Origin of the sequence: Staphylococcus sp. MI 10-1553 (genome assembly GCF_010365305.1) — a bacterium.
Lineage (GTDB): Bacteria > Bacillota > Bacilli > Staphylococcales > Staphylococcaceae > Staphylococcus.
The window spans coordinates 2,018,497-2,249,182 of sequence record NZ_CP048279.1; the positions used below are offsets into that span (position 1 = coordinate 2,018,497).

230 protein-coding genes, 6 tRNA genes, 3 rRNA genes, 4 pseudogenes, 1 CRISPR repeat array and 1 riboswitch (1 of these 245 cut by a window edge) are annotated in these 230,686 nt (G+C 37.6%); of the genes and pseudogenes, 57 read left to right on the top strand and 186 right to left on the bottom strand.

Features of this window, described 5'->3' with window-relative positions; all coding sequences use genetic code 11:
- Positions 1-34: 34 nt before the first annotated feature.
- The 4 genes from rpoE to GZH82_RS09410 all read right to left on the bottom strand — a co-directional run bounded on the left by rpoE (position 35) and on the right by GZH82_RS09410 (position 4,593).
- Positions 35-574, bottom strand: coding sequence for a DNA-directed RNA polymerase subunit delta (rpoE, locus tag GZH82_RS09395; protein ID WP_162682273.1), 540 nt, complete (start codon positions 572-574; stop codon positions 35-37).
- 271 nt (positions 575-845) lie between these two features.
- On the bottom strand, positions 846-1,709 hold the full coding sequence (locus tag GZH82_RS09400; protein WP_162682274.1) for a GNAT family N-acetyltransferase: 864 nt from the start codon (positions 1,707-1,709) through the stop codon (positions 846-848).
- A gap of 384 nt (positions 1,710-2,093) precedes the next feature.
- Positions 2,094-3,473 carry a radical SAM/SPASM domain-containing protein gene (locus tag GZH82_RS09405; RefSeq protein ID WP_162682275.1) on the bottom strand — a complete coding sequence of 460 codons (1,380 nt, stop codon included), beginning with the start codon at positions 3,471-3,473 and terminating at the stop codon, positions 2,094-2,096.
- Positions 3,466-4,593: an MFS transporter gene (locus GZH82_RS09410; RefSeq protein ID WP_162682276.1), complete on the bottom strand. Its 1,128-nt coding sequence runs from the start codon at positions 4,591-4,593 to the stop codon at positions 3,466-3,468. The genes GZH82_RS09405 and GZH82_RS09410 overlap by 8 nt, the downstream gene beginning before the upstream one ends.
- Before the next feature lie 258 nt (positions 4,594-4,851).
- On the opposite strand from GZH82_RS09410, the pseudogene GZH82_RS09415 reads away from it, so the two are divergent.
- The 5 genes and pseudogenes from GZH82_RS09415 to coaW all read left to right on the top strand — a co-directional run.
- A pseudogene (locus GZH82_RS09415) lies at positions 4,852-5,820 on the top strand (BCCT family transporter); the annotation flags it as partial.
- A 163-nt stretch (positions 5,821-5,983) separates the two neighbouring features.
- Entirely contained in the window at positions 5,984-6,388 is a 405-nt protein-coding gene (gene tnpA, locus GZH82_RS09420; RefSeq protein WP_162680810.1) for an IS200/IS605 family transposase, read from the top strand.
- Positions 6,389-6,403: 15 nt separating this feature from the next.
- Positions 6,404-7,546, top strand: a complete 1,143-nt coding sequence (gene tnpB, locus GZH82_RS09425; RefSeq protein ID WP_162680811.1) for an IS200/IS605 family element RNA-guided endonuclease TnpB — start codon at positions 6,404-6,406, stop codon at positions 7,544-7,546.
- A gap of 157 nt (positions 7,547-7,703) precedes the next feature.
- Positions 7,704-8,045, top strand: a pseudogene (locus GZH82_RS09430) (BCCT family transporter); the annotation flags it as partial.
- Positions 8,046-8,607: 562 nt separating this feature from the next.
- Complete coding sequence (gene coaW, locus GZH82_RS09435) at positions 8,608-9,405, top strand: type II pantothenate kinase (RefSeq protein WP_162683041.1); 798 nt, start codon at positions 8,608-8,610, stop codon at positions 9,403-9,405.
- Positions 9,406-10,082: 677 nt separating this feature from the next.
- Here the strand turns inward: coaW and GZH82_RS09440 are convergent.
- From GZH82_RS09440 to GZH82_RS09450, 3 genes are all read right to left on the bottom strand, one after another.
- Positions 10,083-10,754: a DUF2750 domain-containing protein gene (locus tag GZH82_RS09440; RefSeq protein ID WP_162682277.1), complete on the bottom strand. Its 672-nt coding sequence runs from the start codon at positions 10,752-10,754 to the stop codon at positions 10,083-10,085.
- A 116-nt stretch (positions 10,755-10,870) separates the two neighbouring features.
- Positions 10,871-12,061: an L-aspartate--L-methionine ligase LdmS gene (gene ldmS, locus GZH82_RS09445; protein ID WP_162682278.1), complete on the bottom strand. Its 1,191-nt coding sequence runs from the start codon at positions 12,059-12,061 to the stop codon at positions 10,871-10,873.
- Between the two features lie 4 nt (positions 12,062-12,065).
- On the bottom strand, positions 12,066-13,250 hold the full coding sequence (locus GZH82_RS09450) for a M20 family metallopeptidase (RefSeq protein ID WP_162682279.1): 1,185 nt from the start codon (positions 13,248-13,250) through the stop codon (positions 12,066-12,068).
- Positions 13,251-13,348: 98 nt separating this feature from the next.
- A riboswitch (SAM riboswitch) is annotated at positions 13,349-13,454 on the bottom strand.
- 296 nt (positions 13,455-13,750) lie between these two features.
- On the opposite strand from GZH82_RS09450, the gene GZH82_RS09455 reads away from it, so the two are divergent.
- Positions 13,751-14,221: an S-ribosylhomocysteine lyase gene (locus GZH82_RS09455; RefSeq protein ID WP_162682280.1), complete on the top strand. Its 471-nt coding sequence runs from the start codon at positions 13,751-13,753 to the stop codon at positions 14,219-14,221.
- 59 nt (positions 14,222-14,280) lie between these two features.
- On the opposite strand, the gene GZH82_RS09460 is transcribed toward GZH82_RS09455, so the two are convergent.
- Together GZH82_RS09460 and GZH82_RS09465 are read right to left on the bottom strand one after the other, a co-directional pair.
- Entirely contained in the window at positions 14,281-14,634 is a 354-nt protein-coding gene (locus GZH82_RS09460) for a DoxX family protein (protein ID WP_162682281.1), read from the bottom strand.
- Between the two features lie 11 nt (positions 14,635-14,645).
- Positions 14,646-15,947 carry a pyrimidine-nucleoside phosphorylase gene (locus GZH82_RS09465; RefSeq protein ID WP_162682282.1) on the bottom strand — a complete coding sequence of 434 codons (1,302 nt, stop codon included), beginning with the start codon at positions 15,945-15,947 and terminating at the stop codon, positions 14,646-14,648.
- Positions 15,948-16,163: 216 nt separating this feature from the next.
- Between GZH82_RS09465 and deoD the strand changes: the two genes are divergently transcribed.
- Positions 16,164-16,874 (top strand): purine-nucleoside phosphorylase, encoded by a 711-nt coding sequence (gene deoD, locus GZH82_RS09470; RefSeq protein WP_162682283.1) that lies wholly within the window; start codon positions 16,164-16,166, stop codon positions 16,872-16,874.
- Positions 16,875-17,418: 544 nt separating this feature from the next.
- On the opposite strand, the gene GZH82_RS09475 is transcribed toward deoD, so the two are convergent.
- Together GZH82_RS09475 and nhaC (GZH82_RS09480) are read right to left on the bottom strand one after the other, a co-directional pair.
- Entirely contained in the window at positions 17,419-17,823 is a 405-nt protein-coding gene (locus GZH82_RS09475) for a thiol-disulfide oxidoreductase DCC family protein (RefSeq protein WP_162682284.1), read from the bottom strand.
- A gap of 60 nt (positions 17,824-17,883) precedes the next feature.
- Positions 17,884-19,314, bottom strand: coding sequence for a Na+/H+ antiporter NhaC (nhaC, locus tag GZH82_RS09480; RefSeq protein WP_162682285.1), 1,431 nt, complete (start codon positions 19,312-19,314; stop codon positions 17,884-17,886).
- 550 nt (positions 19,315-19,864) lie between these two features.
- On the opposite strand from nhaC (GZH82_RS09480), the gene GZH82_RS09485 reads away from it, so the two are divergent.
- Positions 19,865-20,113, top strand: a complete 249-nt coding sequence (locus GZH82_RS09485) for a hypothetical protein (protein ID WP_162682286.1) — start codon at positions 19,865-19,867, stop codon at positions 20,111-20,113.
- Positions 20,114-20,705: 592 nt separating this feature from the next.
- Here the strand turns inward: GZH82_RS09485 and GZH82_RS09490 are convergent.
- The 5 genes from GZH82_RS09490 to GZH82_RS09510 form a co-directional block, all read right to left on the bottom strand.
- Complete coding sequence (locus GZH82_RS09490) at positions 20,706-20,801, bottom strand: type I toxin-antitoxin system Fst family toxin (RefSeq protein WP_162682287.1); 96 nt, start codon at positions 20,799-20,801, stop codon at positions 20,706-20,708.
- Between the two features lie 526 nt (positions 20,802-21,327).
- Positions 21,328-22,692, bottom strand: a complete 1,365-nt coding sequence (locus tag GZH82_RS09495; protein WP_162682288.1) for an EVE domain-containing protein — start codon at positions 22,690-22,692, stop codon at positions 21,328-21,330.
- 76 nt (positions 22,693-22,768) lie between these two features.
- Positions 22,769-23,005 (bottom strand): hypothetical protein, encoded by a 237-nt coding sequence (locus tag GZH82_RS09500; protein WP_162682289.1) that lies wholly within the window; start codon positions 23,003-23,005, stop codon positions 22,769-22,771.
- Positions 23,006-23,021: 16 nt separating this feature from the next.
- A complete protein-coding gene (manA, locus tag GZH82_RS09505; RefSeq protein ID WP_162682290.1) occupies positions 23,022-23,960 on the bottom strand; it encodes a mannose-6-phosphate isomerase, class I in 939 nt (312 codons plus the stop codon).
- A 409-nt stretch (positions 23,961-24,369) separates the two neighbouring features.
- Positions 24,370-25,074 (bottom strand): FadR/GntR family transcriptional regulator, encoded by a 705-nt coding sequence (locus tag GZH82_RS09510; protein ID WP_162682291.1) that lies wholly within the window; start codon positions 25,072-25,074, stop codon positions 24,370-24,372.
- A gap of 185 nt (positions 25,075-25,259) precedes the next feature.
- Between GZH82_RS09510 and GZH82_RS09515 the strand changes: the two genes are divergently transcribed.
- Positions 25,260-26,165: a lytic transglycosylase gene (locus GZH82_RS09515; protein ID WP_162682292.1), complete on the top strand. Its 906-nt coding sequence runs from the start codon at positions 25,260-25,262 to the stop codon at positions 26,163-26,165.
- 642 nt (positions 26,166-26,807) lie between these two features.
- On the opposite strand, the gene GZH82_RS09520 is transcribed toward GZH82_RS09515, so the two are convergent.
- The 4 genes from GZH82_RS09520 to glmS form a co-directional block, all read right to left on the bottom strand.
- Complete coding sequence (locus GZH82_RS09520; RefSeq protein ID WP_162683042.1) at positions 26,808-27,662, bottom strand: HAD family hydrolase; 855 nt, start codon at positions 27,660-27,662, stop codon at positions 26,808-26,810.
- Positions 27,663-27,736: 74 nt separating this feature from the next.
- Positions 27,737-28,516 carry an ABC transporter ATP-binding protein gene (locus GZH82_RS09525; RefSeq protein WP_162682293.1) on the bottom strand — a complete coding sequence of 260 codons (780 nt, stop codon included), beginning with the start codon at positions 28,514-28,516 and terminating at the stop codon, positions 27,737-27,739.
- 125 nt (positions 28,517-28,641) lie between these two features.
- Positions 28,642-28,905 (bottom strand): hypothetical protein, encoded by a 264-nt coding sequence (locus GZH82_RS09530; RefSeq protein ID WP_162682294.1) that lies wholly within the window; start codon positions 28,903-28,905, stop codon positions 28,642-28,644.
- A 283-nt stretch (positions 28,906-29,188) separates the two neighbouring features.
- Positions 29,189-30,991 carry a glutamine--fructose-6-phosphate transaminase (isomerizing) gene (glmS, locus tag GZH82_RS09535; RefSeq protein WP_162682295.1) on the bottom strand — a complete coding sequence of 601 codons (1,803 nt, stop codon included), beginning with the start codon at positions 30,989-30,991 and terminating at the stop codon, positions 29,189-29,191.
- 931 nt (positions 30,992-31,922) lie between these two features.
- Between glmS and GZH82_RS09540 the strand changes: the two genes are divergently transcribed.
- The 4 genes from GZH82_RS09540 to GZH82_RS09555 are packed head-to-tail and all read left to right on the top strand — an operon-like array spanning position 31,923 to position 37,078.
- Positions 31,923-33,458: a PTS mannitol transporter subunit IIBC gene (locus tag GZH82_RS09540; protein ID WP_162682296.1), complete on the top strand. Its 1,536-nt coding sequence runs from the start codon at positions 31,923-31,925 to the stop codon at positions 33,456-33,458.
- Between the two features lie 32 nt (positions 33,459-33,490).
- Entirely contained in the window at positions 33,491-35,521 is a 2,031-nt protein-coding gene (locus GZH82_RS09545; RefSeq protein ID WP_162682297.1) for a BglG family transcription antiterminator, read from the top strand.
- 16 nt (positions 35,522-35,537) lie between these two features.
- Positions 35,538-35,972, top strand: a complete 435-nt coding sequence (locus GZH82_RS09550) for a PTS mannitol transporter subunit IIA (RefSeq protein ID WP_162682298.1) — start codon at positions 35,538-35,540, stop codon at positions 35,970-35,972.
- Complete coding sequence (locus GZH82_RS09555) at positions 35,972-37,078, top strand: mannitol-1-phosphate 5-dehydrogenase (RefSeq protein ID WP_162682299.1); 1,107 nt, start codon at positions 35,972-35,974, stop codon at positions 37,076-37,078. Before GZH82_RS09550 ends, GZH82_RS09555 begins: the two co-directional genes overlap by 1 nt.
- A gap of 138 nt (positions 37,079-37,216) precedes the next feature.
- Here the strand turns inward: GZH82_RS09555 and glmM are convergent, their stop codons facing one another.
- The 21 genes from glmM to GZH82_RS09660 form a co-directional block, all read right to left on the bottom strand.
- A complete protein-coding gene (gene glmM / locus GZH82_RS09560) occupies positions 37,217-38,572 on the bottom strand; it encodes a phosphoglucosamine mutase (RefSeq protein WP_162682300.1) in 1,356 nt (451 codons plus the stop codon).
- Positions 38,573-38,599: 27 nt separating this feature from the next.
- Entirely contained in the window at positions 38,600-39,532 is a 933-nt protein-coding gene (locus GZH82_RS09565) for a CdaR family protein (protein ID WP_162682301.1), read from the bottom strand.
- On the bottom strand, positions 39,533-40,339 hold the full coding sequence (gene cdaA, locus GZH82_RS09570) for a diadenylate cyclase CdaA (RefSeq protein ID WP_162682302.1): 807 nt from the start codon (positions 40,337-40,339) through the stop codon (positions 39,533-39,535). It abuts the gene before it with no gap.
- Between the two features lie 231 nt (positions 40,340-40,570).
- Positions 40,571-41,476 carry an arginase gene (gene rocF, locus GZH82_RS09575; protein WP_162682303.1) on the bottom strand — a complete coding sequence of 302 codons (906 nt, stop codon included), beginning with the start codon at positions 41,474-41,476 and terminating at the stop codon, positions 40,571-40,573.
- A gap of 375 nt (positions 41,477-41,851) precedes the next feature.
- Positions 41,852-41,924: transfer RNA gene (locus tag GZH82_RS09580), tRNA-Lys, on the bottom strand.
- 3 nt (positions 41,925-41,927) lie between these two features.
- Positions 41,928-42,002, bottom strand: a tRNA-Gln gene (locus GZH82_RS09585).
- A 4-nt stretch (positions 42,003-42,006) separates the two neighbouring features.
- A tRNA-Tyr gene (locus tag GZH82_RS09590) sits at positions 42,007-42,090 on the bottom strand.
- A 20-nt stretch (positions 42,091-42,110) separates the two neighbouring features.
- A tRNA-Val gene (locus GZH82_RS09595) sits at positions 42,111-42,186 on the bottom strand.
- Positions 42,187-42,194: 8 nt separating this feature from the next.
- Positions 42,195-42,266 (bottom strand) — tRNA-Glu (locus GZH82_RS09600).
- Position 42,267: 1 nt separating this feature from the next.
- Positions 42,268-42,342, bottom strand: a tRNA-Asn gene (locus GZH82_RS09605).
- A 9-nt stretch (positions 42,343-42,351) separates the two neighbouring features.
- Positions 42,352-42,466: ribosomal RNA gene (gene rrf, locus GZH82_RS09610) — 5S ribosomal RNA — on the bottom strand.
- Between the two features lie 78 nt (positions 42,467-42,544).
- Positions 42,545-45,466: ribosomal RNA gene (locus tag GZH82_RS09615) — 23S ribosomal RNA — on the bottom strand.
- A gap of 382 nt (positions 45,467-45,848) precedes the next feature.
- Positions 45,849-47,399 (bottom strand): 16S ribosomal RNA (locus tag GZH82_RS09620).
- Together the 16S, 23S and 5S rRNA genes with 6 tRNA genes alongside form the textbook arrangement of a ribosomal RNA operon.
- Positions 47,400-47,928: 529 nt before the next feature.
- Positions 47,929-48,993, bottom strand: coding sequence for an Mrp/NBP35 family ATP-binding protein (locus tag GZH82_RS09625; protein ID WP_162682304.1), 1,065 nt, complete (start codon positions 48,991-48,993; stop codon positions 47,929-47,931).
- Between the two features lie 310 nt (positions 48,994-49,303).
- The gene (locus GZH82_RS09630) at positions 49,304-50,752 is read right to left on the bottom strand and encodes an MDR family MFS transporter (RefSeq protein ID WP_162682305.1); all 1,449 of its coding nucleotides are present in this window, start codon (positions 50,750-50,752) and stop codon (positions 49,304-49,306) included.
- A gap of 105 nt (positions 50,753-50,857) precedes the next feature.
- Positions 50,858-51,319, bottom strand: a complete 462-nt coding sequence (locus GZH82_RS09635) for a SepA family multidrug efflux transporter (RefSeq protein WP_162682306.1) — start codon at positions 51,317-51,319, stop codon at positions 50,858-50,860.
- Positions 51,320-51,344: 25 nt separating this feature from the next.
- Entirely contained in the window at positions 51,345-52,688 is a 1,344-nt protein-coding gene (gene sdrM, locus GZH82_RS09640; protein WP_162682307.1) for a multidrug efflux MFS transporter SdrM, read from the bottom strand.
- A 464-nt stretch (positions 52,689-53,152) separates the two neighbouring features.
- Positions 53,153-53,350 (bottom strand): hypothetical protein, encoded by a 198-nt coding sequence (locus GZH82_RS09645; RefSeq protein WP_162682308.1) that lies wholly within the window; start codon positions 53,348-53,350, stop codon positions 53,153-53,155.
- A gap of 12 nt (positions 53,351-53,362) precedes the next feature.
- Positions 53,363-54,043: a PAQR family membrane homeostasis protein TrhA gene (gene trhA, locus GZH82_RS09650; RefSeq protein ID WP_162682309.1), complete on the bottom strand. Its 681-nt coding sequence runs from the start codon at positions 54,041-54,043 to the stop codon at positions 53,363-53,365.
- A 10-nt stretch (positions 54,044-54,053) separates the two neighbouring features.
- Positions 54,054-55,244, bottom strand: coding sequence for a UTP--glucose-1-phosphate uridylyltransferase (locus tag GZH82_RS09655; protein ID WP_162682310.1), 1,191 nt, complete (start codon positions 55,242-55,244; stop codon positions 54,054-54,056).
- 69 nt (positions 55,245-55,313) lie between these two features.
- Entirely contained in the window at positions 55,314-55,823 is a 510-nt protein-coding gene (locus tag GZH82_RS09660) for a metal-dependent hydrolase (protein ID WP_162682311.1), read from the bottom strand.
- 189 nt (positions 55,824-56,012) lie between these two features.
- On the opposite strand from GZH82_RS09660, the gene GZH82_RS09665 reads away from it, so the two are divergent.
- Positions 56,013-56,273, top strand: a complete 261-nt coding sequence (locus tag GZH82_RS09665) for a SunI/YnzG family protein (RefSeq protein ID WP_162682312.1) — start codon at positions 56,013-56,015, stop codon at positions 56,271-56,273.
- A 140-nt stretch (positions 56,274-56,413) separates the two neighbouring features.
- On the opposite strand, the gene GZH82_RS09670 is transcribed toward GZH82_RS09665, so the two are convergent.
- The 7 genes from GZH82_RS09670 to GZH82_RS09700 form a co-directional block, all read right to left on the bottom strand.
- Positions 56,414-57,784 (bottom strand): YjiH family protein, encoded by a 1,371-nt coding sequence (locus GZH82_RS09670; RefSeq protein WP_162682313.1) that lies wholly within the window; start codon positions 57,782-57,784, stop codon positions 56,414-56,416.
- Positions 57,785-57,904: 120 nt separating this feature from the next.
- Complete coding sequence (locus GZH82_RS09675) at positions 57,905-58,867, bottom strand: FecCD family ABC transporter permease (protein WP_162682314.1); 963 nt, start codon at positions 58,865-58,867, stop codon at positions 57,905-57,907.
- The gene (locus tag GZH82_RS09680; protein WP_162682315.1) at positions 58,864-59,889 is read right to left on the bottom strand and encodes a FecCD family ABC transporter permease; all 1,026 of its coding nucleotides are present in this window, start codon (positions 59,887-59,889) and stop codon (positions 58,864-58,866) included. The genes GZH82_RS09675 and GZH82_RS09680 overlap by 4 nt, the downstream gene beginning before the upstream one ends.
- 386 nt (positions 59,890-60,275) lie before the next feature.
- Positions 60,276-61,265 carry an ABC transporter substrate-binding protein gene (locus GZH82_RS09685; protein WP_162682316.1) on the bottom strand — a complete coding sequence of 330 codons (990 nt, stop codon included), beginning with the start codon at positions 61,263-61,265 and terminating at the stop codon, positions 60,276-60,278.
- A gap of 69 nt (positions 61,266-61,334) precedes the next feature.
- Positions 61,335-62,411, bottom strand: coding sequence for an alanine racemase (locus GZH82_RS09690; protein ID WP_162682317.1), 1,077 nt, complete (start codon positions 62,409-62,411; stop codon positions 61,335-61,337).
- Between the two features lie 3 nt (positions 62,412-62,414).
- The gene (locus GZH82_RS09695) at positions 62,415-64,184 is read right to left on the bottom strand and encodes an IucA/IucC family protein (RefSeq protein WP_162682318.1); all 1,770 of its coding nucleotides are present in this window, start codon (positions 64,182-64,184) and stop codon (positions 62,415-62,417) included.
- Positions 64,168-65,352, bottom strand: coding sequence for an MFS transporter (locus GZH82_RS09700; RefSeq protein WP_162682319.1), 1,185 nt, complete (start codon positions 65,350-65,352; stop codon positions 64,168-64,170). Before GZH82_RS09700 ends, GZH82_RS09695 begins: the two co-directional genes overlap by 17 nt.
- A 100-nt stretch (positions 65,353-65,452) precedes the next feature.
- Between GZH82_RS09700 and GZH82_RS09705 the strand changes: the two genes are divergently transcribed.
- Both GZH82_RS09705 and GZH82_RS09710 read left to right on the top strand, forming a co-directional pair.
- Entirely contained in the window at positions 65,453-67,420 is a 1,968-nt protein-coding gene (locus GZH82_RS09705) for an IucA/IucC family protein (protein WP_162682320.1), read from the top strand.
- 110 nt (positions 67,421-67,530) lie between these two features.
- Positions 67,531-68,676 (top strand): MFS transporter, encoded by a 1,146-nt coding sequence (locus GZH82_RS09710; RefSeq protein WP_162682321.1) that lies wholly within the window; start codon positions 67,531-67,533, stop codon positions 68,674-68,676.
- Positions 68,677-68,820: 144 nt separating this feature from the next.
- Here the strand turns inward: GZH82_RS09710 and GZH82_RS09715 are convergent, their stop codons facing one another.
- The 19 genes from GZH82_RS09715 to GZH82_RS09805 form a co-directional block, all read right to left on the bottom strand.
- Positions 68,821-69,312: an Asp23/Gls24 family envelope stress response protein gene (locus GZH82_RS09715; protein ID WP_162682322.1), complete on the bottom strand. Its 492-nt coding sequence runs from the start codon at positions 69,310-69,312 to the stop codon at positions 68,821-68,823.
- A 54-nt stretch (positions 69,313-69,366) separates the two neighbouring features.
- On the bottom strand, positions 69,367-69,612 hold the full coding sequence (locus GZH82_RS09720) for a DUF2273 domain-containing protein (RefSeq protein WP_019165072.1): 246 nt from the start codon (positions 69,610-69,612) through the stop codon (positions 69,367-69,369).
- Positions 69,613-69,624: 12 nt separating this feature from the next.
- Positions 69,625-70,167 (bottom strand): alkaline shock response membrane anchor protein AmaP, encoded by a 543-nt coding sequence (amaP, locus tag GZH82_RS09725; protein ID WP_162682323.1) that lies wholly within the window; start codon positions 70,165-70,167, stop codon positions 69,625-69,627.
- Positions 70,168-70,449: 282 nt separating this feature from the next.
- The gene (locus GZH82_RS09730) at positions 70,450-71,964 is read right to left on the bottom strand and encodes a BCCT family transporter (RefSeq protein WP_162682324.1); all 1,515 of its coding nucleotides are present in this window, start codon (positions 71,962-71,964) and stop codon (positions 70,450-70,452) included.
- Between the two features lie 56 nt (positions 71,965-72,020).
- Positions 72,021-73,031 (bottom strand): zinc-binding alcohol dehydrogenase family protein, encoded by a 1,011-nt coding sequence (locus GZH82_RS09735; protein ID WP_162682325.1) that lies wholly within the window; start codon positions 73,029-73,031, stop codon positions 72,021-72,023.
- A gap of 265 nt (positions 73,032-73,296) precedes the next feature.
- Positions 73,297-73,924: direct repeats of the CRISPR family, unit length 36 nt; unit sequence GTTTTACTTCTTTCTAAATAAACATAGTGCTAAAAC.
- A gap of 189 nt (positions 73,925-74,113) precedes the next feature.
- On the bottom strand, positions 74,114-74,962 hold the full coding sequence (locus tag GZH82_RS09740) for a hypothetical protein (protein WP_162682326.1): 849 nt from the start codon (positions 74,960-74,962) through the stop codon (positions 74,114-74,116).
- The gene (gene cas2 / locus GZH82_RS09745) at positions 74,959-75,324 is read right to left on the bottom strand and encodes a CRISPR-associated endonuclease Cas2 (RefSeq protein WP_343236259.1); all 366 of its coding nucleotides are present in this window, start codon (positions 75,322-75,324) and stop codon (positions 74,959-74,961) included. Before cas2 ends, GZH82_RS09740 begins: the two co-directional genes overlap by 4 nt.
- 6 nt (positions 75,325-75,330) lie before the next feature.
- A complete protein-coding gene (gene cas1, locus GZH82_RS09750; protein WP_238989554.1) occupies positions 75,331-76,155 on the bottom strand; it encodes a type II CRISPR-associated endonuclease Cas1 in 825 nt (274 codons plus the stop codon).
- 40 nt (positions 76,156-76,195) lie between these two features.
- A complete protein-coding gene (gene cas9, locus GZH82_RS09755; RefSeq protein WP_162682328.1) occupies positions 76,196-80,200 on the bottom strand; it encodes a type II CRISPR RNA-guided endonuclease Cas9 in 4,005 nt (1,334 codons plus the stop codon).
- Between the two features lie 254 nt (positions 80,201-80,454).
- Positions 80,455-81,666 carry a carboxylesterase family protein gene (locus tag GZH82_RS09760; protein ID WP_238989697.1) on the bottom strand — a complete coding sequence of 404 codons (1,212 nt, stop codon included), beginning with the start codon at positions 81,664-81,666 and terminating at the stop codon, positions 80,455-80,457.
- A gap of 27 nt (positions 81,667-81,693) precedes the next feature.
- Positions 81,694-82,821, bottom strand: a complete 1,128-nt coding sequence (locus tag GZH82_RS09765; RefSeq protein ID WP_457853003.1) for an MFS transporter — start codon at positions 82,819-82,821, stop codon at positions 81,694-81,696.
- An 88-nt stretch (positions 82,822-82,909) separates the two neighbouring features.
- On the bottom strand, positions 82,910-83,329 hold the full coding sequence (locus tag GZH82_RS09770; protein WP_162682331.1) for a MarR family winged helix-turn-helix transcriptional regulator: 420 nt from the start codon (positions 83,327-83,329) through the stop codon (positions 82,910-82,912).
- 238 nt (positions 83,330-83,567) lie between these two features.
- Complete coding sequence (gene lacG / locus GZH82_RS09775; protein WP_162682332.1) at positions 83,568-84,971, bottom strand: 6-phospho-beta-galactosidase; 1,404 nt, start codon at positions 84,969-84,971, stop codon at positions 83,568-83,570.
- Positions 84,972-84,988: 17 nt separating this feature from the next.
- Positions 84,989-86,722 (bottom strand): lactose-specific PTS transporter subunit EIIC, encoded by a 1,734-nt coding sequence (locus GZH82_RS09780; protein WP_162682333.1) that lies wholly within the window; start codon positions 86,720-86,722, stop codon positions 84,989-84,991.
- Between the two features lie 5 nt (positions 86,723-86,727).
- Entirely contained in the window at positions 86,728-87,042 is a 315-nt protein-coding gene (locus tag GZH82_RS09785) for a PTS lactose/cellobiose transporter subunit IIA (protein WP_096555582.1), read from the bottom strand.
- A gap of 28 nt (positions 87,043-87,070) precedes the next feature.
- Positions 87,071-88,042, bottom strand: a complete 972-nt coding sequence (gene lacD, locus GZH82_RS09790) for a tagatose-bisphosphate aldolase (RefSeq protein WP_162682334.1) — start codon at positions 88,040-88,042, stop codon at positions 87,071-87,073.
- A gap of 77 nt (positions 88,043-88,119) precedes the next feature.
- A complete protein-coding gene (gene lacB / locus GZH82_RS09795; protein WP_096544362.1) occupies positions 88,120-88,635 on the bottom strand; it encodes a galactose-6-phosphate isomerase subunit LacB in 516 nt (171 codons plus the stop codon).
- A 15-nt stretch (positions 88,636-88,650) separates the two neighbouring features.
- Positions 88,651-89,079, bottom strand: coding sequence for a galactose-6-phosphate isomerase subunit LacA (gene lacA / locus GZH82_RS09800; RefSeq protein ID WP_162682335.1), 429 nt, complete (start codon positions 89,077-89,079; stop codon positions 88,651-88,653).
- A gap of 199 nt (positions 89,080-89,278) precedes the next feature.
- Positions 89,279-90,031, bottom strand: coding sequence for a DeoR/GlpR family DNA-binding transcription regulator (locus GZH82_RS09805; RefSeq protein WP_162682336.1), 753 nt, complete (start codon positions 90,029-90,031; stop codon positions 89,279-89,281).
- 305 nt (positions 90,032-90,336) lie between these two features.
- On the opposite strand from GZH82_RS09805, the gene GZH82_RS09810 reads away from it, so the two are divergent.
- Positions 90,337-90,882 (top strand): cysteine hydrolase family protein, encoded by a 546-nt coding sequence (locus GZH82_RS09810; RefSeq protein WP_162682337.1) that lies wholly within the window; start codon positions 90,337-90,339, stop codon positions 90,880-90,882.
- Positions 90,883-90,990: 108 nt separating this feature from the next.
- Here GZH82_RS09810 and GZH82_RS09815 read toward each other — a convergent pair whose 3' ends face one another.
- Positions 90,991-91,893 carry a nuclease-related domain-containing protein gene (locus GZH82_RS09815; protein WP_096605708.1) on the bottom strand — a complete coding sequence of 301 codons (903 nt, stop codon included), beginning with the start codon at positions 91,891-91,893 and terminating at the stop codon, positions 90,991-90,993.
- Between the two features lie 1,079 nt (positions 91,894-92,972).
- Between GZH82_RS09815 and GZH82_RS09820 the strand changes: the two genes are divergently transcribed.
- Together GZH82_RS09820 and GZH82_RS09825 are read left to right on the top strand one after the other, a co-directional pair.
- A complete protein-coding gene (locus GZH82_RS09820) occupies positions 92,973-93,374 on the top strand; it encodes a MerR family transcriptional regulator (protein WP_096605706.1) in 402 nt (133 codons plus the stop codon).
- Positions 93,355-94,533, top strand: a complete 1,179-nt coding sequence (locus tag GZH82_RS09825; protein WP_162682338.1) for an MFS transporter — start codon at positions 93,355-93,357, stop codon at positions 94,531-94,533. Before GZH82_RS09820 ends, GZH82_RS09825 begins: the two co-directional genes overlap by 20 nt.
- A 323-nt stretch (positions 94,534-94,856) precedes the next feature.
- On the opposite strand, the gene rpsI is transcribed toward GZH82_RS09825, so the two are convergent.
- From rpsI to rpsJ, 35 genes are all read right to left on the bottom strand, one after another.
- A complete protein-coding gene (gene rpsI / locus GZH82_RS09830) occupies positions 94,857-95,249 on the bottom strand; it encodes a 30S ribosomal protein S9 (protein WP_037542446.1) in 393 nt (130 codons plus the stop codon).
- Positions 95,250-95,268: 19 nt separating this feature from the next.
- Positions 95,269-95,706, bottom strand: coding sequence for a 50S ribosomal protein L13 (gene rplM, locus GZH82_RS09835; protein WP_014613242.1), 438 nt, complete (start codon positions 95,704-95,706; stop codon positions 95,269-95,271).
- Positions 95,707-95,914: 208 nt separating this feature from the next.
- Entirely contained in the window at positions 95,915-96,718 is an 804-nt protein-coding gene (gene truA / locus GZH82_RS09840; RefSeq protein ID WP_162682339.1) for a tRNA pseudouridine(38-40) synthase TruA, read from the bottom strand.
- A gap of 15 nt (positions 96,719-96,733) precedes the next feature.
- On the bottom strand, positions 96,734-97,537 hold the full coding sequence (locus GZH82_RS09845; RefSeq protein ID WP_162682340.1) for an energy-coupling factor transporter transmembrane component T family protein: 804 nt from the start codon (positions 97,535-97,537) through the stop codon (positions 96,734-96,736).
- The gene (locus GZH82_RS09850) at positions 97,527-98,393 is read right to left on the bottom strand and encodes an energy-coupling factor transporter ATPase (RefSeq protein WP_162682341.1); all 867 of its coding nucleotides are present in this window, start codon (positions 98,391-98,393) and stop codon (positions 97,527-97,529) included. The genes GZH82_RS09845 and GZH82_RS09850 overlap by 11 nt, the downstream gene beginning before the upstream one ends.
- Positions 98,390-99,199: an energy-coupling factor transporter ATPase gene (locus tag GZH82_RS09855; protein ID WP_162682342.1), complete on the bottom strand. Its 810-nt coding sequence runs from the start codon at positions 99,197-99,199 to the stop codon at positions 98,390-98,392. Before GZH82_RS09855 ends, GZH82_RS09850 begins: the two co-directional genes overlap by 4 nt.
- A gap of 399 nt (positions 99,200-99,598) precedes the next feature.
- Complete coding sequence (gene rplQ / locus GZH82_RS09860) at positions 99,599-99,967, bottom strand: 50S ribosomal protein L17 (RefSeq protein ID WP_014613237.1); 369 nt, start codon at positions 99,965-99,967, stop codon at positions 99,599-99,601.
- A gap of 16 nt (positions 99,968-99,983) precedes the next feature.
- The gene (locus GZH82_RS09865) at positions 99,984-100,928 is read right to left on the bottom strand and encodes a DNA-directed RNA polymerase subunit alpha (protein WP_085236867.1); all 945 of its coding nucleotides are present in this window, start codon (positions 100,926-100,928) and stop codon (positions 99,984-99,986) included.
- A gap of 75 nt (positions 100,929-101,003) precedes the next feature.
- Positions 101,004-101,393, bottom strand: a complete 390-nt coding sequence (gene rpsK / locus GZH82_RS09870) for a 30S ribosomal protein S11 (protein WP_014613235.1) — start codon at positions 101,391-101,393, stop codon at positions 101,004-101,006.
- A 24-nt stretch (positions 101,394-101,417) separates the two neighbouring features.
- Positions 101,418-101,783: a 30S ribosomal protein S13 gene (rpsM, locus tag GZH82_RS09875; protein ID WP_014613234.1), complete on the bottom strand. Its 366-nt coding sequence runs from the start codon at positions 101,781-101,783 to the stop codon at positions 101,418-101,420.
- Between the two features lie 23 nt (positions 101,784-101,806).
- Positions 101,807-101,920, bottom strand: a complete 114-nt coding sequence (gene rpmJ, locus GZH82_RS09880) for a 50S ribosomal protein L36 (protein WP_002509257.1) — start codon at positions 101,918-101,920, stop codon at positions 101,807-101,809.
- Between the two features lie 31 nt (positions 101,921-101,951).
- Positions 101,952-102,170, bottom strand: a complete 219-nt coding sequence (infA, locus tag GZH82_RS09885; RefSeq protein WP_001118443.1) for a translation initiation factor IF-1 — start codon at positions 102,168-102,170, stop codon at positions 101,952-101,954.
- Between the two features lie 165 nt (positions 102,171-102,335).
- Positions 102,336-102,989, bottom strand: a complete 654-nt coding sequence (locus GZH82_RS09890) for an adenylate kinase (protein WP_086428200.1) — start codon at positions 102,987-102,989, stop codon at positions 102,336-102,338.
- 17 nt (positions 102,990-103,006) lie between these two features.
- The gene (gene secY / locus GZH82_RS09895) at positions 103,007-104,299 is read right to left on the bottom strand and encodes a preprotein translocase subunit SecY (protein ID WP_162682343.1); all 1,293 of its coding nucleotides are present in this window, start codon (positions 104,297-104,299) and stop codon (positions 103,007-103,009) included.
- Positions 104,299-104,739, bottom strand: coding sequence for a 50S ribosomal protein L15 (gene rplO, locus GZH82_RS09900; protein WP_162682344.1), 441 nt, complete (start codon positions 104,737-104,739; stop codon positions 104,299-104,301). The genes secY and rplO overlap by 1 nt, the downstream gene beginning before the upstream one ends.
- Before the next feature lie 16 nt (positions 104,740-104,755).
- Entirely contained in the window at positions 104,756-104,935 is a 180-nt protein-coding gene (gene rpmD, locus GZH82_RS09905; protein ID WP_019167905.1) for a 50S ribosomal protein L30, read from the bottom strand.
- Between the two features lie 16 nt (positions 104,936-104,951).
- Positions 104,952-105,452 carry a 30S ribosomal protein S5 gene (gene rpsE / locus GZH82_RS09910; RefSeq protein ID WP_014613229.1) on the bottom strand — a complete coding sequence of 167 codons (501 nt, stop codon included), beginning with the start codon at positions 105,450-105,452 and terminating at the stop codon, positions 104,952-104,954.
- Between the two features lie 22 nt (positions 105,453-105,474).
- A complete protein-coding gene (gene rplR / locus GZH82_RS09915) occupies positions 105,475-105,834 on the bottom strand; it encodes a 50S ribosomal protein L18 (RefSeq protein WP_096605694.1) in 360 nt (119 codons plus the stop codon).
- Positions 105,835-105,865: 31 nt separating this feature from the next.
- Positions 105,866-106,402, bottom strand: a complete 537-nt coding sequence (gene rplF / locus GZH82_RS09920; RefSeq protein WP_014613227.1) for a 50S ribosomal protein L6 — start codon at positions 106,400-106,402, stop codon at positions 105,866-105,868.
- A 28-nt stretch (positions 106,403-106,430) separates the two neighbouring features.
- A complete protein-coding gene (rpsH, locus tag GZH82_RS09925; RefSeq protein ID WP_014613226.1) occupies positions 106,431-106,829 on the bottom strand; it encodes a 30S ribosomal protein S8 in 399 nt (132 codons plus the stop codon).
- 30 nt (positions 106,830-106,859) lie between these two features.
- Positions 106,860-107,045 carry a type Z 30S ribosomal protein S14 gene (locus tag GZH82_RS09930; protein WP_019166622.1) on the bottom strand — a complete coding sequence of 62 codons (186 nt, stop codon included), beginning with the start codon at positions 107,043-107,045 and terminating at the stop codon, positions 106,860-106,862.
- 21 nt (positions 107,046-107,066) lie between these two features.
- On the bottom strand, positions 107,067-107,606 hold the full coding sequence (gene rplE, locus GZH82_RS09935) for a 50S ribosomal protein L5 (RefSeq protein ID WP_014613224.1): 540 nt from the start codon (positions 107,604-107,606) through the stop codon (positions 107,067-107,069).
- Positions 107,607-107,631: 25 nt separating this feature from the next.
- Complete coding sequence (rplX, locus tag GZH82_RS09940; RefSeq protein ID WP_162682345.1) at positions 107,632-107,946, bottom strand: 50S ribosomal protein L24; 315 nt, start codon at positions 107,944-107,946, stop codon at positions 107,632-107,634.
- 43 nt (positions 107,947-107,989) lie between these two features.
- Positions 107,990-108,358, bottom strand: coding sequence for a 50S ribosomal protein L14 (gene rplN, locus GZH82_RS09945; protein ID WP_014613222.1), 369 nt, complete (start codon positions 108,356-108,358; stop codon positions 107,990-107,992).
- Positions 108,359-108,386: 28 nt separating this feature from the next.
- The gene (rpsQ, locus tag GZH82_RS09950) at positions 108,387-108,650 is read right to left on the bottom strand and encodes a 30S ribosomal protein S17 (RefSeq protein WP_014613221.1); all 264 of its coding nucleotides are present in this window, start codon (positions 108,648-108,650) and stop codon (positions 108,387-108,389) included.
- A 25-nt stretch (positions 108,651-108,675) separates the two neighbouring features.
- The gene (rpmC, locus tag GZH82_RS09955; RefSeq protein WP_014613220.1) at positions 108,676-108,885 is read right to left on the bottom strand and encodes a 50S ribosomal protein L29; all 210 of its coding nucleotides are present in this window, start codon (positions 108,883-108,885) and stop codon (positions 108,676-108,678) included.
- Complete coding sequence (rplP, locus tag GZH82_RS09960) at positions 108,875-109,309, bottom strand: 50S ribosomal protein L16 (RefSeq protein ID WP_014613219.1); 435 nt, start codon at positions 109,307-109,309, stop codon at positions 108,875-108,877. Before rplP ends, rpmC begins: the two co-directional genes overlap by 11 nt.
- 2 nt (positions 109,310-109,311) lie before the next feature.
- Entirely contained in the window at positions 109,312-109,965 is a 654-nt protein-coding gene (gene rpsC, locus GZH82_RS09965) for a 30S ribosomal protein S3 (protein ID WP_016426355.1), read from the bottom strand.
- A gap of 23 nt (positions 109,966-109,988) precedes the next feature.
- The gene (gene rplV / locus GZH82_RS09970; RefSeq protein WP_016426354.1) at positions 109,989-110,342 is read right to left on the bottom strand and encodes a 50S ribosomal protein L22; all 354 of its coding nucleotides are present in this window, start codon (positions 110,340-110,342) and stop codon (positions 109,989-109,991) included.
- Between the two features lie 33 nt (positions 110,343-110,375).
- Positions 110,376-110,654 carry a 30S ribosomal protein S19 gene (rpsS, locus tag GZH82_RS09975; RefSeq protein WP_014613216.1) on the bottom strand — a complete coding sequence of 93 codons (279 nt, stop codon included), beginning with the start codon at positions 110,652-110,654 and terminating at the stop codon, positions 110,376-110,378.
- A gap of 64 nt (positions 110,655-110,718) precedes the next feature.
- Entirely contained in the window at positions 110,719-111,552 is an 834-nt protein-coding gene (gene rplB / locus GZH82_RS09980) for a 50S ribosomal protein L2 (RefSeq protein ID WP_162682346.1), read from the bottom strand.
- Between the two features lie 31 nt (positions 111,553-111,583).
- Positions 111,584-111,859 (bottom strand): 50S ribosomal protein L23, encoded by a 276-nt coding sequence (rplW, locus tag GZH82_RS09985; protein ID WP_014613214.1) that lies wholly within the window; start codon positions 111,857-111,859, stop codon positions 111,584-111,586.
- Positions 111,859-112,482 (bottom strand): 50S ribosomal protein L4, encoded by a 624-nt coding sequence (gene rplD / locus GZH82_RS09990; protein ID WP_014613213.1) that lies wholly within the window; start codon positions 112,480-112,482, stop codon positions 111,859-111,861. Before rplD ends, rplW begins: the two co-directional genes overlap by 1 nt.
- A gap of 26 nt (positions 112,483-112,508) precedes the next feature.
- Positions 112,509-113,168, bottom strand: coding sequence for a 50S ribosomal protein L3 (gene rplC, locus GZH82_RS09995; protein ID WP_162682347.1), 660 nt, complete (start codon positions 113,166-113,168; stop codon positions 112,509-112,511).
- 27 nt (positions 113,169-113,195) lie between these two features.
- Entirely contained in the window at positions 113,196-113,504 is a 309-nt protein-coding gene (rpsJ, locus tag GZH82_RS10000) for a 30S ribosomal protein S10 (protein WP_014613211.1), read from the bottom strand.
- A gap of 465 nt (positions 113,505-113,969) precedes the next feature.
- Between rpsJ and GZH82_RS10005 the strand changes: the two genes are divergently transcribed.
- Positions 113,970-114,356, top strand: coding sequence for a hypothetical protein (locus tag GZH82_RS10005; RefSeq protein ID WP_162682348.1), 387 nt, complete (start codon positions 113,970-113,972; stop codon positions 114,354-114,356).
- Positions 114,357-114,536: 180 nt separating this feature from the next.
- On the opposite strand, the gene GZH82_RS10010 is transcribed toward GZH82_RS10005, so the two are convergent.
- Both GZH82_RS10010 and GZH82_RS10015 read right to left on the bottom strand, forming a co-directional pair.
- On the bottom strand, positions 114,537-115,871 hold the full coding sequence (locus GZH82_RS10010) for an NCS2 family permease (protein WP_162682349.1): 1,335 nt from the start codon (positions 115,869-115,871) through the stop codon (positions 114,537-114,539).
- A 120-nt stretch (positions 115,872-115,991) separates the two neighbouring features.
- A complete protein-coding gene (locus tag GZH82_RS10015; protein ID WP_162682350.1) occupies positions 115,992-118,127 on the bottom strand; it encodes a DNA topoisomerase III in 2,136 nt (711 codons plus the stop codon).
- Positions 118,128-118,264: 137 nt separating this feature from the next.
- On the opposite strand from GZH82_RS10015, the gene GZH82_RS10020 reads away from it, so the two are divergent.
- A complete protein-coding gene (locus tag GZH82_RS10020) occupies positions 118,265-119,128 on the top strand; it encodes a GNAT family N-acetyltransferase (RefSeq protein WP_238989555.1) in 864 nt (287 codons plus the stop codon).
- A 119-nt stretch (positions 119,129-119,247) separates the two neighbouring features.
- On the opposite strand, the gene GZH82_RS10025 is transcribed toward GZH82_RS10020, so the two are convergent.
- Positions 119,248-120,156: an AEC family transporter gene (locus GZH82_RS10025; RefSeq protein WP_162682352.1), complete on the bottom strand. Its 909-nt coding sequence runs from the start codon at positions 120,154-120,156 to the stop codon at positions 119,248-119,250.
- A gap of 106 nt (positions 120,157-120,262) precedes the next feature.
- On the opposite strand from GZH82_RS10025, the gene GZH82_RS13960 reads away from it, so the two are divergent.
- Together GZH82_RS13960 and mspA are read left to right on the top strand one after the other, a co-directional pair.
- Positions 120,263-120,433 carry an SE1832 family protein gene (locus GZH82_RS13960; RefSeq protein ID WP_203232801.1) on the top strand — a complete coding sequence of 57 codons (171 nt, stop codon included), beginning with the start codon at positions 120,263-120,265 and terminating at the stop codon, positions 120,431-120,433.
- A gap of 68 nt (positions 120,434-120,501) precedes the next feature.
- Positions 120,502-120,819 (top strand): membrane stabilizing protein MspA, encoded by a 318-nt coding sequence (mspA, locus tag GZH82_RS10030; protein WP_162682353.1) that lies wholly within the window; start codon positions 120,502-120,504, stop codon positions 120,817-120,819.
- A 149-nt stretch (positions 120,820-120,968) separates the two neighbouring features.
- On the opposite strand, the gene GZH82_RS10035 is transcribed toward mspA, so the two are convergent.
- From GZH82_RS10035 to GZH82_RS10045, 3 genes are all read right to left on the bottom strand, one after another.
- A complete protein-coding gene (locus tag GZH82_RS10035) occupies positions 120,969-122,126 on the bottom strand; it encodes an aminotransferase class I/II-fold pyridoxal phosphate-dependent enzyme (protein ID WP_162682354.1) in 1,158 nt (385 codons plus the stop codon).
- A gap of 202 nt (positions 122,127-122,328) precedes the next feature.
- A complete protein-coding gene (locus GZH82_RS10040; protein ID WP_162682355.1) occupies positions 122,329-125,484 on the bottom strand; it encodes an efflux RND transporter permease subunit in 3,156 nt (1,051 codons plus the stop codon).
- A gap of 225 nt (positions 125,485-125,709) precedes the next feature.
- Positions 125,710-126,990, bottom strand: coding sequence for a lipid II:glycine glycyltransferase FemX (locus tag GZH82_RS10045; RefSeq protein WP_162682356.1), 1,281 nt, complete (start codon positions 126,988-126,990; stop codon positions 125,710-125,712).
- A gap of 115 nt (positions 126,991-127,105) precedes the next feature.
- Between GZH82_RS10045 and GZH82_RS10050 the strand changes: the two genes are divergently transcribed.
- The gene (locus GZH82_RS10050; RefSeq protein WP_162682357.1) at positions 127,106-127,360 is read left to right on the top strand and encodes a hypothetical protein; all 255 of its coding nucleotides are present in this window, start codon (positions 127,106-127,108) and stop codon (positions 127,358-127,360) included.
- Here the strand turns inward: GZH82_RS10050 and GZH82_RS10055 are convergent.
- Positions 127,351-128,118 (bottom strand): VOC family protein, encoded by a 768-nt coding sequence (locus GZH82_RS10055; protein WP_162682358.1) that lies wholly within the window; start codon positions 128,116-128,118, stop codon positions 127,351-127,353. The genes GZH82_RS10050 and GZH82_RS10055 overlap by 10 nt on opposite strands.
- A 173-nt stretch (positions 128,119-128,291) precedes the next feature.
- Between GZH82_RS10055 and GZH82_RS10060 the strand changes: the two genes are divergently transcribed.
- Together GZH82_RS10060 and GZH82_RS10065 are read left to right on the top strand one after the other, a co-directional pair.
- Entirely contained in the window at positions 128,292-128,738 is a 447-nt protein-coding gene (locus GZH82_RS10060; RefSeq protein WP_162682359.1) for a MarR family winged helix-turn-helix transcriptional regulator, read from the top strand.
- 248 nt (positions 128,739-128,986) lie between these two features.
- Positions 128,987-130,849, top strand: a pseudogene (locus GZH82_RS10065) (endonuclease/exonuclease/phosphatase family protein).
- A 76-nt stretch (positions 130,850-130,925) separates the two neighbouring features.
- On the opposite strand, the gene moaA reads toward GZH82_RS10065, so the two are convergent.
- The 6 genes from moaA to GZH82_RS10095 are packed head-to-tail and all read right to left on the bottom strand — an operon-like array spanning position 130,926 to position 135,006.
- Complete coding sequence (gene moaA / locus GZH82_RS10070) at positions 130,926-131,948, bottom strand: GTP 3',8-cyclase MoaA (protein WP_162682360.1); 1,023 nt, start codon at positions 131,946-131,948, stop codon at positions 130,926-130,928.
- A gap of 16 nt (positions 131,949-131,964) precedes the next feature.
- Positions 131,965-132,570, bottom strand: a complete 606-nt coding sequence (mobA, locus tag GZH82_RS10075) for a molybdenum cofactor guanylyltransferase MobA (RefSeq protein WP_162682361.1) — start codon at positions 132,568-132,570, stop codon at positions 131,965-131,967.
- A 9-nt stretch (positions 132,571-132,579) separates the two neighbouring features.
- The gene (locus GZH82_RS10080) at positions 132,580-132,813 is read right to left on the bottom strand and encodes a MoaD/ThiS family protein (protein WP_162682362.1); all 234 of its coding nucleotides are present in this window, start codon (positions 132,811-132,813) and stop codon (positions 132,580-132,582) included.
- Positions 132,810-133,268: a molybdenum cofactor biosynthesis protein MoaE gene (locus GZH82_RS10085; RefSeq protein ID WP_162682363.1), complete on the bottom strand. Its 459-nt coding sequence runs from the start codon at positions 133,266-133,268 to the stop codon at positions 132,810-132,812. Before GZH82_RS10085 ends, GZH82_RS10080 begins: the two co-directional genes overlap by 4 nt.
- 5 nt (positions 133,269-133,273) lie before the next feature.
- Positions 133,274-133,750, bottom strand: coding sequence for a molybdopterin-guanine dinucleotide biosynthesis protein B (mobB, locus tag GZH82_RS10090; protein WP_162682364.1), 477 nt, complete (start codon positions 133,748-133,750; stop codon positions 133,274-133,276).
- Complete coding sequence (locus GZH82_RS10095) at positions 133,747-135,006, bottom strand: molybdopterin molybdotransferase MoeA (protein WP_162682365.1); 1,260 nt, start codon at positions 135,004-135,006, stop codon at positions 133,747-133,749. The genes mobB and GZH82_RS10095 overlap by 4 nt, the downstream gene beginning before the upstream one ends.
- 70 nt (positions 135,007-135,076) lie before the next feature.
- On the opposite strand from GZH82_RS10095, the gene moaC reads away from it, so the two are divergent.
- A complete protein-coding gene (gene moaC, locus GZH82_RS10100; protein ID WP_162682366.1) occupies positions 135,077-135,562 on the top strand; it encodes a cyclic pyranopterin monophosphate synthase MoaC in 486 nt (161 codons plus the stop codon).
- 501 nt (positions 135,563-136,063) lie between these two features.
- On the opposite strand, the gene GZH82_RS10105 is transcribed toward moaC, so the two are convergent.
- The 9 genes from GZH82_RS10105 to GZH82_RS10145 form a co-directional block, all read right to left on the bottom strand.
- Positions 136,064-136,564 (bottom strand): MogA/MoaB family molybdenum cofactor biosynthesis protein, encoded by a 501-nt coding sequence (locus GZH82_RS10105; protein WP_162682367.1) that lies wholly within the window; start codon positions 136,562-136,564, stop codon positions 136,064-136,066.
- Positions 136,565-136,579: 15 nt separating this feature from the next.
- Positions 136,580-137,584, bottom strand: coding sequence for a ThiF family adenylyltransferase (locus GZH82_RS10110; RefSeq protein ID WP_203232883.1), 1,005 nt, complete (start codon positions 137,582-137,584; stop codon positions 136,580-136,582).
- A gap of 291 nt (positions 137,585-137,875) precedes the next feature.
- On the bottom strand, positions 137,876-138,481 hold the full coding sequence (locus tag GZH82_RS10115; RefSeq protein ID WP_162682369.1) for an ATP-binding cassette domain-containing protein: 606 nt from the start codon (positions 138,479-138,481) through the stop codon (positions 137,876-137,878).
- Positions 138,482-139,153: a molybdate ABC transporter permease subunit gene (gene modB / locus GZH82_RS10120; protein ID WP_162682370.1), complete on the bottom strand. Its 672-nt coding sequence runs from the start codon at positions 139,151-139,153 to the stop codon at positions 138,482-138,484.
- Positions 139,154-139,162: 9 nt separating this feature from the next.
- Positions 139,163-139,936, bottom strand: coding sequence for a molybdate ABC transporter substrate-binding protein (gene modA, locus GZH82_RS10125; protein ID WP_162682371.1), 774 nt, complete (start codon positions 139,934-139,936; stop codon positions 139,163-139,165).
- A gap of 99 nt (positions 139,937-140,035) precedes the next feature.
- Positions 140,036-141,529, bottom strand: coding sequence for a UDP-glucose--hexose-1-phosphate uridylyltransferase (galT, locus tag GZH82_RS10130; RefSeq protein WP_162682372.1), 1,494 nt, complete (start codon positions 141,527-141,529; stop codon positions 140,036-140,038).
- A gap of 12 nt (positions 141,530-141,541) precedes the next feature.
- The gene (galE, locus tag GZH82_RS10135) at positions 141,542-142,534 is read right to left on the bottom strand and encodes a UDP-glucose 4-epimerase GalE (protein WP_162682373.1); all 993 of its coding nucleotides are present in this window, start codon (positions 142,532-142,534) and stop codon (positions 141,542-141,544) included.
- Positions 142,535-142,549: 15 nt separating this feature from the next.
- Positions 142,550-143,716 (bottom strand): galactokinase, encoded by a 1,167-nt coding sequence (locus GZH82_RS10140; RefSeq protein WP_162682374.1) that lies wholly within the window; start codon positions 143,714-143,716, stop codon positions 142,550-142,552.
- Between the two features lie 42 nt (positions 143,717-143,758).
- Positions 143,759-144,790, bottom strand: coding sequence for a LacI family DNA-binding transcriptional regulator (locus GZH82_RS10145; protein ID WP_162682375.1), 1,032 nt, complete (start codon positions 144,788-144,790; stop codon positions 143,759-143,761).
- Between the two features lie 161 nt (positions 144,791-144,951).
- Between GZH82_RS10145 and fdhD the strand changes: the two genes are divergently transcribed.
- Positions 144,952-145,743, top strand: coding sequence for a formate dehydrogenase accessory sulfurtransferase FdhD (gene fdhD / locus GZH82_RS10150; RefSeq protein WP_162682376.1), 792 nt, complete (start codon positions 144,952-144,954; stop codon positions 145,741-145,743).
- 89 nt (positions 145,744-145,832) lie between these two features.
- On the opposite strand, the gene GZH82_RS10155 is transcribed toward fdhD, so the two are convergent.
- From GZH82_RS10155 to GZH82_RS10170, 4 genes are all read right to left on the bottom strand, one after another.
- Positions 145,833-146,606 carry a GNAT family N-acetyltransferase gene (locus GZH82_RS10155; RefSeq protein ID WP_162682377.1) on the bottom strand — a complete coding sequence of 258 codons (774 nt, stop codon included), beginning with the start codon at positions 146,604-146,606 and terminating at the stop codon, positions 145,833-145,835.
- Positions 146,607-146,628: 22 nt separating this feature from the next.
- Positions 146,629-147,189, bottom strand: coding sequence for a biotin transporter BioY (locus GZH82_RS10160; RefSeq protein ID WP_162682378.1), 561 nt, complete (start codon positions 147,187-147,189; stop codon positions 146,629-146,631).
- A gap of 80 nt (positions 147,190-147,269) precedes the next feature.
- Positions 147,270-148,133: an ROK family protein gene (locus GZH82_RS10165; RefSeq protein WP_162682379.1), complete on the bottom strand. Its 864-nt coding sequence runs from the start codon at positions 148,131-148,133 to the stop codon at positions 147,270-147,272.
- Positions 148,114-148,785: a FadR/GntR family transcriptional regulator gene (locus tag GZH82_RS10170; protein ID WP_162682380.1), complete on the bottom strand. Its 672-nt coding sequence runs from the start codon at positions 148,783-148,785 to the stop codon at positions 148,114-148,116. The genes GZH82_RS10165 and GZH82_RS10170 overlap by 20 nt, the downstream gene beginning before the upstream one ends.
- Positions 148,786-148,942: 157 nt before the next feature.
- On the opposite strand from GZH82_RS10170, the gene GZH82_RS10175 reads away from it, so the two are divergent.
- Together GZH82_RS10175 and GZH82_RS10180 are read left to right on the top strand one after the other, a co-directional pair.
- Positions 148,943-149,824, top strand: coding sequence for an N-acetylneuraminate lyase (locus GZH82_RS10175; protein WP_162682381.1), 882 nt, complete (start codon positions 148,943-148,945; stop codon positions 149,822-149,824).
- A gap of 141 nt (positions 149,825-149,965) precedes the next feature.
- Positions 149,966-151,492 (top strand): sodium:solute symporter family protein, encoded by a 1,527-nt coding sequence (locus GZH82_RS10180; protein WP_162682382.1) that lies wholly within the window; start codon positions 149,966-149,968, stop codon positions 151,490-151,492.
- 491 nt (positions 151,493-151,983) lie between these two features.
- On the opposite strand, the gene GZH82_RS10185 is transcribed toward GZH82_RS10180, so the two are convergent.
- The 6 genes from GZH82_RS10185 to GZH82_RS10210 all read right to left on the bottom strand — a co-directional run bounded on the left by GZH82_RS10185 (position 151,984) and on the right by GZH82_RS10210 (position 157,493).
- Positions 151,984-152,907, bottom strand: coding sequence for an ABC transporter substrate-binding protein (locus tag GZH82_RS10185; protein ID WP_162682383.1), 924 nt, complete (start codon positions 152,905-152,907; stop codon positions 151,984-151,986).
- A gap of 267 nt (positions 152,908-153,174) precedes the next feature.
- The gene (locus GZH82_RS10190; RefSeq protein WP_162683044.1) at positions 153,175-153,552 is read right to left on the bottom strand and encodes a YbaN family protein; all 378 of its coding nucleotides are present in this window, start codon (positions 153,550-153,552) and stop codon (positions 153,175-153,177) included.
- A 118-nt stretch (positions 153,553-153,670) separates the two neighbouring features.
- Positions 153,671-154,831 (bottom strand): acyl-CoA dehydrogenase family protein, encoded by a 1,161-nt coding sequence (locus GZH82_RS10195; protein WP_162682384.1) that lies wholly within the window; start codon positions 154,829-154,831, stop codon positions 153,671-153,673.
- Positions 154,832-155,263: 432 nt separating this feature from the next.
- On the bottom strand, positions 155,264-155,611 hold the full coding sequence (locus GZH82_RS10200) for a transcriptional regulator, SarA/Rot family (protein WP_162682385.1): 348 nt from the start codon (positions 155,609-155,611) through the stop codon (positions 155,264-155,266).
- A gap of 463 nt (positions 155,612-156,074) precedes the next feature.
- The gene (locus GZH82_RS10205) at positions 156,075-156,428 is read right to left on the bottom strand and encodes a DoxX family protein (RefSeq protein WP_162682386.1); all 354 of its coding nucleotides are present in this window, start codon (positions 156,426-156,428) and stop codon (positions 156,075-156,077) included.
- 12 nt (positions 156,429-156,440) lie between these two features.
- Positions 156,441-157,493, bottom strand: coding sequence for an LLM class flavin-dependent oxidoreductase (locus GZH82_RS10210; protein WP_162682387.1), 1,053 nt, complete (start codon positions 157,491-157,493; stop codon positions 156,441-156,443).
- A 686-nt stretch (positions 157,494-158,179) separates the two neighbouring features.
- Here GZH82_RS10210 and GZH82_RS10215 point away from each other — a divergent pair.
- Positions 158,180-158,932 (top strand): CHAP domain-containing protein, encoded by a 753-nt coding sequence (locus GZH82_RS10215; RefSeq protein ID WP_162682388.1) that lies wholly within the window; start codon positions 158,180-158,182, stop codon positions 158,930-158,932.
- A gap of 169 nt (positions 158,933-159,101) precedes the next feature.
- Here the strand turns inward: GZH82_RS10215 and GZH82_RS10220 are convergent, their stop codons facing one another.
- From GZH82_RS10220 to GZH82_RS10230, 3 genes are all read right to left on the bottom strand, one after another.
- Entirely contained in the window at positions 159,102-159,578 is a 477-nt protein-coding gene (locus tag GZH82_RS10220; protein WP_162682389.1) for a hypothetical protein, read from the bottom strand.
- 275 nt (positions 159,579-159,853) lie between these two features.
- Positions 159,854-161,251, bottom strand: coding sequence for a Na+/H+ antiporter NhaC (gene nhaC, locus GZH82_RS10225; RefSeq protein WP_162682390.1), 1,398 nt, complete (start codon positions 161,249-161,251; stop codon positions 159,854-159,856).
- A 25-nt stretch (positions 161,252-161,276) separates the two neighbouring features.
- Positions 161,277-162,353, bottom strand: a complete 1,077-nt coding sequence (locus GZH82_RS10230; protein ID WP_162682391.1) for an NAD/NADP-dependent octopine/nopaline dehydrogenase family protein — start codon at positions 162,351-162,353, stop codon at positions 161,277-161,279.
- 61 nt (positions 162,354-162,414) lie between these two features.
- Between GZH82_RS10230 and GZH82_RS10235 the strand changes: the two genes are divergently transcribed.
- The 5 genes from GZH82_RS10235 (at position 162,415) to GZH82_RS10255 (ending at position 165,429) form a co-directional block, all read left to right on the top strand.
- Complete coding sequence (locus GZH82_RS10235; RefSeq protein WP_162682392.1) at positions 162,415-162,657, top strand: hypothetical protein; 243 nt, start codon at positions 162,415-162,417, stop codon at positions 162,655-162,657.
- Between the two features lie 372 nt (positions 162,658-163,029).
- Positions 163,030-163,608 carry a CHAP domain-containing protein gene (locus tag GZH82_RS10240; protein WP_162682393.1) on the top strand — a complete coding sequence of 193 codons (579 nt, stop codon included), beginning with the start codon at positions 163,030-163,032 and terminating at the stop codon, positions 163,606-163,608.
- A gap of 157 nt (positions 163,609-163,765) precedes the next feature.
- Positions 163,766-164,092 carry a DMT family transporter gene (locus GZH82_RS10245; RefSeq protein ID WP_162682394.1) on the top strand — a complete coding sequence of 109 codons (327 nt, stop codon included), beginning with the start codon at positions 163,766-163,768 and terminating at the stop codon, positions 164,090-164,092.
- Positions 164,089-164,403 carry a DMT family transporter gene (locus GZH82_RS10250; RefSeq protein WP_162682395.1) on the top strand — a complete coding sequence of 105 codons (315 nt, stop codon included), beginning with the start codon at positions 164,089-164,091 and terminating at the stop codon, positions 164,401-164,403. The genes GZH82_RS10245 and GZH82_RS10250 overlap by 4 nt, the downstream gene beginning before the upstream one ends.
- A 63-nt stretch (positions 164,404-164,466) precedes the next feature.
- Positions 164,467-165,429, top strand: coding sequence for an NAD(P)-dependent oxidoreductase (locus GZH82_RS10255; RefSeq protein WP_162682396.1), 963 nt, complete (start codon positions 164,467-164,469; stop codon positions 165,427-165,429).
- Between the two features lie 229 nt (positions 165,430-165,658).
- On the opposite strand, the gene abc-f is transcribed toward GZH82_RS10255, so the two are convergent.
- The 20 genes and pseudogenes from abc-f to GZH82_RS10345 all read right to left on the bottom strand — a co-directional run bounded on the left by abc-f (position 165,659) and on the right by GZH82_RS10345 (position 185,064).
- Positions 165,659-167,113, bottom strand: coding sequence for a ribosomal protection-like ABC-F family protein (gene abc-f / locus GZH82_RS10260; RefSeq protein ID WP_162682397.1), 1,455 nt, complete (start codon positions 167,111-167,113; stop codon positions 165,659-165,661).
- Positions 167,114-167,131: 18 nt separating this feature from the next.
- Complete coding sequence (locus GZH82_RS10265; protein ID WP_096597250.1) at positions 167,132-167,932, bottom strand: ABC transporter permease; 801 nt, start codon at positions 167,930-167,932, stop codon at positions 167,132-167,134.
- Positions 167,933-167,946: 14 nt separating this feature from the next.
- Positions 167,947-168,816, bottom strand: coding sequence for a metal ABC transporter ATP-binding protein (locus GZH82_RS10270; RefSeq protein ID WP_203232802.1), 870 nt, complete (start codon positions 168,814-168,816; stop codon positions 167,947-167,949).
- Between the two features lie 60 nt (positions 168,817-168,876).
- Entirely contained in the window at positions 168,877-170,202 is a 1,326-nt protein-coding gene (locus tag GZH82_RS10275; protein ID WP_162682399.1) for a class III lanthionine synthetase LanKC N-terminal domain-containing protein, read from the bottom strand.
- Complete coding sequence (locus tag GZH82_RS10280) at positions 170,180-170,458, bottom strand: hypothetical protein (RefSeq protein WP_162682400.1); 279 nt, start codon at positions 170,456-170,458, stop codon at positions 170,180-170,182. The genes GZH82_RS10275 and GZH82_RS10280 overlap by 23 nt, the downstream gene beginning before the upstream one ends.
- A 23-nt stretch (positions 170,459-170,481) precedes the next feature.
- Complete coding sequence (locus GZH82_RS10285) at positions 170,482-171,933, bottom strand: alpha/beta hydrolase family protein (protein WP_162682401.1); 1,452 nt, start codon at positions 171,931-171,933, stop codon at positions 170,482-170,484.
- Positions 171,934-172,118: 185 nt separating this feature from the next.
- Positions 172,119-172,355 carry an arginine deiminase gene (locus tag GZH82_RS10290; RefSeq protein ID WP_096605624.1) on the bottom strand — a complete coding sequence of 79 codons (237 nt, stop codon included), beginning with the start codon at positions 172,353-172,355 and terminating at the stop codon, positions 172,119-172,121.
- A 429-nt stretch (positions 172,356-172,784) separates the two neighbouring features.
- A complete protein-coding gene (locus GZH82_RS10295) occupies positions 172,785-173,912 on the bottom strand; it encodes an FAD-dependent monooxygenase (protein WP_162682402.1) in 1,128 nt (375 codons plus the stop codon).
- 28 nt (positions 173,913-173,940) lie between these two features.
- Positions 173,941-174,717, bottom strand: coding sequence for an N-acetylglucosaminidase (locus tag GZH82_RS10300; protein WP_162682403.1), 777 nt, complete (start codon positions 174,715-174,717; stop codon positions 173,941-173,943).
- Positions 174,718-174,740: 23 nt separating this feature from the next.
- Positions 174,741-174,986, bottom strand: coding sequence for a hypothetical protein (locus GZH82_RS10305; protein ID WP_085236941.1), 246 nt, complete (start codon positions 174,984-174,986; stop codon positions 174,741-174,743).
- Between the two features lie 242 nt (positions 174,987-175,228).
- The gene (locus GZH82_RS14625) at positions 175,229-175,408 is read right to left on the bottom strand and encodes a hypothetical protein (protein ID WP_233506232.1); all 180 of its coding nucleotides are present in this window, start codon (positions 175,406-175,408) and stop codon (positions 175,229-175,231) included.
- Between the two features lie 103 nt (positions 175,409-175,511).
- A pseudogene (locus GZH82_RS14630) lies at positions 175,512-176,257 on the bottom strand (reverse transcriptase domain-containing protein).
- On the bottom strand, positions 176,218-176,499 hold the full coding sequence (locus GZH82_RS14635) for a hypothetical protein (RefSeq protein ID WP_238989559.1): 282 nt from the start codon (positions 176,497-176,499) through the stop codon (positions 176,218-176,220). Before GZH82_RS14635 ends, GZH82_RS14630 begins: the two are co-directional and overlap by 40 nt.
- Before the next feature lie 578 nt (positions 176,500-177,077).
- Positions 177,078-177,545, bottom strand: coding sequence for a helical membrane plugin domain-containing protein (locus tag GZH82_RS10315; protein WP_162682404.1), 468 nt, complete (start codon positions 177,543-177,545; stop codon positions 177,078-177,080).
- The gene (gene fdhF, locus GZH82_RS10320) at positions 177,545-180,481 is read right to left on the bottom strand and encodes a formate dehydrogenase subunit alpha (RefSeq protein ID WP_162682405.1); all 2,937 of its coding nucleotides are present in this window, start codon (positions 180,479-180,481) and stop codon (positions 177,545-177,547) included. Before fdhF ends, GZH82_RS10315 begins: the two co-directional genes overlap by 1 nt.
- A gap of 196 nt (positions 180,482-180,677) precedes the next feature.
- A complete protein-coding gene (gene pcp, locus GZH82_RS10325) occupies positions 180,678-181,319 on the bottom strand; it encodes a pyroglutamyl-peptidase I (protein ID WP_162682406.1) in 642 nt (213 codons plus the stop codon).
- Between the two features lie 24 nt (positions 181,320-181,343).
- Complete coding sequence (locus GZH82_RS10330; RefSeq protein ID WP_162682407.1) at positions 181,344-182,270, bottom strand: DUF979 domain-containing protein; 927 nt, start codon at positions 182,268-182,270, stop codon at positions 181,344-181,346.
- The gene (locus GZH82_RS10335; RefSeq protein ID WP_162682408.1) at positions 182,251-182,958 is read right to left on the bottom strand and encodes a DUF969 domain-containing protein; all 708 of its coding nucleotides are present in this window, start codon (positions 182,956-182,958) and stop codon (positions 182,251-182,253) included. Before GZH82_RS10335 ends, GZH82_RS10330 begins: the two co-directional genes overlap by 20 nt.
- Before the next feature lie 230 nt (positions 182,959-183,188).
- Positions 183,189-184,127 carry an LCP family glycopolymer transferase gene (locus tag GZH82_RS10340; RefSeq protein WP_203232803.1) on the bottom strand — a complete coding sequence of 313 codons (939 nt, stop codon included), beginning with the start codon at positions 184,125-184,127 and terminating at the stop codon, positions 183,189-183,191.
- Positions 184,128-184,269: 142 nt separating this feature from the next.
- A complete protein-coding gene (locus GZH82_RS10345; RefSeq protein ID WP_162682410.1) occupies positions 184,270-185,064 on the bottom strand; it encodes an inositol monophosphatase family protein in 795 nt (264 codons plus the stop codon).
- A 454-nt stretch (positions 185,065-185,518) separates the two neighbouring features.
- On the opposite strand from GZH82_RS10345, the gene GZH82_RS10350 reads away from it, so the two are divergent.
- Positions 185,519-186,220, top strand: coding sequence for a helix-turn-helix transcriptional regulator (locus tag GZH82_RS10350; RefSeq protein ID WP_162682411.1), 702 nt, complete (start codon positions 185,519-185,521; stop codon positions 186,218-186,220).
- A gap of 53 nt (positions 186,221-186,273) precedes the next feature.
- On the opposite strand, the gene GZH82_RS10355 is transcribed toward GZH82_RS10350, so the two are convergent.
- Entirely contained in the window at positions 186,274-187,005 is a 732-nt protein-coding gene (locus GZH82_RS10355) for a CPBP family intramembrane glutamic endopeptidase (RefSeq protein ID WP_162682412.1), read from the bottom strand.
- Between the two features lie 143 nt (positions 187,006-187,148).
- Between GZH82_RS10355 and GZH82_RS10360 the strand changes: the two genes are divergently transcribed.
- Positions 187,149-187,502, top strand: coding sequence for a hypothetical protein (locus tag GZH82_RS10360; protein ID WP_162682413.1), 354 nt, complete (start codon positions 187,149-187,151; stop codon positions 187,500-187,502).
- A 195-nt stretch (positions 187,503-187,697) separates the two neighbouring features.
- On the opposite strand, the gene GZH82_RS10365 is transcribed toward GZH82_RS10360, so the two are convergent.
- Positions 187,698-189,086, bottom strand: a complete 1,389-nt coding sequence (locus tag GZH82_RS10365; protein ID WP_162682414.1) for an amino acid permease — start codon at positions 189,084-189,086, stop codon at positions 187,698-187,700.
- Between the two features lie 367 nt (positions 189,087-189,453).
- On the opposite strand from GZH82_RS10365, the gene GZH82_RS10370 reads away from it, so the two are divergent.
- The 3 genes from GZH82_RS10370 to GZH82_RS10380 all read left to right on the top strand — a co-directional run bounded on the left by GZH82_RS10370 (position 189,454) and on the right by GZH82_RS10380 (position 190,908).
- Positions 189,454-190,296, top strand: coding sequence for a formate/nitrite transporter family protein (locus GZH82_RS10370; protein ID WP_162682415.1), 843 nt, complete (start codon positions 189,454-189,456; stop codon positions 190,294-190,296).
- Between the two features lie 87 nt (positions 190,297-190,383).
- Positions 190,384-190,719 (top strand): hypothetical protein, encoded by a 336-nt coding sequence (locus GZH82_RS10375; protein ID WP_162682416.1) that lies wholly within the window; start codon positions 190,384-190,386, stop codon positions 190,717-190,719.
- Between the two features lie 6 nt (positions 190,720-190,725).
- On the top strand, positions 190,726-190,908 hold the full coding sequence (locus GZH82_RS10380) for a hypothetical protein (RefSeq protein ID WP_162682417.1): 183 nt from the start codon (positions 190,726-190,728) through the stop codon (positions 190,906-190,908).
- Between the two features lie 214 nt (positions 190,909-191,122).
- Here GZH82_RS10380 and GZH82_RS10385 read toward each other — a convergent pair whose 3' ends face one another.
- From GZH82_RS10385 to GZH82_RS10405, 5 genes are all read right to left on the bottom strand, one after another.
- Entirely contained in the window at positions 191,123-191,314 is a 192-nt protein-coding gene (locus GZH82_RS10385; protein WP_162682418.1) for a hypothetical protein, read from the bottom strand.
- Positions 191,311-191,955: an HAD family hydrolase gene (locus GZH82_RS10390; protein WP_162682419.1), complete on the bottom strand. Its 645-nt coding sequence runs from the start codon at positions 191,953-191,955 to the stop codon at positions 191,311-191,313. Before GZH82_RS10390 ends, GZH82_RS10385 begins: the two co-directional genes overlap by 4 nt.
- Positions 191,956-192,016: 61 nt before the next feature.
- Complete coding sequence (locus tag GZH82_RS10395) at positions 192,017-192,847, bottom strand: VOC family protein (protein WP_162682420.1); 831 nt, start codon at positions 192,845-192,847, stop codon at positions 192,017-192,019.
- Positions 192,848-192,926: 79 nt separating this feature from the next.
- Positions 192,927-193,124 carry a hypothetical protein gene (locus tag GZH82_RS10400; protein WP_238989560.1) on the bottom strand — a complete coding sequence of 66 codons (198 nt, stop codon included), beginning with the start codon at positions 193,122-193,124 and terminating at the stop codon, positions 192,927-192,929.
- A gap of 258 nt (positions 193,125-193,382) precedes the next feature.
- Positions 193,383-194,303 carry a bile acid:sodium symporter family protein gene (locus GZH82_RS10405; RefSeq protein WP_162682422.1) on the bottom strand — a complete coding sequence of 307 codons (921 nt, stop codon included), beginning with the start codon at positions 194,301-194,303 and terminating at the stop codon, positions 193,383-193,385.
- 189 nt (positions 194,304-194,492) lie between these two features.
- Here GZH82_RS10405 and GZH82_RS10410 point away from each other — a divergent pair, with 189 nt between their 5' ends.
- A complete protein-coding gene (locus GZH82_RS10410) occupies positions 194,493-195,020 on the top strand; it encodes a hypothetical protein (RefSeq protein WP_162682423.1) in 528 nt (175 codons plus the stop codon).
- A gap of 121 nt (positions 195,021-195,141) precedes the next feature.
- Here GZH82_RS10410 and GZH82_RS10415 read toward each other — a convergent pair whose 3' ends face one another.
- The 7 genes from GZH82_RS10415 to GZH82_RS10445 all read right to left on the bottom strand — a co-directional run bounded on the left by GZH82_RS10415 (position 195,142) and on the right by GZH82_RS10445 (position 204,378).
- Positions 195,142-195,648, bottom strand: coding sequence for an SRPBCC family protein (locus GZH82_RS10415; protein ID WP_203232804.1), 507 nt, complete (start codon positions 195,646-195,648; stop codon positions 195,142-195,144).
- A gap of 104 nt (positions 195,649-195,752) precedes the next feature.
- A complete protein-coding gene (locus tag GZH82_RS10420) occupies positions 195,753-197,054 on the bottom strand; it encodes a Na+/H+ antiporter NhaC family protein (RefSeq protein ID WP_162682425.1) in 1,302 nt (433 codons plus the stop codon).
- Positions 197,055-197,216: 162 nt separating this feature from the next.
- On the bottom strand, positions 197,217-198,353 hold the full coding sequence (locus GZH82_RS10425) for a M20 peptidase aminoacylase family protein (protein ID WP_162682426.1): 1,137 nt from the start codon (positions 198,351-198,353) through the stop codon (positions 197,217-197,219).
- Between the two features lies 1 nt (position 198,354).
- Positions 198,355-199,545, bottom strand: coding sequence for a SulP family inorganic anion transporter (locus tag GZH82_RS10430; RefSeq protein WP_238989561.1), 1,191 nt, complete (start codon positions 199,543-199,545; stop codon positions 198,355-198,357).
- A gap of 598 nt (positions 199,546-200,143) precedes the next feature.
- On the bottom strand, positions 200,144-201,391 hold the full coding sequence (gene hutI / locus GZH82_RS10435) for an imidazolonepropionase (protein ID WP_162682428.1): 1,248 nt from the start codon (positions 201,389-201,391) through the stop codon (positions 200,144-200,146).
- Positions 201,388-203,052 (bottom strand): urocanate hydratase, encoded by a 1,665-nt coding sequence (gene hutU / locus GZH82_RS10440; RefSeq protein WP_162683045.1) that lies wholly within the window; start codon positions 203,050-203,052, stop codon positions 201,388-201,390. The genes hutI and hutU overlap by 4 nt, the downstream gene beginning before the upstream one ends.
- Before the next feature lie 21 nt (positions 203,053-203,073).
- Entirely contained in the window at positions 203,074-204,378 is a 1,305-nt protein-coding gene (locus tag GZH82_RS10445) for a YjiH family protein (protein WP_162682429.1), read from the bottom strand.
- A gap of 199 nt (positions 204,379-204,577) precedes the next feature.
- On the opposite strand from GZH82_RS10445, the gene GZH82_RS10450 reads away from it, so the two are divergent.
- Positions 204,578-205,459, top strand: a complete 882-nt coding sequence (locus tag GZH82_RS10450; RefSeq protein WP_162683046.1) for a LysR family transcriptional regulator — start codon at positions 204,578-204,580, stop codon at positions 205,457-205,459.
- An 811-nt stretch (positions 205,460-206,270) separates the two neighbouring features.
- Positions 206,271-206,363 carry a hypothetical protein gene (locus GZH82_RS14640; protein WP_238989562.1) on the top strand — a complete coding sequence of 31 codons (93 nt, stop codon included), beginning with the start codon at positions 206,271-206,273 and terminating at the stop codon, positions 206,361-206,363.
- A gap of 163 nt (positions 206,364-206,526) precedes the next feature.
- Here the strand turns inward: GZH82_RS14640 and lepB (GZH82_RS10460) are convergent, their stop codons facing one another.
- From lepB (GZH82_RS10460) to GZH82_RS10470, 3 genes are all read right to left on the bottom strand, one after another.
- A complete protein-coding gene (gene lepB, locus GZH82_RS10460) occupies positions 206,527-207,105 on the bottom strand; it encodes a signal peptidase I (protein WP_162682430.1) in 579 nt (192 codons plus the stop codon).
- 18 nt (positions 207,106-207,123) lie between these two features.
- Entirely contained in the window at positions 207,124-207,624 is a 501-nt protein-coding gene (gene lepB / locus GZH82_RS10465) for a signal peptidase I (protein WP_162683048.1), read from the bottom strand.
- A 281-nt stretch (positions 207,625-207,905) separates the two neighbouring features.
- Entirely contained in the window at positions 207,906-209,237 is a 1,332-nt protein-coding gene (locus GZH82_RS10470) for a glucose-6-phosphate isomerase (protein ID WP_162682431.1), read from the bottom strand.
- Between the two features lie 191 nt (positions 209,238-209,428).
- Between GZH82_RS10470 and GZH82_RS10475 the strand changes: the two genes are divergently transcribed.
- From GZH82_RS10475 to GZH82_RS10485, 3 genes are all read left to right on the top strand, one after another.
- On the top strand, positions 209,429-210,631 hold the full coding sequence (locus GZH82_RS10475; RefSeq protein WP_162682432.1) for an argininosuccinate synthase: 1,203 nt from the start codon (positions 209,429-209,431) through the stop codon (positions 210,629-210,631).
- Complete coding sequence (gene argH / locus GZH82_RS10480) at positions 210,624-212,015, top strand: argininosuccinate lyase (protein WP_162682433.1); 1,392 nt, start codon at positions 210,624-210,626, stop codon at positions 212,013-212,015. The genes GZH82_RS10475 and argH overlap by 8 nt, the downstream gene beginning before the upstream one ends.
- Positions 212,016-212,266: 251 nt before the next feature.
- On the top strand, positions 212,267-213,205 hold the full coding sequence (locus GZH82_RS10485) for a glycerophosphodiester phosphodiesterase (RefSeq protein WP_162682434.1): 939 nt from the start codon (positions 212,267-212,269) through the stop codon (positions 213,203-213,205).
- Between the two features lie 113 nt (positions 213,206-213,318).
- Here the strand turns inward: GZH82_RS10485 and GZH82_RS13965 are convergent, their stop codons facing one another.
- From GZH82_RS13965 to pruA, 4 genes are all read right to left on the bottom strand, one after another.
- A complete protein-coding gene (locus GZH82_RS13965) occupies positions 213,319-213,477 on the bottom strand; it encodes a hypothetical protein (RefSeq protein ID WP_203232806.1) in 159 nt (52 codons plus the stop codon).
- Positions 213,478-213,579: 102 nt separating this feature from the next.
- The gene (locus GZH82_RS10490; RefSeq protein ID WP_014614403.1) at positions 213,580-214,824 is read right to left on the bottom strand and encodes a Glu/Leu/Phe/Val family dehydrogenase; all 1,245 of its coding nucleotides are present in this window, start codon (positions 214,822-214,824) and stop codon (positions 213,580-213,582) included.
- A 106-nt stretch (positions 214,825-214,930) separates the two neighbouring features.
- A complete protein-coding gene (locus tag GZH82_RS10495) occupies positions 214,931-216,130 on the bottom strand; it encodes an ornithine--oxo-acid transaminase (protein ID WP_162682435.1) in 1,200 nt (399 codons plus the stop codon).
- A 175-nt stretch (positions 216,131-216,305) separates the two neighbouring features.
- Entirely contained in the window at positions 216,306-217,850 is a 1,545-nt protein-coding gene (gene pruA, locus GZH82_RS10500; protein ID WP_162682436.1) for an L-glutamate gamma-semialdehyde dehydrogenase, read from the bottom strand.
- A gap of 407 nt (positions 217,851-218,257) precedes the next feature.
- Between pruA and ygs the strand changes: the two genes are divergently transcribed.
- Positions 218,258-218,647 carry a S1 domain-containing post-transcriptional regulator Ygs gene (gene ygs, locus GZH82_RS10505; protein WP_162682437.1) on the top strand — a complete coding sequence of 130 codons (390 nt, stop codon included), beginning with the start codon at positions 218,258-218,260 and terminating at the stop codon, positions 218,645-218,647.
- A 508-nt stretch (positions 218,648-219,155) separates the two neighbouring features.
- Here the strand turns inward: ygs and GZH82_RS10510 are convergent.
- Entirely contained in the window at positions 219,156-219,461 is a 306-nt protein-coding gene (locus tag GZH82_RS10510) for a hypothetical protein (protein WP_162682438.1), read from the bottom strand.
- 572 nt (positions 219,462-220,033) lie between these two features.
- Between GZH82_RS10510 and GZH82_RS10515 the strand changes: the two genes are divergently transcribed.
- Entirely contained in the window at positions 220,034-220,234 is a 201-nt protein-coding gene (locus GZH82_RS10515; protein ID WP_014614408.1) for a cold-shock protein, read from the top strand.
- 70 nt (positions 220,235-220,304) lie between these two features.
- Here the strand turns inward: GZH82_RS10515 and GZH82_RS10520 are convergent, their stop codons facing one another.
- The 4 genes from GZH82_RS10520 to GZH82_RS10535 form a co-directional block, all read right to left on the bottom strand.
- On the bottom strand, positions 220,305-220,571 hold the full coding sequence (locus tag GZH82_RS10520) for an FmdB family zinc ribbon protein (protein WP_162682439.1): 267 nt from the start codon (positions 220,569-220,571) through the stop codon (positions 220,305-220,307).
- Positions 220,571-221,761 carry a formamidase gene (fmdA, locus tag GZH82_RS10525; protein WP_162682440.1) on the bottom strand — a complete coding sequence of 397 codons (1,191 nt, stop codon included), beginning with the start codon at positions 221,759-221,761 and terminating at the stop codon, positions 220,571-220,573. The genes GZH82_RS10520 and fmdA overlap by 1 nt, the downstream gene beginning before the upstream one ends.
- Positions 221,762-221,943: 182 nt before the next feature.
- On the bottom strand, positions 221,944-222,204 hold the full coding sequence (locus GZH82_RS10530) for a DUF1871 family protein (protein WP_162682441.1): 261 nt from the start codon (positions 222,202-222,204) through the stop codon (positions 221,944-221,946).
- Between the two features lie 21 nt (positions 222,205-222,225).
- On the bottom strand, positions 222,226-222,819 hold the full coding sequence (locus GZH82_RS10535; protein WP_014614412.1) for a peptidylprolyl isomerase: 594 nt from the start codon (positions 222,817-222,819) through the stop codon (positions 222,226-222,228).
- A gap of 73 nt (positions 222,820-222,892) precedes the next feature.
- Here GZH82_RS10535 and GZH82_RS10540 point away from each other — a divergent pair, with 73 nt between their 5' ends.
- The 8 genes from GZH82_RS10540 to GZH82_RS10575 all read left to right on the top strand — a co-directional run bounded on the left by GZH82_RS10540 (position 222,893) and on the right by GZH82_RS10575 (position 229,170).
- Positions 222,893-223,273 carry a kinase-associated lipoprotein B gene (locus GZH82_RS10540; protein WP_162682442.1) on the top strand — a complete coding sequence of 127 codons (381 nt, stop codon included), beginning with the start codon at positions 222,893-222,895 and terminating at the stop codon, positions 223,271-223,273.
- 126 nt (positions 223,274-223,399) lie between these two features.
- Entirely contained in the window at positions 223,400-225,817 is a 2,418-nt protein-coding gene (locus GZH82_RS10545) for a Na+/H+ antiporter subunit A (RefSeq protein WP_162682443.1), read from the top strand.
- A complete protein-coding gene (locus GZH82_RS10550) occupies positions 225,780-226,226 on the top strand; it encodes a Na(+)/H(+) antiporter subunit B (protein ID WP_019166976.1) in 447 nt (148 codons plus the stop codon). The genes GZH82_RS10545 and GZH82_RS10550 overlap by 38 nt, the downstream gene beginning before the upstream one ends.
- Positions 226,226-226,573 (top strand): Na+/H+ antiporter Mnh1 subunit C, encoded by a 348-nt coding sequence (mnhC1, locus tag GZH82_RS10555; protein ID WP_162682444.1) that lies wholly within the window; start codon positions 226,226-226,228, stop codon positions 226,571-226,573. The genes GZH82_RS10550 and mnhC1 overlap by 1 nt, the downstream gene beginning before the upstream one ends.
- Positions 226,563-228,062 (top strand): Na+/H+ antiporter subunit D, encoded by a 1,500-nt coding sequence (locus GZH82_RS10560; protein ID WP_162682445.1) that lies wholly within the window; start codon positions 226,563-226,565, stop codon positions 228,060-228,062. The genes mnhC1 and GZH82_RS10560 overlap by 11 nt, the downstream gene beginning before the upstream one ends.
- Position 228,063: 1 nt before the next feature.
- Positions 228,064-228,543, top strand: coding sequence for a Na+/H+ antiporter subunit E (locus GZH82_RS10565; protein WP_162682446.1), 480 nt, complete (start codon positions 228,064-228,066; stop codon positions 228,541-228,543).
- Positions 228,543-228,836, top strand: a complete 294-nt coding sequence (locus GZH82_RS10570; RefSeq protein WP_162682447.1) for a Na(+)/H(+) antiporter subunit F1 — start codon at positions 228,543-228,545, stop codon at positions 228,834-228,836. Before GZH82_RS10565 ends, GZH82_RS10570 begins: the two co-directional genes overlap by 1 nt.
- Complete coding sequence (locus GZH82_RS10575; RefSeq protein WP_162682448.1) at positions 228,814-229,170, top strand: Na+/H+ antiporter subunit G1; 357 nt, start codon at positions 228,814-228,816, stop codon at positions 229,168-229,170. Before GZH82_RS10570 ends, GZH82_RS10575 begins: the two co-directional genes overlap by 23 nt.
- Positions 229,171-229,802: 632 nt before the next feature.
- On the opposite strand, the gene GZH82_RS10580 is transcribed toward GZH82_RS10575, so the two are convergent.
- Entirely contained in the window at positions 229,803-230,180 is a 378-nt protein-coding gene (locus tag GZH82_RS10580) for a PaaI family thioesterase (RefSeq protein WP_162682449.1), read from the bottom strand.
- Positions 230,181-230,205: 25 nt separating this feature from the next.
- A protein-coding gene (locus GZH82_RS10585; RefSeq protein WP_162682450.1) for a Na+/H+ antiporter family protein crosses the window boundary here: on the bottom strand, positions 230,206-230,686 show its end. 833 nt of this gene lie beyond the right edge of the window; the window shows 481 of its 1,314 coding nt (coding positions 834-1,314); its start codon lies beyond the right edge, outside the window — the gene reads right to left on this strand; it ends in the stop codon at positions 230,206-230,208.

Genomic DNA, 230,686 nt, shown 5'->3' on the forward strand with positions numbered 1-230,686 from the left:
AAAAAGTCAATCAACTTTATTTAGAAATCAGAAATTAAAACGTTTCTTCCTCTTCATCTTCTTCAAGTTCATCGTCTTCATCGTATGTTTCATCAATGTCTTCGTCTTCTTCTACTACGAGGTCTGACCCTTCAATTTCATCTTCAACACGTTCATCTTCAGGATCATCTAAATCTTCTTGATCATCAGTACGATTTGGAATGTTGTCATCGCCTTCTAAATCATCTTCACCTAATAACGTTAAGTTTTTATCTTCTTCATCGTCTTCATCAAGAATATCGAATTTTTGAATTGTTGGTGCGATTTTTTCTTCAATATCGTCTACTGAATACCAATCGCGAAGACCCCAAACGTTATCGCCTACACTTAAAAAACGACCATCCGTATTTAAATCCGTGTAGAATTGAACGATACGGTTTTCAATTTGTGCATCTTCGTAATGACCCATACGTTTAAACTCATCAATAATATCATAAAGGTTCATCGTTGCATTTTGTTCACTTAAAAGCGTGTAAGCCATATCAATAAATGATTTTTCATCAACCATTTCTTGTGTGTAATCTTGTAATTTCATCAGCACATCTTCCTTTCAAAGGTTAACATTTCTCTTCATTCGGATATTTCCATTTGTAAAAACAGGTGCGCATGACGGTCACCTTTTGATTATGTTGCGCTACATTCATACACATCTATCGCATGACAGATGCGTTTAAAACATCGACTTTAACAAAATTAAATTATAAATGACTACTGATGATTTCGCAATGTTTTCAGCGAGATTTTTCGAAGTCAATTGAAATGGTTTGCGTATTGGCACGTGTATGAATGACGATTCACCCGCCCGACTAATAATTAATATATTTTTCTAATGTGACATAATCATCCGTCGTCACTGTCTCAACGAAATTACTCTTATGAAACAGCGGTGTGAGTTGATGATTCGGACCAAATAAAGTCGTTTCAATCACTGTTATTTCATGGTTTTCTTTTCGTACATATGTTGCTAATTGACGCAGTGCATTTTGCGCAATTCCCGTATCTCTATACCCATCATCGACGTAAAGTGCACGAATCATAAGCCGTTCGTTAAAAGCCTCAATCGCTATAAATCCTACTTTTTGATCATCTAAAACTAAGTCTACAATTCCAATCGGTCCCGCCTTAGAATCCTCACTCTTTTTTAATTTTAAAGATGATACATATTTATGGTCCAAATCAAGGTAATAGAGACGTTCTTTTCCGATTGGCCCCTCTTCTTTCGTTGCCGTATGCATAAAGCCCGCACGTTCATAAACATTCCAAGCCGCTTCATTTTCTGCATCCACGACTAAGTACAAATGATTAAAATCCGGAAAAATCATTTGCACATATTCTGGTAATGTCATCATTATTTTCGTGCCGTAGCCATTCCCTTGATACGCTTCATTAATGGATAACGAGCGTATGTATACAACTTCATACGGTGTGTCATAGCCCTCATGTTGATAATGTTGATGCAATACAAAAAATCCAATCACTTCATCTTGATCATTAAGTACGATATTAGCGACTCTGTTGTCATCATTTAATGCATCATCCAAAACTTCTTTGGGTAATGAAGAATAGATGCGTTGTCGCTCATTTAATTCGAATCGATATAAAGCATCACGGTATTGCTTATCATATAATTGTATAGTAATATCATCAAAGCGTTTACTTTTTGTTGTCATTATTTTGACCATCCCTTTATTTTTTATTCTCCATATATAATGTTGACATAATTAAAGGGGTTCAAACAAATATTTATAGAGATAGTTTAGAACTTTTAACATTATCTACTTCATTGTTATCTTCACCCATCATTATCTCTCAATTTCGCGGTATTAAGAAAGGGGTTCACATGAACAAAGTGGGTTTCTTCACCAGGGCTTCCTTGCAATTAAAAAAGTTTTTAGATTTATTATCTCATATTCTTTTATAGTTGTTTAAAACGTGTTAAACTGTTGCGTACACCTATTTATTGTCTTTTGTAGAAATAGTTAGTTTAAACAAAAATCGAAATATAATATTAAAGCATCTTCTTTCCAAATGAAAAAAAGATGCCTAACAACATATCAAATAACTCCATTACTATTTCTCATGTCCTTAATATTTTGTTTAAAATTACATCTTTCATCACCTGCGTATATAGTGTCATTATATTTTTCATTCATAGCAGGACATCCGCCATTACAAAAATAATTAAAATTACAGCTTTTACAATCATTATCTCGTGTTTTAAAATTTCTTAATTTCTCAAATTCTTTAGAGTGTTTCCATAGACTACTTAAATCATCTTGAAATACATTACCTGCAGAGTGACGGTGTTTATTAAAGAGTGCACATCCAAGAAGTATTCCATCATTCATTACTTCTAATCTAGATTGAGCAGCATCGCAACCACTCTTAATAACTTCAAATGGAGTTCTAGGTATACTTTCTTCTTTTAATGTAGGTTCAGCAGTCCAATTCTGGCAACCTTCCAGCCTGTATTTTATATTTGGATACTTTTTATTTATTAAATTTTGAACTTCTATATTTTTTTCTCTATACTGCACTAATGAAAACTCTTCAATGTCTACCTTGTTTATATTAAAAAATATACCCACGGAAAAATCATTAATATTATTTTCTTCACAAAATTCTAAAATCTCTTCAGCTTTTCCATAATTTCCTTTTAATCCTACCGTATGAATTCCACAATCTATGTTATTATCTTTCAACCTTTTTAAAAATTTTATAGGTTGATTAAAATCTCCTTTAGTTTCTTTATTATGAAATTCATCTAATGATTGTAATGAAACTTTGATAGTTAGGTTATTATATTGTTTTAACTTTTGAATTACACTGTTACTATTGATCGTACCATTTGTAGTAATATGAGTACGGATATTTAATTTTTTCGTATAATCCAAAATATCCCATATACCTCTGTACATCAAAGGTTCCCCACCTAATATAGTTAAATACGGTACTCTCATATCTTTTGCTTGTTTTATTACCTTTATCCACTTTTTAGCGTCATAATAAATGTTCTGTTCATCCCATTTTTCATCAGATATAAAACAAAAGCTGCAAGATAAATTACATTTCATATTAGGATAAATAGACAAAGATAACGGTGCAGATAAATAATTTATATTATTTATTGAGTTCCTTTCAACGAGCATACTTGAAATATATTCATCTACGTCATCCAATTTATATTCTAATGATGTAGATTCAAAAAATATTTCTAACTGTGTTAAAATATTATCAATTTCTTCTATATCAATATCGATTTGCATAGCCTCCTTCAAAAAATATTTCAATTGATGTATGTTATTGGAATTCTCAAAGAATAATAGTATTTCTGTGCTAATTTCGTCTAATTCATATTCACCACCACCTAAAATGATAGCAAGACCTCCAAAAAACTCCCTTCTTATCAAATAATCATCACTTAATTTAAACATTCTCATTCCTCCTCGAAAATATAATTATAATGATTCCAGAAAGTATAACTAATCCAGAAATAAAATAACTAAATTTTATACTGTGCTGAGAAATTATGTAGCCAAATAATGGATCAGAAAAAATAAACATTAAACTCATTACTGTACTTTTAATTGAAAGCATTGTAGCTCTGTTTTCATTATTTGAGATATTATTTAGTATTTTAGAAATGACCATAAATATCCAACCATTAGCTATTCTAGATAATCCATAAAGTAGTAGAAAAAATGTAAAATTTGATATACTCATCATGAATAATAATATAGTAAGATAGATTAATGTAATGTATAACAATTTCTTATTTTCTAAAATTGAAAGTTTCATGTCATATATCTTAGACCCGAGTATAGGAATTATGTTAAATAAAAAAATCAATATGCCTATATATTCAATACTTATATGTTCTTTTAGGTAAGCTGGTAAGTATACTGATAATTGAGGTATAACCAAATACATTAAAGCTAAAAATATGTATATATCATAATTTTTCAACACAGATTTTATAGTGTTATTCATAACAGTAGCCTTTATTAACTTCTTATTCACTATATACTTAGATTCTTTAATGCGTATAACAAAAGTTAATAATAATAATTCTGAAATTAAAGAGATATAAAATGGCAAAGACCTATCCAACTTATAAAGGTAGCCAATAAAGATGGCCATAAATGCATTAGTGTATAAATTAATTTTATTTCCTATTTCAAAATACAGTTTTTGAAAATCTTTATCTAAGTTATTAATAAGTACAGCTTCTGCAGAACCAGATTTTCCAGACATACCTATCCCATATAATATAGATGCAATGATTATTAAACTAAAATCTTTATATATTATGAATATAAGCAATGATAAAACAGTAAAAAATGACCCTATATAATAACTTAGCTTTTTTGATTTTGTATCAGCAAAATATCCAAATGGTAATTCTGTTAATAAGTTAGATATATAAGTAATTGAAAACAAAACACCTATATAAAAAATATCGATTTTAATATCTTTTAAATATATTAAAAATAAAAGAGCATGGGCTAGTGTAAAAGAATTTAAAAGCCTAAATATGACAATCTTCTTTTTCATCTTACTAAAACACCTCACTAAGTGAGGTGTTTATTTCTAGCATTATAAATTGTCTGACCATCCATCACCTTTAGCAAACGCATTACAACACATTACCATGCCCAAATCAACTTTTTTGATACTTAGTTTAATACTCATGCTTATACCTCCATATAATATAGATATCAGATTTTTCTGATAACTATATTATATATAGATATATTGTAGTATGTCAACATTTCATTTGAAAGATATCTGTAAATTACAGTTATGTCGTAGATCGGTATGCTTTTTTCGGCTGGTTTAGGTGTCGGGATTGTCTTTTGGGGCGTTGCTGAACCGTTAACACATTACTTGCATTCACCGTTTCCAAAATCGGTCGACGGTCAATCGGTAGAATCTGCACGACTTGCGATGGGTTACACCTTTTTCCATTGGGGGATTTCGCAGTGGTCTATTTTCGCAATGAGTGGCTTAATCGTTGCCTATTTTCAATTCCGTAAAAATCGTGATGGTCTGATTTCTACTGCAATGGAACCTGTTTTTGGTGAAACGTATCGACGTCCTTATCGTAACGTCATTGATATTTTGGCAATCATTGCGACAGTCATGGGGATTGCGACTTCTATCGGTCTCGGTATTTTACAAATTGCAGGTGGTTTGAACCATGTCTTTAAAGTTCCGAACACGTCGCTCACATTAATTTTAATTACGTTACTGATGACACTCATTTTCCTCAGTTCTGCATTAACAGGCATTAATCGCGGTGTGAAGTGGCTGAGTAATTTAAACATCATTATTGGTGCATTGTTATTGTTGTTTATTTATATTTTCGGGGATTTACGTTTTATCGTCGAGACATTCACCGTTTCAATTGGGGACTATTTGACCCATTTCATACAGTATAGTTTACGCATGGATCCTTATACTGGTGACAATTCATGGATTCAAAAATGGACAGTGTTCTACTGGGCATGGGTGATTTCTTGGTCGCCATTTATTGGTGGTTTTGTCGCTCGTGTCTCAAGAGGTCGGACGATTCGTGAATTTGTCGTCGGCGTCTTGATTATTCCGCCATGTATTTCATTTTTATGGATTTCTGGTTTTGGTGGCACTGCTATCAATTGGGCATTGCATCATCAAGATGGGATTGAAAACATTGTCGATCAAGATTATACCGTTGCATTATTTGAATTATTAAGTAAGTTTCCGTTATACGAATTGACAAGTGCACTAGCCATTATTTTAACTTAATTCAGGCAGAAGTCTCCCATCCTCTATAGGTGGGTGATGAATGCCGTTCGGTATGAGGGTTACCGTTGGTAACTCGAAAACCGACACGCAAGGCTCATCGCCTTTTTATTTTGTTCTATGTTATAATCAGTCTATATAAGAAGTGAGTTGATATAACATGAAATTAGATACTAATAATCATTCGGTGTTTCTTCTCTATTATCATCTTGTGTTGGTTACTAAATACCGTAGACAAGTGATTGATGATAAAATTTCTGAATTTGCTAAAACAACTTTTGTACGAATTGCAGCGTCTTATCATATTACTCTAGTTGAGTGGAATCATGATAAAGACCATGTTCATATTATGTTCAAAGCACAACCAAAAACAGAATTGACAAAATTCATCAATGCCTATAAAAGTGCCAGTTCGCGTTTGATAAAACGCGACTTTCCAAAAGTAAGACAGTTTCTTTGGAAAGAAATGTTTTGGTCTAGAAGTTTTTGCCTTTTGACAACTGGTGGCGCACCAATTGACGTTATAAAAAAATATATTCAGAATCAAGGTTATAATCATAAATAGAGAGGTGCGTAGCTTATGGAACGACTCAAAGCATATAAATTTAGAATCTATCCAACTGAAGAACAAAAAATTTTCTTCGCTAAGTCTTTCGGTTGTGTCCGTAAGGTCTACAATCTAATGCTTGATGATCGAATGAAAGCTTATGAAGAAACTAAGAATGTTTCTTCTAAAAAAATGAAGTTCCCGACACCAGCTAAATATAAGAATGAATTTCCATTTTTGAAGGAAGTAGATAGCCTTGCCTTGGCTAATGCACAACTCAATTTAGACAAGGCATATAAGAATTTCTTTAGAGATAAATCTGTTGGATTTCCTCGGTTCAAAAGTAAGAAGAATCCCGTTCAAAGCTATACCACTAATAATCAAAATGGCACAATATCCTTGATTGATAATAAATTCATCAAAGTTCCTAAGTTGAAGTCATCAGTTAAAATAAAGCTTCATAGACAACCTAAAGGTATTATCAAATCAGCTACAATATCACGCCGTTCAAGCGGTAAATACTATGTTTCTTTATTGTGCAAAGAAGAAGTTGTCGAGTTTCCTAAAACTAATTCTGCAATTGGAATTGACCTTGGAATCACTCATTTTGCCATTTTTTCTGACGGTCAAAAGATTGATAATAATAAGTTCACTTCGAAAATGGCACAGAAACTAAAACGTGAACAACGTAAGTTGTCGAGACGTGCCCTGTTAGCCAAAAAGAAGGGTATCAATCTCTTTGAAGCCAAAAACTACCAGAAACAAAAACAGAAAGTTGCACGACTACATGAAAAGGTAATGAATCAACGCACTGACTTTCTAAACAAGTTGAGTACAGAGATTATCAAAAATCACGATATTATCTGTATTGAAGACTTAAACACAAAAGGTATGTTGCGAAATCATAAACTGGCTAAAAGCATTTCTGATGTGTCATGGTCTAGCTTTGTGATTAAGCTACAATACAAAGCTGACTGGTATGGACGTGAAATAGTCAAGATTGATAAATGGTTTCCATCAAGTCAAGTCTGTTCAGACTGCGGACATAATGATGGCAAGAAAAATCTCAAAATTCGAGAATGGTCTTGTCCTATTTGCCATGCTCACCATGACCGAGATATAAACGCGAGCATCAATATTTTGACCGAAGGGCTACGAATGCAAACATTAGCTTAGAAAAGACCGATAACCGTAGGGTCTACGGGGATAGCTTGGTCAATAAGAGAAACCTCTGTTAGTAAAGAAATACACTTACAAGTACGCTCTATTCCCAAGAAGCTCCCACTTCAAGCGTTAAGAACCTTTATGTTTTAGCTAAGTGGTGAGTAGTTCACTTTTTACATTTATCGTGACCAGTGCAGACTCGACAACACATATCGTCTCAGGTATGGCGACAGGTGGCGTTGAAGATCCGAAGCGTAAACACAAAATGGTATGGGGCATTTTAATTGGTGCCATTTCCGTTGCGTTAACTGTTGCAGGCGGACTCACAAGTTTACAAACGGCATCAGTCGTGACTGGATTACCATTTTCTATTATTTTGTTATTGATGATTTTTTCATTGATGAATGCGTTGAGACGTGAACATACGAAGCATTTTAAAATGACGCATATTGATGATGAAAAAGACTTTTCTCGTACAATTGAAGAACGTGAGCGAGATAATGAGATGTGATATTGATATAACTCAAGTGTGAAACTTTTGATTTCAACCACTTATTATCTCATCTAAATAGTTAGAATGGCTAGAGCATTTTCATTATGTCTTAGCCATTCTTTCTTATTTTTATTCAAAGTGATTCATGAGCCAATTGATGCCGTAACGATCGGTGACTTGACCGTGTATGGCACCGAAGAATGTTTTTGAAGCGGCATATGTGGGTCCCCCGCTTCACATCAATACGTTGTTGTTCCTCTCATTGATCAAAAGTTAGAATTAAGTGGTAGCCCTGACATTCAATCGGTTTTCCATAATTTGAAGATAAATGTAATGTCACGCCCGCTGTAATTTCTAACTTAGCATGAAGAAGCTTCCCCCTCGTGTTCGTTTAAACGTTTGAGCGCCCCACCACATGTCTTTTGATAAAACTATACCGCTTCCTCCACATCACTGACGATGTTATATGGACTTAATTGGCATCGTTCACACCTTCGTTTCTTATCAAATTTAGTCTTGTAATTTCGTCATTATCATATAGTATATATTGGTGATAAACAATTATTTTGAGGTGACAGATATGCGAATAGGTATCGATGCAGGTGGGACGTTAATCAAAGTTGTAATTGAACAAGAGGGTGGACGTGCTTTTAAAACTTACCCCACTACATCACTAGAAACTGTAGCAAATTGGTTGAATCAACAAGCATGCGAAGATATTCATATGACAGGGGGTAATGCGAAAGTTTTAAGCGAATTACTCGATTGCGAACCACAACTTTTCATTGAATTCGATGCAGCTGCGAAAGGCGTACAGATTTTACTAGAAGAACAAAATATTCATATTCAGCAATATATTTTCACGAATGTCGGCACTGGGACATCACTTCATTTGTCCGATAAAAAGGGACAAAAACGTGTCGGTGGCATTGGTACAGGTGGCGGCATGATTCAAGGGCTCGGTTATTTATTAACGGGTATTACAGATTACCAAGAGTTGACTGAGATGGCGCAACAAGGTGATCGTGAAATTATTGATTTAAAAGTCAAACATATTTATAAAAATGATACGCCTCCTATTTCTGGAGAACTGACAGCGGCAAACTTCGGCCATGTGTTGCTTAATATGGACAAAACATTTACGAATGCTGACAAAATCGCTTCTGTCATCGGGGTTGTCGGTGAAAGTGTGACAACTGTGTCGATTCATGTTGCAAGAGAACATCAAGTTGAAGATGTGGTATATATTGGGTCGTCGTTCCAAGATAATCCATTGCTTCAAAAGGTTGTGACGGATTATACGATTTTAAGAGGGTTTAAGCCGCATTATTTACAAAATGGTGCTTTCTCAGGTGCATTAGGGTCGCTATATTTATAAACCATTTCGGCTACAAAAGCATGATACAACAACTTTGATGATCTTAAATCATTGCCCTCATTCCTACGATGTATATTCATAAGATTGCCCTCATGGCTTCGCTTTCCCAGGGGCTGGCCCTTCAACTCAATTCGGCTTGATTAGAGTGTACATTAGGAGGTAACCGAATTGGATTTTGGGAGCAGTACAAAAATTTCATGTACAACAAAGATTTCGTCGTACTGCCCCCGGCAAGGATGACTAGACTTCTCAAAAGCATGCGTATTGAGAAGTTAGACAGCTACTGCGATAAATAATAACCACTATTTAATGTAAAGCAGTAAATGTTAGCAGTATGCACTCATTCCCTCAGGAGTCTCAGCCTTCTGGACAATCTGACATTAAATAAGTGTAGGAATGGGGGCAATCTTTTAAAATGAAGCGAATCAAATGATTTATGTCATCAAGTTAAATTGGTTTTCTATTCAAAGCTTCAAAAGTTACAAGAAAAGCGCAATGACATTCTTTTTATTTATACTTTTCAATCCATTCATCTCTCATCTTAATCAAAAAAGGCTGAGATATTGTCATCTCAACCTCTAATCATAAAACAGTTTTCAATATTGCTTTGTACTTACATCTTTTTAAGTGACTACTCCCAAAACAGTCGTTTCGCGATGTAATAAGCATCATCACTTCTAAAACGTTAATTCATTGGCGAGTTTTTGTGCTGAGACGATGGTGCCGACGACGCCTGGTTTCACATCAATGGCTACATAACGATTGTCATCACGCAATTCATCCAACCAATCCGCAAATACTTCGCCTTCTACATCGATTAATTCAAACGTTTCAAAGTCTTCTTCCGCTACTTTTTCAGCACGTTTACGCAAACTCCAAACTGGCATAAAATGCGACTGATCAAAGTTGTCATTTTCATCATAAACAATCATAAATTGACGGTCGCCTTTTTGACTCAAACCATAAACGGTATCTGTTTTCGCCACATCTTGCACAAACTCACGAATACGAATGTTGTCTAAATCTGTCATCAAATCATTTGTTGCTTCTACAATTTTAATTTCATGGCCTTCTGCATCATCCGTCACATTCACCAATGCTTCGTCTTCTTCATCAAACATCTCGTCCAATTCATAAGTTGCAAAACGGTCAATATCCATTGTTTTAATTTTGTCGTATTCAATATTCAAATTATCTAAATACGCTTTGGCTAAAGATTCACGTGTCCAAAAGCAAAATAACAATTTGTCATTATAACGGTGCTTAATCATTTTTTTATCCTTGACAGCAATAAAAAATTGTTCGTTTGTAAGTATATCTTTGTAAAAACGCTCATTCTTATATGACATGACTCTGCTCCTTTTTTCAATCAAAATCACTGACAAATATAAACTAGACATCGCTATTCGTCAAATTTCGATGATATGTTCTCCTTCAACTATAACATACCTCAACGAATCGTGTTTTATAAGCCTGCACGTGCTATAAATTGTTTTTCATATGCCTCAATTTGTTCTGGACTGTCGGCATGCCAAATACACCCAAATCTCGAATTGACGTGTTCTTCTTTATACCAATCCCCGTCATAGTAGGAAAGTGGATACAAGACACCGCGTTGAACAAAGTGACGAATCGCATCAAAGAATCGTGCATTGTTTCCATTCGCAAAATAACTGTAAAACTTGTGATGTGGACCCGTTAGTTGATCTTTGAGCAATAACATACTTGTCGACCCATTTTGTCTAAAATTTAAATCAATGGCATATACATCGCCATGTTTATCGACGAGTAAATCAAACCCAGCAATGCCGATAAATCCTTTTTTAACAGCGATATCCATAATCTCATACCCTGCTTGAATGACTTGTTCTGGCACAGTTATCGCATTGATGTTGCCGTTATAAAAGCCATACGCATTTGTCAGTTGTTTAGCCGAACCTAAGTACACGATACCATCTTCGGGGTGCCATGCAAACTGAACGCAATAGTTATCGACAGCTTCAACACATTGTTCGATAATTAAAGTGTCTGTCGCCGCTTCAGCTTTTTCGACACGTGCGATGGCTTTCTCCAAATCATTTTCGTTATAACAAATCATGACGCCGTAACCCCCTGCAGTCGGCAAGTCATCTCCTGGTTTAATGACGAGCGGTAACTCCCACTGTTGGACTGCCGTTTTGAAATCTTGAAATGCGACAATTTCGCGCTCAGGCACATATTGGCCACCCGTCCATTTCGGAATTAATGATTTGTTGTTTAAGTCTTTGAATAACTGTTTGTCCATCGCATAGTGATTCGCGTCAACAATATTATCCCCATGGACATATTGGAAATAAATTAAACGCGCTTCCTCTTCTGTCAGTCGTTTTAATGTCTGTTCATAACTTTCTTGGTCGTGAAACGTAATGACATTATCCGGAATTTCTCGTCCTATGAGTTGAAATAACTGTTGTAATCTGTCAGTGACACTCGCTTCATGAACGATGACTGGCAATTGTGCAATCAGTAATTCACGCCCTGTTAAAAAGTTGGATTGATGTTCATCTGGTGCTAACCAAGGATTCGACACATATGAGGGTCTTGACGTGTAAACGATGTTCGTGTCATAAATTTCTCCCATTGTTAATTGACTTCGATATTGAATATTGTGTGTCATTTTGTCATTTCTCCCTTTTATGTTGATGCTCCTTTTGTATCTCGGCTAATAACGTTTGATCTTGTATTAACTTGGCCCCCATTAATGCGATCATTTTTGCGCCTTTAATGAGTGCGTCATCCCCCATTGGACTTGCTGCAGCTTCACGAAAACGGTGAGTATGGCCGACTAAACTTCTTGGACCAATTTTGACGTGCGGATGAATCGTTGGCACGACATGACTGACATTCCCCGTATCAGTCGAACCGTAGCCAAAATCATCATGACTGACTTCTTCACCAAGTTCCGTTGCATAATGTTCGAATAATTGATCTAACAACGGTGATTTAATGAATTCGTTCACACCGTTTTGAATCGGTTCAAATTCAAAATCACATCCCGTTTGTATCGCTGCACCACGCGCAATATCATGCACTCTTGAAGTGAGTACATCCAAGTCTTTTCTTGTCGTTGCACGTGTGTAAAACCGCGCATGCGTAAAGTCAGGAATAATGTTCGCTGCTTGACCGCCATCTAAAATGACGCCATGCACACGTTCAGTCTTTTTAATATGTTGACGGAGTTGTGCGACCCCATTAAAATAGCTCAACATTGCATCTAAAGCGTTGCGTGCTTCTGCAGCATTTTCTGAAGCGTGCGCACTTTGGCCGTAAAACTTAATATCTAGTACGTCTACAGCAAGTGTTGGAATAGTCGAATACGTTTCATTACCCGGATGAATCATTAAGGCAACATCGACGTCGTCAAAGAGCCCTTCTCGAACGTATGATGCCTTCGCACTCCCATTTTCGCCACCTTCTTCTGCCGGACAACCGAACAGAATGACTTTACCGCCAATGTCATCTACCACTTGTTTTAATGCAATAGCTGCTAACATGCTTGATGTTCCAATAATATTATGACCGCAAGCATGCCCTAAACCTGGCAATGCATCATATTCAGCGAGATAACTGATGGTCGGCCCCTCAACTTCCGAGTCGTATGTCGCAATAAAACCTGTAGAATGCCCTGCAATGTCGCGCTCAACTTCAAAATTGTGTTCTTTTAAATTTTCAATCAGCAAACGCGATGCAAAAATTTCTTCGTTACCGAGTTCTGGACGTCCATGAATTTGATGACTCATATCTATATAAGCCCATCTATGTTGATCGATATAATCTAAAATACGTTGCTCTACCGTTGTCACCATGTTACTCCTCCTTAAACAAAAAATGTTATCCCCATTTACATCCAACACAAACATTGATAAGTGTGACTGATGTATATATGTGATAACATCTCTGCCTTCATTTATCTTTCAGCATTTACACTGTTGGAATTCGCACCTTTATCGCCGTACGATGAGGTTGCTGGGTTTCATCGGGCCAATTCCCTCCACCGCTCTTGATAAATATTGATTCAATTTTGTAATTATTTTAACGAATTTTCCGCACTTTGTCATGTTATTTTTAACACTCTTCAAAATTTTCATACTATATTTTACTCTTTTTGCATCACATTTTCATGTCTCAACGACTTTGCGCTGACTCACAAAAAATTTTTTAATGCATCAATTCATATTAAACCACTCGTAATAATAAGTTTAAAGCTCCTTTCCCTATTATATCGGCATTTAAAAACTTTGTCGCCCCCCTTTCATCTTGATTGGAATATGTTAAAATGGATTTAAACATGAAGGAGGTCATACCAATGCCAATAATGAACGTTGAAAGTTTTAATTTAGATCATACGAAAGTGGTCGCACCATATATTCGTCTTGCGGGTAAAATGCAAGGGCTCAATGGAGATGACATTTACAAATATGATATTCGCTTCAAACAACCTAACAAAGAACATATGGAAATGCCAGGACTTCATTCTTTAGAACATTTAATGGCTGAAAATATTCGTAACCATTCAGACAAAGTAGTCGACTTAAGTCCAATGGGTTGCCAAACAGGGTTCTACGTCTCTTTCATTAACCATACCGATTATGATGATGTGTTAAACATTGTCGAACAAACGTTACAAGATGTTTTAGCCGCTGATGAAGTGCCTGCGTGCAATGAAGTTCAATGCGGTTGGGCTGCTTCACACTCATTAGAAGGTGCAAAAGAAATCGCACAAGCCTTTTTAGACAAACGTGTCCAATGGCATGACGTCTTTGGTACTGGCAAATAAGTATTTAAAAACCGAGCAACGACACGATTTTACTGTGTGGTTCCTCGGTTTATTTTTCACTATAATTTCTTAATCATATACATCAATACAAATTGCATCGGGAGACGTCCGTATAAAGCAGTATCCGATAATGGTTTGTCACCTAATGGCAATTTTTTACGTGCCATATAAATGTTGGCAGGAAAAACGGCAAGTAAAAATGCGTTAATCCAATTTTTCAATGCGTTTGACGGGCGTCGCAACACTAACAACACACCGATTACAATTTCGCACACACCTGTCACAAGTACAGCTGTTTTACGTAAAGGTAAATATGCCGGCACAATATTTCTAAATTGGCGCTCTCTCGTAAAATGTAAGACACCAATTGCTATAAATGCGAGACCTAATACGATTCGACCTAGTTTTTTCATCCTATCATCCTTTATTCAGTAATGATTGTATGAATGAGCTGTGGCTGTTCTGCGTGGTCTGAAATAGTAATGTTATCATACAATTTTTGTTTGACTTGTTCTACATCTTCACTATTCGCATAAATCGTCAATAATGATTCGCCTTCTTCTACACGATCACCGACTTTTTTGTTCAATACGAGCCCCACTGCTAAATCAATGACATCTTCTTTTGTTTGACGACCCGCACCTAACATCATTGAAGCAATACCGATTTCATTGGCAATCATTTCCGAAACGACACCGCTACGTTTGGCTGGTAATTCAAATTGATATTGTGCCGTTGGTAATTTTGATGGATCATCGACAACAGATGCGTCTCCACCTTGATTGCTTAAGAATGTTTTGAATTTTTCTAGTGCTTTACCGTTATCAATCACTTCTTGTAACATACCACGTGCTTCATCTAAATCTTTCGCTTTTTGAGCAAGCACAACCATTTGAGAGCCTAAAGTTAATACAAGTTCTGTTAAATCTTCAGGACCATCACCTTTCAACGTATCGATCGCTTCTTGCAATTCGAGCGCGTTACCAATCGCACGACCGAGTGGCTGGCTCATATCAGAAATCATCGCCATCGTTTGACGTCCAACTTGGTTACCAATTTTAACCATTGCATGTGCCAATTGTTCAGCATCTTCAACAGTTTTCATAAATGCGCCGTTACCCGTTTTAACGTCTAATACAATCGCATCAGCACCCGCTGCAATTTTTTTACTCATAATTGATGACGCAATTAATGGAATAGAGTTCACTGTCGCTGTTACATCACGGAGCGCATAAATCTTTTTGTCTGCAGGCGTTAAATTACCTGTTTGACCAATGACTGCTACACGATCTTCATTCACTAACTTCACGAATGTTTCTTCTGAAATTTCAACGTGGAAGCCTTCTACTGATTCTAATTTATCAATCGTGCCACCTGTATGACCTAAACCACGACCACTCATTTTCGCAACAGGTATATCTAATGCCGCAACTAATGGCGCAAGAACAAGTGTCGTTGTATCACCTACACCACCTGTTGAGTGCTTGTCGACTTTAATCCCTTCAATGTTAGAGAGGTCGATTTGATCACCCGATTCCACCATCGCCATCGTTAAGTGCGCACGTTCTTCATCTGTCATATCTTGGAAAAAAATTGCCATTGCTAAACTAGACATTTGATAATCAGGAATGTCATCATTTGTATAACCCTTTACGACAAATTCAATTTCTTCTTTCGTTAAAGCATGTCCATCCCTTTTTTTAGCAATAATATCAACCATTCTCATGGCTATTCCCTCTTTTCTATATCATTTTAAAGTTACCCTATTGTTGTATCCGCTTTTATTATATACGAATGACTACGATTGGTGAAACGAAAGAATTTCTGATTATTTATCAATTCATCAACTTTTATTCATACGTCTCCTTCAAAACTTCGTCGACATTTAACGATACATCTGTTATCTTTAAAGTGATAATAACGAATTAAGGAGATGTTTTAGATGACTCAAGGCACACCACACATTCAACCTAATGGTAAAAAAATTGCAAAAACAGTCTTAATGCCAGGTGATCCATTACGTGCAAAGTTTATTGCTGAAAACTTTTTAGAAAACGTTGAGCAATTTAACGACGTACGTAACATGTTTGGTTATACAGGTACGTATAAAGGTAAAGAAATCTCTGTAATGGGATCAGGTATGGGGATTCCAAGTATCGGTATTTATTCATACGAGCTTTATCATTTCTTTGATGTAGACACGATTATTCGTATCGGTTCTTGTGGTGCAATGCAAGAAGATATTCAACTTTACGATATTATTATTGGTCAAGGCGCATCAACAAACTCAGATTACGTAGATCAATTCCAAATTCCAGGTCACTTCTCCCCACTCGCTGACTTTGATTTAGTCGTGAAAGCGAAAGAAAAAGCTGATGAAATCGGTGCACGTGCCCACGTAGGTAACATTTTATCTTCAGATACATTCTACAATGCGAACCCAGACTTCAACCAAAAATGGATTGAGATGGGCATTTTAGGTGTTGAAATGGAATCCGCAGGTTTGTATTTAAATGCGACAAAAGCAGGCAAAAAAGCATTAGGTATTTTCACAGTGAGTGACCATTTACTTCGCGATGAAGCAACAACAGCAGAAGAGCGTCAAAATTCTTTCACACAAATGATGGAAGTCGCATTAGAAATCGCTGAATAATGGTTAAAAAAGCCACCTAACATGACAATGTAGGTGGGTTTTTTATGATTCAATTATGAAACAACTATTAAACGACTGAATAATGGGATATCTCAGTACTTCAAATTTAAACATCATATCATTTTGAATATAGAAATAAAGGACATCATTTAACTTTAAAACTCATATTATTATTTCGAATAGCAATAAAGATTGCATGGACTGCCCGAGACTCCCGAGGGATGAATACGTAAACAAATTCTACCATCATACTTTAATAGTGATTACTGTTTATCGCAGTAGCTGTCTGACTTCTCAATACTTTCGCTTTTAAGAAATCTAGTCAGCCTTGCGGGGCAGTACTACGAAATCTTTGTTGCACATGAGATTTCTGTACTGCTCCCAAAATCCAATTTGCCTTCCATCAAGTTTACAAATGAATCAAGCCAAATTGAGTTGAGGCAAGCCCCCTGGGAACGCGAGGGCAAGTTTTGCAATATTGTATTGAGAAATAATTTACATTTGTTAAAAGTTTTAAAAATGATGTCCTTCATTGCTTGATTACTTATTCTTTTGTAGGGACTTGGCTTTGTTTGAAAAAGGTCTGTTCATAAGCATTGGCTTTCGCCCAAGTCGTTTTCCACATTTTATCACGGTTATCCGCAAACAATTGATAACCTAAATTTCGCAACGGTTTTGGAACGAGCCACAGTAATGCAGCTAACCATTTATAACCATCTAACGTAAAAATCAATTTCGCAATCGCTGTAGATTGAAATGTGAGATGGTCCCCTTCTTGGAGTACCACACTATTATATTCCAACACTTCAGGGTGGGCTTTTTTCAACGCTTCCCCTGCTGTACTTTTTAACGGCACAAACTGATAACTTCTAGAAAGTCCGTGACGTATTAACCAAATGGCATAATTATAACAATAAATACAACGATCATCGTAATAAACTATTGGCATATTATCACCTCTTTATAGTTATACCCATTTTTCATTTCATTTACCCTTTTCAGTGCTTGCTTAATTAGTCGTTTCTTGTTGTTGATAATACGTTTTTTCTGCTGGCGACAATTTAATAATTTTAAAACCTGTAAAGCCGTAAATAATCGAAATGATCGGCACAATATAGTTCAATATCGCAAATGGTCCATATTGACTGACAGAAACGCCTAATGTAGTAAAGATAAACACACCACATGTATTCCAAGGGGCAAATACAGATGTCAACGTCCCCCCGTCTTCTAATGCACGTGATAAATTTTTAGGGTGTAGTCCTTTATCAATAAATGTTGAGACATACATACGAGACGGCACGATGATAGAAATATATTGTTCAGAGCAAGAAAAGTTCGTCCCTACACATGAAATGATGACAGACGCAATCAATGAACCTGTATTTTTCGCAAACTTTAATATGACGGAAATCAGTGCTTTTAACATACCAGAATATTCAAGTAAGCCACCAAACGTCATAGCAACAAGTGTAAGTGAAATCGTATAGAACATCGATTCAAGACCGCCACGATTAAATAACTCATCAATCGTTTTGTTGCCTGAATCTATCGTAAAACCTGTCTGTAATACTTTTACCGCGTTAACAAGTGTATCACCTTGCACAAAAATTTGCGTAAAGAATCCTAACACAATCCCTAAAACAATTGCTGGAATGGCTGGCACTTTAAAAGCGACTGCAATGATGACAATAAGGGGTATTAACAACAACCATGGTGAAATGACAAATGCATCTTGAATGCCGTTCATAATCGTATCAATTTTTTGTTGTTCTAAATGATCGCTGCCATACATTTGTCCCATCACAAAGAAAATGATTAATGAAATAATAAGACCTGGAATTGTCGTATAAAACATGTGTCGAATATGTTCAAATAAATCAACATTCGTTAACCCTGAGGCAAGGTTCGTCGTATCTGATAGCGGACTCATTTTATCACCAAAATATGAGCCGGATATCACAGCACCTGCGACCATACCTGGTGACAAGCCCATACTCATACCGATACCCATTGATGCCACACCGACCGTCGCCATCGTAGACCAACTACTACCGATTGCTAACGATACAATACCACAAATGACCACGACAACAGCTAAGAAATATGTAGGGGAAATCAATTTTAAACCGTAGTAAATCATTGCCGCAACAACTCCGCTACCAATCCATGCACCGATAATCAGACCTACTAGCATAATAATGACCACTGCCGGTAGAGCATGTCGAATCCCTTTATACATCATTTCTTCTACTTCTTCCCAACGATAACCGTGCGCCATTGTAATGATAATCGCAACAGATGTTCCAATCAATAAAGGAAGGTGTGGCGGCTGTTGAAGCTTAACGACTGTGTATAGCATGGCGCCAATCATAATCGTAAGTGTTAACAAGGCGTACCACACATTGATATCTTTTTTAACTTTGACTTTCTTTTCCATTTGAATCCCTCTCCCCTAGAATTTATATTCATTCATTAACATGTATAAATATAATACGATAAGCACTAGGATTCTTCAATATTATTTTTCACTTTTCCTTAAAAATCATTATACACACTTTTCTGTTTTTAAAGAAAGCGGTTTCATTTAAATATGTCAGAAATGTTTTATGAGCTGAAACGGCCATCCACTAACGCTTGATTATATATTTAATTTTTTATTAATTGGACGATTACAAAACTTTTGATACGATTGAAATATCAATTCTAAAGTAGGGATTTTATAGCACGTCTAAAAAATATGGATTGGAAGTTATATTTTGGCTCTTACTTATTTTTACGCCTTTGATTTTGTTCACAGTCATATACATGCCAGGAAATGTTAAAAGTCTCGCATTTATTTGGGTGCTCGTCTTTTGGATAGTTTATCATATTATTCGCATCAAAAAAGCTAAGTCAAAAGAAGCGTAGATGATGAAAATTTTGGAGGTTATTCAAAAGCCACGAAAAGCAGCTAAGATATAAATTCAACAAGTATTGGAGATAAACACGTGATCATTAAACTAAACAATATCAATATTCATTTGAATTTAGAAAACGAAATACCTTATTTTCAAGTAGCAGAACCCCATAAATTAAGATTAGACGTCAACAGTGTAGAGACAAAAGATATGAAATATGTGATGAATCGCATATTCAGAGAAAAACCGATACATTGTTCATTGCTTTCAAAACATATTAAACCTGTGAAATATAAAGAAAAAACGAATATCGGTCGGTATATTACCATTCATCATTAGCATGAAACTATTCATTCTGAGAGCGATGTATATATTATCGCTACAATAAAAAATATTGATTTAGAAGATGTGATTTCTTATGCTCTCTATATAACGAAAGGATTTGTAGAGCCGTTTATAGTCTTTTATAACGATAAGAGTATGATATATATCAGTAATTCTGTGATAGATATTATCAGTGAGGAAACTGATATCATTGCTTCATTAAAACTAAGACTTTTTAACTAAATATACTCGTGTCATTTAACAATTTTTTTGCTGCAAATTAACATTAAATTTCATGATCTTAAATTAAAACTTGCATCACGAAAAATATCTAATACTAATAATAGGAACTCACATCTCAATATCTCTATGATTATTTATACGTTATAACTATTTAATACATGTGGAAGATTGATTACACTATAAGTGGGTTAAATTGATTTAAAAGCGAAGTTAACGTACTAATCTAATGCCTTTAATCCCTTACTTTGCATTTCCCAAACTAAAATGCTATAATGTGTTTAACGAAGATTAGTGTGCACTTTACACACCAATCCCCTCACTACTACCGATAGTGAGGGGATTTTTTAGTGTTGGCAAAAGTCGCTTACTTTCTACTGCGTTTGTTTAGCCAAAATGCAAAATACGCAATAGTGCACCCAGTGACGATAGGTGCTATGATTTGCACGAAGATTAGTATCACTTCACATCCCTCCTCTCTAAGCCTACTGACGCTTGAGAGATAAGCGACGTATTAATTATAGCATCATTTTTGTAATTTTCTAGCTTTTTAATGAACTTGATTGAAACAAGAAATTCCTAATGAACAAGTGGCTTTTTTATTATCACTAACTTAAGATTGCAACGGCGGTCTGAGATTCCTGAGTGAAAACGTCACAAACAAAAACCTTTTTTCACTTTAAAAGCGGCCCATGTTAAATGCAATGGCCGTTTGACTTCTCAATGCTTGTGCTTTTGAGAAGTCCAGTCAACCTTGAGGGGTAATACAACGAAATCATTGTTATCCATGAGATTTCTCTACTACTTCCAAAAATCCAAATTGTCCTCCATTAAGTGTGCATTTTAATCAAGCCAAATTAAATTGAGGCAAGTCCCCCCCTAAGAACTCGAGAGCCGGCTCTGCAATCGGTCAAAGCACTCTTTGTATGTCCCTGACTATGTAAAAAAGAAAAAAGACATTCAGCTTCTCAACCGAATGTCTTTTTTCACTAATGCTTCACTTGTACAATACGTGTATATTTCAAAAACTGAGACGGATATTTCGCTTTTACTTCTTGTGGCGTTAAATAGGTTACCCCTATAATATGCCAATGCGGGTTAAATCGATAAAATGAGTCTTTTTCCCTACTCCATTTCACCATCGTGCCATTTTTGTTATAACGTGGTAACGTCACTTCATGACCCTCTAAGACGTTAATGTACGTTTGAAAAATATCGACATCGAGACGTTCGAACTGATCCATGACTAAAAATTGGCGATCTGTTTTAGGCATGAGCTCTGTAATAAAACCTTCTCTATAGTACAATGCGCCTGCTTCATTAGGTAAATATCTTCCATACAACATCTCTTCAGAAAAGTCAGGGTGTCCGACTGTAATGACTGGCGTGGCGTTGGCTTTTTCAACAAGTGTTATAGCTGATGTTAAACCTTCTTCTTTATCATGCGCTAATAATAAAATGAACGGTTTAATGTCATCACCTTGTTGGCCTTCCTCTGTATGTGTCACAGCTTCAAATTGCCCTTTTAAGCCATCATTTTCGCTCATTTCCATAATCGCATCGAATTGCGTAGGTGTTAGACTTGCAATGGCTTGTTTCGCATTTTCTTGTAGGAAGTACAGGTTTTTAAGTTTAGGATGCTTGTTTAATGTCATCAAACTGACAGGCGGAATATCTTCTATGTAACAAATTTCAATCGCTGTACTGTTCGTTCTTCCTGCTTCTGGTGGTCTTGTATGAATATGATGTGCGACTTCTGCACGACCAATGACAGATTGATTAGAAAAACGGTTGTAGATAACAATCTGATCACCGACTTCTAATTGTGTATAATGATGATAGCCATTTCTTTTAATCCCATTAATCGTATGTGTATAAATCGTATACGTTTCATCGGGCTCAAAGTTTTCAGTTTCCGCCATAAAAAAGTATCGTGGAATAGAAATGTCACCACTCCCTAGCCCTTTAATCAATTCGAATTCGTCATAAGAAATCTTATTGAACAATGTTTCTTTCATATTGTTCATACGAAATTCTAGCGGTTCACTTCTTTTTAGATAATCTGTCGTTAATGCTTTAAACGTTTCAACAAATTTGAACTCAACATGTATTTTATTTTGTGCACCTGTCTGAACATTGGTAATCTCACCCCAACCGAGTAAACCGGCATCTGTTTGCACCTGGTAGAAGATGACTCTATCACCGACTTTGGCTTGTTTAAAAGCACGAAACCCTTGTGTTGGATTAAACTGTGCTCCTGATTCAAATACTGTTTTTTGCCCAACGAGTGGTTCATTGTGATTCCATCGATTATAACCACAATTCAGCCAAAAATAATTCGTTTCTGCTGTCATGGTAACAATGTATCTCCTTTTTAATTATTTTATCTCATTTATTATAAAAGTATTGTCATCAAACAACAATGTTTTTTTATCCGTTAATGAGTTGTAATATGCCAGCAACTACTGGAAATAAATTAATCATGATACCGCCGAGCTTCAACATCGGGCTAATGTCACTTTGAGGAAAAGTCCATAACGTCGCAATGATCCCTAGCATTCCAATGATGATAGGAAAGATAAGAGACGGAAATAGCGGCGCTTGAAAGAAAATCGCTGCGCCTGCCACTACGCCACATATTAATGCGATATGCAGTCCAATTTTCATAACAATCTCCTATTCTTTAGACGTAACTCACCATAAGCGTAAAGTCGCCTTCAAATACGTTGTCTAAATCTTCTGCTGTTAAAATTAAATGATTCCCTTTTTGGATATCATAAATTTCGCCATCAGAAATGAGTTGCCCTTGTCCTTTAAGCACAGAGACTAATACAAACTCTCGAGGCTTCATATAATTCAACGTTCCACTAATTTCCCATTTCGCTACTGTAAAAAAGTGGTTTTGTACAAAAATCGTACATTTGTGATTTTCAATGACTTCCATTTGTGGAATGACATTCGGACTTTCATCACCAATTTCAATGACGTCCTTACATTTTTCAAGATGTAGTTCGCGCTTCTTTCCCTCTTTATCCACGCGATCATAATCATAAATGCGATAAGTGGTATCCGATGACTGTTGCGTCTCTAAAATCATAATCCCATCACCAATACCGTGCACCGTTCCAGCAGGTACAAAGAAAAAATCACCTTTATGTACAGGAACACGCTTAAACAAACGCTCAAATTCACGGCGCTCCAGCATCTCATTTAATGCTTCGTGCGAGTCTGCGTGTGTGCCATAAATAATTTCAGCACCTTGTTTGGCATCAAGAATATACCAACATTCCGTTTTGCCATATTCTCCATTTTCATGTTCGTATGCGTACGTATCATCTGGATGAACTTGGACAGATAACTTCTCTGTTGCATCTAATATTTTTGTTAATAACGGAAATTTCTTTGTCGGAAATTCACCGAACAATTTCGGTTGATTTTCCCACACCTCATCTAATGTCTGTCCTTTAAAAGGGCCATTTAAAATGCGATTCGCACCATGTGGATGAGCTGAAATTCCCCATACTTCCCCGGTATGGTCACTCGGTAAATCATAACCAAATTGTGCGAGATTTGTTCCACCCCAAATTCTTTCCTGAAATACAGGTTCGAGTATTAATGGCATTGGGATCACCTCTCATTCTTTCATAGTTTGCTAATATTCATTATGTATGTCGATATGATTTTTGGGCGTGACATAAAAATCTTATATACACATAGATTTCATCGTGCCATCCCGACTTGGATAACTGAAACTAAAATCAGCTCAAATGTCAGCACGTTTTCAATTTAGCTATCGCCAACCCCTGTAAAACATAAAAGGATTCTGTTGAGCACCAGACAATCGATGCGATGACTCAACAAAATAGCACATTAATCTATTGTCATTGTAACACATCTAAAATAAAAGCGCTTCAGATTTTAGAAAGTGTACAGTTTTCTAAAATCCAAAGCACTTCACCGTTCATATCGAATATTTTATTTTTTTCTCAATCATATAGCTACGTTGTTTTCATATACATACAATCTCATCATTAATGCTCATTCACGATATAGTTTTCAACGAGCGTTTGACGAATTTCAGCTAAGTGTGCCGTCATCAAGTTTGCAGATGCCACACTGTCTTTATTTTTAATTGCTTCTAAAATGACACTATGTTCTTCCATTAATTTTTCCATCGTCTTTTGTCGACTGTAAATATATATGTGTCGCGTCCCTTTCATCGTCTGTTGAATCAAGTCCGCGATATTATTCAACAACTCATACAACAAATGATTATCCGACGCTTTCGCGATGGCGAGATGAAATTTCAAATCCGCTTCTTCTCCAGATTGATGGCGTTCAATTGCCCTATTCATCTCATCTAAAGCTACTTCCATCACTTGAATGTCTTCTTCTGTTCGTCTTAAAGCGGCCAATCTCGCTGTCGCAACTTCCACCACTTCGCGCAATTCTAATATTTCTCGCACTCTTTTTTGTGTGAGTGCTTGCGAGGTAAAGTCAAAAAGTAGTGGCTGCTTTTGCTTAACGAAAGTGCCATACCCATGTTTAATATCGATGAGTCCGATGATTCGCAATGCATTCAGCGCTTCACGTATCGACGCATTACTCACCCCATATTCAGCCGCCAACTTTTGTATTGAAGGTAAGCGGTCACCCTCTTTTAACACGCCTTCTTCAATTTGTTGGATTAAAATGTCTGCAATTTGCTCATATATTTTTTGATTTGAAATCTTCATTTACGCCTCCACAACCCTTCGACATTATTTTATCAAAAAAGTAGCGTTTTCACTTGAATATTGTAAGCATGCTTGACAATATTTTTACATTTTAAGAGAAAATTGAATCCATTCATGCCCTTTTTTATTTTCAAACGATACTGATTTTTGATAATGTTGTTTATATGCGAAAGGAGTGCTCACAGTTGTTTACATTTACGAAACTATTTTGGCACAATACGCAAAATCAAAAACCTAAGTTATTCGGAATTGCTTTCATTGGTTTTGCTATATTATTATTACTGACAATATTAGCTATGTCTCCATACAATCTTTTATTACAAGTATGGCAAATGTCGATGTTGACAGGACAACAAAATTTAACAACCTTAATTTTAATGATGGTTGGTGCAATTATTTTAACGATTTGTTTATTCGCAATGCTGATTTTCCCATTTTTTGTCGGTGTCATTAGCGCCATTCATCATAGTATTTTAGATACAGCAAAAGCACGCTGGAAAGATTTATTTCGTGCATTCAGAAAAGGTGTTTGGGGCAAAACCGTGATTCTCGGTATTTTAACATTACTCTTCATCGTAGTAATGGCTATTATTTATGTTTTAGTGAATGCAGGGATGACATTTCTCATTCAACAGATTTTCAACTGGGTGAGTGGTACAGGACTTGGACAAGGCGTTTTACAATTCATCGTCAGCATCCTCATTGTACTGATTTCATTCATATTAAGTATCGTCGTTTGGTTTGCAGGTCTTTTCATTACAAACATCGCAGTATCGGTGAATGAAGACGCCTCAAGAACGATCAAATCACATTTTAAAGAAGCTGGGTCTGGCTTTAAAAATGGCAATCGAACATTTTTCCGCTTCTTTATCGGTATTTTATTATTGAACTTAATCTTTATTATTTTAAATGAGCCGATTAATTTCTTAATTCAACAAAGTTTGGCACATATGTCGCAAAACTTGGCTTATTATTTAATGATGGCTTTAAACGTTGTCTTTTTATTGCTTCGTTATGTTGTTTATTTATTAATTATTGGAACGGCTATACAATATTTTGTGCACCGTGGACGTAAAGAAGAACACGTTTAAAAATTAGTGTATCATTGAAATATTAATAAAATTGCCCTCATTGATAACCATTCTGACTATCACAATTGCTATCATGGATTTGCGTTCTTAGGGGCTAAACCCTCCAACTCACCAACGCTTAGGTTCAATGTTACATTTGTTGAAGCGTTAGTGGATTTTGGGAGCAGTACAGAAATCTCATGTGTCACAAAGGTTTCGTAGTACTGCCCCCGCAAGGCTGACTAGACTTCTCAAAAGCATACCCTTTGAGAAGTCAGACAGCTACTACGATAAACAGGAATCACTATTTAAAGTAAAGAAAGAAGTGACTGTTAGTAGTAAGCACAGTCTTGCCTATTTTAGCAATTGATACCAAAATCTGTGAATCAATGAGGGGTGATTTTGCAATAAAAAAGTTGAAAGCATCAAAATTTTTAAATCTTGTACTTGAACATCATTGCAAAAGATTTTAAACATTCGAAATCAAGCGTTTTGTTCTATGCATCATTGTGCTAAAACTTTTATGATTGATTTATTACAAGCATTAAATATCGAAATGGGTCTGAGATGTTTTCTCAGGCTCTTTTTTACGAAAAAACCATCAAACCATTTTCTCATGTTGTATGATGGTTTTTCATGTTTGGGTTGATTTTTTTGACGTTGTTAATTCAATAAATGCTTTTTAAGAAATTGCGCTGCCCCTTCTGCATTATTATCGTCATCAGTTTCATAATCTGTCATTGCTTTAATATGTGATGCGGCGTTAGCCATCGCAACAGTTACAGCACCTTTTTCAAACATCGTCCGATCGTTATCGCTATCTCCAATGACTAACGTATCCGATATTGCGATATTGTAATGCGCACACATTTCTTCAATACCTGTCCCTTTGTTGATTTGATATGCCATCGTTTCAACATTATTCGGTGTAGAATTCGACACTTCAATATTCCATTCTTCTGATTGTGCCATCATTTTTTCGCGAAATTGTTGAATGTGTGCTAATTCAGGATGGAATAAATAAATCTTTGAATATCCCATATCAGATGGAATATCAGTCCTCCATGTTAACTTGCCATCAATCGCTTCATGTCGAGAAAGCCACTCACTTTGATGCACAGCTTCTGGTTTGTCACCGTCTATCATTTTCAGCATCCACGCTTTGTCTTGTTCTAAAGCAAATCGCGGTTCACTAAACGGGAACACTTCGTAATAAATCCCGTCTTGTTGCGCAGCTGTGACAATACTGTTCACCGCTTCAACACTTAAATCATGTTCAAACAGCACTGTTTCTCCAATATGTCCAAGTGTCCCATTGGAAGAAATAACGCCGTCAAACGTTAAATCATCTGGAATGAGTAAGTGAATTTCTTCATACGCACGTCCTGTCGCCAAAAACACTTTATACCCTTGTTCGCGTAATTGGTTCAAAATCTGTGCTGTTTCCTCAGAAGCTCTGTTGTTACTACGGAGAATCGTGCCATCCATATCTAAAAAGATCGCTTTCACGTTTTGCATAGTTACTTTCCTTTCATTCATAAATTATATGTTCATTGTGTCACCAAAAAAGATATGGCGCAACAATCAACTCGCTAAACTTTCACAATTTGATATCGCCCATGATGTTGATACAACACGACTGGTATATCAAAAAGTTGAGACAATGTATGATTTGTTAACACTTCATCAATACGCCCTTGATTTTGTACTGTCCCTCGTTTAAGTAACAGTGCATGCGTAAAATCTTCGGTTACTTCTTCAATAAAGTGCGATACATAAATGACTGCCGTTTGTGGAAAATGTTGACGAATCTGTGATAAAGTTGCCATCAATTGTTCTCGTCCGACAAAATCTAAACCGTTTGCTGGCTCGTCTAAAATCAATAGTGGCGGTTGATTCATCAATGCACGCGCTAATAAAACACGTTGCTGCTCTCCTGTAGATAATAACCCGAAATATTGGTCTTCGAAACTTTCCATATTGAGTAATGCCAACATCTCTCGTGCCAATGCGACCTGTGCCTCAGTCGGTTGTTCATAGAGTCCGATTGATTTGAAAATGCCACTTAACACGACATCTCGTACAATTTCACCTTCTGAAAAGCGATCTCTTAATGAACCTGACACATAACCGATATGTTCACGAACGTGATGTGCCGAATAGCCGCGTTGACCCGGTACCATACCGAACAATTGAATCTCACCCGCTGTTAAAAAGTCATAAGCATTAATCACATTCAGTAATGTCGTCTTACCCGCACCGTTTAAACCGTAAACTAACCAACATTCTCCCTCGTTCACTTGCCAATTAATGTCGGATAATAGCGTTCGCCCACTTTTACGTTTCGCACCTTGTTGAATCGAAAATAACATGTGCCCACCCCCATGTTGCATATTAGTTTTATCATAGCAAAGTTTGAGAGTTGTACCAATAGCGTGGGTAAAACTCATCGAAAAAGAGGCCAGGAATTGAGTGTTCCTAGCCCCATGCTAAAAATTTAAAAAATAAACAGAATGAACATTGAAAAAACAACGACATTAATCGGTACAAGCGACCATAACATCTTTTTCGCTTTTGCTTTTAAATCATGCGTTCGGTTTAAAGTCATTTCAACGACCACTGTGCTGAGTAAAATCACGAAAGTCATGATGCCGTACAGCAACACATTTTGCGTATAGAAATTAGTGAGCGGTATTGAAAAAAGCACGAGCATCGTTGCGAAAACGAGTGAAAAATAATAGTTGTTAACGAATTGCGTCATCAAAAGCACCTCTAATTCTACTTTTGGCATTAAGAAATAAAAGAGACCCAAACGACTTATTAAATAGGCTATATTCACTTTATCCCACTAAAATAACTATATATTATGTTACTTTTAAAAAATTATATCATTTTTAACACTTCAAAAAAATCCGTTCACTAATATTAATTATAAGCGAACGGACATGAGTTGTTCAATATTCAAATAATCATGTTACATTTTAAATAACAATATCATTTTTGAACAACTTTTTGCTAATATAAGACTAACTTTATTCAATTTACTATTCCACTGTTACTGATTTTGCTAAGTTACGTGGTTTATCCACATCTAAGCCACGGTGTAATGCGGCATAGTACGAAATCAATTGTAATGTTACGACAGATACGAGTGGTGTTAATAACTCATGTACGTGAGGAATCACATACGTGTCGCCTGGTTTTTCGAGACCTTCCATTGCGATGATACATGGATGTGCACCACGCGCAACGACTTCTTTCACGTTACCACGAATTGAAAGGTTAACGCCTTCTTGTGTCGCTAATGCTACGATTGGTGTACCTTCTTCAATTAATGCAATCGTACCGTGTTTTAGTTCTCCACCTGCAAAACCTTCAGCTTGGATGTATGAAATCTCTTTCAATTTCAATGCGCCTTCTAAGCTGACATTATAGTCGATTGTACGTCCGATAAAGAATGCATTGCGTGTTGTTTCTAAAAAGTCTGTCGCAATTTGTTCCATTTTCGGTGCATCGTCTACAATTGTTTCAATCGCAGCTGTTACTTTGGCTAATTCACGTAATAAGTCGATGTCTGCTTTTCGACCACGCTCTGTTGCTACCACTTGAGAAAGGATAGATAATACCGCGATTTGTGCTGTATAAGCCTTAGTTGACGCTACCGCAATCTCAGGACCTGCATGTAACAATAACGTGTGATCCGCTTCACGTGACAATGTTGAACCTGCAACGTTTGTAATTGTCAGTGACTTGTGACCGAGTTTTGTTGTTTCTACTAATACGGCACGGCTGTCCGCAGTTTCTCCTGATTGAGAAATGTAAATGAACAATGGTTTTTCAGATAATAATGGCAGGTTGTATACAAATTCTGATGCCACATGTACTTCTGTCGGAATACCTGCCCATTTTTCAATGTATTCTTTACCGACTAAACCTGCATGATAGCTTGTACCCGCTGCAATGATGTAAATGCGATCAGCTTCTTTCACATCTTTCACAATTTCAGGGTCGATTTTCAACTCACCTTGATCGTCTTGATATTCTTGAATAATACGACGCATCACGGCAGGTTGTTCGTGAATTTCTTTTAACATATAGTGTTCGTAAATGCCTTTTTCAGCATCTGAAGCGTCGATTTCAGCAATGTAGCTTTCACGTTTAACGACTTCACCGTTTAAGTTTTTAATGACGACATCATCACGTTTAACAAGTACGATTTCTTGGTCTTTCAACTCTTTATACTCGCTTGTGACTTGAATCATCGCTAATGCATCTGAAGCGATAACGTTGAATTTTTCACCGATACCTACTAACAATGGCGATTTGTTTTTAGCGACATAAATTGTTTCGCTATCTTCGCGGTCTAATAAACCTAATGCGTATGAACCGTGTAATAAACTCACCACTTTTGTGAATGCTGCTTCAGTTGATAAACCTGTTTCTGAAAAATGCTCAACTAATTGTACGATAACTTCAGTATCTGTATCTGATGCAAGTGTCACATTTGGGATATACGTTTCTTTTAATTCTTCATAGTTTTCAATCACACCGTTGTGTACTAATGTAAAACGTTCGCTTGTTGACTGGTGTGGATGTGAATTTTCATAGTTAGGAATACCGTGTGTTGCCCAACGTGTATGACCGATACCTGTTTGACCATCAATCTCGTTGTCTGCTTCACGGCGCAATTCAGCAATACGCCCTTTCGCTTTTGTGACAGTTACTTCATTGCCATTGCGTGTTGCAATCCCTGCTGAGTCATAACCACGATACTCTAACTTTTCTAAACCTTTTAATAAAATCTCTTTTGAATTTTGATATCCAATATAACCAACAATTCCGCACATAAATAAATTCCTCCACATTGAAATAACGGTGCTATTGTACATTTTTTCACATATTGGTACATGCTGTTTTCATGCCACAATAATGAAAATTGCATTAGCATCGTTCTCTTATTATTATTTTGCTATTGGCGATCTTACTAACTTTGTCCAACAAGTTACCCTGTTGATTTGATTAGTAAGCTAACGAATGAGCCACATCCGGGATAGCATCCGCCGATCATATTCGATCACTATCCTCCTCGTCCACAACTACATCCTATACATCTGCTACACACTCTGCTTTAGCATGTAGGTCATCAATCTATATCGTGTACTTGCGCTGGCGCTTTGTAATGCCGACTACCTCTACCCTCCTTCATCAGAATATAACCTATTGTACAATGAGTGAAACTTTCTTTGCAAATAAAAGTACAATATTTCCGAAATTTATTGTTACGTATCTCATCCTGATATACTGTGGTTTTACTTAATTATATATTTTTGATATTCTATGCCGTCCAATTATAATATTTAATCATTATTTGCGTACAATGGTAGATGTGATTGCGTCATATCCCCTTTTTAAATCGCTTTCATTTTAAGTGATACATAGGATTGTCCCCATAGACGCCACTGATCATTATTTTATCTCAAAATCCCATTTCAAAAAGCTACCTCGAGACATTATTTGTCATTTTATACTTAACTTTGCGTCTCATTTTTATTACGCCACGAAGCACCCTCATCCCTTTTTACTTTTGGCTCATCATTTTTCTGTTGCTATTTTCTAAAATAATTCTTTATCATGATCCCGTTTCTTCTATTTCATATCACTAAATGTATTTTGTCATTTTCAACGTGACAAGTTGGTATTTTGTATTTATTGTAAACGACTAAATAACGCTTTAAGATGTACACACAAACCCATTTTTTATTAAGGGAGGTCAAATAGATGGCAAATCAAGAAAAAACAGAACAAAAGCCGATGAAAGAACAGATTCAACGTCGTGTTCAAGCATTCGGTTCATTTTTAAGTAGTATGATTATGCCGAATATCGGTGCGTTCATTGCTTGGGGTTTGATTACTGCATTATTCATTCCTGATGGCTGGCTTCCGAATGAGGAACTTGCCAAAATGGTCGACCCAATGATCAAGTTTTTAATTCCATTACTCATCGCTTTTAGTGGGGGGCGTCTTGTCCATGATTTACGTGGTGGGATTGTCGGTGCGACTGCAACAATGGGGATCATCGCTGCATTCCCAGATACACCTATGTTAATCGGTGCAATGATTATGGGGCCATTAGTCGGTTGGCTTATGAAAAAAGTGGATCAGTTTTTACAACCACGTACACCAAACGGCTTAGAAATGCTATTCAATAACTTCTCAGCAGGTTTCCTTGCATTCTTCATGACAATTTTCGGTTTCAAAATTTTAGGACCTATTGTTGAAGGTTTAATGAAAGTACTCGGTGCAGGTGTAGATTTCCTTGTATCACATCACTTGCTTCCACTTGTAAGTATCATTATTGAACCTGCAAAAGTTGTCTTTTTAAACAATGCGATTAACCATGGTGTCCTTACACCACTCGCATCAGAACAAGTGAGCCAAGCGGGTCGTTCGATTCTTTACACATTAGAGTCTAACCCTGGTCCTGGTTTAGGTATTTTACTTGCTTATATGATTTTTGGTAAAGGTACTGAAAAAGCAACATCATACGGGGCAGCTTTCATCCATTTCGTTGGAGGTATTCATGAAATTTACTTCCCTTATGTTCTTGCACGTCCATTGTTGATCTTTGCAGCGATGGCTGGTGGTATGACAGGTGTTGCAACATTTAGCTTATTCAACTTTGGTTTAACAGGTCCAGCGTCACCAGGTTCAATCCTTGCTTACTTTGCAGTTACACCTAAAGGCAGTTATTGGGTGATGTTACTCAGTATTTTCTTATCAACATTAGTAACATTTATCGTCGCATCTGCCATTTTGAAATTTTCTAGAGCTTCTAAAACAAGTCTTGCTGATGCAACAGCGAAAATGGAAGCAACAAAAGGTAAACAATCTCGTGTTCGCGACACATTCATTCAAGAGGATGAAACAGCAACAACTGACAGCGCAACACTCGCTGAAGAAGATCCAGAAGCATTGTTAGACAAATATGACACTGAAAATGTTGAAGCACATGACTATAGCCATATCAATCACATCATTTTCGCTTGTGACGCAGGTATGGGCTCAAGTGCGATGGGTGCAAGTATGTTGCGTAAAAAATTCCAAAAAGCTGGTATCGAAAATGTAGAAGTGACAAACACAGCGATCAACCAACTTCCAAATGAGTCACAACTTGTCATTACTCAAAAAACATTGACAGACCGTGCGATTAAACAAGTACCTAACGCGATTCATCTTTCTGTAGACAATTTCTTAAACTCACCGCGCTATGAAGCGTTAATTAAAAACATTAAAGAAAAAGAGAATAAAGAATAAGAAATCACATAATGGGGATGTGAACTGCTTCAATGTATATCAGACGTCGGGAGCGTGACATATTAGAAATACTCCTAAAGAATCAAGGGTTGCCTATTTCTAGATATGATATCGCTCAACAATTAGGGGTATCTTCGCGAACAGTGCATCGAGAACTCAACAATCTCGATGCTACCCTCACACCTTTTGAAATCACCATTCAACGTCCTAAAAATCAAGGACTCCTCTTGGTCGGTGCACATGATGATATTGCCCGATTACAACAAGAACTCGGTCAAGATACTGTCGTTGATTTAAGTACCGAAGAACAAAAAGTCATTATTTTATATGCTCTAATTCAGTCTAATGAACCCGTGAAACAAATCGGTTTAGCTTCAGAAATTGGCGCATCACTGCAACAACTGAGCAAAGTATTGGATGAACTCGAACAAGATTTGAATCAGTTCAAAATTGAGCTCATTCGAAAACAGGGTGTCGGAATTTCAATTCGTGGTAGCGAAATGCATAAACGCGAACTGTTAAGCCAACTGATGATGGAACGTTTAGATAGTACGAGTGTGTATTCTGTCATTGAAAACCATTTTGTCTTTCAATCGTTAAATCATAACCGCCTGCCCATGGTCGATACAAAAGAAATTTTCCAAGTTGAACGATTGCTCATGGATGATTTGGATCATTTGCCGTATGCGTTGACAGAATCAAGTTATTTGGCACTTATTGTTCACATCGTATTAAGTATTGAACGTATGCGTCATGAACAATACGTCTCTATCAACGAAGACACAATGGCAGAAGTTCAAGCGACTGATGAATATCACATTGCTTGTAAAATTTCAGACCGACTCGGACAGCATTATGGTATTACGTTCAATCAAGCAGAAGTCGCCTTTATTACGATTCATTTACGTGGGTCAAAGCGAAAAAATGATAAAGAGGATCAGCAATTATCGCAAAATATACCACAGGTCGCTGCGTTAATCGAAATGGTCGCAACGGAGACTGGGCTGAAGTTTAACAACATCAACGAACTTAAAGAAGGCTTGTTGTTACACTTAACGCCTACTTTAAATCGGATACACGCCAAAATTGAAACTTACAATCCGATGACGACACGCATTCAAAGCGCTTATCCGTTATTGTTTCAAGCCGTGCGACATGCTGCAACTGAGTTATGGCCTCAACTCCATTTTCCAGACCATGAAATTGCCTTTTTAGTCTTACATTTTGGCGGCGCTGTACAAAAACGCCAACACACATCATCCGTTCTTGTCGTATGTAGTAGCGGTGTCGGGACAAGTCGTATTTTGGCCAATCGCTTAGAAGAAACGTTTCCAATGATTGACCGTACGACGCAAATGTCTGTAAGTGATTTAAAATCGCATGACCTCACACAGTATGATGCAATTATTTCTACAGTAGAGTTGGATTTAGATCAGCCGTATTTAACGGTGAATCCCCTACTTCCTGAATATGAAATTGCGAAGACTTCTGCATTTTTGCACCAACAACTACCGCAAAGGTCAGAAGTGCATCCACGTTTAAACGACACGGACACATCACCTCCTGTAAAGACTATGACTGATGCGACAAAAGTGAACCAAAAAATTGATGCGATGCGCGAAAGTTTACAACTGTTAGATGCATTTGAAGTATTACAAACTGATCTGACGGATTGGTCATATGATATCGCGCAACATCTTTATCACAAGGAGATTACGCACGATTTAATTGCTATACAACAACTTTTGAAAGAACGTCACGATAAGCAATCTTTTGTATTATCACCATTTCGAGTCGCAATTCCACATTTTATTAGTGCACACGTCGAATCACCTTACATCAGCGTATGGCACTTAGCGACACCTTACGACTTTGGTGAAGCGCTCACTGTCGATACGTTATTCTGTGTCTTTTTACCGGAAGATACACAACTTCAACGTCTCGTCAGTGAAATCTATGGTCAGTTGTCAGTCGCTTTAGACGAGCATGATGACGCACTGGCTGATGCACAGCACATTGAACAATGGGTTAAGCACAGTATTATCACAATGAATCAACTATAACAAGGAGCGATTGATTATGGAAAACTTACTAAGAGACGAAAATATTTTATTAAACCAATCTTTTTCAACACAAGAGGAAGCGATTGAAAAAGCAGGACAACTACTTGTAGACAGTGGTGTCGTTAAAGCGGGTTATGTACAAGCAATGAAATACCGCGAACAAATCGTATCAACATTTATGGGTAACGCTTTAGCAATTCCACACGGTACAGATGAAGCGAAAAATGAAGTTATCGTATCAGGTTTATCATTATTACAAATTCCTGAAGGCTTAGACTGGAATGGTGAAGAAGTGAAAATTGTCATTGGTATTGCTGGTAAAGATGGCGAACATTTAGACTTGTTATCACAAATTGCGATGACATTCAGTGAAGAAGAAAATGTAGACAAAATCGTCAATGCTGCTTCTCCACAAGCGATTCGTCAAGTGTTCGAGGAGGCGGATGCATAATGAAAGCACTTCATTTTGGAGCGGGTAATATCGGCCGTGGTTTTATCGGTTTTATTCTCGCAGACAACCAGTTTGATGTGACATTTGCGGATGTCAATACAGATATCGTCCATGTCCTTAAAGCTGAACAAGCTTATGAGGTGACACTCGCTGATGAGGCACAAACGAAGACGACGATTCAAAACGTCAATGCAATTCATTCTGCTAAAGAACCAGAAGCACTTAAAAATGCGATTTTAGAGGCAGATTTGATCACAACAGCAGTCGGTGTCAACATTTTACCATTAATCGCAAAATCATTAGCACCTATTTTAAAAACGCGTATAACACCAGTGAACATCGTCGCTTGTGAAAATGCGATTAACGCGACAGATGTATTGAAAGCAGCTATTTTAGATGAAGTGGATACATTAGACGACAACATTCATTTCTCTAACGCTGCAGTAGACCGTATCGTCCCTATTCAACACAATGACAATATTTTAGATGTTACAGTAGAACCTTTTTACGAATGGGTGATTGAACAATCGACTTGGCACGGTCAACAATTAGACGGTGTGAAATATGTGGATGCGTTAACACCTTATATCGAACGTAAATTGCTGACAGTGAATACAGGTCATGCTTATCTTGCATATGCAGGTCAGTATTTCGGTCATCAAACGATTTTAGAAGCAGTTAAAGATGACAAGATTGTAAAAGAATTAGAACGTACATTAACGGAAACAAGTCGCTATATTACCAACACATTTGACTTTTCTGCAGCAGAACAAGCAGCATATCGTCAAAAAATCATCGACAGATATCACAATAAATATTTATCAGATGACATTCAACGTGTCGGGCGTGGTGTCTTAAGAAAATTAGGACCACAAGACCGTATTATGAAGCCATTGAAAGCATTATACGAAACAAACGAACCGCATGATGCGTTAACACAACTTGCAGCTTATGCACTCGTATACAAAGATGAAAATGATCCAGAAGCCGTTCAAAAAGACGAACGTATTCAAGCAGTTGGTGTTGAAACGTTCTTACAAGAACATGCGCAATTAGATGACAGATTAGCACATACCATTGCGAACAAATATCAAAAATTGTCATAGCATTTGAAAAAAGCTAGGAATCGCGCATCCCAGCTTTTTCCTTCGCTTTGTTATCCATAGTATGATTTCAATTTCAAAGTCAGAAAAACCCCCTCTCAACAAGGTATAATTGCACTTGTTAGAGGGGGTTCATTATTTTTAAGCGTCTAAGCCCATTTTTTCTTCTACAACTTTTGCAATACGCTCTGCAAAGCCATGTGCATCTTCGTCTGTTTTAGCTTCTACCATTACACGAACGAGTGGTTCTGTACCTGATGGGCGCACTAAAATACGACCTTCACCATTCATTTCCGCTTCAACTTCATCCATCACGGCTTTGACGTCTTGATTGTCTTCTACACCATATTTATCCGTTACACGAACATTTACAAGCGATTGGGGATATTTCTTCATTTGACCCGCAAGTTCACTTAACTTTTTACCTGAACGCTTCACAACTGCTGCCAAATGTACACCAGTTAATAAACCGTCACCTGTTGTATTGTAATCCATCATAACAATATGACCCGATTGTTCGCCGCCTAAATTGTAGTGACCACGACGCATTTCTTCCACAACGTAGCGATCACCGACTTTAGTTTTATCAGATTGAATACCTTCCGCTTCTAATGCTTTGTAGAAACCTAAGTTACTCATCACTGTTGACACAATCATATTATCGTTTAATTCTTGATTTTTCGCCATCTCTTGTCCGATAACAAACATAATTTGGTCACCATCGACAATTTGACCTTTTTCATCAACTGCGATTAATCGGTCACCATCACCATCAAATGCTAAGCCAAAGTCACATTCATTGTCGACAACTTTTTGTGCTAACGCTTGTGGATGTGTGGATCCTGTTTCATCATTAATATTATAACCATCTGGATTACAGCCAATTGTCACTGTATCTGCTTCAAGGTCACCGAATAAAAATGGTGCTAACGCTGCTGTCGAACCGTGTGCACCGTCCAACGCAATTTTTAAGCCTTCTAGATTCACTTCGATAGTTGATTTTAAATAACTTAAATATTTTTGTGCACCTTCAAAATAGTCAGATGTATGCACAATATCTTTACCTGTTGGACGTGGTAAATCAGGATTTTCTTGATCAAGTAATGCCTCGATTTCATTTTCTTGCGCATCTGACAATTTGAAGCCATCTGAACCGAAAAATTTAATCCCATTATCCGCAACAGGGTTATGTGAAGCTGAAATCATCACACCTAACTCTGCACCCATTTCTCTTGTTAAATAAGCAACACCTGGCGTAGATATCACACCTAAACGCATGACTTCAGCGCCTATAGAAACTAATCCCGCGATTAACGCATATTCTAACATTTCACCTGAAACGCGTGTGTCTTTACCTACAAGGACACGTGGATGTTTTTTATCTTCGTTATGCGCTAAAACGTATCCCCCATAACGACCTAACTTGAATGCGAGCTCAGGTGTGAGTTCTTGGTTTGCAACGCCTCTTACACCATCTGTCCCAAAATATTTACCCATAAATCATATCTCCTTTTATTTCATTCATCATTCTACATTTATTTTTGCTTTTAATTTTTCTGGTGATGTTTTCGTCACATTTTTCGGTAAGTCTAATTTTACTTCCCGTTCTGTATCAGATGAAACACCTTTCACATCAATTTCACCACTAATTTCAGAAATCTTCTCTAAATCTTGACGGTTTCCGAATATTTCTATTGTATCTGACTCCAAATCGATACTTGAAATATTGATACCATTTGAAGGTGTTCCTTTTGTCGATACGTCTAATTTAACTTTTTTGGAATAAGGTTCTACTTCTGCAGTTAAATCTACTGTCGGATGATCGACTTGCACATCCAGTTTATTCATATTCTTATCAAAAACTGAAATATTCGCTTCTCCCGTGGTCTTTTCTGAAATATTGTTTTCATTACGGAAACTTGCTTTTACAAATGCGATGCGATCTAATTGCGCCTTACCCCCTGTGACTTTTACCGTATCTGGTGACACCGACGCATCTGTAATCTTGAAATTCGGATCAATCACATATGGGCTCACATTCGGCTCAACATGATACGTTCTTGTTTCCTTTTTCTCAACTGAAACGGTTACTTCTTTCGGATAAACACGATAGTTAATATCTTTGTCTAAACCACGTACTTGAAAGTCTAACGAATACTCACCTGGTTGAATGTTTGTAGCGTCTAACACAACTTTAAAATCTTCTGTTTTTTGTGCGCGTAATACTTTAGATTGCGGTCCATTCAACTCTACATCGACCGTATCAGGCGCCCCAGAGATATAAAGACTTTTATCGTTGTTAATCACTTCAACCGGTGCATTTTTAATCGTTTTATTCCCATCATTGGAAACACTGTCTGTATTGAACGAATCACCGAGTACATGATTGACTGATAAAAATAAGAGCAATGCTAAAATAAAAGCAGTAAAACGTAAGCCCCATTTTGATTCTAACATCTAATTCACACCTTTCTTTCCAAAGTGTGAGCCAAACCAATGCTCAGTTAATAGTTCTTCAAACACTTCAGGTGATATATCTTTTCTCAACTTCCCATCAAACGTGACAGAAACTGATCCCGTCTCCTCAGACACAACGACGGTAAAAGCATCAGAAACTTCTGAAATTCCAACTGCTGCACGATGGCGCGTACCGAGGCTTTTCGCGATTTTCGGACTATCTGACAACGGTAAATAACTGGCCGTTGCTGCAATTTTGTCACCTTGAATAATCATCGCCCCATCATGTAACGGCGTATTAGGAATAAAGACGTTTGTCAATAATTCTTGTGAAATGTCTGAATGCATCGGTATACCAGTCTCAATGTAGTCCTGTAAACCGGTTTCTTTTTCAAACACAATTAACGCACCTATCCGTCGCTTTGCCATATACTGTACGGCTTTAGAGACTGAATCCACTAATTTAGGCACTTCTACTGTAGACGTCGTGGCATACCGTTTGAACAAACTCCCTCTCCCAAGTTGTTCTAACGCACGTCTAATTTCAGGTTGGAAAATTACAATAATGGCTAAGAAACCCCATTGTAATACCAAATCAAAAAGTCTCGAAGTCGTCGTCAGTTGTAAGTATTCACTGATTGCTTTCCCTACAAGTATAAATAATATCCCTTTTAATAATTGAATTGCTTTCGTCCCTTTAAAGACTGTAATCAGCAAATAAATGACATACCATACAATTAATAAATCTAGAATATCTGTGATGACCTCAAGCGTACTTAAATTTTCAAAGAGGTGTGAAATTTGCATAGTATCTCCTCCGGTAATCTATTCCCATGTCCCTTATTATACCAATGTTTATAAGCGTTTGTCATATCAGAGTAAAAATAAATCACACTTAAATATTTCAAGACCTACATTCAATCATTTTATGTAAAATTGAATGAAACGAACTGAACGCCAAATTAAAAATGAGGTAAAGATGACATATTTGCTCCTTACCTCGTTTCAAAATTTAAAGTTTATAATTTAAAAGATGTTTTATAACAATGTTTCACCAAAGAACGAGCCTAACAGTGCAACTGCTTGTTCCGCCGTATGATTTCCTACATCTAAGAGTGGATTCACTTCAACAATATCCATTGACGTAATAATGCCGGATTGATTAAGTAACTCTAAAGCATAATGACTTTCGCGATATGTTAAGCCACCTGAAACTTTCGTACCCGTCCCCGGTGTTTCATTAGGATCTAAAGCATCGACATCTAATGATAAATGCACACCATCAGTCTTATCTTTTAAATATGTAATACTTTCTTCAATGACTGAACGTATGCCCCGCTCATCAATATCAGCCATCGTGTAAGTACGAATTCGATGCTTTTTAATATATTTACGTTCACCAAAATCTAAATCACGCATACCGATAAGCACAATATTTTCCGGTTTGACTTTAGGTGCAAAGTCGCCAAGTTGAACTAATTTTTCATCTCCTTCACCAACCAAAATACGTAATGGCATCCCATGCATATTACCGGATGGCGATTCTTCTGGTACATTGAGATCACCATGTGCGTCATACCAAATGACACCTAAGTTATCATAATGCTCTGCAACACCAGAAATCGAACCAATAGCTAACGAATGGTCGCCACCTAGAATAACTGGGAAATGTTGTTGACGAATACTGTCTGACACTTTATCCTTTAATGATTTTGAGAAAGTGAGGATTTCCTCATAATTTTGTAAGCCCTCTTGTTGAGACATAAACTTCTCAATATCTACAGGTGGTGCTTCAACGTTTCCTGCATCAATCACCTCGTGACCGATACGTTTTAATCGTGGTAACACCCCTGCATATCGAATCGCATCTGGTCCCAAATTCACACCTAGCTTTTTCTGTCCAAATGTAGTAGGTGCACCGATGAGTTCTATAATTTTATTCATTTTTGGTCTCCCCTTTTTAATGATTCTTCTATTGATGTCTGCCACTCAATTGCCCCTTTAAATCAATTGAATGTACACACATTGTCAGAATAATTGTTTATATTATTGAATTCAAGCGTTGAAAAAATGCAACGGACAGATGGGATTCAACTATATGTGCTTTAATGAATTTTTATAACTGCTAAGTATGTGTAATAGTATTTGGGGTGAATGAAACAGTAGATTTTATTCATTTTAAATTTTGTAAGAAAATGTGTTTTGAAGTGAATGGTATTTGAGAGTAACGTGTTTGATGAGATATTTCTAATGGCAGTTTTGCAAGAGGACGGAAGGCAAAAATAAAAACCCTATCCCATTTGGAATAAGGTTTGAAAGTGAGCCATAGAGGATTCGAACCTCTGACCCTCTGATTAAAAGTCAGATGCTCTACCAACTGAGCTAATGGCTCTTATGGCTGGGCTAGCTGGATTCGAACCAGCGAGTGACGGAGTCAAAGTCCGTTGCCTTACCGCTTGGCTATAGCCCATCGATGGTGGAGGGGGGCAGATTCGAACTGCCGAACCCGAAGGAGCGGATTTACAGTCCGCCGCGTTTAGCCACTTCGCTACCCCTCCGATATGTATGAAATTAAAAATGGTGGAGAATGACGGGATCGAACCGCCGACCCTCTGCTTGTAAGGCAGATGCTCTCCCAGCTGAGCTAATTCTCCATATATAATGACCCCTACGGGACTCGAACCCGTGTTACCGCCGTGAAAGGGCGGTGTCTTAACCGCTTGACCAAGGGGCCGTGGCTCCACAGGTAGGACTCGAACCTACGACCGATCGGTTAACAGCCGATAGCTCTACCACTGAGCTACTGTGGATCAATCTTAACCTGGCACCGTCCTACTCTCGCGGAACGTAAGTCCGACTACCATCGGCGCTAAAGAGCTTAACTTCTGTGTTCGGCATGGGAACAGGTGTGACCTCTTTGCCATTGGCACCAGATTAAGTTGTAGAATGTTATACATTCAAAACTAGATAGTAAGTATATTTATCACAAGCATTACCTTATGAACCATTATTTTGATTAAGTCTTCGATCGATTAGTATTCGTCAGCTCCACGTATCGCTACGCTTCCACCTCGAACCTATTAACCTCATCATCTTTGAGGGATCTTATAACCGAAGTTGGGAAATCTCATCTCGAGGGGGGCTTCATGCTTAGATGCTTTCAGCACTTATCCCGTCCATACATAGCTACCCAGCTATGCCGTTGGCACGACAACTGGTACACCAGAGGTATGTCCATCCCGGTCCTCTCGTACTAAGGACAGCTCCTCTCAAATTTCCTACGCCCACGACGGATAGGGACCGAACTGTCTCACGACGTTCTGAACCCAGCTCGCGTACCGCTTTAATGGGCGAACAGCCCAACCCTTGGGACCGACTACAGCCCCAGGATGCGATGAGCCGACATCGAGGTGCCAAACCTCCCCGTCGATGTGAACTCTTGGGGGAGATAAGCCTGTTATCCCCGGGGTAGCTTTTATCCGTTGAGCGATGGCCCTTCCATGCGGAACCACCGGATCACTAAGTCCGTCTTTCGACCCTGCTCGACTTGTAGGTCTCGCAGTCAAGCTCCCTTATGCCTTTACACTCTATGAATGATTTCCAACCATTCTGAGGGAACCTTTGAGCGCCTCCGTTACTCTTTAGGAGGCGACCGCCCCAGTCAAACTGCCCGCCTGACACTGTCTCCCAGCACGATAAGTGCTGCGGGTTAGAAATCCAATACAATTAGGGTAGTATCCCACCAATGCCTCCACGTAAGCTAGCGCTCACGCTTCTAAGGCTCCTACCTATCCTGTACAAACTGTACCGAATTTCAATATCAGGCTACAGTAAAGCTCCACGGGGTCTTTCCGTCCTGTCGCGGGTAACCGGCATCTTCACCGGTACTATGATTTCACCGAGTCTCTCGTTGAGACAGTGCCCAAATCGTTACGCCTTTCGTGCGGGTCGGAACTTACCCGACAAGGAATTTCGCTACCTTAGGACCGTTATAGTTACGGCCGCCGTTTACTGGGGCTTCGATTCGTAGCTTCGCTTGCGCTAACCACTCCTCTTAACCTTCCAGCACCGGGCAGGCGTCAGCCCCTATACGTCACCTTACGGTTTAGCAGAGACCTGTGTTTTTGATAAACAGTCGCTTGGGCCTATTCACTGCGGCTCTTCGAAGCGTGAACCTCAAAGAGCACCCCTTCTCCCGAAGTTACGGGGTCATTTTGCCGAGTTCCTTAACGAGAGTTCGCTCGCTCACCTTAGAATTCTCATCTTGACTACCTGTGTCGGTTTGCGGTACGGGCACCATTATTCTAGCTAGAGGCTTTTCTCGGCAGTGTGAAATCAACGACTCGAGGAACAAGTTCCTCTCCCCATCACAGCTCAATCTTAAGAGTGCCGGATTTGCCTAACACTCAATCTCACTGCTTGGACGTGCACTCCAACAGCACGCTTCGCCTATCCTACTGCGTCCCCCCATCGCTTAAAACGAATCATGGTGGTACAGGAATATCAACCTGTTATCCATCGCCTACGCCTGTCGGCCTCAGCTTAGGACCCGACTAACCCAGAGCGGACGAGCCTTCCTCTGGAAACCTTAGTCAATCGGTGGACGGGATTCTCACCCGTCTTTCGCTACTCACACCGGCATTCTCACTTCTAAGCGCTCCACATGTCCTTGCGATCATGCTTCAACGCCCTTAGAACGCTCTCCTACCATTGTCCAAAGGACAATCCACAGCTTCGGTAATATGTTTAGCCCCGGTACATTTTCGGCGCAGTGTCACTCGACTAGTGAGCTATTACGCACTCTTTAAATGATGGCTGCTTCTAAGCCAACATCCTAGTTGTCTGGGCAACGCCACATCCTTTTCCACTTAACATATATTTTGGGACCTTAGCTGGTGGTCTGGGCTGTTTCCCTTTCGAATATGGACCTTATCACCCACATTCTGACTCCCAAGTTAAATTATTTGGCATTCGGAGTTTGTCTGAATTCGGTAACCCGAGAGGGGCCCCTCGTCCAAACAGTGCTCTACCTCCAATAATCATCACTTGAGGCTAGCCCTAAAGCTATTTCGGAGAGAACCAGCTATCTCCAAGTTCGATTGGAATTTCTCCGCTACCCTCAGTTCATCCGCTCACTTTTCAACGTAAGTCGGTTCGGTCCTCCATTCAGTGTTACCTGAACTTCAACCTGACCAAGGGTAGATCACCTGGTTTCGGGTCTACGACCAAATACTCATTCGCCCTATTCAGACTCGCTTTCGCTACGGCTCCACATTTTCTGCTTAACCTTGCATCAGATCGTAACTCGCCGGTTCATTCTACAAAAGGCACGCCATCACCCATTAACGGGCTCTGACTACTTGTAAGCACACGGTTTCAAGTTCTCTTTCACTCCCCTTCCGGGGTACTTTTCACCTTTCCCTCACGGTACTGGTTCACTATCGGTCACTAGAGAGTATTTAGCCTTAGGAGATGGTCCTCCCAGATTCCGACGGAATTTCACGTGCTCCGTCGTACTCAGGATCCACTCAAGAGAGAATTCATTTTCGACTACAGGATTATTACCTTCTATGATTAACCTTTCCAGGTTATTCGTCTAACAAATTCTTTTGTAACTCCGTACAGAGTGTCCTACAACCCCAATAAGCAAGCTTATTGGTTTGGGCTCTTCCCGTTTCGCTCGCCGCTACTCAGGGAATCGATTTTTCTTTCTCTTCCTCCGGGTACTAAGATGTTTCAGTTCTCCGGGTCTGCCTTCTTGCATGCTATGTATTCACATGCAGATAACACGACATAACTCGTGCTGGGTTTCCCCATTCGGAAATCTCTGGATCAAAGCTTACTTACAGCTCCCCAAAGCATATCGTCGTTAGTAACGTCCTTCATCGGCTTCTAGTGCCAAGGCATCCACCGTGCGCCCTTAATAACTTAATCTAAACGTTATGATAAACGCTCGCATTCTTCCTTATTTCTTTCTTTGCTTGTTCATTTACGAAAAGTAAACTTCACTGCGCTCATCAAGAAATGCGTTGACTGACAAGCGTTTTCATCAACGTTTGTGCAATCAAAATACGATGCTTACCATCACCAGTTATTAATTATGTGAGTCGTCAAATGACGACTAGCGATAATTTTTGTTTCAAGCTTTTAAACGCTTGTCACTCGGTTTTGCTTGGTAAAATCTATACTTACTTATCTAGTTTTCAATGTACAAATCATTCTGAATCCTCAAATAAATGAGCATTCAAAACTGAATACAATATGTCACGTTAATCCGCTTATCACCTAATGGTGATATTCCGTATATTATCCTTAGAAAGGAGGTGATCCAGCCGCACCTTCCGATACGGCTACCTTGTTACGACTTCACCCCAATCATTTGTCCCACCTTCGACGGCTAGCTCCAAATGGTTACTCCACCGGCTTCGGGTGTTACAAACTCTCGTGGTGTGACGGGCGGTGTGTACAAGACCCGGGAACGTATTCACCGTAGCATGCTGATCTACGATTACTAGCGATTCCAGCTTCATGTAGTCGAGTTGCAGACTACAATCCGAACTGAGAACAACTTTATGGGATTTGCTTGACCTCGCGGTTTTGCTGCCCTTTGTATTGTCCATTGTAGCACGTGTGTAGCCCAAATCATAAGGGGCATGATGATTTGACGTCATCCCCACCTTCCTCCGGTTTGTCACCGGCAGTCAACTTAGAGTGCCCAACTGAATGATGGCAACTAAGCTCAAGGGTTGCGCTCGTTGCGGGACTTAACCCAACATCTCACGACACGAGCTGACGACAACCATGCACCACCTGTCACTTTGTCCTCCGAAGAGGAAAACTCTATCTCTAGAGCGGTCAAAGGATGTCAAGATTTGGTAAGGTTCTTCGCGTTGCTTCGAATTAAACCACATGCTCCACCGCTTGTGCGGGTCCCCGTCAATTCCTTTGAGTTTCAGTCTTGCGACCGTACTCCCCAGGCGGAGTGCTTAATGCGTTAGCTGCAGCACTAAGGGGCGGAAACCCCCTAACACTTAGCACTCATCGTTTACGGCGTGGACTACCAGGGTATCTAATCCTGTTTGATCCCCACGCTTTCGCACATCAGCGTCAGTTACAGACCAGAAAGCCGCCTTCGCCACTGGTGTTCCTCCATATCTCTGCGCATTTCACCGCTACACATGGAATTCCACTTTCCTCTTCTGCACTCAAGTTTTCCAGTTTCCAATGACCCTCCACGGTTGAGCCGTGGGCTTTCACATCAGACTTAAAAAACCGCCTACGCGCGCTTTACGCCCAATAATTCCGGATAACGCTTGCCACCTACGTATTACCGCGGCTGCTGGCACGTAGTTAGCCGTGGCTTTCTGGTTAGGTACCGTCAAGATGTGCACAGTTACTTACACATTTGTTCTTCCCTAACAACAGAGCTTTACGATCCGAAGACCTTCATCACTCACGCGGCGTTGCTCCGTCAGGCTTTCGCCCATTGCGGAAGATTCCCTACTGCTGCCTCCCGTAGGAGTCTGGACCGTGTCTCAGTTCCAGTGTGGCCGATCACCCTCTCAGGTCGGCTACGTATCGTCGCCTTGGTAGGCCGTTACCCCACCAACTAGCTAATACGGCGCGGGTCCATCTATAAGTGACAGCAAAACCGTCTTTCACTGTAGAACCATGCGGTTCAACATGTTATCCGGCATTAGCCCCGGTTTCCCGGAGTTATTCCAGTCTTATAGGTAGGTTACCCACGTGTTACTCACCCGTCCGCCGCTAACGTCAAAGGAGCAAGCTCCTCATCTGTTCGCTCGACTTGCATGTATTAGGCACGCCGCCAGCGTTCATCCTGAGCCAGGATCAAACTCTCCATAAAAGAAGTAAGCTTGATATAGCTCGTTGATTGTTTAAGTCAATCACTCTTGAAAGTACTTTTGAAGTACTCAAATTATCGGAATTAACGTTGACATATTGTCATTCAGTTTTCAATGTTCACTACGTTTGTTAATCAAGTTTACTATATCTTTACCTATTTAACAAGACCTTTATTATTTTAAGCTCAACTCTCAACATTTGCAATAGTAAATTTTACACCATTCAAATATTTTAGAATTAAATTCATTTGCCGTTTTTAACGACTTTTATATCTTATCACCGCTGTGATATATTGTCAATAAGAAATTTTGATTTTTATTTCTTATTTCAAATGAGCGCTTTATTTCGCTCACAAGAATATATTGTATACAGGTCAAACTGAAAATGCAACCCCTTTTTTTAAACTTTTTTACAGAAATTCAATTCAAGCTTTTACATCTTATTCGTCTGTCCACTTTGCAACTGATATTACCCCTATAATCATGCCGAGCAAGAAGACATGACCTCCGCTTCCTACTCGGCAACCATCCTTATTGATTTGTTTTAGCAATAATCTTCTGAGCGATTTCTTTATAAATTTGGCCTAAACGATCTTCTGGTTGGTAAATAGAAGGTGAAAAGTCTACAGGTTTCCATGACGGTTGCTCTAATGGCAATTGTCCAAGTAGCTCACTTTGTAATTCATCAGCAAGCTTTTGTCCGCCACCTTTACCGAAAATGTATTCTTTATTCCCTGTTTCTTTACTTTCAAAGTAAGACATGTTCTCGATAACACCTAAAATCGAATGATCCGTATGTTTTGCCATTGCACCTGCACGTGCTGCTACAAATGCGGCTGTTGGATGTGGTGTTGTCACAATAATTTCTTTACTTGATGGCAACATCGTATGCACATCGAGTGCCACATCTCCTGTGCCAGGAGGTAAATCTAGTAATAAGTAATCTAAGTCTCCCCATTTCACTTCAGTAAAAAAGTTCGTCAACATTTTACCTAACATAGGACCACGCCAAATGACAGGTGCGTTCTCTTCAACAAAGAATGCCATTGAAATGACTTTAACACCATGACGTTCAACCGGGATGACTGTTTTACCTTCGATACCTGGCTTTTCATCAATCCCCATCATGTCCGGTACACTGAATCCGTAAATATCCGCATCAATTAAGCCGACGCGTTTCCCTTCACGTGCTAATGCGACTGCTAAATTGACTGCAACTGTTGATTTCCCTACGCCACCTTTACCGGAAGCAATGGCAATAAATTCCAAGTTATTACCTTTCGCTAAGGCACCTTCAATCGTTTGTTCTTCCTGCTGTTGCGCCCCCGCATATTGTTTCACTTTTTCTTTAGGAAGGGCTTCAAAACGAATGCCTACCGTTTTCGCACCATTTTCTTTTAATTTTTCCACAATCGCCATTTGTAATTCAAGTTGTGGCTGTCCTCCCAATTGGGCCATCGCGACTTTGACGCTAACATGTGCTTTTTCTTCTTTAATTGTAACCTCTACAACCCCTTCAGTTTCTTTAAGAGGTACATTAATAATTGGATCGTTAATTTCTCCAATAAGTTGTTTCACCTGTTCGATTGTTAACACTTCCGACATCTCCTTTTGTATACGCTTTATTCCTCATTTTAACAAACTTTTACAGTGTTGCATAAGGTAAAAACTCTACCTATTCATAAAAATTGTGTGTCTCTCTCATCATTACATCACTTTTACAATGACAAGCGCATCGTACCTCTCATTTACTTTATACAGACTCGGTTCCTCACCATAACTTCTGCTACATTTTGAACATAAAATATACCAACTCAGCTGTTTGTTAATTCATGCCGCTTCTATTTACGCATAAAAAACATCAAACAACGCCATGCCGTTTGATGTTTCATCTTTTATCATCTAGTTATCGTACTACGTGACGTTTGTTGACACGTTCCTTTTTCCCTCTATCGTAAATAAAGAAACTGATAATAAACCCAATCAATAAGAATCCTGAAGTCACGTAAAATGCTAAATCGACACCGTGTGCCATTGCTTCACGTTGAATCATTGTTTTTGATACAGACGCATCCGGTTGATAAAATCCTGCTCCTAAGCTCATTAATGTAACCATCAGTGCCGTACCCATTGATCCTGAAATTGTTCGTAGCGTATTCATAATCGCTGTACCATGTGACACCATATCATTCGGTAGTGAGTTAATACCGGCTGTGTTGAGTGGCATCATCAATAACGACACTGAAAATAGACGAATCGTAAAGACGATAATGACATACGTATAGGATGTATGCGCTGTTAATTGCGCCATCATTAATGTCGTCATTAATAGTAATGCAAAACCTGGAATAACAAGTACTCTCGCACCTACTTTATCATATAAACGACCGTTGACGACCGACATGACACCGTTAATGACGGCACCTGGTAATACAACGAGCCCTGATAATAGCGCTGACAGACCGAGTGAATTTTGAATATAAATCGGAATTAACAGTGCTGGACCGACCATCGATGTATAGACGATCATAGATGAAATGGACGTCAATGTGAATGTTCTCGTACGAAAAGCAGACAATTTGAGTATTGGGTTGTCGATACGTAATTGACGGGTAATGAATAAAGCCACAATACCAATACCTACAATTAAACTTATCAATACGATTAAATCATCGAACCCACGCACACCTGCAATACTAAAACCGTACAACATAATACCGAAGCCGAGTGTCGAAAGGACTACAGATGTTTTATCAAGTACAACTTCTTTTGTATCACTAAAGTTACGCATAGAACGCCAACCGAAGATTAAGCCGATAATTGAAACAACAACGACAACGAATAACGGTGCACGCCATGAATAATTGTCAACAAGTATCCCTGACAATGTTGGTCCAATGGCTGGAGCGAACTGAATCACAAGCCCTGATAACCCCATCGCGAATCCCCGTTGATTTTTTGGGAATAACGTAAATAACGTAAACTGACTGAGTGGCATAATAACACCTGCACCCATCGCTTGAATCACACGTGCAGTCATCAATATTGGGAATGTCGGCGCTAACGCAGCAGTAATAGAACCGACAACAAAAGTACCCATCGCTGTTAAATACAACGTTCTTGTAGGCACTCTATCCATTAAATATGCCGTTAAAGGAATCATAATACCATTCACTAACATAAATCCTGTAACTAACCATTGAGAAGTACTTTCATGAATGTCCAGACCTCTCATAATACTAGGAAGTGCAGTATTCAATAATGTTTGGTTTAAAATTGCAATAAAGGCACTGATCAAAATAACAGCAACGATGATATTTCTTTGTGTTTTATCTACATGAACACCTTTGTGCATACACTTTCCTCCTCTTACATTTCTATACCAATGCTTTATTTTACGACTAAAAAGTTAGCTTAGCAAAGTTTTTGATTTCTCTTTAAAAACGCGCCATGACACCTGTTATTTTCGATTCAAATCCTCAGCATCCGGATAAAACACTTCTTTACAAATGTAGAGAAACGCGATGATTAACATCAACACCCAATAGTCGATTTGAATATATTGATAATGAATATGAATCACAAAATAAAACATTGTAATCATCATCGCATACGAAATCAAATGAAATGTGAAGCCCTCGAGATAAGGGTTCGGATATAATTTCTTTTGGAGCCAGTCCATCAAATACTCGACACCAAAAATCACAAAGTAACCTAGGATAATATAGCTGCCGTAATAAATTAAATTGTCATAAAATCCTTCATTATAAGTAAACGTGCCAAGGCGAAAGTAAATTAATAAACGACTTAAGCCGAACAAGCCAAAACCGAGTAATGTTAAAAATATAGTCCCAGAAATAACAAAAATGGAGAGGATGACTAACAAAGTGACAAAGTTAAACAAATTAAACTTCCCTTTCACTAATCAAACCTCCCCATATCTTTAATTATTTTTCAGAAATTGTACGTAAACTTTTATCTTTACGTGTATACCAAACAATCCATAAACCTGCTAATACTATGATACAAAATACCATAACATTTTGGATGCTTGTTTTAAAGATAACCACATCCATCGCATAAATGTAACCAATAATTGCTGAACCAATCGAATTCCCCATATTACGAGTTAGTGTAAAGAGCGACATCATCTTTTTCATACTTTCTGGCGATGTTTCTTCTTGCACCATCACACTATCTTTCGTATAAGCTGTCCCAAAACTCATACCTAAGAAGAACAATGTCACTGCAACAACGATAGGATGAAATGCACCAATCAATACACTGATACTTCCTACAATTAAAATACCTATTGCGAGCAAATATAAACCTCGAACAGTACGATTCGCTTCAATTTTTTCTAAAGTGAAGTTAACCAACAACCAGCCGATTGAAAGTGGGAAAATGATGAGTCCACTTTGTAACGGGCTTAAGCCTAAATGATCTTGTAAATAAGATGGAATAAATACATTAAAGCCAATTAACGTCACTGCAATGAAAAAGTCAGTTAAAAATGCTAAGCGAACTTTAGATCCAAATTCTTTTGTCGGGATAAAGGACAATGACACATTTTTCGAACGCTTGATAATGACACCAAAGAAGATGACGAATAAAATAAAACAAACGATATTCATCCAAATATGACCTGTGATGAGCACACTCGCCATGAGCAATGCTAATAACACATAAAATAAGCACATGCCGACAAAATCAACTTTATGTCTAGACGTGGATTCACTTTCAAAATGGTATGACGTTAATACAAGTACCATCACGATAACTGCAATAGGAATGTTAATGTAAAATAGCCAATGCCATGAAGAAACTTCTAAAATAAAACCACCGAGAAATGGCCCAAGAATACTTGAAATCCCCCAAACACTGCCGACAATCCCCATCACTTTATAACGAAATGGAATTTCAAATGCGAGTTTAGGAACGATTTGTGCTAATGACATGTTCACCCCTGCGCCAACACCTTGAAGTAAGCGGGCAAACACTAACATTTCAAATTGGGAACTCATCCCTGATAGCAGACTACCAACTAAAAATAAAATTAATCCTAACATTGTCACATAGATAATTTTAATCCGTGACATTAACTCACTTAAAATAGGAATAGATAACACAATCCCTACAAAATACACTGTAAATACGAGTGAAATGGGTTGTGTTGCATGTAGGTCAGCACGCATCGTCGGTAAAGCTAACGACACAATCGACGTTTCGATGGCTGCCATAAACATAATTAAGACTAGTGAGCAAATAATACTAACTCGCTTTAAATACATACTTTTCTACCTTTCCATGAAATATTTGTTGTCGCGGACATAGGGTCAGTGAGGCTAACTCATCTTGACATCGCAGTTTAATCCCCTTTGTCCTATAAAAAGTTTAACTCAGCTGAAAATGAAAAAAAGATGCTTTTAAACACCGTCACCTTTCAACACAGAGACCGTCCACATCTATCTGATGCGCTGTACTTACATCTTCGTCAATCAAACCAAATTGTACGAACATCTATGCACTTTTTATGTAAAGTTTAAAACCGTTCATTTTCATTATCTCTACTTATTGTGAATTTGATAAGAAATAAAATCAAACTTTATGTATTCAACTGCTTATAGTGAATTTCCATATACAGCGTTATTGAAACATCATTAACTATCCATATAAAGATAAGAGACTGTTATAGTGTCATCAACCCTCACTACATGAACGATTGATGTCTCGGAACAGTCTCTTTCTATTATGATTACATGTTCTTTTTATGTTGTCGGTGTACGGAAATCATGATAATGATAATCACGATACCTAAGCCTAATGATACAAAACCTAGGAGCGGCGATACTGTTAACGCACCTTCTCCTAACAAGTAATAATATGCGAAATACACTTGAAACAGTAGTAAAACCGTTAGTGCAAACATGAACAGCTTATAATGCGGCTTCATCCAAACACCCACCTACATAAAATATAAAATACCTATGAAATGAAATAATGAAGCAATGAGTATAAAAATATGCCAAATCATATGAAAGTATGGTCTATTTTTTTGAGCGTAAAACCATGCCCCTATCGTATACGCTAAACCGCCTAATAAAATGAAAATAAAAAATAGCCATTTTGATTGACTGATGATGATAGGTAAGTAAATCACACCGACCCATCCCATAATGAGATAAATCATCAAGCTTAACTTAGGATTCACTTTTGTTGCAATGGCTTTATACAAAATCCCCCAAATCGTCGTACCCCAAAGGATAATCATAATGGACCAACCGAGCCAACCGCCTACGAGTATAAGTGAGACGGGCGTGTATGTACCAGTGATCGCAACATAAATCATACTGTGATCAATAATGCGCATCACATATTTGTGAGGAGACGCTTGTTGCATGGTATGATAAACCGTTGATGAAATGAACATCAAAAATATACTAATGACAAATATAGACACACTGACAGACATCAATACGCCGTGATGTGTATAACTGTGAACAGCCGCATAAGGCAAGGCTAACAACATTATGAATGCTGCGACACCATGTGAGACACTATTACCAACTTCTTCTCCAAATGACAAAGGGCTCATTTCTTTAAATGTTTCTAACGTCGTTTTTTTCTTTGTAGCACTTTTTGTCATATCATTACCTCTATTCAATGATGTTCATACGTTTCAAATCATTTGTTGCTGTTTCGATGCTGTCTTTACCTTCTTTATTTTTCAACGGACTAAATTCCTCATCTCGAGCAACTTGTAGCGTCACAAATGAAGTGGCGTATTGAAAAATATCAAAATAAAACAGTTCAAACTTTAACGTAGGCTTTTTCACAACACCAAAATCTTCATCTAATTGCTCAAGTTCTTTAATAGCAAGATGATAAGGAAGCGGTTTGTCCACTGCATTTTCAATAAATGTGCGGCGAAACGCGTGAATACCCATATTGGCATTGTTAAATTGATTCGCTACTTCAGGATCAAGCTCTGAATATTCTAAAACTGTGTCTTTACCACTACGAACTGCTAGACGCCCCACTTTTTCACCTGCAAGTGGTGCAATGGATTTAGATGTCACATCCTTATGGTGATGAACAGTGAAACCAGCAAATAATGGATCCAACACTTTAACAAGTACATTATCAATATTATTGACGAAAATGTACTCATTATGACGTTCAGCCATTTGATCCAAGTAACCTGCTTTTTTCAACGATTTGAAAATACCACCATTACCATTCGGCGTTTCCATAATGCTACCGTTTTTATCTAATATCAGTTGACCTTGCTCGTTTAACGCCACGATATTATCTTGTTTAAAAAAGTAAATATGTTCAGCATCATAACCGAAGTGATTGTGGTCTTCAAAAAATGCACATGTGGCCTCATCATTAATATCACTTGTCATAATGTACCAATCAACAAAATGACCTGTTTTTTCTTTTAATGCCTTTAATTGGCGTGCTTGCAATTCAAACAAGCTCACACCTTCAATTTCAAATGAACCTTTAGGCCCTTTATAACCTAAACGCGTTCCTTGTCCACCCGCCATTAACAATACAGCGAATTGACCTTCTTGAATGGCTTGTAAACCGAGTTGTCGATAAAATTCTATCGTTTCATCCGTCATTTGTGCAGTTGTTTCATAGTTCACTTCTTGGACGTCTGAAACATCATCAATCGTTTGACGGTTCACATAAACTTGCTGATAGAGTGATTGAATCTCTGCTAAATCAAGTTGAGCAATTTTATCGTTCAGTCGCTCTTTTTCGTTCGTACTCATCAGCTTTTCATATTCTGTTAAATGCGATTGATTATATTTTTCAAGTTTATGACTTTCTAACATAATGAATTATACGCTCCTTTAATAAAGCTGTGACTCAATTTCATTAACACATCACTTCATATTCTTTCATCACCATTGCAAAAAGTAATTTAAAAATTGTTTCATTGTCGATTCAAACAACAGATACAATGTGACAAGACTAAAAGTTGTCGCAAGTGATAAATCTATTGTACCACCTGTCTTAAAGTGAATTGGGAAACGTATGCGAATAGGGATAGGAAAAAATAAATGTACGCCTCTCGGTGTTAACATATCTAATATCACATGTGAAAGCATACCACAAATTATGCCAATCATATAGTAAATTGGTGTTTCAATCATATGTAATGCATAGTAAACCCCGAGCATAAAGAGTAAAGAATGTGTAAAAGTACGATGACCAAACAAATGTTTGATAATGTGACTCATAATAGGGAGTCGTTGCCCAATCTTACTCCGCGTATGACATATGTCAGGAAAAATACTCGCTAAACCAGATACAACAATGCATGTGGCCATTTCAAAAATATCTAATTGGAAATGTATGCCCACTGCAGCTCCAATAAGAATACCTGCAGCGGAGTGCGTTTTACCGGTCATGTTAACCACCTTTCTATTGATGTGTGGATTATACCATAAAACGCACAAAAACACGAACATATTTTCGCATATTCCGTCAATTCTCAAATAGTATAACACATTTAACTTTCTGTGACTCATTTTATTTGAAAAAGCGGTTTCAATCAGTTACAATGAACCTACAAATAGAAATAAAGGATGTGTTTTGTAATGGCAATGACAGTAAAGAAAAATGAAGAAGAAGTGCATATTCAATGGAGAGTAGCAGATATTCACATTCCTAATAACGAAATCCTTAATGTGAGTGAAGATCAAGATATTCATGCAGTACCTGAAGTAGATGCGCAAAAAGTTTATCGTATTGGTTCTACATTTGGTAAAACAAACCGTGTGATTATCGACACGAACAAACAACAATACATTATTTATACGTTTAATGATAAAAAAGTATACAACGAAGTGACGAAGTAATACTTCAACATACGAAATGGGATGGCTCACGCTGTCCCATTTTTTATGTTATTTTGTTCTCATAACCGAAACATAAACAAAAACAGGCTGAGGAAGCGTGATCATAACGCCCTAGCCTGTTTTCTTTTTTGAACTTTGTTTTAGAAAAATAAATGTGCCACTAACACAATAATTGGTAAAGTAATCAGCGTACGGATTAAAAAGATCGCAAAAAGTTTCCCTAATCCAACGGGAATTTTTGATCCTAAAATGACACCACCGACTTCTGATAAATAAATCAATTGACAGACACTTAATACGCCGACAATGAAACGTGTCATTTGACTTTCGACACTTTCAATTAAGATAGACGGTAAAAACATGTCCGCAAAGCCGATAATCATTGTTTCAGAGGCCGCTTGTGCTTCTGGTACTTGTAACAACTCTAAAATCGGTACAAACGGTAAACCAATCCATGTGAATATCGGTGTGTACGTCGCCAAAATGGTCGCTAACGTACCGACAGTCATCACGACAGGAATCACAACAAGCCACATGTCCATCACCGTTTTAAAGGCTGTAACCATGTATTGTTTAAATCCTGGCGCACGATATGCTGTCGACACTGCATCTTCATAACCTCTACGGAATGATTCTTTGTAACTGTATTTCTTTTCTGGTCGTTCTTCTGGTGTTGCACCATCTGAATAACGATCTTCTACATAGCGTAATGGCCAAATTCTGGGCATAATGAGTGCTGCGATGAAACAGGCTAAAACGACTGTCCCATAAAAGAGTGCGAAACGATGAATTAAGCCAATCGTTTCTGCTATAACAATCGCAAATGTTAATGATACGACACTAAACGTCGTTGCAATCACAGTAGCTTCACGTCGTGTATAATAGCCTTCATCATATTGTTTGCTCGTAATCATCACGCCGACTGTGCCATCACCAATAAATGATGCGAGGTTGTCTACAGTTGAACGTCCTGGTAGTGTAAACAACGGTCGCATGACAGGTCTAAAAATAGGACCTAAAAACTCTAGTAAACCGTATTCGAGCAACAATGGTAAAAATATTGCCGCAAAGAAGAATACTGCGACTAGCGTTGGGAGGAGTCCTGTAAAAATAAGACCTCCCGTATCTTCTGAATAAACCCATGAAAATCCTTTGTTTAAAAATGTCATACAAACAATAATAATCGCCAACATACGAATGACAAACCATGGCCATGTCACAATAAATGCATTCGCTCTAAAGCTATTACTCGGTATACGATGCTTTAAAACCGTACTACATAATACTGTCAAAATCCCCGAAACGATGATAATCAGCATAATGATCCATGGAATCGCTGGTCCAAGTATCGCTTGAAATTGTTTTGCTAAAAATGCAATGGGTAACGTGGTTGTATGCTTCCCGTCTTCTATCACAGGGAGTGGAATTAAAAACAACACAATTCCAATGAGTGAAAGAATAATAAATTTCAATCTCCCTGTACGCTTTTCTTTCTGATTCAAATCTTCCATTTCCTCTCGCCTTTTCCCCTTAGTATAAGACAGTTCAACAATCGATATAAATTATACAAAATTTCCTATATATATGCAATATTGAATCTAACGTTAAAGATTTAATTGCAATTGCATCCGTTACATTTTTCGTAACACATAAAGGAAATACGGTGCACCAATAATCGCAATTAACACGCCGACCGGAATGTCAATAGGTGGTGCAATAATACGTGCCAAACCATCCGCAATAACCATCAATAATGCACCTACAAGTCCTGACATCGCAACGATATGACGATGTTGATGCCCCACTAGACTCCGTGCAATGTGTGGCGCTATGAGTCCTAAAAAGCTTAATCCCCCGACAACCGAAATTGCGGCACCTGCCAACATAACGGATGCGAATAGTAAAATCATTTTAGTGCGTTGTACATGAGTGCCTAATGCCGTTGCGACTTCTTCTCCTAAATGTAAAATATCGAGCTTTCTCGCATATAAGAAAATCACAGGAATCGCTACAATCAGCCAAGGTAAAATAGTCAACACGTGGTCCATAGAACGACCGAAAAGACTGCCGGTTAACCAAACAAGTGCAATATTGGCTTCCATGGGGTTGCGGATGAGTAAGTACTGTACTAATGCCATCGCAACAGCACCAATTGCCATCCCGATAAGCGCTAGTTGTGAACCTTTAATCCCTTTCCAACTAATCAATAGCGATAAAATGAGACTGATGACTAATGCCCCAATAAATGAAGCAACAGGGAGTACGAATAAAGGTGCAGTCGGGAATACAATAATGACAATGACTGCCGCTAAACTTGCCCCTTTCGTAATCCCAATGACATCCGGTGATGCAAGAGGATTTCGAATCACACCTTGAATGACTGCACCTGAAATCGCTAATGCTGCCCCGACTAAAATACCGAGTAACATACGGGGGACTCTAAATTCATTTAATATAAAGTTGTCGCCTGACCATACTTCTTTTATTACCGTAATAGGTGAAATCCAAACCGCACCTGCACTTAAACTTAAGATTGCCCCTACAATAAGAAGTACGATGACTAAACTATAACGTCTACCAAAATGAATATTCATCGCGTTTTCACTCCTCTCATTGTAATCCATAAGAAGTATAACGCGCCGACAAAGGATGTCACGATGCCGACAGGTGATTCGAATGGAAAAGCAATTAAACGGCTAATGACATCAGAAATCAATAATAAATTAGCCCCCATAATCATAGAAAGTGTAATGATTAAAAAATAATTACGGTTCAGATAATGTTTGACGATATGTGGGACGATGAGACCAACGAAACCTATAGGACCTGCGATAGACACACTCGCACCTGCTAAGATGATGACGAGCAAACCAGCTAAAGCACGAATGAGTTTTGTATTTTGGCCGAGACCGGTCGCCAGCTGATCCCCTAAATTTAAAATCGCAAGTTGACGCGCAAGTAACAATGCTACGATGAGTCCACCAATGATCCACGGTAATACTTGGAATATTTGTGGCCATTTAATCGTATGTAACGCTCCGACAAGCCAAAACATCACTGTTGTCGTGGCATCTTCATTTAATAATATGATACCTTGCGTTAAGCTTGTGAAAAATAAGTGAATCGTCATCCCAGCAAGCGCTAATCTTACAGGTGTCATCCCTTTAGTCGTATCTGCAAGTGTATAGACTGTAAAGCCTCCGATAAATGCACCGACAAAGGCAAACACTACAGTATTATCAGCTAATGCAGGAAGAAACACGGTAATGAGTACCACTGTAAACGAAGCCCCCGCATTGACACCGAAAATTTGTGGCGAAGCAAGTGGGTTCCGGGTCATCGCTTGCATTAACACCCCTGCAACGGCCAATGCAGCGCCAATAATCGCACCTGCAATCATTCTTGGCATACGTACGTTATGTATTAAAAATGTTGCTTTCGTTGTTTTAAGATGAAAGAAATAATCTAACATCGATTGAAAAGAAATTTTAGATGAACCAATTGCAAGATTTAAATAAACTGCAAAAATAAGAAAGCACACGCTTACAATAAACGTAAGCGTAGTGCGTCTTCTTTGGTGATGTTCATCATTTAATTTTGTATTTACCTTTGACATAACAAATCACCTTTTATATACAATGACAAGCGCTTGGGATGTCCGCATTTCAGCCTCGTTTCTAATTAATGAATGCAAACGAATAAGGCATAAAATTTTGATGCTATTGCTTTAATGAATGTTTTCTACTATTTAGTAATTGGCACTTTTGGTTCAGCACGATTGCTTAAGTGAATGAGAATCCCAAGGAATTGGCTGAACCGGAAAATCCACCAATGCTCCACCAAGTGCATCATTCAATGAAAGCGTTGGTGAGTTGAAGGTTCAGCCCCTAGGAAAGCGAATCCATGAAAGCAATCATAAAAGTATATCAACCTAACCAAAGAACACTAGTTTAGCTAGATGCATCATTATCATTCATCAAATTTTCATCCCATTTTGTGCTCTTACTTGTCGTTGCTTTCCTTTTTAGAAATCTCTACAAGTTCTTTTGCAATTTCTTCTGAAGAGATTAACCCTCTTGATTTTGCCCATGTTTGACGATCCACAACATGTACACGACCACTTTTAACCGCTTCGATTTGATTCCAAACTGGGTCTTTCTTCATTTTAGCGTAATATGGATCATTTTCGCCATTTACCATAATAAACATACGTTCAGGGTTTACTTCAGCTAATTGTTCTGAGTTCATATTTAAGTATGGTGCATTTAAGTATTCAGGTAATTGATCTGCAACTTCTTTTGTTAATGCTTCTTTAAAACCAAGGTCATGTAAAAACTGACCGACGTATGATTTGTCAGAATGCGCTAAAAGACCTGACTGAGAAATAACAGCTGGTAAAACTTTTTTGTCTTTATCCATTGTAATTTCTTTAGTGTACTTATCAATTTTTTCTTCGTGTTCTTTCAATCGTTTGTCAGCTTGATCTTCTTTAGATAATGCTTTGGCGATTGTTTTGAACGCTTCGATATTGTCTTTGTAGTCAGAATCTAAACTTGGTAATAAAATAGTCGGTGCAATTTTACTTAATTGCTCGTAATTCCCTTTATGACGGTTATTATCCGCAATAATTAAATCAGGTTTAAGTTCGCTGATAACTTCTAAGTTAGGTTGTTTACGTGCACCTACTGATTTGTAATCGCCAACTTTATCGCGAAGTGGGTCGATAAGGTTTGATTTTTTACCATCATCCGCAATACCAACCGGCTTCACACCTAATGCGACTAATGCATCCACAAATGAATATTCTAAAGCGACGACTCTTTTAGGCTCTTTATCAATTTTAGTTGTGCCACCGTCGTGCTTAATTTCAACACCTTTTGTACTTTCTGACTTATCTTTTGACTTGTCAGTATCACTTACATTGCCGCAAGCTGCAACAATTAACATTACAGCAATGAGGGCGACAACACCCCACCATTTCTTTGTTTTCACTATACTGCCACTCCTTTGAAATATGTTTTTCAAATACATTTCAATAATAGTTGATAACGATTCTCAATGTCAATACTGTTTGATAAAATTATTCTTTTTGATATCCACAAATCCACTCACCAATTGCTCGATGCCTAAATCTTCATCATAGCTTTTCGGAATATGACGCATATGCATGCTATGTGCGAGCGCGGCATAGTCTAAGTGGAACTCAATCTTGTCACCGATTTGATAATAATCTGCAAGTCCTAAATTCATCATGAGCGTATCGCTGGAGTGACCGACAATTTTGAGCTGGCGATCCACAGGTTGAATACCAGAGATGACTGTATCGAGCTGTCCAATATCGACTAAAGCTTGCATATAGGATTGACGTGTTTCAAGGTTTAAGCGCGGTTTAATTTCTAAAATACGCCCACTTAATGTCACTGCATTATCAAATAAATACGGCAAACGCATGTTATAAGCCGTTTCATAACCTCTAAATAGCGCTTCACCGATTCTCAGTTCATTAATACGTCCAAGATCCGCATACATGGCAAGTGTCAACATGCTCGAATTCCCACCTGAAATCGTCTTGAATTTCATGCCTGTATCCCGTTCGACCGATTCTATAAAATAATTGATATACACAATATCTTCTTCAGTCGGTGGAATTTGACGGAAACACATAAAGTTAAATGACAGTCCCTTTAAATAAACCCCTTTTAAGCGAATGATTTCTTTGATAAGTGGCACAACCTCATATGTCAATGCGCCTTCTCTTCCGTCTTTCCAATCGACCATTAAATAAATATGATGTTTTACGCCTTGTGCAACCGCTTCGTCACTGAGCGCGCAAATCGTCTCTAGTTCTGTTTGGATGCTGATTTGACTATAGCGCACAACATCATTGATTTCATGTGGCAGTGCCCCTTTAATCATCATATCTTGTTTACTGGGCTGTTGTTCACCTGACATCATCGTTGTTAACCGTGATTCAGCTAAAGTGTTAAAGCCCATTTCTCGAAACTGTTGATGCACTTTAGTATCGCCACCCATACACTTCGTCACTGGAATCATACGTACCCCTTGTTCTGCAAGCATGCACTGTAAAACCATCGCATTATATTTAATTTTACTAAGATTAATGTGTATTTGAGGCATAAACTACAGCTCTCTTTCTAAAGGATTTTTTATGTCTATTTGCACGTATTGTTTTACTTTTTGTTTCATTCTCATATTAAGTAAAGCTTTTACGGTCATCTTGTCACCAAATAAAATACGCTTCAACGCAGCTGCATGTGCACGTGTCGGATCAATGGCTGCCTCGATTTCATCTGCTGCGATAGCATACAATGTCATTTCGTCAATTTGATGCACATGATGGAAATGATGAATCAATGTACCGAGCTGATTTTGAATAACTGCATGTTGAAACTTCGCAATGACGGCTTCAATCTCATCACTCACTAAACTGTCGTTCGTAATTTCAAAATCAGGGACGGTTTGTTTTAATGTTTCAGGATAAATACGTGAACCACCTAAATCACGTACAATAAACGACAGGGTCTCATTTTCTTTATCAATTTGCAGAATCGTATTTTGTTGATGCGCTTCTAACGCGATTCCGTATTGTTGAATATACGCAATGAGTGGCGGAATGAGTGCTTCCATGTATTGACGCATGAACTGTTGTATCGTTTGCGTATTGATTTCCCCGTAAAGATACTCAATCAAACTATCGACGACTACTTGGCCATCTACAGGGTTCACTTGCGTCAGGACAGCCGTCACAAGTTGCGTATCTTCATGTCTATGCACTTCAACTTCAGGCGAATGACGGACAATCATCGCAAATTGACGTGCCAAATCCGCTTCCACATCAATATGTGCACCATACGGTTCACTCGCAACAGACAGGGTCGGATAAATGTCTAACATGTCTTGTAATTGATAACTGAGTTTAGGACCATCTACCGTCGTCACAGTCGAAACGGTACGCACGGCACTCGTCGCTTGAACGTTTACAGGCAATTTCACATGATATGGATATTGCAGTAAGCGCATCGTTCTAAATGATAAAGTCGCTTTCGAATCTACTGTAAATGGGGTTGGAATGACGTCATGTTGCGCTATCATTATTTTAAACCGCGCTGTAATCACGTTTGTATATTGCCATGGATGAACGAGCATGATTCGATAATCATCCAACGTCCCTTCATACATTTGCATCCACTGTCTTAATTGACTTTTCTTATCTGGGAACATCTTTCTCAATACAAAATCCTCTTCGCCAGTCATCGTCGTACTTTTTAATAAATCTTTACGTACGAGTACAATTTTTAATGGAATGATTTTCATAAATTCTGGCGCATATTGTTGAATTTCATTCGTATTGAGTGGTAATTTCGTCTTCGTTAATGGATGTGACGGATGCCCTTCCCACACCATTCCTTCCGTGTAGCCAAGCACTGAAAATAATTCATCACCATTCATATGATTTAACCATGCGATAAAGTTGAGCGTATCTGGCATGCGCGAAAATTTCAACGAATGTCGCATCACGCGTTCTCGTTGACGCAGTTGTTGATAGCTCAGTTCAAGACCGAGACGACTATGTAGTAACTCTTCAACCAATTGATTATGAAATGTTATTCCAAAATGTGCGCCTAAAACCTCTATCAATTGTTCTACTGTTTCAATCGTGACGTCCTCTGTGCCAACACGATAAACAATAGGACCGCTCAATTCGAGTTGATATAACGTACTAATCGTCTCATATTGAACTGTTAACACATGTTGATGATATTGAATAACGACTTGTTTTTGTTTGTATTGAAGTTGTGTCTTTTCAGGAAATAATTGTTCTTTCATACATGCGATGAGCATCCGATATTGAATATTTTGATCTGCATTCAGTTTATGGTTGAGTGTCATGAACTGTCTTGCCTCCATTCATCTTAAAATTTGTCAAAAAGCCTAAAATTGCAATGATGGTCGTCGCGCCACCCATGACTAAAAAGGTCGTCGTGATACCAATCAACTCTGTAAAATAACTGAGCAACATCGCTCCAAATGGAATCATCCCTCTATCCATCATAATGACGCTTAAAATCTTACCTCTGCTCTCTTGTTCGACATCGTTTTGAAAATAGATACGATTCGTCGTCCGTGCAAACTGACCAAAGAGCCCGACGAAAAAAATCATTAAAAATAAGCCAATTTCGCCAAGTGGGTATAATAAAAGTAATGCAATACCAAACAATATTGAACTAAGGTAATAGCAATTGTCAGTTGAAAATTTTTGTAATACATAAGGAATCGTGAGCGTCGCCAAAACGCCACCTATCGCACTCACTGTCATCGCTGTACCAAATACCGATGCACTATTAGGATATACCTCGTCTGTTAAAATCGGTAACATTGTGGTATAAGAATAACCCATCGCCATAATGAGAAGTGACGTCATAAAAATTCTTCTCCCTTGCAAATGCAGTTTAAAATATTGCATCACGACAGCTAATGAGAATTGCTTGTTTTTGACTGGTTTGACGACTGCAAGTTTTAACGGAATACTTGAAACGAGTGCAAGTGCATAACAAATCGTTTGTACTACAAATGCAATTGGCACATCATATGCTGCAATGATAAAGCCCGCCACAGCAGGTCCGATTGAACGACAAACATTTAATAAAAAGGAATGATATGAAACAGCTTTAGAAACAGTAAGTCTTTCGGAGATGTCAGGTAGTACAGCTTGTCTTACCGGTGTTTCAACGGCACTCATACAGCCGCGCAAACAGGCGTATATGTATAAATAAAGCATGGGTATTTCATTCATGAACAATACACATACCGTTAAAGTACCTGTAATGACCATCGAACTCGTCACTGTCATTTTAATCAATGTTGAACGACGGTAACGATCAGCAAAACTGCCTGCCCATAAACTTAAAATGAAAATCGGTGCAAGTCTAAAGAAGTTGATGAGTGCAAGGTCCATTGGGTTTTCATTGAGTTGATAAGCATACCAGTTGAGTGCAATTTGACCAATCCAATTCCCTAAAAATAGTAAAAAGGTACTCGGAAAAAACCATTTTGCCAAAATATTCACCTTCTTTAATTGATAATGATTCTCATTTCCGATATTATGGATTATACGAATCCTTTTCGTATTTGTAAAATAAAATGAATGAGGTGTCGTCATGAAAACGGAACAAAATCATCTGAGTATGATAGAGAAAGACTTTACAAAAGATGAAATGGAAAATTATCAAACAGTTCTCCAATTTGATTCGAACTGGGCTACACAATTTAAACGACATATTTTAGTAGGTCGTGACAAAATCACTGCACGACTTGTGGCATCACTGTATCGTGAAAACTTGGTCGGAAGTTATACCAATAGCACGTTTGTTCAAGCAGAGCAGTTAGAGCATTCTGCAATTTCATCCGGCGAACTATTAATGATTCACTTTACATATGGCCCGCTCACGTTATATGCCCGTGTCATCGGTCATCACGCATTTAACCGCGTTGATGTGACAGGACCGTTTTATTGGAGAACACCAGATGGAGAGGACCGTCGCGTATTGCATCCTAACGAAGTACTCGATGTCATCATTAATGAAGACACACAATATCAAGGAGCAGCCGCAGAACAATTTCGTGATGATATGGAGAATAGTGCCGCACATATGACGCTGGCGCTGAGTTACCAAGCACTACATCCATTAAAAGACGCGTCATCATTACTTGATTATATAGAAGCACAAGATGATCCTTACTTAACTTCTGAGCAACTCGTTGTCGAAGGACATCCGTTACATCCAGGTGCAAAATTGCGTAAAGGCATGTCAGCACAAGAAACAATTGATTACTCATCAGAATATCAACATACGATGCCGATGCAGTTCATACTCCTTCATCGTGATGTCGCACGTACAATGGTACAACAAGGCACATATGCAGAAGTAGTCTATCATGCATTTGACGGGTTGAAGTCAGTTGCACAACAAGCGATAGGTACGCATGCCAAGTTAGAAGATTATATGCCTTTAATCGTTCACCCTTGGCAATATGAACATATTATTCGCACAGAATACCAACACGAACTTGATACAAAAGCAATCATCCCGTTAGATTATACAAAATCATATTATGCAGGATTGTCATTCCGCACATTAATGCCTAAAAAGCCTGACGTTTCACCACATATTAAACTTTCAACTAACGTGCATATTACAGGCGAAATCCGAACTCTGTCAGAACAGACGACACATAACGGGCCTTTAATGACCAACATTTTGACCGCCATTTCAGCACAAGATACACTTTTCAACAACGTCCCAACTTCTCCAGTACCTGAAATTGCCGGTGCGCACTTTTATCTATCGAAAGACAGTCAACCAGATGAACAAGAACAACGCAGTGAACAATTAGGGACGCTATTTAGACAAAATATTTATGACATGATCGACAGTGATAGCCTGCCACTCATCCCATCAAGTCTTGTCGTCACACATCCAGAAACAACGCGTCCACTCATTGTCGAATTGGTTGAACGTTTTGGCCAATCAAGTAAAGATACAACAGACATCGACACACGTGCACAGTGGTTTAAAGCATATGCCGCTTCACTCATTGATTACGTCGTGCCACTATTAGTTAAATACGGTATCGCATTAGAAGCCCATTTACAAAACACTATCGCTATATTTGAACCAAGTACTGGTGCCTTTTCACATATGCTCATCCGTGACTTTGAAGGCTTACGCATCGATGCAGAACAATTAGCACAAATGGGTTATGATACGGCACATTTCCATGAAAAATCACGTATTTTAACGAAGAGTCAAACGTCTGTATTCAACAAAGCCTTTTACTCAACAATTCAAAATCATCTCGGTGAACTCGTCGCAGCACTCGCACGTTTTTATAATGATGCTGCACTTGAAAACACGTTATGGTCTATCGTTCGTCAACAAATCGAACAATGTTTTGCAAAGCTTGAAGCGGCTGACATTGATCCACAACGTTTAGCTCATATGCAAGACATATTCTTTAATGAAACGATTGATTATAAATGTGTGACAACGATGCGTTTACTAGATAAAGCACATGAATATACGTACGTTAAAGTTGACAATCCTCTTTCAAAATTAATAATTTAAAAAATGAGGTAGGCATGTTTCTTTCAAAGATTGAGTCAAAAGCATTTCTTATCCTATGTAATTGTATTAAAATAGCTTATAGACAAAAATTACATTTGAGGAGAATGACTATGACAATCATGCGTACCTTAACGTTTATGTTAAGTATTTTTATCGTAGGAATGGTTGAAATGGTTGTCGCTGGCATTATGAATCTGATGAGCACAGATTTAAATATATCAGAAGCATGGATTGGTCAACTCGTGACAATTTATGCTTTTACTTTTGCTTTAACAGGTCCTATTTTAGTGAAACTTACCGAAAAATATTCACCTAAAAGTGTGTTACTGTCAGCGATTGCCTTTTTCGTGATAGGAAATCTGATGATCGCACTATCCCCTAACTTTACGATTTTAATTATCGGTCGTATCATTTCGTCAGCTGCTGCTGCATTGATCGTAGTTAAAATACTTTCCACAACTGTCGTATTAGCGCGACCTGAAAACCGTGGTAAAATGTTAGGCATTGTGTATACAGGATTTAGCGCATCCAACGTATTCGGCGTTCCTATTGGTACATTAATTGGCGATTGGGCAGGATGGCGTTTTACATTTGGGCTGATTATCTTAGTTGGATTGATTGCAGGCGTACTGCTCACGGTTTACTTGCCAAAAGAAGTGAAATCATCCCCACAGACAACGCGTAATCGCACCAGCCGAATTTTAGACAAGGGAGAAGTGACGAAACTCCTATCGATTACTTTTATATTATTAACAGCGAATTCAGTGGCTTATATATACATTAATCCACTTATTTTATCTGGCGGACATAACATCCAATTTGTCTCCCTCGCCCTACTGATTATCGGTATCGCGGGTATGCTTGGGACATCTATGGGTGGTTTCTTTACGGATAAACTGTCATTTAAAACATGGTTGTTAGTGAGTGGTGGTGCCTTTGTCATTGTCATGCTCGTTTTAAATCAACTTTGGACAGCATCCACAATTTTACTGATTGCTTTATTCATTTGGCATATCATTCAGTGGAGTACCAATCCAGCGGTACAATCCGGGCTCATTGATCAAGTAGAAGGCGATAACAGTCAAGTGATGAGTTGGAACATGTCCGCGTTAAATGCGGGTATCGGTTTTGGTGCCTTGCTCGGTGGTTTAATCGTGTCACATATTGATTTACATGCGACGATTTATTTTGCTGCCGGTATGGGCTTCATCGGCTTTATCATTATCTTGATGTTGAAGAAAAAACGCGTTGCCTAGATTTGATAGAAAAACACATGATTGGTCTTGATTGCTAGCATGGATTCGCTTTGCCAACTTGCAGGAAAACGTCGTTATAAGCATACTGAACCTAAAAAATGGAGGCATACGCTATATTACAGCGTACACCTCCATTTTTAATTATTATTGTAAACCTTTATTTTCGTTTTGGTCTCTATTTTTTTCATTTTTTTGTTGCCATTCTTTACGTGTCATCACGTCATCAACTTGCATATTTACTTCAACAACATCTAAACCTGTAATATGTTTGACTTGTTCTTTGATTAATTCAGTTACTTTACGGAAAATTTTAGGTGCTGATTCACCATATTCTAAAATTACTTTTAAGTCGATGGCTGCTTGTTTTTCGCCGACTTCTGCAGATACACCTTGTGTCACATTGTTGCCACCATTGAATGAACCACTAATGCTATCGACAAATCCGCCTTTCATATCTAAGATTCCGCGAACTTCACGTGCAGCAATACCAGCGATTTTTTCAACGACTTCATCAGAGAATGTTAAACTATTAGAAAATTGTGGCCCTTGATTTTCTTGTGATTGTTGTCTTTCTCTTTCATTTACACCAGTTTCTTTATTGTAATTTTCTTTTGCTTTGTTATTTTCTACAGCCATAATTAAAAACTCCTTTATTGTTTATTTTTATTTTCTTTTTTCAGGATTATTGAATCAACTTAACCGATTAAGTAAATTCAAGAAATCTTGCGTACGATCTTTTATATACCCTACACCAATACCGATTAAACATAACACGATAATTAAAATTGTTTTCCAAAAGCCAAGTGTTAAAAATAAGATGGCAATAATGAGGAAGAAGAAAAACCCAATGATACGCCATTTGTAGTTTTGTAATATCTTCGCAAATTGCTCTACTGAATCTCGCTCACTTTGACCATTTCGATTTTCATTAGACATAGGACCCCTCCTTTACACCACACGTGGACCATTGTCTCGTTTTTGGTCACGCACATTGACTTTTACAGTTTTAACATGTAATTCAGAAAAGCGTTCAACATTTTCTTTAATATCCACACGTAATTGCTCTACTAACGATTGGACATTCGTCGCTTCTGATGGCACCAGAAAATCCGTTGTGATATCAATAAAACTATTATTTTTCTTATTGTATAGTTTTGATACGACATTAGGTTGACGAATGGCATCATATTTCGCAATAGTATCGTAAACAGTATTTTCAATTGATTTGCGAGAAATGTAAATATGACCATCTTTGTAGTCCTTATACAATCCCGGTTTACGATATGTAGGCTTAAATGCTCTAAAGAAAAGAATTAAACCGATTAAAACTAAAAATGCTGCTAATCCTATCAGTAATGGATAAAACCAGTTAAACTGGTAAAAATAGTCTTGGTAACTTTTGATCGGTTTATAATCGATATACATAAACAGTAGAAAACCTACAATTATGACAATCAATAGGCCAAGAATAAAATTTTTGATCCGTGTCATTACGAATGCCACCTCCTATTCAATTTGTTACATCTTCTGTTTACCCTTAATTTTGTAATAAAAACTAAAATTTAGTCATATTTTAAAAAATATTTGTGCTTTTGTATCTAAATTATTTCTGCATAATTATGTTTACAATTTTTTGCTTAAAAGAAACGTTGAAAAAGATACTGACAGTATTGAATCACAGTCAATCATTTGCAATCCACCTTTTACAATCAGACAACATTGAAAAAGAAGCGAAACTGTATCTCAACAATTTCACTTCTTCATGTTTAAAAGTTATTTTCTTTTACTTAATCGTGGTCGTTCTGCAGCAAGTGCTTTGAATAGTGACCAAACCATAAAGATAATCACAAAGGAAAATGGGAGTGCCGCAATAATTAATAAGTTTTGGATGGCTTGCGTTCCTCCTGTCAGTAACATAATGAGTGCGAAAAGTGCGAGCATGATGCCCCAACTGACTTTCACCCAACTGCCTGGATAATTGTCACCATTTGTACTGAGCATGCCGAGCACATATGTCGCTGAATCTGCTGATGTCACAAAGAAAATCATCACGACAACTAATGTGACAATACTCATTACGAAGCCAAATGGGAAATGTTCCAGCGTCGCAAAGGTTGCTGTCTCGATCGCTTCACCTGCGTTATTCGCAATACCATTATCTTGTAAATAAATGGCTGATGCACCAAATACTGCGAAGAAAATAAAGCAGACGAATGATGGTACGAATAACACGCCTACAATAAATTCTTTAATCGTCCGTCCTCTTGAAACACGCGCGATGAAAATACCTACAAATGGCGCCCATGAAATCCACCATGCCCAATAAAAGACCGTCCAGTTTTGAATCCATTGCGTCTTTTCAGGGTTATTAATCGTTAAACGTAAACTCATGTCGAAAAAGTGTGCAATGTAATTACCTAAACTATTCGTAAACATGTTCAATATGTAAAGCGTCGGTCCAATGATAAATACAACCACGAGGACTACAAAAGCAAGTATCATGTTAATATTACTTAACATTTTAATCCCTTTGCTTAGTCCAGACCATGTGGACCAAATAAATAATGCCGTCGCAATAATGATAATCAAAATTTGTGTCGTGAAATTGGCCGGAATGTTAAATAAGAAATTTAAGCCCTCACTAATTTGAAGTGCTCCGAAACCTAATGTCGCCGATACACCTGTCACCGTTGCAATAATCGCAAGTATGTCTAACAATTTGCCGAGCAGTCCTTGCATCCGTTTTTCACCGAACAGTGGTGTTAACGTCGCACTCACTAATCCAGGATAACCTTTATGAAAGTTGAAATACGCAAACGCTAATGCAACAATCGCGTAGACCGCCCATGCATGAATACCCCAATGGAAAAAGGCGAATTGTAAACTGTCATCAATAGCCGCTTGCGTTCCCGCTTGATGAATTGGTGTTGCAGTGTAGGCATGTGAAATCGGTTCAGCTGTCGTCCAAAAGACCAGACCTATCCCCATCCCTGCACTAAACAACATCGCAAACCATGATTTTAATGAAAACTCAGGCTCTTCCCCTTCTTCACCTAATGTAATCTGACTGTATCTTGAGAAGAGTAAATAAATGCATACCAAGAAAATGGCCAATAACAATAATAAATAATACCAGCTAAAATTTTGGCCAATCCAAGTGGTGATAGATTGCGTCGTTTGTTCCATCTGTTTCGGAAAAATCGCGCCAACTAGGACGAATAAACTACATAACAGTAATGAAATCCAAAAGACGACACTCACATGTTTCTTTTTCTCTGTTTGTTTCATGACTTTAACTTCCCCTTAATCGTTAGTTAAGAGTCATATTCCCTCTTTTGTTCAATTTATTCAACAATTTCAATGACAAGTTTGCCAATATGTGATTGGGCTTCCATCATTTCATGCGCTTTAAATACATTCTCAGGCGTTAAACCTGACAAAACTGAATTTAATGTCGTTTGATATTGACCTGAATCGACTTTTGTAGTCACATCTTCTAAATATTTGCGGTACATCCATTCATCTACACCATGAATCGCACGCGCAAACATAAACTCATGCGTAAACGTAATGCTTTTCTGTTTCAAAGCATTCAAATCTTGATCCTGATTAAACGCTACAATCGTCGCAATATGACCTCTTGGCTGAACTAAATCGATCATCACATCATAATAGTAGTCTGTATCATATGTACAGAAAATGTAATTGGGACACGACAAGTTTTGGTCATCAAACTGTTTAGCCAAGTCTTCTTGATGATTCAATACAATATCAGCACCCATTTTTTCAGACCAAGCTCTCGTTTCAGGACGAGATGCTGTAGTGATGACAGTCAGACCATACGCTTTCGCAATTTGTGTGACGATACTTCCAACACCACCCGCACCGTTAATGATGAATAACGTTTTTCCTTGATTCTCTTGAGGTTTTGGAGAAATATTGAATACATCGAACAATGTTTCGTAAGCCGTAATCGCTGTTAAAGGTAACGCCGCCGCCTCAGCAAATGACAATGTTTCTGGCATAAGCGCCAAATAATTTTCATTCACGAGCTGATATGTCTGATTGGAGCCATCTCGTTGATTCGATCCTGAATAATATACACGGTCACCCGGTTTGAAATCCGTAACCGCATCACCGACCACTTCAACCACACCTGCCGCATCAAAACCCAGTACACGCGCATCAGCATTTAACAGTGCCTGACGCATTTTCGTATCAACCGGATTCACCCCAGTCGCATGCACTTTGACTAAAATATCATGCGCCTCTGGTGTTGGGAGCTCACGCGATACTTTTTCAAACTTTTGACCTTCTGCTAATTGGAACGGTTGTCGTGCAATAATTGCTTCCATAGATTTCCCCTACTTTCTTTGTGTTTTTATGAACATTTGTGGTTATTATAACATGGAGGAGAAACAGGAGGCGTTGGGTGGCATTTTGTATGAGTAAGAAAAAATCCTCACATCCCTTCAGTTTGAGTTGAAGGCATAGTGAGGGGTGTAGGTGTGGCTCGCATAGGTTTGTATTGATTTGATTAAAAAATTCAGCATGGTATACCATCATTTTAAATCAATATAAGTGTTAAACAGATAACTAGGTTGAAATTGCGCTTTATCGTTTTACTTCTTTACTAAATAAACATAGTGCTAAAACAGAAAATCTATTTATAGCGAGAAGCCCCCTGTTTTACTTCTTTCTAAATAAACATAGTGCTAAAACACATTCTAATACCTAAAATCGCATAAATAGTTTTACTTCTTTCTAAATAAACATAGTGCTAAAACACGGTTGAAGATATTAAAGATGAGCTAGCCAGTTTTACTTCTTTCTAAATAAACATAGTGCTAAAACAATGCTCCAAAAGCAGAAAGCACAGATTCGGTTTTACTTCTTTCTAAATAAACATAGTGCTAAAACTCTTATCAATACTTCGATAGCGTTCGTTCAGTTTTACTTCTTTCTAAATAAACATAGTGCTAAAACAATGCTCCAAAAGCAGAAAGCACAGATTCGGTTTTACTTCTTTCTAAATAAACATAGTGCTAAAACCAACGTAACCACGACACAGATGCCGGCTTGTTTTACTTCTTTCTAAATAAACATAGTGCTAAAACATAGCCTCTGCAACTTCTTTATGCTTTATGTTTTACTTCTTTCTAAATAAACATAGTGCTAAAACTAAGTGTACTTATAGTGTGCTATTTCTTCAGTTTTACTTCTTTCTAAATAAACATAGTGCTAAAACCTCAAATCTAAAGGCACCAACTCAATACTTTTTCAAAATTGAGGCTTAGCACTATCAAAAGAAGTCAAACATTAAACTCGATTGATAAAGTTAACCCACATCATCACGAATAAAGTCACATAGTCATTACTTAATCGTTCATCGTTGTATTAACTTTTCTCTATCATATGATATTAAGTTTAGTATAACTTAATTGTAATGATTTATAAACTTAAAATACCGTTTAAACTCAGAAAGGTTTTCACCTACAAATTCGTGGTATGCGATCATGTGAGTCAATTGATAACTCACCATTTCATCTGGAATAAATAACGATAATTCTTCTTTTATTTTTTCAATGTCATGACACTCTTTATTACTTTTACAAAGAAATATGTTTTCTTCGTTAATGATGATAGAAGGATGATTGGTGAAAACAATCGTTGTGAAATGATACTTCTTTAAAAGTTGCATAAATACTTCTATATCGCGAATACCGAGGTGAGACTCCGGAAATAATACAATCAAAATGTTTTCTTTTGTTGAGTGAATGAGTAGATCAATGAATGCTTTTCTTTTATTTATTTCACTTAAATCCTCAAGCTCGTTATGAAAATCTAATCCAAACAATTTTAGCAATCTTCTCAACTTAAAAATCGATGGTTGCAATTCTATTTGATAGTCATCATCGTATATACCTAGCGTATTTTTTAAATCAATTAGACTTTGTTCAAACTTTAAAAATGAGTGATTTGCTTTTTCATAATTAATAATTTGTTCTTCAAAAATTTGATACACTTTTTCTTCTATCAATTTTTGCCCTAATAGATTTCTATCTCCACAATTCAAAATAATCGGATGAAAGTTTTTCGGGCTAATCGTCTCATAATCGTCTGATATAAAATGTGCAAATTGATTTTCTACGACAGGTTTATTCGTCATATAGTCCATAAAATCTTGTATAAAAGTTCCACACAGAGCAGTATCTTCAAAAGTTATAATATTTACACTTTCTTCTTTAATTTCGAGAACCTCTGTGACATGACTCGCAATTTTCATAATTCAATCACTCTTTCAGAACTTAAGCCTATTTGGCCTTTTGGAGGGGTTCCAACTAGATACTTCATATTTGAAAACTGATTTTCTGTTACAACCAACGCCTGGACTATTCCATTTGAAGGTACCACACTTTTTAATTTTGTGATTTGATGATTTAATGTAGAACTGTTAAAAATTAACTTACAATATATAGAGAATTGGAGTCTCACATACCCTTCATTCGTTAGAAATTTAACAAATTGCCGATATGCACGTCTTTCACTCGATGTCTCTACTGGTAAGTCGAACATTAAAATTAATCTCAAATATCTCACCTCAACATATATCCCCTTATTAATCAATTTTTCTTTTTTAAAATCCATGTTAAATTAATATGTCCAAGTTGGTATTTTTATAACTTCTATATCTCCACTTGACAAATATTTAAATAAACTGTCTACATAGATTTCTACAGCATTTAGAAAAAAATATCTTTTATTATCAACTATTAACCTTCTATTTAAAATATTCAGTATTGCTCTTTTTTGGTCTGTTTCAAATTGTTGCTCTACATTTTTTAAAACCAAATAATCTATGAGTGGTCTGAAAATCTCCATAAAGTCAGACGCTAAATTATAAATATTGAATTCATTACGGTGTTTGATGCCCAATTCAGTAAGATAGCCCTTACTTACAATCGTTCTTGCTACAATCGCTAATAATACTTGATAACCATAATCCATAGCAGCATTTTGAGCAGTGTCATCACCCCGTGCATGCCCATGGTCTAGTATGATGTTAAAATAAACTTTTGCCGCATGTCCTTCACGATTGGTACTATCATCTAACTCTACACTATTCACAAACGCGTCAAATAAGTCTGTACTACTTTCTTTAAAAAATTCTTGAACAACTTGCTTTTGATTTAAAATTTTGTATTTGACTAATAGCTGCCAAAGTTCTGCTTTTCTTTCACTTTTCCAGCTGATTTGATTTTGGATGAGTCTCACTTGTCTATGATGACCGTATAGGGGGAGTAAAACTGTATTCGGCAAATGTTTCGTATTACATAAAATCGTTACAATCTTCTGATCACTTAATGCATTCATGAGATGTCCAGTCATTGAAACGTTAGGGTGTTCAATGACTAGACACAGGATTTCATTTAAAGGAATACGACTTAAATTTTCACCTTTAACAATTAATTGATTCATTCTAAGTGACAATTTCGATTCTTTCGTTATGATTACTGTTCTAAAGCTCATTTCTAGACTCCGCTAATTTAAACAATGACTTAGGTTTCGTTGTTTTCAAACCTGAAATTGATGTATATGCGATTTTAACATCTCTCCCTTTTCCTAAAAATGCACGATTACTCATACTGTTTTTTCGACTTCCTATCTTTTCTGATCTTACTGCTGATGCTTTAACGACTTTAAATAATTCGTCTAATGCTTTTACAAAATCTTCATGACTTTGATTTGATTGAGAGAAAAGTGTTTTAACTCTTTCCTCTTTTAACGCACTGTTTAAATAATGGCGATATTCGTTCGTCACTTTTTCAGCTATATCATCATATACATTTACTAACTCTTCAACACTTGTTTCTTTATTGTTCAACGCATTGTATAAAGAAAGTTGTTTCTCAACAGTTAACTCGAATTGTTTTGCATTAATTACTTCATTGCTCGAAACAAAATAGCATGGATGATTATTAATGTATAACAAGTCACCTTTATTAAGTGAATAAACGATATGGGCATCTAATACCTCCTCTTTATTCTCACGTCGCGCTAAGTATAATGCTAGCTCTTTCTCATTACCATTTTTAAATTTATAAAAATCAAACACATAATGATCAATCATTTGATATTGCATTTTCACTTTTCCTTTTTTAGTCGCTGTTTTGATTGCGACGACAAATGTTTGATAAGTAGTGAGACTCGAATAAACTGCATCTGTACTTTTATCAGATTCATACTTTAGTTCTGCTGTTTTTGGCGATAGTGCTGTTTGTTTATAAAATTGTTGTGGTATATTTGCTAACTTTTTAGAGTAATTGATTTTAAAATGATTCATATCTAACTTGATTTTTGAAATAAGCCGTTCACCTTGGCTCACTTCCATTTTTTCGAGTTTTTTGAAAAAGAATAGTTCTCTCGTCTTTTGCTTCGTGTTGAACTCACCTAAAGCTTTCCATTTCTCTCTTACTTTCTCCCATTTAAAATTGAAATCAAATAAATCTACATTAGGATAAGCAAGTTGCGCTCCGTGATATACGACACCATTCAAATAGGCATCAATCGCGTGATGTGCATCGTTCATTTGACGTATTTTAGGAATATCAAATTTCTTTCTAAATTCAGTCACCATTTTCGCCTTCATTGGAATCACTTTTGCATCCGGATATTCTTCTTTAAGGAAATCTCTCACATGTACCGAAATCTGCCGCGTTTCGACGAGCTGACGTTGGATAAATCCCTCCTTGTCCATTGCATTAAATTCCGGTTTCATTAATTTATGCAATTTACTGTCACTAATTAATCCCGCTTTATTTAAACTTTTCCAGTAAGCGATTCTTTCATAGGGGTGATGAATAAATTGTAACGGGACTTGATCCCCTTTCGTTTGGTTCATAGCTTTAATAACTAACACTTTATTATCGATTGAATCATCTTTAATAAAGCTTCGTGGAATAATATGGTCCACTTCGTAATATTTTGTCGCATTTGAAGATAATAGTGTATCTAAATCTATACTTTTCCCTGAATACATACACTTACCATTTTGAGATAAGTACAACCATAACTTTTCTTGTTGTAACTGTTCATTATTCAATTTATTAGCGACGTCAATGATGTATTTGTATTCATCCACTGATTTTAATTTGTTTTTCTTAACATTGTCATCCCATAATTGTTTTCGACTTTTCTGTTTTTTACCTTTCTGTTGATCTTCAGTCGCAAATTCCATAATAATCTTTTCTGGTTCACCAAATATTGAAGTCAATTCTCTCACCAGTTTTATCGTTGACCAGATGCCCTTTTTCAATGCTGGAGAGGTTGCTAAATTTGCGATATCTTGGTATTGAATTGTGTTTGATTGCACTTGATTCTCTTCTTTTATAAAATTCTGAAAGCCATAATCATCATTTGTTAATATTTCCATAAAGTTTTCATCAGAATGTCTCAACAATTCAATTATAGAGTGGCCCTGATGCGAGTGCGTTAATAGTTTTTCACTCAATCTTCCCCAACCCGAGTAATTCAACTTTTTCAATTGATTGATTTGTTGTGACGTTAACTCTGGATAGTTCTCTTTCAATTTTTGGACTAATATCTTTTTATCTTCAAAAATAGTAATCCATTGAATGATTTCTTCAATTTGTGCTCTTTTATCATCAATATTTCCAAAAATTTTAGTCATGTCTTGATAGGAAGATAATTTCGATACAAACTTTTTATCATCTTGCGTTCCAAAAATAGACAGCCTTTCGCCGTGATTCATAAAATTTTCGCGATGATTCGAATTCAACATGATTTCTAAAAATTTGCTATGACTCACTGTTTTATACTTCTTAAAGATGTGTTCTACTGCAAATAATTTAATTTGAGGTATCAATCTGTATTTACGATTTTTTGGATCTGTTTGAAATCTTACCTGAATCGCATTCAATTCATTCAATAATTCCATTTCTTGATACAACAAACTATTTTTCGGCAACACATCTTCATTCATCAAATATGTACATTTATTCGTCATCCGTCTAATGAATTGAGTGGCACTTTTCGAACGATCCACAACTTCATCAAAGTTCCATGGTTTAATGGGTTCATTGGATTTTCTTTCCATCCAACCAAATTTTGCTGTTGCTTGGTCGTTAACAAGTGGCCCGACATAATAAGGGATTCTAAATTGAATGAGGCTTAAAACTTTTTCAATTATTTCATCAGTGATTTCAGCATGATACTTTTGTTGGTTTCTCAAAATAGTTTCAGCTTCATACAAACTGATTTGCATCGGGATACTTGCATTATCTGTTGTATTTAAAACTTTTAACAACGTGTCATTTTCCGCTTCAAAATATAATTCACTATCTTGAGGGATGATTTTTTTGAGTTCCTTGATAAATGATGAATATTGCTTTTTAGGTCGAATTACATATTGATCGAATAAACAGAGCGCACTGAAATTTTCGTCATTCGGAATCGCTTCATATTGTTTTAAACTTTCCTTACTCGAAACGAAAATCTTTTTAAATTGTACTTTCGTTGGATCCGCCTTATATACAATGTCTTTCACTTGTTTTAATTCATTTTTAAATTTATCGTAAGCTGCTACTTTTGATATGGCCATTGACTTATTCCCATTTAATATATCTTGAAGCGTAAACGACAAATAAATTTTGTTAGCACGCTCAATCAATTCCAATTGCTCTACCGTTAAAAATGACGTTAAGTTCTCCTCATAATTATCAGCAAAAGAATGCGATTGTTTCGCTTCTTTTAACTCCTCTGCATTGTCAGCATGATTAAATAGGTCACCTTCATTAAATTTAAGACCTAACAGCATTTTTGAAAATTGTTTAAGTTCTTTCTCAATTTTAACAACAGCTTTTTCCCGATCGTTTTTAGTCATTTCGTTATCTTGCAAAATATCAAAGATTTCCTTTTTCTTCTCATAATCAAGGTTCAATGAAATGTTATTGAGCTTTTCATATACCTCAATCAGTTCTACAAAATCCTCCATATTGTCATTGTTAGATAAGTTTTCGATATTTAAATAATTGAAAAGAAAGTGGCCTCTATATTTCACTAAATGGTATAACGCTATATAGATAAGTTCAGGCTCGAATTTTTCATCTTTTAATAAGAGTGCTTCTTGTAAATGATAAATCGTTGGATACTTTTTAGGAGCATAGCGTAAGAAGCTTAAAACCTCAGAAAGACTTTTGTTTTTAAAATCCATGTTATCATTTTTCCAAGTGAACTGTCTTTGAAATTGATAAAAGTTTGGATTTTGAACTAAAGGCGCCAAAATCTCTTGTAAAAGACCTAATCGTTTAATACGACGATTATTTCTTCTTCTTGCCGTTCGAAACTGTCTACGTTCTTGAGCTGTTAGTGCACCGTCAAATAAGTATACACCTATCGCATCTTTGTCATAGTACTTTAAAATGTTAAATTCTTTATCCATACACGCATAACCGACACTTCCCGTACCAATATCGAGACTTAAAATATAAGGTTTTTGAGCCATTTTGTTTCCCTCCACTTAATTTATATATGAATATTATCGCAAATAGTTTGATAATTGTGAACACTTATGATACTATCGATTTGAAGGTTTTACTTCATTCTAAATAAACATAGTTAAGTTAAAACAAGCTTAAAGCGTCAATGTAATATTTCATTAACACCCTACTGTGTCAGTGGGGGTTTTTTAATTGTAATAAAAAATCACAAAACACGTCTTAACCTATGCTAAAACATGTTTTGTGATTGAATTCGAAATTATGCTCTCATAAACTGCGCTACGTGTTGTTGTAACTGTCTTGAGGCTGCTTTTAATTTTTGATCTTTTGTTCCTTCAAGCATCGGGGCATTCGACCATTGTTCAAAGTTTCCAAATAAGAGTGGTAAATCGAAACAATGCGGTGCGCCAAGTCTGTCATTTCCCCCGTCAATGATTTGAAAGTGAACGTCACTGCCTTTATCTTCAAATTGCTGTAATAATGCTTTTGTCGGTTGTTCAAATTCCTCAACCCTCATTTTGTCAAGTTCATCAGCTATGTTACCATGTGGCTTAAATGCATTCATTTCATTTTGAGTCACCCAAGCCATCACATCTTTGTTACCACCTGATACTTTTACTGCCTGATCAATCAAATCTTTGGATAATTGTTCGCTTTCAATTGGAATAAAGCTTGTAGGAATACGACTGGGTTGGTGATGTGAAAGGTGTGTCATGACTTGATTTTGCGCATCTAAAATCTCTTGCGTCGTCGCAGTTGCCATTGTTTTGGGTGCTAAATAGTTTTGCAATTGCGTGGACAACTGTTGTGAACTAAGTGCGGTTAATGGCTTGATTTGACCTGGAAAGCTTGCGAGGATGGCTTTGTTAAATAAATGATGTGCATCAACATGACCTAGTAAAGCCGCTGTATACCATGCCCCTGCTGACTGCCCGCCTACAGTGATATTGTCAGAATCTCCACCAAAGTAATAAATATTGTTATGCACCCACGTTAAAGCGTTGATGATATCATTTAACCCGAGATTTTTCGGACCTTCTTCTGTTTGAAAGGCACCTAATGCACCAATGCGGTAATTGATAGTGACGACAACAATATCTTCATTTTCAGCTAAATGGTTACCGTCATACCAAGGGAGCGCACCTCCACCAGTCAACCAGCCCCCACCATGTATCCAAAAGAGGACAGGTTTGTTTTTAAATTGTTTCGAGCTAAAAATGTTTAAGTGAAAAGCCGCTTCTGATTGATTCTTTTCCTCTTGTCGACACCCCATCACTGTACTGAGACGATTCGGATTTTGTGGAAACACCCTTCCTCTCATTGAACAGTCTATTACCGTATCTAAGTCTTCCCATTTCAATAAGGACGAATACTGCAATCTGCCCTCATTTTGCGCATAAGGGATTTGAAAAGCTGCATAAGATTGATTGAATGCGCATACTTTAATTTGTTTATCATGAATCTGCATCATTTTCGCCAACGCCACACACCTCGCTTTTTAATGTTGAGAAAGTTGTTTACCGTAAATGTTTTTCATACGTTTACCATGTACGAAATAGTAAAAAATGAGTGTAAGTACGAGTAAAACACCCATACAAATATAAATATTGGCAAAACCGATTTTAGCCGTGAACATACCGAGCACAAATGGACCAAAACCGAGACCTACATCCAATCCAATGAAAAATGTGGCAGTCGCTAAACCGATTTTGTGAAACGGCACAACTTTTACCGCAACCGCTTGTAAAGTCGACGCTAAGTTGCCATAACCGATACCTGCTAAAATAGCCGAAACGAAAAACGCAATTGGATTTTGGGTAATACCAAGTAAAAATAGGCTGAGTGCAAATGAAATAAACGCTGGAATATTAACGACATTTTCATTGTATTCGTCCATCAATTGACCGGCGATAGGACGTGTCACTAATGCAGCAATCGCGTAAACGATAAAGTAATAGCTGGAAATGGATTCGAAGTGATTTTCTGTCGCAAAAAATTGAATAAATGACAGCAGTGAGGAGTAACCAACGGCAATGAGTAACGTGACAATGCCAACAGGTACTGCTTCAACAGCAAAATATTTATGAATGCTGAACTTTTGATGCGTCGCATGAACAGGTTGTTCAGCTTGAGGAAATTCAACATTAAGGAAGAAAACACTAGCGAAACTGATGACACCAATGACGATACATAACGTAAAAATGACTTCCATAGGATAGTGCTCTGAAAGGTATAAACCAAAAAACGGTCCAATAGCTGCACCGACAATCAAACTCAATCCAAACATCGCAATCCCTTCACCTTTACGATTTTCTGGTGTTAAATAACCAGCGACAGCACCCGTTGCAGTCGTCACTACCGCTGTCGCCATCCCATTGAGTATACGTACGATAATTAACAACATTAATGAACCTTCAACAAAATACAATGCTTGCGTAATCAGTAATAAAATCGACCCTACGACTAACAGCTTTCGAGGTCCAACATTATCAACAAATCGACCTGTCATAAAACGACCTAAAAGTGAACCAATAACGAATAATCCAGCAACTAATCCCCCAATACTATCAGTCGTATCAAATGTTTGTATGGTATATCTGGCCATCACGACCATTAGCAAATACATACATAAAAATACTAAAAAGTTAATAATAAAATTAACTACAAATTCCTTTGTCCATATTTTTGACCCCTGAGTAGACTCCATTCGGTACCTAACTCCCTTTCATACGATTTAATAATTGCTCCATAAACTGACATATGTGTTCAAAATTCTCATCGTTTTTAACTTCAGATAGAATTTTGTCATCCATCTCTAAAATACGTTTGTTGATCGATTGAAATAAAACTTGACCTTCTTTTGATAGTTCAATCCATTTATGACGTTTATCATTTTTATCCGTCGTCACCACAATCAATTGCTTTTCTTCAAAAACTTTTAAAATTTGATGTGTTGTCGATTTTTCAATAAAACGTCTTTTCGCTATCTCCACCAATGCAGTCGGTTGATGATAGCCAATATCTTTTAACACAAGCCACCGCGCAAGATTCAAGCTGTGTTCATTCAAAATAGGTTCTATTTTTTTAACATATGGCCTATATAGCGACAATGTTAAAGAAAAAAAGTCATTCATCGTATACCTCCTTTAATAGTTAGTTTACCTAACTATTAAAGTATAGTAATTTTAAAAGGAATCGTCAAGTTGTTAATTTTATATTTGGGTCTAAAATCATTTTTATTTATTGTTGCATACGAAAAATATGAATAAAGTTGAAATGGATACCTGTAGCAGCTCTGATTATGTCATTTATGATTTTTAAAAATGCATCAAAAAAACCAAGACCCGTTTAAAAGCCTTGGTTTTCATGTCACTATTCAATAATTTGTGTTTCTGCGAGTTTCTTATACCAATATGCACTCTTTTTCGGATAGCGTTCTTGTGTTTCAAAATCAACATAGAATAAGCCATAACGCTTTTCATAACCATTTGACCAAGAGAACACGTCCATTAACGACCAAATGAAGTAACCTTTCACATTGGCGCCATCCTCAATGGTATCTGCAATCACTTCTAAATGTTGTTTTACGTAATCAATACGCGCATCGTCTTGAACTGTATTATCAACAAAATCATCTTTGTAACCTAATCCATTTTCAGTGATATAGATTTTTTTATAATTCGGGTAATCATTTTTAACACGCATGATTTGATCATATAAACCTTGTGGATAAATCATCCAATCCCAATCTGTTCTAGGGACATCCACATCAAATTCACGTTGTCCGACCCCTTTCAGTTGATATTTTGAGCCACCTTTATCTCCTTTTGAATTATGCGTTATTTCACTTTCACCTTCAAAACCACGCATCCAATCACTCATATAATAATTAATACCTAAGAAATCATTTAGGTCTTTGGCAGCTTCTAATATTTCAAAATCTTCTTCTCTTAAGTCCAATTTACCACCATTCACGCTTAGAATATGATTGACACCCTCCATAGTCTTTTCGGAATAATGTCCTAAATACGTGGCGTCTAAAATGAATTTATTGTGAAGAATATCTTCTAATTCAGCTGCACGAACATCTTCAGGATTGTCCGGGTTAAAAGGATATTTTGTAGGTAAAGCATGAACAACACCAATTTCTCCTTGATGACCTTGTTCCTTAAATAAAACAACTGCTTTAGCATGTGCAACCATCATATTATGGTGTGATTGAAACACTTTTTCAAAATGATATTGAATACCCGGAGGAAATTTACCTACGAGATATTGCCCATCTCCAATAGGTCCGATTTCATTGAATGTTGTCCAATAATTCACTTCTTTAAACTCGTTAAAACAAAATTCAGCATAATCCACAAAATGTTGGATATTATCTCTGTTAAGAAAATCGCCATTCGAATGCAGAGTTTCTGGAGTATCGAAATGATGTAATGTTACGAAAGGTTCAACATTTCTTTTAATACACTCTTTAAAAAGACGATGATAATAATCTACACCTTGGGGGTTTACTTCACCGTAACCTGTTGGAAAAATCCGTGACCATGCGATTGAAATCCGTATACCATTCACACCAAATTTTTCACTTAACTCTAAGTCAACCGGATAACGATGATAAAAGTCACTCGCCGGCTCAGCTGTGTACCAATAGTTTTCTTCCAAATAAGTATCCCATGCTACTCTGCCTTTACCGTCAATATTTGTTGCACCTTCAGCTTGATATGCTGCTGTAGCACCGCCAAAAATAAAGTCTTTCGGTAACTTTTTCATTAGAATTTGATCTCCTTTTACTTAAATTGATCTTGTACGAATTTTAAAGCAGCTTGTCCATCACGAGTGAGATTAATGTATTCTACCCCTTGTGTTTTAGCAAGCTTTATTCCAAGTCTATCCGTGTCTCGTTTAATATCTTGATAGTTTGAAGCAACTTGTGGGGCTAAAATGACAAGATCGAAATCCTTCATAATATCCATATGTGCACCATAACTATCAGCAGCCGCTTTAACAGGAACATTATATTCTGCTGCAGCCTTATTTAAAGCATTGGCAAGCAATCCACTTGTACCTCCACCGGCACATAGTACTAGAACATTGGTTGGTCCTGTAATATCACTCACTGCACTTGAATCTTTGTCTTCTTTTACAGCTTGATCTGTCGATTTGTTTGCAGTAGAACCAAGAATAGCTTCTGCTTTTTTCGTATTAAAATTCTCTCCAACTTTTGCATGCAGTTCATTCGTACTATCTACACCTTTTAATTCATCTTCTAGAATTTGGTTATCATAAACTTTAAAGAATGGATAGTAAACAATCACATCAACAATAATTAAAGTAATAGCTAATACAAACGCCCATACTTCAAATCCTGTACCCATCACAATTCCTAATGGACCTGGTGTTGTCCAAGGTAAAAATACACTAAAACTATTCATACCTATAACATCAACAAAGAATTTGAAAATCCAAACGTTTATAATCGGTGCTGCAATAAATGGTATGAAGAAAATCGGGTTTAATACGATTGGTGCACCAAATAAAATAGGTTCATTTACACCGAAAAATGTAGGTACGACTGAAGCACGCCCAATCGCTTTATTACGTTTTGATTTAGACAGCCACATAAATATGAAAGGTACAACTAATGTCGCCCCAGTACCTCCCATTGTTACGATAAACATTTGTGTACCTGGTGTTAAGATCTTATCTGCATGCTCACCAGCGTGTAACAATTTAAAGTTCGTTTCGATATTGGCATAAGTAATGGCTGCGATAGCTGGTTCAACGATAGAAGGACCGTGAATACCAACAAACCAGAAAAACGCAAAAGCACCAAATATAATTGTAATACCCACATAGCCATCTGCAGCGGTAAATAATGGTTCAAAAGTTTTTAAAATAGATTCAGCTACATTTGTTTTATTCACTGATCTTGAAAGGATGTCTAATCCATACAATATTAAGATAACAAGACTGAATGGAATTAAATCTTTAAATACTTGTGAAATATTTGGTGGTACTTCTTTAGGCATTTTAATTGTAATATTATTTTTAATACAAATATTATAAATAAAAACAGTGATAAATGCAGATAAAAACGCTGTAAGCAAACCTTTTGTTCCCATAAAAGCATTTGCAAATCCACCTTCTTCAAGTGCATTTGAAGCTAAAAATAAGAAACCACTCATCGAAGCAAGCATCGTCGATATGAAGTTGATTTGGTTTGTTCTTTCTAATTTACGGTTGAATGAATCTGTAAGTGCTTTAGCAGTCGTTCCTGCAACAAACAACCCTACAATCCCCATTGTATAACCGTATGGCTTCATAATGAGCGCTTCCATTTCTTTACTCCACTTAAATCCAAATATATTCGGAACATAAGCAATCAATAAGAAAATACTTGAAAATAAAATAATAGGCATAGCTGAAATAAAACCGTCACGAATTGCTCTCAAGTAAATATTACGTGAGAGTTTTTCAAAAAACGGCTTACCTTTTTCAATTAATCCAATCAATTTGTTCATAGATGTCAGCTCCCTCGTTTGTACAATTCAATGATGTGTTTTAACATGTCTTTTAATAAAATTGTTGTCATTAAGTGATCTTGTCCATGCATCATGGTTACGCTGTATGCAATGTCATCACCAATTGCTTCTTTTTGTAATAAACTCGTTTGTGCTTTATGTGCATCCACAATACATTGATTACCTTCTTCAATCAGTTGTTCAGCTTTATCATAATCTCCGTCGCGCGCTGCTGATAATGCCTCTAAATATTTTGAGCGTGCATCTCCTGCGTAAGCTACAATTTCAAATCCTAACATAGTAACTTCTTCTCTATTCATAAATATCATCTCCACCAAAACATTAAAATTATAGTTTTTCCTTATATGAAACAGCTGTTTCTGTTAACACTTTGTTCAGTTCGCTTATATTGTCATAACCTTCAGTGCGTAACCATTCTCTAGCGGCTTCCTCTCCGTTCTCAATGTAGGCTTTGACTGCACCAGACCATGTCGCACGTCCACATAATACACCGTTAAATTTAGCGCCGGAATCATGAGCGAATCTTAATGTGTCTTGAAATAATTTTGCAGAAACTCCGGCACTTAAATAAATATAAGGAAGTTGTGTTGCTTCATCTTGCTGTTTAAAATACTGTGCCGCTTCTTCACGTGTGTACACAAATTCACCTTGACTAAACCCTTCGACATAATTCATATCTACAGGTACTTCTACTTTTAAAACATCTACTCCAAAACGTTCATTTGAAAATACACGCATCGCTTCAATGACTTTTCTTGGTTTTACCTTTGCGTACGCTTTGCTTTTGTTATCTTTAATTGAATCATCATAAGCTAGAATTTCTAAGAAGAATGGAATATCTTCTGCCTTACACTCTGAGCCAATTCTTTCAATATATGCTTCTTTTTGAACATTAATGTGTTTTTCATCATCAACATCATAATAGAGCAAAAATTTTACAGCTTCCGCACCTGCTTCTTTAATACGTTTAGCAGACCAATCTACAAGACAATCTGGCAAGCGCCCTTTAGCATTCGCATCATATCCTGTTTTTTCATATGCTAGTAGTAAGCCTGTAGATGCGTGTCTCACTTGTGTTGCAGGCAAACCATATTCTGGATCGAGTAAAATAGATGACGCATAAGGTGTGAGCTCTTCTGAAACTAATTTTTTTAATTGTTCCATATCTTTAACGTCAGGTTCAGATGTTTGAAATTGTGACATCATCCGTTTTAATGCACCACGTTGATCAAAAGCTAATGCTGATATGATTCCATTGTTGTCACTTAAGTGTGATAACAGTTCTTGTTTCTTACTCATATTTACACCTCTAAATTTAATAAGATATATACAATAAAATCGATAAATACACTTTAAATCTTTATATACTCAATCATTTAATCGTGATATTCTCCGTTATCCCACTTTTCTAAAAATTCATCAAAAAAGGAATCGTCCTGTTGCTCTTGATTAACTGATTCAACTTGAGCAATTTTTTCAATCAATCTTTTATTCTCTTCAGTAGGTTTATATTCCGCATTAATAAAAGCTTCGACAATATCACAAAGTAACAATCCTCCAATGATTTTGCCTCCGAATCCTATTACATTAGCGTTAAGTTCTTCCTTGGCATATAAAGCCGAAGACAAATCACGAACCAACGCTGAACGAACACCAGGCACTTTATTTACAGCGTTATTGATTCCAACACCTGTACCACAAATACAAATACCTAAGTCAGCCTCTCCACTTGTTACTGCTTCCCCCACTTTTTTGCCATAAATTGGATAATGTGTACGTGCAAAATCATAAGTGCCACAATCGAGAACCTCATGTCCCAATGACTTTAAAAATTGAGATACTTCCATTTTGGTATCTGTTACAATATGATCCGAACCTATTGCAATCTTCATGTAATGTTCCTCCTCTTATCCCATCTTATTTAACATATCCACACGAATTTGATGACGTCCCCCATCATAATGACCTTCAACAAATCCTTTTACGATATTTTCAGCTAAAGTTTGGCCAACGAGTGCTGATCCAATCGTAATCATTTTTGAGTTGTTGTGACTTCTCGTCATGTAGGCCGAACGTTCATCTGAAACTTCTGCAGCAATCATGCCTTTAATTTTTGTTGCAACCATAAAACTTCCTGCACCATACTCATCAATGACTATTCCTAAATTTTCATCGCTTTGCTGAACTTCTTTAGCAACTGCAACAGTAACATCCACAAAGTCTTCCAATTCTTGACTTGTAACATCTAAGACTTCATATTGGTGATTAAGTAAATAAGTTTTAATATGTTCTTTTAGGCTTAAACCATATTGATCGGCACCAATAATCACTTTCACAATGATCATCCTTTCTATACGCATGTTAAATCATACGTTTTTAAGCGTTTTCATTATTGGACAGTTAAATCATACAATGATTCAAACAAAATATCAACATAATTTGTTTGTTTCAACCCACATATAAACATTTATCATCATTTTTAAACAAAAAAAGACTCGGACGTCTCATTGTCCAAGTCTTTTATGCGCCTAATTATTAAATGATTTCAATATATTTCTGTAGATGTTGTAACTGTTCACTGTTTAAAGTGTTGGTAACCAATGCAGTTAAATCCTTCAGTTCGCAAAATGATACAAAATCTTCTTTTCCTATTTTGGAATCATCCGCTAAAATGTACTTTTCATTGGAGTGTGCAATAGCCAATTTTTGAGTGTATGCTTCCTCATAAGACGAGGTCATTACATCATTGCCTTTGATGCCATTAGCACTAAAAAATATTTTTGAAAAACGCATTTTCTCTAATAACATGTTTGCCATTTCGCCTACAAATGACTCCGTTAACTTTCTTTGCGCACCGCCTATTAAGTATACAGAAAATTGTTCCGATCTTTTATGTTCAAGGATGTGAAAAACTGGTAAACAGTTTGTCACTACAGATAAGCGTGTATTGGAAATTTCTTTTGCTAACATTTCAACTGTTGTACCAGGACCTAGAAAAATAACATTTCCATCTTCAATCAACTTTGCCGCTTTTTTAGCAATTTCTAACTTTTCTTCACTTTTTCGGGTATGTTTTTCACGGTGAGACATCTCTTTATATTGAGAAGCTTTATTACTTCTGGCACCCCCATGTATTTTCGTCAATATCCCTTGTTCCTCTAATTCGATTAAATCCCGTCTTACAGTCATATCGGACACATTCAAGTCTTCCACAATATCCGTAATACGTATGGTCCCTTTTTCGTTTACGCGTCGTGCTATCTCATCTAGTCGTTCATATTTGTTCAAACATTTCACACCTTTAATATCTAACTATTTTATATTGATTATACGTCAATTTAACATATTCAAACTTGTATTATCATAACCATACTACAAAATGTTCAAAAAACAAACAAAAATAGTTTTTCAAACAAATTCAAACATAAATAAGTCGATAGTGTAGTAATACTTTCGTTAGTCATCAATGGAGCGGATTCGACTTAAATTCACCTGTTAATCAGCGCTTTGTGATTGTCTAGAGTAAAACGTATCATTTTAACTTTATGAAACGCTGATGTATGATAAATCATAATAACTAAGGAGGGACAGCCATGACAAAACACGGTTTATTAGTCATTGATGTTCAAAATGATTATTTCAAAGGAGGTAAAATGGCGCTCCATCAACCCGATAAAGCACTGAGAAATATTCAACAACTTGAACAGGATTTTAGCGCTAAACATTTGCCTATCATCTATATCCAGCACATCAATACGAAACCCAACCCAACATTTTTTGAAGCAGACACAGAAGGCGTGGCATTGCACTCTGAATTAGCAGTTCAACCAGAAAGTATCATTATCGAAAAACATTTTCCGAATAGCTTTTTTCAAACAGAACTTCAAGAAACGCTTCAACAACACGATATTGATACTTTAGTGATTTGTGGCATGATGACACATATGTGTGTAGATTCAACGACAAGAGCCGCTTCAGAACTCGGTTACAACCCGATACTCATTCATGATGCTACAGCGACAAAAGCTTTATCGTTTAACGGTCATGATGTGGATGCGAATGACGTGCAACACGCATTGATTGCATCCTTAACCAACTTTTCAACGGTCATGTCCACTGACGAATGGCTCGAATTATAGTGCATGAGATCCAATAAACCATGGCACGCCACATACAAAAAGTAGGAAAATAGCATTTCCATTCTGCCATTTTCCTACTTTTTATAATCGCTGTTATAAGTCATTATCCTATAGCATCATATTTTCTTTTAACTTTGTTGCGACTGCGTTGATATCATCCGCATTCATATATTTCTTGCTGTTTTTAATTTTATCATCAAAGTACGCTACCAAATGTTCGATTTGATTAACGGCCTTAATTGGATTATTTTCTTCTGAACCATCAAAGAAAATATAATGGTCTGCTTCCGCTTTATAATTAAAATAGACTAATCCATTCACATAATACTTTTTATTGAAGTAATGATACACCTTATAAATAGACTGTCTGACTTGTTGATAAGGGTTCCCATAATCTAATACTTCAAATTTACCATCTTTATCAGACTTAAGTACAAAAGTTTTATATGCTTTTTCAAACTTATCATTAAACAAGTATTTCTCTAAAAATCTATATGGTGTCCCTTGCAATGCTTCCTTATTGGTATTATAAAATATATCCCCTTTCCAAGTCTTTGTTTCAATCATAAATATCCCATAATCACAAACCACCACATGATCGATTTGCCTTACATTCTCGTCACTGAAAAGGATATTGTCTATAATATGATATTGATTCACTATCCCCCTAGATTTATAAGATTCAAAAATATGAGACAAATCTCTTGATGCCATCACTTCACCGATATTATTTGAAAAAATCTTATGCTTGTTAAGTGTCTCTTTTAATTGGATGTAATTTTTCTCTAACTGTTTAAAATCTGTTTCGATTTCACCTTTACTCAATTGATAACTTTCCAACGTTTGAATATGCGTGTCAACCTCAGTTTCTTTCTGCTCTAATTTCTTTTCATATTGTTGTTCGATTGCCATTCTTTTATGCATCTCTTCTTTTACCATCGCATTTGTTCTTTTTAAGACAAATACTAAACCAAGAATCGTTATCATGAGTATGATTATGACGATTACCATACCACTCACCTCATCAGTCAATTATTTTTCCCCGTGCGCATTCTCTATTTAATTGCACCCCATTTTTATATCCATACTGAACTACTTTTATTCAACATTTTTTAATCCATGTCATGCCATCATTGCATGAACGTACAGTGTCATTTTTATTTGATACAAAATATTTAAATATATACGTACATATCGTTTCGTTACTTATAAAGACAAATCCAATCTCAAATGAGTCATCTTTATTTATATGAATTATTTCATCACTTCAGTTCCCCCCATACACACTCACCTCCTGAATCACTTTATAGGTTTTTAATTTTATTACCAGATTCCCCGTCACTTATATTAAATATTATATTCATTATATCGAATTTTCAGTCATATTTCTCTATCAATTTTTCCATGTCTTTTGTTTTTGAGAGCTTATTTTTTATATTGTATGCACGCTCATTCGGTGCGTTGGTTTACCCTGTAGCTCATTGAATTGTTTGAATTTCACTTCATTAAATCATTACAAAATGGCTATCACTGATGCATACAATCCAACATACGATTAAGACCTTCATTTCATATATCTTTGAACATACTGCTATCGAATCCCTTGTATCGACTATCGCATACCTTGATTAATTTTTTGATTACATAGCATGGGTTTAAATATCATTTAAGGCTAACTAAATAAACAGTTGACCCGTGGTTCGTTACATCATTGCGTATCACATATCATCAGAAGCGCGCTATACAAAAAATCCAATGAAGTATATTTGATGCATTGCGTTTTTTACAGATTTTGAAGAAATGCGTACTTTTCATACAGATGCCTTTCATGAAGAAACGGTCTAACAATGTTAAATGAAGTGGTTGTTCGATTGACTGTTTTAAAATGAATGAGAAAATTATCATTTCAAAATTGTCTTGAGGCGGAAAGAAAATCATTCTTTTTTTTGCTTGACCTTCACACAATGTTAAGGTTTATGCTGATGTTATCAAAGCGAGGTTAATCAAAATAAGAAAATCGCTCTAGTCAATATAATAACGAGCGTGATGATAAGTAAACTACAAAAAGGAAAGATTGAGGAGGTTATCAAATGAGAATTAGTGAACTTTCTAATAAGACCGGAGTCAGTATGCGTTCCCTTCGCTATTATGAGGAAAAGGGGTTAATCCAGCCAAAACGATTACATAATGGTTATCGCGATTATGATGAATCTATTTTAGAACAAGTCAAAACGATTCGGCTATATTTTAATTTAGGCTTAAGCATAGCTGAAATACAAGAAGTTGTTAACTGTGATCCATTCGTATTTCCATATCAAACATTTATTTGTGATGATGTGATGGCGCTTTATCAAAATAAATTAATAGAGGTAGAACAGCAATTAAAGACATTAACAGAGATACAATCACGCTTGAAAAGTAGAATTCAAAAAATAGAAGAATTAAGAGAAACAATGAATAGGAGTGAAGTAAATGACGAAAGCAAACCATAAATGGATTTTGATTGCATTATTTATAAGCGTTTTTACTATTGGGACATCAGAATATGTGATCATGGGAATTTTACCCGTTATTGCAATAGATTTAAGCATTACCATCCCCACCGCAGGACTCCTGGTTACTGGCTATGCCTTAGGTGTAGCTATCGGTAGTCCTTTAGTAACAGTATTGACCAGTCAATATTCTAGAAAAAAATTACTTGTCGGATTAATGCTCTTTTTTACATTCAGTAATGTGATGGCCGCATTGTCCATTTCTTTTGGATTTTTAATCACTGCAAGAATTTTATCTTCTTTGATTCATGGCACATTCTTTGCAGTTGCCACAGTTATTGCTAGTCAAACAGCGGCTAAGGATAAACAAGGCTCTGCAATTGCTACTGTTGCAGCTGGATTAACCCTGGCCACCGTCTTAGGAGTTCCTTTAGGCACATTTATCGGTCATGCTTGGGGGTGGCAAATCACTTTTGGAATTGTGACAGCTCTTGGAATTTTAGCAAGTCTTTTATTGACTTTGCATATTCCTAGTAATATCCCGTTCCAATACCAGTCTTTAAAATCAGAATTAGGAACCTTTAAAAATCCGCAAGTTATTCTCGTATTGTTGGTTACTATATTTGGCTTTGGCGGTGTTTTTGCTTCCTATACTTATATCGCGTCACAACTCGAAATATTTGCTGGATTTTCAGCAGAAGCCATTACGATGGTTTTATTTATATTCGGAATCGGATCATTCTTAGGAACAATCACAGCGGGAAAATTTGCTAATCGATCACTTATCCCAGCATTAATTATAACATTATTACTATTAACTATTGTTTTGACATTATTTACTTGGACCGTTCATGATAAAATACTTGCTTCTGTTACTGTTTTTATATTTGGGTTCACCGCTTTTGCAACGGCACCGTTATTACAAACAATCATTATTCAAACTGCCAAAGAAGCGCCAACTTTAGCAGCAACAGTCAATATTTCCGCATTTAATTTAGCTAATGCTGTTGGCGCATATTTAGGTGGTGCAACAATACGCGCAGGTTTCGAAATGTCCTCGGTTAACTTAACAGGAGCGATCATAACGATGATAGGTTTGGGATTTTCCATTTTTTTATTGATACATGGAAGGAAATTAAAAAAACAACAAAATAAATAACAATATTTTCTGTCAGTCTTCGATATACACATCCAACAACCTTCATAGTTACTAATTTGTAATTATAAAGGTAGTGACCCATTGTTTACACGAGATTTTGATGCACCTCAACATCATGATAGGTTCTATTATTTTGAAAATGCGATGGCTTTATTGAAATTTTGTAATATAAATCTAGTCACTGAATTTCGACAAGACAAGATGTCAATCACACCGATTTAAATTTTCACTAAGTAGAGGAGGATTTAAAGGTAATATCTATACAAAAAAGCACCTCTCGCGTATTTTCGAGAAGTGCTTTAAATATTGATATAACAACAATATTAACGTTTTGAGAATTGAGGTGAACGACGGGCTTTTTTAAGACCTGGTTTTTTACGTTCTTTCATACGTGGGTCACGTGTTAATAAACCAGCACGTTTTAATGAACCTCTGTATTCCGGATCAGCTTCTAATAATGCACGTGCGATACCGTGACGGATTGCTTGTGCTTGACCAGTGAAGCCACCACCGTGAACGTTAACTAAAACGTCATAGTTACCTTTAGTTTCTGTTACATCGAATGGTTGGTTTAAGTCTAAGATTAATGATTCGAATGGTAAGTATTCACGTACATCACGATCATTTACTTTAATGTTACCTTCACCTGGTACTAAACGTACACGTGCTACTGAGTTTTTACGACGGCCTGTGCCTCTATATTCAACTTGTGCCAATGTCATTTCCTCCTTCTAATTAACCACGTAACTCGTAGTTTTCTGGTTGTTGTGCAGCGTGTGGATGTTCAGCGCCACCATAAACGAATAATTTTTTACCTTGTTTTTCACCTAAACGTGAACTTGGTAACATCCCTTTAATTGATGTTTCAAGTAAACGTTCTGGGTTTGTACGTTTTAACTCGCCAGCTGTGATTGATTTTAAGCCACCTGGGTGATTTGAGTGGCGGTAGTAAATTTTATCGTTTTCTTTGTTACCAGTCAATTCGATTTTTGATGCGTTGATGATGATCACGTAGTCACCTGTGTCAACGTGTGGTGTGTAAGTAACTTTATTTTTACCGCGTAAGATAGCTGCGACTTCTGATGATAAACGACCTAATGTTTGCCCTTCAGCATCGACAACGTACCATTTGCGCTCAATGTTTGATTCATTTGCCATAAATGTTTGACGCATAATTGAGTCCTCCTAGTGAATAAATGTTTCTATAGTTTTTGGGTGATTGTACGAAACAATCCAGTGCGCTATTTATTCCGTTAGCTGTTGCTCTTTCCTGCTTATATATCTTGTAACACAATAAGTTTCCGGGGCTTATCGTGGGGTGATATAAAACAATACCGTTAACTATGATATAGGTTTTAGCGCATAAAGTCAATGTGTTTCGTTAAATTTGTGTTGATTTTTTATAGTGAATTTGAATGTCATCTCCAAAGTCTGCTATTAACTGCTCTGGCGCTAAATAAATCTTCTCTAAATACAGTCCTTCTGCGGGTGCTGTATGGGGGACAAGATTTCTATCTTGCTGCGCTAACAAGTTGGGAACGTCTTCAGCTGAACGTTTCTCTTTGCCCACTTCTAATAAATACGCCATAATGACACGCACCATATTGTACAAAAATCCTGATCCTGAAATCACGAAATCGATACCGTCCGCGGTCTGTTCAATGCGACTTTCATATATCGTGCGCTCTTTGCTTTCAACTTCTGTTTTTTGTGAACAGAACGTCGTAAAATCATGTGTACCGACGAAATATTGCGCCGCACGTTGCATTGCTTCAATGTCTAATGTTTTCGGCTCAAATGTTTTCAGTTGTGACCAAAACGGATTGCGATGTGTAGCTTGATAAATGCTGTAACGATAGCGCTTCCCTACACAGTCATAGCGACAATGAAAGTTTTGATCAATAAAAGAAACTTCATGAACATAAATATCATCAGGCAATGCACTGTTCATCGCATGTTGCCAACGTTTGGGCATGATGTTTAAATGCGTATCAAAATGAAAATATTGCTCTTTTGCATGTACACCGCGGTCCGTTCGACTTGATGGATGAATCCGTACATGTTGTTGATGCATTCGCTTTAATATTTTTTCAAAGTAACCTTGAACTGTTCGTCCTTGATTTTGAATTTGAAATCCTAAAAATTGTGCACCGTTATAACTGATTTTAACGAGGACACGTTGCATAATATCGTCCTTTCTTTAAAAAGTATGGCCTAACCATATAGAGACCGCTGCAATTGGAACGAGGCTGATGATTAATAATGTGTCTTTCAGCTGCCATTTTAAAATCCGATAACTCGTACGTTCTGCATTTGCATCATACCCTCTCACTTCCATCGCAATGGCAAGTTCTTCTGCACGTTGAAATGCGGATATAAACAATGGAATGAGTAATGGAATGAATGCTCTAATTCTCGCCATCAATGAGCCTGAACTAATATCAGAGCCTCGTGACTTTTGAGACAGTATAATTTTATCTAGCTCTTCCATCAATGTTGGAATAAAGCGTAGTGCAATCGACATCATCATACTTAACGCTGCTACAGGAATTTTAATATATTTCAATGGTTTAAACAGACGATCAAATGCATCAGTCAAATTCAATGGACTCGTTGTCAATGTCAAAATCGTTGAAACAATCATAATAAACCCAAGTCGTAGCACGATGAATATCCCTTCTCTAATTCCGTTCGAATCAATGGTAATGAAGCCCCATTCAATCAAACGCGTGCCCCCTTTTGTAAGAAACAAGTGCATGATAAAGGTTAAAATTAAAAAGAAGAACACTGGCAAGAGTCCTTTGATGAGAAACCAAAATGGAATACGCGCGAGTTTAGTGATTGTGAGTAGTATAAGTGCAAGCCACAAATAACTTAATGGATGATAACTTAAAAAAATAATGATAATAAATAAAAATACAAAAATCAGTTTCGCGCGTGGATCGAGCCGATGTATGACAGTATCTAGAGGGAGAAAACGTCCAATAATTAACTTATCTTTCATGACGTTGCCTCCATCCTTCATAAATCTCCACAAACGATGCTTCTGTTAATGCTAACTTGTCGAACTGGACACCTAATTTTGCTTCTACATCACGCTGTAAACGCACAATATCGGGTAGACACAAGTGCAATGCATTGACATCATCAGGACGTTGAAAAAAGTCATAAGGCGTCGTGGATTCAATTAAAGTTCCGCGCTGCATAATTTTAAGCTCATCTGCATATTGAGCGACATCATTCATATCATGCGTCACTAAAATTATCGTTTTGCCTTCTTCTAACTGCAACTTTTTAAATAACGTCATCACCTGTGCCTTACTTCGTGGATCTAACCCTGCTGTCGGTTCGTCTAAAATTAAAATGTCAGGATCCATCGCTAATATGGCAGCGAGCGCGACTTTACGCATTTGTCCTCCCGAAAGTATAAATGGCGACTGCTGCATAATTTTCTCTGCATCAAAGCCCAATTCACCGAGTAACATCATCGCTTTGTCACGTGCTTCGTCTAAGTTCAGTCCATAATTTCGAGGTCCGAATAGCACTTCCTTTTCCACAGTCTCTTCAAACAACTGTGATTCCGGAAATTGAAAAACCATACCTATCCGCTGACGAATGGATTTCAGATGTTTATCTTTCGTTTTGCGATTGACGGTGACATCTAACACTTGCACCTTTCCACGCGTCGGTTTCAGCAAGCCATTGAAATGTTGAATCAACGTTGACTTGCCTGAACCTGTTTTCCCGATAATCGCATAATAACGTCCTGGCAAAAATTCTGTTGTGATTTGATTCAACGCTTGATATTCATACGGTGTTTTCTTTTGATACGTATACGAAACTTCTTCAAATTTAATCATGTCAACCGCTCCAATAATCCTTCATAAGTCATAAACGACTGGCTAATGTTCAACTTTTGAGCCATACGCATCTCAAAAGGCAAGTTCAAACCAATCTCTACTAACGCCTCGCCTTGCTCAAAAATCTTTTCAACCGTTCCATCTAAAAACACTTCGCCACGATTCATCACAATCACGCGATCTGATGACACGACTTCTGACAGGTCATGGGTAATCGCAATCACCGTCACACCTTTGTTTTGATTGAGTGCTTTCACCATCGCCAATATTTCACGTCGACCTTCTGGATCTAACATCGCTGTCGCTTCATCAAAAATAATCAGTTGTGGCAAAAGTGCTAACACACTCGCAATTGCGACACGTTGTTTTTGTCCACCAGAAAGCGCAGTCGGTTCATGGTGCTGTTTATCATACATATCCACATCTTTGAGCACTGAAGGCACGATTTCATGCATCTCATCATAGGATAGCCCTTTATTTTCCAAGCCAAAAGCGACATCAAAACTCACGGTCGAACCGACAAATTGATTTTCAGGATTTTGAAACACAATACCGATATGGTGAAGAAAAGCAGAACGGTCGACGCCTTTTATAGAACTTCCATTAATACGGATATCCCCTTCATAACCTTGTTCAATACCTGTGAGCAGTTTCGCTAATGTCGATTTACCTGAGCCGTTATGACCTACAATGGATAACCAATCTCCTTTTTTAACTTTGAATTGGATATCATTTAAAACTTTCGGTTGATCCTCATGATATTGAAATGAAACGTGATCAAACTCTATCAAGTATTCGTGTTCCATTTCTAGCGCCTCCTTTGTGTGCTAATATGACTATTTTACAAAAAACAGCGTCATTTGTATATGTATCGGAAATGTTTGACGTATATTCAATAAAATCGTGATAACATCTTAGCTTCTTTATGAATATTTTACACACGTTATCCGTCGACATAGCGTCATGCAAAAAAGGGTATGAGACCATCCACCATCTCATACCCTTCCTTTATTTCATCTGTCATGGTTAATCGGTTAATCAATAACAGCCCATCATTAACATAAAAAAGCGCGCACCCCATCTTAATTGAGTTCACGCTTTGTCGTCAATATTAAGTTAGATGGGGTACTCTGAGCTAGACAATATTTGTATGTGGCAAACATTATCGTTGCACTCATTTGCTTTCATGTAGTAGTGTGTATCAATTATACTAATTCAATGATTACTTTTAACGCGCCATCGCCTTGACGTGGAGCAACTTTAAGAATACGAGTGTAACCACCTTGACGCTCTTGATAACGTTCAGCGATTTCACCGAATAATTTTTGAAGTGCAGTTTGAGTCGTTTCATCTTCGTTTAAGATTTGAACGTTGCGTAATGTTTTAGCAGCATTACGACGAGAAGCTAAGTCACCTTTTTTACCTAAAGTGATTAATTTTTCAACTACGCTACGAAGTTCTTTCGCACGTGCTTCAGTCGTTTCGATGCGTTCGCTAACGATTAATGATGTTGCTAAATCACGTAACATTGCTTTACGTTGATCTGAAGTACGACCTAATTTTCTGTAACCCATGAGTTAACCTCCTTTATCAATCTTCTTTTCTTAGACCTAAACCTAAGTCTTCTAATTTATATTTTACTTCTTCAAGAGACTTACGACCTAAGTTACGAACTTTCATCATATCAGCCTCTGATTTGTCAGCAAGTTCTTGTACTGAGTTAATACCCGCACGTTTAAGACAGTTGTATGAACGTACAGATAAGTCTAATTCTTCAATAGACATTTCTAATACTTTTTCTTTTTGATCTTCTTCTTTTTCAATCATGATTTCTGCATTTTGTGCTTCGTCAGTTAAGCTTACGAAGATGTTTAAATGCTCAGTCATAATTTTAGCAGCTAAAGATACTGACTCTTGCGGTGTAATTGAACCATCAGTCCATACGTCTAATGTCAATTTGTCGAAGTCAGAACTTTGTCCCACACGTGTGTTTTCAACTGTATAATTCACACGCTCTACTGGAGAGTATAATGAATCTACTGGAATCACACCAATTGGAAGATCACTTGAGTTATTTTGATCAGCTAATGCATACCCACGTCCTGTATTCGCAACTAAACGTAACTTAAGGTGACCACCTTTAGACACTGTCGCAATTTTAAGATCAGGGTTCAAAATTTCAACATCACTGTCATGCATGATATCTTTTGCAGTGACTTCGCCTTCTTCTTTAATATCGATTTCAAGTGTTTTGTCTTCTTCTGAATAAATTTTAAGCGCTAGCTTTTTAATATTCATGACAATTGTTGACACATCTTCAACAACATGATCAATTGCTGAGAATTCGTGTAGCACACCTTCAATTTCGATATACTTCACAGCCGCACCTGGTAATGATGATAGTAGGATACGACGTAAGGAGTTTCCTAGTGTAGTACCATAACCACGCTCTAATGGTTCAACAACGAACTTACCGAATTTAGCATCATCACTAACTTCAATTGTCTCAATTCTAGGTTTCTCAATTTCAATCATTTACATATCCTCCTTAAGTACGTCGACTTGCATAAACTTTAAATTCAAGTGATTTGTGACAAAACGAAAATTTAATTATACGCGACGACGTTTTGGTGGACGGCAACCATTATGTGGAACTGGAGTAACGTCTTTAATCGCTGTTACTTCTAAACCTGCTGATTGTAACGCACGGATCGCTGACTCACGACCTGGGCCAGGGCCTTTTACAGTTACTTCAACTGATTTTAAACCATGCTCCATCGCTGCTTTTGAAGCTGTTTCAGAAGCCATTTGTGCTGCGAATGGTGTAGATTTTTTAGAACCTTTAAAACCAAGCGCACCTGCAGATGACCATGATAAAGCATTACCGAATTCATCTGTAATTGTTACGATTGTATTATTGAATGTTGAACGGATATGAGCCACACCGTTTTCAATATTCTTTTTCACTCTACGTTTACGTGATACTTGTTTACGTGCCATAGTATAATTTGCCTCCTTTACCTATTATTTTTTCTTGTTAGCTACAGTTTTAACTGGGCCTTTACGCGTACGAGCGTTGTTTTTAGTTTTTTGACCGTTAACCGGTAAACCACGACGGTGGCGGATACCACGGTAAGATGAGATTTCCATCAAACGTTTGATGTTTAAGTTTGTTTCACGGCGTAAGTCACCTTCAACTTTATAACCGTCTACAACTTCACGAATACGACCTAACTCATCGTCAGTAAGGTCTTTAACACGTGTATCTTCTGAAACGTTTGCTTCTGAAAGGATCTTTTGTGCTGATGTTTTACCGATACCGTAGATATAAGTTAATGAGATTACTACGCGTTTATCACGTGGGATATCAATTCCTGCAATACGTGCCATTATAATTTACACCTCTCTTTTAATTAACCTTGTTTTTGTTTATGCTTAGGGTTTTCACAGATTACCATGACTTTACCTTTACGTTTAATGACTTTACATTTTTCGCAAATAGGTTTTACTGATGGTCTTACTTTCATTTTTATACCTCCTTCAATGTTGGAGTGACAATTATTTATAACGATATGTGATTCTTCCGCGTGTTAAATCATACGGAGACATTTCTACTGTTACTTTGTCGCCAGGTAGAATACGGATATAGTTCATACGAATTTTACCACTCACATGTGCTAGAATTTCATGACCATTTTCTAATTCTACTTTAAACATTGCATTTGGTAAAGTATCTAATACTGTACCTTCAAGTTCGATAACGTCTTGTTTTGCCATTTGGAATAACGCCTCCCTTTTGTTGTAAGGATATAGAATATTTATTCATGAACGGTTTACTTTGGTTATACTCACTTTTACACAATCGTTATAATGCCTTGTCACCATAAAAATCAATTTATGCTATCAAAGTTAACGACTGATTAAAAAGATTTCACCAAGCCGTTATGATTTAAGTGACTCTAATATTTCAATCACATCTGATGTAACTTCATCAATGTGTTTTGACCCGTCGATGTTTTTCAAAAGACCTTTTTGACTGTAAAACTCTAAAATAGGTTTAGATTGCTTTACATTCACTTCTAAACGGTTCGCAACAGTTTCAGGGTTGTCGTCTTCACGTTGATAAAGCTTACCACCATCAATATCACAAATACCTTCAACTTTTGGAGGATTGAAAACTAGATGATATGTTGTGCCACAAGTCTCGCAAATACGACGACCTGTTAGACGATTCATTAATTCTTCTTCTGGCACCTCGATATTCACAACTGCATCAATCGTTCTTCCAAGTTCTTCTAGGATTGAATTTAATGCTTCTGCTTGCTCAATCGTACGAGGAAATCCGTCTAATAAGAAACCTTTTTTTGCATCGTCTTCAGAGATACGTTCTTTTACAATCCCAACTGTAACTTCGTCTGGTACAAGTTCACCACGATCCATATAGGATTTCGCTTCTTTACCAAGTTCAGTTTCATCTTTAATCGCTTTTCTGAACATATCCCCCGTTGAAATGTGAGGAATAGGGTACTTTTTAATGATTTCACTCGCTTGAGTTCCTTTACCAGCACCAGGTAATCCCATTAAGATAATGTTCATAAGTGCCCTCCTACAATTTATCGTCTACCAAAGCCTTTATATTCTTTTTCATTCACTTGTGCTTCTAAACTTTTCATTGTTTCGATGGCAACACCGATAACGATGAGTAAGCTTGTACCACCCAATTGAATAGCTTGTGGTAAGTTCATAAATTTAGTCGCGATAATTGGTAAAATCGCAATGACCGCTAAGAAAATTGAACCTACAAACGTTAAGCGATATAAGACTTTAGTGATATATTTTTTCGTTTGTTCACCAGGACGAATCCCTGGAACGTAACTGCCTTGCTTCTTAAGATTTTCTGACATCTTTTCAGGGTTGACTTGAACAAATGCATAGAAATAAGCAAATGCAATAATCAAGACAACATAGACTACCATACCAATACCATTAGATGGATCAGCGTAATTTCCTAGCTTTTGTGCCCAGTCTGCATCCGGGAAGAACAATGATAATGTTCTCGGCAATAAAAAGAATGCCATTGAAAAGATGACTGGAATAACACCAGCAGAGTTAACTTTTAATGGTAAGTATGTTGCTTGTGAACCAAGACGCATATGAGATTGTTTCTTTGCATATTGAATAGGTATTTTACGAATCGCTTGTAACACATATACCGCGCCGACAGTTAATAAAATCATACCGACAACGAGTCCAGCTACTTTCAACCAAGCGAATGTAACATCATCTTGTCCGATAAACTCTTGTTGGTAAAATTGCATGAGTCCAGACGGTAATGTAGATAAAATACCTGCAAAGATGATAATAGAAATACCATTACCAACACCATATTGCGTAATCTGTTCACCTAACCACATTAAAAACGCAGTTCCTGACGTAAGTACTATTGCGATTAACAAATATGACCAAACATTTTGTTCTTTGATAAGTGCCCCGTCCAAATAATTATTGAATTGGAACGACATACCAATCGATTGAATAAATGCTAAAACAATTGTGAAATAACGCGTGAAGTTGTTTAACTTCTTACGACCTGTTTCACCTTGCTTTGCCCATTCAGTAAATTTAGGTACAATATCCATTTGCAATAGTTGCATAACAATTGAAGCAGTGATGTAGGGCATGATTCCCATAGCAAAAATGGAAAAGTTCTTCAAGGCTCCGCCACCAAACGTGTTTAACAAGTCAGTGACGCCTTGAGAACCTTGTCGATTATCAAATGCTGCTGGATTAACACCAGGTGCTGGGATATACGTACCTATTTTGAAAATGACTAACATTGCAAGAGTAAAAAGTATCTTGTTACGAACTTCTTTTGTTTTAAAAAAGTTCACAAGCGTGTGAAACATTAGATCACCTCTTGTGCTCCGCCTTTCGCTTCAATAGCGGCTTTAGCTGAAGCTGAGAATTTGTGTGCTTTAACAGTTAATTTCTTTTCTAATGAACCATTACCTAAAACTTTAATGCCAGCTTTTTCATTTTTAACTACGCCTGTTTCGATTAATAACTCAGGTGTTACCTCAGTACCATCTTCAAATTGATTAAGTTGCTCCAAGTTAACGATAGCGTATTCTTTACGGTTGATGTTTGTGAAACCACGTTTTGGAATACGGCGGAATAATGGTAATTGACCACCTTCGAAACCTGGTCTTACGCCACCACCTGAACGTGCTTTTTGACCTTTTTGACCACGACCACTTGTTTTACCGTTACCAGTACCTGCACCACGGCCGACACGATTACGTAATTTACGTGATCCTTCTGATGGTTTTAATTCATGTAATTTCATTTTGGCACCTCCTTAATTATTTTTCTTCTACTGATACTAAGTGACTTACTTTGTTAATTTGTCCACGAATTGCTGCGTTGTCTTCAACTGTCACAGAAGAGTTGATCTTACCTAGACCAAGTGCTTTAACTGTTTTACGTTGTGTTTCTGGACGCCCAATAACGCTTTTAGTGAGGGTGATTTGTAATTTAGCCATTTATCTGTTTCCCTCCTTAATTGTATAATTCTTCTACTGTTTTGCCGCGTAAACGCGCAACATCTTCAGCATTTTTTAAGTTTTTCAAACCATTGATTGTCGCACGAACCATGTTGATTGGTGTGTTTGAACCTAATGATTTACTTAAGATATCAGTGATACCTGCAAGCTCTAATACGGCACGAACTGGTCCACCTGCGATAACACCTGTACCAGGAGCTGCTGGTTTCATTAAAACACTTCCTGAACCGAAACGTCCAGTGATTGTGTGTGGTGTAGTACCGTCAACACGAGTAACAGTAATTAAATCTTTTTTCGCAGCTTCTACTGCTTTTTTGATTGCTTCAGGTACCTCTTGTGCTTTACCAGTACCGAATCCAACGCGACCATTTTTGTCACCTACTACTACAAGTGCAGTGAAACGGAAACGACGTCCACCTTTTACAACTTTAGCAACACGGTTAATCGTAACAACGCGTTCTTCAAATTCTTTAACTTCTTCTTCTCTACGAGCCATTTATATTGTCCCTCCTTTTAGATTAAAATTGAAGTCCATTTTCGCGAGCTGCATCTGCTAGTGCTTTCACACGTCCGTGGAATAAGTATCCTCCACGATCGAATACAACTGCTTCGATGCCTTTTTCATTTGCTTTTTTAGCAATTACTTCACCGACTTTAGATGCCATTTCAACTTTTGTTGTAGAAGCATCTACATCGCTGTCTTTAGTTGAAGCTTGAACTAAAGTAACACCTTTAGTATCGTCGATGATTTGTGCATAGATGTGTTTGTTTGAACGATATACGTTTAGACGTGGCTTTTCGCTAGTACCTGACAATTTCGTACGAACACGCGCATGTCTTTTTAAACGTACTTTATTTTTATCAATTTTGCTGATCATGTCAATACTCCTTTCTTATTAGAGTGATTTATTATTTACCAGTTTTACCTTCTTTACGACGTACATATTCACCTTGGTAACGAATACCTTTACCTTTGTAAGGCTCTGGAGGACGAACGTCACGAATTTTTGATGCTGTTGCACCTACTAATTCTTTGTCGATTCCTTCAACTTTAACTGTCGTATTTTTTTCTACTGAGAAAGTGATTCCTTCAGCAGCTTCAAATTCAACTGGATGAGAGTAACCTACGTTTAATACAAGTTTGCTACCTTGAACTTGTGCACGGTAACCAACACCGATAAGTTCAAGTGTTTTTTCGTATCCTTTAGATACACCTTGTACCATGTTATTGATTAACGCACGAGTTGTACCATGAATTGTTCTATGTTCTTTAGAATCTGATGGTCTAACAACTTCAAGTGTGTTTTCATCTTGTTTGTAAGTCATTTCTTCATTTAAAGTTTGTGATAATTCACCTTTAGGCCCTTTTACTGAAACTGTATTTCCTTCAATCGTTACAGTTACATCGCTAGGGATTTCGATAATTTTTTTACCAACACGGCTCATGTTCTGGCACCTCCTTATTTATTTTATATTACCAAATGTAAGCTAATACTTCTCCGCCTACGTTACGTTTTCTAGCTTCTTTATCAGTGATTACACCTTCAGAAGTTGAAACTAATGCAATACCTAAACCGTTTAATACTTTAGGTACTTCGTTTGCTTTAGCATAAACACGTAAACCAGGTTTTGAAATACGTTTAAGACCAGTAATAACACGTTCGTTATTTGAACCATATTTTAAGAATAAACGGATAACACCTTGTTTATCGTCTTCGATATATTCTACATTTTTGATGAAACCTTCATTTTTAAGGATTTCAGCAATTTCTTTTTTAATATTTGATGCAGGTAATTCTAATTTTTCGTGACGCACCATGTTTGCGTTTCTTACACGAGTAAGCATATCTGCAATTGGATCTGACAATGTCATAGTTGTTGCCTCCTTTCAAGAGTTAAATTTTTACCAGCTAGCTTTACGTACGCCAGGAATTTGACCTTTGTAAGCTAATTCACGGAAACAAATACGGCAAAGTTTAAATTTACGATATACAGAATGTGGACGACCACAACGTTCGCAACGTGTATATTCACGGACTTGGAATTTTTGTTTACGTTGTTGCTTAACAACCATTGATTTTTTAGCCACTTAATTCGCCTCCTTTAGAGATTATTTTTGAAACGGCATACCGAATTGAGTTAATAATTCACGCGCTTCTTCATCTGTGTTAGCAGTAGTAACGATAACGATATCCATACCACGTACTTTTGATACTTTATCATAGTCAATCTCAGGGAAGATTAATTGTTCTTTAACACCTAATGTGTAGTTACCGCGACCGTCGAATGCATTTTTAGATACACCGCGGAAGTCACGTACACGTGGTAATGAAACTGAGATTAATTTATCTAAGAATTCGTACATTCTTTCGCCACGCAATGTTACTTTAGCACCAATTGGCATACCTTCACGTAAACGGAAAGTCGCAACTGATTTTTTCGCTTTAGTGATTAATGGTTTTTGACCAGTGATTGCAGTTAATTCTTCAACAGCGTTATCTAACACTTTTGAGTTTTGTACTGCGTCACCAACACCCATATTCACAACAATTTTATCGATTCTAGGTACTTCCATTACTGAGCTGTAGTTAAACTTTTTAACTAAGTTTTGTGTAACTTCTGAATTAAATTTTTCTTTTAAACGGTTCAAAGTGAATCCTCCTTTCAACTAAATATTAATTAGACTTAATTTCTTCGCCTGATTTTTTAGCGATTCTTACTTTTTTACCATCAACAAATTTGTAGCCTACACGTGAAGGTTCGTTTGTTTTTGGGTCTAATATTTGTACGTTAGAAACATGAATTGCTGCTTCAGTTTCTAAGATTCCACCTTCAGGATTCATTTGAGTTGGTTTTTGGTGTTTTTTAACGATGTTCACACCTTCCACAACGACACGGTCTTTTTTAGGCTGAGTTGCTACAACTTTACCTGTTTTACCTTTGTCTTTACCTGCGATAACGATTACGTTGTCACCTTTTTTGATATGCATGTGGGCACCTCCTTGGAATTTATTATTTATGATTTACGATCGATTATAGTACTTCTGGTGCTAAGGAAACGATTTTCATAAAGTTTCCTTCACGTAATTCACGTGCTACTGGTCCGAAGATACGTGTACCACGTGGTCCTTTGTCATCACGAATGATAACACATGCATTTTCATCAAATTTGATGTAAGAACCATCTTTACGACGTACACCTGATTTCGTACGTACTACGACAGCCTTAACAACATCGCCTTTCTTAACAACGCCTCCAGGTGTAGCATTTTTAACAGTTGCTACGATGACGTCACCGATGTTAGCAGTTTTGCGGCCAGATCCACCTAATACTTTGATTGTAAGTACTTCACGAGCACCAGAGTTGTCTGCTACTTTTAAACGTGTTTCTTGTTGGATCATGATTAAACCTCCCTTATCTTTATAGTCATTAAATGATTACTGATTCTTCGACGATTTCTACTAAACGGAAACGTTTTGTCGCTGATAAAGGACGAGTTTCTTGAATTTTAACGATATCTCCGAATTTAGCTGAATTGTTTTCGTCATGTGCTTTATACTTTTTAGAGTATTTTACACGTTTGCCATATAGTTTGTGCGTTTTGTATGTTTCAACTAAAACAGTCACTGTTTTGTCCATTTTGTCTGAAACAACTTTACCAACGTAAACTTTACGATCATTTCTTTCGCTCACTTTAATAACCTCCTCTTTCAATCAATTATTGATTTGCTTTACCTTGTTCTAATTCTCTTTCACGTGCAACAGTCTTTAGACGTGCAATTGTTTTTCTTACTGTTTTGATTCTTGCAGTCTCTTCTAATTGACCTGTAGCTAATTGAAAGCGTAGGTTAAAAAGCTCTTCTTTTGAAGATTTGATTTGCTCTTCGATTTCTGAAGTGGTTAAGTCTCTAATTTCCTTAGCTTTCATTTGTTTCACCACCCAATTCTTCACGTTTTACAAACTTCGTTTTAACTGGAAGTTTGTGGCTCGCTAAACGTAATGCTTCACGCGCAACTTCTTCAGATACGCCAGCAACTTCAAATAAAATACGACCTGGTTTTACTACTGCAATCCAGCCTTCAACCGCACCTTTACCAGCACCCATACGTACTTCTAAAGGTTTTTGTGTGTATGGTGTGTGAGGGAAGATTTTAATCCAAACTTTCCCGCCACGTTTCATGTAACGTGTCATAGCAATACGAGCTGATTCGATTTGACGAGAAGTAATCCAAGAAGTTGTTGTAGCTTGAATACCATACTCGCCAAATGTTACAAAGTTACCGCCTTTTGAACGACCTTTTGTATCAGGACGATGTTGACGACGATATTTTACACGCTTTGGTAGTAACATAATTATTTTCCTCCTTCACTATTTTTCTTAGTAGGAAGAACTTCACCACGATAGATCCATACTTTAACACCTAACTTACCATAAGTTGTGTCAGCTTCTGCATGTGCATAATCGATGTCTGCACGTAAAGTATGAAGTGGTACAGTTCCTTCTGAATATTGTTCAGCACGCGCGATGTCTGCACCGCCTAAACGACCTGAAACTTGAGTTTTGATACCTTTAGCACCTAATTTCATTGCTCTTCCGATAGCTTGTTTTTGAACACGACGGAATGAAGCACGGTTTTCTAATTGACGTGCAATGTTTTCAGCAACTAAACGTGCATCAAGATCAACTTTCTTGATTTCAATAACGTTAATGTGAACTTTTTTATCAGTTAATTGATTTAATTTATTACGAAGTTTTTCGATTTCAGAACCGCCTTTACCGATAACCATACCTGGTTTACCAGTATGAATTGCGATGTTGATGCGGTTAGCAGCACGCTCAATCTCAACGTGAGATACTGAAGCGTCTTTTAATGCGTTATCAATAAATTTACGAATTTTTAAATCTTCATGTAAAAGTGATGCGAAATCTTTCTCTGCGAACCATTTCGCTTCCCAGTCACGGATAATACCAACACGAAGACCGATTGGATTAATTTTTTGACCCACGATATTCCCTCCTTAATATTTGATTAAGCTTCTTGAGCTTCCTCTTTACCATCACTTACAACGATTGTAATGTGGCTTGTTCTTTTGTTTATTGCGCTTGCGCGTCCTTGTGCACGTGGACGGAAACGTTTTAAAGTTGGTCCTTCGTTAGCGTATGCTTCTTTAACAACTAATTCATCTGTGTTCATGCCATAGTTGTGCTCTGCATTAGCTAAAGCGGACATCAATAATTTTTCTACTACTGGAGAAGAAGCTTTGTTTGTTAATTTTAAAATCGCTACTGCTTCTCTAACATCTTTTCCTCGGATTAGGTCTAATACTAATCTTACTTTACGAGGTGCGATTCTGATTGTTCTAGCAACCGCTTTTGCTTCCATTCGTTTTTTCCTCCTCTACTCATTAAAGATTGCTTATCTTCTTGTTTTCTTGTCGTCTGCAGCATGCCCTTTGAATGTACGTGTTGGAGCAAATTCACCTAATTTGTGTCCAACCATATCTTCAGTTACATATACAGGTACATGTTTACGTCCATCGTATACAGCAAATGTGTGTCCAATAAAGTTTGGGAAAATTGTTGAACGACGTGACCATGTTTTAATTACTTGCTTTTTCTCGCTATCGCCTTGAGCTTCCACTTTTTTCATTAAGTGATCATCGACGAAAGGTCCCTTTTTAATACTACGAGCCATAGTGGCGCCTCCTTTCTTATTATGTGCGTGCAGCGATTACGCCGCACACCCAAATAAGCTATTTTTATTTTCTCTTACGTCCACGTACGATAAGTTTATCAGAACGTTTTTTACCACGACGTGTTTTCTTACCAAGCGTAGGTTTACCCCATGGTGACATTGGTGATGGACGTCCGATTGGTGCACGACCTTCACCACCACCGTGTGGGTGATCGTTAGGGTTCATTACTGAACCACGAACTGTTGGGCGTTTACCTAACCATCTAGATTTACCAGCTTTACCAACGTTAACAAGTTCGTGTTGTAAGTTACCAACTTGTCCAACTGTTGCACGGCAAGTTGAAAGAATCATACGTACTTCACCAGAGCGAAGTCTTACAAGTACATATTTACCTTCTTTACCAAGCACTTGGGCACTTGCACCTGCTGAACGTGCAAGTTGACCGCCACGTCCTGGTTTTAATTCGATATTGTGAATAACTGTACCGACTGGAATGTCTTTTAATTGAAGTGCATTGCCAACTTTAATGTCAGCTTCAGAACCACTCTCAATTACTTGACCTACTTCTAAGCCTTTAGGTGCGATAATGTAGCGTTTTTCACCATCTGCATAGACGATTAAAGCAATGTTTGCTGATCTGTTTGGATCATATTGGATTGAATCCACTTTACCTGGAATTCCATCTTTGTTACGTTTGAAATCAATAACACGGTATTGACGTTTATGACCACCACCATGGTGACGTACTGTCAATTTACCTTGGTTGTTACGACCCGCTTTTTTCGGTAGCGGTTGTAATAATGACTTTTCTGGTTCAGATTTTGTGATCTCAGCAAAATCTAATGTAGTCATATTACGACGACCATTTGTAATTGGCTTGTAATGTTTAAGAGCCATTGTCGCTTACCTCCTTATTGGTATTTGATTTTTAGTTAAACAAGTCGATTTGACCTTCTTTTAATGTCACAATCGCTTTACGACGTTTGTTTGTATAGCCTTGGTAACGGCCCATACGTTTTTTCTTTGGTTTGTAGTTGATAATGTTGACATTAGCAACTTTTACTTCAAAGATTTCTTCTACTGCTTTTTTCACTTCTGTTTTATTAGCACGTACATCTACATCAAAAGTGTATTTATCTTCAGCCATTGCTGCAGATGATTTCTCAGTGATTACGGGGCGCTTTAGAATGTCTCTAGCTTCCATTATCCGAGCACCTCCTCAACTTTTTTAGCTGCTTCTTGAGTGATTAATACGCTGTCTGCGTGAGTTAACTCTAATACGTTTAAACCTTCTGGTGTTGTGATTGTTACACCTGGGATGTTACGTGCTGATAATTCAACATTTACATCTTCTCCAACTGTTACAACTAACACTTTTTTAGGTAATTCTAAGTTTGTTAAAGTTGTTTTGAATTCTTTTGTTTTTGGTGCTTCTAAGTTAAAGCTATCAACAATTTTGAATCCATTTTCTTGTACTTTGTAAGAAAGTGCAGAACGTAATGCTAAACGACGCATTTTCTTAGGCATTTTGTAGCCGTAGCTTCTTGGTGTTGGACCGAATACGATACCACCACCGCGCCATTGTGGAGCACGGATTGTACCTTGACGCGCACGTCCTGTACCTTTTTGTCTCCATGGTTTACGTCCACCGCCACGAACAGCTGAACGGTTTTTTACCGCGTGTGTACCTTGGCGTAATGAAGCACGTTGTAAGTTAATTGCTTCGAATAAAACATCATTATTTGGTTCAATTCCGAACACTGAATCGCTAAGTTCTACTGTACCCGCTTTTGAACCATCAACTTTATATACATCATAATTTGCCATTATGCATTTCCTCCTTTCGCTACTAATTATTTGTTAGCTTTGATTGCTGTTTGGATTTGTACAAAACCTTTTTTAGGTCCAGGCACATTACCTTTAACTAAAATGACGTTGTTTTCCGTATCAACTTGAACAACTTCTAAGTTTTGAACAGTTACTGTATTACCACCCATACGACCAGGTAATTTTTGTCCTTTAAATACGCGTGATGCATCTGATGCCATCCCGATTGAACCTGGTGCTCTGTGGAAATGAGAACCGTGCGACATTGGTCCACGTGATTGGTTATGACGTTTGATTGCACCTTGGAAACCTTTACCTTTTGAAGTTCCTGTTACGTCAATAATGTCGCCAACTTCAAATGTATCTACTGAGACTTCTTGACCTACTTCGTAATCATCAACATTAACGTTTCTGAATTCACGAATGAAGCGCTTAGGTGCTGCGTCAGCCTTTTTAGCGTGACCTTCAGCTGCTTTAGTCGCATATTTATTAGTTTTTCTACCTTTTTTGTATGCTTCTTTGTTTTCAAAACCGATTTGGATTGCGTTGTAACCGTCAACCTCTACAGTTTTCTTTTGTAATACTACGTTTTCTTTAGCTTCTACTACTGTAACTGGGATTAATTCACCGTTCTCACCGAACACTTGAGTCATCCCGATTTTTCTTCCTAAGATTCCTTTGGTCATCGAAAGTCCACCTCCTAAAATTTTCTATTATAATTTAATTTCGATGTCTACACCTGATGGCAAGTTTAAGCCCATAAGCGCGTCAACTGTTTTTGGCGTAGGATTTACAATGTCGATTAAACGTTTATGTGTACGTTGTTCGAATTGTTCACGAGAATCTTTGTACTTATGAACCGCACGAATGATTGTGTATACTGCTTTTTCAGTTGGTAATGGAATTGGACCAGAAACATCCGCTCCAGAACGTTTTGCAGTTTCAACAATTTTTTCTGCTGATTGATCGATAACACGGTGATCATAAGCTTTTAATCTAATTCTGATTTTTTGTTTTGCCATGATTTACCCTCCTTATTCGTCTTCATTAAAGTGATAGACTTCTCCACGAAAACTATCTCACACAACGCCATGGCAAAGCGGCCGGGTGTGTCAGTAACCTTTCGCTTCATCGCATTAAAAGTCCAACATTAGACATGATACATGAAATGTTTTAACTTCGCAACTGTTTATACAAAGTTTTTTATGTCTAATTCACATACCTTATTATTTTACTTGATTTATGCTTTAAGTTCAATAGCTTAGAGAGATTTTTTCAAATTTAATCTTACATTTTGTTTCTTATCATTTAAACAATTATAATAAAGGTAAATCCTTTTTCTTCATTTGTGATGTTATTTACCGACAAAACATTGAGGTGCTGTATTAAAACTTCTATATTTATATAATGAAGAATGATCACTAAATGTCCTAACACAGCAAGCGTCTTTTTAGGCGTTTGATTCAATCAATAAGGAGTTGCTTATTTTGACTAGAAATTCTAAAACAGCTTTAATTATTTTATCTATTATTGTACTTGTGTCTGAGTTCATTGCTGGCTTTCCATTTTTAGGTGGCTGGTACATACTTGCATTAGGGTGGCAGCCACTTGCATTTAATGCATTTATCTATTTAATTATGGTGCTTATCTTTATTTTCGATCGCCAAAATACGATTCGTCCTATGCTGTTCATCCCTGCTGGTGGTATCATTGCGAGTGCGCTTGCGGTGATTCCTTTCGTAGGTATGATTTTGCATTGGATTATGTTCGTACTAATGATTTTCTTACTGATCGTATTATTCGTAACACCTGTTTATCTTAAAGCATCATATACTCGTTATACTGATTCAGAGCGTAATCATAAACGTTATTAAATTGTTTCAAGAGGGATGGGACATAAAAATTTTTAATGCTATATTGATACAGTATTTTGTTTAACTTGCCCTGTTTAGTATGTTTTTTTGTCCGCTTAAAGCATCCTTCGCAATCAGCTTTATCAATATAAAAAGCCCGAGCAGTGCATTACACACTACTCGAGCTTCATTAAAGTGATTTTAACCATGTACAAAGGCGAAATATAAAATAAAGATAACCATTAAACCGTACATAATCGGATGAACTTCTTTATGGCGTTTTGTTAAGACCATTGTAATCGGATAGAAAATAAAGCCACACGCAATACCTGTTGCAATTGAGTACGAAAGTGGCATCATAATAATCGTAATAAATGCTGGTACTGCAACTTCAAAGCGTTTCCAACTGATTTCCGCTAAATTCGAAGCCATTAAAACACCGACAACGACAAGTGCAGGTGTCGTTACTGCTGGCGTGACAACTGCCATTAATGGGTTAAAGAATAATGCGAGCAAGAAACAGACCCCTGTCACAATACTAGCAAAACCTGTACGTGCACCGACTGCCACACCTGAAGTTGATTCAATGTAAGAAGTCGTCGTTGTTGTACCAAAGACTGCCCCAACCATTGTTGCTAATGAGTCTGAGAACAACGCACGTCCTGCACGCGGTAACTTGTTGTCTTTCATCATGCCTGCTTGAGATGCAACCGCAACAATTGTCCCTGCTGTATCAAAGAAGTCGATGAATAAAAATGTTAAAATGACGATTAAAAACTGTATCGTAAACAGTTGTGACGGATCTTGGAATGATTCAAACGCAGCCCCAAATGTCGGTGCGATACTCGGCACTTTACCTACAATCGCATTTGGCAGTGCAATTTGTTGTGTCAATAAACCCGCGATTGACGTCGTTACCATTCCAATAAAGATAGCGCCTGGAATTTTCTTCGCGTATAACACGACTGTAATGATAATACCGAACACCGCTAATAGTACGCTAGGATCTGTAATTTTCCCTAAAGTCACAAGTGTCGCTTCTTCATTTTTAATAATACCTGAACCTTGTAAACCGACAAAAGTAATAAATAAACCTATCCCCGCTGAAACAGCCATTTTCATCTCAAATGGAATCGCATTAATAATTGTTTCCCTCAAACCTGTAACTGTTAATATCGAGAAGATTAATCCTGAGAAGAAGACACCTGTTAAGCCTGTTTGCCACGGAATCCCCATTGTTAATACGACTGTAAATGCGAAAAATGCATTCAATCCCATACCTGGTGCGAGTGCGATAGGATATCTCGCTATCAAGCCCATAAATAAACAGCCGACAAATGCAGCAAGTGCTGTCGCAACGAACACGGCACCTTGGTCCATTTTAAGTGCACCAGGTACCCCTTCAACACCTGCAAGGCTCAATATTTGTGGATTGACAGCCAAAATATATGCCATCGACAGAAACGTTGTTAAGCCACCTAAAATTTCACGACGATAACTCGTCTGGTTTTCGTCAAATCGGAAATATTTTTTCACTTTAATTTTCTCCTTTAAATGAAATACTCCAATAGTCTAATACGATTACGGGTGAATTTCAACAATTTTTCCGAACTTTATATCCAAAAAACTATATTTCGTTCGATATTTACCAGCATATTACAAGTTCAATCCTTTTAATGCATCTTTAAATGGATTATTCTCCAACTCGTCTTCTTTCATATATTTCTTCATTTCTCGCTTCGATACTTTATCTTTACCTTTATTTTTAAAGCGTTGATCCATATGTTCCTGCGTTTCGGTATAACCACAGACACAACGATACGTCGCTTTTTTACCTGTGCCGAATTTCGTCAATCGTTTCTTACATTGTGGACATCTCGCATTCGTTTTCGTTTTCACATCTTTCTTCGTTTTACATGATGGATCTTGACAAACGAGCATTGATCCATTCTTCGTGTTCACTTTTAACATAAATTTGCCACACGTCGGACATTGTGCAGACGTTAAGTTATCATGCTTATATTTTTGCTCACTCGATTTAATCGTATTAATAATTTCATGCGTAAACTGTTTCATTTCTTGCATAAACTGGTGTGCTTTGTACTGTCCTTTTTCAATTTGCATCAATTTATCTTCCCATTCAGCTGTGAGTCGTGGTGAAGTTAATGCAGGTGGCGCTAAATCTAAAATTTGTTTTCCTTTAGAAGTGACTTTAATTTTGCCGTCTTGACTTTCGATAGCATTCATATTAAACAACTTATCGATGATGTCCGCACGCGTCGCAACCGTGCCAATCCCACCTGTCGATTTTAAAGTTTGTGCGGACTTTTTATCTTTTAAATCGAAAAACTTATCCGGTCTCTCCATCGCTTTAAGTAGTGTGCCTTCATTAAAATATGCTGGCGGTGTCGTTTCGTGAGCCACAATTTGTAGTCGCCCTACATCGAGTGTTTCTCCCTGTTCAAACGACACAGCACGTTCTCTTTGTCCGCGATCTTGTTGTAATTTTTTAAAGCCCAACTCTATCGGAACTTGTGATTGGTATGTGAATACATGTTTGCCGATATTCACTTCAACCTGTTGTGCACGATAGCGATACGGTGGCATCAAAACTTCTAAATAGCGCTGTGCAATCATCGTATAAATTTTTTCCTCATTCGGCGACAATGTCTCAACGTTCGCACGCACTTCTGTTGGGATAATCGCATGGTGATCCGAGACTTTTTGATTGTTCACAAACGATAATTTCTTCGCTAATGGCTGTTTTAAAATCTCTCTCGCATAAGGCATCAAATCAGCACCCATCGTTGCCTGTACGCGCTCTTTCAATGTATCCACCATATCTGTCGTCAAATAATTCGAATCTGTACGCGGATATGTTACTAATTTATGTCGCTCGTACAATTGTTGTAACGTATTTAATGTTTGCTTAGCAGCTAAATGATATTTTTGATAAGCCGCTTGTTGTAAATCGGTTAAATTAAATAACGGTTGCGGATAAACTTTTTTCTCTTTTTCATGTACGCTGTTCACTTGTGCTTGCTTATTTTGCAATGCATTCACAATGGCTTCTAACTTTTCTTTCTGATAAATGCGTCCGTCATGTTGATAAGTCATTGTCACACCATTCACTTCAGCTTCTAAAGTGTAGTACTGTTGCGGTTTGAAATTTTTAATTTGTTCTTGACGCATTGCTACGAGTTGAATCGTTGGCGTTTGCACACGTCCAAGTGATAATTGTGCATCATATTTCGTCGTCAATGCACGTGTTGCGTTAATCCCTACAATCCAGTCCGCTTCACTTCTCGCTAACGCAGCTTCGTATAAATGTTGATACGCACGGCCGTCTTTTAACTTTTTGAAACCTTCTTTAATTGCTTTAGGTGTGACAGAACTGATCCATAAACGTTTAATCCGCTTTTTCACGTGCGCCTTTTCAATAATCAAACGTGCAACTAGCTCCCCTTCTCGCCCTGCATCCGTTGCAATAATCAATTCCTTAACGTCACTGCGCTTCATTAAATGTTGAACTGTATTAAATTGTTTCCGTGTCTTACTAATAACAACGGATTTCATATGTTTCGGTATAATCGGTAAATCCTCTAACACCCATTGCTGGTACTTTTTATCATATTGTTCGGGTGTTGCATTCGTCACTAGATGCCCGAGTGCCCATGTGACGATATATTGTTGGTTTTCAAAATAACCTTCTTTGCGTGTTCCTACATTTAAAGCATTGGCAATATCACGCCCCACTGATGGCTTTTCTGCTAATATCAGCGCTTTACTCATGATTCATTCCTCCATATTTCGTTACAATTATTTATCAAAAAACAACTCTTTAAATCTCAGTTGAATGCTTCACAAGTTGCTTTCATTTCATATCAAAAAAACTTATAATTAAGTTAAGTATATCATTAAGGAGGCGCATGATGAAGATATCTCAAGTTACTCCCAATCCTGCTATTGCGTCATTTATTCAAACGTATGTGTCAGAACGTCCGTCCTATACAAATAAGTTGCCACTAGATGATGAACAAGCGCTCTTTACATTTTTAGAAGAAGCTGCAGATGAAACAGGGTTATTTGTAGTTGAAGAAGCCGAAGAAATTCAAATGCTATTACTCTGTATTTCTTATTCTGAAGACCGTTACAAAGTCATTGGTCCGATTGTAAAAACGGGTTATGAACCAACGAAAGAGACGTTCAAGCAACTTTTCGATACCATCACAGTACAACACCAACAACCATCGACGTATTACTTTGCATTTACGGCTCAACACGCACTGATTAAAACGTTTATGAAAACCATTGGCGCTTCGTACACATTTACTGATTATCACCTAGAAACGAGTCAAGATTTGGACGAAACGCAAAACTTACATCATATGATTCCGTATAGTAAAGCGTATTATCGCTATTTTCAACGGTTGCACGAAGATACGTTTACGCACAATGCAATGACTGCGAAAGAAATTGTGACATCACTAGACGAGCAACATGAACTCGTTTTGTATATGGCAGAGGGCATTTTAAAAGGGTACTTATACTTAATTTATGATGAGTCAGAGCGTCATGCAGAGATTAAGTATTTCTCAAGCCATGAGGACTATCGCTTAAAGGGCATTGCGTTCGACTTAATTCAACATGCGATTCACCGTGCGTTAACAAGACCTGAGATCGAACGTGTCTATTTTAAAATACGTAGCAAAAATCATAAACTGGTCGAACGTTTTCATGAGCTCGGCTTTAACATTTCATCTGAATATCAAAAGTTTAAAATTTATAAATAGATTCGTGCATATATCAAAATATACGAACAATGATGATTGGGTACATCATTGCATTGTCACGAGATAGCCATACACGATGAAGAAAGAGGCAGGGACACTGACTTCCCCAAGCCTCTTTTTTATACGAACCAATATTGATATAAGTATAAAATCACAATACTGATCACAATCGTTACGTTACTGGCCATTGCAATGACAGGTAACGTCCGGTATTTAAACTGAACCGCATAAGACAGTGCTGCAACGCCAACGGGTAACAACCAAATGAGCTGTAATGTCGTTTTGATCATCGCATCGTCTACCGGTAAGAAAAAATAGACGAGCGTTCCGAATATTGCACCAAAACTATAGTGAAGTACAAGATATTTAAGTGTTAACGGCAAAAAGCGTCGTTCTAATCTAAAGTCCATTAAAACACCAAGTAAAATCATCGAAAGTGGTAAGTTGGCGTGGCCTAAAATATCGAAGAAACGAATAGCTGTGTGTGGTAAATGCCATTGAAAAATATTGAGTACTAACATCATAATATATGTCATCAACGGAACAGATTTCATCATGTTCCATACGATTTGCTTCGGATTAAAACCGCCACCTACTTGCTTGAAATAACTCGCAGCGAAATACGTTAGGCCAAACATCACGATTGCCCCACCGATATCTGCCATCCCAAAATACAACAACCCTTGCTCAGGCCAAATTTGTTGGACTAACGGATATGCAAAAATGCCGATGTTGAGTGCTGCCATCATCATCGCGACAGTCCCACGCACTTCATTACTATATTTAATGAATATGAGCACAATTAACACTTTCGTCACTATACCGTATAAAATCATCATCACAGGCAACACGGCGAGTGATGGCGTCAAATTGACATGATTTAAATTGACGATAACGACAGAAGGCAACGTCACATTGAGAACTAACGTCGAGATCACACGACTGTCTTTTCCGTTAATATAGTCGATGCGCTTTAGGATGTACCCTAGTGCAATTAATAATAATATCATCAAAAAATTCTCTGTCATGATACATTCCCCTTTGAAACAACTTGCTTCTATATTACTGTAAAACGTTTTAATTAAGCAATGTTAACGTGCTATAATGAAAAGGATTGATATAAGGAGGTGCCCTATGGATTTAGAACAGCAATTACAAGAGCTTAAAATGGACTATGTACGATTACAAGGTGATTTGGAAAAACGCGAGTCCACGTCTCAACAAGTCGATCCACTGATTCAACAACTCGAACAAATCGAACAACAAATTGCTGATGTACGTAGGCAACTTCAAGAAAATCGTTAAAGGGGCCATTCAACTCTAACTTAATCAACATTTGACTTCACTAGCAAGATACAGAAAGGATGTACTTCATGTTAGCTTACTTAATCTTATTACCCCTCATGTATTTGATCGTTGCCTATATTAGTATTTTTAAAATGCGTATTATGATGCCGAAGTTATTAAGAGTGATTATGGGGCTATTACTCATCATTGTAGTTGCGACTTCACTCGTCTATTATCCTGCAGAAACTTGGTGGGTATTTGTCGTCTTAATTTTATTAATCGGTAATGTTGAAATTACAGCATTCAAACATTCTAAAAATGATGAAAAAGGTGTACGTATTTTAAATATGATGAGTCTTTTTATTCTCGTTATTTATATCGTACTTGTTTCAGTTTTTATTTAAAATCTACCATTTACATATTCATATCATGTGTCCATGAAGAACTAACGTTGTGTCTCAGTCATAGCGCTCCGTTAGTTTTTTTGCTAATGACTGAACACGAAAAGAGGACCGATGCGACGTATGTCATGTCATCAGCCCTCCTTATTTTTCTATGATTGACGATAAAGTGACTTCAATGAGACTAAGCGTGCAATCGCCTCATCTAATTGTGCTTCATCAATCGCAAATGATAGACGCACGTATCCTTCCCCTTCTTCACCAAAAGGATGCCCCGGTGCTGCTAAAATAGATTGTTCTTGTAGTAAATATTGAATGAATGCATCACTCGAAAAACCTTCTGGACATTTCAACCATAAGAAAATGCCCCCTTTAATTGGTTCATGCGGAATGGCTGCTTCATTCAAAGCCATTTCTATTTTATCGCGTCTCTTCTTAAATGTGTCATTTTGCATTTTCAGTTCATGATCACATTCATTTAATGCGACCGTACATGCATCTTGTAACGCCCCGTACATGCCGGCTTGAGTATGTGTGTGATATTTACGAAGATTCGCAATCATTTCCTCGTTACCGACCGCAAAACCGACACGATAGCCGGACATATTATAACCTTTTGAAAATGAAAAAACTTCTATAGCACATGATTTCGCTCCGTCTGCTTGGAGAATACTTGGGTTCGGTTGGTCGAATCCAAATGCTTGATACGCAAAGTCATGTACAATTTTTGTAGGCGTATTTTTAAAACGGTCAATCGTCTCTTGGAAAAATTCAGGTGTTGCGACAGAACCAGTCGGATTGTTTGGATACGTTAAATAGATAAGTTTTGTATTTGTGGTATCCACTTCATTCCAATTCGGTATGTAATGACGTTCAGGCGACAATTTTAACGGTTTAGGTATTCCCCTTGCGAGTCGCACCCCTGCATCATAATCTGTGTAGCCTGGATCTGGTAATAACACTTCGTCACCAGGCTCAATGACACACGTAGGCAATGCAACAAGTCCATTTTTCGTGCCATACAATAAACAAACTTCTTGATTTGGATCAAGCGTAACGTTGAATTGCCGTTCATAAAAATCAACAATCGCTTGTCTGAATGCGTCTTTTCCTTGAAAGGCTAAATATTTTTGATTGGCAGGCTTCACAATCGCTTCCTGTAATGCTTTTATAATTTCAGGTGGTGTGTCGCCATCAGGTATACCGACTGCCAAGTTAATCAACGGTAATGGCCCATGTTCAATCTTTTGTCCTACTGTTTTACCAAAATAACTGTCTGGAATTTCACTTAAAATTGTTGTATATGTCATCGTCTTCCTCCTTACATGCATTCATCTTATAGGAAAATATCGATACCTATAAAGAGAAAGGGCTGAGACAAAGTCATGTATATATCCTGTCTCAACCCTCTTGTTTATGTTTAAGGTACTACGTGTTTTGCCTAATGATCTGACTCATTTCATTGAGGATAATGGTTTTATCTTACATAATGAATCCCTCTACGTCAATGGTTTACGCCTTCTTTTTGCGTCTTATTAACTTCGCTTTTAACGTAAACAAAATTTCATAAATGACAGGCACGACAATCAGCGTTAGCAATGTTGATGATAACAAACCACCGATAACCGTCGCCGCAAGTCCTTTCGAAATCAGGACGGAACTGTCTTGACCGAATAACAACGGAATCAACGCACCAATCGTCGCTATCGCTGTCATTAATATCGGTCGAATCCGTGTGCCGCCCGCTTCTAACAGTGCTTCTTTCATCGGTAAACCGGCTTTTTCATTCGTAATGACGCGGTCAATAAGGACAATCGCGTTTGTCACAACGATACCGATTAACATGAGTAGACCAATCATACTTGGTACAGACAATGTTTCGCCAGTAATAATCAGCGCGAAAACGACACCGATAATCGTGTATGGCAGTGCGAATAAAATTGTGAATGGTGCAAGGGCGCCTTTAAACGTCAGTACAAGTACGAGATAGACAATAATAATCGCTGCTAACATCGCCATCACCAATTGTGAAAATGCTTCTTGTATATCATCATTCGTACCACCTAATGACGTATGCACATCACTTGGTGTATCAAGTGCATTTAACTGTTTCATCACTTCTTGAGAAATCGTGCCAACATCATCACCTGAAATCGTTGCAGAAACAGTGCTGACATAATCGCCACCTTTTTTCACGAGTGCGTTCGGTGTTGATGTCGTTTTTAATGTCGCAATGTCACTCAACTTACGATTATCCCCAGTTGGAGATGGAATCGGCGTATTTTCTAATTTTTCTTTCGTCCAACGCGTGTCTTTTTCTTGTTGTACAACGACATCATATGTTTGGTTTTGATCTTTGACTTTCGAAACCGTCATATCTGGGATGTTTTGATTGAGCATCATCGCCAGTTGGCCCGCCGTCATTCCCGTTTTTGCCGCTTCATTTGGATCCACTTTCACTTCATATTGTTGATACGTTTCTGTTAAATCCGACTTAACATTCGTTAATCCAGACACTTGAGACATTTTTTCTTGAATCGCCTTCACCGTACCTTCAATCGCTGCAGTCGACGGTCCTGTCACTTCTACATTCAGCGTGTTAGACGTCGCACCTGTACCCATATCTAAGTTTTTCCATTCACCGTCATGATGATATGTCTTAATATGTTTCAACACGCGTTCAGGTTCTTGATCGAAGTTTGGTGTATCTGAATCATACTCGACCATTAACGCCATGTTATTCGTAGAGCCAGTGGGATCAACAGGTGATGCGCCACCAACGGAATATTGCACGTGACGGACATGTTTATTGTCGAGCAAATATTTTTCAACTTCTTCTGCATGCGACACTACTTTTTGCTTCGTTTCACCTGGTTTTGGTGTATACGTTAATGCCATAAACTTATCTTCACCGGTACTAATGAAGCTCGTTCCAATTTTCATACTACCTAATACGATACTACTGATTAAAATGGCTGTGCTTAAAATGATGACAATCCATTTATGATCTAAACTCCACTTCAACACTTTTCTATAACCACGACTTACTGTACCGAGCTCAGATTTCGGTTTGCGTTTCAAGCCACGTTTAAAGAAAATGGATCCGAGTACTGGTACGATCGTAATTGATACGAGTAATGAAGCGAGTAAGCTAAATGTAATCGCATAAGCAAACGGTCTAAACATTTCGCCAACCGAACCTGTCACAAAAGCAAGTGGTGCAAATACGACAATAGTCACTAATGTGGATGACATTATCGGTATGAACACTTCTTTCGTGGCAGATACGATGAGCCCATCTCCTGATAATGGTTCGTCTTTACGTGTCAGTCGTCTGTAAATATTTTCGATAACTACAATAGAATCATCAATGACACGACCAATCGCGACTGTAAGCGCACCTAATGTCAGTATGTTTAATGAAACATCTGTCAGTTTTAATGCCACCATTGCAATGAGTAAAGACAACGGAATAGAGACAATCGAAATCGCTGTCATACGAATATTTCTTAAGAACAACATGATGACAATGACTGCAACGATGGATCCGAGGAGTGCTTTTTCAATCATTGTATTTAGCGAATCTTTAATCGGCTTAGAAGTATCCATAATTTTGACCGATTTGAGTTCTGGATGTTCTTTCACGAAATCTTGAATCGTTTGTTTCACATCATTGGCGACTGATACTGTGTTGGCCCCTTGTGTTTTAACAATTTGAACATCGACAGCATCTTGACCGTTCGTTCTAGAAATCGATTCACGTTCATCTGATAACTTCACTTCAGCAAGATCACTTAATGCAATCGCTTGTGCACTTTGTTCATTGTTTGAAGGGGCTTGACCTGACGTTGTACTACTGATGTCTGATGTCCCCCCGTTTTCTTGTTGTCCTTGTGCGCTACTACTTGAAGACTGTGCCGCAAGCGCTAACGGAATTTGCATATTTTTGAGTGCGTCAACGGAAGCATATTGCCCATCAACGACAACAGATTTTTCTGTATCACCAAATTGGAATAAACCTAATGGAGACGTTTTTGTCGCGCCTTCAATATAGTCAGATACTTGTTTCGCATTGAGGCCAGCCTTTTGGAGTTTCGCATCATCGAACTTTATCGTCACTTTACGCTCGATTTGACCATTCACTGTAGCACGTTGAACCCCATCAATCGTTTGTAATTTTGGAATCAACTGTTCTTTAACAGCTTTTGTACTTGCTTTAACATCGTCATTTTCATGTAAAATCGAATACGCAACCACAGGAAAAGCGTTCATTGAATTCCGTTTGATGTCCGACGTCTGTGCCTCGTCTGGTAAATCCACCTTTTTCAACGCTTTTTCAATATCTTGTTCCGCTTTGTCCATATCCGTACTTTCATCAAAATTGACCGTAATCATGGATGCGTTAGATAAAGATTGTGTTTTAACACTTGTGACCCCTGCCATCCCTCGTATTTCTTCATCAATCGGGTCACTGATTTCTTTCATAACTGTTTCAGAAGTGGCACCCGGCATCGGTGTTGTAATCGTCAACATCGGTGGTTCAGTATCGGGCAACAATTCTAACCTCATTTTAAAACTTGCATAGACGCCTCCTAGTATGACAAGTAGTACCATCAACAAAATGGCAAACTTGTTCGATAACGAGAAGTCGATTAATTTTTTAACCACACGCATCTCTCCCTTTGAAATGACTTCACTACATCATTGTTTCAGCCCGTAAAAAATGTAGCCTTTCCATTGAATATGTATGATACAACGATGCGTATCGTTCTATCACTCTTAAAAGGTGACAGCGAATAGGCATCTACGAGATATGTAAATGTATTTCGTGCCACCTGCTCTGTTTATCTTTGTTGTTGTAACAACCTTTGAATGACACCATGCCCACCGTAGTTATGCGTTCTTTTGCCCTTTACGTTGTTGTATGGATTTGATTTGACGGACTAGTTTAATTTTAAGTTGTGTCAATTGAGGTTTAAATTGTTCGACTGCTTTATAAACAATAGGGTTCAATACATAGTCAAATTCACCAATTTTTTCACTCAAACGTGTTCCCCATGCCTTTTTAAACGCCCATAAACCGTAGTGACTTGAATCTTTGTCAGGGTTGTTATCTGTCCCTCCAAAGTCATAAGTCGTCGCGCCTTTTTCACGTGCAAATTGCATCATTTTAAATTGCATGTGATGGTTTGGTAAAAAGTCTCGGTAATGGTTAGATGAAGCACCGTAAAGGTAATACGATTTATGCCCCGCAAACATCAGCAATGCCCCTGATAAATAAATGCCCTCTGGATGCGTGCGCTCAAGTTGTACCATATCTTCAATGAGCGCTTGGTTTTTCTTCATTTTTTGTGCTACATCTTTTAACTTATTTTGTACTTTTTTATTGTTTTGATCTTTTTCCGCTAACGTATCCATTTCAGTTTGTAACTTTTGTTGTTCTGCCTTTAACTCAGCTAAGACAGGTCTCGGTTCAAGTTTCACTAAGAACAATTCCGCGTCACCGTCTGGATGAAGGGCATCATAAATCGTTTCAAAATAAGAAACATCACGCGTTAAGAAGCCATCACGCTCACCTGTTTCTTTCATTAAATCTGCAAATATTTTCAAGTCTTCGCGACCTTTACGTTCCACTTTAGTTCCACGTTTTAACGCCAGTCTCACTTTTGAACGATTGCGGTTTTCAAATCTTTGAATTAACGCTTCATCTGACTGATCAATTGGGGTAATCATCGTCATACGCGGTTGAATGTAATCTTTAGCTAAGCCCTCTTTGAATCCTTTATGTTTAAAGCCCATTTGTAATAAATCTTGTACGACTGTCATCCCTTGATCAACTTCTACATCTGGGTCAATTTTAATCGTGTACGCCTTTTCACTTTGAGCAACTTTAATCGCTTCAGATAGTAAAGTCTTCACCGCAACGGTATTCGTATAATCAACAACGAAACCACGTGAAGCATAACATAGTGTAAAGGGTGTACGGGGTATCTTTTTAAAGAGTAATTGCGCTACACCTTTCAATTCACCGTTTTCTCCTACAGCGATACGTTTCGCATACCAACCTGTTAATTTTTTCGTATCTCCCCATTTTGTCAATTGTAGTAAATCACCATTTGGATGTGCTTTAACAAATGCATCATGTTCTTGATCGGTTATATTCATGCGTTTCATTTCTCGTTTAAAACTCCTTTTAGTTATCGTCTTCTCTTATTTTCTAGTATAATCAATGACACATTCGATTGAAACGTTACAGAACAGATGTTCAATACAAACTGGAGGTCTCTTTATGCGTCAATTGATTTTACTTTTACTCTCTATCATTAATATCATCTTTATCGTATGCACATTCGTTTTTCATATCGGCATCGACTACTTAAGTTTACGCATTATCTTTGTCGCGTTTTCATTGGTTGTCGGGATATATAGTGTGCTGCTACATAAAACGAAACAACAACTCTTGCTATCAGTCATAGAAGCCGTCATTGCACTGGTGCATATCGTACTCATCATTAGTGCCGTATATAGCGTTGTTTACGCTTGAGGTGGAATAAATTGATACCTTGCGCCTCTTGTACGAAAAGCAATTGGTGCATCAATGGTTTGATCGATAAATTGAACAGCTTCTATCCCGTCTTCTTTATCTTCCACCAATTTAAACTTGATTTTTTTCGCAGGACTTTGGAGGATCGTATAGCGGTCTGAAGTTTCAACTTCTTCCATATCAAACCATTTCTTCCAATGATCGACCATTGTTTGGCGTTGATATGTATTTAATGTAATCAAATCTAAAGTCAAATGTTGATGAAAATGTTCTTGAAAATCAGTTTCTCGCGCTTCATCTGACACGTTCCACTCTATAAAAAAGGGCATAATTACATCGAACTGATGGTTTGCTACATACAGCAGTCGCCATTGAATCGTTTGTCCTTTTTTATTCTCTCTCGTCATTTCAACCGGCCCTACCGTTTCAAGTCCTCTTTCTTCAAATTGTACTTTTAATTGTTCAATATCGTGCGTTCTAAAACAAATCTTTTTAAACCCTTGTCGATAACCATTTTCCATAATCGACGTCGCAAACGAGTGCTTACCTACATCTGTTTTAGACTGTTGTTTCATTTTTCCTCGATGATATATATCTATTAATTCAATATAAGATAAATCGATTTGGACGAGACGATTATAAGTCCCTAAATTTTCATGTTGACCACCTGGTTGAATTTCCAAATATTTCCCAGGAAACTCGAACTGATTTAATCCATCAATGTAATGAATCACGTGATCAAATTCTATATCTATCATTTGTGCGCTCACTCCCAATTCTCATGCCATAATATTATTTTACCAAATATTTGTTGTGAAATCTCGATATAACACATACTGCACTTTTGCTTTGACAAGCACGCTTTTATCCAACAACTTTAACATGAAGTGTTATAATATGCTTTAAGAACCTATTCAGAAAGGAGTCTCGTATGGAACCTTCAATATTATTTGATCATTTCACCAAACTTTACCGTCCCTATATTAAACTCGTCCATCCTTTACTCGATGAACATCAACTTTACCCCGCACAATGGTTAGTGATGAAAGATATCGCGATCAATCCTGGTACAACCCTCGTTCAAATTTCAAAACGCCGATCGATTGAAAAACCGACGACACGAAAAATTTTAAAAGCGTTGGATGCGCAAGGTTGGTTAATGATTCACCCAGGTGAAGTGGATAAGCGAGAAAAACTTCTCTATTTATCTGAATCCGGTCAAGCTATCCATGAAAAGTTAAAGTTACAGATTGGCCAATTACAGCGGCAAGCAATCGAGCCTCTTCAACTTTCAGACGATGAGATTGCACGTGCAACAGATATTTTAGAACAGTTGTATCAGTCGTTACTCGCACAACTTCAAAATGATGAAATATAACATTACCTACCTATTTATCAACATGTACTACGTTGATAAATAGGTGTTTTTTATTTCAACAGCTTCAGATGATGTCATGTCTTTCGTATCTTTGCTGTTTATCGAAAATCGTCATTATTTTAGCCCCTCAATGACATGCCGTTTCTAACTATTGTCCCTTTTTAATCAATTCATCAATTTTTTAAAATATTGTTATCGTTGTTTTGGTATACTTAACGCGTAAACAATATTTTTAAGGAGTCAATCTATTGAAAAGCAAATTAATAACTTCAACTTTATTGTTAGGCCTACTCACTACAGGCTCAATCTTCCACGATTCAGTTGCACAAGCTGAAACGGCACCCTCAACACTGATTCATGATATTCAAGGTTCGGGACATACATCACCTTTGAAAGATCAACGCGTTGAAAAAGTACCGGGTATTGTGACTTACATTTATAAGGCCAACAACTCCTATTATTTCCACCTCCAAACACCAGATGCGCAAAAAGACAACAATCCTGCAACTTCTGAAGGGATTATCGTCTTTGCCGGTAAAGAGAAACCTAACGTCAAAGTCGGTGATTTTATTTACGTTTCGGGCACGGTCCGCGAATATGCGATTGAAGGTTACACTGAAAAACAACAAACAGATTTACCATTGACTGAAATTGATGCACGTTCAGATAAAGCGGGGCAAATGATCGTTCGAAAAGAGAATTAACCTTTACCCAAACCGGTGAAAATCAAAAAAATCCCACAACAAATCGCTTCTCCTCAACATTTTTCTGTTTTCAAACCGGATACATATGCGATTGACTTTTGGGAAGCTTTAGAAGGCATGCGTGTGGAATTTGGCGATGTCCGCAGTGTAGGTCCTCAAGACCATGGCGAGGTGTTTACAGTACTTCATCAAAATCGTCGTGAAACGAAAAATGGTGGTATTTTATTAAAACCTGATAACGCCAATGGTCAACGTATCGCCTTTAAAATGAATGATGAGAGCATGCGAGCACAAGATTTTAATATTGCGACGGGGTATCGCTTCAAAGGGCCTTTAATTGGTGATGTGAACTACAGTTTTCAAAATTATAAAGTGAATATCGATTTAAAAGAGATGCAACAAGCACATGTTAAAGGGAAAGCACAACCTAAAGGCACGACATTAAAACCGTCCGAAAATAAACTGACTGTAGCGTCATACAACTTAGAAAACTTTTCAAATGACGTTAAAAGTTCAAGTGATGATAAAACACGTAAACTCGCAAATGGTATCGTTAGCCATATGAAACAACCTGACATTGTCGGAGTGACAGAAGTTCAAGATAACAACGGACCGGGTAAAGGCAGTTCTGACGCCTCGGCTTCATATGAGCGCCTCATTCAAGCAATTAAAGATGCCGGTGGTCCGACATATCGTTATGTCAATATTGATCCCGAAAATAATGTAGATGGCGGTCAACCTGATGCCAATATTCGTGTCGGCTTTTTATACAATCCAGAGCGTATAACATTTAACGATCACATTCCAACGGGTGATGCCACAACGAGCGTCAGTTATGAAAACAACCAACTTACACGAAATCCAGGTCGTATCGCACCACGAGACCCTGCTTTTGAGGATGTACGTAAATCGTTAGCTGCTCAGTTTGACTTTAAAGGGCAACAAGTCATTGCGATTGCTAACCATTGGAAGTCAAAACGCGGTGATGATGGCTTATTCGGCAGTCATCAACCTGTTCAATTAACTTCAGAACCACAACGCGTAGAAATCGCACATCGTATTGGTGAATTTACGGCGCAAGTGCTACAACAAAACCCTAACGCCGCCATTATTTCAGTAGGCGATTATAATGACTTTCAATGGTCAAAACCGCTTAAAACTTTTGAGTCATACGGTTTAACGAACATGGTGAACGATGTACCTAAAAACAAGCGTTATTCTTATGTATATCAAGGTAACACGCAAACACTCGATTACATTTTAGTGTCGCAACATTTAAAACGCCAAACGAAACTAGATATGATTCACGTCAATAGCGACTTCACTGACATGGCTGGCCGTGCAAGTGATCACGATCCAGTCCTTGCTCAAATTGACTTTACAAAGCAAATTAAAAAGCAGAAGTAACCTTTGACGTAAAAAAGCTAGGATGATGAAACTCCCAGCTTTTTTCTACTATTCATGTCAACGTATGTTCTAAAAATTATCCACCAATATAATTCATATTTATCTTCTTCTGCTGTCTCTTTGCCACTGTTTCTGCTGTCCGTTCATCAGAATAACGATCATCACGAATATGCCACAAAGCCTTCAACTGTGCCAAAATCTCGGCATCATTCGCTCCACTTCTCAATAGCCCTCGAATATCAAAGCCGCTTCCTGTACTGAATAAGCAACCGTAAAATTTACCATCTGAAGATAGACGTGCTCGCGTACAACTTGAACAAAATGAATCCGACACACTTGTAATCAGTCCAAACTGTGCTTGACTTCCAACATGGCGATAATATTGTGCGACTTCTCCATAATATTTTGGAGACACCGGTTCAATGTCAAATTCAGCAGCAATCATCTCCAACATCTCATCTTTAGTGACGACTTTACTAAAGTCCCAACCGTTATCATTACCAACATCCATAAATTCAATAAAGCGAATCGTTACGTCTTTATCTTTAAAATAACGGACCATTGGCAAAATTTGATGATCGTTGACGCCTTTTTGAACGACAACGTTAATTTTAACTTTTAAACCGATACTGATGGCATAATCGATTTGTTCAAGTACAGTTGTCGCCTTAATATCACGGTTGTTAATCGCTTGAAATACTCGATCTTCAATCGCGTCTAAACTGACATTAATACGACGTAATCCGGCGTCATACAGCTTTTGACCATGTTTTTTCAATAATAAGCCATTTGTCGTCAAACCAATATCTTCAATGCCTTCGATTTGTGTAATTTGAGCAATTAATTGATGGAGATCACGACGGAGTAACGGCTCGCCCCCTGTAATTCTCACCTTTTTAACACCTAATTGTGCATATAACTTTGTGATACGTACAATTTCTTCAAAAGATAACAATTGATCTTTCGGTAAAAATACATAATCATCACCGAAAACTTCTTTTGGCATGCAATAATCGCAACGAAAATTACATCTATCAGTTACGGAAATGCGCAAATCACGAATGGGTCTGCCCAATTTATCAAGTATTTGGTCTGCCATATTGCGCCTCCTTTTCTTATTTCGCTAGTTCTGCTTCTAATGCTGCCAAATCTTGTTGATAATTCACATTTTGATACCAATAGTGTGGACTCTCAATCGTATTCGCCTCTATCCAATCTGTAGAAACTTGCTCATACACATGTTCCATACTAAGATTATCCGACTGTAATACATTTTCAATAATAGGAAACACCCGCTTGTGATAAAAAGCAATGGTCGGTATCGGACGTGCTTCATCCATAAAACCAGCGATGTCTAAATGTTCTTCAATGAGATTTGCAACCATAAACTGGTACAGATGGCTAATCGCTTTTTGTGTAACCATGGGCGTATCAACAGAAATGACGAAATAGAGATCCTCATCTGTATCACGTGACATCGCACTATAAATACCAGCGAGTGGTCCTTTATCCCGATGTTTCGGTTCATCTACAACGACCGTGTCATGTTGAAATTGAGAAAATAGTTGTTCGTTCGTACTAATTAAAATCTCATTGAACATGTTCGTCGCTTGTATCGTTTGGACAAGTTTGTGATAAAACGTCGTCCCATTAATTTTCGCAAATGCTTTCGGTGAGCCAAATCTCTCTGAATGCCCACCAGCAAGTATAATAGCTTTCATGACTAATTTTTAACCTCCACTGACTGGCGGAATCAGTGCAACCACGTCGTATGGTTGAATGAGATCTTCCGCGCGTGCAAACTCTTCATTGATGGCAACTTGAAATTTTTTCCCTTGAATGACGGGATAGGTTTGGTATAAATGTGTTGTTAAGTCAGAAACAGGAATCTCATAATCAAAATGAAACACGTCTTCTGACCGATTCACAAGTTCTTTAATTTCTGCAAAGTATAACACTTTCACGATGAAAGTCCTCCTTTATTGATAGCATCGTCGTGATAACCGCGTTGATGCCCTTGCCATTCTGCACCATCTTCCCAAATTTCTTTTTTCCAAATTGGGACCACCTCTTTAATCCGTTCAATAGCATATTCATTTGCAGCATAGGCATCTTTACGGTGAGGTGATGATACGCTAATACAAACTGCAATATCAGAAATTTGAAGCGCACCAATACGATGGCCTATTGCAGTGATAGTACCTGGCCAACGTTTAGTTATTTCATCACCAATTTGTGCCAGTTTCTTTTCAGCCATAGGGACATACGCTTCATACTCTAAATATTCTGTGCGGACACCTTTCGTCCATTCGCGTACATGCCCTGTAAACACAACAACCGCGCCTTGTTTTTCATTTAATGTGTATGCGCGATATTTTTCCGGTTCTAACGGTTGTGTTGTCACTTCGAATTGTTTCAACCCGATCACCCTTCATTCGTTTGTATCCACTCAGTTAACCATGCTAATAGCGCATGCTCATCCGATGTTGTAGCATCTCTATTTACTGCAAACTTCACATTCGACAACTGTTGAAGTTGTTCATATTCTGCTTCATTACGATACACAATCACTTTATCGTAATGTTCATGTTTGTAACCTTCAACTAATATCATACTTTTTTCAATGGTAACACATTCATCAATTAAAGTCCGTAAAGGCATTTCATCCGCTCTTTGGACACTTTCAATATACTGATGGCCCTGTACAATACTTTGATCTGCCCCAGCATTAAAATGACGCATATGATCCATATGGTCAGCCGGCAACGTAATGTCCTCCCCAGCATGACCGTGGTGTTTAATCGTCACAACAGCATAGCCTAAACTTTTCACATGGGCCACTAGCTTTTGCATAAGCGTCGTTTTACCTACATCTTTAAACCCTACGACTTGTAAAATCATAAGCTACTCTCACGTTGATACGCTTCTGATGATGTTAATATCACTTGTACGTCGTGGCCTTGTTCAAATCCTCGTGTACCACCAGGTAAAACAATCATGGCGTTACTATGGGCAATAGATACGACTGCACCTGACTTGTTAAAACCTGATGGACGTACTGTCGCTTCACGTCCTGTGAGTACTACATTGGCACGAATAAAACGAGTAAATGGATTTGCCTTTTTAAAGTCTTCCATCAACGTCGCACGCACCATACTTGGATAACATTTTTCAGCATGCATCATATGGTACATCGCTGGTTTAACGAATAATTCAAAGCCAGAATAACAAGCTGAAGGATTTCCCGACAAGCCGAATAAATATTTGCCTTCTGATACCGCGACAGTCGTTACACTACCTGGTCTCATCGCTACTTTATTAAACAACACTTCTGCTTCTAATGCTTGATAAATATCTGGTAAATAATCAAAATCTCCTACCGACACGCCACCTGTTGTTATGACAATATCGTGCTCGGCAAATGCTTTTTTGACGACAGTTAAACTACTGTCAAAGTCGTCTTGTTGAATTTTATATAGTTCAGCTTCTATGCGTTCTTTACGTAATAATGCAGCAATCATCGGACCATTTGAATTACGAATTTTCCCTGGTTCTAACGGTGCATCAATATCTACAAGTTCGCTGCCCGTCGCAATAATCGCTACTGTCGGTTTTTGAAATACAGGGACATCAACATAACCAAAAGTGGCTAGAACTGCGACAACACCCGCATTAATACGTTGACCTTTCGTTAAGACGACATCGCCAGTCGCAGTTTCTTCACCTTTTAATGACACATTTTCTAGTGACTCGAACGGCTTACGAATCGTAAAACCTTCTGCTGTTTCTACCGTTTGTTCGAGCATAACAACTGCATCTGCACCTTGTGGCATTTCAGCACCTGTCATGATGCGTACAGCTTGCCCTGCTTCAAGTTGCTTCGTCGACACACTGCCTGCACCGATATGGTCTACTACTTCAAATGGGATACGGTTATCACTCGAAGCACCGACAGTATCGACACTTCTCACCGCAAAGCCATCATAAGGTGATTTATCAAAACGCGGAATGTCATAAGTCGCAACGATATCTTCAGCAAGAATATAGCCTTCACTTTCATAGATGTTCACTGTCGTCTTTTTCATTCCAATTGCTTGTTTCATAACACGTTGTATCGCTTCTGACACGGGGATAGGATGTCTTTTTTCTACTGGCATGATGAACCACTCCTAACAAAATGAAAAATTCATGCTATACTATCCTTGCATTCAAGTAAGGAGGAATAACATGTCTGAATTTACACACCTTAATGCACAAGGTCATGCAAAGATGGTAGATGTTTCTGATAAACAAGTAACCAAACGTACAGCCATCGCACATTCAAGCATTCAAGTTAATGCCACAATTTATGAACAAATTACGCAAAATACTAACAAAAAAGGAAATGTTTTAAATACCGCACAAATCGCAGGGATTATGGCTGCTAAAAATACATCGACCATTATTCCAATGTGCCATCCGTTAGCACTGACAGGTATTGATGTTGCCTTTGATTGGGACACTTCTGAAAATCAGTACATTTTGAACATTACGGCGACAGTCTCTACAAATGGCAAAACCGGTGTGGAAATGGAAGCCTTAACCGCTGCTTCTGCCACTGCGTTAACCATTTATGATATGTGCAAAGCTGTTGATAAAGGGATGGTCATCGGTGCAACTTACCTCGTTCAAAAAACGGGCGGTAAATCCGACTTCAACCGTACATCAAACTAAAAATATCACCCATCCGTGAAGAGACGGGACATCATTATTTTTGCAGCTTTACTAAGATAAATGAAAAGCGTTATATTGAATTATAAAATCAAATGAAATGTTATGGGGATGAAATTTTTGTCGTTTTCTTCTTTTCAAAAGTTTGCCCTGATTGATTTACAGTCTTTGATATTCAATTGCTATAATAAGCGAGACTCCTGAGGGAATGAGTGCATACTGCTAACAGTCACTTCTTTACTTTAAGTAGTGGTTACTGTTTTTCGCAGTAGCTGTCTGACTTCTCAATGCTCATGCTTTTGAGAAGTCTAGTCAGCCTTGCAGGGGCAGTACTACGAAATCTTTGTTTCACAAGAGATTTCTGTACTGCTCCCAAAATTTAATTCGGCTTCCTTCAAATGTACATTTCAATCCAGCCGAATTGAGTTGAGGCAAGTCCCCTAGGAACGCGAGCCTATGGTGGCAATTGTAAAATTCAAAATGGTTATCAATGAGGGCACGCTTTTATTTATTCATTTCATAAACTAAATGTGTGAGTTCTGGTAATATGAGTCGATTCAGCGCTAATTTTACAGCTCCCGTTGATCCTGGCAAACAAAAGACTAATGTTCGCTTCGCCGTACCTGCAACAGCTCGGGATAACAAAGCACGTGTCCCAACATCTTCTGTAAAGCTTAAATAACGAAACAGCTCACCAAATCCTTCAATTTCCTTATCTAATAACGGCGTCACCGCTTCAATCGTCACATCTCTCGGTGCAATTCCCGTTCCACCAGTCGTCACGATGACATCGATATCTTCTGTAATCCATTGTTGCACTGTTGATTGAATGGCAATCAGTTCATCTTTAACAATCGTGTAATGTTGAATTTCCACATCAAAATCTGCCGTTTGTAATAATGTTTGAACACTCTGACCCCCTTTATCCGTCTCAGTCGTTCGCGTATCGGAAACGGTCAATACTGCACAACGGACAGGTCTCTCTAATTTGACGTTCGTATGCATGGAATCACTCCTTCATTAGCCGAATAATTTATGTATCATCGCTTGTGCCGCGCCAATATCTTTTAAACCGTGGATGAGTAGGCGACCATCTTGAAAAGCAACAATACGTGAATTTTCAAATTTAAATTGTAATAAATAACCATTGGACTTGTAGGGTATTTCTCGCTCATCTAAAAATGACTTTAACTGCTCAAATGTCAGTTCTGGATGCTGGTATTGTACCGTATCTCGACCACATAAGGAGGCATAGGTGGACGATCGTGTATTTAAATACGGATAGCTCGGTTGATGACCACACGTTGGGCAATCCTCACGTTGCAACCGTCGCATGCCAAAAGCAAAATGTGTCTCCTCCCATATGTCGCCATAAGTCAACTTAGGTTCAATAGGTGTCTCGGTTAAAATTTTCAGTGCGTCTCTCAACTGAAAACTTGTCGTCATCGTGACAGCAGGTTGAATCACTCCTACCGTATCACACGTGAGATTGAGAGATGGAATTTGTGGGACTAAACATTGAAAACAAGGCGTTTCTCCAGGAACAAATGGGGCTGAAACATAGGTACTTTGCACGACACCACCATAAATCCATGGCACACGATAATAATACGCCGCATCATTTAATAGCATACGTGTTTCAAAATTGTCTGTCGCATCTAAAATTAAATCGACAGTCGGCACATGCGTTTCTAGAAAATCACTATCAACATGTTCAATGTAAGCATCAATGTGTACATCACGACGTATCGCCTGAAGCATCTCTTTTGCGGCCATCACTTTCGGTACACTTTCATCCGCATCCCGTTCCGTAAACAACGTCTGCCGCTGTAAATTGGAATGCTCGATATAGTCCCGATCAACAATGATGAGCTTCCCAATACCTGCGCGCGCTAACCCTTCCGCAAGATGTGTCCCTAATGCGCCCATACCCACAATGAGTACAGCTTTCGCATTGATTTTCTGTTGACCACTCGTCCCTATTCCTTTGTATAAAATTTGCCTAGAATATCGTTCTTCACCCATCATCTTAATCCTCTCCCACAATACTATTCTCAATTATACGGATTTTTCGAAAGGGACTCAACGGATTGAAACGGCAGATTACCCTATTCATCGCGAAGTAAAACGATGAAATCATAAGGGCCGATTCCCTATATATTAAAGAAGCGAACCAAAGATGTTGTGTGGATGTCTTTGATTCGCTTTTAAAACGATTTTATTGTGTATCATTATGATGTCTTATCCGAACAACTGAGCCTCACAGTTCCTTAGCCAATCACATTTTCACTGATTCTATCTGAACAACAGACTGGCTTATTCTATCACAATGACTTCATCAGCTAACGTGTCTGCTTCCCACTTCGAATGTGTCACAAAAATGATTGGAATATGCCATGCTTCAAAAATCCGCTTCACCAAGTCCATACTTTCTTTGCGTGACCCTTCATCCAAACTTGAAAATGGCTCGTCCAATAATAAAATTTCTGGTCGCATACTTAATGCTCTTGCCAGTGCGACACGTTGCTTTTCACCGCCCGAACAGCGCTCTGGATAAACGTGCTGCAAGTGTTCAATATTCAAATGTCTCATCAAATCTGCAATATGTGTATTAAAACGTGTCATAAATGTAATGTTGTCCAACACAGTCATATGCGGGAACAGTTGATAATCTTGAAACAAATAGCCGATGTGACGTTCGCGAATTGGAAGTTGTCGTTGCTGTTCTGTATCAGTCAATACACGCCCATTAATTTCAATTTTGCCATCATCTGGATTACAAATACCTGCAATGACGTTCAATAAAGTCGTTTTCCCAATCCCTGATGCACCTTGAATCGCATATATTTGAGGCCGGTCACTTTGAATTTGAATACCGATGTGACGTTGGTTAATGTTCATTTTTATTTGAAGGTTTAACAATTAATCCACCTCACGATAACGCTCTTGATTCATCATATTCATTGTTCCTATAATACTAATTGCAAATGCCACTAAAACGAGTACCCATAGCCACGCTTGATTTTCTCTACCCTGTTGAACGAGAAAGTAAATTTCTAACGGCAACGTATTAGTTTTACCAGGAATGTATCCCGCAATCATGAGGGTCGCCCCAAATTCACCAATCGATCGTGCAAAGGCAAGCATCGTCCCTGAAATGATGGCGCGCTTCGATAAAGGTAACGTGATTTTGAAAAAGATTTTTAGTTCAGAAGCTCCCATCGTCCGTGCAGTATTTAGCATACGTGGATTGATATTTCGAAAACCTTGGACCGTATGTTGATACATGAGCGGGAAACTGACAATGACTGAAGCCACGACAGCGCCTATCCATGTAAATACCACTTTTACCCCTAAAATATCAGTGAGCAGATGCCCCACAGGATGGTCCACCGAAAAAAACATGAGTAGTAAAAAGCCTAATACAGTTGGTGGTAATACGATAGGTAGCAATACAATACTTTCAATCAGATGTGTCCATTTCGTTCGTCTATCATACATCATTCGCGCGAGTGCTATTCCAAGTATAAATACGATGACTGTACTCACGAAAGCCACTCTAATGGATATCCAAAATGGCATTAAGTCAGGCATAATCATCACCTATTTTTCAAAATGATAGTCTTTCAAAATGTGTTGTGCAGTTTCACTCTTCATAAAGTCATACCAAGCCTTTGTCGCTTCAGTATCAGTCACTGTACCCATGCGATAGACAATTGGTGACTTTAATGGCGCGTCCGAAACTTTCTCTACGCCAGAATGCGGTGTTTTACCGACATATAAGTCTGTTTGGTAGACAAAACCTAACTGCGCATTCCCTTTATTGACATAGTTTAACACTTCACGCACGTCTTTCGCATAAACGATACGCTCTTCAACTGACGACCACTTGTTTTGATCTTCCAAAAATGTTTTAGCATATTTCCCGGCTGGCACTGATTTTACTTCACCGATTGCCAGCTGATCATTGTCTCCCAGTTGATCAACACGTTGAATGTCACTGCCCTTACGATGAATTAATACTAATTTGTTGTGGGCGTAATCATACGTATGTTGCACTTTTCCTTTTTCTTTCAACATATCGACATCTTTCATATTCGCTGACATGAAGACATCCACTGGCGCCCCTTTATCAATTTGTTCCCGCAATGCACCAGAACCACCGTAATTAAATGACACGTCGATATTAGGATGCTTTTCATGGAATGCTTTTTCTAATTCTTTCGTCACATCTGTTAAACTTGCGGCAGCAGAAATGGTCAACTGTTGCTCAGATGTCGATTTTTTATTATCCGGTTGCGCACCCTTTTGCCCACAAGCCGCTAAAATGACGACAACTAGCCCTGTAATCATGAGTATGCTAACCCATCTTGTCATAATGTCGCGCCTCCTCAATTGTTCTATTCACGTTAAAAATACGCTCGAAATCAGTATATCAAATTTCGAACGTATTTTGAGTCGATTCATATTTAGTTTTTAAACATTTAACGTTGCGATAAAACGTTGAAAAGCCGCTTGACCCGCTTCATCTCTTTTAAATACCCCTGCATCTTGAAGGACGCGTTCAAATTTATAACCGACTTCTTGACGCACAATCGCTTCAGCATCTTCCGTATCAAAATCATACTTCTCTTTCATTTCTTGTGCCCATGCGGTATGCACACCAAGGTCCAACGTTTCATCACCATTTAAAAATGCAATCACATCTTGCAATTCATTTTTTAAACGTCCAGGTAAAATCGCTGTCCCCATCACTTCGATTAAACCAATATTTTCTTTTTTAATATGTTGAACATCTTGATGAGGATGGAATAAACCATCTGGATATTCCTCGGTACGTTGATTATCACGTAACACGATGTCCATTTCGTATTGGCCATCACGGAATCTCGCAATCGGTGTCACCGTATGATGACGTTCTCCTGTATCACTATGCGCTTTCACTTGCACACTTTCATCACTGTAACCTTCCCATTGATGACGCATCCATTCACTCGCCGCAATTAACTGTTCCGTATCTGTCGCAGTTAAACGAATGACACTCATTGGCCATTTGACGATACCTGCTTGTACAGTCGGAAAGTCCACTAATTCAAATGAGCGTTCGATTGGAGCCAGTGCCATTGGAAAATCATGGCGACCAGCTTGATAATGATTGTGCGATAAAATCGAACCGCCAACAACAGGAATATCTGCGTTCGATCCAATCGTATAGTGTGGAAATTGCTTCACGAAATCAAGCAAGTTTTCAAATGTTGCTTGATTGATTAACATCGGTGTGTGTTCACGTGATAACAAAATGCTATGTTCATTAAAATACAGATAAGGAGAATATTGGAAACCCCATTCTTCGCCGTTAATTTGCATTTGCACAATACGATGATTCGAACGTGCTGCAGAAGTCATCGTCCCATAATAACCTTCATTTTCCATACAAATCGCACACTTTGGATAAGAGGAAGCAGGCGCATTTTTCTCACGCTCAATTTGTTTCGCATCTTTTTCAGGTTTTGATAAATTAATCGTAATCTCAAAATCACCATACGCTGTCGGCACATTATAAACGATATTTTTCGCAATCGCTTCTTCTTTAATGTAATGATTCAGATGGCTCAGTTGATAAAAATAATCTGTCGCCGCTTCTGGTGAAAGTTGATAACGTTTATAAAATTCACGATTCACTGTCGAAGGTCTCGGCGTGATTAAATCCATCAAACTGGCTTCTAACTGTTCACGCACTGACAAAATATCTTCAAATGCACCTCGCTCAATCGCATCTTCAATGAGTAAATTAACGACTTCAATCGGCGCTTGAGGTTGGATGTCATGTTCAGTGTCTAAAAGCGCAATATCATCTGCCTTCAAACGTGACAAAATTTGATTGACGACATAAATACGGTCCCCCGGTTCATAGTCGCCATGCGCAATAATATCATCTGCAAATTGATACACATGTGCTGCGTTTGCCATAATGAGCCTCCTTTAGACGTTTTCATAGCCGTTCGGGTGTTTTTGATGCCATTCCCAAGCAGTACGAATAATTTCATGAATATCATCATGTTGAGGTTGCCATTTCAATAACGCTTTCGCTTTATCACTTGAAGCGACCAATTTACTTGGATCACCCGCACGTCTAGGCGCCACGACTGCCGGAATGTCTCGACCTGTCACTTCGCGTGCAGCATTTAAGATTTCTTTCACTGAGTAACCGTGATTTGTCCCTAAGTTGAACGCACCACTTTCGCCACCCGCTTTTAAATAATCGTACGCTAAAATATGCGCAGAAATTAAATCTGTGACATGTAAATAGTCTCGAATTGGCGTACCGTCTGGTGTATCGTAATCATCACCAAACATTTTCAATTCATCACGTTGACCTAATGCGACTTGAAGGACAACTGGAATAAGGTGCGTTTCCGGATGATGATCTTCACCAATTGCGCCGTTTTCTTTAGCTCCTGCAACATTAAAGTAACGCAACGCAGCATAGTTCACACCATACGCTTCATGACACCAGCGCATCATTTTTTCCATCACAAGTTTACTTTCACCGTAAGGACTCGTTGGTAATTTTTGTGACGTTTCAACAATGGGTACTTCTTCAGGTTCACCATAGACTGCAGCTGTTGAACTAAAAATAATATGTTGGACATCATGTTCACGCATCACTTCGAGTAACACTTGCAATCCATAAACATTGTTATTGAAATATTCAAGTGGATACTCTACTGACTCACCTACTAATGAATACGCACAGAAATGGAACACGCCCTCAATGTCCTCTTTTTCGAAAACGTTATTTAAAAATTCGCGATCACGGACGTCCCCTTCATAAAAACGCGCATCTGCATGAACCGCCTCACGATGTCCTTTGACCAAATTATCAACGACAACAACATCATAACCCGCTTCAACTAATTGATCGACACAGTGACTTCCGATATAACCTGCGCCACCTAATACAAGCATAGACATACTCCATACACTCCTTTATTTTTCCTCTATAGTGCGTACACCGTTTGCGATATCCACATGATAGAACGACGGTGCATACCCTACCGTTTTCGTATATGCCTCAGTCACCTTTTCTTCAAGGTCAGCAATTTTATCTTTGTGTACTAACGCAATCGCACATCCTGCAAACCCTGCACCTGTCATACGTGCCCCTAACACACCGTCGACTTGTTGTGCAGCTTCTGCTAATGTATCTAACTCTAATCCTGTCACTTCATAATCATCTTTTAATGACGCATGAGACGCATTTAACAATTTACCAAACACTTCGAAATCATGTGCTTGTAACACTTCGTACGCTTTTTTTGTACGTTCATTTTCTGAAATCGCATGTTTCGCACGGCGTCGAAGCACATCATCATCAATTTTGTCTGCATATTGTTCAAATTGCGCTATTGAAATTTCACCCAATGATTGCACGTCAAGATAATTTTGTAAATGAGATAACGCACGCTCGCATTCACTTCGACGTTCGTTATATTTCGACTCTGCAAGTTCTCGACGTTTGTTCGTATTCATAATCGAAATTTTGTAATCGCCAAATTCTGTTGGTACGTAGTGATATTCCAACGTATTTGTATCTAACAAAATCGCATGATCTTTTTTACCGAACCCGACAATAAATTGGTCCATAATCCCTGAATTCACGCCGATAAATTCATTTTCGACACGTTGTCCCATTTTTACGAGCTCAAGGCGGTCCATTTTAATACCGAATAAAGTCGTCACAAGGTGCCCTGTTAACAACTCGATAGACGCAGATGATGATAAACTTGCGCCATTCGGAATGTTACCTTCAACAACGATGTCAAAGCCACGTTGAATCTCTGGAAATTGCTCAACTAAATAACAAATCATCCCTTTTGGATAGTTCGCCCACTGATGTTCAGCATTGTAATCTAAATGGTCTAAATCAAACGCCATCACACCTGCTGATTCAAAATTCACTGAGTAAAGTTGAATTTTACGGTCGTCACGTAAACGCCCAACACCATATGTCCCTAATTCGATTGCTGCTGGAAATACAAAGCCACCATTGTAGTCTGTATGTTCGCCAATTAAATTGATACGCCCTGGTGCAAAAGCTGTCAATGTTGGTTCTGCGTTAAAAATGTCTTTAAATGTTTGAGTTAGGTTTTGCATATCTCACACCCCAAAGTCTTTATAGTAAACAACAATTACAGTTTACTGTTTATCTTGTTGACTGTCAACTGAGACCGCTTTCAAAAAACTTTCTCGATAATTTAAATGCGTGTTCAACTGCATATGAATCGCGACTTGGCGTTGGCCTTTCATTTGATCTTGTGCTAAACGAACCGCTTGACGGCCAAACTCTTCAATAGGAATACGAATACTTGAAATCATTGGCGCTGTATATTGTGTAATTTCAGAATCATTAAAGCTAACCAGTTGTACATCTTCTGGTACACGAACTTTAGCTTGTTGTAACCCTTGCATTACGCCCACTGCAAGCACATCATTGCCGGTAATGACGACTTGTGGTAGCGCGTCAGCCTGTGCTATACGTTGCCCGATTTCATGACCATTTTGACGCTCCCAATTCGACGGATAATAATGTTCTTCCGCATTCGTTTTTTCACACCAATCGATATACGCACGTTGTCTCGCATCAGCAAAAGTATCATGTGCTTGACCCACATCACGTACCTTTGTTTCTCCACCAACGTATGCCACCTTGTCGACTTGTTGCTGTTGAAGTGATTCGAGTAACGCTTGCATACTGTCATATAAATCAGAAGATACCGCATCGATATGACTCGGTGCATCGAGTTGATTAATTAAAATGAGCCGCGCATTATATACATAAAGCTGTTGAATCACTGATTGTTTGAACGGACCAATGACGATCACCGACCCCGCCTTTTCCACTTGCTGCAGTTGTTCAATCGACGTTAATTCGTTCGTACGGATCGTCTTTTTCAGTGTCAAATTCAAATGCTTTACTTCTTTTTCAATCGCTAATCTCAGTTCTCGATAATAAGGGTCAATCATTTCTTTTTCTTTTGAAGCGTGTGTCACAATTTGGATTTGTCGTGTCAGACGCTTTTGTTTTGTATAATTACATGCATTGGCAATTTCGATAATGCGCTGTCTCGTCTTTGTTGCGACAGAAAGCGAAGGATCCTCATTCAATACACGCGACACCGTACCAGGACTCACACCTGCCTCTTTCGCAATCTCTCTAATACTCGCCATCGTTCAACCTACTCTCTTCGTTTGTTTACTACAGTTTACTTCTTTTATTTTCTCTTTTCAACTCTCTTCATATTTCAAATTCTGTTAAAATCGTTTGAGAAAGTTTAAAATTGGTATATACATAAAAGCATTCGTACATTTTTTGAAAGGAGGTTGTGCATTTGAATCCAGACTTTAAAACGAACCAGCCGATTGTACGTTTCGAAAAAGGCGTTTTATTTGAAACAGAAGATAATTATGTGACAGAGATGCCATTAACAATCATGGTGAACCGAGAAGAATTTGCGACAGTCATTTGTAGTCCAAATCAATTGGAAGAACTCGTCCTTGGCTTTCTCGCTTCTGAAGGGGTCATTTTAAAAAGAGATGAGTTAAAATCGATTGAAATTGATGAGCGGCGTGGTTATGCGCATGTTGAAATCACATCGTCCATCCATGATCGTGTGCAGTTATCAACAAAACGTCTCGTCGCTTCATGTTGTGGGAAAAGCCGAGAATTTTATTTCCAAAACGATGCCGCCATTGCGAAAACTTCAATGTCCAACCTTCAATTGACACCTTCTCAGATTTTAAGCATGATGGCACGTTTACAAGAGCAAAGTCGTGTCTTTCAAGCAACAGGAGGCTTACATAACGCAGCCATTAGTGACGGCAATGAATTTTACATTCATCGTCAAGATATTGGACGTCATAATGCACTAGATAAACTTTACGGTTACTGTATTCAACGTCATATTGGGGTGCGAGATAAAGTACTTATTTTTAGTGGGCGTATCTCCTCAGAAATTTTAATCAAAGCCGCTAAAATCGGTGTCGGCATGATTATTTCTAAATCTGCCCCTACAACATTAGCAGTGCAACTCGCCCATGATCTTAACATTACCGCAGTCGGCTTCGTGCGTGACGATTACTTTAACATTTACAGTCATCCAGCACGTATTCAACAAGCATAAATGTAAAAACAGGCGTTGATGAGAGATGTCTCACCCTACGCCTGTTTCTATTTACTTCATTACTTTTATGATGTTTGAAAGTACTGCCATCAATGCGGTACTGAAACAGTTAATTCCTTAAGTGCACTGTACTGAAAACTGACAAATGTATAACCTTGTTTCATATACATATCTTTCGCTGTATCTTCAGCATCAGCTACTAAAATGACTGGACGCTCCCGAGCCATCTCTCCCACAAACGCTTGCATCCGTGAACCAACGCCACGTCCACGCGCTTCTTCAGCTACCGCAAAACCATCCAGTTCCACCGTTCGCTCCGTCTCAATCATATTCATAATGCCAACAGGTTGCGCATTTTCATAAGCGATATAAGGTTGGAGCGCACGAGAAGCTTTTTTCAAATGAGTCAGCAATGCCTGCGCACTTTCTTTAATATAATCTGCACCAAATTGAATTGAGAGCGGCTCATATACATGCATGTAATCTGCCATGTTTTCTAAAGTTACAGGCTCTATCTCAAGGCTCGGTCCAGTCAATTGACGCAAATCTGTTGCTTCAATCATATACAGCTCAAGATTTCCGACTTGAAAACCTTCAGCACGTAAAAGTTGCATCATGTCTGCGTTGGGTTTGACGTTTTCTGGAAATTCAAATTTGAGATGTGCCAACACACCATTGTCAGCATGAAGCACTTGTTGCCGTCTCATATCTTCTTTAAACTGAGACACATCCGGCATTTGATGATACACCCACTTATTATTTTCATAAGTCAGAGGTGTCGCTGGCGTCATATAAATGGTCACACTGTCATCGTTAGAATAAAGGTCGCCCTCACAATAAATGTCACTCATCTGAATCTCCATTTACATCCCCTACTTTCAACACTTATTTCGCTAATTGTTTCATTATTCTCGACATCACAGGATTGTTAAACAGTGCGACTGCAATGAGTGAGGCAATTGCAGCTTTAACTATGTCACCCGGTAAAAATGTTAACGACAGGTAGATAGCTTTAGACAATGGCATATGAATGACAAAGCCCATAACAATGGCACCCACTAAGTCTAATAAAACACCCCCGAAGATAACGATAATCGCAAAAGTACGTTTAAAATCTAATGTTTCAAAATATTTGTCGCGCATCCAACCAATTAAAAATGCTGCGATTGGATACATCATTAAAAAACCGACACTCGGTCCGACGAAGACACCATAGCCGCCACGTCCACCTGAAAGCAATGGCGCGCCCATTAATACGAGTAATAAAAATACGATGACACTTAATGTGCCATAGCGGCGTCCTAATAAAATACCTGCCAAAAAAATCCCGACGTTTTGGAGCACAATCGGTACTGGGATAAATGGTAAAGGAATAGCTGGAATAAAACCCATGACCGCAATAATGGCTGTCATTAATGCTGTATAAACTAAAAATTTCGTGTTCAAAATCTTTTTCCTCCTAAAAATGATAAAAAACAGTTCATTTCAGATTATAGCATTAATGTAAATGCAATTGCCATACTTGTTTACAATTCAGCAACTGCACCGAGTAATGCAGCATGATTTTGTAATTGTGCGACTTCAACTTTGGCATGACCGTAATCTTGAGGTAAATATTTTTTCAATTCCGGCAAGATATAACTTAATAACACGTCACCTTGTGCAGAAACACCACCACCAATAATAATCATTTCTGGATCATAAACAATTTGAATTTCCGCAATACCTCGTGCCACTTCACGCGCCCATTGTTGGATATGGTGTCGCGCTGTTGTGTCCCCATTTTCTGCTTCTTCAAACAGTTGTTGAACATTTTGATGCGGATAGTTTTCTCTCATTAACAATTGTTTTAACGCTTCAGTAGAGGCTCTCTGTTCATATTGTGTATTCGTTTCTGGGTCGTATAATAAATAGCCAATTTGATTCGGACGATGACGTATGCCCGTTAATAATCCGACATTCCGTTGATAATAACTGCCGCCAATACCTGTACCTAATGTTAAACAAAAAGCACTTTCATAAGTCGCCTCTCTTTCATCTAACTCCCCTAACAATGCTGCATCGACATCGTTATAGACGACGAGCTCTTGTACATACGCATTCAGTTTATCTGCAAAGTTTGTGCCTATATAATTCAAAATATTTGGGTTGGCATAAGCAATGGTACGCGCCTTTCTATCTACGGCCCCCGCTGTTGAAATGCCTACTGCGACTTTTTGTAGTTGATGTTCTTGAATATAACGTTGTAATCTTGCCTCAACATAATTAATAATGGCGTCATTTTCATTTACGGGTGTAGGCACTTTATCATAATCTTGCAATTGCCGATTTTCATCAATAATGGCTGACTTAATATAAGTCCCCCCAATGTCAAAAGCTATTTTTTTCATAAAACTCTGCCCCTCTCATGAGATGTTGCGTTAACAATGCTTTAGCCAATGAAAAATTTCCGTCCTTTAATGCTTCATAAATATTGCGATGTTCTGTCATACTGCGCACATTTTCTTCGCGCGATGTTTCAATAGGTGTTTGATAAAAATACGCTTGCACCACGGCACTCATCTGTTGAAATAATGATGAGTCCACTGCAGTGAGTAAACTTTCATGAAATTTTTGGTCCACAGATACATTAAACGCATGCACATCGTCCACAAGTGCCTCAGCTATCGAAGTTAACGGTGCCTGTTTACGTTCAATAATATCAATCGCTGCCAATTCGAAAGTGAGCCGTAACATCATTAAATCTTTCAAATTACCATGAGAGACCTGAAAACTAAATAAAAACCCTTCAATCAGTGGCGTAATATCTTGTGCTTTCACTAATGTGCCTCGCCCTTGTACACTTTCAGTCACGCCTGTGTTTTCGAGATAACTTAATGCTTCTCGAACAACAGAGCGACTCACTTGATACGACTCGGCTAATTTGCGTTCAGTTGGTAATTTATCCCCTACCTGTAATGACTCTGCTAAAATATAATTCTTAATCTTTTGTACGACTGTTTGCTTTAAACTTTTATCAGAACGACTTAATATTTCCGCCATGATACTTACTAACTCCTTGTATACAGTTTAGTTCAGTTTAACATAATTAATCTCGCACGGTATAAAAATATTGACCTCTTCATTGATAACGCTTACAATTAGATTATAAATTGGTCAGACCAATATTACAAACAGATGATTTATTGGAGGGTTTACCATGTATGAAAATTTAAAAGGATTATATGCTGCTTTACTCGTCCCATTTGATGAAAACGGACAAGTGAAAGAACAAGGTTTAAGAGCGATTATCCGCAACGCGATTGATGAACAACAACTAGACGGTTTATATGTTAACGGGAGTTCAGGCGAAAACTTTTTAATGAATACCGAACAAAAGAAAGAAGTTTTCCGCATTACGAAAGATGAAGCAAAAGACGACATTCGCTTAATTGCACAAGTCGGTTCTTTAGATTTAAATGAAGCGATTGAATTGGGTCAATATGCGACAGAACTCGGTTATGATTCATTATCAGCAGTTACACCGTTTTACTATCCGTTCACTTTTGAAGAAATTCGTGATTATTATTTCGCTATTATTGAAGCGACTCAAAACAATATGATTGTGTACTCTATTCCTGGATTAACAGGTGTCAATATTTCAATCCAACAATTTGAAGAGCTTTTCCAAAACGATAAAGTTATCGGTGTAAAATATACAGCACCTGACTTTTATTTACTCGAACGCTTACGTAAAGCATTTCCAGACAAGTTAATTTTCTCTGGTTTTGATGAAATGCTCGTACAAGCTGCGATTTCAGGGGTTGATGGTGCAATCGGTTCGACGTTCAATGTAAATGGTCGTCGTATTCGTCAAATTTTTGAACATGCTCAAAATGGTTCTGTTGAAGAGGCTTATCACATTCAACATGAAACGAATGATATTATCGAAACTGTACTTGGCATGGGCTTATATCCAACATTGAAAGCCATTTTAGCTGAAAAAGGGATTGATACAGGTGTTCCAAAAGCACCATTCCATCCATTTAACGAAGCACATCGCGACGCATTGAAATCATTGATTAGCCAATATCAACTTTAAGATAATGATACTTTGAATTAAAAAGAGTGAAGTACTAACGATAAATAGAGTTAGAGTTGTTCTTCACTCTTTTACTGTGCAACATATTGTAAGCGGTTTCTTAAAAATCTTTATATTGAAAATTGAAAGGGGTTTATTTTTATGGGAACAATTGGCTTTGGTTTTTGGAACTGGATTGCTTTAATTCTATACTTATTGATCATGTTAGGCGTTGGCGCGTATTTTACGAAGCGTGCAGGTAAAGATACCGATAGTTTCTTTAAAGCGAGTGGCCGTTTACCGTCATGGGTCGTTGGATTTTCCATTTATGCGACAACTTTAAGTGCGATTACGTTTATGTCAACACCAGAAAAGGCTTATTTAACAGATTGGTCTTACATAGCCGGTAATATTGCAATTGTTGCTATTATTCCGTTACTCATTCATTTTTACATTCCATTCTTTAAAAAGCTTAAAATCACTTCAGCTTATGAATATTTAGAAGCGCGTTTTAACCCTGCAGTACGTGTCATGGGTTCTGCATTATTTATTTTATTCCATTTAGGTCGCGTGGCAATTGTTATTTATTTACCGACACTCGCAATTACAGCCGTTTCTGATATTAATCCTTATTTAGTGGCAAGTCTTGTCGGGATTTTATGTATTATCTATACATTTCTTGGTGGTTTTGAAGGTGTCGTATGGAGTGACTTTATTCAAGGTGTGATTTTATTAGGTGGTGCGCTTGTCATTATTATTACCGGAATTGTGCATATCGACGGCGGATTTGGCACAGTTTTGAACGAAGCAGTGAGTAATCATAAACTCATCAGCGCAGACAACTGGAAAATGAATGCCGCCGCTGCAGCAATCCCAATCATTTTCCTTGGTAGTATTTTTAATAATTTGCAACAATATACAGCCAGTCAAGATGTCGTTCAACGTTATCAAGCTTCTGAATCTTTAAAAGAAACATCACATTCGATTTGGACAAATGGGGTGTTGGCACTCATTTCAGCACCACTCTTTTACGGTATGGGAACTGTTCTGTATATCTTTTATGCAACTCATACAGCACTACCGAAAGATTTTAATACATCATCTATCGTCCCTTACTTTATCTTAACTGAAATGCCACCATTCGTTGCAGGGCTCATGATCGCAGCTATTTTCGCAGCAGCACAGTCAACAATTTCATCAAGTTTAAACTCCATTGCAGCCTGTTTCTCAGTAGATATTAAACAACGCTTCTTTGGAATTAAAAGTGATGCAACAGAAGTGCGTATTGCGCGTGTAACGACTGTTGTTACAGGACTCATTGGTATGCTGATTTCATTATATTTAATCGCAGCAGACTCCAATGACGTATGGGATCTCTTCTTATTGATTACAGGGCTCTTCGGTGTACCAATTGCAGGTATCTTTGCGGTCGGTATTTTCACGAAACGTACACATGGTGTGGGTGTCATTGTGGGTATATTAGTCGCAGTTATCGTAAGCTATTTCTTACAAGGACAAGGTATTGGCGGTGCAGGCTCACCATTCTATATTTCAATTATCGCCTTTATGACAGCCTTTATCGTGGCGTATATCGCAAGTCTCATTATCCCAACACCGAAAAAAGATATTTCCGGATTGACTATCTTTGATAGACACGGTGCTATCACATACGTTCGTAAAACAAAATAATTCATCTAACAAAAAGGTATCCCATCCCTTTTGAGCTGAGTACTCAAAAGCCGATGAGATACCTTTTCACATTGATGCGCAATACATGTGGTGATATGAATTTCCCAAAAAGTAGTAAATTCTTTTTCTTTCCTCTTCCCCATGTAAAAGCGATACCACTCAATGTAGAGTGGCACCGCTTTCTCAATTTACCGACCCAGCCGAGACTCCTGAAGGTAAAATCAAAACCTTTAAATCGGTAACCTTTTACAATAGTCGCTACTATTTAACGCAGTAGCTGTCTCACTTCTCAATACGCATGCTTTTGAGAAGTCTAGTCAGCCTTGCAGGGGGCAGTACTACGAAATCTTTGTGTCACATGAAATTTCTGAACTACTCCCAAAATCCACCAACACTTTCAACTCTGTATCATTTAATCAAAGCGTTGGTTAGTTGAAACGAGACGCTGAGAAAGCGCAGAATGGCTTAGCAATCTCAGGTTACGACCCATCTTAATTCGATGGTAACGCTAAAAGTTGTTTCTTTAAATCCTTACGAATGACATCTAATGTATATGGATCGTTATACCAATACACACTTGAATCTACATTAAACGCATGTTTGTTTTGTACCGCTTCTAAATTTTGCCACATCGCTGTTTTTTGGAATTCAGGTTGTGCAGCATCTTTCGCTTTCGCTGTAATAATCACATCTCCAGCATATTTGCCTACTTCTTCTTTCGGAACTTCTGTCCAACCTTCTTTTTTCGTTGCATCATCTAACACTTTAGGCATATTCAAACCGAACGCTTGGTAGAGTACTTCACTACCACGTCCCCAGTTTTTACCATAAGCATAAATTTTCTTATCAAAGTCTTCAAAAATGGTTACTGATGTGTCATCACCAAGATGTGCTTTAATGTCTTTACCATCTTGTGCTGTTTGTTTCTCCCATTCAGCTTTCCATTTTTTCACTTCATCCGACTTACCGACAATGTCACCCATAGCTTCTTGTTGTTCAAGATAGTTATATTTTGCATAGTCAAAAGCAATCGTTGGTGCAATTTTTTTCAATTTATCTGTGTTTTTGTCTGTGTTGTATGTAATGATCAAATCAGGCTTTAATGACGCTACCTTTTCTACATCTTCTGCCCCTACTTTATCCACATCTTTAAATTTTTTAGCAAGAACTGGACTTTGATCAACTTGATCAGACACACCGACAATGTTTGCATCAAGATATTTTAAACCTCCCGCGTAAGTAGGCGCCATCACTACAATTCGTTTTGGATCTTTCGGAATATCAATTTTTTCCTCACCTTTTGCTGTTTTAAGATTGAACGCTTTTGTTTCCTTTTCACTACTTTTATTATCATTTTGGCCACATGCCGCCAAAATTAACATACATACCAATAACGGTAATAATAACTTTTTCATTCATCTTCCTCCAATTGATAATGATAATCATTATTATATAGTGTAATGACTTTAGAATCAATCTTTTTCTAAACAAAACTTTTTAAATTATTAAAATAGGTATTTCACAAACGTTTGTTTCTTAGTTACTTGTATTTTCAGCCACTACAAACCATGTATAAAAAATGTGAACTCCATGTAGCGTTATTTAAAAAAAGCAGAAACGACACGTCACTATACCGTGCAATTTCTGCTCAATCAAATCGTATTCAATTTAACGTACATATGTTATCGCATATTGTAACTTTTCGGTAAAGTCTTTACCCATGTAAATAAGACCACCGTTTGTAATACAACCATGACCAATAACCCTAGGCGAATTATTGTTACATCCACCATCCAAATCGAAAACCCCACTACAATATATAAACTGATTAATAATTGTATTTTCTTTTTCATCGTATAGCCACGATATTTACGAAAATCTTCAACGTAAGCTTGATACACTTTTGTTTGTATGAGCCAATCATGAAAACGATCGGAACTCTTCGCAAAACAGAGTACAGCGACAAGTAAAAAAGGTGTTGTAGGCAACAATGGTAAAACCGCACCTGCAAAACCTAATAATGTAAAGATACCCCCTATACCCAGTAAAAGATATCGCATCATCCTATACTCCTTTATTCATTTAAATTTGCGTTCATGCTTGGTGTCGAACTTTTATCTCTAAAACTATGATAACGACTCTTTTACTAAAAAACAATCGTCTTTTTAAAGATACCGCTTATACATCACTTTGACGTTCAGTCATTGCTTGCTGTGCGATCTTCGTATACGCCATATCCTGCATCGGCGGGTTATGAAGGCCTGCACGCATGTCGCGAAAGTATCTTTGCAACGGGCGCTCCATTTCTAAACTTTTCGCACCGACGATACGCATCGCCAAATCAATTACGTCCAACCCTTCATTCATTACGACGACTTTACTTGCAGCGGTTTCTGCAGCAATGGTATCTTGCGGTGTCATCATTTGATAAGCACGTGCAGTACTCCATAGTAAATGTCTTGCTGTGATAAGTTTCGTTTCCATTTGGCCGATATTTTGTTGAACAACAGGTAAGTCCGCGATTGTCCCTTTAATGCTATTCGGGCTGTAATGCAATGCAAAGTCTACTGCATAATCTCGAGCTGCTTGTGCAATACCTAAATAAGTTGCAGGAATGTGTAACAACCATCCATTTTGATAAGGTGGTCCTTCTCCTCTGATTTCGAGAAGCTGGTCAGGTTGAACATGTACATCATTCAGTATCACATCATGACTTTCTGTAGCACGCATGCCGACCATATTCCAATTATTGGCAATTTCTAAACCTGGCGCGCCTTTTTCGACCATAAAAAAGCCAACTTGTTCATTTTCAGGGATGTATGCTGCCACGATAATATGTGTTAGGACAGGACTCATCGACGTAAATGTTTTGACACCATTTAAAATATAATGATTATTTTCAAAGCGCGCATACGTTTGGGGTCGCCCGCCTCTTGTAGGACTCCCTGTTTCCGCTTCACTCACCGCTCTATTTGTCAGCGCACCATTTTTCACTGCTTTAGCAAAATCATCTAATATCGCTTTATCCCAAATGCGGCGTTCAAACACTTCCCCTACTAGTGCAATATGCCAACCAATAGAAAGTGCGGTAGGTCCATCAATCGAGCCAAGTACTGACTGAAGGACGACCATATCTTCTAAAGTTGCCCCTCGTCCGCCATACGATTCGGGTAATGTCAATTGCGTATATCCTTCGTCAACTAACCATTGTATATTCTCATGAGGAAAACGATGCGCCCGATCATTACTTTGTGCATATTTTGTTAATATTTCACGATGCGCTTCAAGCTTTGCAACCCATTCTTTCTGTACAGCAGACTGGATTAACACAGATTTCATTTCTAAAACCTCTCAATCTTTTTATTTCTTACTCACTTTGTCAACATTATAATACAAATATGTGCGAATGCCTATTCCGAGTTTGAAAATAAGTTTTAAAACACGATGATGATGGATAGAGTTTAATCATTGATTGAAGGGCATTTTTCGATGACGTTGAGGACACATATCATCGTCGACAATATTGTTGCGATAACGATTAAAAAGCGACAAAAAGCACATTGTGTACGCTTTTTGTCGCTTTTTCTCCATCTCTTTTCACTATCTATATTGCACTATAGAATACATCTAGATAGTGGCTTTCTTTGGATATGTCGCTGCTAGAAATAGATGATATGCCCTTCAATCCGCAACTACTTGGCGCTATATCCAATACTTTTCATAGTTTATTGACCGCTCAACCTAAGTCATGTCAATCCGTCAATGACACAATTAAAGTAAAGTTTCGATTTCATTAAATAAGCTCGCAATTTTTTCATATTGCTCTTTTGAAACTTCAATAATGACTGTTCTTTCATCTTGGTCATTACGCTTTTTAGTTAAGAAACCAAAATCTTTAAGTTTTTGCATCGCTTTCGTAATGTAATATGGCTTAAACTTAGAAGCTCTAATAATATCTTTCACGTTATATGTTTCTTGTTGATGTTCCAAAATAAACGTTAAAATAAACAGTTCTTCATAAGTTAAGCTATACTTTTTCTTAATTTCTGTGTAAATCCCTTTTGTCGTGAAGCTGATCGTCATTAACTCTTTCATATTTTTGATTTGATATTTTTCCATACGCTTACCCCCTATAGATAAGTGCCAAGTTTAATAGGTTTCTTCTCTAATTTTTCTAACAACTATATTAACTTGGAAATTTAATATTTTAACGTTTATATTTTAAACCGAATCTGTCTTTTTTTCAATTACTTTTTGAGTATCGTTTCTGAAAAAATTTTTGTTATTTTTTCTTTAGTAAAATAAGCGATGTAGAAAAATGGCTAATATACGCGAAAATAAAGATTATAAACAAATTAATTTTATACTTCGATTTTAATTAAACAACAATTGAGTTTTGTGCAAATGTCTTATTAACAATCAATCGAAATACTTGAAAAGAATAAAAAAAATAATAACCTACAAAGTGAAATACTTTGTAGGTTAAATTATTAAATATTCATTTTTAAGTTATCATCATCAATAATAAATTTTCTAACTAAAGAGCTAGTACAATAAAAATCAAATGAATGTGTTATTGTAATTATTTTTTGTTAATTAAGTTGTCAACTAAGCTTAAGCCAGCTAAAGATGCCACGTCGATTGCGTGTTGTGCACCTTCTTTACCTTGACCTGCTTCAATGTGTTTGTAAATTGCCCCTGCTAGCACACCAAGTGTTAAAACTGAAGCAACTTGTGATAAACGTTTGTCAAAAATACTCATTGCGAAAAGACCAGCAGCTACAGCTTCAGTAACACCAATAACTTTAACCATGCTTTCAGGTAATTTGAACATTTCAAAAACGTCCTTCATACCTTGGTCACCTTTCAATTTGGGTTGAGCTGCATCGTATAAGTGTTTTGCAACCTTTAAGTTTGTAACGTAACGTAAAATCATTTCTAATTCCTCCTATTTGTTTTCAAAATATGAATCGACGATAGGTTTTACCTTTTCCCCAAAAAGTCTAATTGCATGCATTATTCTTTCATGTGGCATAGAACCTAATGGTAAGTGTAACATAAATCGTGTAATACCTATTGCCTCGATTGTATCAATCATTTTTTGTGCGACTGTTTCTGGGCTACCTACGTACATCGCACCATTTGGGCCAATCTCTCTTTGGAAATGCTCATTAGAGAATGGTGGCCAACCTCTTTCTTTAGCCAATACATTGTGATGTGCTTCTACACTTGGATAGAACTCACGTTGCGCTTGTTCGTCCGTGTCTGCAACGTAACCCCAAGAATGAGAAGCAACTTGAAGTGTGTCACCATTATGACCATTTGATTCAGCAACAGCTTTGTACATCGCAATATTACGTCTAAATCTTTTTGGGTCTCCGCCTATTATCGCATAAGTGATTGGTAAACCTAAAGATCCTGCTTTTAATGATGACTCAGGTGTGCCGCCTGTTGCTAACCACACTGGTAATTCTTTTTGTACCGCACGTGGATATACGCCACGTCCATCAATATTTGGTGTCAGTGCACCTTCCCAGTGTACAATTGTGTTTTGATTAATTTTCAATAATAGCTCTAATTTTTCATCAAAAAGTTGTTCGTAGTTTTTAAGATCGTAACCAAATAATGGGAAAGATTCAATAAATGAACCACGACCTGCCATAATTTCTGCACGTCCATCAGATAATGCATCAATGGTCGCGAATTGTTGATACACACGAATTGGATCATCTGATGATAAAACAGTTACTGCAGATGACAATTTAATATTTTTAGTAACAGCCGCTGCTGCCGCAAGCACTGTTGTTGGGCTAGATACAGCGTAGTCAGGGCGGTGATGTTCCCCTAATCCATAGACGTCAAGGCCTACTTCATCTGCTAATTTAATTTCTTCAACAATATTACGGATACGTTCCCCGTTTGAAATTGCTGGTAATACACCATTTTCTGTATGCATATCTTGGTTATCTGCAAAAGATGTCAATCCTAATTCTATTTTCATCTTTGCACCACCTTTCAAGTATAAAATTTATACTGAGATTATATCCCTCTCCTATGCGATTTGTCAATAAGAAAGATTCCGATTTCAATTTATAACGTACACTTCTTCTATACAAATATATAGATAAACAATCATGCTTTATTCTATTTTCTTCTATTGTAATAGATATAAAGACGTACACAAACTTTCAATTAAATCTATTTCTTCATTATAAAAATACAATCAAGTTATTTTTAGCTTTGATGCAAAATAAGGGTGATATGCACATATACTATACCCAAATATACAGCTAGAGATGCATAAATATGCCCATTTCAATGCATTGTGTATATTTTCCCTTTTGTTTTCATAACACAAAAATAGCTAAAAAGTCAGCAGCGAAATGTTTCTGTAACTATATTACGATTATGTAACAAAATATTTTAAACTACTTTCAAACTTTTTCTTTTTTGTCTAAAAACCCCTTAACAAAGCGCTTTATAAACCTTGCTAATATTACATCGATTTTCATCAAAATGATTAAACATTACAAAATAAAGAAGTACTACACAAGCGAATTTTTTTCTGATACAGTATATATCGTTATTAAACCACAACAGTTGGTTTATACTTATGCAGAAAATCAAATCACACTTTAGTGAATTTACTTTATAATCTTGAACAAATTATCTAGGAGGATTTTTACAATGAAAAAATTAATCGCTACAACTTCAATCGCTACAGTAGGGGTTGCTACTTTAACATTAGCTCACGGTCACGATGCACAAGCAGCAGAATATAACGGTGGATATAACCCACAAGATCCAACATCTTATAGCTATTCTTACACAATCGACAATCAAGGTAACTACCACTTCACATGGAAAGGTAACTGGTCACCTGAACGCTTTAACGGTGGTAACGCATCAGCTTCTTACTACACTGGTTACGATGCAACAACGGGTGGTGCTTCATACACACAACCAACACGTACTTACAGTGCACCAACACAACGCTACAGTGCGCCATCATACACAACACAAACAACAAGCACGTCTAGCTCATACAGTTCACGTGATTACACATCATCTTATACAACAACTTCAACGTCTACACGTTCAGTATCAAGAGGTGGATCAAGTACGAACTTATACACTGTAGGTCAATGTACTTATTACGTATTTGATCGTGTAGGTGGTACAATCGGTTCAACTTGGGGTAACGCAAATAACTGGGCACACGCAGCAGCTTCAGCAGGTTATACAGTAAACCACCGTCCAGCAGCAGGTGCGATTTTACAAACAACTCAAGGCGCTTTCGGTCACGTAGCATACGTTGAAGGCGTTAACTCTGACGGTTCTGTTCGCGTAACAGAAATGAACTACGGTTACGGTCCTGGTGTTGTAACAAGTCGTACGATCTCAGCTAGCCTAGCAGCTTCATACAACTACATTCACTAATATGAATCATTCATATATAAAACCCTCCGCATTTGATGTGCAGAGGGTTTTTTGTATGTTTTTTGTATGTTTTTAGTTGAATCATATGCTTTTCTTTTACAATTTTACTCGTTTAATAGCGCTACGCTCGTCATACATGGCAACTTAGCACTCGAAACAACCTCATGCTTTACAACCAATAAGCAATCGTTACCCAATAACCAAATGCAAAGAAGTAGAATAATGGGAAGTTTTCCATGTTTTTAGCTTTAAGTTGCTTAATGACGACGTGCACACCTATCCCTACAAACACTGCTGTCAAAATCAAGCGTACGACTAGCATGATCGTTATGGCATCAGAAACCAACAGGCTTGGGCCACTTGTCGCAAAAATAACAAGTGTGAACAATACAATCATCACTGTATAAACGATAGTATCTATAGAGCGATAAAGATGTGAATAAGTCCAAGCCACAATAAAACCAAATACTGTGACGATTGCGATTTCATGGATTCGCTCATATAAATGAAGGGCATCAATCTGATACAGTACAATCGCTACAAAATACAGTAACAGGCTGATAACCCATGATATTACAGAAGGACTTTTAAGTTGTTGTTCATCGTGATTGATGTATCGGTGAATCCCAAACCATAACAGAAGCATCGCTACTAGAACTATTAAGTATAAGATGGAATCACCTCTTCATGTTTATACTATAACCGTTTTCTATCTAACTGAAACATATACGATTCAATTATTTAAAATTTTCATTTTATTTTGATACCGGTGTATCCCTTTTACAATAAGACTTTGCTGTTACTTCATTTTCCACTCCTGTCGCACTGATCAATTTAACTTATTTAAAAAAAGCATATACCTAAAATCAGTTGTGTTTGATTTTAGAATATATACTTTTAACAATTAATCGCTATCCTTTTTTATGATGAAACAGGCGCTTTCTTTTTAATGCCGATGCCTGTAAAGCCATAGAACAATGCGATGAGTACACAAAGGTAACACGGCACTGCCCAAATGAAAAATTGACCAACACCGACACCAAGTTGTTGCGTATAATAAATGCCTGATGTCCCCCATGGAATGAGTGGGATGATCATCGTACCAGAATCTTCTAATGTTCGAGATAAATTCACCCGATCCAAGTCCATTTTGTCATACATTTGCATGAGTAAGACGCCGACCATAATAATGACGACTGACGCAACCCCTGCAGCGAGTACCATCATTAAACTTCCGATGACCGTCACAAGGATGAGCTGACCGCGTGAATTCATATTTTTAGAGATACTATGCAAAATCACGTCTAAACAGCCCGCTTTTTCGACAATTCCCGCGAAAGCATAGCCACAAAAAATCGTCACTAATACTTGCGTCATACTCATCATGCCACCTTGTTCAATCAATGATAACGCTTTTTGAGACAAGCCTTCTTGACCGACTAACATCTTTGGTGTAAAGCCACTAAATGTCGCAATAAAACCATTTTTAAGTTGAAAGCCGTGGTTCAACCAGCCGACTAAAATGGCCACGACACTTGAAATGAGCATCGATGGTACGGTTGAAATTTTAGCTAAGAGACAAACGACAATGACAATTAATGGAAGCCAAACGAAAAAGTTAATATGGTACATTGTAGCAATGTCTTTTAACAATGCGTCAATTTGTGCTGTATTCGTCTGAACTGAAAACTTTCTTGATGCGATATGCCAAACGATGATGCCGATGATAGATGCCGGTACAGTCGTCCAAATCATATGTTTAATATGGCTGAAAATGTTCACGCGTGTGACTAATGATGCCAAATTAGTCGTATCGGATAAAGGTGACATTTTATCGCCAAATACTGCTCCTGAAATGATTGCACCGGCTGCCATACCTGCTGGAATATCCATATGTAAGCCGATTGCCATTAAAGCAATACCTGCAGTGGACGCTGACCCCCATGCTGTCCCTGTTGCAACTGAAGTAATGGCTGAAATGAGAAACGCCGAAATGAGAAAGTAACTCGGACTTAAAAATTTCAAACCGTAATAAATCAGTGCGGGTACAGTGCCTGAATACATCCATGAACCAACAATAATACCGACCGTCAAAATAATGAATATCGCGGGCATCGCTGTAGCTAAACGATCTGTAATCCCTTCTTCTAGATCTTTCCAACGCAAGCCAACACGCCATGCAATCCATGACGCATAAGCTGCCGAGATAATTAATAAAGGTTGTACAGGTATTTCAAAAAAGATAAAGCCCACACAAACCACAATCATCATCACTAAAATAGTTGACAGTGACTCTAATAAAGTAGGTTTTCTTTTCATACACAACACACTCCCCTTTGTATTTTTAGTAAGAAGCTAATCCTACATTTTCTCTTCCTAAGTATTCAATTGTTAATCCCTCATTGAAAAAATCACGCTCTAAAATCGTTGAGGCAATCACAATAATGGCATCAATATTCGGTGTAGGTACCCCTATTTCTCTACCTAAACTCGACCATAATACGAGACCATAAGCAATATCTTCAGTTAAATAGCGGTTGTTTACTTTATTCGGTCCTGGAATTCGCGAAAAGACCGGGCTGTGGTTGAACAGTTTGTTGAGTGGTTCATCTTCCATCTCACGCTCTAAATAACCACGTGCAATACGGGCTTCTTTCGCCGTTTCCAACTCAAATCCTAGCTTACGCCCTAACGTTAAACGCTCGACTTCGACTGCATGTAACAGGCGCACCGTATGATTCGTAATCCCTTCTTTATATAGCGCAAAATCTCCACTGTAATCAATACGTCCCACATTCAATAACGTTGGTCCAGGATGTACTTCTGGATTACCGTTTTCTAAATTTGTACGCCATAAACTTTCTTCTTTAACAATATATGGATAGAGCGATTCCACTTTTTTAAACGTTTGTGTTAAATCCTTTTCATTTAATGTAGAGAAATAAACTTTTCGTACATTTAATGATAAATCGACTGAAGCTGTTTCAAAGTTGACGCGTGTCCCATACGTTAAAGTGTTCGCTTCTGAAAAGATTGGACGTGTCTCTATTTTGTATTCTTCTAAAACTTTAATAAAACGTGCTGAACCCATTGCTGCTGCCATATTAAAAAAGATGATTTGATCATTATTAATATGCGATGACATTAATTCCGCATAATATTCGATAAATGACGAAGGGATACATAACATAACAATTTCAGCACCCTCTAAGACATAGCCCATGTCGTCACTTATATTCGTGAACGGTACAAAACTTTCTGTGCCCTCATTATTAAAATTAAAACCACCTTGTTCAATAGCATAATCAAATTTACTGATGGATTGGTTACGACAATACAGTTTGACGTGATGCCCTTGATTCATCATATCAACCGCTGCTGTCACTGCCCCGTTACCTGATCCTACAATTGCTATTTTCATTTGTTTACCCTTCTTTCTGTTTTTTTCTGCTTGGTGTCGTGTCATCGAATTGTGACTCAACATGAATCGTAACAGAACGATTATAAAAAGAAAACAATTTTTTGAATATCGTTGCGTTCTCATCGCGATGTTGCTTAGTTATACCCTATATGCGCACAATTATGTTGCTAAAGGTCTTTTTTATTTTAGTGCTGCACATATTGATTTACTACTAGTGGCCCATCCTCATGTCACTGCTTACCATGTAGTATTTACTTTAATTGAACTTTTTCAACACCCTCAATTATCCATTGATATAGAATGATTCATTTTTATACCACTTCAATTGAGATCACATTTTCCAATTGATGACGTTGTATTTTTAAAGCTTATAACGATTTAAGTCAACTCTCTAAATATTACATCCACTGTAACATCTTAAATTACAAAAATTTTAAAAATAAAACTAAATAGCGCGTTAAATCTGCATTTGATGAGGAAAAGTGCAGTTGTCACAAGATTACATCGTATCCCACTCGAGTTTTAATTCAATTACAAAACTGTAACATTCTACACAGACGGCTCAATTTTTGGTACAGTTCATATTGTCGTTAAAAGAACGATTCTATTAAACAAACTAACTTTTACAATTCTCAAATTAAAATAAACAACCAAAAACTATAGGAGGACTTTTATTATGTTAAAAAAATTCGCTACTACAACTACATTAACTGCTGGATTAGGTGCTGCCGCTGCGGTGGGCTTACAACACGATAACGCTGAGGCTGCTGAAGGTAACTACAGCTATTCATACAGCTACAACTACGGCTATAACACAAATGCACAAGGTAACACAAACTACAACTACAATGCAAACAGCAACCAAACTTACACATACGGTCAAAATACAACAAGCACATCTACTTCAACGCAATCAACTGGCGTAACAAGTGCTGGAAACTTATACACACCTGGTCAATGTACTTGGTATGTATATGACAAAGTTGGCGGTGAAATTGGTTCAACTTGGGGTAACGCAAATAACTGGGCAAGCTCAGCATCAGCTGCAGGTTTCACTGTGGACAATAAGCCTGAAGAAGGTTCAATCTTACAATCAAATGCAGGTCCTATGGGGCACGTGGCATACGTTGAATCAGTAAATGAAGATGGTTCAATCACAGTATCAGAAATGAACTATGACGGCGGTCCTTTCAACGTAAGTACACGTACAATCTCTGCATCAGAAGCTGGTTCATACAACTACATTCACGTATAAGATAAAATTAATCATTGAATTAAAAAACCATTGTTGTTACGGCATACAGCAATGGTTTTTTACTATGTGAATTGGTAAAAGTATTTTTTATCCATCTTGCCGACAAATGAACATTCATTATATGATGGCATTATATGATTTTAAGGAGGCATTTCACATGCAATGGACGAAAGTGATTTTCGCTGGTTTAATGGAGGTGGTCTGGGTCATTGGCTTAACGCATTCTCATCTGCTTTACCAATGGATATTGACCATTGCGCTGATCGGTTTAAGTTTTTGGATGATGGTGTCCGCTTCACGTGTCTTACCTGTAGGGACAGTATATGCAGTATTCGTCGGTATTGGCACGTTAGGCACTGTCATTGTCGGCATGCTGTTCTTCAATGAGTCAGTTAGCTTTATCAAACTATTCTTCATCCTCACATTACTTATCGGCGTTATCGGTCTCAAATTAACGACAGATCAGGCAGGTGAACAGCAATGAGTTGGTTCGCACTCTTTTTAGCAGGCTTATTTGAAGTATTAGGTGTGCTTTGGTTAAACGAATATGCACGCCAACATCAAAAACGTTTTATTGTGTTACTCGCTATCACCTTTGCTTTGAGCTTACTCAGTCTTTCGTGGGCAATGCAAGACATACCAATGGGGACTGCTTATGCAATTTGGACAGGAATCGGTACAGCTGGTGGTACGATTTTAGGTATGGTCGTTTATCAGGAGTCCAAACAGTTTATTAGAATCTTTTTCATTTTCTTGATTATCATTTCTGCTGTCGGACTGAAATTAGTTGTATAACTTGCATTTCTTGTAATCTAGAAAAGGGTTTCATATACTAGAGAAGAAAGGTGGGAATCGCATATGAAAAAAGTATTTATCGCAGGTCCTATCCCAGAAAAAGGACTTGAAATATTAAAAGCTCATTTTGAAGTTGAGATGTACGAAGGTGAAGGAATTATTGATAAAGAAACGCTTAAAAACGGTGTTAAAGATGCTTTCGGACTTGTCAGCTTATTATCTACAGAAGTGGACCAAGAAGTGATTGATAGTGGTACAGAACTTCAGTTCATTGCCAATTATGGGGCTGGTTTTAACAATGTTGATATTGACTACGCACGTTCAAAAAACATCGATGTTTCCAATACACCTAAGGCTTCCACTGATGCAACAGCTGAATTAACAATGGCGATTTTGCTTGCTGTCGCACGACGCATACCTGAAGGGGATCAACTCATGCGCAATCAAGGGTTCAATGGTTGGGCACCGTTATTTTTCCGAGGCCGTGAAGTATCTGGAAAAACAATCGGGATTATTGGACTCGGTGAAATTGGTACCGCGGTTGCACAGCGCGCCAAAGGATTCAACATGAATATTCTTTATACAGGACCACATCAAAAACCTGATAAAGAGCAAGCGCTCGGTACGCAATATGTTGATTTAGATACATTGCTACAAAACGCTGATTTTGTAACAATTAATGCGGCTTACCAACCTTCAATGAAACACATGATCGATACACCTCAGCTTAAAATGATGAAACCGACAAGTTACCTCATCAATGCTTCTCGTGGCCCAATTGTCCACGAAGCTGCACTGCTCGAAGCATTGGAAAACAAAATGATTGAAGGGGCTGCACTCGACGTTTATGAGTTTGAACCTGAAATTACTGAAGGGTTAAAGTCATTGAAGAATGTCGTCATTACGCCTCATATCGGAAATGCCACATTTGAAGCTCGTGATATGATGGCAGAAATGGTAGCAAATAATTTAATTAAAAAGGCAACTGGAGAAACACCAGATTATATTGTCAATGCCTCTAAATGACACGACGCATCACCTTTTTGAATATAGTGACATCACACTTTATACAGCAGCATGATTGGTTAGCAGTCATTCAAAAGGAATAAAACTTTTAACGCTTTTAAAAACCTCCAAAAATTCTTTTAATTGAATTTTGGAGGTTTAAACTTTGATGTGCTTTGCATTCAGATATGGTAATAACGTCTAAATTTTGAAAATGCGCCTAGAAAACACCGTCTTTTTACATTAAAACCTATCTGATTCTTTTTAATTTGCGTTGTGATATTTCATAAATGACCGTAGCAATTTTATCGACAAAAAAGCTATCATGTGATGTAAATAATATCGTTCCTGGATATTGTTTGATCAATTGCTCTAACCCTTGAATTGCATCAATGTCTAGGTAATTGGTCGGTTCGTCCAACATTAAGACGTTGCTACGGTTTAACAATGAAGTCGCAAGCAATGCTTTAAGCTGTTCCCCTGCACTAAGTGTCGTTGTTTGTTTCACTAAATCGCTTTTATCGAAGCCAATCTTTTCCAAAACATCTACAACGAAATCATATGAATGTTCAGTATCATTCATAACGAAATGGATAAGATCAACGTCCTTTTGATCAAAGAAAAAGTCTTGTCTTAAATAAGAAAACTTAACATTGGAAGATATGATGATGGCTTCATGACGATGATAGATATGGTTTAATAATGTCGTTTTTCCTACCCCATTGTTACCAACAAAAGCCACTTTTTCACCCGTTTCAATTTGAAAAGATGTGTTGTCTAAAAGCATGTTATCACCAGCATGAATCGTCAGTTCATTCGCATACATCACTATTCTACTCGATTTCTGTATATCCATAGAAGGGAATTGTATCTCCTTATTTTCAAGTATTCCCTTTTTCATTGGAATATTTTCTAATTTCTTCTCAAGTGATTTAATTTGTCGAGAAATCCCTTTTTGACTACTCCCCCTTGATTTAGATTGTCCTAATCTTCCTGGATTTATTCTTTTATTCTTTTTACTTGATGTCACATTAGAAGTGCGTTTTAATGCTTCTCTTTTATTTTGTATCGCCGATTGTAACTGTTCTTTTTGTACGTCTATTTGGGTATTTATATTTTCAACCGTTGCTCTTTCTAGTTGTTTTTGTTCCGTGTAATCTGTCCAGCTTCCTTTGTATTCTTTTACTTTGTGATTTTCGATGACCCAAATTTTTGTCGCAATTTCTTCCACTAAATTTCTGTCGTGTGTCGTAAAAATAATAGTGCCTTGGTGATTTTTTAATGTCTTCATTAAAAATTTTACACTACTCAAATCTAAATTTGTCGTCGGTTCATCAAGCATTAAATTGACAAATTCATCTTTGATCACATTTGATAAACCTAATCTAATTTTTTCCCCTCCACTACAATTTTCAAAACTGCCACTATACGGAACGCCCCCCATTTTAGAGATCAACGCATAATTCGTTTCGTTTCCTAATTCATTGTTGTTCTCAATTTGTTTTAAATATAGAAAGTCATGGTTTTTTTCAAAAATTCCTGAAAAATTGTTAAAATGACCCGAAATTAAATTTAAAAGGGTTGTTTTTCCGCTTCCATTCGCACCGATAATCGCAATTTTATCACCATCTAATATTTCTAATCGGTCAATTGTCAATAATGCTTTACCTAAAAATTCAATATAGATATCTTTTAACATTGTCATATAACATTCTCACGCTTTCTATCTTTCATTCGTTGTTAATTTTGCATTTTTTATTGAATACAGTGCAATTGTAGACATTAAAATCGCCATCATCATAACAATCCCTATATTGAAAGGATTAGAAACACCAAATCCAATATCTCTCATTGCATTTAACTGGTAGGTTAAAGGATTTAAATAAGATATTGTACGAATTAATAGCGGTGCTTTATCAAAACTAAAGAAAATGGGTGCTGTAAAAGAAACCGGTAATAATAAAGTGTTCAAAATTAAATCCCTTATTTTGTATGACGTTATTTTCAACGAGATAACAGTTCCTACTGAAAACCAAAAAATCATCATAATGATAGAACATAAAGCAATCAGTATAAATCGCTTCACTGAAAAATAGTCTCCAAAAATGAGCGAAATTAAATAGAGGACAACAACCTGTATTAAAAAGTTAAATAACGGGAAAGACATTTTTCCGATAATATATGCAAGTGGCGTAACCCCTTTGAAGTATTTTAACGCTAGTAATCCCCACTTTCGATCCAATATAATCCTATAAACAGATTGTGCCATTTGACTATATACAATCAATCCTATAATGCCGATAAAAGAGAATTGTAAAAAAGAAACTTCTTTACTGCCATAATGAATCATGCCAAAAGTTGAAGCAATGCCTGTTGAATAAAATAGGAAATAAAGGATAGGAATAAGTATTTGAGTGTAAATTAAATGTTTATTGTTGATTAATGCTCTAAACTCAATGTAGCTCATCTTAAAAATAGACTCTATTAGATTCGACCTTTGATCTCTATAATTTAACTTTTTCATGTTTTCTACGCTCCTTACCCTTTTAACTTAATAATCTCTTTTAAACTACGCTTATTTTGTTCAACAGCATGAATGGCGATATCATGATCAATCAATAATTTCAATATTGCATTAATAGATTCTCCATTATTGACTTCAACCGTTAGAGGATGCCACGCTATCACATTAAAGTGCGCTGCTATATTTTTTTCAAGTTCTTTAGAGAGATGACCTTCATAGTTGACTTTATATTCATTCAGACGATTATATTGTTCTAAAAAATGATTGATCTCACCAAAAAAGATCAAGTTGCCGTTTTCAATATACAGCACTTTATTACAGTACCTTTCTAACATGTCTAAATCATGAGAAGAGATTAAACAAACTTTTCCTTCTTGCGTCTTATCTTTCAGTTGATCTAAAATTTTCTCAGATGTTATCACATCCAAACTAGATGTCGGTTCATCCAAAATTAAAACTTTTGCGTTTGATACAAGTTGTCTTGCCAACTGTACACGTTGCAATTGACCACCGGATAAATTTGTTGGATCCTCCTTTTCTTTTCCTTCTAAACCGATTTTATTTAATGCATGAATGGTTTCTGCTTTAGCATTTGAATATCCATCAAATAAAGCCTCCATATAGATGTTATCAAAAACATTTAAATACCAATCAATCGCTTGATTTTGTGGGCTAAATGAAATGTCTTTAGACGATAAGTCATCCGCTATCAAAACCTCTCCCTCTGTTAAAGGAAGTATGCCTAAAATCGAATTGATTAATGTACTTTTACCTGCACCACTTTTTCCAATAAGTGCTAAGAAATCACCACTATTTAATTCAAACGAAATATTTTTAATGCCATCTCCGTTTTCATAAAAACAAGATAAATTTTCGACCTTCAAAATGTGATTCAATTTAATCACTCCTTAACCCATACTTTCATTCTTAAGAAACTGTAAGATTTATATATTTTTTAATATATTTTCTAGTAATTTTATTTTGTTTTCGTAAGAATTTTCAAAAAATTCTTCTTCTTTCATTCCTAATATATCATCTATTCTAATAGATATATTCTCTAAAAATCTTGGATTTTTATCAATTTTTTCTATAAAATTTTCTTTTGTTTCATTCCTAAAATCTTCGTAATGTTTTCTATTAAAGAAGAAGTAACAAATACAAATAAAGGAATATAAATCCTTGTCTTTTAAGCTATACTCTAGTTTAGAAAAACCTGGTGTCCCCACTAAGTTCATTATTTCAGTATATTTTCTTTCACTCACGGTGTATTCAGCATCAATGAACCTTACATTTCCACTTTTATCAATCACAATATTATCAGGTGATAAATCATTAATAATATATCCATGTAAATGAATAATCTTTAAATATTCTAAAATTCCCAACAATAAAGCGCTTCCTTTTACCTGCAAGTCACCATTTAAAAATATATCCGTAAGTGTCTCCCCTTCAATAAATTCCTCAACAATAAATAATGATTTGTCTATATAGAATACATCATAAATAGTAGGGAAAATATTTAAGTGGTTCAATTCTTTCAACACTAAATATTCATTATATACCCTGTCAAGTCCATCCTCTCCATTCAAATTAATTTCTCCTAAAAAATTTCCTTTTTTCATAACACATAGGCTTTTCCTAGTAGAATCGATTGCTAAATAAACTGATGATTTTCCTCTAACTCGTAAACACTTTAATGGCATATATTTTTCAGAAATATCACTTAACCGTGGTATATAATAGTCCAAAATTGAAATTGATACATTATCTGGTATCACTTTTTTTCTCAAATCAATGAATCCAGTATCGTCATTTTCTTTATCAATTTTAAGTTCTCCATATCTATAATATACAATGTTACTGCACATATATGGAAAGTCGGATGGTATATTTATTGAAGTAAACTTTTTTGTTTTTTTATAACACAAGTCTAGTAAATACAACAAATCATTTGTATCTCTAGGGTATATAGTGCACATTTTCCCAATTTGCGAATAACCGTAGTTCCCCATATTCAGAAATCCTAAATGAGATATTGATTTGATAAATTTGAACCTTACGTTTTTATTAATTAATATTGGAAAAATTAGTTCTGCTATATCAACAACATTTTCTAGAGTAGCTGAAACATGTATTTTAAAACCATAATTTGGTACCTCATAGGATGATATAGGTAAATAGTGACACCATATCCCTTCCTCATAAAAATCTTCTGGTTTCATTTGTGTGATTTTTTCATTTAGTAATTCAAATAATGAACCCTTCTCCATAAATTTCATCCCCTTCAAACATGGCTAAAGAATACAGAACATGTATATAAGCTACAATTATTTCTTGTGCATTTTCAATATTCCTCTTTAGTAAAAACTCCCCTAATTCTGATATGGAGAAACGATTTATTCGATCGTTACGATATGAAATGATACACCAGTTATAAAATTCCTTCCAAAACATTGGACTATCATCTGGACTCGTGCAAATTTCCTCTAACATAACTACTAACTGCTTATTAATAACTCGTTTCATCTTTATACTCTCCTTTGACATCTTCAAATAATTACATCAATTAAATGTAAATAAAATTTATTCATAACTCTTGGTAGCATACTATAGTGTCCTGCTTCTTCAATTTTTATTAATTTAATGTTTTCATGTCCTAGTACTTTTGATTTCTCTACGAAGATTTCTATTTGTTTGATAGGACAATAAACATCCTTTATACCGTGAATAAAAACTAAAGGTGTTATATTAGAATTTTTCTCAATTAAATCAATTGGATTATTTTTAGAGACTTTTATATCAAAATATTTTTTTACTACTGGCCTAGCTGCAGAAAAAATATACTGATATCTATAATCAGTAAAGCCATTTATGGCTATACTTTTGCTAATAATATGTGGAAATCTAATAGCTGAAACTATAGCAAGATATCCACCGAAACTTTCTCCTATGACAAATATATGCTTACATTTATTTCTAATTTTTATCAATATAGACTCTATATCCTTTAGTGCCTCTTCACCATTATTATTTAGCAATCTTTGATAAAACTTTGTTCCATAGCTTATACTCCCTGAATAATCCACTAACAATACTTCTATACCATTTTGTAACATTGGATTTAAAAAATCTAAATACTCATTCCTAATATAAGTGTCGGGACCTCCATGCAAAAATATTACAGTTTTAAATTTAAAGTTTTGAGGTTCAATTTTGACTACAGGAACTTGCCTGTCACCAATTAGTTGCTTTTGAACATTATCTAATTGAAAATAAGTATCCGAAAGTTTTTCACTGGTCTCTCCCACTAAAAAACATTCCTTCAACTTGTTTAACATTATTTTATACAGAGCTCTAGGACGCTTAAAATTTGAGAATGAAAACAATACATATTCGTCTAGTATATATGCCTTATCTACATACCCACTCCCTTTAATATAAACTTCATCGTTAATCATAATAGAACACTTTAAGTTACTATTAGAAACCAATAGCTTATTTCCTTTCCAACTATCTGAAATAACATCCAGTTCTACATCTAAATTTTTCAAAATTTCTTGTTTATACTTAAACAGACATTCTGAATCTATTACTTTTTTGTATACATTAAAATCATAAGATATTGTGTCAACTGACATAATTTCTTCTGTTCTTCCATTCAAAAAATAGTATCTTTTAATTTCTATATTATCAATTGTTAATTGAACAACATAATCAAAATATGTATTACTAAACCCTAATACTTTTCTAATTTTATCTTTCAAAAATACATATTCATTTTTTTGACGAGAAGTAATATCATATGTTAAAAGATTATGTTTAGTTTGTATTAAAAGTAAGTTTTTTGACAACCATTCTAAAAAAACTACTTCTTCTACATTAACTTTTACAATTTCATTATCCTCTAAAATACATATATTTATACATTGACTAACGTTCGCTGCTTCAACATGAGAATAAATCGTTCTATCCTCATTCATAGATAATTGATATACTTGCATTCTTGCATAGTCTCCTTAAAAAGTAAGAACACAGGCCTGACTAAATATAAAGAAAGCCAATCTGTGTTCCTATATAAACTTATAATGTTTATTCAATTTAGTACAGTATTCATTACAATATCCGGAATATTCTAACTATTTATAATAAAAAAATATCGCACTATTCTGCTTCATAACTAAAAATGTTAAATTCTTGTAGAAATAGGTCCACAAGTGGAACTATGTGCCCCCGAAAGAACACCAGCTGCTAACTCTCCTGAAACTCCTAAACCCACTAGCCCCTCAAAACTGCCAGATAATAACGCATCATGTTCTTCTTCACTTAAATCATACATTTCTAAAACACTTGTTGGATTCGAGATATACTCAGCTATCAAATTTGGATTTCCTTGAAGATTTTTTACTAAATCATTGAATTTCATGTTTTGTACACCCTTTCATATAATTATTAAGTAAACAGTCATTCAATATTCTGGTTCTAATGCATTCTCTACCTAGTATTACTATAATGTACTTCACTTAGATTTTCAATAATGTCAAATTAATTTTTTTAAAAAAACACCAAATTAATTCTACGTATTTTTATTTGTTTATTTCAAAAATATATAAAGTTGTAATGTTTGAAGGCGTGTTTCTTAACAAAATGCCGCCTCCATTTGTTTATCATATCAGCATCTTAAATAGCGTAAAGTCAATGAATACGCTAACTAGTCATTGACCAACTCACCTCATAATCCACTTTCACAAACAAAAAGGGGGCATAGACGAAACGCCATACCACACCCTTGTTTAAATGATATACGAGAAAATGCGTCTGAGAATGGTGTATAGGAATTTCTCAGTCGCTCTATTTACTCTTTTTTTCCACGATACAACAAACGGGTTTGTCTTGCCATGACCCATTTCGGCATCATACGGAGGAGCCGATTTCTCACGCTCATCGTCATTCCATTTGATTTTTGTGCGATTTCCCCGATTTTACGGGATTTCTTAATGATTTTTTGTGTATGTTTCACACGCAAACGCTGATAACGTTGCAATGCACGATCCAGATCCGAGTACTTCTTCAATACGTTGGCTAATACAACTGCATCTTCCATCGCTTGACCAGCACCTTGCCCCATATTCGGCGTCGTCGCATGTGCCGCATCTCCTAACAACACAATACGCTGTTCGTATACAAACTGAGATAATGGTTTTAAATCATAGATATCATGATGTAAAATTTCTGTTTCAGATTGTAAAGCTAAAACTTTTCTAACGGGGTCAGGAAAATGATTGAAGTAAGCTTGCAGATGTGGTTTATTAAAGTTTTTAAAGCGCGCATCTCGGGCTTTTGCATTAATCGTAGCAAACCAATATACACGACCGTTTAATAATGGGACGATACCAAATCTCCCTTTTTTCCCCCAATATTCTTCAGCAATGGGTTTCAACAAGTCCATGTCGTCTACGATACCTCTAAAACATATGTACCCTTGATAAAGGACTTTACTTTTCGGCTGTACGGTTGTGCGCACACGTGAGTGAATCCCATCTGCACCGATGACCATATCGACTTTTACAGATTGATGCTGCTTAAAATGAATGGTTGCATTCGTTTGGTGGCTTTCCACATCTGTCACTTCATGATTGAAATGAATGATGGTGTCGTCAATATATGATTTTAAAATATCGACTAACACTTGTCTTTCAAGCGTCACATTGGTTTGTGTTTCATTCAACACGAGTGCATTTAATAATTGGCCTCGATTATCTAAAATACGTAATTCCTCTAGGACTTGACCTGCATTTTTAATCCCTTTAGCTAAATCGTGTGAACCTAAAAGTTGAATGACATTATCCCCAATGCCAATACCTGCACCCATTTCACGTATTGCATCGTTTTTTTCATAAATCACGACATCATGGCCCTGTTCTTGAAGCATTATCGCAGCGGTTAATCCCCCAATGCCAGCACCTATAATCCCAATTTTCATTGACGTTCACCTCGTTCTTATAATCAACCTACTTGTATAAATCTTTTCTGATATCATCTTTTTTAATTCCGTATGTTTTATAATACTTTTCCATACGTTGCGCAATTTTACTCGGCCAATCTATGTCGCTCGCATATTGATGCGTCGCTGGACTTTGTGGATTCCATCGCATTTGATATAAACTTAACTGACCTTGCTCAAAATATTGCGCTCTAATGAATTTTGCACCACCCATAATCGCTTTATCTGGTGAATCCCAATCGGCTTGTTGTGCATAACTTGTTCCCGTTTTTATCGCATTGCTGTCAAATGCACCAATTCCAAAGAAGTTGTAATAATGCTGCTTTCCACTGCGAATCCCTTTAGCCAATTCAGAATGCCCATCAGCTGTCTCGAGTAAAGCATGGCTCACTAAATAAATAACATTCACTTCATATTGATCTTGGGCTGCTAAAAATGTTTTACCGCGCCCTTCTAAAATCCCTTTCCCTTTCAACATCGCATTGACTTCTGCTTCTGACATTTCAACGTGTTCAGAAAGGTCCATATACATCAAATCAGAATCATCTCGATTGATTTGCATCGCTCGCTTGACTTCTATTTGAGAGGCACTAACGAAACGATTGTCTTGCGATTTTGTATGTAATGCTTCGCCGTGTGTTTGCATGGCAACAGCTTCATCAAACGTATGCGTTTTATCATTTTTAAAGAAAGATGTCTCATTGACCAAAAACAAAATCGTAAATAGCACAATTAACAAAAAAATAATGACTTTTAACGGTTTGATTTGACGCGATCGTTTCATTCGACAAACTCCTTTTTAATCAATCATGAACGGGACAGATAAATCATCGTAATGATTACACAAAGTACAATCAAGTATGCCACATTCACTATTATTTTAAGTACACGCTTTCCTCGAAACAACATATTAAATAAAATAAGACTAAGTCCTAAAGAGATTAAAAAGCAAACCAGTGCCATCCAAGCACTTACAAAAAACAATAAAGCAAGCCCTAAAAGTAAAAAGGCATTAGATATCACACCGATGATTTTAATTTTTTTTGTATCCATTTTCCCACCTCTTTCATACCTGTATTATTTTATCATGAATCATTTATAACTGCGATGCCCCTTTTTAATATGCCGATTACCGTCAGCTGATTTTTGTATTGCATTTTCAAGTGGTGTTGAACCCATCCACTAAGTACGCATATTTCAACACAGCAACACCGGGATAATCAAGTAGGAGAATAGCCATTAACTGACTATTCGTCCTCTCACACCACCGAGCATACGGTTCCGTACTCGGCGGTTCAATACCTTGCGTAAGCCAACTCTGCAAGCTGGGCTAATGGTATCAGTCCCCACTTGTAGAGTTGTTTTGTTGTAAGTGCACGATGAACCTCATGCGTATTCGATAATCGCCAGTACTTTTTGCGAGACTGTGCGATTTTCATTGCACTTCTATGGTCAAGACCATATTGGCGTAACATCTTATATTGAGTTCTTACTCTTTTCCACCGTTTAAGAATGAGTTGTCTAAGTCGGCGGTTTAGCCAAGATTGCGTAGTTTCAATAAATCCTTTGATAAAACCTCTACATCCAGCCGCGCGTCACTTGGTTAATTTCAGTGATAATATCCTTGAAAGTACCGGGTCTATTTCGTTTTGTTAATCTCCTTAAGGCGCGTATTAAATTTCTTTTTGCTTCCGTAGTCGGTCTGAAACGATAAACCCCATTGACCTTGGTTATTAGACAACTCAAAAACTTTAAACGTTTAACTGCTCCGACTCTACTTTTCTCTTCATTGACAACCAACTTCAGTTGCTTTTCAATAAATTTCGTTACACTCGTCATTACGCGTTCACCTGCACGTTTTGTGCGTACAAAGATAACAAAATCATCGGCATATCGTACAAAACGGTGTCCACGCTTTTCGAGTTCTTTATCCAGTTCATGTAGATAGTTATTACATAAACGCCCCCTTGTGGTGCACCTATCTTTCTTTCTGCGACTTCGCCAGATAGGTCAATAGCACCCACTTGTAAACTTCTACGGATAAATTTAGAAATTGACTTATCTTGAACATGACGTTCGAACAAATACATGAGCTTATCATGATTCAACATGTCAAAGCACTGTTTCAAATCACAATCCACAGCTATTTTATAGCCTTCTTCGTAATAGGCAGCACATTGCTTAAGTGCTGTTCCTGTGCTACGATGAGGTCTGAAACCATGGCTGTGATTTGAAAATGTTCGGTCGATGCCTGGTTCAATCACTTGTCTAATTGCTTGTTGTATCACTCTGTCTCTAGCGACAGGAATACCAAGCACACGCATTTTCCCGTTTGGTTTGGGAATTTGAACTTTCGAACTGCTTGAGGTTGATAAGTACCATCAAGCAGTTTTTTCGTTATCTGTGAAAAATATTGCGCAAAGTGGGCATGGAGTTCACTGACTTTCATGCCGTCAATTCCAGGAGCACCTTTGTTTTTCTTTACCTTCTTGATAGCTTTTTCTATGTTGTCAGGTCTTACAACAAGCTCCATCAATGATGTAGACTTACGATACATTTCTTTCATTTCACCTAAGATTTACTGTACACACTTATGTATGCTTTTCGTTCCACTACTTATCCTTCCATAAGTTGCCGGTTAAGACCGTATTCTGTACGTCGTAAATCTATAACCTCCAATCTTTACTTTGTATTGAATATTGTTCAGTCCTTCGGTACATTTTCCCTACTATGACTTCTGCTGACTTCTCATCATTCGTTGTTACTACGGTAGAAATACCGCTGATGAGACCTCCCCGGGTAAGGTGTAACCTCTTTCCACTCATGTCACCGCATCATTTACTATATAGAACTCGGGTAGTATAGGACTTCATCTTGTTTAGCAGATTCATCCATTCCACATAGCCTTAGTATGATGTTTCTGTTCGTCAGTGCGAGTGTTTGCGTCCGACTTCCTTCAGATTCCACTTCACAATGGACACCCTTGTCTTTCGCTAACAGTTCCTACTACCAAGCCTGTAACGGACTTTCACCGTCAAGGTGTTACCCATGCCGGGCGCACTAAAAATGGACATGTGAAAAATCAACATCATTCTTCACATGTCCGATTCATATCAACACATCTTTTATGAGACGGTCGCTATTCTATTCGCGTGACATCCCCTTCAACAAATTCAAAAAGTAAGTCAAACTCTGATTCACCTCATCATCCTTCAATACACGCATCAAACCTGTCACAGAAGTACGTGCATGAGGACTCGCCTGATTTGCCACACGAATACCACGATTCACTTTATTCAACAATACGCGCAGTTCATCAGTCTGCAAATCACCTAATAAGAACAACATTTGGCCCATATTATGAATGACACCCGTATATTGATCTTTATTCAATTCAGCGGTGATTTTTTCTGTAATGACACCGCGTTGTTTCACGGCGCCATTTAAAGCATCCAATATTTTAGCCTCATCTAGTGTACGAATAAGGTCAATCGCTTTTAATATACTGTCTTTATTTTCCGCAATGGCATCAGTGACTTGCGATAAACTTTCTGCTTTGATTTCTGCTTCACTTTTTTCAAGACGTTTAATTTTTCTAATACGTTCAGCCATTATTTCATCACCTGATCCCCTGGGAAGACGTAATCCGGTCTTGCCCATTTTTTATCAACACGCACGCTGTATTGTGGATTTCTCATTTGATTGCGGAAGTTGGTTGGGTTGAGCGGTGATTTTCCGCGTTTACTTAAGATTTCCATACGACAGCTTGTAGATTTATAAGCCGGTGTATGTGTTTCTGGGTCTGTCACACTGCTTGTTAAATAGTTAATCGCTGCTGTACTGTTATCATTCAATGGTAAATAAATTTGTTTGCCTGACACACGGTCTGTAATGTGCACGTGCATTGTCGCTTCACCATGTTCAGAAATTAATTTAACTGCTGCCCCTTCATGGATACCACGTTCTTTTGCAAGTTCAGGCGATACTTCGGCAAACGCAGTCGGCATTTTGTATTTTAATCCCGGTACTTTGTAAGTCATGTTCCCTTCATGGAAATGTTCGAGGACACGACCATTATTCACATGTAAGTCGTATGTTTCATTCGTTTTATAGAAATTATTGAAATCCAATGCAAAGAATTTCGCCTTACCATTATCAAAGTTAAAGCGTTCTGTAAACAATAATGGTGAATCTGTACCATCTGCAGCGACTGGCCATTGTAAGCTGTTATAACCTTCTAAACGATGATATTTCACACCTGCAAACATTGGTGTTAAGTCTGATGCTTCATCCATAATTTCAGCGGGGTGTTTGTAACCCCAATCAAAACCAAGTTCTTTCGCAATCATTTGTGTAATTTGCCAGTCTGGTTTAGAGTCACCAAGCGGTTCTAACACTTGATATAAACGTTGGAAACGACGCTCAGTGTTTGTGAATGTACCATCTTTTTCTAATGACGGACTTGCAGGTAAAATAACGTCCGCATACTCAGCTGTAAATGTTAAAAATTCATCTTGAACGACAAGGAAGTCTACTTTTTCAAGTGCGGCTTGGACATAGTTAATGTTTGAGTCCACAATTCCTGTATCTTCTCCTAAAATGAATAAACTGTGTACGTCACCTGAATGAATGTGATCCATCATTTGGTGGTTGTCGTAACCTGGATGACTTGGTAGTTTCACACCCCAACCTACTTCATAACGACCACGTGCTTCATCATCTTCAACACCTTGGTAACCAGGCAGTTTATCCGGCATACTACCGAAGTCAGAACAGCCTTGAACGTTATTATGACCACGTAATGGATAAGAACCTGCACCTGGTTTCATGTAGTTACCCGTTGCTAATAACAAGTTAGAAATCGCTGTACTTGTATCTGAACCTGTTTCTTGTTGTGTCACACCCATCGCCCAACAAATTGAAACTGAATTGACACTAACAATTTCTTTAGCAAGGTGGATGAGGCGTTCTTTTGAAATCCCTGTATGTTCTTCTGCAAATGCCATTGTGTACGGTTCGAGTGATTGATAGTATTCATCGAAATGGTCTACCCATTCATCAATAAATGACTGTGCATGCCATCCTTGGTCAATGATGTATTTTGTCACAGCAGATAACCATACTAAATCCGTACCTGGGTAAGGTTGGTAAAATTCATCTGCGCGTTGTGCCATTTCATGTTTACGAATGTCGAATACATGCAATTTTGTACCGAATAATTTGTGTGAACGTTTAATTCGAGATGCGATAACTGGATGCGCTTCGGCTGTATTCGTACCAATCGTAATGACCATTTCTGCTTTACCGATATCTTCAATTGAACCTGAGTCCCCACCATGACCGACAGTGCGGAACAAACCTTTTGTCGCTGGTGCTTGGCAATATCTTGAACAGTTGTCGATATTATTTGTACCGATGACTTGACGTGCAAGTTTTTGCATTAAGTACGATTCTTCGTTTGTCGCTTTTGAAGATGAAATGAATGACAATGCATCTGGACCGTATTGCGCTTTGATTTCTTGCATACGTGTCGCCACATGTTTAATTGCTTCATCCCATTCGACTTCTTCAAATTGATCGCCACGGCGAATTAATGGTTTCGTTAAACGTTCTTCTGAATTAACGTAATCCCAACCGAATTTCCCTTTCACACATGAAGAAATTTTGTTTGCTGGTGAATCGTGAGAAGGTTGAACTTTTAAGATTTCACGGTCTTTCGTCCACACCTCGAAGCTACAACCGACCCCACAATATGTACATACTGTTTTCGTCTTTTTAATACGTTCTTCACGCATAGCCGCTTCGGAATCAGACACTGCAAATAATGGACCGTAGCCTGTTTCTGCTTTCTTCGTTAAATCAATCATCGAAGCAAGTGAACCTGGCTCGATATCTGTCATATAGCCTGCATTACCGACCATTTTGTTCTCCATCATCGCATTACATGGACACACTGTTGCGCATTGACCACAACCGACACATGAAGAGTCATTGATTGAGACGTCGTTATCCCAAATGACACGTGGATGTTCACGGTCCCAGTCAATGGACAATGTTTCATTCACTTGAACGTCTTGACACACTTCGACACAACGTCCACATAAAATACATTGATTCGGATCATAACGATAAAACGGACCAAAATCCACTTCATATGGTTTCGCTTTATATTCATACGTTTGATGTTCCAATCCCCATTGGTCCATCGTATTGTGAATTTCACAGTTACCGTTATTGTAATCACAGACTGTACAATAAAGTTGGTGTTTTTCTAAAATGCGATCTAATGCTTCCTTTTGGCTATCTTGTACAGGTTGTGTTGTCGTGTTCACAACCATTGAGCGTTGTACCGTCGTCCCACATGCACGTTCAATTTTGCCGTCAATTTCAACCGCACACGTATCACATGTTTGAATAGGTCCTAACGATTCGTTATAACAAATAGAGGGTACAAATGTTTGTTGCTCTTTTATGAATTCAAGCAGATTTTTGCCCGGTTCTACAAGATAATCTCTACCATCTAAAGTTACAATAAGATGTTCTTGCATAAATATCCCCCCTGGAATTATTGTTCATTTCATATGCCTAAGATGCCCCCACATACTTAGTTATTTCCATTTTATACCTTTAGTAACCAAAAGTTAACACATTTTCAAAAATTATATATCGCAAACTAATTTTAAAAATACTAAAACAATTTCTAAACACTTTTAAAGTACTGACACGCGTTATGATTTTCCAACTTTAATGTGTCGTTCCGTGAACTGTCGCAACATCTGTATCATAGTTGAGACACACTCGAATCGCAGCTGTTAATCCTTTCACCATCATTTCTATAGACATCGATGGTTTTCCCGGTTTATCAATCACTTGTGAAGGTGCAAATGGAACGTGTATAAATCCTGTTTTCAACTTTGGATAATGACGTTCTGCTTCATAGGCAAGTTGATACATGATATGATTGCACACAAATGTACCGGCACTATTCGATAGACTTGCAGGTACACCTTCAGCTTGCATCGCCTCTACCATACGTTTCACAGGTAATGGCGTGAAATACGCTGGCGGCCCATCTTGTTGAATGCGCTGATCAATCGGTTGTTGCCCATCATTATCCGGGATACGCGCATCATCAACGTTAATGGCGACGCGTTCTGGTGTAACTTCATAACGTCCACCCGCTTGTCCTATCGCGAGCACAATGTCATACTCTGTTTGCGCTAGCTTTTCTCGAATGACCTCAATACTTTGATAAAATACTGTCGGAATTTCTAGCTTATCAATAACGTGTCCTTCAATGGTGTCAGGCAGTTGTTGTACAGCTTGCAATGCTGGATTCACCTTTTCACCACCGAATGGATCAAATGCAGTCACTAAAACTTTCATTGACTTAAAACCTCCTTTATTCATTTAAAAAGCGAGTGCATACATTAAAATCATATGCACGACGATGAGCATGATGGCCATCGGAGCTTGTGCTTTAATAACGGCTAATTCATCTTTCATTTCTAATAATGCAACAGGCAAAGTGTTAAAGTTTGCAGCCATAGGGGTAAGTAATGTCCCACAAAAACCGCCCGTCATCGCCAATGCACCCACAATCGTTGGGTCACCCCCATTTTGAATCACAAATGGTAAACCAATACTCGCGGTAATGACTGTAAACGCTGCAAAAGCATTCCCCATTAACATCGTAAAGAGCACCATGCCTAAAATGTAAGCAATGACACCGAGTAAGGCATTATCTTGAGGTAAAAAGCTCGATATCCCTTTTGAAATCGTCGTCCCTACCCCACTCACTGTAAACAAAATACCGAGTGCCGCTAAAAATTGTGGGAGTATGCCGACTGTCCCAATTTGTTGTACTAATCGATCACTATCGTACAAGCCGACTTTCGCTTTCGGACGGATAATCAGATATGCAACAATAAGTCCGACAATAGAAGAAATACTAATCCCTATCGCACCACCTAATGGGGTCCAAGTCGAGACAATGACAGCAACAATCGCTAACACGACAGCTGGGATAAATAATAAATTGCCAAAGCGTGTCGCACCTTTCTCTTCCGCTTGATGTTCGACCTCAACCACTTTCCCGATTTTTACATTTTTCGTTATCGTTAAAAAGCCCATCAACAATACGAGCAGACCATTAATCCAATTCGGAATATAAGGTCCTACCATAAATAATAAACCTAAAATACACCAAAACAGTGCTGTACCTATTCTTTTCGTATTGCTCAATTCACGATACACACGCCAAGCCGTATAAACAAACTGCAAACCAATAAGCACATAAAAGATTTCTAGAATATGACTAATCGTTTGAGGACTCATCTTGTATCGCCCCTTTCTCACCATACTTACGGTTCATTTTTCGATCAAATAGAACATTTTGAATCACACCAATAATAAGCACTACAATCGCAATTGGTGCAGAATATAACGCAATTTCAACTGCTTTGACTTCCATATGTAATGATTGAAACGTTGCAACAATCAACAACACACCTGATGCGCCGACAAATAAATTTTGCCCGAAAAAGTTGCCATAATTTTCCATTGCAGCAATATGGGCTTTCAATTTTTCTTCGTCTACACGCTCTATTTTTTGTTTATATTTCGCCTTCGCTGCTGCTTGGACCATTGGATTCATGAGCGGACGTACAAATTGCGGATGTCCTCCAATTCGAATTGAAGCAAGACCCGCAACTTCACGAATAAATAAGTAGACGGACATAATACGCCCCGAAGTGATGCCTTGGATACGATTGATTAAACGTGTTGCTTGTGTTTTCAAACCAAATCGTTCAATCATCCCTACCATAGGCAACGTTAAAATAAATAATGACACCATACGATTATCAACAAATGCTTTACCAAGTGTTTCTAGAATCGTCATCACATCCATATGAGAAACGAGACCTGTCACAATCGCTGCAATGAGTACTGTACCAATCGTGTCCCATTTAAAATAAAAACCTAAAACAATGATGAGGATGCCTATCAGTTTAAGCCATTCCATCAAATTCCTCCCTTATGTAGATAGTCACTTTATTTTATCGTTATCTGAATATTGTTTCAAATCATCATCAGAAAATGATCTGCCTAGAGAATTAAAAAATGTCCTACAATGTGAACGCGGTTAACGTTATACATTGCAAGACATATTGAATATTGAATCCATTGAACTCAACTAGGTGATTCAATTCTTTCACCATAGTTTAAGGTTTTGCTTCATATCAACAAGTGCACTTATAAGTTTAAATTTTGCTTATACTGCTGTACTAATGATTGCTTTTGTGTTTCATCTGGAATGAAGTAATAAAGGCCATCACTTTGAATACCACCAGAACCGTCTAATTGATGACGATTAACATTATCATTGGCATCACTGTAGTTGCTACGAATTTGGTTCAATTCACCAATCGTTAAGTCTGTCTTTACGTTGTCACTCAATTGGTCCATTAAGGCATTAAAATTCGTGAGCGATGAAATACCTGTTAACTTGTCAACTAAACCTTGAAGTACAAGTTGCTGTCTTTCTTGTCTACCGAAGTCTCCACCTGCACCTTCTTCTTTACGGCTTCGAATGAATGACATTACGGTATCACCATCAAAATGTGTACGTTGACCTTTTGTGAATTGATGACCACCAGCATTAAATGTCGCATTGCTTGTTACATCGATGCCACCGACTGTATCGATTGTATCTTTCAAACCATCCATATTGACTGTTGCATAATGATCGATGGGCACACCCATTAATTTTTCAATAGATTTCACCGCCATATCTGGGCCACCATATGCATAGGCATGGTTGATTTTTTCTGTCGTATCGCGTCCAACGATTTCTGCTTGTGTATCACGAGGAATACTAATCATTTCTGTCGTTTTCTTTTCTGGATTCACTGACAAAATCATAATTGTATCGCTTCGTTCACCGTCACCTGCACTTTCACGTTGCGCATCTGAATCAATACCAAATAATGCAATAGAAAAAGGTTCACCCTTACTCAAATCCACCTTACCCGATCTTAATTCTGAATGGTTTCTATCTAAAGGATTATGAATGGCGCCCCCTACTGAAAATATTTTAAATGCGAGATAAGCAACAGCAATAATGGCTAAAATGAATAAAATACCTACGAACCATAATAAAAATCTTAATACTGGGTTTTTACGTTTTTGCATTCTTTTATACTCCAACAAAGTCACTTCTTTCCGAATGTATTGGTCAAGCTTTATGGAGATACATGAAAATATGATCCCGTCATATATTAAGTGTTATTTTACAGTAAAATTTGACGTACGAAATCGGTCTTTAGACGCAACTCTACTTTTGATACCCGCCATTAGATAACAATATGTCTAAAATTGTTTCATAACACTCTGGATTACTGATGATAAATGGACCACCACGAACAAAATCGATGGGCTGTTGATGGAAATCAGTCATCTTTAAGCCAAGTTCTTGTGCAAATAAAAATTGAGCCGCGATGTCCCAAGGTTTCGCATTCGTATGAATATGTGCACCGAACTGCCCTGTAATCACGCGCGCTGAATCAAGTCCACAAGCGCCGATTAAACGATAGCCAAATGATGCATCTAATAACGCATGCATCGTTTCATCATTCATAACACGATTGTTGAATGAAATCATCTTGTCTTTCAAGGGCTGTGATGTTACGAGTGGCAACGGTTTGTCATTCAGAAATGCCCCGCTTCCTTTCACAGCGCGATACAGTTTTTGTCTTGGATAATCATAGATATAGGAAAGCTGTGGCTCCCCTTCAACAAAATAGCCTATAATCATGCAAAAGTCGTCTTGCTGTTTGACTAAATTTGCTGTCCCATCTATCGGATCAATCAACCACGTATGGCCCTCTTTTAAATGATGTGTTTCATGATGCGCTTCTTCCCCATATAAGCGGTGGTGTGGATAATACGTTTTTAAAAATTGTTCAAATCTTGTTTCGATAGTTCGATCAACATTCGTCACAAGATCATAACGACTGGATTTCGTATCGGTTTGAATTTGATGAATCAGTTCAGGGATTTCTTGTGTCATTTGATGAATCCATTGTTGCACGTGTTGATCAATCGTATGACGTTCTGATTCGGATAACATATGTATCACCTCTTTATCTATGTTAGTTCTATTATACAGAAGAAAAATAGTTTTTGGGGCGTTCTTCCGAATATATGTATTGAAATCATAATGGGATACAACATCTTACAAATGCACGAAAAAAACCGGCTGGCGCGAACCAACCGGCATAGAAAGGAAAGTAAGTAATAAATATTGAAGATGTTAAACTAGAATTAGTACAATACATGATTCAAACATTACTATCAACTCTGATAGCTACCCCTTTATTTGAATATTTCTTGTACCATCCCCCTAGTAGCTAACTACATTATAACATATATCTTCCATAAATGTAAGCGTTTTCTAAAACTTTTTGCACACTTTTTATTTACATTTTTCACTTTGTTGTGCAATTGAGATAGAAAAAGTCTTTCACTATAATTATTTAATCGATATGCTATAATATTGTTAAACATGTTTGGGAGGGGTTCGTATGAATAAAGAAGCACGGCAAAAGAAGCTGTTGGCCTTGATTCAACAAGACAAACCGATGACTGCCCTTGAATTAGCGCAAGCTCTCAATGTTTCTAAACGTACTATTTTACGCGACATGCAAGAATTAGAAGGTAAAGGGGTTCAAATTGTCGCACATGCAGGAATGTATGGAGGCTACCAACTTCAAGCGAATCAGCATTACTATCAATTGAACTTGACGCAAACAGAATTACAAGCGCTCTATTTGATATTAAAAGAAAGCCAAGCACAGTCGACATTACCTTATGAAGAAGCAACGAATCACCTCATTCAAAAAATATTAAAACAGCCTTATACACATATTCGACGTACATTACGCCAATTGGATCAATACGTTTTATATGAGACACGTCAGCACCCACGCTTGCCGGTTCAATTCAGTGACATTTTAATTTATTGCCAAGAGCGTAAAGTGATGGGCATTGACTATAAAATCGATGCAAATGGTGAACAACGCTTCGAAAATGTCATTTTTATTGGCTTGATTGCACGTCACGACGGTTGGCAAGCGATTGTATATCATATTGGTGGCGATTATACACAATATGTTGATATCTCTACGATTGAAGACATTTCATATTCTTTTCAAAAATCCATACAGACGAACGATATTACACTTCATAACTACGAAACCTATTTAAAAGTTTCAGAACATCAATAAAACCAATGTCATGCCTACAAGCGTAACATTGGTTTTTTCTATGTGTTATTTCACTACTGCATAATCGTGACCACGAATGAAATAAAGTTATTTAACATATGAAAGGCGATCGAGACACCTAAATTACGGCCGCTTTTCATATATAAGAACACAAGTGGCACAGCTAAAATTAAATAATCGATAATTTCAAATGGGGATGTCGCTTGAAGTACGTGTACTCCCGCAAACAGCAAGACTGAAATGATAGCCATGACTTTAAAATTTAACTTCTTACCTAACTCCCCAATTAAAATATGGCGGAAAAAGATTTCCTCAACGACCGGGGCTAAAATCACAATCATCATGAAATTGATTGGCGTAAACCACGGAATAGCGAAAAGTTGGTCGATGAGTATCTCGTTTTGCGTCGTTTCATATTGAAATTGTTCAGGCAAAAACTGTTGTAAATAATCATAAAGCGTTGATGCAGCTTGTGCAACGAGGTATGCGCCTATGATCCAAAATATGTATTGGCGTATCCCTTGAAGTCCTTTCATAAAGCGTTGTCCCATCGTTTTATAATGTAACAAGTAAAAACTAAGAATCACAATCAAGTAGGCAACCGCTGTAGCTATGACTTGTGCGACAAGTGCATTTGAGTCAGATAATAACGCTTCTTCACTGACATTGAAAAACACAAAACTAATGATAACTGCAAGTATTCCAAGTACGAACGTTGCAACGAGAACAATAGGAACTAATAATAAGTCCCGCCAAGCAATATCTTTCCATTTATATTTTGACATTTGAATACTCTCTTTCCTTTAAAAATGAACGAATGGCTGTATACATATCACAGACCTGTGACTTTTTTACAGTTTCATACAACACTTACGCGCGTTAATGGTTCTTGTTATACTATATATTATTTCATGAAAGGATGCTACTGATGAACGGTTATGAAACTCCCAATTTTGTACAGGCTCTAAAGGTTTTGAATGAATTGTTAGACTTAACCACGACATACGATTTAACCTACGCTCGCGATCCCGAACAAGCCCAAGACATATTGACTATTTTGAAAGCGAAAGTCCACTCGTATTATCAACAATCACATCAACCCGTTCATACGCATGCATACAGTTCCTATCCTTACGACCTTTATTATATTTGCCTTTACAACTTGTATCACAATCCATTAGTCCCTATTGAATTTGGAAGTCAAAGCAAATTGAATCAAAGTTATATCCAACAAATTATACGAACACGTGCTTACTTTCAAATGTGTGCGATCACACTTTAAAACACTGTATGTGCGATTTTCAGCAAATTTAAAAAGCGGAATGACATCAGCCATCCCACTTTAAACACGCTTTACAATTAAAAATCGACACGCATATTGAAGCACGGATTCATCTCAACTATGCGAATATAAGCTCGATCATTATGATATCGCTATGTATCTCTTTCTCAAAATACAATACGATGCTTGTTACTTTTATAATTTAAAGTCTTCTTTGTCACGTTTATGATAGCCACGTAAAAAGAAAAATACAGCCATAAAACCTAAGAATAAGAAACCGATAATAACAGATACACGTGTTTCGTTATTAATTAACATTGCAACTAACACCATTAATAGAAATGTGATAGACAGATAGTTTGTCACTGGTGCAAGTGGCATTTTGAAAGGATGGTTTTCTAATTTTTCTGGAAATTTCTTTCTAAATTGAATATGGCTAAATAAAATCATAAACCATGGAATCATCCCAGGTAAAATAGATGCACTATAAACATAAACGAAAATATTTTCAGAACCATCAATAAATTGTGGTAATACGACATTTAAAATCACACCAATTAAAATACCAATAGATACAGCTAAAACTGTGTAAAATGGTACACCGTTTCTCATGACTTTTGTAAATATCGCTGGTAATTGACGATGTTGTGCTAAAGTAAAAATCATACGACTCGAACTGAAAATACCCGAGTTACAGCCTGACATCGCTGCTGTAATCACAACGAAGTTAATTAAACCTGCCGCAATCGTAATTCCGATTTTTGCGAATGTTGCAACAAATGGGCTACCAATGTCGTGCAATTCATTCCAAGGATAAACCGTTACAATGACAAAGATGGCACCGATATAAAAGATTAAAATACGCCAAATGACGCCGTTTACTGCTTTTTTAATATTTTTTTGAGGATCCTTCGTTTCACCTGCTGTAATACCGATCAACTCAACCCCTTGATATGAACCGATAACAATAGATAAAGCAAAGAAAAATCCTAACCAACCATTCGGCATGAAACCACCATGTGCTGTAAGATTGCTAAGACCGATTGGATTGCCTCCGTTCCCTATACCGAAGAAAATCAAACCGAAACCGGCAATAATCATCAAAATAATTGTCACGATTTTAATCATCGCAAACCAAAATTCAAATTCGCCAAACGCTTTTACAGAAACCGCATTGGCAGCTGTTAACAGAACAATGACAATCAGCCCTGGAATCCATGTCGGTAACTCTGGAAACCAAAACTTCATATATGCGCCAACTGCGATGACTTCCGACATCCCTACAACAATCCATTGAAAGATGTTGGCCCACGCAGTCACGTAACCTGCAACAGGGTGGATATAATCTGTAGCATAGTTTGCAAATGAACCAGTTGATGGATCAAGATAGACCATTTCTCCCATTGCGCGCATGATTAAAAATAAAAATAAACCTGCAACTAAATATGCAAAAATAACAGAGGGGCCTGTCCACGCAATCGTACTTGATGCCCCCATGAATAAACCGACACCGATAGTACCACCGAGTGCGATCATTTGAATCTGTCGAGAACTTAATCCTCTGTGTAATTGATTATCTACCATGACAACGTTCCATCTCCTTTTGTAACCCCTACTCATATAAAATTGATGTTGAACCGTGCATGTCGCTATTATACTATAAACTATCAGAATTTGAAGAAAAAATTAAAAACGTTAACCCATTCATTTACATTCTTATTTTTAACTCCAAACCGCCTTGATGCGCATATATCCGATACACCTTTAACCATTGATATATCGGTCATTCTACATAACACTTACGTTATCCTACTAAAAATCACTCTTTTATATGATAGCGCTCGCATAACCAACCGTCGAAATATTGTCACATTAAATTTTTGTGATTATATTCACATTATCTCCCGAATTGCTTATACTAGGTTTATTCTTTAAGAAAGGAATCTAATTTATGAAGGATACTAATATTAAATGGGATACAATTTTTTATGGTCGCCAGTGGGTTTCCAATATTATTGAGACGATTCAAAAGAAAGATGTACTTCAGAGCTTTTATCTAAGGCGTTATTTATTAAGAGCAATGATGGCGGGATTTATTATTAGCATCATTACCGTTTTTGTATTAACAGTTAAAACGACATTTGCGCCTGACGTAGCGCCTGGTCTAGTGAATATGGCGGGTGCATTTACCTTTAGTTTTGCCCTCGTGTTAATTCTGTTCACAAACTCTGAGCTTCTGACGAGTAATTTCATGTATTTTACGGTTGGTTTGTATTATCACTTGATTCGTCCGACGCGTGTACTTAAAATATTCACGTTATGTTTTATTGGGAATATGATTGGTGCTGTCATTTTGTTTAGCTTACTACGATTATCCAACGTCATGACACCGGATATGCTACAAATGCTTGACCATACAGTACAAGTCAAAATTCATGATTATAGTTTTCAAAACATTTTAGTCCGTGCGATTTTCGCAAATTTCTTTATTAACATTGCGTTAGTCATTGCCATGCAAATTGATGATGTGTTGGCCAAAATGTTTGTCATGATGTTCGGCGTGACGATTTTCGCATTTATGGGCTATGAACACGTCGTTTATAATGCTTGTCTGTTTATCGCCAGTGCCATTTATCAAACAGATGCTTTCAACGCATTGCATATGACCAAAAACATTGTCGGGGCTTTTCTAGGCAACTATATCGGTGGCGGACTGATTATCGGACTGTTCTATGCTTATCTTAATGATCACGGTCAATTCAAAGCGATTAGAAAAGACAACCAAAAGAACTAATGCATCGTTTGAGAAAGATAGGGACATGTCATCACAGATTGTGGTCTATGTTATAATAAGGACAATTCAAAGACTAAGGAGCATATTATGGATCGCGGACGTATCATAAGAGGTGTTCTCATCTCAATCATTTTAGGTCTACTCTTTTTCTTTCTAAATCAAACACAATCCACCTATACGACAACTGAGTTATTGCTACGCTCAGTACTCGTTGCCATTGTTTTTGCAGTATTATACTTCGTCGTCTTCACGATTTTAAGTCACGACACACGAAAACGCACCTATGGGCCGCCCCTGCTTATTGGCATCATCCTAGGTATACTAGTTGGGCAATGGCTAGAGCATGCTTTGGTTGGTCTCGCAATAGGTGTTGCAGTCAGCTTAATCGTTGGTGCAATACGACAACGTTTTTTTAAGGAGTGATGAGATATGTCAACACAGACGATTGGTATGATTGTCATCGTAATTCTTTTAATTAGTTTTCTTCCTAACGCCTATATGTTATATAAAACCTCAAAGGAAGGCACTGAGAACACACGCTACAAATTAATGGTGGGTGTAGACGCCATGCTATTAGTGTTAATTATTGCTGCCATCTTATTACTAACATAAACAATGCTCATGACATCACAACTGAATCATTGTTGAACTGAACTTGTGGTGTCATGAACTTTCTCTTTGTTATTCCAAATGGATAAATGCATCCCTTGTTATTACTATTCTCCACATTGAAGCCATCCCTTTTACAACAAATGCCACAGTTCACATTCCAAAAGAAAAACGTAGATACCATCACCTCAAATGAGCATGATACCTACGTTTGACATTAAATTTTACCTTGTAAGAAAAAATAATAAATGATTGAAGCAAGCACTGCGTAGACGATGAGTCCTGTTGCAGCGGATAACACATGGATGCGCATCGGAATATGCTTTTGAAAACGTGGCGCTAACACTAAATTGCCGACTAAAATAATCAAAGGCGCCACGATGAAAAATAATATCATTTCTAAACTCATTGTTGAACTCCATTAAAATATTGTGCGACGACTTGACTCAAATCTACATCTTTGGCAAGTAAATCCAATTCCGAAAAATCACTTTGAGCCGTAAATTGATTTGGGTTTACGATAACATCGAGTCCTGCACGAATCGCGCCTGTCGCACCATTCACTGAATCCTCAATCGCTAAACAATGCGCCGGACTATAATTTAATGCTTGTACCGCAGCTAAATATAAATCAGGAGCAGGTTTTACTGTTTCTACATCTTCTCGACCTTTAATCACTGAAATATACTTTTCGATACCTAGCTTCTGAACTAATGACTCAATGTGATGTCTTGTACTACTAGAAGCGATCCCCATCGGAATATGACGTTGATGCAGTTGTTGCATGAGTTCTAACACACCAGGCCTTAAAGGCAGTTGTCCAGCTGTCTCATAATGTTCTTGATAGACTTGAGCTGTTAACGTTTCTCCTAAATGGGTGAGTAAATGTTGGTGAATCCCTAAAGCTCGTCCGCCAATATTCGAGCGATAAAAGTCTGCACTCATATTGTCATGACCTGCCTCATTCAAATAACGATTCACTGTTTCATATAAATGTTGTTCGGTATCGATAATCGTACCATCAAAATCAAAAATGACTGCGCGATACATGCTTACTTCCTCCTAAATCCTTGGTCCTGATTCATTCATTCATTGCCAAAATCAATGTTGTTTAAAACCCTGGTGCTAACGTTGCAAATTCATACATAATTTTATTTTGACGATAGTACAGAGATTTAAACCAAATACGATCAATGACACCTGAATGTTTGCCCGCTAAATCATCATGTAGTGCAACGAGTTGATTTAATGTGTCATCATTTTCTGTTGCAAGTGCGTGATGATGAACATAACCGCGCCCTGGTCGAACGTTAGGTCCGTCTTTTTCGATGACTACGAGGTCTGAATAATAACCTTTATCATCAATCGCAACGACTGACTGCTCACCAAATTGCGCTTTATCTTTAAAACCTAATGTGTCGCGTAAATAATCTAATGTTTTCTGTGCATCTGCAACGTGAATTTCAATCGTTCCTAATCCTAAAATTTGATATTCTGCTGGAATGTCATTATCGACTGGATTTTGCCATCCGTTTGGAATCACTGCATCGCCATTCACCATCATGACATATGACAATGTATCTGGATCATCAAAATACAGCGCAGGTTGTTCCATGTAAGTGCCTCTTGAAATGTTTGTCGCTTTTCCTTGTAAGCGTGCTTCAAAGAAATCAAGTGCTGCTTCATTTGGAACGAGTAGCCCAATTCTCGCAATCATGTTTGTACCTTTACGCATCGCACCCGCATTTGGAATTTCAAAAAATGTAAGCAATGTGCCTGGTGAATTTTGTTGGTCACCGTAAAAAATGTGCACCATGCCATGATCATCTTGGTTGACCGTTTCTTTCGTTAAATGTAAGCCTAACGTTTTCGTATAAAATGCTTTGTTTTGATCCAAATCTTTAGTGTACATTGAGATATGATGATGTCCAGTAATGTTCACGATACATCCCTCCAAGTCTTATTCAAGTATGATTTAAATAAAGTATATTTTTTATATCTAAAGATTGCAATAGATACGATTAGGACACAGTTGGCAGAAGTATGAAACAGACAACACCAATGATGATGATAGATAATGGAAAGACGAGCGTTTGAATAAAACGTACTTTTCGTGCTGGTAATGTTGTGCGCAAGAGCCAAGTTTCAATGCTAAAGTTGATCATAGTCAATATCGCAGTCAACGAAAGTAATAGCGTAAAGCCATTCGGAAAATTCATCAAAAAACCAACTGAAAGCACTAGCATCATCAAAAATATTGAGACCGTGATAAAGTAATTTTGTAGCACTTTAATCATCATTTTTACATCACACCCTTTTTAAGGCTTCATTATTTTATATATTTAAACATTATTTTCGCACAACCTAATAAAAAAGTAAAACCGCTAGCAATCCTATAATAGCGAATCTTAAAAAGAAAAAGAATAGACCTTATCTTATCGCCTTTAACGACATGATACGCCTATTCTTTCTAAAAATTATTTTGATTTTCCTGCCCAGTACTTCGCTAATATCGGTCCTGTTACTAAATGAACCACACTAAATATTGCGCCTGGTACTGCAGCTAAAGGATTAAAATGAACTGTCGCTAATGACGCTGCTAAGCCAGAGTTTTGCATACCGACTTCAATCGAAACTGTTTTTTGGTCCGTATAATTTAATTTGAACAAATACGAAAACCAAAAGCCTAATAAATAACCGATCGTATTATGTATCACTACAACTAAAAAGATGAGCAAGCCTGTTTGAATAATGAGCTCACGACTGCCTGCTACAACCGCGCCTAAAATAACCGAAATCGCAATAACTGAAATAAGTGGTAAGATGTCTTCACCCACATGTGCCACAGGTTTAAGAAATCTTTGAATCAAAATACCTAATACTAATGGAACGAGTACTACTTTAACGACCGAAATAAACATCGCGATAAACGAAACGTCCATCCATTCTTGTGCTAATACAAACATTAAAAATGGGGTCATGAACGATGCAAGCACTGTTGAAATTGTTGTAATTGTTACAGATAATGGCACATTCCCTTTTGCCAAATAACTAATGACATTGCTCGACGTACCTCCTGGACAACATCCTACTAACAGTACACCAATCGCAATATCGGCTGGCAATTGAAATAACTTCACGACCGCATATGCAGAAAGTGGCATAATCGTATATTGTAAAATGACCCCAATTAAGACGGCTTTCGGTTCCTTCAATATTAATTTAAAATCATCAACTGTAACCGTTAAACCCATCCCTAACATCACAATACCTAATAAATACGGTACAAACGTTCCGAATCCTTTAAAAATATCCGGAATTAAAAATCCTGAAATACTTGCCAATAACATCCATAATAAAAATGTTTTAGATGCAAATTGACCTAATCGTTGTAACATGGCATTCACTCCCCAATCCAATTAATAATCAGAATATTATCACAAGTAAAAATGGTATACAATACTTTTTATAAAAATATATAGTTTACATGCACAATCATTATTTTAACTTTACATCTATAGTCTTACTGAAAATACAAATGACTCATGATACAATGAATACAACAATATTTAAAATGGGGAATTAGAATGATAATCGATAAAATAGAGACATTTATTTTAAATATAGATCAGATGACAAGCCGCTTTGCCAGACGAAAATTATTAAAGTTATTAAATGGGATGAACCTCCATGCCACAATACAAATGGAATGGTTGAAACATCAGCAAAATTTCTTACTCAAAATTCATTTACCGAAGCAAGCTTTACCCTATTTGATTAGTTTTATGAGCTTCCATCATTACCGTATTTACCAAATCGTTCCTTTCCAATTACTTGATACCATTAAACCATTACATCAACGGCCCCACGAGGAACATCGATTTGAAATGATGATTGATGGCCTAGACGATCCGTTTATTAAAGATAAAGTGATTGATATTTTAAACGGCGTTCAGAGCGAACGTGTGATTTATAGTTTTGCAAAAGACATTTTGAAGGTGACGACAACTTCAGAAGTGATGAGTGCGTTAGTTGGCACTTTAGCAACGCGCAATATTGATATTTATCATGCAAACACAGCTGCACGAAGTTTCCACAAAATGCGTATTTCGTAGTCTATTCAGTACTTCTCTTTCAGTGGCGTGGCGTCGATGTCATCCCACTGCTTGATTCAATTCATTTAAAAAAAACGGCACAGCGCATTTGCCTGTACCGTTTACTCTTCATCTATTCATATTAATCCATTTCAAATTCTGCTTCTAATTCACGTTGTAACACATCAAACATCAATTCAAAACCGTGTGCTGTATGGTCGTGATAAGCTTTCTTTTGCTGTTTATATTCAAGGTTGGTCAATCGGCGTTCTTTAGGTACCATACTTCTATAATGAAACGTCATCTCTGTCATACCCGGTGACCGTTCTTCAAAATAGACTTCAATCTCATCTACGTGTTCACTCAGTTCCGGCATCTGAATCGTTTTCACAATTTGCTCGCCTTCTTTTAATGTTTGGTACGTGCCAATGACTTCAATACGTTTCCCTTTACGTAAATCGACAATTTGGTAATGCCCCCCTTCAACAGGATCATTTTCGATTATTTGGTTCGTACGGCGTGAAGTCATAAACCAATGTCTTAATTGATCAGGGTCTAACCACGCATGATACGCATTCGAAGGTGTCGTTTTCATCAGACGGACAAGGTCTATTTCTACCCATTCATTTTGCATATGCTTCACTTCCATTCTCCTTACTTTTCGTTCATTTCGGATGACTTCTATTGTAACTTAAATTTATCAAGAACTAAATGAAGTTGTGTTTTTATGATTGTTATTAACTCTAAAACCTATTAGCGATGAGAACGTAAGCGCGGTAGATTCAACAGAATGGCGATCATCCCACAAATGGCAAGCATCACAGGATAAATGGAATAAGGCAACAACGTCACAGGTGAAATGCTCGCTACACCGGCTGCTGCGATAAGCTGTGGACTATAAGGGACAAAGCCTTGAAATGCACTGCCAAATATATCTAACAAGCTCGCCGATTTTCTCGGATCAATATCATATTCTTCTGCAATGTCTTTCGCGAGTGGCCCTGCCATAATAATTGAAATCGTATTATTCGCTGTCGAAATATCAGCAACACTGACAAGGCTAGCGATACCAAATTCTGCACCACGTCTTGTTTTAACGCGGCGTTTAACGAAATTTAACAGCCAATTAATACCACCGTGGTGTTCAACGAGCCCTATCATACCACCGATGAGTAATGCAATCATCGCAATGTCTTGCATGCCGAGAATACCTTCTGATGCTGCTTTTAATAGGCCCCCTAAGTTAAATGAACCATCTATTAAACCAATCAGAGACGATAACAAAATGCCCCCTAACAATACTAACACCACGTTAATACCGATTATCGCCAAAATTAATACGAGTAAGTAAGGAATGACTTTAACCCACTCAAAGTGATACGTTTTCATTTGTGTCACATCATAACCGTGAGACAGCCACCATAAAATGATAATTGTGATGATGGCACCAGGCACCACGATGCGAAAGTTCACTTTAAATTTATCGCTCATTTGAGTCTTTTGCGTGCGGACTGCGGCAATCGTTGTATCTGATATCATGGACAAGTTATCACCAAACATCGCACCTCCAACAACTGTCGCCATCGCAAGTGCAGCCGGTATTTCAGTTGCTTCACTGATGCCAAATCCCACCGGTGCAATCGCCGCTACTGTCCCTACCGACGTCCCCATCGAAATTGAAATAAACATACAAATGATGAAAAGTCCGACGATCAGGAAATTTTGCGGAATGAATGATAACCCTAAATTGACAATGGAAGTCACACCGCCCATCGCTTCAGTTGTTTTTGAAAAGGCACCTGCAAGTAAAAAGATAAACATCATCAACACAATATTGGCGTGTCCTGCCTGACGTGCGAAAACTTCTACTTTTGACGCAAATGTCTCTCGTCTATTCATTATTAATGCCACAACGACACCAATAATTGCCGCAACATTTAACGGCATAAAAGTAAAGTCTTTCGTGATGATACCAGCACCTAAAAAGATACTTATAAATACGACTAACGGAATGAGCGCCCATGGACTGCTGTGCTCATGCTCTTGTTCTAACATAAAAAATCTCCTTAACGAAAAGCAAATCACCTGTTTGCGTATGTGCGATGTGCTTCTCCTTCACTTTATTTTTATATCTTTTATAAAAGCAAAAAATCATTTTTAATGACATTTGAAAAATTGAATTTTACTGTTAAACAATACATGAAAACCGTGTGACCGTCAACGTCTTAAATGTTCGTCCCATAAACGCTGGATGAACGCAATAAAATAGTCAGGCACTTTATCTAAAATTTGTTCATTCGGCTGGAATTTTTCGTGGTGAAGTGGATATTCACTGTCTGAGCCAATCATCGCAAAATGAACAGGTGCCACGGCTTGATATCCTGAGAAGTCTTCACCTATCGTCAGTGCACGCGGTAACACTTCTGTTTCATAACCGACTGATTGTGCCACTTCCAATGCCATATTTTGTAACTTTTCATCATTGACGACAGAGGCAGTTAAACGGTGATAATCCAAATCAATCTTCACATTAAACTGTTTTTCTAATCCTTCACAAATTTGTGTCATTCTTTCTTCAACTTGGTCACGAATTTCTGCTTTAAAACTGCGAACTGTCCCTTCTACCATCGCTTCTTGAGGGATGACATTCCACGTGTGACCACTATGAATTTGACCTACCGTCACAACCGCTTCATCATAAGGGGCAATGTTACGACTCACAATCGTTTGTATGCTTAAAATAAGTTGTCCTAACACGATTTGCGGGTCTACCGAATCTTGGGGCATTGCTGCATGTGCGCCTCGACCTTGAATACGAATGTTGAAACGATCTACATTTGATGTTAAATGCCCGGATTTTGCACGCCATTCACCGACTTTTATAGTTGGTGCATTGTGGAAACCAAGAATCGCTAACGCCCCATCTAATGCGCCTGTTTGAACGACAGCAGGTGCCCCATCACCTGTTTCTTCAGCAGATTGGAAGATAATACGGACGCGTCCTGTTAATTCTGATTCCATCTCTTTCAATTTCACTGCTGTACCGAGAATAGACGCCATATGAATATCATGACCACAGGCGTGCATCACATTGTCATTTTGTGATTGATACGCTAAGTTTGTTTTTTCATTAATTGGTAGCGCATCAATGTCTGAACGAATCGCAATCATATCTTCTCCTTCACCTACTTCTGCGATTAGTCCGACTTTTAATGGTAAATCGAGTATTCGAATATCGTAACTTTCTAAAATTTCTCGTAACCGTGCTGTTGTTTGAAATTCCTCATTTGAAAGTTCTGGATTTTGATGAAACCATCTTCTCCATTCAATCAATTGTTTTAAATCAGCTGCCATGCTAATCCCTTCCTTTTCGATATTTTTTTCGATATTTTTGAATCCGTTGATAACTATAATAAGTCGCTGTGCCTACGAGTACCCCGAGCGCTAAATTACGTGCGATGACAATCAATAAAAAAGTAATGAGCATAATCATGAATTCTGTCCAACGTCGCTCGACAATATACCTCAACGTTTGACGGTCAAAAGTGTTCATCGAAATACGTGTCAATACGATAGCTAACACGACCATCGGAATACTGCCGACCAGGGGACTTAATAAAATTAAAAATAACAACATCACGATACCTGCTGCCAAAGTTGAAAGTCGTGATGTTGCCCCTAATTCGAGATTATATTTAGACTGTCCCACTAACGCACTTCCCGCAAGCCCTCCAAATAAACAAATGATGAGATTCGTGAAGCCCTGACCGAATGATTCACGATTGAGACTGCTAGAGGTTGCTGTTCGTTGATCGACCATTCGCGCTGTTAAACTCGTTTGAATCGTTGCGACAATCGCTAACATTAAGCCAAAAATGAAAAGTTCTACTACCATCCATCCTGTTAAATCAACTTGAGGTAACCCGAGCGTCGGCATTTCGAAATGAATATGCGCTAAATCTTGAACATTAATTAAATCGACATGAAACATTTTAGCCGCTATTGATAAAACTACAATCATGATAAGTGCAGCAGGGATACGCTCCGTTATATAAGGAATTAAAAATATCATGACTAAGCTGAGCGTTGCAAATAGGTACGTCCACAGATTGTGACCAAAAATATGTTTCAGTTGCGAGGTAAATAATAAATAAGCTAACGCATTCATAAATCCCACGACGACCGGCACTGGAATTTTATGTATCGCTTTATCCACACGACAAAATGCGAATAAGATTTGAAATATGCCCATGACGAGCATCGCTGCAATGAGCATCTGTTGGCCGTACATTGAGGTGATTAACACAGCGACAATGGAGACCCCACTACTCGGTGCAGAAACCATTAATGTGCGTGATCCAAAAAAACTGATTCCGATGAGCATGAGTGCGGTACTGAATATGCCGACTGTCGGGCTGACGCCAGCGATGAATGAAAATGCGATAGCACCTGGCATCATAGCTAAAGCGACAAGTAAGCCTGCCGTGATGTTTTGGAAAGTGTGTCCTCTCCAGCTTGTGAGGTAATTTTGGATTGTGTGATTCATCTCCATTCCCCCCGACTCCCCTTTTATTTCATTATATTATATCAAAGCAATCGGGATTTGTTGATTATTTTAGGTTTTGCGTGATGGTTTTGTTTCATAATACATACTGTCACATAAAAATAAACATGCTAGGATTGCTTATACCATTCTCCCGTTCCCAGAGACTTGCCTCAACTCAATTTGGCTTGAATGGAGTGTTCACGAAATGGAAGCCAAATTGGATTATGGGAGCTGTACAGAAATCTCATGTGCAACAAAGATTTCGTCGTACTGCCCCCCCGCAAGGCTAACTAGGCTTCTTAAAAGCTTGAATAGGCGCATTGAGAAGCCAGACAGCTACTGCGATAAACAGTAGCCACTATTAAAATGAAAAGTAAAGATTTCGGTCAACCTCTTTCTCTCAGGCGTCTTGCACGGTTTCGACAATCGTATCATTACAGTATTGTTACCCATACTACTAAACACTTCTCGCTTTTTAGGAATTAGGCCGGGTCGATTCTGTTCATATCATTTTAAACGAGTAGTCCTGCATTACACAAAAAGATGAAGCGGATTGCAACCTCCTATTCAAGGTGCTTATCCGCTTTGTTTATAGTAATTATGCTTGTGTTAATAATTGTGGTTGACGGTCAACGATGACACGTCCGTTTTGAATGACTTTTTCAACATGGTTTACCCCGTAATGATACGGAATGTATTCATGGTTGGGTGCACGCCAAATGACGATATTCGCATCATCACCTTTGTTAATCGTACCGGCATCCACATCAATGGCTTTTGCTGCATTGATTGTGACTGCATTCCAAATTTCGGCTGGTGATAGTTTTAATTTTAATGATGCAATCGCCATAACCATTTGTAAATTGTTTGTTACACAGCTACCTGGGTTGTAGTCTGTCGCAATTGCAATGGCACCGTTATTGTCTAACATGCCTCGAGCATCTGCATAACTTTCTTTGTCCAAGTAGAACGTTGTCCCCGGTAATAATACCGCCACAGTATCAGAATCTTTTAAGTTGGCTTTGTCTTTATCACTTGAAGCAACGAGGTGATCTGCAGAAATAGCATCTTCCTCAATCGCTAACCCTAAACCACCGAGCGGATCGATTTCGTCTGCATGAATTTTCACTCTTAAGCCAAGTCCTTTCGCTGCTTCCATATAACGTTTCGATTCTTCTAACGTAAATACACCTGTCTCACAGAAAATATCTGCAAAGTCTGCGTATTTTTTCGCTTCTGGCAATAAATCAATCATCTCTTGTAAGAAGTCTGCTTGTGACGATGCTTCTTTTGGAATCGCGTGTGGGCCTAAAAATGTATGACGCATTTTCAAACCATATTTTTCTTCTAAACGTTTAGATACACGCAATTGTTTTAATTCATTTTCTTTGTTTAAGCCGTAACCACTTTTACTTTCTACAGCTAATACACCGTGATGCATCATCGTTAATAAATCATATTCAGCCTTTTTAAATAGTTCATCTTCAGTCGCTTGGCGTGTCGCTTCTACCGTTGATAAAATACCGCCACCTGATTCAAGTATTTCTAAATATGATTTGCCTTGACGTTTTAACGCCATTTCGTGTTCGCGTGAGCCTCCGTGAACTAAATGTGTGTGTGCGTCTACCAGTGCCGGTGAAACAACGCGGTCAGAGGCATCGATTGTTTCATGCGCTTCGTAGTCTTCAGTATAAGACCCTGCATAAACAATTTTCCCTTCATGTACCACGACCGTACCGTGCTTTACAACATTTAATTCATCTAAATCTTTACCTTTTAAAGGGCGATCTGTCGTTACTGGTAAAATCAATTCTTTAATATTTTGAATCAGTAAATCATAAGTCATTCTGTTTCTACCTCCTTAGTGATCATAGGAATATCAACGCCACGAGTTTTAGCAGTTTCAATCGCTTTTTCATAACCCGCATCTGCATGTCGCACTACACCCATACCCGGATCTGTCGTTAATACACGTCCTAATCTTCTGTCTGCGCGTTCTGAACCGTCAGCAACCACCACCATGCCTGCGTGTAGTGAATAGCCCATACCTACACCGCCACCATGGTGTACTGAAATCCATGAACCTCCTGCTGCAGTGTTAATTAATGCATTTAAAATTGCCCAGTCCCCTACAGCATCTGAACCATCTAACATCGCCTCAGTTTCACGGTTTGGTGATGCAACTGAACCTGAATCTAAATGGTCACGTCCGATAACGATTGGTGCAGAAATTTCGCCATTACGTACAAGCTCATTTAACGCTAAACCCATTTTTGCACGTTCGCCATAACCAAGCCATGCAATTCTCGATGGGAGCCCTTGGAATGCAATTTTTTCACTTGCCATATCTAACCAGCGCATTAATTTTTCATCTTCTGGGAATAATTCACGCATTAATTGGTCTGCACGTTCAATATCTTTAGGATCTCCAGATAATGCTGCAAAACGGAATGGTCCTTTACCTTCACAGAATAATGGACGAATGTATGCTGGTACGAAACCAGGGAAATCAAATGCATTTTCTAAACCTTCATCAAATGCGACTTGACGGATATTGTTACCATAGTCGAATGCAACCGCACCATTTTTTTGGAATTGTAACATCGCTTCAACATGTTTTTTCATAGATTGTTTTGATAATGCCACATAGCGCGTTGGATCACTTTCTCTTAATACAGCCGCTTCTTCTAAACTATACCCTTCAGGCACGTAACCGTTAAGTGGGTCATGTGCGGATGTTTGGTCCGTCACGATATCAATTTTGAAGCCACGTTTTAAAATTTCATGGTGGACTTCCGCCGCATTACCGACTAATCCGATTGCAATGGCACGCCCTTCTTTTTTCGCTTTTTCTGCTTGTTCTAACGCTTCATCTAATGAATGTGTAATCGTGTCACAATAACGTGTGTCAATACGTTTTTGAATACGTGTCGGGTCTACATCTACGCCAATAACGACACCGCCATTCATCGTTACAGCAAGCGGTTGTGCACCACCCATACCGCCTAATCCCGCAGTTAATGTAATTGTGCCTTTTAACGAGCCATTGAAATGTTGATTCGCTAATTCCGCAAAAGTTTCGTACGTACCTTGGACAATCCCTTGTGAACCAATGTAAATCCAACTACCCGCTGTCATTTGGCCGTACATCATTAAGCCCTTTTTATCCAATTCATGGAAATGATCCCAAGTTGCCCATTTCGGTACGAGCACAGAGTTCGATAAAAGCACACGTGGCGCTTCTTCATGCGTTTTAAATACAGCAACAGGTTTACCAGATTGCACTAACATCGTCTCATCATTTTCTAAGCGACGTAATGTATCCACAATCGCATCAAATGCTTCCCAGTTACGTGCTGCCTTACCGATGCCACCATAAACGACAAGACGTTCAGGATGCTCAGCCACTTCTGGATCTAAGTTGTTGTATAACATTCGTAATACTGCTTCTTGTTCCCAACCTTTACATTCGATTTCTAAACCTTTTTTTGCTTGAATATTTCTCACCATAAGACTTCTCCCTTTCATTTAAAAAATAATTAGACTTAACGGAATTGTAATTAATAATGTTAATGTCACACGCACAAACCAAATCAATAACAATTGCCAAATCGGAACTTTAATTTCTGTAGCTAAAATACACGGTACAAGTGCTGAAAAGAAAATAATCGCTGATACACTCGTAATTGCCACTACAAATTTAACTTCAATTGTTGCTTTAACGACAAGTAACGATGGTAAAAACATTTCAATGACCGATATTGCAGACGCCTTTGCTAACAACGCTTTTTCTGCAATCGGGAAAATATAAATAAATGGATAGAAAATGTAACTCAGTATGTCAATGACCGGTGTAAAGTTCGCTAACAACAAACCGATAAAACCAATCGATAAAATTGACGGTAATATCGCGACTGTCATTTCGAGCCCTTCAGCAAAATGTGTCCACATATTTTTAAACAATGGTGTCGCTTGATGTGATTGTCTTTTCACTGCGAGCCATGCTTGTTGAATACGTGTACCTCCTTCTTTAGGTTTTGCTGGTGGTTGTTGATTGTTATAGTACGCTTTCGACGCTTTTGAAATCGGTGGCAAATACGTCGAAATGGCTGTCACAACGAATGTGATGACTAAACAGCTCCAGAAATACAAATTCCAATGTGCCATTAAATCAAGCGTACGTGCTACGATGACCATAAATGTTGCCGATACTGTCGAAAACCCTGTCGCAATGATTAATGCTTCTCGGTAGTTGTATACACCTTGTTTGTATACGCGATTCGTAATTAACAGACCGAGTGAATAACTCCCTACAAATGAAGCGACCGCATCAATCGCGGATTCACCTGGTGTATTAAACACTTTGCGCATGATGGGTTGCATTAACACCCCGATAAACTCCAACAGGCCATAACCGACTAACAATGATAAAGCGATGGCACCAACTGGAATTAAAATGCTCAATGGCAACATTAATTTATCGAACAAAAACGGTCCATATTGTGCTTCAAACAAAATTTTAGGTCCGATATGAAACACATACATGACGCCAATCATAGCCCCTAAAACTTTAGCCAAAACAATCACAAAATCCGTCTTCGTTTTCCGATAATCTTTACGATAGATGGGTAAGATTGCGCCAATTAAAATCATGACTAAAGCAATATAAGGCATCACACTTTTGAGACCTGCGCGTATTGCTAAATGAACATGGTCGACAATAATCGTTTGTACCCCGTTAATATGAAAAGGCACAAAGAAACAAATCACACCTATCAAACTCAAAACCCAAAAACGCCACATCTGGTTACCCTTAACAGCTTGATGTTTCATCCCAACATTTCTCCCCCTTTGAATTGTGAACCCTACACAAAATAACGGCCTCTCCCCTTAACCTTGCTTTAATTCTCATTATTCTGTCATTTAATCATGCGCTGTCACTTACTAACTCTATTGTAATATGCTAAGCTATTAATAACCAATATAAATAAACTAATCACTTATAACTTCAAACTATAATAAGGAGGCCATGATGAAAGTTATACAGTTGGAATACTTTATCGAAATCGTACATCAAAATAGCTTCACAAAAGCTGCGCAAGCCTTACACATTAGCCAACCTTCATTGACCGCAACGATTAAAAAAATGGAACGAGATTTAGGCTATAAACTGTTAAAAAGAACGACGAAAGAAATTTCAATTACCGAAAAAGGCATTCAGTTTTATAACGAAGCAGTTGAACTTGTGAAACATTATCATCAATCCATTGAAAAAATGTATGATTTGAAAATGAGTCAAACACCTAAAATTAAAATGGCAATCATTGAATCCACTGCACGTTGGGTTTCAACTGTCGTACAAACCCATCAGAATGCCCATCCAGAGCAACATTATCAAATCACTGAAATACTAGACCCTAACCAATTAGCACAAAAATTGATTAACTTTGATATTCACTTAGGCTTATCAAACGATCAAATTCGTCACGACGGGATTATCTCACTCCCGTTATATCAAGAAGATTATGTCGTTCTCACGCCACAGAACGCCTTTGGAAATCAAAAGTCAGTGTTGATTAAAAACTTGCCACTCATCGTCCCTAACCGTGGCTATCAAGTTCGTAAACATATCGATGACTATTTTACACGATTAGATGAACGTCCCCATATCATCATGGAAGTGGACCGTTTTGAAACGGCGACCAATTTTGTACACCAAGGTATGGGCTATGCAGTCATTCCACAAATGTATTATCAGTCATACTCAACATTTCAACTGAGCACGATTAAAATTCGTCCTAACATTAAAAGAACGATTTACCTGAATTACTCAAAGAAGCGTGAATACAATCAACACGTCTTTGATTTAGTCGATGCATGTTGTCAATATTGGAACGTAGCAAGAAAAGACTAAAATAGTGTGATAGAGGAAATTTTATTCAGAAAAATATGTGCGGAATAATAAGTTGGTGCGCGATACGTACATATGAGGAGAAGGAGGTATCATCATAGTTCTTTACTCCCCCTTGATATGGAGACATTTGCTTATGTTTCGAGTGTCATCACACATTAAGGGCGATGAAGCACACCCAGATTGCTAAAACCGAGCAAGACGCCTGAGGGAAAGAGGTTGACCGAAGTCTTCACTTTTCATTTTAAGAGTGGCTACTGTTTATCTGTTTATCGCAGTAGCTGACTGTGACTTCTCAATGCTCTCGTTTTTGAGAAGCCTAGTCAGCCTTGCAGGGCAATCTTTGTCACAAATAAGATTTCTGTACAGCTCCCATAATCCCATTCGGCTTCCATCTCGTGTACACTTCAATTAAGCCGAAATGAGTTGATGGTTCAGCTCATCTTAAAATTGACAAAACAACAACTTAAAAAGCTCATTAAGCAGCACAATAACTGCCCAAAAAACATATCTTGAAAATCTAACTATCAAGCTTGTCGAATGGGCTCAAAACACTTATATTACTGTTCACGAAGAGCACACACCTGTCGAAGAAATCAAAAACATTACTGAAGATTTATTTCGACTCATTGATAGAAAAAAGAAATATGTCGCTAAATTTAAAGCTTTGTATGCTGACCCAAAATTATATCAGGTTTTATTGAGTATCAATGGTGTTGGAGAACAGAATGCGGCTTTACTGACAGGAGCGTGAGGAAATATTAATCGCTTTGAGACGAATAAGCAACTCAATGCTTTTGTAGCCAACGATATCGTGAGGTATGAATCAGGAATGTTTTATAAAAAAGACCGCATTAATCGGCGTGGCAGAAGTGTAACATGGAAGATACTCTATCAATATGACTAAACAACTCAACATTCTCCTACATATTCAGTATAGCACCTAAAAAATTTTATCCTCATATCATCTAAAAAAAGCCAGGAAAACGTAATGGTCTCCCAGCTTTTGTTCTTATCTTATTTATTCAATCGCTACATGATGTCTGATCATCATGCGCTATGATTCATTATTACTCTTGCGTATCTGTATGATCTGGATTGAAGTTGATTTTAAATTCACTCAATGGCCAGAATCTAAATGCGACTTTCCCTACTATTTGATCTTTATCAATAAGACCAAAAGCACGGCTATCTTTACTCACTTCACGGTTGTCACCTAACACGAGATATTTATCTTTAGGTATTTGTTCCTCACCGTTGCTACCTGGTAAGTCTTTAGAATCAAATGAACCTGTAATTTGTTCATATGTTTTATGTTTAAGATTATAATCTAAATATGGTTCATCTACTTTTTTACCATTTAAGTAGAGTTGATCATTTTTATAAACGACATGATCGCCTGGTTTACCGATAATACGTTTTACATAGTCATTCGTTTCATCTGCATGGAAGACAATGACATTACCATTATCTAAATGACCTAAAGTTTTTCCTATTTTGTTAACGATAACCCTTTCTCCATCTTTTAATGTAGGGTCCATGGAATCACCTTTAATATTATACGGTTTAATGACAAATGCATACAATAGACCTACAATCAATAATGCTAATCCTATAGACAGCAACCATTCCATTGTCTCTTTTTTCACAGTTTTACACCTCTTATTTTAAAAATGAGTCGTTATTCTATCAAAAGGATAATAACGTATCCATAACTTACCTTCAATATTTGATTTCTTAATGAGACCAAACTTTCGAGAATCTACGCCATCATCACGACGATCGTTCAATATTAAATACGTGTTTGGAGGAATGATGTCACTTTCTGAATTCGGCAGTGATTTCAATGACCATGACTTCTGATCTTGTTGATTCACATACGATTCAGTCACAGACGTATGGTCCAAATACAATTGACCTTTTTGAAATTCAACTGATTGACCCGGTTCTCCAATCACGCGCCCAACACGATATTGACCATCCGCATAGTAGACAACAATATCTTGATGATGAATCCCATTGTAGCGTGGTGCGAGTTTATTCACCAACAGCCGATCATGGGCTTGAAGTGTCGTGTCCATATTTTGATGCTTTACTTCATATGGTATCACAACAAACAATACGATGACGGCTAAAACTACCAATGCGCCTATTAGAGCGAATGTCATCTTTATCAGAAACTTCAAATTTGCACTCCCAATCATATCAATTTCATCATAACAAATTTTATCTTATCATAATTTCTCTTAAAACGTTAACTTTTACATTTGAATCATACACTTCATTAGATTGCTTAAGATTTTCAACCGTTCACTTTTAACTAATATGGGATTATCATACGCGCCCTGGCAGAAATAGGACACTGACTCAACGCGCGCAATAAAAAAGACTGACAAGACGTATGCCTCATCAGCCTTTCTTTTATATTCCAATCAAAAGCAATCTCGAATTATAGACGTGCTTCTAAATCTTTTTTCTTATCTTCAAATCCAGGTTTACCTAATAATGCAAACATGTTTTGTTTATATGCTTCTACACCTGGTTGGTTGAATGGGTTCACACCTAATTGGTAACCACTCATTGCTACTGCTAATTCAAAGAAGTAAACAACATAACCGTAAGTTTCAGCGTCTAAACGAGGTAATTTAACAACCATGTTAGGAACGCCACCGTCAGTATGCGCAAGTAAAGTACCTTCGAATGCTTTTGTGTTCACTTCATCTACTGTTTTACCTGCTAAGTAGTTTAAGCCATCTAAGTCATCCGCATCTTCTTCAATTGTAATATCGTGTTTAGGATTTTCTACTTTTAATACTGTTTCAATTAAGAAACGACGACCTTCTTGTACATATTGACCTAATGAGTGTAAGTCAGTTGTAAAGTTGGCACTTGAAGGATAAATCCCTTTTAAGTCTTTACCTTCTGATTCGCCAAATAATTGTTTCCACCATTCATTGAAGTATTGTAATGATGGTTCGTAGTTGATTAACATTTCTGTAGTGTAACCTTTGTTGTAAAGGATGTTACGAATTGATGCGTATTGGTATGCAATGTTTGAAGATAAATCGTCAGAAGATAATTCTTCACGTGCTTTTGCTGCACCGCCCATCATTGCATCGATATCAATACCTGCTACAGCGATTGGTAATAAACCTACTGCAGTTAATACTGAGAAACGACCACCGACATCATCAGGTACTACGAATGTTTCGTAACCTTCATTTGTCGCAAGTTGTTTCAATGCACCTTTAGCTTGGTCAGTTGTTGCAAAAATACGTTTAACTGCTTCTTCTTTACCATATTTCTCTTCTAATAATTTTTTGAAAATACGGAACGCAACTGCAGGTTCAGTTGTTGTACCAGATTTTGAAATCACGTTAACTGAATAGTCTTTATCTGCTAAATAGTCGATAAGTGATTGTAAATATGATGATGATAAATGGTTACCTGCAAAAATAATTTCAGGATATTCACTATCTTTTTTGAATGCTGGTGTCAACATTTCGATTGCTGAACGTGCACCAAGGTACGAACCACCAATACCGATTACGACAAGTACGTCTGAATGTGATTGTACTTGTTTAGCTGCTTCTTTAATACGTGAAAATTCTTCTTTATCGTAATTAACTGGTAGGTCAACCCATCCTAAGAAGTCACTTCCTGCACCTGTACCTTCATGAATTGTACGGTGAATAGCTTTAACAGCATCTTGTTGCTGATCTAATTCGTGTTGACCGAAAAATTTTAAAGCTTTTTGATAATCTAATTGGATATGTGTCATACACTTTTGCCTCCTAATTTAACTTAACGTACTTTCATTTTACTAAGTTGTTTCAACAAATTCAATTGACTTACCCAAGCATATCCGTTGACACGTATTTTTATGAATATTTATTTGACCATTTGCATATAAATTCATTTATGTTATAGTAAAGCTATTCAAATATTAATTTTTTAACAGAGGTGACTAGGATGAAAGATAAAGTGGTTTTAGCATATTCAGGCGGTTTAGATACAAGTGTGGCCGTTAAATGGTTGATCGAACAAGGTTACGACGTCATTGCATGTTGTTTGGATGTTGGTGAAGGAAAAGATTTAGACCTTGTTTATCAAAAAGCACTCGATATGGGAGCAAGTGAGTCTCATGTCATTAATGCAACGAAAGAATTTGCAGAAGATTATGTGGGTTATACAATCAAAGGTAATCTGATGTATGAACAAACGTACCCGCTCGTTTCTGCATTGTCTCGCCCACTCATTTCTAAAAAGTTAGTCGAAATTGCGCATGAAACGAATGCCATTGCTATCGCACATGGTTGTACTGGAAAAGGAAATGACCAAGTACGTTTTGAAGTAGCGATTAAAGCATTAGATCCGAGCCTTAAAGTGATTGCGCCTGTACGTGAATGGGGTTGGAGCCGTGAAGAAGAAATCGATTATGCGAAAACACACAATATCCCTGTCCCTATTGGCAAAGCGTCTCCGTATTCCATCGACCAAAACTTATGGGGCCGCAGCAATGAATGTGGTGTATTAGAAGATCCTTATGTCGCGCCACCAATAGATGCTTATGATTTAACAAATGAATTAGAAGATACACCAGATACGGCTGATGAAATTTTAATCACATTCGAACAAGGGATTCCAACACATATTAACGGTGAGCATTATGCATTAGATGACCTGATTTTGTATTTAAATGAACTTGCTGGAAAACACGGTATTGGTAGAATCGACCATATTGAAAACCGTCTCGTAGGTATTAAATCAAGAGAAGTGTATGAAACACCAGGTGCTGAAGTGATTATCAAAGCACACCAAGCGTTAGAAACCATCACTTTAACAAAAGATGTGGCACATTTTAAACCAATTATTGAGAAACAATTCGCAGAACAAGTGTATAACGGCTTATGGTTCTCACCTTTAACTGATGCTCTTAAAACATTTGTGGATCATACGCAAAAATATGTGACTGGTGATGTACGTGTCAAACTATTTAAAGGTCATGCCATCGTCAATGGTAGAAAATCACCGTACACCCTTTACAATGAAAAATTAGCAACTTATACGAAAGAAGATGCGTTCAACCAACAATCTGCAGTGGGCTTTATCGACATTTATGGTCTACCAACACAAGTGAACGCGATGTTACATGGAGGCTATGCGGATGAGTAAAAAAGCTTGGGGTGGTAGATTTGAAGAGAAACCAGAAGAATGGGTCGATGCTTTTAATGCGTCGATTCACTTTGACAAAACGCTCATTGACGAAGATATTCATGGCAGCATCGCACACGCAACCATGCTCGCACATCAAGCAATTTTAACTGAAGCAGAAAGTGAGTTGATTATCCAAACTTTAAAAGACATTCAACACGACTTTCATGAGGGACAAATCGAATTTCAAACAGCATTAGAAGATATTCATTTGAATGTTGAACACGAATTGATTAAACGTATCGGTCCTGTGGGTGGCAAACTGCATACCGGTCGTAGCCGTAATGACCAAGTTGCAACGGATATGCATTTGTATACGAAAAAAGAAGTGCATACGATAATTGATTACATTCATGCTTTTCAACAAACATTATTACAGCTTGCAGAACAGCATGTAGAAACGATGATGCCTGGCTATACACACCTTCAACGTGCACAACCGATTTCATTTGCGCATCATATCATGACGTATTTTTGGATGCTCGAACGTGACCAGACGCGTTTCAAAGAGTCATTGGCACGTATCGATGTCTCTCCTTTAGGTGCCGCAGCATTGAGTGGGACGACGTATCCGATAGACCGTCATGAAACACAAAAGTTACTCGGTTTTAACGCGTTATATGAAAACAGTATCGATGCCGTGAGTGATCGTGACTATATTGTTGAAACGTTGAACAATATTAACTTAACGATGATTCACCTCTCTCGTTTTGCTGAAGAAATCATTTTCTGGTCATCGGAAGAAGCGAAGTTCATCACATTATCTGACGGTTTTTCAACAGGTTCATCTATTATGCCACAAAAGAAAAATCCTGATATGGCTGAGCTCATTCGGGGTAAAGTCGGACGTACAACGGGCCATCTTGTTGGCCTATTGATGACATTAAAAGGATTGCCGCTCGCTTATAATAAAGATATGCAAGAGGATAAAGAAGGCTTATTTGATGCGATTGAAACTATCAAAGGTTCACTGCGTATCTTTGACGGTATGGTCGCAACGATGACTGTGAACACCGACCGTCTACAAGCAACGGTGCGCCAAGACTTTTCAAATGCGACAGAGTTAGCGGACTATCTCGTAACGAAAGGCATCCCGTTTAGAGAGGCACACGAAATTGTCGGTAAGCTCGTCCTGTGGGCCATTCAACATGGGATGTATTTACTCGACATTCCATTAGAGGTATATCAAGACCATCAACCACAAATCGAAACAGATATTTATCAATATTTACAACCTGATGAAGCGGTCAAACGTCGTAAAAGTTATGGTGCTACAGGTCTAGATGCAGTGCGTCATCAAATCGATGTCGCAAAGACCCATTTAGCACAACATCATTCAAAGTAGTACAATCCAAACATGAGACACGGACAACTGAACGTCCGTGTCTCTTTATTGTAGCATGTTCTCGAGAAAACTCGGAAAGAGGACATCGTTTAACACGCTGATTTATCATTGTTCACATTCGTACATTTTAATTGAATGTATCGCAATCATTTCAAACATAAAGATAAAGTAATCTTTAAATTAAGAGTATTGCCATTTTTCAAATTTTTGACTATGCTGAAAATAACCTATCATACTAAGGAGGCATCAAAATGAAAGCTGCATCACACCTTTTTGCATCAACCGTTTTAATCGGAACACTACTGACTGGTTCAAGTGCACTTGTTGATAGCGCAAATGCCGGTTCACCTCAAAGTAATCCCCATCATCAAGCAACACCCCTATCTTCAAGCCAACACAATGTCTTGAACAAGCCTTATGTTAATATCGGACATCGTGGCGCGAGTGGTTATGCACCAGAACATACTTTTGCGTCTTACGATAAAAGCCTTTATGAAATGCATGCCGATTATTTAGAACTTGATTTACAAATGACTAAAGACGGCCATTTAGTCGCCATGCATGATGATAAAGTGGACCGTACTACAAATGGGACAGGTCGTATCAATCACTATACACTTGCTGAATTGAAACAGTTAGATGCCGGATCATGGTTCAATCAAAAATATCCAAAATACCAAAATCCGCAATATGTCGGCCAACAAGTCCCAACACTTGATGAGATTTTCAGTCGTTATGGCACAAGTGTCAATTATTACATCGAAACGAAATCACCAGATGTTTATCCAGGAATGGAGGAAAAACTGCTACGTCAATTACATCAATATGGTCTCGACTGTAAAAAGAACTTGCGTAACGGTAAAGTTGTCATTCAATCATTTTCAAGAGACAGTCTTAAAAAGGTTCATCACGAAAATCCTCGTATTCCTCTCGTACAATTGTTAAAGAGAGGCGAACTTCCACGACAGTCCGATGCTGATTTGAAAAAAATTCAAAGTTATGCGGTTGGTGTAGGCCCAGATTATCATGATTTAACTGCTCAAAACACACATGCATTATGTCAACAAGGCTTTTATATCCATCCTTATACCGTCAACGATCAAAAAACAATGGCGCGTTTAAATCAATATGGGGTCACAGGCGTCTTCACGAACTATCCAGATTTATATCACGCGTTAATTCAACAATAAAGTATGTTAAGAAGTTTACGATAATTGCTAAAAATATAAAAATAGCCAGTTCTTACACTTATCAATGTATTGACTGGCTATTTGACATTCACGCTATTCAATTTTAATGCATATCACTTATTAGAATGACCTCTATGGATTCCTTTAATGACGTAAATCACGCCAATCAAGATGAACAGTGCTGCAATCAACCATTCGTGCTTCATCGCAAATGTGATGCCTGCTACTGTAAAAATGGTTGCGATAATAAGTGTAAACATACTTCTATTCATTGTTGTTCCCTCCTTGATGTTCGAATTTGGATTTCCGAGTTTTCATGTATAAAAAAGCAGAAACGCACTCTCAGCGTCTCTGCTTATTCATCTCTTTTTCTCTTATGCCCAACCGCGATAACGTGCCGCTTCTGCCGTACGTTTAATACCGACAATGTAGGCTGCTAAACGCATATCAATTTTGCGATTTTCAGATAAAGTATAAATCGTATCGAATGCATTCACTAATTTTTCGCGTAACTTTTCATTCACTTCATCTTCTGTCCAATAATAACCTGTATTATTTTGTACCCATTCAAAGTATGAAACTGTTACACCACCAGCACTTGCAAGCACGTCTGGCACTAATAAAATCCCACGTTCAGTTAAAATTTTTGTTGCTTCAGGCGTTGTTGGTCCGTTAGCTGCTTCTACAACAATTTCAGCTTTAATATCAGCTGCGTTGTCTGCAGTAATTTGGTTCGCAATGGCTGCTGGTACTAAAATATCACAGTCTAATTCAAATAACTCTTTGTTTGAAATCGTATCTTCAAACAAGTTTGTTACCGTACCAAAACTGTCACGACGATCTAATAAATAGTCAATATCCAATCCTTCTGGGTCATGAAGTGCACCGTAAGCATCTGAAATACCTACTATTTTCGCACCTTTATCGTACAAGAATTTCGCTAAGAAGCTCCCTGCATTACCGAAACCTTGAATGACAATACGTGAACCTTCAATTGATTTGCCACGACGTTTTGCAGCTTCTTCGATGGCGATAACGACACCTAATGCTGTTGAGCGGTCACGTCCTTGTGAACCCCCTAATACGATAGGTTTACCTGTAATAAAGCCTGGAGAGTTAAATTCGTCCATTTGGCTATATTCGTCCATCATCCATGCCATAATTTGAGAGTTTGTGAATACGTCTGGCGCTGGAATGTCTTTTGTTGGTCCAACAATTTGTGAAATCGCACGCACATAACCACGAGATAAACGTTCAACCTCATGAATACTCATTTGACGTGGGTCACAAACAATACCACCTTTACCACCGCCGTATGGCAAGTCGACAATACCACATTTTAACGTCATCCACATTGACAATGCTTTAACTTCTTCTTCATCAACATCTGGGTGGAAACGTACCCCACCTTTAGTTGGTCCCACTGCATCGTTATGTTGTGCACGGTAACCTGTAAATGTTTTTACTGTACCATCGTCCATTTTCACTGGAATACGTACTGTCAAAAATCTTAAAGGTTCTTTGATAAGTTCATACATGCCATCATCAAAGCCTAATTTATGCATTGCTTCCTTAATGATGCCTTGCGTTGACGTCACTAAATTATTTTTTTCAGCCATGATCCATTTCGCCTCTTTTTCCTACTATTGTTTTCGCTTACATTCGTATTGTAACATAAGCGTTTTTATTTTAAAGTGGTTTCCGCTCAAATTAAACTTTAACTTTTTACCCCTGTGCAAACACCTTTTTCACTTTTTCAATCGCAAAATCTAACTCTTCTTTCGTGATGACTAATGGGGGGGCAAATCGTATGACTGTATCGTGTGTTTCTTTACATAAAAGCCCTTCATCTTTAAGACGTTCGCAATAAGGACGTGCATCTTCATTTAATTCCACACCGATAAAGAGACCGCGACCACGTACTTCTTTAATGGCCGGGTGATCAATTTCAAGTAATGCATTTTTGAAATATTCACCGAGTTCAAGTGAGCGACCTGGTAAATCTTCATCAACAATAACGTCGAGTGCAGCAAGTGAAGCGGCACATGCTAAAGGATTGCCACCGAAAGTAGAACCGTGTGAACCTGGTGTAAAGACATCAAGTACTTCTTTATCCGCAAGTACAACTGAAATGGGTAATACACCGCCCCCGAGTGCTTTACCTAAAATGTAAACGTCTGGTTTCACATCATCCCAGTCTGTCGCAAATAATTTACCTGTACGACCTAAACCGGCTTGAATTTCGTCTGCAATAAATAACACATTGTGCGCATCACATAATTCGCGCACAGCTTTTAAATAGCCTTCTGGTGGAATGTTAATCCCTGCTTCACCTTGAATCGGCTCAATCAAAACAGCAGCAGTATTTTCATTTATTGCAGCTTTTAAACTTTCAATATTACCAAATTCAACATTTTGAAAACCTTCTAACAGTGGACCATAACCACGTTGATATTCTTTTTCTGAAGAAAGTGATACTGGCGCCATTGTACGTCCGTGGAAGTTACCAACCATCGCAATGATTTCAGCTTCATTCGGTTTAATGCCTTTCACTTCATATGCCCAACGACGTGCAGCTTTTAATGCTGTTTCTACCGCTTCTGCACCTGTATTCATCGGTAAGGCTTTCTCTTTACCTGATAATTTACAGATTTTTTCATACCATTCCCCTAAGTTGTCACTATGGAAAGCACGTGAAACGAGTGTGACACGACCCGCTTGTTCTTTAACAGCTTGAATGATTTTAGGATGACGATGCCCTTGATTGACTGCTGAATATGCAGCTAACATGTCCATGTAACGATTGCCTTCTGGGTCCTTCACCCATACCCCTTCAGCTTCGGCAATAACGATTGGAAGGGGTAAGTAGTTATGCGCCCCATAATGATTCGTTTTTTCAATGATTTCTTCAGATTTTATTACCATGCAATTTCCTCCTTAAATATAATACGCACATCTCTTCACATGAAAGTGTAGGGCAAATCGATTAATAGTATCATCCAATACCTATCATTCAAGTAGTGAACGGTGCTTATAAATGATTTACCCTACATCAGTACAAAAAAATGTGTCCTGTACGTTTCTGTTATTTAATTCATCATTATAGATGTTCTGATACTGAACGACCTTGCATGTGTAATACTAAGTAGTCTGGTCCACCAGCTTTTGAGTCTGTACCTGACATTTTGAAGCCGCCGAATGGTTGGTATCCGACAACTGCACCTGTACAGCCACGGTTGAAGTAAAGGTTGCCAACCATAAAGTCACGACGCGCTTGTTCTAACTTCATACGGTTGTTTGAAATAACTGCACCTGTTAAACCGTATTCTGTATCATTCGCTACATCAATCGCTTCATCAAAGTCTTTAACTTTAGTGAAACCTACGACTGGTCCGAAAATTTCTTCTTGCATTACGCGTGAATTTGGATCTAAATCAGCGAAGATTGTTGGATATACAAAGTTACCGACTTCTTCGTCTGTATTACCACCTGTTACAAGACGACCTTCACCTTTACCAATTTCGATGTAGTTTTTAATTTTATCTAAAGATTTTTGGTCAATGACAGGTCCGACATACGTATCCGGCTCTGCAGCATTACCTACTTTAATTTTCTCTGTTGCTTCTTTAACACGCTCTAGTAATTCATCATAAATGTCTTGATGCGCGATAACACGTGAACATGCTGAACATTTTTGGCCAGAGAAACCGAATGCTGAGTATACAATGGCATCTGTCGCAACTTGTAAATCCGCTTCGTTGTCGACGATGATTGCATCTTTACCACCCATTTCAGCAATGACACGTTTAATATGGTTTTGACCTTCTTGAATGACTGATGCTTTTTGGATAATTTCTTTACCGACTTTTTTAGAACCTGTAAATGAAATGAGACCCACATCTTTGTTTTCAATTAAGAAGTCACCAATTTCACTTGAAGAACCAGGAATCCAGTTCACAACCCCTTTAGGTAAACCGGCTTCTTCTAAAACTTCTATAAATTTATAAGAAATAATAGGTGTATTAGAAGATGGTTTTAACAATACTGTGTTACCTGTTACAAGTGGTGCTGACGTTGTACCCGCCATAATCGCATACGCAAAGTTCCATGGAGAAATAACAACACTTACACCTACAGGCAAGTAATCAAACTGGTTGTATTCACCCGGACGGCTGTTTACATGTTTACCGTCTTTAAGTTCGAGCATTTGACGACCATAATATTCCATAAAGTCAATCGCTTCCGCTGTATCAGCATCTGCCTCTTTCCAAGGTTTACCACCTTCTTTTGAAAGTAATGCAGAGAATTCATGCTTACGTTTACGTGTAATTTCAGCAGCTCTGAATAAAATATTCGCGCGTACTTTTGGATCTACTTTTCTCCAAGTTTTAAACGCTTCTTTCGCTGCATCTAACGCTTGTTGTGCATGTTCTTTCGTTGCTTTTGAAACATATCCGATCGTTTCTTCGCGATTTGAAGGATTGTATACACGTGTTTTATCTTCAGTGAATACGCGTTCTCCACCAATAATTAATGGATAATCTTTCCCGAGTTCACTTTCAACCTTTTCTAATGCACGAAAATAAGCCTCGCGATTTTCCTCTTTCGTAAAATCTGTAAATGGTTCGTGTTGATATGGAATCATTTAAAAATCCTCCTTTGTTTATGATAAGAAAACCCTTACATCTATCATGACATATTCATGACATATTTGTAAAAGAAAACACTATTTGCATCAACCTAAAAGCCGTTCGTGTCACATGCCATGACGTACGCATATGCTCGAATCATTTTGAGTCAATCGATAGTGATTAAGCGCTTTCATTTATAAGCAATTATAGCCTTTTTAACCTTGATTTTGCAATAGTCTTTCGCTTGGAAATAGTGACTTTTACGATACTTTTGTAACAGGTGTGCATATTAACCCTAAGCACTTCACAAGCTATTGTTTGTGAACCCCAAAATATCAATTTCGAATAACGAATAGTTAGGAGTTTCTTTAAAGATGTGCTATGATAAAAATGTTAAAAACTAATCGATAAGGGGTTATGAATGTTGAAAAGACAGTATCGTGTTGGACAACATGTCAAAGTACGCGTGACTGGTATTCAACCCTACGGCGCTTTCGTCGAGACCCCTGACAGTACTGAAGGACTCATTCATATATCCGAAATCATGGATGATTATGTACATAATTTAAAAAAGCTTTTGTCACCAGGTCAAACTGTGAAAGCTAAAATCATCTCGATTGATCACAACGGAAAATTAAATTTATCTCTGAAGGATAATGATTATTTTAAAAATTATGAGCGTAAAAAAGGTAAATATTCAGTATTGGATGAAATTCAGGAAACTGAGAAATATGGGTTTCGAACATTAGAGGAACGTTTGCCATATTGGGTGAAACAGTCCAAAAAGAAGATGAGATATGAGTCTAAATAACGCTTGGGGTCAATGTACAGTTTGTGCATTGGCTTTTTTATTTGAATCTTTGAGGGTTGAGGCTTTGATGTTATATATACAGAGTTCGGTGATACGTCTAAATTGCTAGAGCTGAGCCTTCGCGTTCTTAGGGGCTGCCCTTCAAACATCTCGGACTGCGGTTTGCAATCTTAAGTTGAGCAACTCTTATTCTTAAAAGTAAAACTCAAATAAAAATGGAATGCTTGGATATTTCCTCCAATCGTTATTAACGCCTTATCCGTTTTTTTGAACGTCAGCCTCTTTTTATCTAGTCACTTGAACTATCTCCCTATTCTAAAAAACAGTTGAATAAATTGTGATTTCTAGGAATGGCACATTTTATTTTTAATCAATCACTCCGTTACCAATTGATGAGTTGTGTTCAGTTTTTAAGCCCTTACAAAAATACCATCAATTAAAAAGCACTTAAAATCCCTTATTTACCGACTTTAAGCACCTTGAGTCAGTAGCCAGTTTACAATTAAACTTATTGAACTTTAATGTTTTTTCTATTTTTAGTATGAATCATAAAACCTACGACAATGAAATCAAGGAGGATTAAAACTCCGTACAATACAGCTAAATTTGAAACCGTCCAGTGATATAGGATAGCAATGACGAAGTACACAAGACTTAAAATTATTAACGATTTTCCTGTAATTTGATTCACATAGGCTCTATTTTTAAAAATGAGCAACAATGGATTGTTCCAAAATGTGTTGTTAAATTTCATAAAGAGAACGCCTGTGACAAAAATAAATAGTGACAATAAAATTCCAATTAAAATGTTCATTTGTTTCATCCCTTTTTAGTTAATGTGAAATGTCTTCAAATGTATGACCTCTCACTCATCCGAATCAAATCAATCAGTGCGTCTGTATCATTCAAAAGTGCACTCTCTTGCTATCGACTATATGCTATACTTAAACTTATTTTAGAATATTCTGATATCGATTCAGAAAAGAGTGACTCACAAAAATTTCTCTATATCCTTAATTTAAATATACTCGTGTGATTCCCATTGTCCATGCGATATTGCATGCTTACTAATTTTTTCATCCTGTTATCCCTTTGTTGCAAATCATAAACAAAACCATGTGGATCCTATTGACAAAAGCATTTATTTTCAACTTTTTTTAAATTTTTTCATGCTTACGTGCGCCCGACTTCAAAGGTGTTTTATGCCGCCATTTTCGAGGAATCAAAAATAATAATGCTTTACTTTATTCAAACTAAGGCGTATAGTTAGGATATCGTAATAAAAGAACTTGAATTTAAATGTAGTGTATTTGTTTAGAATATCCTCTTTTTTAATCAATGAATTTATTGCAAATATTTGTGCAAAAGCACGTGGAGGTATTCTATATGAATAACGGTACAGTAAAATGGTTTAACGCAGAAAAAGGTTTTGGCTTTATTGAAAGAGAAAACGGCGACGATGTATTTGTACATTTCTCAGCAATCGTTGGAGATGGCTACAAATCATTAGAAGAAGGTCAAAATGTTGACTTCGATATCGTTGAAGGCGAACGTGGTGCTCAAGCAGCAAACGTTGTTAAAATGTAATCTCATCTTTTAATATAGTGGAGACGAGGAATGGTTCCCCGTCTCTTTTTTTGTGTTATTTTCGATTGTTTTAATGACCTGCCATCCATGGTCGTGTAACTTGTGGTGCTCGCGGTGGCTTTTTAGGCAAGTCTTCTTTTTTAACAAGACGTGGTTGTTGGCCTTTTTCGATACGTTGTTTAACACGACCATCCATTTTGTACGTTTGAAATGGGACAAATTCACGTTTAGCGATTTGCTGACACGACGGACATGGTGCAGTTTCATGTCGCTCTGAAATGCGTTGCCGAATCGTAAACGTACCACAGTTCGTACACGTATAAGAATAATTTGGCATTAGAATTCATCCTTCTTTGGCATGATGCCTGGTTTGAAAATTTCTCGTGGTATGGCGATCGTACAACATGCGTTCGGAACGTCAACAATGCCTGCAACAGTCCCTTGCACAGGTGCTGAGCCGAGTAACATGTAAGCTTGCTCACCTGTAAAGCCCCGTGTTTTTAAAAATTCTATCGCATTCAAACATGCATTGCGATAAGCTGTGTTGGCATCTAAATAGGTTTGCTTTCCTGAAAATTCATTGACCGAAATGCCTTCAAACACAATATAGTCCGAGTAGTTTGGCAACACTGGACTTGGGTTAAACGCTGGATTTTTCTTAATTTGATACTTTTCCATGCCTCCCTTAATCACATTCACTCTCAAATCAATCCATCCCGGCATTTCAATACCACCACAAAAAGTAATTTCACCGTCCCCTTGTGAAAAATGCAAGTCACCTACTGACAATTTAGCCCCTTCAACGTACACCGGAAAATATATTTTTGAACCTTTCGATAAATTTTTAATGTCACAATTGCCACCATTTTCACGTGGCGGTACTGTACGTGCTCCCTCTTGGGCAACACGATCGAACGCTTTTCCTTTTAATGTGCCGAGTACGACCGCATCTTCAGTCGGTAGGTTTGCTAGTGGTGGTTCACGATTCGGATCCGTGTCGACGAGTGCCTGTTCTCTTCTATTCCACTCTGCCAACATGTCATGTGATGGAGCGACACCGATTAACCCCGGATGAATCACACCTGCAAATTCAACACCGGGTACGTGTCGACTTGATGCAAAAATACCATGAAAGTCCCAAATCGATTTCTGTGCATTCGGATAATGATCGACTAAAAAACTTCCGCCATTTGTCTTGTCAAAAATACCGTTAAATCCCCATTCATGTTCTGGAAAGGCACCGACATCTAAAATATCGACGACTAATAAATCGCCTGGCTCGACACCGTTCACATATACAGGTCCACTTAAAACATGGACACGATTAAGATTCACATGTTTAATGTCACTCGGGTCATCATTGTTTGAAATTTGTCCATCTGTCCAGTCTAAACATTCCATGCGAAATGACTCTCCAGGTTCGACTGAAAACGCTGCTGGAATATCTGGGTGCCAACGATTGTGTCCTGGATGTGCTTGTTCATCCATTTTCTTATTCAAATCAATACTCAATAACTTTTTCGGCATGACAATTCCCCCTATCGTTTGGATATGACAGAATCTTCCGTCAATTAAGACTCTTTTACCCACAAAATTAAAAAGTACACTATTTGACTCGTTAAATTGAATTACTTTCTTTAGACACGATTTGCCCTAAAAAGAAAAAGCCGATAAAAACCACTCTCGATTTTTACCGACTTCACTATTTATTAAGAAATACTGCATTCCGCTTGCATGTTGACCGCTTCTGTCGCTTTCACCAAGCAAACGTCATATGGCAACATTTCATCAAAAGAAAATTGATAAATCTGTTGAAACGCTTGTGCAACGGCTTCTGCCTCGCCTATTTGATGTACTGCATCCATCATTTCGTAAACTTCTGCGTCTCCCATTGTTGGGTCATCAAATTGCATAGGATTCCAATCCGCTAAATATTGATACAATCGAATATTCAAATCATGATTTGCCACGTAATGACCTCCATTCATTGATTATTCTTCAATGTCAATCGATTCAATGACAACATCGTACATTGGTTTGTCTTGTGCACCGACCTTAACACTTGCGATATCTTCTAACGTGTCTTCACCTTCAATCAATTGACCGAATACTGTATGTTTTTGATCTAACCAAGGTGTACCGCCTTTTTCTTTGTATGCTTCAGCGATTTCTTTTGGCCAGCCTCCATCAACAAGTTGGTCTACCATTTGTGCCGGAACCTCTTTCATTTGAACGATGAAAAATTGTGAACCATTCGTACCTGGACCTGCATTCGCCATTGATAACGCACCGTATAAGTTAAAAGCATTCATTGAAAACTCATCTTCAAATGGGCCACCGTAAATACTTTCGCCACCCATACCTGTACCAGTTGGGTCGCCACCTTGAATCATAAAATCATTGATTACACGGTGGAACGTAATCCCATCGTAGTAACCTTTTTTAGAAAGCTCGACAAAGTTTTGAACTGTCTTAGGCGCAATCTCAGGGAATAACTTTAATGTCATGTCCCCTTTATTCGTATGCATAATCACTTTAATTTCATTTTCTTGAATTTCTTTCGTTAATTGTGGATAGTTAGTCATTTTTTAATACTCCATTCGTGATAAACTGTTGTATATAACTATTTTAACATATTTGAGAGAGGATGGTATTGACATGCTTTATCGTTTTGCACATAAAACTGGCGTCTATGCTGTAGAGGTCGTAGAAGAAAATGGGGATCACGTATTAGTCAAAGTGCTACAAGTGATTAAACACCCGAAACAAGGCGACCTCCACAATCCAAATGAAGTTGAAGGTGTCTTTTTCCATGAACGAAAAGCGTTAAGCCTATATGAAAAAAGATATACGTCTCCAAGTCGTTTAAAACCATTCGAAGGTGACATTGAAGACTATACAGTGACTTTACAACGTGCAATCACAACACTTGAAAATCAATTACAAGAATCGGATACCCCTTTTGCGCATGCATCCTTAAATTGTTTGGCACAACTTAAAGAAGATTATGCACGCCAATATAAAACAAATTTTTCATAATATCGACGTGTTTCTTCTTATTTAAAAGTGATTGAAATCTAGACGCATCTATGTGTAGCCATGTTTTTCAGACGTTTCACAATCATGTATAATAGATATATCGTAGTTTTTAAAGGAGGGCAATTTATGAGTTGGTTACATATGGCGGTACTATTGCCGTTAATATTCGCAATACTCATTCCGATATTGTATCACTATTACAAACGCATCCATCTCGGTTGGTTTGTTTTGCCGATACCGGTCGTATTGTTTGCTTATTTTTTATCTTATATTAAACCAACAATGTCCGGGCAATTTACAGAACAGTCTGCTGCTTGGATGCCACAAATTGGGATGAACTTTGACGTTTATGTCGATGGTCTAGGTTTACTTTTTAGTTTACTGATTACAGGCATTGGGAGTCTTGTTGTACTATATTCAATTAGTTATTTAAGCCAATCAGAACAACTCGGCCATTTTTATTGTTACTTGTTAATGTTTATGAGTGCGATGCTCGGCGTCGTCCTTTCTGATAATTTACTCGTCCTTTATTTTTTCTGGGAGTTAACATCATTTTCAAGTTTCTTATTGATTTCTTTTTGGCGACACAAAGACAAGTCACTTTATGGTGCAATGAAGTCAATGATGATTACCGTTTTTGGTGGTTTATCACTACTAGGTGGTTTCATCTTACTTTACCTCGCTTCAGGCACGTGGCGTATTCGTGATATTATCGAAAACGTTGACCAAATTCAAACGTCACCGATTTTTCTACTCGCCATGATTTTTGTGATTATTGGTGCAATGACAAAATCTGCACAATTTCCGTTTTACATTTGGTTACCTGATGCGATGGAAGCGCCGACACCGGTCAGTGCGTATCTTCATTCAGCAACAATGGTTAAAGCAGGTATTTATCTCATTGCCCGTTTAACACCGATTTTTGCAGTGTCACAAGGTTGGATTTGGGCTGTAACCGCTTTTGGTCTCGTGACGCTTTTCTGGGGCTCGCTTAATGCGACGAAGCAACTAGATCTTAAAGGGATTTTAGCATTTTCAACTGTATCTCAACTTGGGATGATCATGTCGATGCTCGGCATTGGTGCAGTGAGCTATCATTTCCAAGGGGATGAAAGTCAGTTATACCTTGCCGCATACAGTGCAGCTATTTTCCATCTCATCAACCACGCAACATTTAAAGGTGCACTGTTTATGATTACAGGTGCCGTGGACCATGCGACGGGAACGCGTGATATTCGTAAACTCGGTGGCTTAATGACGATGATGCCGATTTCATTCACTTTATCTATCATTACGTCATTAAGTATGGCTGGGGTACCACCATTTAACGGTTTCTTATCTAAGGAAGCCTTTATCGAATCTATGATAGAAGTGACACATGCCTCTGTCTTTAGTTTAAATACAGTCGGTTTGTTAATTCCTATCATCGCGATTGTCGGTAGTATTTTCACATTTGTGTATTCATTTAAATTTATTGTGGAAATTTTCTTAGGTGATCACAAACCTGACGCACTACCGAACAAAGCACATGAAGCTTCAATACTGATGAATATTTCACCAACGATTTTAGCCGTTTTAGTCATTTCGATTGGATTATTCCCTAGTATTGTATCTGCACCACTCGTTGAACCTGCAGTCAAATCGATTACGAACACAAATGAAGTGAGTGCGTCATTCCATTTATGGCACGGCTTCACACCAGCATTTATCGCAACTTTAGTTATTTATGCTGTCGGTGCCATACTTATACTAACGGCAAAACGTTGGGTACCCATATTGAGAGGTATTCCTAACGCGATGACCTTAAATCATTGGTATAACCAAACAGGACGTTATACACCGTACTACGCGACACAAATTACGCGTACTTATATGACAGGATTTAATCGCAACAATTTAGTCATTATCTTTTTCATGATGATTGTCCTTACTTTTGTGACACTCATTTTCGTACCTTTCACAGTTGACTTTATGAAGGTATCGCCTATCAGACTTTATGAATTTGTCTCAGTGATTACGATTACGATTGCGGCGATTATGATTATTTTTGCGCGTTCACGATTGTTCAGCATTATCATGTTAAGTGCTGTTGGTTACTCTATGGCGATTTTCTTTATTTTCTTTAATGCGCCTGACCTTGCCTTAACACAATTCGTTGTAGAAACGATTTCAACGGCATTGTTCTTACTTTGTTTCTATCACTTGCCTAATATGAGTCGTTACAACGAATCTGTACGCTATCGTGTCGTTAATGCGATCATTTCTATCGGGGTCGGCGCAGTCGTGATTGTGTTAGGTTTAATCGCATACGGCAACCGTCACTTCGAATCCATTAGTGAATTCTACAAAGCACATGTTTATGACTTAGCTGAAGGTAAAAACATGGTCAACGTTATACTTGTCGACTTCCGTGGTACCGATACATTGTTCGAATCATCAGTACTCGGCATCGCAGGTATGGGGATTTACACATTAATTAAATTACGTGCGAAACATAAAAACGGTTATGAAAGGGTTGAGAAGATTGAACAGACAGAAAAATGATTTAATTGCGCAGTATTCATCATTAATTATCTTTTTCTTAATTATGATGTTCGGCTTCTCACTTTTCTTAGCTGGACATTATACACCAGGTGGCGGCTTTATCGGTGGTTTACTCGTCTCAAGTGCGCTCGTCATTATTGCAGTGGCATTTGACGTTAAAACATTGCGTAAAGTTTTCCCGTGGGATTTCAAAAAATTAATTGCTGTAGGCTTAACGTTTTGTGTAGGTGCACCTATGCTCAGTTGGACATACGGTAAGAACTTTTTCACACATACGTCTGTGGATATTCCGTTGCCATTGCTACAACCGATGCATGTGCATACAGCTGTGATTTTCGATACCGGCGTCCTTTTTGTCGTTATTGGCACAGTACTTACAATTATTCTAACGATTGGAGAGAATGAGTAATGGAAATTGTTTTAATCGTCGTTTGTGGCTTGTTAACTTCCATCAGTGTGTACCTCATTCTTTCTAAAAGTTTGATCAGAATTATTATCGGTACAACATTATTATCACACGCTGCAAACTTATTTATTTTAACAATGGGTGGGCTTAAAAACGGGAACGTCCCTATTTATGAAAAAGGCGTTACTGATTATGTGGACCCAATCCCACAAGCATTAATTTTAACAGCGATTGTTATTTCATTTGCGGTTACTGCCTTTTTCTTAGTACTCGCTTTCAGAAGTTATAAAGAATTAGGAACAGACAACGTAGAAAGAATGAAAGGGGTGCCACAAGAAGATGATGAATGAAAACTTGATCGTTATGGTGTTAGTTGTCCCAATTATTACAGCGATTCTGTTAATTGTCAGTGGACTCCGACCTTTTATTAAACGTTACATCGCATTAACTGGGACACTTGTCACGTTAGCGTTTTCGATATGGAATTTAGTCAACGTATGGCAAAGCGGTCATCCGATTGTTTTAAGATTGGGATCATGGGAGGCACCTTATAGTATCGTTTTCGTACTAGATTTATTTAGTGCCCTCCTCGTGACAACAAGTATTATTATTACGTTACTAATTATTTTATTTTCGTACCAGTCGATTGGCCTACACCGTGAAACATATTATTACTACTTCACAGTGATGATGATGCTCACGGGGATTAACGGTGCTTTTATTACAGGCGATATCTTTAACTTATTCGTCTTTTTCGAAGTATTTTTAATGTCATCATATGGCTTAATGGTTATTGGTGGAACTAAAATTCAACTTCAAGAAAGCGTCAAATACTTGTTAGTGAACGTTGTTTCTTCTGCCTTTTTTGTCATGGCAGTCGGCATACTATACTCTATCGTCGGCACATTGAACTTGGCGGACATTAGTCTAAAGTTAAATACACTTTCAGAGGATCATCCAGGACTATTAAGTGTCGCATTTATTCTATTCATCTTTGTATTTGCGACAAAAGCCGGGGCCTTCCCAATGTATGTATGGTTACCGGGTGCTTACTATGCGCCACCATTTGCCATTATCGCGTTTTTCGGTGCCCTACTTACAAAAGTCGGCGTTTATGCGATTGCACGTGTCATGAGCTTATTTTTCCATGATACATTGACTTTCTCGCATTACACGATTTTAGCACTCGCATTGTTAACCATTATTTTTGGTTCAGTCGGTGCGGTTGGTTTCCGTGATACGAAGCGCATTATTTTATACAACATTATGATTGCGGTCGGCGTCATTTTAGTCGGTGTGGGCTTAATGAACGAATCAGGCATGGTCGGTGCGATTTACTACACCCTTCACGATATGTTAATTAAAGCCGCACTATTTTTCCTGATTGGGATTATGTTTAAAATTACGAAAACAACGGACTTACGTAAATTTGGTGGTCTGATTTATCACTATCCATTATTAGGTTGGACATTTTTCATTGCTGCATTAAGTTTAGCTGGGATTCCGCCATTAAGTGGTTTTTATGGCAAACTTTACATCGTGCAAGCCGCATTTGAAGAAGGCTTCTATGCGACAGGAATTATCGTACTCCTTTCAAGTCTTGTTGTACTTTATTCAGTCATCAACATCTTTTTACGTGGTTTCTTTGGTAAAAGTTACGGCTATGTGTACAACCCACGCTTACATCACCGCGGTTTATTAGCAGTGAGTGTTTTAGCAGTCGTTATTTCGGTGGTCTTTGGTCTTACAGCGGGTCAACTGTATCCAATCGTTGCAGAAGCTGCGAAGTCATTCTATCAACCAGACACGTATATTCATAGCGTATTGGGGGTGCAGTAATATGGCAATACAAATCGTCATTAATTTATTTTTAGCGTTATTTTGGCTGTTCGTCTCTGACAGTTATACGATGAACGCTTTTGTCTTAGGATATCTTTTCGCTTTATTACTTGTATTTTTAATGCGCAAACTATTACCTGGACGCTTTTACGTGATTACGTTATACAAAGTCGTTAAACTCGTATTTGTCTTTTTACTCGAACTCATCAAAGCGAATATTGATGTATTGCGCATTATCCTTCAACCACGCATTAAAAATGAATCTGCTTTTTTCGTTTATGAAACAGACTTAGAGCACCCTTGGCAAGTCGCATTATTATCGAATTTAATCACATTAACACCCGGTACTGTCGTAATCGGTGTCAATGATGATATGAAGCGTTTATATATTCACTGTTTAAACTTCTCGACAAAAGAAGAAGAAGTCGCTGGTATTAAAGGCTCTCTTGAAAAAGCAGTGAGAGAGGTGGGTGAATCGTAATGAACTATGATATTTTTATCATTATTGCCTTAGTCATCGTCGTTTTATCGATTTTAGCAATGCTTGTCCGTGTGATTCTTGGTCCTACATTGCCAGATCGTGTCGTGGCATTAGATGCGATTGGTATTCAGTTAATGGCGGTCATCGGATTGTTCTCAATTATTTTAGGCACACACTATATGATCGTGGCGATTCTCTTAATTGGGATTCTAGCCTTTTTGGGTACAGCCGTGTTCGCCAAATTTATGGATAAAGGTCAGGTGATTGAACATGACAGAAACGATCGCGATTAGTATCGGTTTGATTCTCGTTATCGTCGGTGCTTTATTTAGTGCCCTCGCAGCCATTGGAATGATACGTCTCGATGATGTGTACTCTCGTGCGCATGCTGCAGGTAAAGCTTCAACACTTGGCGCAATGTTGTTATTAACTGGGACTTTTATCTATTTTATCGGTAAAGAAGGCTACGTCAACTTTCAATTGATTATCGGGATTGTCTTTGTATTTATTACAGGTCCTTTAGCGAGTCATCTCGTATTGAAAGCAGCGTATAACCTTAAGACACCCGCTTCTAAACGATTGAAGCTTGATGAGATTAAAGAAGATATGAAAGATACAAAATTATAGAATGCATTTCGTTCGTTTATATTCAATACAAAAACGGCTGGGCGTACTTTCCCGGCCGTTTTTTTGTTCACGTTATATTTTTATTGTAACTGCCTTACCTTTACAGACAAAAGGGCTAGAGATAAAGCTTTCTCAGCCTTTAATACTCATGGATTAATGATTTATTTGCAATTAGAGGAGGGATAGGACATAAAAATTGATGCTATTGTTTTTGTTGATTTCATAAACTTGCCTTCAATTTCTTGCATTTGATGTAAGATTGTCCTGAAGGTTGAGGCTCCTGAGAGATAAAGTTGAAAACAAAATAATATCTTTTAATTTTGATAGTGGCTACTATTTAACGCAGTAGCTGTCTGACTTCTCAATGCTTGTACTTTTGAGAAATCTAGTCAGCCTTGCGGGGGCAGTACGACGAAATCTTTGTTGCACACGAAATTTCTGTACTGCGCCCAAAATCCAATTCGACTTCCTTCCAGTGTACACTGCAATCAAGCCGAATTGAAGGTTCAGCCCCTAGGAAACGCGAAGCCATGAGGGCAATCAAAAGCCACAAATCATAGGAAAAGGCAAGTTAAACAAAATACTGCATCAATAATATCAAAAATTTTTATGTCCTATCTCCTTCTCTCAAATTACTTCTTCAATTGTTTAATCGCAATGGTGCCACGCATGACTGAAATCAACTGCCCTGCTTCATTTTTAATATGAATGTCCCACACATGCGTTGTACTTCCTTGATGAAGAATGCGTGCTTCTGCATAGACAACACCTTCACGGACTGAGCTGATATGGTTCGCATTCATTTCCAACCCTAAAGGAATATGCGTCGAAGTGTCTAATAAATGGGCCGATCCTAACGAACATGCAGTTTCACCTAATGCGAGTGATGCACCGCCATGTAAATAACCAAATGGCTGTTTGACTTTATCCGTCACAGGCATGGACATTTTTAAATAACCGTCCTCCTGTGCTTCGACTTTCATTTCTAATAACTCGATTAAATTTGTCATGAGGGTCACTCCTCTTTTTCTAATATTATAATACGAGTGCCGCAATCGTTCCCATAATAATTAATGGAATGTTATAAAAGACAAAGTTCGGAATACACGTATCGCGAATATGATCGTGCTGACCGTCTACGTTGAGCCCTGCTGTTGGCCCTAATGTCGAATCGCTCGCTGGAGAACCTGAATCTCCAAGTGCGCTCGCTGTACCGATTAATGCGATCAATGCCATTGTACTCATTCCCATCGCTTCACCAAACGGTATAAAGAGCGTGGCTAAAATTGGAATCGTCGCAAATGAAGAACCAATCCCTAAAGTAACGACTAAACCAATGAGATACATGAGTACAATACTCACCAATAAATTATCTCCTGAAATCGCAGTTAAACCTGTCACTAACTTTTCAATATCACCTGTCGCATTCATCACACCTGCAAAACCGTTCGCAGTTAAAATAACGACACCGATGTAAGCCATAATTTTAATGCCATCCACAAATTGGTCGTCCAGT

Excerpts from the sequence above, each read along its gene's own strand:
- rpoE (WP_162682273.1), bottom strand. The coding sequence starts at position 574 with ATGAAATTACAAGATTACACACAAGAAATGGTTGATGAAAAATCATTT.
- GZH82_RS09400 (WP_162682274.1), bottom strand. The coding sequence starts at position 1,709 with ATGACAACAAAAAGTAAACGCTTTGATGATATTACTATACAATTATAT.
- GZH82_RS09405 (WP_162682275.1), bottom strand. The coding sequence starts at position 3,473 with ATGTTTAAATTAAGTGATGATTATTTGATAAGAAGGGAGTTTTTTGGA.
- GZH82_RS09410 (WP_162682276.1), bottom strand. The coding sequence starts at position 4,593 with ATGAAAAAGAAGATTGTCATATTTAGGCTTTTAAATTCTTTTACACTA.
- tnpA (WP_162680810.1), top strand. The coding sequence starts at position 5,984 with ATGAAATTAGATACTAATAATCATTCGGTGTTTCTTCTCTATTATCAT.
- tnpB (WP_162680811.1), top strand. The coding sequence starts at position 6,404 with ATGGAACGACTCAAAGCATATAAATTTAGAATCTATCCAACTGAAGAA.
- coaW (WP_162683041.1), top strand. The coding sequence starts at position 8,608 with ATGCGAATAGGTATCGATGCAGGTGGGACGTTAATCAAAGTTGTAATT.
- GZH82_RS09440 (WP_162682277.1), bottom strand. The coding sequence starts at position 10,754 with ATGTCATATAAGAATGAGCGTTTTTACAAAGATATACTTACAAACGAA.
- ldmS (WP_162682278.1), bottom strand. The coding sequence starts at position 12,061 with ATGACACACAATATTCAATATCGAAGTCAATTAACAATGGGAGAAATT.
- GZH82_RS09450 (WP_162682279.1), bottom strand. The coding sequence starts at position 13,250 with ATGGTGACAACGGTAGAGCAACGTATTTTAGATTATATCGATCAACAT.
- GZH82_RS09455 (WP_162682280.1), top strand. The coding sequence starts at position 13,751 with ATGCCAATAATGAACGTTGAAAGTTTTAATTTAGATCATACGAAAGTG.
- GZH82_RS09460 (WP_162682281.1), bottom strand. The coding sequence starts at position 14,634 with ATGAAAAAACTAGGTCGAATCGTATTAGGTCTCGCATTTATAGCAATT.
- GZH82_RS09465 (WP_162682282.1), bottom strand. The coding sequence starts at position 15,947 with ATGAGAATGGTTGATATTATTGCTAAAAAAAGGGATGGACATGCTTTA.
- deoD (WP_162682283.1), top strand. The coding sequence starts at position 16,164 with ATGACTCAAGGCACACCACACATTCAACCTAATGGTAAAAAAATTGCA.
- GZH82_RS09475 (WP_162682284.1), bottom strand. The coding sequence starts at position 17,823 with ATGCCAATAGTTTATTACGATGATCGTTGTATTTATTGTTATAATTAT.
- nhaC (WP_162682285.1), bottom strand. The coding sequence starts at position 19,314 with ATGGAAAAGAAAGTCAAAGTTAAAAAAGATATCAATGTGTGGTACGCC.
- GZH82_RS09495 (WP_162682288.1), bottom strand. The coding sequence starts at position 22,692 with ATGACAGCAGAAACGAATTATTTTTGGCTGAATTGTGGTTATAATCGA.
- GZH82_RS09500 (WP_162682289.1), bottom strand. The coding sequence starts at position 23,005 with ATGAAAATTGGACTGCATATCGCATTAATATGTGGCGTAGTGGCAGGC.
- manA (WP_162682290.1), bottom strand. The coding sequence starts at position 23,960 with ATGCCATTAATACTCGAACCTGTATTTCAGGAAAGAATTTGGGGTGGA.
- GZH82_RS09510 (WP_162682291.1), bottom strand. The coding sequence starts at position 25,074 with ATGAAGATTTCAAATCAAAAAATATATGAGCAAATTGCAGACATTTTA.
- GZH82_RS09520 (WP_162683042.1), bottom strand. The coding sequence starts at position 27,662 with ATGCAAAACGTGAAAGCGATCTTTTTAGATATGGATGGCACGATTCTC.
- GZH82_RS09525 (WP_162682293.1), bottom strand. The coding sequence starts at position 28,516 with ATGTTATTTTCGATTCAACAAGGTGCGAAACGTAAAAGTGGGCGAACG.
- GZH82_RS09530 (WP_162682294.1), bottom strand. The coding sequence starts at position 28,905 with ATGACGCAATTCGTTAACAACTATTATTTTTCACTCGTTTTCGCAACG.
- glmS (WP_162682295.1), bottom strand. The coding sequence starts at position 30,991 with ATGTGCGGAATTGTTGGTTATATTGGATATCAAAATTCAAAAGAGATT.
- GZH82_RS09540 (WP_162682296.1), top strand. The coding sequence starts at position 31,923 with ATGGCAAATCAAGAAAAAACAGAACAAAAGCCGATGAAAGAACAGATT.
- GZH82_RS09545 (WP_162682297.1), top strand. The coding sequence starts at position 33,491 with ATGTATATCAGACGTCGGGAGCGTGACATATTAGAAATACTCCTAAAG.
- GZH82_RS09550 (WP_162682298.1), top strand. The coding sequence starts at position 35,538 with ATGGAAAACTTACTAAGAGACGAAAATATTTTATTAAACCAATCTTTT.
- GZH82_RS09555 (WP_162682299.1), top strand. The coding sequence starts at position 35,972 with ATGAAAGCACTTCATTTTGGAGCGGGTAATATCGGCCGTGGTTTTATC.
- glmM (WP_162682300.1), bottom strand. The coding sequence starts at position 38,572 with ATGGGTAAATATTTTGGGACAGATGGTGTAAGAGGCGTTGCAAACCAA.
- GZH82_RS09565 (WP_162682301.1), bottom strand. The coding sequence starts at position 39,532 with ATGTTAGAATCAAAATGGGGCTTACGTTTTACTGCTTTTATTTTAGCA.
- cdaA (WP_162682302.1), bottom strand. The coding sequence starts at position 40,339 with ATGCAAATTTCACACCTCTTTGAAAATTTAAGTACGCTTGAGGTCATC.
- rocF (WP_162682303.1), bottom strand. The coding sequence starts at position 41,476 with ATGAATAAAATTATAGAACTCATCGGTGCACCTACTACATTTGGACAG.
- GZH82_RS09630 (WP_162682305.1), bottom strand. The coding sequence starts at position 50,752 with ATGCACAAAGGTGTTCATGTAGATAAAACACAAAGAAATATCATCGTT.
- sdrM (WP_162682307.1), bottom strand. The coding sequence starts at position 52,688 with ATGTATTTAAAGCGAGTTAGTATTATTTGCTCACTAGTCTTAATTATG.
- GZH82_RS09645 (WP_162682308.1), bottom strand. The coding sequence starts at position 53,350 with ATGAAGCCGCATTATAAGCTGTTCATGTTTGCACTAACGGTTTTACTA.
- trhA (WP_162682309.1), bottom strand. The coding sequence starts at position 54,043 with ATGACAAAAAGTGCTACAAAGAAAAAAACGACGTTAGAAACATTTAAA.
- GZH82_RS09655 (WP_162682310.1), bottom strand. The coding sequence starts at position 55,244 with ATGTTAGAAAGTCATAAACTTGAAAAATATAATCAATCGCATTTAACA.
- GZH82_RS09660 (WP_162682311.1), bottom strand. The coding sequence starts at position 55,823 with ATGACCGGTAAAACGCACTCCGCTGCAGGTATTCTTATTGGAGCTGCA.
- GZH82_RS09665 (WP_162682312.1), top strand. The coding sequence starts at position 56,013 with ATGGCAATGACAGTAAAGAAAAATGAAGAAGAAGTGCATATTCAATGG.
- GZH82_RS09670 (WP_162682313.1), bottom strand. The coding sequence starts at position 57,784 with ATGGAAGATTTGAATCAGAAAGAAAAGCGTACAGGGAGATTGAAATTT.
- GZH82_RS09675 (WP_162682314.1), bottom strand. The coding sequence starts at position 58,867 with ATGAATATTCATTTTGGTAGACGTTATAGTTTAGTCATCGTACTTCTT.
- GZH82_RS09680 (WP_162682315.1), bottom strand. The coding sequence starts at position 59,889 with ATGTCAAAGGTAAATACAAAATTAAATGATGAACATCACCAAAGAAGA.
- GZH82_RS09690 (WP_162682317.1), bottom strand. The coding sequence starts at position 62,411 with ATGCCTCAAATACACATTAATCTTAGTAAAATTAAATATAATGCGATG.
- GZH82_RS09695 (WP_162682318.1), bottom strand. The coding sequence starts at position 64,184 with ATGACACTCAACCATAAACTGAATGCAGATCAAAATATTCAATATCGG.
- GZH82_RS09705 (WP_162682320.1), top strand. The coding sequence starts at position 65,453 with ATGAAAACGGAACAAAATCATCTGAGTATGATAGAGAAAGACTTTACA.
- GZH82_RS09710 (WP_162682321.1), top strand. The coding sequence starts at position 67,531 with ATGACAATCATGCGTACCTTAACGTTTATGTTAAGTATTTTTATCGTA.
- GZH82_RS09715 (WP_162682322.1), bottom strand. The coding sequence starts at position 69,312 with ATGGCTGTAGAAAATAACAAAGCAAAAGAAAATTACAATAAAGAAACT.
- GZH82_RS09720 (WP_019165072.1), bottom strand. The coding sequence starts at position 69,612 with ATGTCTAATGAAAATCGAAATGGTCAAAGTGAGCGAGATTCAGTAGAG.
- amaP (WP_162682323.1), bottom strand. The coding sequence starts at position 70,167 with ATGACACGGATCAAAAATTTTATTCTTGGCCTATTGATTGTCATAATT.
- GZH82_RS09730 (WP_162682324.1), bottom strand. The coding sequence starts at position 71,964 with ATGAAACAAACAGAGAAAAAGAAACATGTGAGTGTCGTCTTTTGGATT.
- GZH82_RS09735 (WP_162682325.1), bottom strand. The coding sequence starts at position 73,031 with ATGGAAGCAATTATTGCACGACAACCGTTCCAATTAGCAGAAGGTCAA.
- GZH82_RS09740 (WP_162682326.1), bottom strand. The coding sequence starts at position 74,962 with ATGAAAATTGCGAGTCATGTCACAGAGGTTCTCGAAATTAAAGAAGAA.
- cas2 (WP_343236259.1), bottom strand. The coding sequence starts at position 75,324 with ATGGATTTTAAAAAAGAAAAATTGATTAATAAGGGGATATATGTTGAG.
- cas1 (WP_238989554.1), bottom strand. The coding sequence starts at position 76,155 with ATGAATCAATTAATTGTTAAAGGTGAAAATTTAAGTCGTATTCCTTTA.
- cas9 (WP_162682328.1), bottom strand. The coding sequence starts at position 80,200 with ATGGCTCAAAAACCTTATATTTTAAGTCTCGATATTGGTACGGGAAGT.
- GZH82_RS09760 (WP_238989697.1), bottom strand. The coding sequence starts at position 81,666 with ATGATGCAGATTCATGATAAACAAATTAAAGTATGCGCATTCAATCAA.
- GZH82_RS09765 (WP_457853003.1), bottom strand. The coding sequence starts at position 82,821 with ATGTATTTGCTAATGGTCGTGATGGCCAGATATACCATACAAACATTT.
- GZH82_RS09770 (WP_162682331.1), bottom strand. The coding sequence starts at position 83,329 with ATGAATGACTTTTTTTCTTTAACATTGTCGCTATATAGGCCATATGTT.
- lacG (WP_162682332.1), bottom strand. The coding sequence starts at position 84,971 with ATGAAAAAGTTACCGAAAGACTTTATTTTTGGCGGTGCTACAGCAGCA.
- GZH82_RS09780 (WP_162682333.1), bottom strand. The coding sequence starts at position 86,722 with ATGAACAAATTGATTGGATTAATTGAAAAAGGTAAGCCGTTTTTTGAA.
- GZH82_RS09785 (WP_096555582.1), bottom strand. The coding sequence starts at position 87,042 with ATGAATAGAGAAGAAGTTACTATGTTAGGATTTGAAATTGTAGCTTAC.
- lacD (WP_162682334.1), bottom strand. The coding sequence starts at position 88,042 with ATGAGTAAGAAACAAGAACTGTTATCACACTTAAGTGACAACAATGGA.
- lacB (WP_096544362.1), bottom strand. The coding sequence starts at position 88,635 with ATGAAGATTGCAATAGGTTCGGATCATATTGTAACAGATACCAAAATG.
- GZH82_RS09810 (WP_162682337.1), top strand. The coding sequence starts at position 90,337 with ATGACAAAACACGGTTTATTAGTCATTGATGTTCAAAATGATTATTTC.
- GZH82_RS09815 (WP_096605708.1), bottom strand. The coding sequence starts at position 91,893 with ATGGTAATCGTCATAATCATACTCATGATAACGATTCTTGGTTTAGTA.
- GZH82_RS09820 (WP_096605706.1), top strand. The coding sequence starts at position 92,973 with ATGAGAATTAGTGAACTTTCTAATAAGACCGGAGTCAGTATGCGTTCC.
- GZH82_RS09825 (WP_162682338.1), top strand. The coding sequence starts at position 93,355 with ATGACGAAAGCAAACCATAAATGGATTTTGATTGCATTATTTATAAGC.
- rplM (WP_014613242.1), bottom strand. The coding sequence starts at position 95,706 with ATGCGTCAAACATTTATGGCAAATGAATCAAACATTGAGCGCAAATGG.
- truA (WP_162682339.1), bottom strand. The coding sequence starts at position 96,718 with ATGCAACGTGTCCTCGTTAAAATCAGTTATAACGGTGCACAATTTTTA.
- GZH82_RS09845 (WP_162682340.1), bottom strand. The coding sequence starts at position 97,537 with ATGAAAGATAAGTTAATTATTGGACGTTTTCTCCCTCTAGATACTGTC.
- GZH82_RS09850 (WP_162682341.1), bottom strand. The coding sequence starts at position 98,393 with ATGATTAAATTTGAAGAAGTTTCGTATACGTATCAAAAGAAAACACCG.
- GZH82_RS09855 (WP_162682342.1), bottom strand. The coding sequence starts at position 99,199 with ATGGAACACGAATACTTGATAGAGTTTGATCACGTTTCATTTCAATAT.
- rplQ (WP_014613237.1), bottom strand. The coding sequence starts at position 99,967 with ATGGGTTACAGAAAATTAGGTCGTACTTCAGATCAACGTAAAGCAATG.
- GZH82_RS09865 (WP_085236867.1), bottom strand. The coding sequence starts at position 100,928 with ATGATTGAAATTGAGAAACCTAGAATTGAGACAATTGAAGTTAGTGAT.
- rpsK (WP_014613235.1), bottom strand. The coding sequence starts at position 101,393 with ATGGCACGTAAACAAGTATCACGTAAACGTAGAGTGAAAAAGAATATT.
- rpsM (WP_014613234.1), bottom strand. The coding sequence starts at position 101,783 with ATGGCACGTATTGCAGGAATTGATATCCCACGTGATAAACGCGTAGTA.
- rpmJ (WP_002509257.1), bottom strand. The coding sequence starts at position 101,920 with ATGAAAGTAAGACCATCAGTAAAACCTATTTGCGAAAAATGTAAAGTC.
- infA (WP_001118443.1), bottom strand. The coding sequence starts at position 102,170 with ATGGCAAAACAAGACGTTATCGAACTTGAAGGTACAGTATTAGATACT.
- GZH82_RS09890 (WP_086428200.1), bottom strand. The coding sequence starts at position 102,989 with ATGAACATTATCTTAATGGGATTACCTGGTGCTGGTAAAGGAACTCAA.
- secY (WP_162682343.1), bottom strand. The coding sequence starts at position 104,299 with ATGTTTCACACGCTTGTGAACTTTTTTAAAACAAAAGAAGTTCGTAAC.
- rplO (WP_162682344.1), bottom strand. The coding sequence starts at position 104,739 with ATGAAATTACATGAATTAAAACCATCAGAAGGATCACGTAAATTACGT.
- rpmD (WP_019167905.1), bottom strand. The coding sequence starts at position 104,935 with ATGGCTAAATTACAAATCACCCTCACTAAAAGCGTTATTGGGCGTCCA.
- rpsE (WP_014613229.1), bottom strand. The coding sequence starts at position 105,452 with ATGGCTCGTAGAGAAGAAGAAGTTAAAGAATTTGAAGAACGCGTTGTT.
- rplR (WP_096605694.1), bottom strand. The coding sequence starts at position 105,834 with ATGATCAGCAAAATTGATAAAAATAAAGTACGTTTAAAAAGACATGCG.
- rplF (WP_014613227.1), bottom strand. The coding sequence starts at position 106,402 with ATGAGCCGTGTTGGTAAAAAAATTATCGAAATCCCTAGCGATGTAACT.
- rpsH (WP_014613226.1), bottom strand. The coding sequence starts at position 106,829 with ATGACATTGTCAGATCCAATTGCAGATATGCTTACTCGTGTAAGAAAC.
- rplX (WP_162682345.1), bottom strand. The coding sequence starts at position 107,946 with ATGCATATCAAAAAAGGTGACAACGTAATCGTTATCGCAGGTAAAGAC.
- rplN (WP_014613222.1), bottom strand. The coding sequence starts at position 108,358 with ATGATCCAACAAGAAACACGTTTAAAAGTAGCAGACAACTCTGGTGCT.
- rpmC (WP_014613220.1), bottom strand. The coding sequence starts at position 108,885 with ATGAAAGCTAAGGAAATTAGAGACTTAACCACTTCAGAAATCGAAGAG.
- rplP (WP_014613219.1), bottom strand. The coding sequence starts at position 109,309 with ATGTTACTACCAAAGCGTGTAAAATATCGTCGTCAACATCGTCCTGAT.
- rplV (WP_016426354.1), bottom strand. The coding sequence starts at position 110,342 with ATGGAAGCAAAAGCGGTTGCTAGAACAATCAGAATCGCACCTCGTAAA.
- rpsS (WP_014613216.1), bottom strand. The coding sequence starts at position 110,654 with ATGGCTCGTAGTATTAAAAAGGGACCTTTCGTCGATGATCACTTAATG.
- rplB (WP_162682346.1), bottom strand. The coding sequence starts at position 111,552 with ATGGCTCTTAAACATTACAAGCCAATTACAAATGGTCGTCGTAATATG.
- rplW (WP_014613214.1), bottom strand. The coding sequence starts at position 111,859 with ATGGAAGCTAGAGACATTCTAAAGCGCCCCGTAATCACTGAGAAATCA.
- rplD (WP_014613213.1), bottom strand. The coding sequence starts at position 112,482 with ATGGCAAATTATGATGTATATAAAGTTGATGGTTCAAAAGCGGGTACA.
- rplC (WP_162682347.1), bottom strand. The coding sequence starts at position 113,168 with ATGACCAAAGGAATCTTAGGAAGAAAAATCGGGATGACTCAAGTGTTC.
- rpsJ (WP_014613211.1), bottom strand. The coding sequence starts at position 113,504 with ATGGCAAAACAAAAAATCAGAATTAGATTAAAAGCTTATGATCACCGT.
- GZH82_RS10015 (WP_162682350.1), bottom strand. The coding sequence starts at position 118,127 with ATGAGTAAAGCGCTGATATTAGCAGAAAAGCCATCAGTGGGGCGTGAT.
- GZH82_RS10020 (WP_238989555.1), top strand. The coding sequence starts at position 118,265 with ATGATGAAGATATCTCAAGTTACTCCCAATCCTGCTATTGCGTCATTT.
- GZH82_RS10025 (WP_162682352.1), bottom strand. The coding sequence starts at position 120,156 with ATGACAGAGAATTTTTTGATGATATTATTATTAATTGCACTAGGGTAC.
- GZH82_RS13960 (WP_203232801.1), top strand. The coding sequence starts at position 120,263 with ATGGATTTAGAACAGCAATTACAAGAGCTTAAAATGGACTATGTACGA.
- mspA (WP_162682353.1), top strand. The coding sequence starts at position 120,502 with ATGTTAGCTTACTTAATCTTATTACCCCTCATGTATTTGATCGTTGCC.
- GZH82_RS10035 (WP_162682354.1), bottom strand. The coding sequence starts at position 122,126 with ATGACATATACAACAATTTTAAGTGAAATTCCAGACAGTTATTTTGGT.
- GZH82_RS10045 (WP_162682356.1), bottom strand. The coding sequence starts at position 126,990 with ATGAAACGCATGAATATAACCGATCAAGAACATGATGCATTTGTTAAA.
- GZH82_RS10050 (WP_162682357.1), top strand. The coding sequence starts at position 127,106 with ATGCGTCAATTGATTTTACTTTTACTCTCTATCATTAATATCATCTTT.
- GZH82_RS10055 (WP_162682358.1), bottom strand. The coding sequence starts at position 128,118 with ATGATAGATATAGAATTTGATCACGTGATTCATTACATTGATGGATTA.
- GZH82_RS10060 (WP_162682359.1), top strand. The coding sequence starts at position 128,292 with ATGGAACCTTCAATATTATTTGATCATTTCACCAAACTTTACCGTCCC.
- moaA (WP_162682360.1), bottom strand. The coding sequence starts at position 131,948 with ATGGCAGACCAAATACTTGATAAATTGGGCAGACCCATTCGTGATTTG.
- mobA (WP_162682361.1), bottom strand. The coding sequence starts at position 132,570 with ATGAAAGCTATTATACTTGCTGGTGGGCATTCAGAGAGATTTGGCTCA.
- mobB (WP_162682364.1), bottom strand. The coding sequence starts at position 133,750 with ATGATTTTACAAGTCGTAGGGTTTAAAGATGTAGGTAAAACGACGCTT.
- GZH82_RS10095 (WP_162682365.1), bottom strand. The coding sequence starts at position 135,006 with ATGCCAGTAGAAAAAAGACATCCTATCCCCGTGTCAGAAGCGATACAA.
- moaC (WP_162682366.1), top strand. The coding sequence starts at position 135,077 with ATGTCTGAATTTACACACCTTAATGCACAAGGTCATGCAAAGATGGTA.
- GZH82_RS10105 (WP_162682367.1), bottom strand. The coding sequence starts at position 136,564 with ATGCATACGAACGTCAAATTAGAGAGACCTGTCCGTTGTGCAGTATTG.
- GZH82_RS10110 (WP_203232883.1), bottom strand. The coding sequence starts at position 137,584 with ATGGGTGAAGAACGATATTCTAGGCAAATTTTATACAAAGGAATAGGG.
- modB (WP_162682370.1), bottom strand. The coding sequence starts at position 139,153 with ATGCCTGACTTAATGCCATTTTGGATATCCATTAGAGTGGCTTTCGTG.
- modA (WP_162682371.1), bottom strand. The coding sequence starts at position 139,936 with ATGACAAGATGGGTTAGCATACTCATGATTACAGGGCTAGTTGTCGTC.
- galT (WP_162682372.1), bottom strand. The coding sequence starts at position 141,529 with ATGGCAAACGCAGCACATGTGTATCAATTTGCAGATGATATTATTGCG.
- galE (WP_162682373.1), bottom strand. The coding sequence starts at position 142,534 with ATGTCTATGCTTGTATTAGGTGGCGCAGGTTATATCGGAAGTCACTGT.
- GZH82_RS10140 (WP_162682374.1), bottom strand. The coding sequence starts at position 143,716 with ATGCAAAACCTAACTCAAACATTTAAAGACATTTTTAACGCAGAACCA.
- GZH82_RS10145 (WP_162682375.1), bottom strand. The coding sequence starts at position 144,790 with ATGGCGAGTATTAGAGAGATTGCGAAAGAGGCAGGTGTGAGTCCTGGT.
- GZH82_RS10155 (WP_162682377.1), bottom strand. The coding sequence starts at position 146,606 with ATGGAGATTCAGATGAGTGACATTTATTGTGAGGGCGACCTTTATTCT.
- GZH82_RS10165 (WP_162682379.1), bottom strand. The coding sequence starts at position 148,133 with ATGAAAAAAATAGCTTTTGACATTGGGGGGACTTATATTAAGTCAGCC.
- GZH82_RS10170 (WP_162682380.1), bottom strand. The coding sequence starts at position 148,785 with ATGGCGGAAATATTAAGTCGTTCTGATAAAAGTTTAAAGCAAACAGTC.
- GZH82_RS10175 (WP_162682381.1), top strand. The coding sequence starts at position 148,943 with ATGTATGAAAATTTAAAAGGATTATATGCTGCTTTACTCGTCCCATTT.
- GZH82_RS10180 (WP_162682382.1), top strand. The coding sequence starts at position 149,966 with ATGGGAACAATTGGCTTTGGTTTTTGGAACTGGATTGCTTTAATTCTA.
- GZH82_RS10185 (WP_162682383.1), bottom strand. The coding sequence starts at position 152,907 with ATGAAAAAGTTATTATTACCGTTATTGGTATGTATGTTAATTTTGGCG.
- GZH82_RS10190 (WP_162683044.1), bottom strand. The coding sequence starts at position 153,552 with ATGCGATATCTTTTACTGGGTATAGGGGGTATCTTTACATTATTAGGT.
- GZH82_RS10195 (WP_162682384.1), bottom strand. The coding sequence starts at position 154,831 with ATGAAATCTGTGTTAATCCAGTCTGCTGTACAGAAAGAATGGGTTGCA.
- GZH82_RS10200 (WP_162682385.1), bottom strand. The coding sequence starts at position 155,611 with ATGGAAAAATATCAAATCAAAAATATGAAAGAGTTAATGACGATCAGC.
- GZH82_RS10205 (WP_162682386.1), bottom strand. The coding sequence starts at position 156,428 with ATGATTTTACGTTACGTTACAAACTTAAAGGTTGCAAAACACTTATAC.
- GZH82_RS10210 (WP_162682387.1), bottom strand. The coding sequence starts at position 157,493 with ATGAAAATAGAATTAGGATTGACATCTTTTGCAGATAACCAAGATATG.
- GZH82_RS10215 (WP_162682388.1), top strand. The coding sequence starts at position 158,180 with ATGAAAAAATTAATCGCTACAACTTCAATCGCTACAGTAGGGGTTGCT.
- GZH82_RS10220 (WP_162682389.1), bottom strand. The coding sequence starts at position 159,578 with ATGCTTCTGTTATGGTTTGGGATTCACCGATACATCAATCACGATGAA.
- nhaC (WP_162682390.1), bottom strand. The coding sequence starts at position 161,251 with ATGAAAAGAAAACCTACTTTATTAGAGTCACTGTCAACTATTTTAGTG.
- GZH82_RS10230 (WP_162682391.1), bottom strand. The coding sequence starts at position 162,353 with ATGAAAATAGCAATTGTAGGATCAGGTAACGGGGCAGTGACAGCAGCG.
- GZH82_RS10235 (WP_162682392.1), top strand. The coding sequence starts at position 162,415 with ATGAATCGTAACAGAACGATTATAAAAAGAAAACAATTTTTTGAATAT.
- GZH82_RS10240 (WP_162682393.1), top strand. The coding sequence starts at position 163,030 with ATGTTAAAAAAATTCGCTACTACAACTACATTAACTGCTGGATTAGGT.
- GZH82_RS10245 (WP_162682394.1), top strand. The coding sequence starts at position 163,766 with ATGCAATGGACGAAAGTGATTTTCGCTGGTTTAATGGAGGTGGTCTGG.
- GZH82_RS10250 (WP_162682395.1), top strand. The coding sequence starts at position 164,089 with ATGAGTTGGTTCGCACTCTTTTTAGCAGGCTTATTTGAAGTATTAGGT.
- GZH82_RS10255 (WP_162682396.1), top strand. The coding sequence starts at position 164,467 with ATGAAAAAAGTATTTATCGCAGGTCCTATCCCAGAAAAAGGACTTGAA.
- abc-f (WP_162682397.1), bottom strand. The coding sequence starts at position 167,113 with ATGACAATGTTAAAAGATATCTATATTGAATTTTTAGGTAAAGCATTA.
- GZH82_RS10265 (WP_096597250.1), bottom strand. The coding sequence starts at position 167,932 with ATGAAAAAGTTAAATTATAGAGATCAAAGGTCGAATCTAATAGAGTCT.
- GZH82_RS10275 (WP_162682399.1), bottom strand. The coding sequence starts at position 170,202 with ATGGAGAAGGGTTCATTATTTGAATTACTAAATGAAAAAATCACACAA.
- GZH82_RS10280 (WP_162682400.1), bottom strand. The coding sequence starts at position 170,458 with ATGAAACGAGTTATTAATAAGCAGTTAGTAGTTATGTTAGAGGAAATT.
- GZH82_RS10285 (WP_162682401.1), bottom strand. The coding sequence starts at position 171,933 with ATGCAAGTATATCAATTATCTATGAATGAGGATAGAACGATTTATTCT.
- GZH82_RS10290 (WP_096605624.1), bottom strand. The coding sequence starts at position 172,355 with ATGAAATTCAATGATTTAGTAAAAAATCTTCAAGGAAATCCAAATTTG.
- GZH82_RS10295 (WP_162682402.1), bottom strand. The coding sequence starts at position 173,912 with ATGAAAATTGGGATTATAGGTGCTGGCATTGGGGGATTAACCGCTGCG.
- GZH82_RS10300 (WP_162682403.1), bottom strand. The coding sequence starts at position 174,717 with ATGAAACGATCGCGTCAAATCAAACCGTTAAAAGTCATTATTTTTTTG.
- GZH82_RS10305 (WP_085236941.1), bottom strand. The coding sequence starts at position 174,986 with ATGGATACAAAAAAAATTAAAATCATCGGTGTGATATCTAATGCCTTT.
- GZH82_RS14625 (WP_233506232.1), bottom strand. The coding sequence starts at position 175,408 with ATGTTACGCCAATATGGTCTTGACCATAGAAGTGCAATGAAAATCGCA.
- GZH82_RS14635 (WP_238989559.1), bottom strand. The coding sequence starts at position 176,499 with ATGAAAGAAATGTATCGTAAGTCTACATCATTGATGGAGCTTGTTGTA.
- GZH82_RS10315 (WP_162682404.1), bottom strand. The coding sequence starts at position 177,545 with ATGGCTGAACGTATTAGAAAAATTAAACGTCTTGAAAAAAGTGAAGCA.
- fdhF (WP_162682405.1), bottom strand. The coding sequence starts at position 180,481 with ATGCAAGAACATCTTATTGTAACTTTAGATGGTAGAGATTATCTTGTA.
- pcp (WP_162682406.1), bottom strand. The coding sequence starts at position 181,319 with ATGAAAGTTTTAGTGACTGCATTTGATCCATTCGGTGGTGAAAAGGTG.
- GZH82_RS10330 (WP_162682407.1), bottom strand. The coding sequence starts at position 182,270 with ATGAGTCCTCAAACGATTAGTCATATTCTAGAAATCTTTTATGTGCTT.
- GZH82_RS10335 (WP_162682408.1), bottom strand. The coding sequence starts at position 182,958 with ATGGAATGGCTTAAACTGATAGGCATCCTCATCATTGTTTTAGGTTTT.
- GZH82_RS10340 (WP_203232803.1), bottom strand. The coding sequence starts at position 184,127 with ATGCAAAAACGTAAAAACCCAGTATTAAGATTTTTATTATGGTTCGTA.
- GZH82_RS10345 (WP_162682410.1), bottom strand. The coding sequence starts at position 185,064 with ATGTTATCCGAATCAGAACGTCATACGATTGATCAACACGTGCAACAA.
- GZH82_RS10350 (WP_162682411.1), top strand. The coding sequence starts at position 185,519 with ATGAATAAAGAAGCACGGCAAAAGAAGCTGTTGGCCTTGATTCAACAA.
- GZH82_RS10355 (WP_162682412.1), bottom strand. The coding sequence starts at position 187,005 with ATGTCAAAATATAAATGGAAAGATATTGCTTGGCGGGACTTATTATTA.
- GZH82_RS10360 (WP_162682413.1), top strand. The coding sequence starts at position 187,149 with ATGAACGGTTATGAAACTCCCAATTTTGTACAGGCTCTAAAGGTTTTG.
- GZH82_RS10365 (WP_162682414.1), bottom strand. The coding sequence starts at position 189,086 with ATGGTAGATAATCAATTACACAGAGGATTAAGTTCTCGACAGATTCAA.
- GZH82_RS10370 (WP_162682415.1), top strand. The coding sequence starts at position 189,454 with ATGAAGGATACTAATATTAAATGGGATACAATTTTTTATGGTCGCCAG.
- GZH82_RS10375 (WP_162682416.1), top strand. The coding sequence starts at position 190,384 with ATGGATCGCGGACGTATCATAAGAGGTGTTCTCATCTCAATCATTTTA.
- GZH82_RS10380 (WP_162682417.1), top strand. The coding sequence starts at position 190,726 with ATGTCAACACAGACGATTGGTATGATTGTCATCGTAATTCTTTTAATT.
- GZH82_RS10385 (WP_162682418.1), bottom strand. The coding sequence starts at position 191,314 with ATGAGTTTAGAAATGATATTATTTTTCATCGTGGCGCCTTTGATTATT.
- GZH82_RS10390 (WP_162682419.1), bottom strand. The coding sequence starts at position 191,955 with ATGTATCGCGCAGTCATTTTTGATTTTGATGGTACGATTATCGATACC.
- GZH82_RS10400 (WP_238989560.1), bottom strand. The coding sequence starts at position 193,124 with ATGAATTTTCCGAATGGCTTTACGCTATTACTTTCGTTGACTGCGATA.
- GZH82_RS10405 (WP_162682422.1), bottom strand. The coding sequence starts at position 194,303 with ATGTTACAACGATTAGGTCAATTTGCATCTAAAACATTTTTATTATGG.
- GZH82_RS10410 (WP_162682423.1), top strand. The coding sequence starts at position 194,493 with ATGATAATCGATAAAATAGAGACATTTATTTTAAATATAGATCAGATG.
- GZH82_RS10415 (WP_203232804.1), bottom strand. The coding sequence starts at position 195,648 with ATGGAAGTGAAGCATATGCAAAATGAATGGGTAGAAATAGACCTTGTC.
- GZH82_RS10420 (WP_162682425.1), bottom strand. The coding sequence starts at position 197,054 with ATGTTAGAACAAGAGCATGAGCACAGCAGTCCATGGGCGCTCATTCCG.
- GZH82_RS10425 (WP_162682426.1), bottom strand. The coding sequence starts at position 198,353 with ATGGCAGCTGATTTAAAACAATTGATTGAATGGAGAAGATGGTTTCAT.
- GZH82_RS10430 (WP_238989561.1), bottom strand. The coding sequence starts at position 199,545 with ATGAATCACACAATCCAAAATTACCTCACAAGCTGGAGAGGACACACT.
- hutI (WP_162682428.1), bottom strand. The coding sequence starts at position 201,391 with ATGACTTATGATTTACTGATTCAAAATATTAAAGAATTGATTTTACCA.
- GZH82_RS10445 (WP_162682429.1), bottom strand. The coding sequence starts at position 204,378 with ATGAAACATCAAGCTGTTAAGGGTAACCAGATGTGGCGTTTTTGGGTT.
- GZH82_RS10450 (WP_162683046.1), top strand. The coding sequence starts at position 204,578 with ATGAAAGTTATACAGTTGGAATACTTTATCGAAATCGTACATCAAAAT.
- lepB (WP_162683048.1), bottom strand. The coding sequence starts at position 207,624 with ATGACATTCGCTCTAATAGGCGCATTGGTAGTTTTAGCCGTCATCGTA.
- GZH82_RS10470 (WP_162682431.1), bottom strand. The coding sequence starts at position 209,237 with ATGACACATATCCAATTAGATTATCAAAAAGCTTTAAAATTTTTCGGT.
- GZH82_RS10475 (WP_162682432.1), top strand. The coding sequence starts at position 209,429 with ATGAAAGATAAAGTGGTTTTAGCATATTCAGGCGGTTTAGATACAAGT.
- argH (WP_162682433.1), top strand. The coding sequence starts at position 210,624 with ATGAGTAAAAAAGCTTGGGGTGGTAGATTTGAAGAGAAACCAGAAGAA.
- GZH82_RS10485 (WP_162682434.1), top strand. The coding sequence starts at position 212,267 with ATGAAAGCTGCATCACACCTTTTTGCATCAACCGTTTTAATCGGAACA.
- GZH82_RS13965 (WP_203232806.1), bottom strand. The coding sequence starts at position 213,477 with ATGAATAGAAGTATGTTTACACTTATTATCGCAACCATTTTTACAGTA.
- GZH82_RS10490 (WP_014614403.1), bottom strand. The coding sequence starts at position 214,824 with ATGGCTGAAAAAAATAATTTAGTGACGTCAACGCAAGGCATCATTAAG.
- GZH82_RS10495 (WP_162682435.1), bottom strand. The coding sequence starts at position 216,130 with ATGGTAATAAAATCTGAAGAAATCATTGAAAAAACGAATCATTATGGG.
- pruA (WP_162682436.1), bottom strand. The coding sequence starts at position 217,850 with ATGATTCCATATCAACACGAACCATTTACAGATTTTACGAAAGAGGAA.
- ygs (WP_162682437.1), top strand. The coding sequence starts at position 218,258 with ATGTTGAAAAGACAGTATCGTGTTGGACAACATGTCAAAGTACGCGTG.
- GZH82_RS10510 (WP_162682438.1), bottom strand. The coding sequence starts at position 219,461 with ATGAACATTTTAATTGGAATTTTATTGTCACTATTTATTTTTGTCACA.
- GZH82_RS10515 (WP_014614408.1), top strand. The coding sequence starts at position 220,034 with ATGAATAACGGTACAGTAAAATGGTTTAACGCAGAAAAAGGTTTTGGC.
- GZH82_RS10520 (WP_162682439.1), bottom strand. The coding sequence starts at position 220,571 with ATGCCAAATTATTCTTATACGTGTACGAACTGTGGTACGTTTACGATT.
- fmdA (WP_162682440.1), bottom strand. The coding sequence starts at position 221,761 with ATGCCGAAAAAGTTATTGAGTATTGATTTGAATAAGAAAATGGATGAA.
- GZH82_RS10535 (WP_014614412.1), bottom strand. The coding sequence starts at position 222,819 with ATGACTAACTATCCACAATTAACGAAAGAAATTCAAGAAAATGAAATT.
- GZH82_RS10540 (WP_162682442.1), top strand. The coding sequence starts at position 222,893 with ATGCTTTATCGTTTTGCACATAAAACTGGCGTCTATGCTGTAGAGGTC.
- GZH82_RS10545 (WP_162682443.1), top strand. The coding sequence starts at position 223,400 with ATGAGTTGGTTACATATGGCGGTACTATTGCCGTTAATATTCGCAATA.
- GZH82_RS10550 (WP_019166976.1), top strand. The coding sequence starts at position 225,780 with ATGAAAGGGTTGAGAAGATTGAACAGACAGAAAAATGATTTAATTGCG.
- mnhC1 (WP_162682444.1), top strand. The coding sequence starts at position 226,226 with ATGGAAATTGTTTTAATCGTCGTTTGTGGCTTGTTAACTTCCATCAGT.
- GZH82_RS10560 (WP_162682445.1), top strand. The coding sequence starts at position 226,563 with ATGATGAATGAAAACTTGATCGTTATGGTGTTAGTTGTCCCAATTATT.
- GZH82_RS10565 (WP_162682446.1), top strand. The coding sequence starts at position 228,064 with ATGGCAATACAAATCGTCATTAATTTATTTTTAGCGTTATTTTGGCTG.
- GZH82_RS10570 (WP_162682447.1), top strand. The coding sequence starts at position 228,543 with ATGAACTATGATATTTTTATCATTATTGCCTTAGTCATCGTCGTTTTA.
- GZH82_RS10575 (WP_162682448.1), top strand. The coding sequence starts at position 228,814 with ATGACAGAAACGATCGCGATTAGTATCGGTTTGATTCTCGTTATCGTC.
- GZH82_RS10580 (WP_162682449.1), bottom strand. The coding sequence starts at position 230,180 with ATGACAAATTTAATCGAGTTATTAGAAATGAAAGTCGAAGCACAGGAG.